The sequence below is a fragment of the Peteryoungia algae genome (assembly GCF_030369675.1).
Lineage (GTDB): Bacteria > Pseudomonadota > Alphaproteobacteria > Rhizobiales > Rhizobiaceae > Allorhizobium > Allorhizobium algae.
On sequence record NZ_CP128477.1, the window covers coordinates 4,149,369 to 4,371,563 of the forward strand.

The window sequence follows — 222,195 nt, forward strand, 5'->3', positions numbered from 1 at the left end:
GTTCCATGGTTCGGCCCAGTCGCTTTCTTCAAGAGCTTGCGCCACCGGGCGGCCTTCGACAAGTGCCACGAGTTGCTGGGCGATTCCGGTCCAGGTGAAGAGGCTGCGCGCCTTGTGGGCACCCATGCGCGACAGCCGTCCGTAGAGACGCGCATGCTTCAGCGGCTTCATCATCGTGATGCCGAGATCATACTTGTCGAACGTGTCGGCGAAGAGGGCATGGCGGCCATAGCTGATGGCGCGATACAGCCCGCCGTGGATCGTAACGATCGTGGGTGTGCCGCTTGCCATGGCCTCGATTGCTGTCATGCCGAAAGGCTCGTATCGGCTCGACAGCACGAAGAGGTCGGCCGCACGATACATGTCCGGAAGGTCGTCGTCGGCAATGAAGCCGGAAAACTCTACCTTGTCAGAAATTCCGAGGTCGGCGACCTGCTGCTTGAGCTGGGCGAGGATCGTCTCTTCATGAGGATCCATATTCTCGCCGCCCACGGCAAGCCTCAGGCGTGTCTCCGGCATGCGCTCGACCAGAACCGAGAAGCCATCGATCAGGAGATCATAGCCCTTGTTGGTCGCAAGCCGCCCGAGCGCGAGAATGGTCGTGCCTTCAAAGCCGAGACGCTGGCGCAACATTTTGCGCGAGGCCGACGATACCGGATAAAAGCGGTTGTCGTCGTAACCAGGCGGGATCATGTGCACACGGCTGCGTGACAGCCCGTAATCTTCCGTCAGCATGTCCAGCTGGATCGGCGTCGTCGCAATGACCAGCTGGCAGCTGCGATAGATGATCAGCTCGTGCTGGATGCGTTCCTTGAAATTGAACTCCTGCTCGAACTTGTCCGCCTGTTCCGGATAGTCCGTTTCCATCTGACGCTTCTTCCACATGCCCAGCGAATGCGGCGTGTGGATGTGCGGCACATGCAGCGCTTCCGAAAGCCTTTGTCCTGCGACGCCCGCATCCCAGTAATGGCTGTTGATGAAAAGATAGGTCAGATCTTCGCGCTTGATCCAGCGCAGGGCCTTCTCGTTCCACTCGGCCAGATGGCGGTGGAGATATTCCTTCGGAATGAAGTCTGGGCCGCCACAGGGAATGCGCACGACGCGAACGTTCTCGTCCACCTCGTCGATCTCAGGCTGGTCCTCGAACCGGCGGGTGAAGATGTCGACCTTATGCCCGAGCTGGGCGAGTTTCTTTGCAAGTTCAAGGACGTAAACGACCTGTCCGCCAGTATCGGCGGCACCGAGAGGCGGGTGTGCGGCGACGTAGCCATGCGTGGAAACGAGCGCAATGCGCGGCGTTTCATGCGGGTCCGTTAGTAGTGCCATAAATCCCCACTGTTAAAAATTTCGTTCTTAAGAAGAGGAGATGATAATGCACGAAACGGGCGAATGTTTCAAATTTTGAACGAAATTTTCAATAACAGGCGACTTTGCTAGATTCGATCGCCGCAGGATCTCCCTCAGGTCAGGCGCCCCTCGTTCTCTCCAACAATCACGATATGAAGAGCCCTCGGACCATGCGCGCCGAGCAGCAGCGTCTGCTCTATATCGGCGGAACGCGACGGTCCGGTGATCATGTTGACCGTTCGCGGCATGGTGTCACCCTGCGCTGCCCGCAAGTTCGCCCAGAGGCTCTCCATGTCGCCGACAATGTCTGTGGCCTGGACCACGACAATGTGGTGATCGGGCAGGAAATTCAGCGTCACGGGATTGTCCGGTCCGGACAGCACGCAGAGCGTTCCCGTCTCGGCGATGCCCCCGAAGGCATGGCTCACGGCCACGAGGTCATTGCCGTCAGAGGCCCCGTGCTTGATTTCCAGTGCACCTGTCGCATGCCAGGGAAGGTTTGCGAGCCGCGCGTCGGCGCCGATACGGATGGCGGCGGGCAGGTTCCGCTGCTTGAGATAGTCGGCGACGGCTGCCGGCAAAGTCGCACAGCTAGACATGCGCTCTGTCGTGGCATTGTATTTCTCGGCCATGGCGATGAAGAGCGCCAGCCGCTCCTCGGCTGGCAACTGCCCGCGTTTGGGAATGATGCCGAGCGGGCGCTCGACGAGCCTGCTCGCAACGGCCGCAGCGCGCTCGGCGTCGTCTCCGCTCACTTTCAGCGAGGTCCGGATCCGGGAAAGAATGGCTTGGCGGCTGTCCATGGCTCAGGCCCCCTGTTTCTGGCGCGCGGCCCATTGCTGCGTAAAGGTCTGGGCCTCGGGCGCCGGAAGGTCTCGGATGCTGGTCCAGCCGGAGGCGAAAGGCAGGGTGGTGATCCGGCCCTTCGATCCGCCGATCAGGTTCAGCAGTCGTGCGCCGATCGCGGTTGCCATCCGGTAGAGCCTCGGCCGCTTGGCTATGAAGGCAAAGACACCAAGACCGTAGCGTGCGGTGGCGGGATTGAGATGTTTTTCGAATTCGCGCTCGCGCCAGTGCCGCATCATCTTCGGCAGCGGAATATGCATGGGACACACGCTTTCACACCGTCCGCAAAAGGTCGAGGCGTTCGGCAGATGGCCCGAGATGTCGACACCGAACAGAGAAGGGGTCAGAACGGCGCCCATCGGGCCCGGATAGACCGAGCCGTATGCATGGCCGCCGACGGCATGGTAGACAGGGCAATGGTTCATGCAGGCCCCGCAGCGGATGCAGCGGAGCATGTCCTGGAACTCGCTGCCGAGCATGGCGGTGCGTCCATTGTCGAGCAGGATGACGTGATACTCCTCCGGGCCGTCCGGATCCTCGGTGCGGCGCGGGCCGGTGGAGAAGGTCGTATAGACGGAGATGTCCTGGCCGGTCGCCGAGCGGGCAAGCAATCTCAGGATCTGCGAACAATCCTCCAGCGTCGGCACCAGCTTCTCGATCGAGGCGACCACGATGTGCACCTTTGGCAGCGACTGCGTCAGGTCGCCATTGCCCTCATTGGTGACGATGACGGAGGTTCCGGTCTCGGCGATCAGGAAATTGGCGCCGGTAATCCCGACATCCGCCTGGAAATAGCGCTTGCGCAGCACCTGCCGCGCTTCCGACAACAGTGTTTCCGGTGCCGTGAGGTCGCGTTCTGGGTCGAGATGCGTATGCACCCGGCGGAAGTCCTCCTCAACCTGCTCCTTGTTGAGATGCACGGCCGGCGCGATGATGTGGCTCGGATGCTCGCCCCGGAGCTGGATTATGTATTCGCCGAGATCGGTTTCGACCGGCTCGATTGCATGCTCGAAGAGGAAATCATTGAGGTTGATCTCCTCGGTGATCATCGACTTGCCCTTGGTCACGGTCTTCGCCCCGACCCGCTGGCAGATATCGAGCACCAGCCGGCGTGCATCTTCGGCACTCTCGGCCCAATGCACATGTCCGCCCGACTCCGTCACCTTTCTCTCATAGGCCTGGAGATAGAGGTCGAGATGGGCGAGCGTGTGGTTCTTGATCTCGCGGCCCTTGTCGCGCAGCGCATCGAATTCAGGAAGGGCGGCAACGGCGGCAGCGCGCTTGCCGATGAAACCCTTTTCGACATTGGTGAGCGCCTTTTGCAACTGAGGGTCGGCCAGCGCCCTGGCGGCATTGTCCTTGAACTGCGGAGCGGTGAACTGCATCTCTTCCTCCTCCCGTGTTCTCTACTTGCCGCTGCCGGCAATCGGCCGGCCGTCGGTCATGCCGGCCAGTACCTCCGCGACATGCCGCACCTCGATGGTTGAGCCTTCGCGCTTCAGTTTGCCCGCCATGTTCATCAGGCAGCCCATGTCGCCGGCGAGCAGAATGTCTGCCCCGCTCTCGGCGATCGTCGCCGTTTTCTTCGAAACGATCTTGCCGGAGATATCGGGATATTTGACGCAGAATGTACCGCCGAAGCCGCAACACACATCGGATCCCGCCATCTCCTTCAGCTCCAGCCCCTCGACTGTCGCCAGCAGCTGACGCGGTTGTTTGGCGATGCCGAGTTCCCTGAGGCCCGAGCAGCTGTCGTGATAGGTCACCGATTTGTCGAGCCGGGCCTTCACCTGGCTCATGCCGCGCACGTCGGCGAGAAAGGAGACGAGCTCGAACACCTTGTCCGCGAAGCGCCGACAACGCTCTTCCCAAAGCGGATCGCCTTTGAAGAGATCGGGATAGTGCTTCTTCAGCATGGCGCTGCAGGAGCCGGAAGGAGCGACCACATAATCGAAGCCCTCGAACTGCTCGATCACCTGCCTGGCAAGATCGCGGGTGTCCTTCGTGTCGCCGGAATTATAGGCTGGCTGACCGCAACAGGTCTGGGCGATTGGCACATGCACGTCACAGCCGGCCTCTTCGATCAGCTTGGCAGAGGAAAACCCGACGCTCGGCCGGAAGAGATCGACCAGACAGGTGGCGAAAAGGCCGACCTTCGGCCGGTTCTGGGCTTGGCTCACGGTTTCGTCTCCGTTCTGGAAGGTGCTGTTGTGCGGGTTCCGCGGCTGCCGTCGCGCCGGATCAGCCGGAGTTTCGCGACCCGGCCCCATTCGCCGGCCCGCGCGCTTTCGTCTGCGGCCCGCATGACGAAGTCGATATGTGCTTGCGCTGCCGCCTTGGCGGCTTCCGGATCGCCGGCCAGGATCGCGTCATGGATCGCCACATGCTGTTCCAGCAGCCTTTCCCGCGCATTGTGCAGCGAGAATACGGCCTTGCGGTTGAAGAAGATGCCTTCCGACAGAAGCCGGTAGCAGGCGCGCATGGTGTGCAGCAGGATGATGTTGTGCGCGGCTTCGCCGACGGCATTGTGAAACTCCACATCCGCCACCAGCTCGTCCTCTGGCTGCGCCTCGGCATGGGCGCGCCGCATGTCCTCGATGATGCGTGACAGAAGCGCCTTGTCGGTCTCCGTTGCACGCTGGGCCGCAAGCTCCGCCGTCAGGCCTTCAAGCTCACGGCGATACTCGAGATAATCTCGCGTTGCCCGCGCATGCCGCGAGATGAGGTCGGTGATCGGCTTGGAAAAGACCTGGCCGATGATGTCGGCGACAAATGTGCCACCGCCATGATGGCTGACAAGCAGCCCTCGGCTTTCCAGCTCTTTCAGCGCATCCCGCAAGATCGGTCGCGACACCTCGAGCGACTGGGCAAGTTCCCTTTCCCCTGGCAGCCGGTCCCCGTCGCGCAACACGCCGTCAAGGATCAGAAGCTCGATCTGCTGGACCACCTCGTCTGCGGTCCGGCTGTGGCTCACGCCTGAAAACAGGCTGTCTTCATCGTCTGTCATCACGCTCTCCATGCCGTTTCATAACAAGCCTTGCAACAATTGGTCAATTTTATTGTCCACTTCATCTTTTGCAGATGAAGCCATGGGCAAAGGCTGTGACGTTTGTGCCTTTGCGCTGGCGTCGCGGCACTGTTAGCTTGATCCCGGGCCAAGGGAGACAGCTGCGTGGCAAAGGGTGATTTCGCATTTCCGATGGCGCCGGAGCGCGCATTGGCGCTCGGTGAAATCCACGCGAGGCCGTATGCGCTGGTGAAATCCAGCCGGGTGATCTTTCAGCTCGCCTTCATGATGGATGGCGGCTCGGCCGTACATTACGCGGCCATTTCCGAACTGTCCCGCGCCCGCGGCGTGGCTCCACCGGACAAGCAGGGGCGCTATCACGCGCTCGCCTGGGGGCAGGGAACCCTGCGCTGGGAGCGTCACACGGAATTCTCCACCTGGTTCTGGGATGGCCCCCTGCCGGAGACCTTCGGCGGTGATGTGCCGATCCATCCCTTCGGTGACGGCTTCATTGCGCCTGGTCCGCTGATCTCCGGCATCCGCTTGGAAATGCGCCCCGATGGTTCCGAGATTGCCGACGCACGCGCAGCCTTCGATCCCGCGAGCCTTTGCTACAGCGAACTCAAGAACGGTCAGGCGGCGGTGCTCACCGACTTCCGTCAGGACGGGCATGGTCTCACGCAGATCCTCGTCATTGATCGCGGCATGACGGAAGCCGGTCGCGGCGCCGTCGTCCAGCGCCTGCTCGACATCGAGACCTATCGCACCATGGCCATGCTCGGCCTCCCGCTCGCACAGACGCTGTCACCGGAAATGCGCCGCATCGAGGATGGCCTGACGGCCGTCACCCAGCGCATGAAGGCCCATGCCCGCAATGAATCTGATGAAATGCTGTCGGAACTCACCCGGCTTGCGGCGGAGCTGGAGGCCGATGCGGCGCTCAGTCTTTATCGCTTCGGCGCCAGCCGCGCCTATGACGGCATCGTGCGCGAGCGCATCAAGACACTGGACGAGACGCCGGTCCCGGGACACGAGACGCTCGGTGCTTTCCTGGAAAGACGGCTGGCACCGGCCATGCGCACCTGTCAGTCGATCGAGGAACGTCAGGCGAACCTCTCGCGAAAACTCTCACGCGCCACGGCCCTTGTCCGCTCCTGGATCGATGTGGAGTTGGAACGGCAGAATTCCGACCTCCTGGCGGCCATGAACAGTCGTGCCGAAATGCAATTGCGCCTGCAACAGACGGTCGAAGGGCTCTCCGTCGCTGCCATCTCCTACTATGTCGTCGGTCTCGTCGGTTATGCCGCCAAAGCCATCCCGCACGATCTCCTGCCCTTCGATACGGCCATCATTACCGGCATTTCGGTGCCGTTCGCGGTCCTCGGCGTCTGGTGGGTGGTGCGGCGAATCCGCCGCAGCCATGAACGGCCGGCCTGATCAGCGCTTGCTGCCTGCCGCTGCCGGTCGATATAAGGCGACAGACAGTTGCGGATGACAGGCGGAATGGCGAAGCAGACCAAGGCGAAACTCGACAAGAAGGGGCTATCAGGTCTTGGTCTTGAGAAACTGGTCGATATCCTCCTGGAGGAGTCTGCGGCCAACAAGGCCCTGAAGGCACGGCTCCAGACGGCGCTGGCCGGCGAAACCGGGCCGGACGAAATGGCCCGGCTCATCGACAAGCGCCTCGATGCGATCGACCAGGCGACGACGCGCATCAATCGCGCCCGCGCCCGTGATCTCGCCGGCGAATTTGCAGCCCTTGCCCGCAACATTCTCTCCGAACTTGGCGGAGCCGATCCTCAGGCTGCAGCGGAGCGTATCCTGCGCTTCCTTGGTCTGCGCTTCCCCGTCTCGGCCCGCTTGGCGACCGACAATGCCCGGCTCTGGAAGGTCTTTGAGGATACGGAACTCGCAGCGATTGATCTGATCAAGAGCGTCGGTGCTGAGGAGCAGGCCCTGCTAGTTGCCCATCTGGAACGACTGCGGCTGCGCGACCGCTACGGCGAACACACCGGTTTCCTCAGGGCATTGACCGGCGTTGTTTCGGCACCGGCGGCCAAGGCCTGGCGCACCGTGCTGGCTGAGCTTGTTCCAAGCGAGCCCTTGAAGCTCGGTGCCCTCGATCTCCTGCAATCACTCGCTTTGCACCAGGGCGATATCGATCACTTCCTTGCCCTCGAATGTCAGAAGCCCGACAACAGGCGCGACACGCTTGCGGTTGCCGACATGCTGCACAAGGCAGGCCGATTCGAGGTTGCCTTGGAATGGGTGCGCGAGCGCCCGCGCGGCGTGCGTCTCATCCCGGTCAACGGCGTGCTCGCCTCTGTCGGCCCCGACTATGGTGCCCATGAGCGCCGCCTGCTCGAAGCCGAGATCCTCGATAAATTGAAGCGCCGCGAAGATGCGCAGGAACTGCGCTGGCGGGAGTTTGCCGAAACTCTCGATCCTGGTGTCCTCAAGCTCTACCTCTCGAAGCTCGACGATTTTGCCGAATTCGATGAGCTGGACCGGGCACTCGCGCTCGCTAAGGAACACGAGGATATCTATCTCGGTCTCGACTTCTTCCTCGCCTGGCCGCGCCTCGATCTCGCCGCAGCCCATGTGCTGCGCCACCGCCACGATTGGGAGGGCCGCCACTACGACGACCTCGCCCCTGCCGCCGAAGCCCTGTCTGCCAAGGAGCCGCTGGCCGCCGTCGTGCTCTACCGTGTACTGGTCGAAGATATCCTGCGACGTGGCATCGGCATGGCCTATCCGCATGCCGGCCGCTATGTCGGCGAACTCGCACGCCTCATGCCGAACCTGCCCGAAGGTCACGGATTGTCGACCCACGCCGCCTTCCTCGCGGAGCTAAGGCGCAGTCATTCGAAGAAATACGGCTTCTGGAGCTCGGTGCCGGGCGGGTTGTCGGGTCAGCCCTAGCGCTCCCAATAGGGCACCGGCCCGTAGAGCTCAGCCAGATAGTCGATGAACAGCCGCACCTTGGCCGGCAGAAACTGGCGGCTCGGATAGACGGCCGACAGCGCCACGTTGCGCGAGCTTTCATACTGCGGCAGCACCTGTACGAGCTTGCCGCTCTTCAGTTCCGCGCCGACATCCCAGGTCGAGCGCAGCGCAATCCCCAGACCGGCGATAACGGCTTCGCGGATGACCTCGCTGGAATTGGTGATCAGCATACCCTCCGGACGCAGCGTGACTGGCCCGGTCGGACCTTCCAGCCGCCAGGAGTCGTGGTTGTGTGCTGGCAGGCAGCGATGCTTCTTCAGGTCGTCGAGGGTTTCAGGCGTCCCGTGTGCAGCAAGATAGCTTGGAGCCGCACACAGCACCCGACGCACGGGCGCGAGCCTGCGCGCAACGAGCGAGGAATCGTTCAGCTCGGCGATGCGAATGGCGATGTCGAAGCCGCCACCGACAATGTCGGTAAACTCGTCCGACAGCACCAGATGGATCGCGAGATCCGGATGCGCCTGCATGAAGGGCTTCAGATGCGGCGCCACATGCATGCGGCCGAAGGAGGTCGATGCGGAGATCTTCAAGGTCCCGTTGACCTCGGAGGAGCGACCGGACGCAAAGGCTTCCGCCTCTTCCAGTCCGCCCAGCACCGTCAGCACCCGCTCGTGAAATCCCTGGCCCGCCTCCGTCAGCGAGATCTGCCGTGTCGTTCGCTGCAAAAGCCGGGTGCCAAGCTTGTCCTCCAGCCGCTTGATGCGCTTGGAGACGACGGCCGGCGAGAGGCCGAGATCACGCGCTGCCGTCGACATGCTGCCGGCTGCAATCACCCGGACGAAGACTTCGAGATCGCCGAGATTGGTCATGAATGGATGCCACTGTTTCCGTTTTCGTCATAAGTGCATAGCATTTGCCCTGCGAAAGTCCTAGTGGTAAGAAAAATGAACCAGTTGAGATGCACGTGCTGCGCCGCTAGGATCAGGACAAAGAGGGGAGACTGTCATGACCGAGGCCATCGCCTTTTTGCCGCCGAGGCAAGCGGTGCTGTCGCGCCGCGCCGAAATCCTCGACGATCTCAAGGAACTGGTGCCCGCAGGCCGCCTCGTGGAGGAGCGAAACGCCCTCGTGCCCTTCGAAACGGACGGCTTCATCGCCTATCGTCGCCGCCCGCTCGCCGTCGTCCTGCCCGAGACGACAGCCCAGGTGGCTGCCGTGATGAAATACTGTCATCGCTACGGCATCCCCGTCGTGCCCCGCGGCGCCGGCACTTCGCTCTCGGGCGGTGCGATCCCGCAGGAAGATGCCGTCGTCCTTGGCCTCTCGGCCATGACGCGGATCATCGAGGTCGACTACGCCAACCGCTGCGCCACCGTCCAGGCGGGCGTCACCAACCTCGCGATATCCGATGCCGTCGGTGCAGACGGCTATTTCTACGCGCCCGATCCGAGCTCCCAGCTTGCCTGCACCATCGGCGGCAACATCGCCATGAATTCCGGCGGCGCCCACTGTCTGAAATACGGTGTCACCACCAACAACCTGCTCGGCGTGAAGATGGTCCTCGTCGACGGCACGGTGGTCGATCTCGGCGGCAAGCATCTGGACGCCGAGGGTTATGATCTGCTCGGCCTTGTCTGTGGCTCCGAGGGCCAGCTCGGCATTGTCACCGAAGCCACCGTTCGCCTGCTCGCCAAGCCAGAAGGCGCACGCCCCGTGCTCTTCGGTTTTGACAGTGCGGAGGACGCTGGCTCCTGTGTTGCCGATGTCATCGGCGCCGGCATCATTCCTGTTGCCATCGAATTCATGGACAAGCCGGCGATCGAGATCTGCGAGGCCTTCGCCAAGGCCGGATATCCACTCGATGTCGAGGCCCTGCTGATCGTCGAGGTCGAGGGGTCCGAGGCCGAGATGGACGCCATGCTCGCTGCCATCGTCGAGATCGCCAAGCGCCATGGCGTGAAGATCGTGCGCGAAAGCCAGTCCGCCAATGAGGCAGCCCTCATCTGGAAAGGCCGCAAATCTGCCTTCGGCGCCACCGGCCGCATCGCCGATTATATCTGTATGGACGGCACAGTACCGCTGAGCCAGCTCGCCTACGTGCTGCGCAAGACCTCCGAGATCATCGATCGATACGGACTGCGCGTCGCCAACGTCTTCCACGCCGGCGACGGCAACATGCACCCGCTGATCCTCTACAATATCAACGACCCGGAAGACGCGGCCAAGGCTGAAGCGGCCGGCATGGAAATCCTCAAACTCTGTGTCGACGCCGGCGGCTGTCTCACCGGCGAACACGGCGTCGGCATCGAAAAGCGCGACCTCATGTTGCACCAGTTCACCCAGGTCGATCTCGATCAGCAGATGGCCGTGCGCTCCGCCTTCGATGCGGACTGGATCCTCAACCCGTCCAAGGTCTTTCCGCTGGAGGGCAGGGGATGACGCCAAGTATGCTCACCCCCTCGACCGAAACCGAAGCCGCTGAACTCATCCGCGACCATGCCACCCGCAAGACCCCGCTCCAAATCCGTGGCGGGGGCACGCGCTCGGGCTTCGGCAATGCCGTCTCCGCAGATGCGGTACTGTCTTCGACAGCCATCACCGGCATCATCGAATACAACCCCGCCGAAATGGTCATGACCGCCCGCGCAGGAACCCCCGTTGCCGAGATCGAAGCGGCCCTTGCCGAAAACGGGCAGGGCATGGCCTTCGAACCCATGGATCACCGCGGCGCCATGGGGACGTCGGGCACGCCAACCATCGGTGGCCTCTTCGCGGTCAACAGCTCCGGCCCGCGCCGCTTCACCGCAGGCGCTGCCCGCGACCATCTCCTGGGGGTCCGTTTCGTCAACGGCGCCGGCGATGTGGTGAAGGCCGGCGGCAAGGTGATGAAGAACGTCACCGGCCTCGATCTCGTCAAGCTGCTCGCCGGGTCTTACGGTACAATGGGTTTTCTCACCCAGGTCACCTTCAAGGTTCTGCCGGTGCCCAAGACGGCTGCGACCATCGTGATCTCCGGGCTGGAGGATGAAAACGCGATGAAGGCGCTTGCCGCTGCCCTCTCGCTCTCCGTCGAGGTCTCCGGCGCTGCCCATCTGCCGGAAAGCGTGCGGGGTCGCTTTATCGGCGGCAAGCTCCCTGAAGGGGCGGCGACTGTCATGCGCCTCGAAGGACTGGAGGCCTCCGTCGCGGTCCGTGCCGAAAAGCTGATGTCTGCCATGGCTGGCTTAGGCCCGATCAACCGCCTCGACGCTGACGATACGAAAGCGCTCTGGACCGAAATCCGCGATGTCACGCCCTATGGCGATGGCACGGCCCGGCCGCTCTGGCGCGTGTCCATGCCTCCGTCTGAGGCGTGGAAACTGGTGGCGGGCCTCAGGCTCCGCGCCGGCATCGATGCCTATTACGACTGGCAGGGCGGCCTCGTCTGGATGCGCATGGAGGCCGACCACGAGGCAGACGTGTTGCGCCATGGCATCCGCAGTCTCGGCGGCGGTCATGCCACGCTCGTCCGGGCCGCCCCTGAAATCCGGGCCAAAGTCCCGACCTTCGAGCCATTGTCTCCTGCCGTCGCCTTGCTTTCGGGCCGGGTCAGGGCAAAACTCGACCCACACGGGATCTTCAATCCCGGTCTGATGGCATGAAGGAGTTTTGTCATGACTGATCCGAATTACCAGCCACCTCCGACCTCTGGCGGCGAAGGCTGGTTTTCCCCTGGCCGCCTGAATGTCCAGATGGTCTATGTTCTCTATCTCGTCAGCCTTGTTGTCGGCATCACCGGCATTGTCGGCCTGATCATGGCCTATGTGAACCGCGGCAAGAGCACGGCCTGGATCGATACGCACTACACCTATGCCATCAGGACCTTCTGGATCGGCCTGCTATATGCTCTGGTCTCCGCCCTGCTGATGGTGGCCATGGTCGGAATGCTCCTGATCTTTGCCACGGCAATCTGGTTCGTCGTCCGCTGCGTCATCGGTTTGCAGAAGGCCTCGGCCGGCGAACCCATCGCCCGTCCCACCAGCTGGTGGATCTGAATTCAAGTCACGGGAGCGGCCATGCCGGCCGCTCCGGGGGAGAAAAAGCGTGCAGACCAATTTCACCGCCGAGCAGCTCGCCGATCCCCATGTGGCGGAAGCCGAGAGCATCCTGCGCAAATGCGTGCATTGCGGCTTCTGCACCGCCACTTGTCCCACCTATGTGACGCTCGGCAACGAGCTCGACAGCCCGCGCGGCCGCATCTACCTGATCAAGGACATGCTGGAAAACGGCCGGCCCGCAGACGAGCAGATCGTAACCCATATCGACCGCTGTCTCTCGTGCCTCGCCTGCACGACGACCTGTCCCTCCGGCGTCGACTACATGCATCTGGTTGATCACGCCCGCACCCATATCGAAAAGACCTATCGCCGCCCGCTGATGAACCGGCTGACCCGGAACATGCTGGCCATGGTGCTGCCTTATCCCGGCCGCTTCCGGTTGGCCCTGAAGCTTGCGGCCCTCGGACGCCCGTTTGCCGGCCTCTTCGACAAGGTGGGACCGCTGAAGCCGATGGCCGCCATGCTCAGGCTTGCGCCGTCGACCGTCGCGCCACCCTCCGACTTCGCAAGGCCCGCGACCCACGCTCCCTTGGCAACCCGCCGTGGCCGTGTCGCGATCCTCACCGGCTGTGCCCAGCCCGTCCTGGATCCCGGCATCAACGAAGCGGCGATCTCGCTTCTCACCCGTCTTGGTGTCGAGGTCGTCGTGCCGCAGGGGGAGGGGTGCTGCGGTGCGCTTGTCCATCACATGGGTCGCGAAGAGCAGGCGCTGGACAGCGCGCGCCGCAATGTCGACGTCTGGACGCAAGCGATCGAAGACGGTGGCCTCGACGCGATCATCGTCACGACCTCGGGCTGCGGCACGACGATCAAGGACTACGGCCACATGCTGCGCCTCGACCCTGCCTATGCCGAAAAGGCCGCGCGCATCTCGTCTCTTGCGAAGGATGTGACGGAATATCTGTCCACCCTCGACCTGCCGATCGTAGAAGCGAAGGGCATGACCGTCGCCTATCATTCCGCCTGCTCCCTGCAGCACGGCCAGAAGGTGACCATGCCCCCGAAGCTGCTGCTGGAGACCGCGGGCTTTACCGTGAAGGACCCGCCGGAAGGCCATCTCTGCTGCGGCTCTGCCGGAACCTACAACATCATGCAGCCGGAGATCTCGGCAAGGCTGAAGGCTCGCAAGGTCAGGAACATCGAGAAGACCAGGCCGGATGTCATCGCTGCCGGAAACATCGGCTGCATGGCCCAGATCGGCTCTGCCACCGGCATTCCGGTCGTGCACACGGTCGAGCTGTTGAACTGGGCCTATGGTGGCCCGCGCCCGAAAAGTATCGAGCGACATGAGATCGGCTGAGCGAATTGTTAAGCGGTTTATTCTAGTGTGGGCCTCAGGATGGTACATCCTGGAAGGCCGATCATGTGCACTAAATCCTTGCTTACCGCGTTGTTGTTTCTCTGTCCCATGGCTCTGTCCGCCGAAGCGGCAGAGCGCATTTATTGCGCCGCTTCCGATCCGGTGGTCGATCTGTCGCTGGAAAGCGGTTTCAGCAGCAAGGACCAGGAAAAACTGGTGCATTTCCGCGGCATGGCCGGGGTGAAGGACCAGTCCGCCCCCACCGGTTTCCGCCGCTTCCAGATCAGCTCGGACATGCTGCGTCAGTACTGGATCGATGATCGCGACCTGCGTTTCAGCATTCATGCCTTCGCGCCGCAAAGGGAACCTCTCTACCGGGTGACCATGTCGATGATCACCGACCGAAGCTCCGCGACGCGTTTCAAGGGAAGCTACGACCTGAAGGTCGAGAAGCTGAAAATGGGCAGCACCGTCGGTGCCGAGACGATCATCGCCCATGAGGGCGTCATCTTCTGCGATATCAAGCGCTGAAGCTCAGAACCGGTAGCTGACGCCGACATTCACGGCATTGGTCAGGATATTCGTCTTCAGCGACGCGCCCGAATCGATGTCGACGTCGACCCAGGAATAATTCCCCTTGTACTCGACGAAGCCCGACCAGCTCTCGTTGAAGTCATAGGCGACACCGGCCTGCGCCTGCACTGTCGCCCCACCCAGCTGGTATTTAAAAGTCCTGCCCGAACCGCGCGTCACCTCGACATGCGGCACGTTGATGCCGGCGCCGGCACCGATATAGGGCACGAACTTCGTCCCCTCGATCGGCATGCGGTAGAGCGCGTTCAGCGTCAGCAGGTTGATCCCGTCGGAAAATTCGAAATGCGACCAGCCGGAGGTACTCAGCGTCTCGCTGTCGGCATAGACCTTGGCATGGGTGAAATCGACTGAAAGGCCGAGATTGGGTTTGCCCAGACCGGTCATCCACCAGGTTCCACGCAGGCCGTAATAGGGCGGCATTTCAAACGACTTGCCTTCCCAGCCGGCACGGAAGTCGGGGCCATCAGACACCTCGATATCGCTGTGCGGTGCCGTCTGGAAACCGCCGTAGACGGAGATACCCATTTCAGCGGCCGCCGGCACTGTGGCGAGCGTGGTGAGGCACGCACCGGCAAGGGCGAGCGCAAGCGAACTATGGATCATGAACGGGTCCCTGAGAAACGATGTATGGCAGCCCTGGGGCCACCGAGCCCCGACCTGCGCGGAGACTGCACCGTCGAGACAACAATATCATGACACCAGAACGGCCGCGCTTCGCAGCGCGGCCGTCGGTGCAATCCCTTGATGCGGCCGGTTTCAGCCGCCGAAGATGGTGCGCAGAATATCCACGCCCTTGTCGTCGAAGGAAACATCGCCCTGGCGATTGCCCGGGCCGATCACGATCACCTTGGAGCCGATGCCGGCGCGGTCGTAGAGATGCTCGACATCCTTGTTCATCATGCGGATGCAGCCCGACGACATGTTGAGACCGATGGTCCAGGGCTGGTTGGTGCCGTGGATGCGGAAAATCGTATCGCGGCCGCCCTTGTAGAGATACATGGCGCGCGCGCCGAGCGGATTGTCCGGCCCGCCTTCCTGCACCACTGGCAGGATATGACCCTTTGCGGCTTCGCGGCGACGCATTTCTGCCGGCGGGCGCCATGACGGCCATTCCGCCTTGCGACCGATCTTCACCACGCCCGACCAGCCGAAGCCTTCGCGACCGACGCCCACGCCGTAACGGGTCGCGCGGTTCTTGCCCTCGACATAGTAGAGAAACTTGTTGTTCGTATCGATGATGATCGTGCCCGGCTTTTCGTCCGTCGTCAGACGCACGACCTTGCGCTTGAACTTCTCCGGCACTTCCTTGCGCTGCTGCGCGACGAGCGTCACGTCACTGGCAGTCCGGATACGATCGAGGCTGATGGCGGATGCTGGTAGCGGCATGGCAAAGGTCACCGCCAGCATGGCGGCGGTGACGCTCTTCGAGATGGTTTTGAGCATATTCTATCCCCTGAATTTGCAGGGTTGAAGCCTAGCTTCTTCCATTTGCAACGCAAGGGTTAATCCAGACTTTGTGATCGGATCAGTGTCTCAGATCACAATGACCCGGGTGCCCACCTTCACGCGCCCATAGAGATCGGTGACATCCTCATTGCGCATGCGGATGCAGCCGGAGGACACGCCGCTGCCGATCGACCACGGCGCATTCGTCCCATGGATGCGATAAAGCGTCGATCCGAGGTAGAGCGCGCGGGCGCCAAGCGGGTTTTCAGGGCCGCCCGGCATGTGCGCGGGCAGGACGTGGCCCTTCGCGGCCTCGCGGGCGATCATTTCCTGCGGCGGACGCCAGTCCGGCCATTCGCGCTTGGCGGTCACCTTGTGCGTGCCGGCCCATTCGAAGCCCGGCTTGCCGACGCCGACACCATAACGCTTGGCCATGCCGTCGGCCATGACGAGATAGAGGAAGCGCTCGCGCGTATCGATGACGATCGTGCCGGGTTTGTGCTTGGTCTGGTATTCCACCATCTGTGGCAGGAACTGCGGATCGATCTGGGTTCGTACCGGCTTGTCCGGCCGCATCGCGACCTGCTGCGCTGACGGCTGCTGCGGGAAGAGCACGCGCCGCTGCTGGACGAGACGGCGTTGCTGTTGCACCGGTTGCGGCTGGTGAAGCACCCGCTGACGGCCAGCCGGAACGACCTGACGCTGGCGCTGCGGCGTTGTGTATGCGCGCGTCTGGGCAGGCACGCCGCCCAATTGCAACACCCACGACGCCTGCAGGTCGGGGCTCACCATCACCGGCGGTCGGGTTTGGTAGCGATCATTCGCATGAGCGGGCAGGGCAAGCGGCAGGCAGGCCAGAACGGCCAGGAACAGGGAAGTCTTCGACATCGGACAACTCGCAACTTGGGACCGGATGCAGCGGCACGGAATGCCGCCAACTCGCTTTGAGCCTGCCAGAGCCCATCCCGCCATTTGGTAAAGAGCCATTCATGAAAATGCGATCGAGGCCGCAAACCTTTCGGAAGGGTTAGCATCCGGTTTGGAAAAATCGTGAACAAATGGTAAACGCGTCTCCGCATGGGGGAGAATCGCATGGACATGATCGCCGAAGGCCTGATCCGAGAAGACGACGGTCTCGACCGCTGCTTCTGGTACGGCGGTCTGGAGGACTACCGCCGCTATCACGACGAGGAATGGGGCAAGCCGGTCACCGACGATGTCAGGCTCTTCGAGAAGATCTGCCTCGAAGGTTTCCAGTCCGGCCTCTCCTGGCTGACGATCCTGAGAAAGCGGGAGAATTTCCGCGCCGCCTTCGCCGGCTTCGATTTCCACGCGGTTGCCCGTTTCGGCGACGACGACATCGCCCGCTGCCTGGCCGATGCCGGCATCATCCGCCATCGCGGCAAGATTGTCTCGACCATCAACAATGCCCGCCGCGCGATCGACCTGCAGGCCGAGTTCGGCTCGCTGTTTCGCTACTTCTGGAGTTACGAACCCGACGCTTCCGAGCGCCCGAAGCGCATGGACTATGCGACGCTGAAGGCCAATCCAACTTCGCCCACCTCGATCCGCCTCTCCAAGGATCTGAAGAAGCGCGGCTGGACCTTTGTCGGCCCGACCACGGTCTATGCCTTCATGCAGGCCATGGGTCTGGTCAACGACCACATCGAGGGCTGCTGCTGCCGTGACCGCAACGAAGAGCTGAGAGCGCAGCTCGTCCGCCCCTGAACCTCAGTCGATGCTGACCGCAAGGATGCGGCTGATCTCCGTGAGGGACCGGCCGGACTGCGCCCGCCAGGTGTTGAACGCCGCCTGCACGGCAGCCTTGTCCTTCGCCGAAGTCGGCGCCTTGCTCACAATGCCTTCGGCAATCAGCCGGTTCACCACGCTCTGCGACAGGATGAAGCTGTCGATGCCGGCAAAGCGCAGGAAATATTGACCGGTATTGCCGCCGAGCCGCGAGCCCTTCTTCTGCAGAAGATCGAGCAGGCCCACATAATTTTCAGTCGGCCAGCCGACAAAGAAGGCGCCCGCCGAACCATGCTCCCGAGCAATTCCGGAAAGAAACACGGCATTCTCCTGCACCGCCCGGATCTTCGGACCGTGCCGCACAATGCGTGTATCCGAGACGAGGCGCGCAAACTCCTCGTCATGCAGCATGGCGCAGTGCCCGATGTCGAAGCCGTCGAAGGCCGCCTCGAAACCCGGCCACATCGCCTCGACGACCTTCCAGTTGAAGCCGGACTGGAAGATGCATCTGGTCATCAGGGAGAGAAAGCGATCATCCGGCATGGCCGCGATCTCGGCCTGAGGTTTCGGATGCTGCAGGCTTTCAAGCACCCCGGCCTCACCTTTGCGGGCGACGGCAAGCGCATGGATCTCATCGAAGGAATGCATCGCGGATCTTAATTCTGCAGGTTGGCGATCAGAGCGGAAACATGGCCGAGATCCGGGATTTCGCGGAAACGCGGCGCCTCCTCGGGCTTCTCGACATGTTCGAGCACCCAGGTCAGCTCATGCGGCACGAAGACGCCCCAGGCACCCGCCGCGATCGCCGGCACGACATCCGACTTCAGCGAATTGCCGATCATCATCGAACGCTCCGGTCCTTCGCCATGTTTGCCGAAGATCCGTCGATAAGTGGTGGCAGTCTTGTCGGAGACGATCTCGACCGCGTCAAAATAGTCGCCAAGTCCGGATTGGGCGAGCTTGCGCTCCTGGTCGAACAGGTCACCCTTGGTGATCAACACGAGAAAATACTTCCCCGACAGCGCCTCCAGGGCATCGCGGGCATGTGGCAGGCATTCGACGGGGTGGCTGAGCAAGTCGCGGCCGATGGCGAGGATCTCGCTGATGACGGACGAAGGGGCCCGGCCCTCGGTGATATCAAGCGCCGTCTCGATCATCGACAGCGTGAAGCCTTTGATGCCGAAACCGTAATGGGCGAGGTTCCGCTTTTCGGCTTCCAGCAGGCGTTCGGAGACATGCTCGCCTTCGGCAAACTCGGAGAGCAGGCTGCGGAAATGGCTTTCCGTCAGCTTGTAATACTGCTCGTTCTGCCAGAGCGTGTCGTCGGCATCGAAGCCGATCACGGAGACAGGGCGATTGGACATGACGCCTCCTTATCGATCAAGGAGGGTGAGACTAGCCCCTCTCTTCGGCAAAGCAATGGCGCCCGAAGACGCCATTGCCGTTTGCAGATCTGGCAGCTTTTACTGGCCGTTCCTGGCGAGCCAGGCCTTCATCATGGCAATCTCGCCTTCCTGGGCGGCGATCACGCCTTCCGCAAGCTTGCGGATCTCGGGATCCTTGCCGTGTTCGAGCACGATGTTCGCCATGTCGATCGCGCCCTGATGGTGCGGGATCATGCCGCGGACGAAATCGACATCGGCATTGCCGGTGAGCGGCGCGGCCATGTCCCGGTGCATTTTGGCACTGGCCTCTGCGAAAGCCTTGGAGGATGCATTGTCCTCCATCATGCCATGGTCCATCGAGGACATGTCATGGCCCTGATGCATGCTGTTGTCCTGAGCGAAGACGGCAGGGGTGAATAGCGCGGTCGCAATCGACGCCGCGATGAGAAGCTTGCTGAGCATTGAAATTTCCTGTGGTGATCGGTGATTGGGAAGTTCACGGCCCATCGGGCCGCCGTCATCCGGTCAGCTACGGGGAGGGGGTGTCAGAGGAGCGGCCGTCTGCGACACAAGCCGCGGGGAGAGCGTGGCTGCTTCGGCCGCCCGCGCGGGTTTGCCGCTGTCGGACAGCGATAGGGCGACGGGCAACATGGGGCATGCCGCGCAATGCCAGATCATCTTCGTCGATGTCGAGTGGGGCGCGCTGCCATGATCGACATCGGCGACTGTCGTCTCTGTCACGGAATGCGGACAATCGAGGTCCGCCACAGCCTTGGTGAGGGAAGCCGGCACCGCAGCTTCGCCCGCCGTATCCGTCGCATGCACCATAGGCATAGCCATGGCCGCCATGCCGGTGATCGGCATGGCACCGTAGGCGAGCGCTGCAAGGAAAAGCAGGATGCGGGCGAGCGATTTCATGGCGTGAAGATGATGCTCGATCTGGACGAAAGCAAGACCGGATTGTGGCCGGTCAGTTCGCGATGACGTGATGCAGAATCCGGTAGTCGCGACTTTCCTCCCCAAAGGGGATCACCGGCCAATCCCACTCGCCAAGCCCGGGCCCAAGATCGACCCCGTGCATCAGATCGACGGTCTCGTGGCGGGCTCCGCTGCGGTCCACCACGGTATAGCTGATGTCCGTAACAAGGCAGGTTGCAGCCGGAACCTGCGCCAGCCCCTCCATATGGGCTGAGATCACTTGAGGCACGATGGCATTGCTTGCCGGATGCCCCTCAAGTCGCCGCGTTGCGCCGATGCCGATTTGTGAGAGCAGGTTGGCCGAGACGACGAGATCCAGATAGGGCACCTGCCGCAGGAAGGAGAGCGGTTCGAGAGCCTGACCGGCAAGGGCTGCATCAAGCCCGGAGAGATCCCGCTCGATCAGCCGGACGTTCTTCAATCCCTTCATGACGATCCAACAGCGCACACTGGCCAGATGCACGAGATCGACCAGCACGACCGTATCGAACAGCCGCGCAAGCTCGACCACCGGCACGTCGCGCAGCAGCCCCGAACCGAGCACCACCACCGTCCGCTGCTGCCGGCAAGCTTGAGCCCTCGCCAGTATGGCCGCCTTTGTCCGTGTCTCATGCTCGACCCAATCCTTTGCGCAACGATTGGCGCGCGCCCAGAGATTGACGGAGGACCGAATGAAGGGACGATGGGCAGCCGATGTCAGCGGCCAGCTTGCGGCATAGTTCAAAGCTTCGAGGATCATGTTTTACCGATAGACGGAGCTGCGATGGCCGGTCTCGACCACGAGGACGACGAGTTTTTGGTCCTGGATATCGCAGATGATGCGGTAGTCGCCGACCCGGTAACGCCAGTAAGCGCCCAGCAGATTCCCTTGAAGTGGTTCTCCGAGGCTTCTGGGTTGTCGTGTCTGGCAAGACGCTCTTCCAAAAACGTCACAATGCGCTCGGCATCTTTTCGATGCAGCTTTTCAAGCTGTTTTTCCGCCTTGGCACGGAGCTCAATGGTCCAGGCCAAGTCTCTGTTTCACTTCTGCGAGGGGGTAGGTAGGTTCGCCCTTGCGGATGCTCTCCATCGCTTCGTCGGCGGCGGCGATGTCTTGGAGATCTTCGAGATGTCGCTGGATCATCTGGCGCAGATAGTCATCCGGCTCGGCACCCGCCTCCCAGGCGTATTCAACGATCAACTGGTGCATTTCTTCCGGCATATCGATCGTGACGCGCTTGTTCATCGGCCCAACCTCTGGTTTCGCGTTGGAATATACCACCCCAACGGCCCATTTTCCAGCATCCGGCCTCGCGCCCTTCTGCCTTCGCCCTTGCCGCCAAATCCTTGATCCTCTAAGACACCGGCACCTTTTTGAAACGAAATTCCGGTTGTCATCATGAGCGATAAGAACAAGAAGCCCCAGAAGCTGAAGGCCCGCCTGCCGCGTGGCTTCGTCGATCGCGAGGCTGCCGATATCCGCGCTGCCAACCAGATGATGGAGACCATCCGCGAGGTCTATGAGCGCTACGGCTTCGACCCGATCGAGACGCCGCTCTTCGAATATACCGACGCGCTGGGCAAGTTCCTGCCTGATAGCGATCGCCCGAACGAAGGCGTCTTCTCGCTGCAGGACGATGACGAGCAGTGGATGTCGCTGCGCTACGACCTGACCGCCCCGATGGCCCGTCATGTCGCGGAGAATTTCCAGGAAATCCAGCTGCCGTTCCGCACCTATCGCGCCGGCTACGTCTTCCGCAACGAAAAGCCCGGCCCGGGTCGCTTCCGCCAGTTCATGCAGTTTGACGCCGATACCGTCGGCGCACCAGGCGTCCAGGCCGATGCCGAAATGTGCATGATGATGGCCGATACGCTGGAAGCGCTGGGCATCAAGCGCGGCGACTATGTGATCCGGGTCAACAACCGCAAGGTTCTGGACGGCGTGATGGAGGCCATCGGCCTCGGCGGCGAGGGGAATGCGGGACGGCGTCTGACTGTGCTGCGCGCCATCGACAAGTTCGACAAGTTCGGCATTGAAGGCGTGTGTCTGCTGCTTGGGGAAGGTCGCAAGGATGAGTCAGGCGACTTTACTAAGGGTGCCGGGCTTAAACAAACGCACATAGACTTCATCGCAAATTTGTTTTTGAAGACGAATGACGATGCATCGACCCGACAGAAGCAATCAACCGAAGCCATCCGGCAGCACATGATGCTGCCATTCCAAGGTCTCCTCGGCGGAGAGAAGCAAAACGAGACATACTTGAACGGTGTCGACGAGCTACTTGCCCTCGGAACTCTGGTTGCGGCTGCCGGTTATGGACCTGATCGCATTCTCATCGATATGTCTGTCGTTCGCGGTCTCGAATATTACACTGGCATGGTCTACGAAGCCGAACTCACCTTCGACGTCACCAATGAAAAGGGCGAGAAGGTCGTCTTCGGCTCGGTCGGCGGTGGCGGGCGTTATGACGGACTCGTCTCGCGCTTCATGGGCCAGCCGGTCCCGGCCACGGGCTTCTCGATCGGCGTCTCGCGCCTGATGACGGCGCTGAAGAACCTCGGCAAGCTCGGCCAGGACGACGTGCTTGGCCCTGTCCTCGTCACCGTCATGGACGGCGATGTCGAAAGCATGGGCCGCTACCAGCGCTTCACGCAGGCTCTGCGGGCCGAAGGCATCCGCGCCGAAATGTACCAGGGCAACTGGAAGAAATTCGGCAACCAGCTGAAATATGCCGACCGCCGTGGCGCCCCGATCGCCATCATCCAGGGCGGTGACGAGCGCGCTGAGGGTATGGTGCAGATCAAGGACCTGATCGAGGGCAAGCGCCTGTCCGGCGAAATCACCGACAATGCCGAATGGCGCGAGGCCCGCGTCGCCCAGGAAGTCGTGGCCGAGGCGGACCTGGTGGCCAAGGTCAAGGAAATCCTGGCTGCCCAGGCGGAAGATCGCCGTCGGGCGAAGGGCGGCTGAAATGCCCCTGACCGATATGCCGGATTTCGCCGGCACCATCCTGCAGGAATTCTCATCACGGGGCACCACCCGTGTTGACACGCCGGTAATCCAGCCAGCGGCTCCGTTCCTCGACATGGCGGGCGAAGACTTGCGCCGGCGCATCTTCCTGACCGAAAACGAGCGCGGCGAAAGCCTCTGCCTGCGGCCGGAATTCACCATCCCCGTCTGTCTGCGCCATATCGAAACGGCGACCGGCACACCGAAGCGCTATGCCTATCTCGGCGAGGTCTTCCGTCAGCGCCGCGAAGGCCCGCAGGAATTCTACCAGGCCGGCATCGAGGATCTGGGCGACATCGCAACCGCGGCAGCCGACGCCCGCGCGATTGCCGATAGCGTATCCATCCTCACGCGCCTTCTGCCGACCAGACCGCTCGCCGTCACTCTCGGCGATCAGTCGGTCTTTGAAGCCGTGGTCAAGGCACTCGGCCTGCCTGCCGGCTGGCAGAAACGCCTGATCCAAGCCTTCGGCAATCCGGCACAGATCGAACAACTCCTGCGGACGCTCGCCACGCCGACGCCGGTTCCAGGGCTTGATCCCGCGGTTTCGGCGCTTCTGGTGAAGGGTGACCATAATGCGCTCATCGCCCATATCGATGCTACCATGCAGGAAACCGGCTATCTCACCAATGCCAGCCGCACGCCGGCCGAGATCGCCCGCCGCCTGAAGGAGAAGCTCGAGCTGTCCGAAACAAGGCTCGACGGCGCGGCCCTGCTATTGCTGCGCGAATTCCTCTCGCTGGAGCTGCCGCTTGCCGATGCTTCGGCCGCACTCGCCGGCTTTGCCGATGCCGCAGGCCTGAAGCTCGGGTCGGCACTTGGCCGCTTCGACGAACGCGTCGCAGCCCTTGCCAGCACCGGCGCCGACCTCGACCTGATCACCTACCGTGCCGCCTTCGGTCGGCCGCTGGATTATTACACCGGTCTCGTCTTCGAGGTGGTCATTGAAGGCAAGCCGGCCGTGCTTGCCGGCGGCGGCCGCTTCGACCGGCTGCTCACCCTGCTTGGCGCGGAAAGCCATATCCCGGCCGTCGGCTTCTCGCTGTGGCTGGATCGAATTGACGCCGAAAGGAGCGCGACATGACCATCACCATCGGTCTGCCCTCCAAGGGCCGCATGAAGGACGATGCCTCCGCCATCTTTGAAAAGGCCGGCATGAAGATCATCGCTGTCGGCAATGACCGCTCCTATCGCGGCCGCGTCGAAGGTTTCGACGATGTCGAGATTGCCTATCTCTCGGCCTCCGAGATCTCGCGCGAGATCGGCAATGGCACGGTCGATTTCGGCGTGACCGGCGAAGACCTGATCCGCGAAGGCCTGGCGGAAGCCGACGCCCGCGTCGAGATCGTAGCCCGCCTCGGCTTCGGCCATGCCGATGTCATCGTGGCCGTGCCCGAGATCTGGTACGACGTCGACACCATGGCCGATCTCGGCGATGTCGCCGCCGAATTCCGCACCCGTCATGGGCGCCGTCTGGCCATCGCCACCAAATACTGGCGCCTGACGCAACAGCATTTCTCGGGCAGTCACGGCATCCAGCTCTACCGCATCGTTGAAAGCCTAGGGGCGACCGAAGGCGCTCCCGCCGCTGGCCAGGCCGACATCATCGTCGACATCACCTCGACCGGTTCGACGCTGCGCGCCAATCACCTGAAGGTGTTGTCGGACGGCGTGATCCTGCGCTCCGAGGCCTGCCTTGTGCGCGCCCGAAAGCCGGAGCACGAGGGCAATCCCATGATCGGCCGCATCATCGAGGCGGTGCGCGGCGCACTCTGAGGGCCCCATGTCACACGCGAATGCGATTCCCGGATTGTATGCGCGGCACGCAGAAGCCTTTGATCGCATACGGGGCAAGAATGGCTTCGAGCGTCCCTGGCTGGATCGGCTTGTCGCGCCATTGCCTGAACATGCTCATGTGCTCGACATTGGATGCGGTTCCGGCGAGCCGATTGCGGCGGATCTGATTGGCCGGGGCTTTTTCGTCACCGGGCTCGACGTTTCCGAACCTCTCATACGTCTGTGTCGGGAGAGATTCCCGGGACACGACTGGCATGTCGGCGATATGCGGGATCTGTCTCTGGGGCGGACCTTCGAGGCGATCGTCGCCTGGCACAGCTTCTTCCACCTCACACCAGAGGCGCAGCGGACCATGTTTCCGCGATTTGCGTCGCATGCAGCGAGAGGCGGCGTGCTGATGTTCACATCAGGGCCGTCTGCCGGTGTGGCCATCGGCGAATTCGAAGGGGAGCCGCTCTACCATGCGAGCCTCGACCCTGCGGAGTATCGGTTCCTTCTGGCGGAAAGCGGCTTCGTCGTTTTGCAGCACGTGGTCGAAGACCCCGCATGCGGTGGTGCCACCGTCTGGCTGGCGCAAAAGACGTAATTCGGAAAGACACGACAGGGCTCTCGGAGCGATCCGGCGGCCTTTTGTTTCGTCCTGCCGTTGTGCATACTGTCTTGACGACAAGAGGGGACATACCTGTGACAATTCTAAGAACTGTTGTTGCATCTTTTTCGATATCACTGTTTTCAGCCTCGGTTTGGGCCGATGAGGCACCCAAACCAAAACTCGGTCCCGATGCCGTGCCGATCACATCGGATCACGCATATATCTCCAAGGCCGAAGCACCCGACTACTGGGCCATCTCGCCCTACTATATCCACCAGCAAACCTCTTCCGCCTGCTCGCTCGCGTCGGTTACGGTTGCAGTCAACACGCTGCGCGGACTGCCCGGGCGGTCAGAAGACACGCTCGTAACTCAGAACAACCTGCTGGAGGCCACCAAGGACGAGCGCTGGGCCGCTCAGGCCGCCGAAGATGGCGACGGCGTGACCTTTGTCGACTTGATCGAAGACACGACACAAAGCCTGAAGGCGTTCGACATCAAAGCAGACGTCAGATCGGCACAACCGGGCAAAGACCAGGCGGCAACGCTTGAGACCTTTCGGGCAATGCTTCTCGAGAATGAAGTCTCGGCCAAAGACATGGTCTTGATATATTTCAACCAGGGTGTCGTCACCGGCGACTGGGATGGACCGCATGTGTCGCCGATCGGCGCCTATGATGCCGCGACCGATCGGGTCCTGATCATGGATGTCGACCGCGAATGGTATGTTCCGTACTGGACAAAGACCGAAACCCTGTTCAATGCCCTGCAACGCCCCGCTCCGGCGGATCAAGGCGTGCTTGCCGGCGAGACAGGCGGGTGGGTGCATATCATCAGGCAATGAGCCGGAAGAGGCGCCGAAGGCAGGGACACCCAGTTTCTGAGGATGCGCCCCGCTCCAGCGCCTCACCGACACAGATACGGAAAAACCCGCCGGATCGCTCCGGCGGGTTTTTTTGCCTTGTAGGGCAGGGATATCAGGCGATAGCGGCAGTCGAACCGCGGCGGGCGTCGAGCGAGTAGGCTCCAGCGCCAACGATGGCGAGCGCGATGTAACCGCCGGCCAGCGTGATGTTCTTCATCATCATGATCTGGTTCAGCGTGTTGATCCAGCCGAGAGCGCCTTCCGGCCAGCCTTCGATGGCAACGGTGCCGGTGTGGAAGACGAGGCCGGTGAACACGCAGAACAGTGCGATGGTCCAGGCGGTGATCTTGGTCTGGAAGCCGACGAGGATGAAGAGGCCGGCGACGAGTTCAAAGAGGCCGGCGGCATAGGCGAGCAGGTCGGCGGCCGGGAGGCCGGCGCCCGAGATCATGCCGGCAGTGCCAGCGGGATCGGCAAGCTTGCCGAAGCCGGACATGATGAACATGAAGGAGAGAAGAATACGGACGAGAACGAGAAGTGCGTTATTGGTGGACGACATCGAAAGGCTCCATTTGGCGTTGATGCCTGAAACCCCTCTGATCGGGTGGTTTCAGTTCGTGGAGCCTAGATGCCTGCTTTTTTGTCGCAGGCATAGATGAACAGTTTTTGACTGATTGTTCACAAAAACGGAACGAACGGGACCTTGGGCATGTGTTCATGAACCCGCGTGAACCAGTCACGGGCCGCTGGAAGCTGGCTTGCCGGAATATCAGGCAGGCGTGACGGAGGCTGTCGTCGGCAACTGGAAGCGCGGGAAAATGAAGAGCCCGACCATGTTGCCACCGGCGTTGTCGAAACCGGAGGACTCGCCGATGCAGAAGACCGGCTGGCGGTGCTGCGACGCGGCGACGATGGTGGTCGAGTAGCAGAAGCGCGACGGCTGCGTGGCGGCCTGTTCGAACAGTCTGAGAATATGTCCGCGATCTGCCGGATCATAGCTGCGCATGACCGTCAGCAGTCCACATTCATGATTGTTGAGACCGTGTAGGGCACGCGCGTTCTCCCCCAGCTTCAGGAGGCCGTTCGTCAGGTCACCCGTCCAGTCTTCCAACAGGCCGAAGCGGCACGCATGCTGCCCCAGCACGCCGTCTCCTTCCTGCTCGCTCATCATGAAGGTGTTCGCAAGATCAGCATTCGCAATTTTGAACAAGGCGATCCCCAAGTCGATAGCCAGAACTGGCCCCAATTATCCAGCCCGGGAACTTGCTCCCGGAAGCCGACCCCTGTCCGGCCGAAACCGAAACCGCTGGCGAGCGGATGCCCGTTCACCAGGTTCTTCAAGCGGCCCGCCGGAACCGCAGACACCGCGCTCCCGTCATCCGGGAATCCACGATGTGAGTGCTTGAGACCTTTCAGTCGATCCGACCGGTCTTCAGACGTAGAACACCGCCGCGAGTTGCCCCATCGCCACGATGTATGCATGCCGGAGCGCAAGCTAAACCGGAATTTCAACCGTCTCCCACAAGAAAGCTGAAAAGGAAAAATCTTGCATGCACCGGAATTAACGGTTTCGATACCATGATTTATTTAGCATGAAAACGGCCCATGTCCCAAATTGGTGCAGGAACCGTCTCAATTCTGGGAACCTTGATATTGGAATAATATGATTTTCAGTGTGTTGGTAGATGTGTGTCTGTCGACGCGACGCACCACCAGTCCGGCGCCACGCAACTTTTGGTGTCATTCCGACCGCTGTCCATTGGTCCGTTGACGGGTGTGGTCTGGCCATCCTGGGGCATGCCGGAGCTTCATACGAAAAGGGAAACCCGAGCGCGGCCCTGTCGAAGACGGAACCGGATGGTCCAGATGAAACACCGACAAGGCAAACGCATTGCGCTGGTGGCGAACGCGAATAGAATCGGATCCCTGTTTCGGTTGTCGGGAGTGGTCTGGATGGATGCGACGCGGCGGGTCTTCATGCTGGCAGCTGGCATTTTCGCGACCGCGGTTGCCTGCGGCACCCTTGCCGCCCATGCCGAGCCGTCGAAGTCAGCAGACGAGCCGGCATGCCTCTATGCGGGCACCTATGGCTCGTCGTCTCTTTGTATCAGGCGTGACAGTTTCAACGCCGATCTCTGCCGTGTGATCGGCCATTTTTCTCAAGTGCATGACGTGCCACCTGCGTTTTTCGCTCGGCTGATCTGGCGGGAAAGCCTCTTCCGCCCTGAGGCGGTCAGTCGGAAGGGGGCGGAAGGAATCGCCCAGTTCATGCCCGGCACAGCGCGCATGCGCGGGATTGCCAACAGTTTCGACGTGCTTGAGGCACTCGATGCGTCTGCCGGCTATCTCGTGGAACTGAGGACTCGCTTCGGAAATTTCGGCTTCGCTGCCGCAGCCTACAACGCCGGCGAAAATGGGTTTTCACGATTCCTGTCCACCGAGCGCCTGCCCATCGAAACCCGGGATTACGTCTTTGCCATCACCGGCGCGACGGTCGAGATATGGCGCGATCAGCCGCCCGAAATCGCAGCGCCGACATTGGACGAAACCTTGAGCTTTCAGGACGCTTGCGTGGCTCTCGCGGACAAGCGCCGGATGAAGGAGCCAGTCTTTTCAGGCTCTGCAGATTGGGCGCCATGGGGCGTGCAATTGGCCGCGCATTTCCGCCCAGCCATCGTCAACCAGCTGTTCACGCGCGCCCTCAGCCGCCTGCCGGCGCCACTCAACGCCGAGCGCGCCCTCATCGTGCGCCAGCGCGGCGGCAATTTTGGCTACAGACCCCGCTATGCCGCAAGGATCGGCCGCGAAACCCGCCAGGAGGCGAACAAGCTCTGCGCCGAGATCAGGGCCGCGGGCGTGCCTTGCACGGTGCTCAGGAACTAGGATCATAGCGAAGATAAGCCCAGGTTCCCGGCCGAGACGATGCACAATAGAAAAAGGGCGACCCGAGGGCCGCCCTTCTGAAAGACTGAACCGGATGGTCCAGATGGTAAGACCCTGAGGTCTTACATCATGTCCATGCCGCCTGTTCAGCGCGCTTGACGCGCTGAACCACTTTGAGTGATGGGCGGCTTTTCTGAACCTGATGGTAAGACCCTGAGGTCTTACATCATGTCCATGCCGCCCATGCCGCCCATGCCGCCAGGCATGCCGCCGCCAGCAGATTCCTTCTTCGGAAGTTCGGCGATCATGGCTTCGGTGGTGATCAGCAGCGAAGCAACCGAAGCTGCGTTCTGCAGGGCGGTGCGAACGACCTTGACCGGGTCGACGATACCCATGGCGATCATGTCACCATATTCCGACGTCTGGGCGTTGTAGCCGAAGTTGTCGGTGTCGCCGTCGAGGATCTTGCCAACAACGATGGAAGCTTCGTCACCGGCATTGGTAGCAATCTGGCGAACCAGCGACTGCAGGGCCTTGCGCACGATGTTGATGCCGGCTTCCTGGTCGTCGTTTGCACCCTTGACGGTGATCTTCGTCGAGGAGCGCAGGAGTGCGGTACCGCCGCCGGGGACGATGCCTTCCTGAACGGCAGCGCGCGTTGCGTTCAGCGCGTCGTCGATGCGGTCCTTGCGTTCCTTGACTTCGATTTCCGTCGAGCCGCCAACGCGGATCACGGCAACGCCGCCAGCAAGCTTGGCAAGACGTTCCTGCAGCTTTTCGCGGTCGTAGTCAGAAGTGGTTTCTTCGATCTGAGCCTTGATCTGGGAAACGCGACCTTCGATGTCCGACTTCTGGCCGGCACCGTCGACGATCGTGGTGGTTTCCTTGGTGATCGAGATCTTCTTGGCGCGGCCGAGCATTTCGAGCGTAACCGACTCGAGCTTGATGCCGAGGTCTTCCGAGATGACAGTGCCGCCCGACAGGATGGCGATGTCTTCCAGCATGGCCTTGCGGCGATCGCCGAAGCCCGGAGCCTTGACGGCAGCGATCTTCAGGCCGCCACGCAGCTTGTTGACGACGAGCGTAGCAAGAGCTTCGCCTTCGACGTCTTCAGCGATGATCACGAGCGGCTTGCCGGTCTGAACGACGGCTTCGAGAACCGGCAGCATGGCCTGGAGGTTCGAGAGCTTCTTTTCGTGCAGAAGGATGTAGGCGTCGTCGAGATCGGCGACCATCTTTTCCGGGTTCGTCACGAAGTAGGGCGACAGGTAGCCGCGGTCGAACTGCATGCCTTCGACGACTTCGAGTTCGGTTTCAGCGGTCTTGGCTTCTTCGACGGTGATAACGCCTTCGTTGCCGACCTTCTGCATGGCTTCCGCGATGTCGCGGCCAACCTGCGTGTCGCCATTTGCCGAGATCGTGCCGACCTGTGCGACTTCTTCCGAAGTCGAGATCTTCTTGGCCTTGGCCTGGAGGTCCTTGACGACTTCTGCGACGGCCAGATCGATGCCGCGCTTCAGGTCCATCGGGTTCATGCCGGCTGCAACGGCCTTGTTGCCTTCGCGAACGATGGCCTGGGCAAGAACGGTTGCAGTCGTGGTGCCGTCACCGGCGATGTCGTTGGTCTTCGAAGCAACTTCGCGGACCATCTGGGCGCCCATGTTCTCGAACTTGTCTTCCAGTTCGATTTCCTTGGCGACCGATACGCCGTCCTTGGTGATGCGCGGCGCGCCGAAGGACTTGTCGATGATGACGTTGCGACCCTTCGGGCCGAGCGTTACCTTCACGGCGTCAGCGAGGATGTCGACGCCATGCAGCATCTTTTCGCGAGCGGTGCGGCCAAACTTGATTTCTTTAGCAGCCATTGTCAAAACTCCCGGGCATCTAGCCCATTGGTGAATTGTTAAAGAGGAAGACGGGTATCAGGCTAAGATCAGCCGATGACGCCCATGATGTCGGCTTCCTTCATGATCAGCAGGTCTTCGCCGTCGAGCTTGACCTCGGTGCCGGACCACTTGCCGAACAGGACGCGGTCGCCGACCTTGACGTCGAGAGCGATCTGCTTGCCGCTTTCGTCGCGGGCGCCAGGGCCAACAGCGACGATTTCGCCTTCAGCAGGCTTTTCCTTGGCAGTGTCAGGAATGATGATGCCGCCCTTGGTCTTTGCTTCGGACTCGACGCGCTTGACTACAACGCGGTCGTGCAGCGGACGGAAAGTTGTGCTTGCCATTGTCTAATCCCTCGATCAAATGACATTCGCGGACCGCAGAGAGGGTCCGCATCGATACTGTTAGCACTCGCTGTTGGTGAGTGCCAGCGAGGCTGAGATAAGAACAGCATGCGGATGAGTCAAGCCGGGTGTGCAAAAATCCGGTGCCTATCGTAAACGGCACCGGATGGCTTGTTTACCTTCAGAGAACCATGGTCTCGAAGGTGGCGAACTCGGCTTCTATCCCATATTGAACGAGAAATGCGGCAGGATCGAAGTCGTTCGCGGCATAAATTGCCGCCATCTCCTGTTTGGCCGCCAGAAGTGCATTGCGGCTTTCCCACTCGGCAATGGTGATTACGAAAACCTGGCCATCGCGTTCGGATGCGGCGACGCGGCTCATTTTGCAGTGCACATGTCTCTGCAGATGCCCGTCGATAAAGGCCAGACGTTCTGCGAAATCCGGCCAATGGGCAAGCGGGCAGGTGAAGCGGTCGATCCGAAGAACGGTCGACAGATCCGCATTGCGGAGTTCCAGTGGCGAAGGGGAAGGGGTGGTCATGATGCGCTCCGTATCTGTGTGAGAACTTGCGGTTTGATCGGGACGCAGGCATGGATAGGACCTCAACCTTCATTGAGGTCAAGGAATAAGTGTCGTGGCAGATCAAATGGCAGTTCAGAAGGCCGGAGCACCGGTTCTGCTCAGTGTTGGCGAGGTGGCACGCCGCGCCGGCGTCGCTGTCTCGGCGCTGCATTATTACGAGCGTGAAGGGCTGATCCATTCCCTGCGCAGTGGCGGAAACCAGCGGCGGTTTCCGCGCGGCGTGCTCCGCCGTGTCGCTGTCATCAAGGTTGCCCAGTCGCTCGGCCTGTCGCTCGCCGAAATCTCGACCGCCTTCTCGACCCTGCCGGATGATCGGCCGCCCTCGGTCCATGACTGGCGCCGGCTTTCGCAAATCTGGCGTGCCGACCTGGATCGCCGGATCATGCAGCTTCAAGGGCTGCGTGACAGGCTCGATGGCTGCATCGGCTGCGGATGCCTGTCCATGGAGGATTGTCCCTTGCGCAATGGCGGCGACCACATGGGCAAGTCCGGCGCGGGGGCGAGGCTTCTGGCCGATGACGCAACTGACAAAGGCGTTTGACAGGCCAATATGAATTTGACAGGTTTGAACCGTGGAGTGCGCGAAAGCTCCATGAGGCGCCATGCCGGAATTTCGCATCCGTCATTCTCAAAACAACGGACACCGAACATGGCACCCTTTGGCGCAATTTCCGCAGACAAACTCTTTCGCTTGTTGGGTTCATCCCAGTCCCCCTTCCTTGTCGATGTCAGTCTTGACGAAGATGTCGAGGCTGATCCCTTTCTCCTGCCGTCAGCTGTCCGCCGCGATCACCGGTTCGTCGACCGCTGGGCGGCCGAGATCAAATCGCCCTCCGTCGTGATCATCTGCCATAAAGGGCGAAAGCTCAGCGAAGGCGTGGCAGCCCATCTGCGCCTTCTGGGGCTCTCCGCTGAAGTCCTGGAAGGCGGAAACGTCGCCTGGGCGAAAGCGGGGCTTCCCCGCGTGCCGCTGGCCCGGCTCGCAAGTCATGGTGGCGGCACGCTTTGGGTCACCCGCAACCGGCCGAAGATCGACCGTATCGCCTGCCCATGGCTGATCCGCCGCTTCGTTGATCCCCTGGCGCGTTTCCTCTTTGTCTCGCCCTCGGAAGTGGAGGGCGTCGCCCAACGGTTCGACGCTGTCGCATTCGACATGGATGAAGGGTTCTGGAGCCACCGCGCCGAGCGCTGCACCTTTGATACGATGCTGACCGAATTCGGTCTTGAGACGCCCGCGCTGATGACCCTCGCACAGATAGTTCGCGGCGCCGATACGAACCGGCTGGACCTTGCGCCGGAGGCCGCCGGCCTGCTGGCGGTGTCGCTCGGGCTGTCGAGGCTCCATGCCAGCGACCTCGATCAACTGGAGCAGGGCCTGATTGTCTATGATGCCCTGTACCGTTGGGCGCGCGACGCCATGGACGAAAAGCACGACTGGGTCGCCCGCAGTTCGCGCAATGAGGTTGGGTGATGAGTATCGTGGTGGGAAATCCGGCCAGGATCACTGAAATCCGGCCGACATTCACCGAACTGGTCTCGGCCTTTGCCCGCATCGGCCTCATGTCCTTTGGCGGTCCAGCGGCCCAGATCGCGCTGATGCACCGGATCTGCGTCGAGGAAAAACGCTGGATCGATGAGGACAGGTACCTCCACGCCTTGAATTACTGCATGCTGCTTCCCGGTCCCGAAGCCCAACAGCTCGCGACCTATATCGGCTGGCTGTTGCACGGCGTGCGGGGCGGCATGGTCGCCGGCCTGCTCTTCGTCTTGCCGGGGCTCGCCGTCATCCTCGGTCTGTCCAGCCTCTATGCGCTCTATCAGGAGGCAAGCCTTGTCACGGGCCTGTTCTTCGGTCTGAAGGCGGCGGTCCTGGCGATCGTCGTTGAAGCCGTGGTCAGGATCGGCAGGCGGGCCTTGAAGAGCGGTTTCCACCGCGGCCTCGCGGCGGCCGCCTTCATCGCGCTTTTCTTTTTCTCCCTGCCGTTCCCGCTCGTCGTGCTCACGGCCGCCCTGATCGGCCTCATCCACGCTCGCGGCGCACCATCCGCAGCTGTCGAGATCTCCGAGGAAGTCCGCGCAAGGCCGCCACTGCTTGGTCAGTTGGCAACACTGCTGTTCTGGGTCGTCGTCTGGCTGGCGCCCCTGCCGCTGCTCTGGCTGCTTGTTCCGGAAACCGCACTTCCCGAGGTCCAGACGTTTTTCTCCAAGATGGCGCTTGTCACCTTCGGCGGCGCCTATGCCGTGCTTGCCTATGTTGCCCAGGTCGCGGTCGATCACTACGCCTGGCTCAAACCTGGCGAGATGCTGGACGGGCTGGCACTTGCCGAGACGACGCCTGGACCGCTGGTTCTGGTCCTCTCCTATGTCGGTTTCCTCGCCGGCTTCCGCCAGAGCGGCGCGCTCGATCCCTTGATCGGCGGGCTGCTCGGTGGCGTGATCGCCGCCTGGGCCACCTTCGTCCCGAGCTTCATCTGGATCTTTGCCGGCGCCCCCTATATCGAGCGCCTGCGCGGCAATCGCCTGCTGAGCGCCGCGCTTTCGGCCATCACCGCCGCCGTGGTCGGCGTCATTCTCAATCTTGCCGTCTGGTTCGCGCTGCATGTCGTCTTTACCAGGGTGGAGCCGGTCGATCTCGTCAGCCTGGCTCCGCTGACGCTCTCCGTCCCTCTGCCGGTCTGGTCGTCCCTGGATTGGCCGGCTCTGGTCATCGCCATGGCCGCCGCCGTCATGATCTTCCGCTTCCATCTCGGCATCGGCAAGACGCTGATCGCGGCCGGTCTACTCGGGCTTGCCGCACGTTTCCTGCTCTGATGGGGTACCCATCGATGGCTGCCAATTTCGGGTGTCGCGACGCTTGCCCCTTGCCTTGCCGCCCGTCCTTTGCCATGTCACCGGACACACATTCAGCAGTCAGGACAGACGATGACCCGCAGCATTACCACCCTCGGCGACGTGACCGACGCCTATGACGTCATTCTGTGCGACGTCTGGGGTGTCCTGCACAATGGCATCGATGCCTTTCCGCTGGCAGGTGAAGCGCTGACGGCCGCCCGTAAAAAGGGCCTGACAGTCGTGCTGATCACCAATTCGCCGAGGCCCGCCATCGGTGTCATCCCGCAGCTGCGCGCCATCGGCGTTCCCGACTCGGCCTATGACCGCATCGTCACATCAGGCGATGTCACCCGCACGTTGATCGCCGCCGGTCCGAAAAAGGTCTTCCTGCTCGGTCCCGAGCGCGACCTTCCGCTCTTCGACGGGCTCGATGTCGAGATCGTCTCGAAGGAAGAGGCCGATTGTGTGGTCTGCACCGGCTTCTTCGACGATGAGGTCGAGACGCCGGAAGATTACCGCGACATGCTCACCGACTTCGTTGCCCGCAAAGTGCCGCTGATCTGCGCCAACCCGGACCTGGTGGTCGAGCGCGGCCACCGCATCATCCCATGTGCGGGCGCGGTCGCCGCCTTCTACACAGAGCTTGGCGGCGAGACCCGCATCGCCGGCAAGCCGCATGCGCCGATCTACGCAGCGACACTGGCTGCGGCAAAGGAGGCCCGCGGAGACTTCGACAAGGCCCGCGTCCTCGCGATCGGCGACGGCATGCCGACCGATGTCAAGGGCGCCATCGATGCCGGGCTCGATCTCCTCTATATCTCCGGTGGCATTCATGCCGCCGACTACGCGACGAACAACGTGACCGACGAAACGAGGCTCCAGCTGTTCCTCGAACGGGAAAAGGTCGCGCCACAATTCTGGATGCACAGGCTGGCATGAGGCAGCGGCTCGGATGACCGTCTTTCACCGCAACGAGAAGAAGGAACCGCTGCCATCAGCCTTGCGCGGCGGTGTGGTGGCAATCGGTAATTTCGATGGCGTGCATCGCGGCCACCAGGCCGTGCTGAAGCGTGCGCTGGAGCGTGCAGAAGCACTCGGCGTGCCGGCCCTCGTGCTCACCTTCGAGCCGCATCCCCGCACCATCTTCAATCCCGACAAGCCGGTCTTTCGCCTGACGCCGCCGTCCCTGCGCGCCCGCATCCTGGAGGCCATGGGATTCCATTCGGTGATCGAATATCCCTTCGACAGGGAGTTTTCCCAGCGCTCTGCGGAAGACTTCGTCAAGTCGATCCTGGGCGACTGGCTGGGTGCGCGCGAAGTCGTGACCGGCTTCGACTTCCATTTCGGCAAGGGCAGGGAGGGCGGCCCGGCCTATCTCATGCAGGCTGGCAGCCGACACGGCTTCGGCGTCAGCCTTGTTGATGCCTTCCGCGACGAGGGGGCCGAAGTCATTTCCTCGAGCCGCATCCGGGGCCTGATCGCCACCGGTGATGTCGCCGAGGCCGCGGGGCTCCTGGGCTATCGCTTTACGGTCGAGGCCGAGGTGATGAAGGGGCAGCAACTCGGCCGCACCCTGGGCTTCCCCACCGCCAACATGCACCTGCCGCCGGAAGCGACGCTGCGCCCTGGAATTTATGCCGTCCGCTTCCGCCGTCCCGACGGGGTCATTCGCGATGGTGTCGCGAGCTTCGGCTATCGCCCCACCGTCACCAATAATGGTGACCCCTGGCTGGAAACCTTCGTTTTCGATTTCTCCGGCGATCTCTATGGCGAGGTCTGTTCCGTATCGCTCTTCGGCTTCCTGCGCGACGAGTGGAAGTTCGAAGGCCTCGATCCGCTCGTTGCCCAGATCCACAAGGATGTAGAGGAGGCGCAAGCGCTGCTTTCCGGCGTCACGCCCATCGGAACGCTCGACGCAGCCATCGCCTTTTGAGCAAGGCCGCTACATGTCGGCGATGTGAGTTGCCGATCCGCACAGCGTCACATATGCATGGAGATATGTAAGGGGCTCGCCACGGGCCTGACGTTGGAGACCGCCTTGACTGAATTCACGCCCCTGATGTCCTTTGCCGGCGGCCTGCTGATCGGGCTGTCTGCCCTTCTGCTGATGCTCACTTGGGGCCGGATCGCCGGCATGACTGCGATTGTGGGCGGCATCCTGCCCCCGCTCGGCGCCGACTGGTCCTGGAAGCTCGCCTTCCTCGCCGGCGCCATCCTCGCACCCTTCGCGCTGTCGCTCAGCGGATACGTTGTAGAATATGCAGTTCCCGTCTCCACCGCGGCCCTGGTGATCGGCGGGCTGATCGCCGGCATCGGCGTCACCTTCGGCTCCGGTTGCACCTCCGGACACGGCATTTGCGGCATGGCGCGCCTCTCGCGACGCTCGATTGCGGCGACGGTCACGTTTATGGCTTTTGCCGTTCTCACCGTCTTTCTCATTCGCCACGTCTTCGGGGTCACGATCTGATGCGCTTCCTCATTGTCTTTCTGATCGGTGCCCTTTTCGGAACCGGCATTGCCCTTTCCGGCATGGCAAACCCGGCCAAGGTCCTGAACTTTTTCGATCTCGCCGGCAGCTTCGACCCCAGCCTCGCCTTTGTCATGGCCGGTGCGCTGTCGGTCGCCGCTCCGGGCTACGCACTGCTCTTCCGTATCCGGCAGAAGCCGCTCTTCGACCAGAGCTTTCGCCTGCCAGGAGCGAGCGCCATCGATGCAAGGCTGATCGGCGGCTCAGCAATCTTCGGAATCGGTTGGGGCATTGCCGGCTTCTGTCCCGGCGCCTCGATCCCAGCGCTCGGCCTCGGTCACACCTCGGCGGCGATCTTCGTTGCGGCCCTGCTTCTCGGCATTCTGATCGCCCGAAGGCTCGCCAGGGCAGACTTCTTTGCCGACCTTGCCCGGTCAGGCTGAGCAATGGCGGTGTCCACGCCGCCGATGCCGGCTTGACGCCTTGTCCGCATTGCCGCCTAGTGCGGCCAGCAAATCATCAGAGACAGCCCGAAAGGCACCCCATGGCCATGACGCCGCGCAGACCCGTGAACCCGAAGGATGCCGCGGAAGCCCTGTTCCGCCCCGCGAAGAAGCCGGCAGCCCCGGTCGTCGAGCGCCGCGCAGCACCCGATGTCAAGGAACTGGTCTCGATCAAGCTCGACAGTGCGGTGATCGAGCATTTCCAGAAGGACGGCCCCGGCTGGCAGGATCGCATCAACGACGCCCTTCGCGCGGTCGTCGAGAGGGATGGTGGCGAATAAAGCCGGCAGATTGGGTCAGTCGCGATCAGTCGGTGGCCATTGCCGTGAGGCATGGACGATCGCGAGGATGGCGAGCTTGCCGTTAGTCACCTCATAGATGAGGCGATAGCTGGGATGCGGCAGAAGCTCGCGAGTGCCAGGGACCAGGCCGATTTTACCCGAATGGGGAAACTGACCAAGCTGAATGACCGCCTGTTCGAACGTATTGTCGATGGCCAGTGCGGCAACCGGATTTTTTTCCACGATGTATTCGAAGATGGAAGCGCGGTCATGAATGGCCTGGCGCGTCCATCGAACGATCATAAGCGGCTCGCTTTGAGAGCGCGCTCCCGTCGCTCAGCAAACATCCGTTCGGCATCGTCTGCCGCTATGAACTCTCCGGCAGCCACGTCGTCGCGACCACGCGCGACTTTGGCCTCCATAAACTGACGATAGCCGCTATCGACCTTCTGCCGCTCGACATAGTCCTGTACCATCTCCCGCAGGACTTCGCTTTCTGACGTCTGTGCGGACGTGACCGCTGCGGCAAAATCATCGGCGAGCTTGGCGTCGAGGTCGACCTTTAGCTGCGCTTTGCGTGTCATGCCGTCTCCGCCCTGATCTTGAATGGCCCGCAGACATGGGGTGATGAAGACAGTCTAAGCATGTCCCGCCTGCCTGTCCATCTCGCCCATCTTGCCCCTTCCTTTTGGCGCGAAAAACCCCTAAAGAACGCGGCCATGACGTATCTTTCGGCGGCCCGGATCATTCGAATTATTGGCCCGGCCCTCCCGGCGGCTTGATGAGCTGCGGGAAGGTCCGGGTTTTTGGCGTTGGGTTTCAAGCCCCGCGCCCGCTTGCCGCCAATCCATGACATAATTCCGCGACCGCTTGAGGTCGCCCCATCCGATGGCTGATCCATGACCGATACCCCTGAAAAGATCGACTACTCCAAGACCCTCTTTCTGCCCGAGACCGAATTTCCGATGCGCGCCGGCCTTCCCCAGAAGGAGCCGGAAATGGCGGCGAAGTGGAAAGAGATGGGTCTCTACAAGCGCCTGCGCGCATCTGCCGCCGGCCGCGAAAAATTCGTCCTGCATGACGGCCCGCCCTATGCCAACGGCAACATCCATATCGGCCATGCGCTGAACAAGGTGCTGAAGGACGTCATCACCCGCTCTTTCCAGATGCGTGGTTTTGACTCGAACTACGTGCCTGGCTGGGATTGCCATGGTCTTCCGATCGAATGGAAGATCGAGGAAAAATATCGCGAGAAGGGCAAGGACAAGAACGAGGTCCCGGTCAACGAATTCCGCAAGGAATGCCGTGAGTTCGCGCAAGGCTGGATCAACATCCAGTCGGACGAATTCCGCCGTCTCGGCATTGAGGGCGATTTCGACAATCCCTACACCACCATGGCCTTCCACGCGGAAGCCCGCATTGCCGGCGAACTCTTGAAGATCGCCATGTCCGGCCAGCTTTATCGCGGCTCCAAGCCGATCATGTGGTCGGTCGTCGAGCGCACCGCGCTCGCCGAAGCCGAAGTGGAATATGCCGAGGTCGAGAGCGACACGATCTGGGTGAAGTTCCCGATTGTTGAGGGCGCCTCGGATCTGAAGTCGGCCTCCGTCGTCATCTGGACCACCACGCCCTGGACCATCCCGGGCAACCGCGCGATCTCCTATTCCTCGAAGATCGAATACGGCCTTTACGAGATCACCGAAGCCACCAATGATTTCGGCCCGCAGCCGGGCGAAAAGCTCATCTTCGCCAAGCGCCTCGCCGAAGATGCAGCAGCCAAGGCCAAGGTGACCTTTAACCTCGTTCGTGACGTGACCGGTGCCGAGCTCGCAGCCATCACCTGCGCCCACCCGCTGGCCGACCTCGGCTACACCTTCGCCGTCCCGCTGCTCGACGGCGACCATGTCACCGATGACGCCGGTACCGGTTTCGTCCACACGGCCCCGTCGCACGGCCGCGAAGACTTTGAAGCCTGGATGGCAAATGTCCGCGCGCTCGAAGCCCGGGGCATCGATACGAAAATCCCGTTCCCGGTCGACGATGCCGGCTTCTACACCGAAGACGCCCCCGGTTTCGGCCCGTCCGCCGAAGGCGGTGCCGCTCGCGTGCTCGACGACAACGGCAAGAAGGGCGACGCCAACAAGCGCGTCATGGACGCTCTCATCAAGGCGAACAACCTCTTTGCCCGTGGCCGCATCAAGCATGAATATCCGCATTCCTGGCGCTCCAAGAAGCCGGTCATCTTCCGCAACACGCCGCAGTGGTTCGTCTACATGGACAAGGACCTCGCCGACGGCACGACGCTGCGCACCCGCGCACTCTCGGCCATCGACCAGACCCGCTTTGTCCCCGCTGGTGGCCAGAACCGCCTGCGCGCCATGATCGAGCAGCGCCCGGATTGGGTTCTCTCGCGCCAGCGCGCCTGGGGCGTGCCGATCTGCGTCTTCGCCGATGCCGAAGGCAATGTGTTGCAGGACGAAAAGGTCAATGCCCGCATCCTCGAAGCTTTCGAGAAGGAAGGCGCAGACGCCTGGTTCGCCGAAGGCGCCAAGGAACGCTTCCTGGCCGGCGAGCATGACGGCGACACCTGGCAGATGGTGTCAGACATTCTCGACGTCTGGTTCGATTCAGGTTCGACCCACACCTTCACCCTGGAAGACCGCCCCGACCTGAAATGGCCGGCAGACGTCTATCTCGAAGGCTCCGACCAGCATCGCGGATGGTTCCATTCCTCGCTGCTCGAAAGCTGCGCCACCCGTGGTCGCGCGCCCTACAATGCCGTGGTCACCCACGGATTTACGATGGCCGAAGACGGTCGCAAGATGTCGAAGTCGCTCGGCAATACCGTCACGCCGCAGGAAGTGATGAGCCAGTCGGGTGCCGACATCCTGCGTCTCTGGGTGATGAACACCGACTACTGGGAAGACCAGCGCCTCGGCAAGACGATCATCCAGACCAATATCGACAGCTACCGCAAGATCCGCAACACGGTTCGCTGGATGCTCGGCACGCTCGCCCATGACCATGGCGACGAGATCGCCTATGCGGACCTGCCGGAACTCGAAAAGCTGATGCTGCACCGTCTGGCCGAACTCGACCAGCTCGTGCGCAAGGGCTACGACGAATTCGACTTCAAACGCATCGTCCGCGCTCTCTCGGATTTTGCCAATGTCGAGCTCTCGGCCTTCTACTTCGATATCCGCAAGGATGCGCTCTATTGCGACGCCCCGTCGAGCCTGAAGCGCCGTTCGGCCCTCTTTGTCATCCGCAAGCTCTTCGATTGCCTCGTTCTGTGGTTCGCGCCGATGATGCCCTTCACCACGGAAGAGGCATGGCTCTCGCGGGATCCGAAGGCCGAGTCGGTTCATCTGGAACAGTTCCCGGTGATCCCGGCCGACTGGTCGAACGAGGCGGTGGCCGAGAAGTGGAAAAAGGTCCGCACGGTGCGCCGTGCCGTGACGGGCGCACTGGAGATCGAACGCAAGGAAAAGCGCATCGGCTCCTCGCTGGAAGCGGCCCCGGTCGTTCACGTCGGCGATGCGGATCTTCTGAAGGCCCTCGACGGCCTCGACTTTGCCGAAATCTGCATCACCTCGGACATCTCCGTTGTCTCGGGTGAAGGCCCCAATGAAGCCTTCCGTCTGGACGATGGCACCAGGGTCGCCGTCGAACCGAAGCTCGCCGAAGGCACGAAATGCGCCCGCTCATGGAAGATCACCAGGGATGTCGGCTCCGATGCCGACTATCCCGATGTTTCGGCCCGTGACGCCCAGGCTCTGCGCGAGCTTGCAGCGCGCGGATAAGGAAATATGACCGGATGATTTGCGCTTTTGCGGGTCATCCGGTAAAACTGCCTGAAATTGGCCGAATTCGACCGGCAGGGCTGGTGGAATGTATTCGGCACGACTGATGTAACTGCGGCGAGGCTGGTAGGCATTCATGAATTCGGCATATCTGTTCAGAGTTGGCCTCGGTCTGGTTGGCCTTGTTGGCCTGACGTCGGGTCTCTCCGGCTGCGTCGGCAGCCCGACCTATGGCACGGACAAGACGGCGATGGAGCAGCTGGTGGATGACGTCGGCTCGGCCGTGTCGATCGCGCCGCGCGAAGCCGCCAACAAGGGTACCAAATACAATCCGCGTCCTGACCTCGTCCTGCCGCCGGGCGGCGCCCAGACGGCCGGGCTCGTCGCGCCGCAACAGTCGGTTGCCAGCCGCGAAAACAATCCCGAATGGGTGGAATCGCCGGAAGAGGCGCGTGAGCGTCTCGTGGCCGAAGCCGACGCCAATGCCGGCAATCCGCGTTACCGCTCTCCACTGCTCGCTGGCTATGGCACGGCCGGCACGATGACCGAGACGCAGAAGTGGCAGGCCTTCCGTGACGCCCGTCAGCTTCAGAAGGGCGCCTATCTCGACCAGCGTCGCCTTCTTTCCGATCCGCCGGCCGAATATCGCCAGACGCAGGAAGCCGCACTGGTCGATCTCGGCGAGCCGGAACAGAAGAAGGAAAAGCGCCGCAAGAAGGAAGCCAAGGCTGCCCAGCAGAACAGCTCCTGGTGGATGCCTTTCCAATAAGCGCCTTTCGATCGTGAATTTTCCAGGGCAGGGCGGAAACGACCTGCCCTTTTGCTTGAGGTCTTGTCCATGCCCTTCTCCATCCGTCCTGCCACACCTGAGGACGCCGCCACCATTCTCGGCTTCATTACCGAACTCGCCATCTATGAAAAGGCGGGGCATGAGGTGGAGGCGGCCACGGAGACGATCCGCGCCTCGATCTTCGGCGAGGGGTCTGTGACCGAGGCGGTGATCCTGGAGGCCGATGGTCAGCCTGCGGGATTTGCGGTCTGGTTTCACAGCTATTCCACCTGGCAGGCGAGGAACGGCCTCTATCTGGAGGATCTCTATGTCTCGCCGGATTATCGCGGCTCGGGTGCCGGCAAGCTGCTTTTGAAACATCTCGCGCGCATTGCGGTGGAACGGGGTTGCGGTCGCTTCGAATGGAGCGTGCTCGACTGGAACGAGCCGGCGATCCGCGTCTATGACGCTGTTGGTGCCGAACCGCAGACGGAATGGATCCGCTACCGGCTGGCCGGCCGGAAGCTCGAGGATTTCGCCGCCGCCGAGTGAGGCCGTCGCGCCTGCCTCATTCCTCGTTTTCGACCGTGCGCGCAACCAGTGCCATGTGCATGGCCTGCAAGGCGGGAGCGATGAAGGAAATCCACAGCAGCGCCATGTCGCGCTCGGCATGGTCATCCCGTGAAAATACGAAGATCAGGCCGATCAGAGCGAGCATCAGCACGGGGGCCGCGGCGATAGCGATCAGCCGTGGTGCGCGCCAGTTGACGGTACCGGTCGTCGACCACTGCATCGGCAAGCGGTCTGCGCCGGGTGCAACATTGCGATAAGCCCAGAACGCAATGCCAGCCATGCCGGCAATCGACAAGGTGAGCGCAACAAAGATCATCAGTCTCTCCTGTCCTGGAAGAAGCCCCGGAGCATGTCGGCAGCCTCGCTCTCGCGAATGCCGGAATAGACTTCAGGAACGTGGTGGCAGGTCGGTTGTCGGTAGAAGCGCACGCCGTTTTCCACCGCCCCGCCTTTGGCGTCTGCGGCAGCATAATAGAGTCGCCGCATCCGGGCAAAGGAGATTGCCGCAGCGCACATCGTGCAAGGCTCAAGCGTGACGTAGAGATCGGCCTCGACGAGCCTTTCGTCGCCTAGGATTGCAGCCGCACGGCGGATGGCGAGAATTTCGGCATGGGCGGTCACATCGTTCAGCGCCCGCGTCTCGTTGCCGGCCCGTCCGATGATCCGGCCGTCGCGCACGACCACGGCGCCGATCGGAACCTCACCGCGCTCGCCGGCGGCGCGAGCCTCCTCGAAGGCTGCCTCCATGAAGCCGTTTGTCTTCCCCATGCACGAACTTTCCACTTAACCCGAGCCGCGCGACCTGATACGACAGCCCAAACCACAGGCAAACAGCAAATGACATTCAAAGACAAGTCCAAGCGTCCGGCGGGCAAGCCCTCCGACCGCAGCGGCAAGCCGCAAACCAGAAAACCGTCCGCAGCCTCCGCAGACAAGCCCGCGTCGAAGCCCGTTCGTGCGCCACGCACCGAGGCAGCGGCCGGCGACGACACCATGAAGCCCGAGCGCATTTCCAAGCTGCTCGCCCGCGCCGGTGTTGCATCCCGTCGTGACATAGAGCGCATGATCATGGAAGGCCGCGTGGCCGTGAACGGCAAGGTGCTCGAAACCCCCGTGCTCAACGCGACGCTGGCCGACAAGATCGAGGTCGATGGCCAGCCGATCCGCGGCATCGAACGCACGCGCCTCTGGCTCTATCACAAGCCGGCCGGCCTGGTGACGACCAATGCCGATCCGGAAGGCCGCTCGACGGTTTTCGAGAACCTGCCGGAAGAACTGCCACGTGTGATGTCCATCGGCCGTCTCGACATCAACACCGAGGGCCTGCTGCTGCTCACCAATGACGGCGGCCTCGCCCGCGTCCTGGAATTGCCGACCACCGGCTGGCTGCGCCGTTACCGCGTGCGTGCCTATGGCGAAGTCGACCAGCCGGCGCTTGATGCGCTGAAGGAAGGCATTGCCGTCGACGGCGTGCTCTACGGCGCGATCGATGCAACGCTCGACCGCAAGCAGGGCCACAATGTCTGGATCACCATGGGTCTGCGCGAAGGCAAGAACCGCGAGATCAAGAACGTGCTCGGCGCGCTTGGCCTCGAGGTCAATCGCCTGATCCGTGTCTCCTACGGTCCCTTCCAGCTCGGCGACCTGCCGGAAGGCAAGGTCCAGGAAGTGCGTGGCCGCATGCTGCGCGATCAGCTCGGACCCCGCCTGATCGAGGAATCCAAGGCCAATTTCGACGCCCCGATCTATGCCCATGGCGTCGAGACCGACGAAGAGGATGCACCCGCTGCGCCGGCCAAGAAGCCTGGCCGCGAGGCAAAGCCGGAATGGAGCCGTGAAGAGCGCCCGGCAGACAAGAAGCGTGCTGCGCCGAAGGACTGGTCCGACAAGGGCGACCGCCGCGAGCGTGCGCTTGGGCGCCTCGACACCCGTCGTGACGATGGCAAGCCCGGCGACAAGTTTGCCGACAAGCCTAAGCGCCCGGCGGGTAACACGAAGAGCCGCACCGCCAATGTCTGGATGGCGCCCGGCGCCCGTCCGCTCGGCGAAAAGGCTGCCGCAGCGGCCGCCCGTCGCAAGCCCGATCCGCGCGGTCCCAAGCCCACAGAGCGCTTTGACGACCGGCCAACCTCGACCGTCCAGATCACCCGTGCCCGGGACGAGGAAGGCGACTGGATCCGCGCTGACGGTCCGGACCAGAAGCCCGGTGGTCGGGATGGCGGTCGCGATGGCGGCCGTGGTGGAAAGCCCGGTGGCTTCGGTGCCCGTCCGCCCCGTCGTGACGGTGACGATCGTGCGCCACGTCGCGAGGGTTCCGATCGTGGCCCCAAGCGTGATTTCGGTGATCGTGCCGAGCGCGCCCCGCGCCGGGAAGGCGACGACCGTGGTCCGCGCAAGGACTTCGGCGACCGCGGCCCCCGCAAGGATTTCGGCGATCGCGGTCCTCGCAAGCCCTTCGGCGACAAGCCGGATCGTCCGCGCACGGAACGGTTCACACCGGATCGCGCCCGTGATGACAGGCCCCGTGACGCCAGACCCCGTGATGAACACCCCCGGGGCGAGCGTCCGGCCGGCGACAGGCCTTTCGGTGACAAGCCGCGCGGCGCGAGACCCGCGGGCGACCGCTCCTTCGGCGACAAGCCTGCAGGCAAGTCGTTCGGCAAGCCGGCGGGCAAGCCCTCAGGCAAACCGGCCGGCAAGAGCTTTGGCGGCAAGCCCGGTGGTGGAAAAAGCTTCGGCGGCAAGCCGGGTGGACGCCCGGCCGGTGGCCCACGCTCCGGCGGCCCGGGTGGCAAACCCACCGGCGGCAGCCGCGGTGCCCCGAAGGGCAAGAGGTAAGCCGGCATGCGTATCGTCGGCGGTGAATTTCGTGGCCGCACGCTGGCTACGCCGAAGTCCAACGACATCCGGCCGACGGTAGACCGGACGCGCGAAAGCCTGTTCAATATCCTCGCGCACGCCCATCCGGGCGTGCTCGACGGCACCCGGATCCTCGATCTCTTTGCCGGAACCGGTGCCGTCGGCATCGAAGCCCTGTCGCGGGGCTGCAAGTCCGCACTCTTCGTCGAAAACAGCGTCGAGGGCCGCGGCCTGCTCTGGGAAAACATCGATGCCTTCGGCCTGCATGGCCGCGCCCGCATGCTGCGACGCGATGCCACCGATCTCGGCCCTGCCAACAACATCGAGCCCTTCGAACTGGTCTTCGCCGATCCGCCCTATGGCAAGGGTCTCGGTGAAAAAGCGCTGCTTTCGGCTCATCAGGGCGGCTGGCTGGCAAAGAACGCGCTCGTCATTCTCGAAGAGCGGGGCGACGTGCAGGTCTCCGCCGATCCGGTCTTCGCCTTCATCGAGGAGCGCGTGTTCGGTGACACGAAAATGTACTTCTTTTCCTATAGGCCGTCCTGATCCCCGTCCTGAAAGAAAAGGCTTGGCTCATGGATCTCGTCGCTGAAACGCCCATCCCGTCGAATGCCGTGAAGGCCGATCCGACCATCGGCCTGGCACTCGGGGCAGGGGGCGCACGCGGCTTTGCCCATATTCCGGTTCTTGAGGTCTTCGACGAACTCGGCATCAAGCCGGCCCTGATTGCGGGCTCGTCCATGGGGGCGATCATCGGCGCCGGTTATGCCGCCGGCATGAGTGGCCGCGATATCAGGGACTACACGCTGGAACTGGCCGACAACAGAGGCCTCGTCCTCAACCGCTTCTGGAGCCTGCGCCCGGCCAGCGTCCGCGCGCTTGGCGGTTTTCGCCTCGGCCAGTTCAATTTGCCGCGCCTGCTGCGCGCCTTCCTGCCGCCCGAGATCCCCGAAAATTTCGCAGACCTTAAGCTCCCCGTCACGATCATCGCCACGGACTATTACGGGCAATGCGAGATGGTACGCAGCGAGGGTGATCTTTACGAGGCGCTCTCTGCCTCCGCTGCAATTCCGGCGCTTTTTGCGCCCGTTACCATTGACGGCCGGCTGATGATCGACGGCGGCATCTTCAATCCGGTGCCCTACGATCACCTCGTCGGCAAGGTGGACATCATGCTGGCCGTCGACGTGATCGGTGCGCCGGAGGGCGATGGTTCGCGGATGCCCAACCGCATCGACAGCCTTTTCGGCGCCTCGCAGCTGATGATGCAGTCGCACATTGCCCTGAAGATGAAGATTTGCCAGCCGGACATCTACATCCGCCCGGAGATCAACAGCTACAAGGTCCTCGACTTCTTCAAGGCGCGCCAGATCCTCGAAATCTGCGATCGGCTGAAGGAACCCCTGAAGCGGGATCTCGCCGCCCGTATCGAGGACTTCGTCCGCCGGTGATCGATCAGGCGGCGGGCGCTTCCGTCGAGGTTTCGACGGCGTGGACCGGCTTCTTCGGCTTGATGAGCGGTTCGGGCTTGACCGGTCGCTTGTGTATCAGTTCCCGGCCCGCGAGAATGCCCTCCTGGGCCTGCAGCCGCAGCCGTTCGTCGTCGCGGCGCCTGATGTCCTCGCCGACCTCGTAGGCTTCGTCCTCCGTCGCGCCGAGCCCTTCCAGCGTGCGGCGTCCGAAGAGAAGACCGGACTCGAAGGTTTCCCGCAGTTCATATTCCACGTCTCGGGCCCTGAGTTCCAGGCTGTGGATGCGATCATAGGAGCGCACGAAGAGACGTACATCCGGATATTCGGAGCGGATGAGATCGACGATTTTGTCGGTGATATCCTTCCTGTGCGTGCACACAGCGACGATCTTGGCTTTCTCGATGCCGGCGGCCCGCAACATGTCGAGGCGCGTGCCATCGCCGAAATAGATCCGGAAACCGAAGGTTGCCGCCTGGCGCACGCGATCCGGGCTGTCGTCGAGAATGGTAACGTCACGTCCACTGGCGAGCAGGATTTGCGCCGCGACCTGCCCAAAGCGGGAAAACCCGACCATCAGTACGTCGGAGCCTGCCCCTTCAAAGTCCTCATCCATCTCTTCCTTTTCGCCAGCCTCCCGCGCCAGGAGCCGTTGGCCGATCAGCGCGGTGAGCGGCGTAAGCGCCATGGACAGGGTGACGATGGAAATGAGCAGGGACGACTGTGCGCCCGAGAACAGGCCCGCAGCCGCAGCCGTGGTGAACAAGACAAAGCCGAACTCGCCACCTTGCGGCAGGAGCACGGCGATCCGGATTGCATCGCTGCGCGAAGAGCCGGAGACCCGACAGATGCTGAAGATGATCAGAGCCTTGACGGCCATCAGCACCGGCACGGCAATGGCGATCAGGGCCACATTGTCGATGATGACCTCGAGTTCCATCGACAAGCCGACGGCGATGAAGAAGAGCGCAAGCAGGAGCCCGCGGAAAGGCTCGATATCCGCCTCAAGCTCGTGGCGATAGGAAGACTCCGCCAGCATGACGCCGGCAAGGAAAGCGCCCATGGCCATGGACAGGCCGGCCGCCTGCAGCAGATAGGCCGATCCCAGCACGACAAAGAGGGCAGCGGCGATCATTGCCTCCCGAGCCCCGGTGCGGCCGATGATCTGAAACATCGGCGTCAGCAGATATCGCCCGGCAAAGATCATCCCGATCACCGCAGCCAAGGCAATCCCGACTTCGATGAGGGGAGAATGCTGCGCTTCGCCACCCTGCAGGCCAAGCACCGAAACCATGGCGAGGAGGGGTACGATGGCGAGATCCTGGAAGAGCAGGATCGAGAAGGAGCGCTGTCCGTAGCGGCTGTTCATGTCGCCGTAGTCATCCAGCAACTGCAGCGCAAAGGCGGTGGAAGACAGTGCCAGACCGAAGCCGGCGACCAGTGCCCCGCGCCAGTCGAGCAGGCCCGCCCCATAGACCAGCAGCGTCAAGACGAGACCGGAAAGCACAACCTGACTGCTGCCAAGCCCGAATATGTCGCGCCGCATGTGCCACAACCGGCTGGGCTTGAGTTCCAGTCCGATGATGAAGAGCAGAAGCACGACGCCAAGTTCGGCGACCGCCAGGATTTCCCCCGAACCACCGATCAGGTGCAGGATGGGGCCGATGACCACGCCGGCCGCGAGATAGCCGAGCACCGTTCCGAGCCCTAGCTTGCGGAAGATCGGGGCTGCGATGACCGCCCCTCCGAGAAGAAGCAGGGGTTGGGCGAACAGTGCTTCGGTTGCGCTGGCCAAGGGTAATCTCCTCGTTTTCCGGGATCGAACGGACTGGAATGGAACCTATGCCGGGCAAGTGAACGGAAAAGCCCGAACCGCCCTTGATGCCCCTTCTAAGGCACAATAAATGGAGCGGGAAGGAAAGGCCAACCCATGCCCAATCAAATCGATTCCGCCAATCTCCTAGAACGCGCCGAACAGCTTGTCGACCTCGCCATGAAGGCGGGTGCAGACAAGGCGGATGCTGTGGTCGTGCGTTCCCGCTCCAAGGGAGTCAGCGTTCGCCTTGGCAAGGTCGAGTCGACCGAGGCCTCCGAGAGCGACGACTTTTCGCTCCGCGTCTTCATCGGCCGTCAGGTGGCGTCCGTGTCGGCCAATCCCGGCTTTGATCTCACGGCGCTCGCCGAGCGCGCCGTCGCCATGGCCAAGGTCTCGCCCGAGGATCCCTTCGCCGGCCTCGCCGACGAGAGTGACATCGCCCGAGACATCCCCGACCTGCAACTCTTCGACGATATGGACGTATCGAGCGACCAGCTGCGCGAGAGCGCGCTCGCCATGGAAGACGTGGCCCGCTCGGTCGACGGTGTCAGCAACTCGCTTGGCGCTGGCGCCTCCGCTGGCATGGGTGGCCTGGTTCTCGTCACATCCCACGGTTTCTCCGGCAGCTATGCAGGTTCGCGTTTCTCACGCTCCGTCGGCGTCATTGCAGGCGAAGGCACCAGGATGGAGCGCGACCACGATTTCGACAGCCGCCTCTATTTCGCCGAACTCGACAGCCCGGAAGAAATCGGTCGCCGTGCCGCCGAGCGGGCCATCCGTCGCTTGAATCCGCGTCAGGTCCCGACGGCCTCCAATCTGACCGTCGTCTTCGACCCGCGCGTCGCCCGCGGTTTCGTCGGCACGATTGCCGGTGCGATCAATGGCGCCTCGGTCGCCCGCAAGACCTCCTTCCTGCGCGACAAGATGGGCCAGCAGGTTTTGAAGGCTGGTCTCAACATCACCGATAATCCGCTGAAGGTTCGTGGTTCTTCGTCGCGCCCCTTCGACGGCGAGGGCGTCTCCGGCAAGCCACTCACGATGATCGAGGACGGCGTGCTCAAGCACTGGTTCTTATCCTCGTCTGCCGCACGCGAACTCGGCCTCAAGACCAATGGTCGCGGCGTGCGCGGTGGGACATCGGTGTCTCCGTCCTCCACCAATCTGGCGCTGGAGCCCGGTGACATCTCACCGGAAGAATTGATCCGCAACGTGGGCACGGGCCTCTACATCACCGACATGATCGGCCAGGGCGTCGACATGATAACGGGCGAATACAGCCGCGGCGCGAGCGGTTTCTGGATCGAGAATGGCGAGTTGGCCTATCCGGTGTCGGAGATCACCATTGCGTCCAACCTCAAGGACATGTTCATGCGGATTACGGTGGCCAACGACATCGACCGCAAGTTTGGCGTGGCTGCTCCCACGCTCGCCATCGAGGGCATGACCCTTGCCGGACTCTGAAGAAAAACGATCGGACCCGGCCCAGCCGCGTTTCGACTGGCTGGCGGATCTTGCCCTGATTACAGACGCCGCCCGGGAGGCCGGCAAGGTGGCGCTTGCCTATTTCGGCCAGTCACCCGAGGTCTGGTGGAAGAATGAGGGCCGTTCGCCGGTCAGTGCGGCCGACTACGCCGCCAATCGTGTTCTGGAAGAGATTCTCCGCCACGCACGGCCGCACTACGGCTGGCTCTCCGAGGAAACGGATGACGACCCGGCGCGTCTCTCATGCGACACGCTCTTCGTCATCGACCCGATCGACGGCACCCGCGCCTTCCTCGCCGGCAAGGATACCTGGTGCGTGTCGGTGGCCGTCGTCCACAAGGGAAAGCCCGTCGCCGGAATTCTGGTCGCGCCGTCGCTCGGGGAAGAATTCACAGCCGCGATCGATGAACCCGCTCGCCGCAACGGCCAGGATATCGCCGTCTCGACGGTCGGCATCGAGGATAGCATCAAGATCGCCTCCGCCCAGGACATGGTCGCGACTTTCAGCCCGATCTTGCGACCCCGCATCGAACGGGTGGATCACATCCCCTCGCTCGCCTATCGGCTGGCTCTCGTGGCCGATGGACGCATCGACGCGACGCTGGTCAAGAAGAGCTCGCATGACTGGGATCTCGCGGCAGCCGATCTCATTCTGGCCCGCGCTGGAGGATCGATCACCGATCTCGAAGGACAATCACTCGTATACAACAGGCAAGACGTGACGCATCCGGTGCTCTGTGCAGCATCGGCGGACATTCTTCCGGCATTGCTGAAGAACATCTCCCGAATTCCCCGGAGTTGACCTTTGGGGCGAAATCGCGCAGATGGGTGGCAACTACTTATGAATGGGACAAGGCCAAAAACATGACTGAAACCAACGAAAACAAGCAGCTTCTCCATCTGGTTTTTGGCGGTGAACTGTCGAACCTTGAGGAAGTGCAGTTCCGCGATCTGAACGCGCTCGACATCGTCGGCATCTTCCCCGATTACGCCAGCGCCCTTGTGGCCTGGAAGGCGCGGGCGCAGGCAACGGTCGACAATGCCCATATGCGTTATTTCATCGTCCACATGCATCGGCTGCTGAACCCCTCGGACAAGTGAGCTGAAGGACGGCGGTTCGCTGAGGGCCGCGGGGGATGGCCCACAAGGGTCACGTTTTGAACTCAGTCTTCTTGCATCTCTCACTTGTGGCGCAGTGACGCCTCCTGAACGGGCAGAATGGCATTGTCGATGAAGATCAGCAGGTTCGACCGATGGCACTAAGCGATGGCCTGGCCTCCTTTGCCTTGACGTCCTACGGCTGGCTGGGTCTTGCAGCTTACCCTCTGTCGCGCCCCCTGCTGGCCTATCGTGCGGCCAAGGGCAAGGAAGATCGCGCCCGCCGCGCCGAGCGCTTCGGCAATGCGAGCCTGCCCCGGCCTGCAGGTCCTCTCGTCTGGATCCATGCGGCAAGCGTCGGCGAAACGACGGCTGTCCTGGCCCTGATGCGGGAACTGCGGCGTCGCGACATCCACGTGCTTCTGACCACGGGCACCGTGACCTCCGCCGAAGTCGCCAAGAACCGTCTCGGCGACATGGTTCTGCATCAATATGTACCGCTTGATCTCCTGCCGCCCGTTCGCCGTTTCCTGGATTACTGGCAACCGGACGTCGCCATTGGCGTCGAATCCGAGATCTGGCCGACAACACTCGCCGAGCTCCATCGCCGCCACATTCCCCAGATCCTCGTCAATGCCCGCATGTCGGATCGCTCCTTCGACCGCTGGAAGCGCCATCCGGCGATTGCGGAAACCCTGTTCGGCAAGCTCGCTCTGGTGATCGCCCAGTCCGATCTTGATGCGGAGCGCTTCCGCGATCTCGGCGCCTGGCCGGTCAGCGTATCCGGCAATATCAAGGTCGACAGCGATGCGCCGCCCTGCGACGAGCAGGTGCTCGAGGGCTACCGACAGCAGATCGGCACGCGCAAGACCTGGGCGGCGATCTCCACCTTTGAAGGTGAGGAGAAGATCGCCTCCATGGTGCACCGGGCGCTGAAGGCCCATACCGGGCTTCTGACGGTCCTCGTCCCTCGCCATCCCGACCGTTGCGACGAGATCGAGGCCATGCTGGTCGAGAAGGGGCTTGTGGTCGCCCGCCGCACGCGCGGCGATGTCATCACGGCGGAAACCGACGTATTCCTCGGCGACACGATCGGCGAGATGGGCCTCTATCTGCGCCTGACCGAAATAGCCTTTGTCGGTCGCTCGCTCTCGGCAGAGGGCGGCCAGAACCCATTGGAGCCGGCCATGCTCGGCTGTGCCGTGCTGTCGGGTCCGCAGGTCAGCAATTTCCGGGAGAGCTACCAACGGCTGGTGCGCAAGGGCTCGGCCCGGATCATCCGCGATGCCGAAATGCTGGCCAAGGCCGTACACTTCCTGATGAGCAATGACGTGGCCCGGTCCAAGATGATCGATGCCGGCCTCGAAAGCATGCAGGAAATGCGCGGGGCGCTGACGGCAACGCTCAAGGGACTCGAACCCTACGTCAGTCCGCTCTCGGTCAAGGCGAAACTCGAACCGCGCAGTGCCAGCCAAGGCTGATAGTTGAACCAGGATCGTTCCCATGCTTGAGAAGCCCCGGATTGCCGGCATCCTGTTCGACAAGGACGGAACGCTGCTCGATTTCGACGCGAGTTGGGGGCCCGTGAACCGCAAGGTGGCGAAGATGGCCGCGGATGGCGACGCGGCCCTGGCCGACCGCCTGCTTGAGGCCTGTGGCATGGATCCCGTCACGGGCGACATCGTGCCGGATAGCCTGTTTGCGTCTGGCAACACCATCGAGATTGCCGAAGGCATGATCGAAGCCGGTTCGCCCTTGACGCTCGATGTTCTGGTGCCACAGATCGACGACTGCTTCGCCGACGCCGCTCAGCTCTCCGTACCGGTTACCGAACTCGCACCGCTTTTCTCGAGGTTGCATGGCAAGGGTCTGCGCCTCGGCATCGCCTCCAGCGACAACGAGCGCTCGATCCGGGTCGCCGCCGAACGCTTCGGCATCCTGCCATATGTCGATTTCGTCGCCGGCTATGACAGTGGGCATGGCAAGAAGCCGGAGGCCGGCATGGTGCTCGGCTTCTGTGCCGCGACTGGCCTTGCCCCGTCCGAGGTCGCCGTCGTCGGTGACAACAATCACGACCTGCACATGGGGCACAATGCCGGTGCCGGCCTCAAGATCGGCGTTCTCTCCGGAACCGGCTCGCGCGAGACGCTGGCCCTTCATTCCGATCTGGTCCTGGCCGACATCACCGAGCTCGAAGCGGCGATCAACTGAGGGTTGGCGTGTCATTTCGGCACGGCTCCGCTTGACCATCGCGCAAGCCAGTGGTTCTTGTTGCGCCCAAGGGAAGGCGCCAGAGGGGCGCCGAGGTCACGGCAGGGACGAAAATGGTATCCGAGGCACCGCCTTTCTGGTGGACCAAGACCGGTTGGCAGGCGATCTGCCTCTACCCGTTATCGTTCGTCTATGGCCGGATTTCCGGCGCCGTCATGCGTCATCGCCGCGGTCATGTCCTGCCGCTCCCCGTCATCTGTATCGGAAACTTCACCATCGGCGGTGCCGGCAAGACGCCGACCGCGATCGCGATTGCCCGTGCCGCTAAAGCCAAGGGTTTGAAACCCGGATTCCTGAGCCGCGGTTATGGCGGCTCGCTGGATGTGACCACCGTGGTCGATCCGCATCACCATCGTTCAACCGCCGTCGGTGACGAGCCACTCCTGCTCGCCCGAGAGGCGCTGACAGTGATCTCCCGTCGCAGAATTGCCGGGGCAGAGAGGCTGGTGGCCGAAGGTGTCGACCTCGTCATCATGGATGACGGTTTCCAGAGTGCACGGCTTCTGGTCGACTACGCGCTGATCGTCGTCGACAGCATGCGTGGCATCGGCAATGGCTGGGTCGTGCCCTCGGGTCCTGTGCGCGCGCCGATCGGCATCCAGATGCGTCAACTCGATGCGATCCTGAAGGTCGGCAAGGGTGATGCAGCCGACCAGTTCGTCCGACAGGCGTCGCGCAGCGGCAAGCCGGTCCTGGTCGCCAATGTCGTACCGAAGGCGGGTGGCGATCTCGCCGGTAGGTCAGTACTGGCTTACGCAGGCATTGCCGATCCCAACAAGTTCTATCGCACGCTGGAGGAACTTGGCGCGGTCATCGTCGATCGGCAGGACTTTCCCGATCACCATCATCTGGGTGAGGACGAGGTTTCAGATCTGCTCGCCCGCGCCGAAAGGCAGGGGCTGCAGCTCGTGACCACGGCAAAGGACAGCGTCCGCCTGTCGGGCGGCCATGGTCGCTCGGGGGAGCTTCAGGAGAAATCGAGGGTCGTGGATGTCGACATGGTCTTCGATGATTCCAGGGCACCGGACCTGATCATCGACCATGCGATCCAGGCCTGCCGTCGCCGGCGTCTCGGCAAGAAGGCCTGAAATTCAGCGCCGCTGGTTGGGCAGTGCGCCCGCACGTTTCTCGGCTTCCAGCGATGCGGCCGCATCGACATAGGCTTCCTGCCGCGCCACGCTCCAGTACCGGAGTTCGTCGACCATGACGGGCCGTCCGGTGATCGCGCAGGTGACGAAGGTTCCCGGCGTCAGGATCTGGAAGTCGGCATCCAGATAGCGGATTTTGGCTTCGCGGTTTCCGCCGCCTTCGAAACGGTTCATCACTTTTCTCCTGCGCCGCGTGTCACGGAACTGCAATACAGCGCCCTCCGCGCGATTAAAAGATGGCTCGTCGCAAAACCCACCATCTGGCCGCTCAGCTGCGCCCGAACAGCCGTTCGATATCAGAGAGCTTGAGCTCCACATAGGTCGGGCGTCCGTGATTGCACTGACCCGAGCCTGGGGTCTGCTCCATCTGGCGCAAAAGCGCGTTCATTTCCTCGACCCGAAGACGGCGCCCGGATCGCACCGAACCGTGGCAGGCCATGGTCGCTGCGACATGTTCCAGCTTGGCCGACAGCCGGTCGGCCGTGTCCCATTCTGCAATCTCGTCGGCGAGGTCGCGCACCAGTTGCGAGGCGTCCATTTCACCGAGCATGGCCGGTGTCTCGCGCACGGCAATCGCGCCCGGGCCGAAGCGTTCGATCGCAAGACCCAGCTGCTCGAGGCTTGCTGCATGGACCATCAACCGGTCGCAATCCTCTTCCGGAAGATCGACGATGTCTGGAATGAGCAGACCTTGCGAGGGGAGGCGGCGACCGGAAAGCGCCTTGCGCATCTGTTCGAACACGAGCCGCTCATGGGCGGCATGCTGGTCGACGATCACGAGACCATCCTCTGTCTGCGCCACGATGTAATTGGCGTGCACCTGCGCCCGCGCGGCACCCAGCGGATAAGTCGCGATCGCCTCCACGGATGCGCCCTGAGGGACAGGCGAGGGGATCGGTTCGCTCCGGGCCGTTGGCATGGACAGGCTGTCGAATGCAACCTGCGCCGCTTCGGCAAAACCATGTGCGGCAGGTGCCGCCGCACCAGCAAAGCCGCCACCGAAGCTCGGCGCTGCACCATGGAATGGCCGCGACGGCGAGTTGGCCGGCGACCAAGCTTGCGCCGGCTGCGGCGAATATCCGGGACGGAAGGCCCGCAGCATGCCGCCGGCGCCTGTCGTCGCTGCCCGGTCGCCCTCTCTTTGCAGGGACTGCCGGATGGCGCCGACGATCAGACCGCGCACCAGCGCCGGATCGCGAAAGCGCACGTCGGATTTCGCCGGATGCACGTTGACGTCGACCAGCGCCGGATCGAGCGTCAGCGACAGCACCGCGACCGGATAGCGCCCCTGCGGAATGGTCTCGGCATAGGCGCCGCGGATCGCCGACAGGATCTGCTTGTCCTGCACAGGCCGACCATTGACGAAGGCATATTGATGGGCGGAATTGCCCCGATTGAAGGTCGGCACGCCGGCAAAGCCCGATAGCCGCACATCTTCGCGCTCGGCGTCGAGCTCGATCGCATTGTCCTTGAAGTCGGCGCCCAGGATCTGCGCGATACGCGCCAGGTGATCGTCGCCGGTGCCGGGGAATTCGAGCGTCGAGCGGTCCGTGCCCGAGAGTACGAAGCGGATCGCCGGGAAGGCGATCGCCATGCGCTTGACGATCTCGGTGATCGCACCCGCTTCCGCCTTTTCCGTCTTCATGAATTTCAGCCGCGCCGGCGTCGCGAAGAACAGGTCGCGCACCTCGACCGTCGTGCCGGGATTGGCCGCCGCCGGGCGGACGTCCCCGACCTTGCCGCCAAACACGGCGATCTCCGCCCCACTGTCGGCACCGGCGGGTCGACTGGTGATCGTCAGCTTCGCAACGGAGCCGATCGAGGGGAGGGCTTCGCCCCGGAAGCCGAGCGAGCGGATGTCGAACAGGGAGTCGTTGAGCTTCGACGTGCAGTGACGGCGTATGGCGAGCGCCAGGTCCTCCGGACCCATGCCGCAGCCATTGTCGATCACGCGCAGCAGCGTCTTGCCGCCGCCGGCCGTCGCCACCTCGATCCGGGTGGCGCCGGCGTCGATCGCATTCTCGATCAACTCCTTCGCCGCACTGGCCGGCCGTTCGATGACCTCGCCCGCAGCGATCTGGTTGATAAGCGTTTCGGAGAGCTGCTTGATGTTCATCGATCCATTTTCGCGGATTCGGGGCGCTGACGAAAGGTGAAATCGCAAGATGTGGCCGCTCATGCCCATCATTAAGCGGGCCTTAACGGAATGTCTCTAGTTTGATCCATGACTTGCGATGTCTCTGCAGCAGGTCTGCTGGCGGCGGAATGAGGACACGGGCCGGAGTGCTCCTCGATTTCACCACTGCCCGAAGCGCTCCCCGGCATGCGTCCGTCATAGCATCGGCCCGATGCATCTCTCGTTGCCATCAGCGGCGAGGTCCCCAGAGGCAACAGTGTGAGCGAGTTTCCACCGGTCCCCGGTCTGGACATGAGAGTTGAGGGGCACGACAGTCCGTCGACCGATGCCTCCCTCGACGCTGCTCTGCTGGATGCGGTTTCGGAGGCCTTTTCTGCGGCCCTGATTGTCTATGATCGTCACGACCATCTGATATTCGCAAGCCGCAGCGCCCGCCAGTTCATGCCGCTGCCTTCAACCTTTTTCACGCCTGGAACGCGCCTGAGAGACATACTCGGTGCAGCCTATGACGCAGGGCTCAGCCATGCCGTGAGCGGCCAGTCCGGGAGCGCGCCGCTCAGCCGGGAAGAATGGCTGACCTGCCAGATCGCCGCGCATTGGAAGGAACGTTCGGAGCTGCAGTCGAGCGATGACGGCAAGCGCTGGACCCGCTTCTCCAAGCGCAGGCTTTCCTCGGGTTTTGGATTCTGCGTGATGAGTGACATCACCGAGCAGAAGCGCCGCGAAGAGCAGTGGCGTGCCGACATCGAGCGTGTCCAGCTCACCGAGGAAATCCTCGACAATCTCGCCCATCCGGTCTTCGTCCAGGATCGCAATCTCCAGCTCGTCGCCGTCAACAAGGTTTTCTGCTCGGCTGTCTCCGTCGGCGCCGAAAATGCCCTTGGCGGGTCGATTGCCAATTTCTTCGAGCCTGAGGTCGCCACCCGGCTATCAGCCGCCTCGCGCCATGTTCTGGAGACGGGCGTCACATCGTCGCTCACCGTGCCATTGCAGCTCGATGGCGGTCCGCCAAACCCGATCCTCGTACATTTCCAGCGTGTCGGCACACCCGGTCGCTATCTCGTGGTCGCGAGCCTCGGCGAGATGGCGGGCACGGCAGGCAGTGTTCCCTATCCGGGCGAGCCTGCCAACTCGCCGGCCGATGGTGACCGGGATCACGGTGTGATTGACGGTCGTCTGACCGGCCGGAAGGCCTTGCTCGTCACCGGCGACCGGGAGTTCGAAGCGCGTGCGCTCGAAATCCTGCAATTGCTCGGTCTCGACAGTTGCTGTGTCCGCGACGATCAGGAACTCGATGCATTCCTGTCCGTCGCCCGGTCGGTTGCCGTGGTCGTCGATCTCGCGATCGTCGATGTCGACCTCGACATGCGCTGCCTGGAACTTCTTCAGGCGGTGGATGTCGACTACCTCACCTTGCAGTATTCCGACATCTCCGGTGACCTTGCCTTCAGTGTGCTCGATCGCATGACTGCCCTGCGGGCGGCACCTGTGCCGGCGGATGACTGGGAAATCACCACGGAAGATACGCCGTCCTTGCCTGTCCGCGAGCCCCCACCCGAGGCAAGGCTCCCGGAAATCCGCAGCCGCAAGGTTGCGGCTCCACCGGCCGTCCCTGCGTCGCGATCCCCTCTCTCGCCCTCCATGGTTCTCGTCGCCGAAGACAACGAGATCAACCAGATCGTATTCTCCCAGATCCTCGAGGGGCTGGGCTATGCCTACCGCATCTGTGCAGACGGCGAGAGTGCGGTCCGTCTCTGGTCCGAACTCAATCCGGCGATCATCCTGATGGATGTCACGCTCCCCGGCATCAACGGCTTCGAGGCGGCCCGCCGCATCCGCCAGATGCCGACCGAGGGCGCGGGCCAGACACCCATCATCGGTGTCCTCACCCAGGCGTTCGATCGCGACCGCGAAGCCTGCTTTGCCTGCGGCATGGACGAGGTGATCCTGAAGCCTCTCAGCCCCGATCTCATCGACCAGGCGATCCGCCGCCTCGTACCGGACATCGCCCGGCACGCATCGACCGCCTGATCACCCGAATATTGGGGTATTCCTGGTGTCTGATCCGGATGGATCGATATTATAATTTTAAAGGTTTGGCCCCATTCTGGCACGCATGGAAAGAACCGTACCAGGAAGCATGAATGGGTCCCGCCCGAAGCGCCCCTGACCAGCAAGATCAGGGCGACCAAAAGACGATAGGCTACACCGATCGATTGACCGGCCTTGGCAACCGCCACCGGCTGGGCGACAAGGTGCGCCAGCTCGCCGCCGATCGCGCGGCCGACCCCGCTCCCTTCACCGTCGGTATCGTCAATCTCGATGGCTTCAAGCCGATCAACGACCTTTTCGGTCAGGCCGCCGGCGATGAAATCCTCTGCCAGGTCGCCCACCGCCTGAAAGCTTGCGCCCCTGACGGTGCCACCGTCACCCGCCACGACGGCGACGAATTTGCCATTGTCCTGCCGCTCGTCTTCGAGCGTCTCGGGGCTGAACGCGCCGGTCAACTGATCAAGGATGTGCTGTCGGCCCCATATGATCTCGGCGATCGAAATGTGCGCCTCTCCGCTTCCCTCGGCTTTGCCGTCTATCCCTTTGCCGGCGAGGATTTCGAGGAACTGATGAAGAGCGCCGAGACGGCGCTTTACCGCTCCAAACGCCGCGGCCGTGGCCAGATCACTGTCTATTCCCGTGAGATTGCCCAGGAAATGAAGCAGGCGACGCAGCTCGAACAGGCGCTGCGCAATGCCATCATCAACGATACGGTCGACGTGCATTTCCAGCCGATCGTCCGGCTTCGCGACAACAGGGTCGTTGGCTTCGAGGCGCTCGCCCGCTGGATCGATCCCGACCTGGGTTTCGTTTCTCCGGCCGTCTTCGTGCCGCTTGCGGAAGAGCGCGGCTTCATCGACACGCTCTCCGAGACGCTCCTGCGCAAGGCCGCAGAAGCGACGCTCGCCTGGCCGCGCGATCTCTTCCTGTCCTTCAATCTTTCCTCGGTCCAGCTTATGGACCTCCGCACATCCCTGAACACGCTGTCGATCCTGAACAGCGTCGGATTCGACCCGCGCCGCCTGGAGCTCGAGATAACTGAGACGGCCGTGATGTCGTCTGCCGATACCGCCCGCCTGATCATCAAGCAGCTGAAGGATGCCGGCATCCGTATCTCGCTCGACGATTTCGGCACCGGCCAGTCGAGCCTCGGCCGATTGAGGGAATTCACCTTCGACAAGGTGAAGATAGACCGGGCTTTTGTTTCGGCAATCACCACCGACCGCACCTCCGAACACATCATCAAGGCGATTGTCAGCATGTGCGAAGGTCTGGAGCTCGAGGTTGTCGCCGAGGGCATCGAGACGGAATTCGAAGCGCAGAAGCTGAGAGAACTCGGCTGCGGTATGGGGCAGGGCTACTATTTCGGCAAACCCGTCGATGCGGCCGCCACCCTGCGTTACCTCGCGGAGCATCACCACGACTTCGCGCTCGTCAACCGCGCGACCGCCTGAACGCCTTTGCCTCAGGTCTGCGTCAGCAGCCAGTCACGCACCCGTGTCGCAGCCGCACTGAGCTCCCGTGAGCGTGGCCAGACCACGTGGAAGGCCTGACCGGTCCTTAGAGCATGGCCGCCCACCTCGACGAGTTGTCCCTGATCGACCAGCCGCTCGACGAGATGCCGCCAGCCGAGCGAAATGCCCTGGCCCGCCAGCACCGCCTGGATGACGAGCACATAGTCGTTGATCGCCAATCGCCGTCCGGTCGGCCGATAATCGGTGCCGGCGGAGGCAAACCATTCCGGCCAGCTGCAGGCTCGGCGCACTGGTTCTTCCAGCCAGATCAACCGATATCGGGCAAGGGCTGCCGGACTGTCCGGCAGCCCGTTCGCCTCGACAAATGCGGGGCTCGCAACGGCCGAGACGATTTCCGCGGCGAGTTCCGCCGAATGATAATGCGGCCAGTCCTTGGGATCGCCACCGCGAATCCCGAGCGGAATGTCCTCTTCGTCAAGATCGAGATCGCGCACGCTCGTCTGGATCCTGAGATCGATATCGGGCAGGTCATCCCGAAGCGCCGAGAGCCGCGGCAACATCCACATCGAGGCAAAAGACGTGGAAGCAGCCAGCGTGACATTCACTTCACGGCCCTTGCTGCGGATCTCCTCCGCAGCCCGCCCGATGCGCGAGAGCCCTGCCGAGACGTCGGCATGAAACCGCTCGCCCACTTCGGTCAGCCTCGCCGCCCGATGCTGGCGTTCGAAAAGCGGCGTCCCGAGCTGCTGCTCCAGACCGCGGATCGCATAGGATACCGCGACCTGAGACATGCCGAGTTCCTGCGCCGCGCGGGTGAAATTCTCGTGCCGGCCCGCTGCCTCGAAGATCACGAGGGCATTGGCCGAGGGAATGAGGCTGCGAAAGCTTGTCATAAGTTCAGCTTATCGCATCTCCAGCAATTTTCCAGCGTCACAGGGCGATAGCCCTGACATAGCCTGCGGTAAAATGGAGGGGTGCGAATGGATCAGGTGATTGCGGAACCAATGCCGACGCGGCGGCAGCGCCCGGCTCGACGCGGCACGGCGACAGTCTCGCCGCTCGTGGTGCCCTTCATCCGGCGCAACATCCCGACCTACGACATCCTGTCGGAGGAGAGCCTGCTGCGGATCGAGGCCGTGGCCGACCGCATCCTGGCCGAAATCGGCATCGAGTTCCGTGACGACCCGGCAGCCCTCGACCTCTGGCGCAAGGCCGGAGCAGATATGGATGGCCTTCGCGTGCGTTTCCCAAAGGGCATGCTGCGCGAGATCCTCGCCTCCGCGCCGGCGATGTTCACCCAGCACGCCCGCAACCCCGCCAACAATGTCGAGATTGGCGGCAATGCCGTGGTCTTTTCGCCGGCCTACGGCTCGCCCTTCGTCATGGATCTCGACAAGGGGCGCCGCTACGGCACGATCGAGGACTTCCGCAATCTGATCAAGCTTGCCCAGTCCTCGCCCTGGCTGCACCATTCTGGCGGCACGATCTGCGAGCCGGTCGATGTGCCCGTCAACAAGCGCCATCTCGACATGGTCTACAGCCATATGAAATATTCCGACCGCGCCTTCATGGGTTCGGTGACGGCAGAGGATCGCGCCGAGGAATCGATCGACATGGCGCGCATCCTTTTCGGTGCCGACTTCGTCGATCAGAACTGCGTGATACTGGGCAATGTCAACGTCAACTCGCCGCTGGTCTGGGACGGCACCATGACCAGGGCGCTTCGAGCCTATGCCCGCGCCAACCAGGCCGCCGTCATCGTACCCTTCATCCTTGGCGGAGCCATGGGCCCGGTCACCAATGCGGGCGCCATCGCCCAGGCCCTGGCGGAAACCATTGCGGGCTGCGCGCTCACCCAGCTCGAGCGCCGAGGCGCGCCGGTCATCTTCGGCAATTTTCTCTCTTCCATGTCGCTGCGCTCGGGCTCGCCCACTTTCGGAACACCGGAACCGGCGATCGGCTCGATGGTCATCGGCCAGCTTGCCCGTCGCCTGAAGCTGCCGCTCCGTTGCGCCGGCAACTTCTCCAATTCCAAGTTGCCGGATGCCCAGGCCATGCAGGAGGGGGTCATGTCCATGCTCTCGGCCGTGCATTGCGGGGCAAACTTCGTTCTGCATTCGGCCGGCTTCGTCGACGGCCTGCTTGCCATGTCCTACGAAAAGTTCGTCATGGACACGGATTTCTGCGGTGCCCTGCATTCCTACCTCGCCGGCGTCGTGGTCGACGACAACACGTTGGCCATGGATGCCTTCGAGGAGGTCGGTCCGGGCAGTCACTTTCTCGGCTCGGCCCATACCATGCGCAATTATCAGACGGCCTTCTGGGATTCGGGCCTGTCCAACAACGAGCCCTTCGAAAAATGGTCCGAGGCCGGCTCCACCGACATGGCCACCCGGGCGAATGCCCGCTGGAAAAAGACGCTCGCCGAATACGAAGCGCCGCCTTTGGACATCGCCATCGACGAGGCTCTTCTAGACTACGTGGATCGGACGAAGCGCGCCAAGCCGGACGCCTGGTATTGAACAGGAATGCAGCACGTATGACCGGGAACAGCGATCCCCTTCTCCAGCCCTTCCAGCTGAAACACCTCACCCTCAAGAACCGCATCATGTCGACGGCACATGAACCGGCCTATTCGGAAGCCGGCATGCCAACCGAACGGTACCGTCTCTATCATGTCGAAAAGGCCAGGGGCGGCATCGCGCTCACCATGACGGCCGGCTCCGCCAGCGTCAGCCGCGACAGCCCGCCGGCCTTCGGCAACCTGCTCGCCTGGAAGGACGAGATCGTACCGCATCTGAAGCGTCTGACCGACGACTGTCATGAACACGGCTGCGCCGTGATGATCCAGCTCACCCATCTCGGCCGCCGCACGAACTGGAACAAGGGAGACTGGCTGCCGGTGCTCAGCCCATCCCCGATCCGCGAGCCCGCGCACCGGCACTTCCCCAAGGAGATCGAGGATTGGGACATCGAGCGCATCGTCGCCGACTATGCGACTGCCGCCGCCCGCATGCAGGAGGCCGGCCTCGATGGCATCGAGTTCGAGGCCTATGGCCATTTGATGGACAGTTTCTGGTCGCCGGCCACCAATCGTCGCGAGGATGAATTCGGCGGCTCGCTCGACAACCGCTTGCGCTTCTCCAGCATGGTGATCGCAGCCGTCCGACAGGCCGTAGGCCCGGATTTCATCGTCGGCATTCGCATGGTCGCCGACGAGGACTGGGACAGGGGCCTGAGCCGCAAAGAGGGTGTTGAGATCGCCAGCCGCTTTGCCGGTGGTGGCCAGATCGACTTTCTGAACATCATCAGAGGGCACATCGAGCACGATGCCGCGCTGAACAACGTCATCCCCATCCAGGGCATGGCGGCCTCGCCGCATCTCGATTTTGCAGGCGATGTGCGCGCGGCGACCCAATTCCCGGTCTTCCATGCCGCCCGCATCGCCGATGTCGCAACTGCCCGCCATGCGATCGCCGAGGGCAAGCTCGACATGGTCGGCATGACCCGGGCACATATCGCCGATCCGCATATCGTCAGGAAGATCATCGAGGGCCGGGAAGCGGAGATCCGCCCCTGCGTCGGCGCCACATATTGCCTCGACCGGATTTATGAAGGGGGCGAGGCGCTTTGCATTCACAATGCAGCGACCAGCCGCGAAGCGCTCATCCCGCACGACCTGTCGAGGGCCGAGAAAGCGCGCAAGGCCGTGGTCGTCGGGGCAGGGCCCGCCGGGCTGGAAGCGGCCCGCGTGCTCGCCGAGCGAGGACATGACGTCAAAGTCCTGGAAGCCTCGGGCAAGGCGGGCGGTCAGGTCAACCTGATAACCCGCAACCCCCGCCGCCGCGAAATGGTCGGGATTGTCGACTGGCGGCTGGCGGAGCTGGATCGGCTCGGCGTCGCAATCCACTATGACACTTACGCCGGCGCCGACGAGGTTCTCGCCTTCGAGCCGGACCTCGTGGTGATCGCCACGGGTGGCATCGCGCAATCGCCGGAGCTCGAACATGGCGAGGATCTCGTCGTTTCGAGCTGGGATATTCTGGCCGGCACCGTGAAGCCGGAGGGTCCGGTCCTGCTGTTCGATGACAATGGCGGCCATCAGGGCATGAGTGCTGCGGAGGTCATCGCCAATGCAGGTGTCGAGCTCGAACTGATCTCGCCCGAGCGCTTCTTTGCGCCCGAAATGGGCGGCATGAACCATGTGCCCTATGCGAAGACTTTTGCTGAGAAGAATGTCACGGTGACGATCAATACGAGGTTGGCCGGTGTGCGCCGCGACGGCAACGGACTGGTCGCCACGCTTGGCTCGGATTTTTCGGATGCGACGGTGGAACGCCGGGTCGCCCAAGTGGTGGTCGAACATGGCACCATGGCCAATGCGGATCTCTATTTCGAGCTTAAGCCCCTGTCGCGAAACCGCGGCGCTGTGGACTATTCCGCTCTCATTGCAAGGCGTGATCCGCTGCCGGTCAAGGATGAAGCGGCGCAGTTCGATCTCCTGCGCATCGGCGATGCGATCGAAAGCCGCAACATTCACGCCGCCATCTATGACGCGCTGCGCTATTGCAGTCTGCTCTAGCACAAACGGAAAAGGCGGCGCCGAAGCGCCGCCCGTCAGGAGCGTGATACGTCCCTCGTTCCGGGATCAGTTGTCCGTGGAAGAGGTTGTGGTGCCGTCGGTCGGAACCATGCCCGTGCCCGTGGAGCTGGCGTCGGCGGCCTGGTCATCCAGCGTACGGAATTCCGGAGCGTTGGTCAGGCTTTCGGCGGTTTCCGTGGTCGTCAGGCGAACTTCGGCGTCAGCAACGGCTTCCGTCGTGGTGGCAGCGTCACCGGTGCCGGTGGCGGCTGCATCATCCATCTCGCGGGAAATGGTGATCTTGTCGAACGGAATGGCGACATTCTTTTCGCCGATGCCGAGGAAGCCACCCACGCCGACGACAGCTGCGACGACGCCGCCGTCATCCTGCACGAGCAGGTCGTTGATGTCGCCGATCGACTGGTTGTCGGCGGTGTAGATCGGCTGACCCAGGAAGTCGTTGACCGAAATGTGGTTTTCAGCCTGTTCCGTCAGATATGTGGCGGAGCCGGCAGCGTCGGGAGCGGTCTGGGCAGTCGTGCCCATCGAGCCGTCCGTGGAGGCGTCAGGGGTAACCGGAGCCGGGGTGGCTGCACCATCGGTTGCGGCCGGAGGGGTCGTGGTGGTGGTGCCGGTGGCGTCCTGTGCGACGGCGAACGGAGCCATGGCGGTGGAGCTGAGCAGCATGACTGCGGCGAGTGCCTTGAGAGACTTGTTCATGGTGGACCTACCTTTCCTCTGAGATGGTCTGCGACTGACGCTGCCTGTTGTCATGACGACTGCGGCGGCGTCGGTTCGAGAGGAAAATGTCCGGGAAGCAGCTTCGTTCCGCCGGGAGATGCAGGTTTATTTTACCCGCCTGACGGGAACAAAATGATCGCTCGGCGGTTTGCCGGCCCCCGCAACGAGGGCCGGGCAATTCATGAATTGAAGAATGAAATCAGAGCTTGAAGCGCGGCTCGGCCTTGCCCTTCACGGCCACGCCGAGATCGAAGGTTGCACCTGCCAGCGGATCAGCTGCCCGCTCCGCATCCGACAATCCCTCCCAGCAGGAGGTCACGGCGAGCAGGTTGAAGCCCTCTCCGAAAAACGCCGGGCAGGTAGGCCGACGCATCGGGGTCGCATAACGCGCGATATGACGGCCGTCCGGGCTGTAGCGGTCGACGCCACCCCCACCCCAGTTCGCATTCCAGATCGTGCCCTCGAGGTCGACCACTGAACCGTCGATGACCCCATCCCGCTTGGACTGGTCGATGAACACGGTCGGCTGTCCCGTGGGGCGTCCGGTCGCCGGGTCGAGTTCGACCCGCATCATATGATTGACTTTCGAGTCGTTGAAATAGCCGACTGACCCATCGGGGGAGAAGCAGATCCCGTTCGGAATGCTGACGGCATCGAAGAGCTTCGTCACTTCGGTCCCCGCCACGTGATAGATCGCACCGGCGCCGGTTTCAGCCGTCCGGCTCATCGTGCCGATCCACAGCGCGCCGCTTGGATGCACCCGCCCGTCGTTTGAGCGGTTCTGCGGCTTGTCTTCAATCACGGCATAGGAGGAAAGCGTGCCACTCACGCTGTCGCGCAGGAAGAGCCCCTGGTCGGAGGCGATCAATTGCCGGATCGGGTCGATCACGGCCAGAACGCTACCGAGAAACGGGAGCGCATGCGTCTTCAGGCCGCCGGCTTTGACGTCGAGTTCGCACAGCGTTTTGCCGAGAATGTCGAACCAGAAGAGCGAGCCTGAGAGCGGGTCGCAGGTCGGACCCTCGCCCAGTTCCATGCGTTCCTCGGTCAGCACCGTGCCGTTGAAGCTTTCTGTCGCAATCACGCCTGTCCTCCTTGTCGATGGTCATCGCTACCTAGCCGCGCATCTGATCTTGCAGACAGCCGTTTACGGTAAAATTGATGGGGTATCTGGACCCTGTTCGCTTTACAAGTCTATGCTCCGGCACCCGAAGGAAGAGATTCGCGTTCGTGTTGCCTTTGGTGACTTTCACACCGTCGTTGCAGGTCCGACGAGCGGGTGTGTCCTGGCTTGACGTGATGTCTCGGGCTCATCGCGCTTTTTTCAATGTTCGGCCAATGGCAGGTGCAAAAACAATTGACGTATGCGTCTTTGACAAGCTTTCCGAAAATCATGACCGGTGTCCCGGTTAGGATCTGTGCGTGATGACGAACCAGGACATGGCAGCTGCGGCGCGCGTTGAAGGTTTGGTCGCCGATGTGAAGGGCTTCAAGACCCAGTTCGACGTCTTTCGCTTCATGAAGCGAGTGACCGAACTCTATGGCGCGCGCGCCTTCATGGTGCTCAACATGCCGGGTTCCACCGCCCAGAGCCTGGGCAGCAGCTCGATCATCACCAACTGGCCGGCGGATCTGCTGACGGAATTCGATCAGGTGGCGCTCTTGGCGGGAAGCCCGGTACTGGCCCATCTGCGGCGTTCTTCGATCCCGCTGCGCGTTGATATCGACGAAGTTTCGCTTCAGCGCGATCCCAAGTCCAGCGAAACCTCCAAGGCTCTCTTCACCCGTTTCCGCATGACGCGCGGCGCCTATTTCCCGGTTCACGATGCAACCGGGGCCCGCGGTGCCATCTCCTTCGTCGGTGATCGAGAGCCTTTCGACACGCTTGAGATGATGGAACTCGCCTATCTCGCGGCCCATGTTTTCAACCGTCTCGCCGAGATCCGCGAGATGGACAGCCGAAGCAGCGACATGCTGACCGAACGCGAGCTCGATTGTTTGAACTGGACGGCAGCCGGCAAGACAAGCGTCGAAATCGCCGAGATCCTGACGCTCTCCGAGCACACGATCAACCACTATCTCAACCGTGCCACCAAGAAGCTGGATGCCGTCAACCGCACCCAGGCGGTCGCCAAGGCGCTGCGGCTCGGCTTGATCAAGTAAGTGTAAACGATGGCGCATTTTTGTGCGCCAGGTATGGTTCCGCCTACTTTCCTGGCATGTTTTCCCGTCCTCGGCGCCTTCTGTCGCCTGCGGTCCGCATTTTCCGGCTGTTTGCCGTCTGGCACGCTTCCTGCATTCACAGTGTCAGTCCAGAGGGGACGTTGCACGACACCCGACAACGGGTGCAGCCTGACAAGCCGCCGCGGGGGGTGCTCTCCGCAGGCGGCTTGTCTGTTTCTGCGGCAATGGTCGCACCCTCTTCGCCGCATTTGCGGTTGGCGAACGCCTCCCGGTCTATTATCTGGTGTCGCAGACATGAATGTCCGAGCGGAAAGAATATCGAAATGACCGAGTTGTCGCGTGACTTTGTGGTTGAGGCGTTGAAGGGGATCCGTGGCCCGGATCTGGACGGAAACATCGTCGACCTGGGAATGGTCTCCGACGTTTTCATCTCGGACGGAAAGGTCTATTTTTCCATCAATGTTCCCGCCGAGCGTGCTCAGGAACTGGAGCCATTGCGGCAGGCGGCCGAGCGCACGGTCAAGGCAATTCCGGGGGTCAAGGGAGCCGTGGTCAGCCTGACTGCCGAGCGCAAGCAGGGATCTGCTCCGCCACCGCCGCGCCCTCAGGCCGCTGCGCCCGCCCATGGCCATGGGCATGGGCACAATCACGGTCCCGCCCCCAGTGGCCAGCAGAAAACGAAGGCAGGCGTTCCCGGCATCGACGCCATCATTGCGGTTGCCTCCGGCAAGGGTGGCGTCGGCAAGTCGACCACATCAGTCAACCTCGCTCTGGCGCTCAAGGCCAATGGCCTGCGTGTCGGCATTCTCGATGCGGACGTCTACGGCCCGTCGATGCCGCGCCTTCTCGGAATTACCGGTCGGCCGCAGCAGATCGAGAACCGCATCATCGTGCCGATGGAGAATTACGGCATCAAGGTCATGTCCATGGGCTTCCTCGTCGATGAAGGCACGGCGATGATCTGGCGCGGGCCGATGGTCCAGTCGGCTCTCATGCAGATGCTGCGCGAAGTCGCCTGGGGTGATCTCGACGTGCTCGTGGTCGACATGCCGCCGGGCACCGGTGACGCGCAATTGACCATGGCGCAGCAGGTGCCACTGTCTGGCGCCGTCATCGTCTCGACGCCGCAGGACCTGGCCCTGATCGATGCCCGCAAGGGACTGAACATGTTCAACAAGGTCGAGGTGCCCGTGCTCGGCATCGTCGAGAACATGAGCTACTTCATCGCGCCCGACACAGGCAATCGCTACGATATCTTCGGCCATGGCGGTGCGAAGACCGAAGCCGAGACGATCGGCGTGCCCTTCCTCGGCGAAGTGCCTTTGACGATTTCCATCCGCGAGACATCCGATGCCGGTACGCCTGTCGTGGTCAGCGAGCCCGACGGTCCGCAGGCGAAGATCTATCGCGACATCGCGACGAAGGTCTGGGAGCAGGTGAAGGCCCGGTCCGGCCGCGCCGCGCCCTCGATCGTCTTTGAGTGATCTGAGCTGAATTCAGGCGGCTGTTCCGGTTTCGGCTGAGCCAGCCGTGCACGGGCAGCATTGCTGTGCTGCAGCAATTGCTTTGGCTTTCGCTTCGGGTCTATGATTGTGTCCAAGACTTCCAACGCCGGCGTGCCACGAAGGTGACCAGTCCTTGATCAGGGCCTATCGAAGAGACGGAAGTGTCGAAGTCATCGGCAAAGAGCCGATATCTGGCGATTTTCCCGAAGACATCATCTGGATTGATCTGATTACGCCGACGCTCGAGGAGGAACACCTCGTGGAGGCCCGGATCGGCATTCCCCTTCCGACACCGGAAGAGTTGAAGGATATCGAGCCGTCCAGCCGTCTGTATGTCGAGCACGACGCCATCTACATGACGGCGTCGCTGCTCTACCGGACGGAATCCACCTATCCCTTGTTGAGCGATGTCGCCTTCATCCTCTCTCGCGGCCGCCTGATCACCATCCGCTACGCCGAGCCGAAGTCGTTTGCCCTTTTCAGTGCCAGCCTGTTGCGGATGAATGGCCAGTGCGACACCGGCGCAAAGCTGCTCGGCCACCTTCTCGAGACCATCATCGACCGCACCGCCGAGATCCTGGAAACGCTTGCTGCCCGCCTCGATGCGCTGTCGATCACCATCTTTGTCAACCGAAAGGCTGCCAAGCGCCGCCCACCGCGTTTCCTGGAAGACAAGCTTCTCGATATCGCCAGCCATCACCAACTGGTCAGCAAGCTGCGCGACAGCCTCGTTTCGCTGTCTCGCCTCGTCGTGTTCCTCCAGTCGCAACCGATCGTGCGGCGCGAGGAAGAGGCGGCCGAACTCTGCAGCATCGTTGCGCGCGACATTCAGTCGCTCGGTGAGCATGCGGCCTTTGTCGGCACCAACATCACCTTCATGCTCGATGCCTCGCTCGGACTGATCAATGTCGAGCAGAATGCCATCATCAAGATCTTTTCGATCGCCTCGGTGGTCTTCCTGCCGCCCACTCTGGTCGCATCGATCTACGGCATGAACTTTGACTTCATGCCGGAACTCGCATGGAATCTTGGATATCCGCTGGCGCTTTTCGCCATGCTTTTGTCCGCCATCATCCCCTTCCTGTTTTTCCGTTGGAAAGGCTGGCTCTAACGAGCCTGTAGTCCCATGCAAAAGATCGATGACCAGTCCGGGGCTGGACCGAAGGATGCGCGCAGTCTTCTTCTTCTCGCGCTCGGTTCAGTCGGCGTCGTCTATGGCGACATCGGCACAAGCCCCCTCTATGCCTTTCGTGAGGCGCTGAAGCCCATCGGCGTCGACGGCATCACTCGCGTCGAGGTCATCGGCGTGATCTCGCTGATGATCTGGTCCCTGACCATCATCGTCACCCTCAAATACGTGCTGTTCCTGCTGCGCGCCGACAACGACGGTGAGGGTGGTACGCTGTCCCTTCTGGCGCTCCTGTCGAAGGCCGCCAATGGACATGGCCCGATCCTGATGGCTTTGGGGCTCATCGGTGCCGCACTCTTCCTCGGCGATTCCATGATCACGCCGGCGCTATCCGTGCTTTCCGCGGTCGAGGGCCTGAAGCTGGTGGCCCCCGAACTCTCGGATTTTGTCGTCCCGATCTCCCTGGCGATCCTGATCGGCCTCTTTGCTGTCCAGTCACGAGGGACGGGCGCTATGGCGCGCTTCTTCGGCCCGATCACCGCGCTCTGGTTCATCGTCATGGCGGCCGGCGGCATCATGCACATCTTCGATGATCTCGGCATCTTCGCGGCCTTCAATCCCTGGTATGCGGCAACCTTCATGGTGCGGGAAGGTTTTCTCGGGATCGTCGTCCTCGGCGCCGTCTTCCTGACGGTCACAGGTGCCGAAGCGCTCTATGCCGACCTTGGCCATTTCGGCCGCAGGCCAATCCAGCTTGCCTGGTTCGCGCTGATCTTTCCGGCGCTTGTCCTGAACTATCTGGGGCAGGGCGCCCTGGTTCTCAGCAATCCCGCTGCCATGTCCGATCCCTTCTTCCTGATGTTCCCGTCCTGGGCCTTGCTGCCGATCGTCATTCTGGCGACTTTTGCCACGATCATTGCCAGCCAGGCGGTCATCACCGGCGCCTTCTCGCTGGTTCGCCAGGCGATCCATCTCGGCTTCCTGCCGCGCATGCAGATCCTCTTCACCTCGGAAACCCAGACAGGCCAGATCTATCTGCCCTCGGTCAATACGCTTCTCCTGGTCGGCGTGCTGGCGCTTGTCCTGCTGTTCGAGAGCTCGGAAGCGCTCGCCACCGCCTATGGCATCTCCGTCACCGGGGCTATGGTGGTGACCACGATCATGGCCTTCGAATTCGTCCGCAAGAAGTGGAACTGGAGCCTGCCGCTCGCCACCGTCATGCTCCTTCCGCTGCTCGTCCTCGAACTCGTCTTCCTGGGGGCCAATCTGCTGAAGATCCAGGATGGCGGCTATGTGCCGGTTCTCTTTGCAGCCGCCTTCACCGTCGTCATGTGGACCTGGCGGCGGGGCACGGCGATCATCTTCCGGAAGACCCGGCGCGACGACATTCCGCTCGAAGACTTCGTCCGCATGATCGAAAAGAAGGGCGAGCATGGGCCGGCGCGTGTGTCCGGCACGGCGATCTTCCTGACCAGCGACCCGACCCGCGCGCCAGCGGCCCTGATGCACAATCTCAAGCACAACCACGTCATCCATGAACGCAACATCATTCTCACCATCCGGACGCTCGGCCGGCCACGCGTCGCGGAGCACGAGCGGTTTGAGGTGGATGAGATCTCGGAACGTTTCTCGCGCGTCGAGATACGATTCGGCTTCATGGAAACACAGAACGTCTCGAAGACGCTGGCCAGCCTGCGCCGCGGGGGGCTGAAGTTCGACATCATGTCGACTTCCTTCTATCTGGGGCGGCGCAAGCTGGTGGTGGGTGCCGGCATGGGCATGCCCCATTGGCAGGATCGCCTTTACATAGCGCTCGCCGAGGCCGCCGCCGACCCGTCGGATTACTTCCGGCTGCCGGCGAACCGCGTCATTGAACTGGGCTCGCACGTCGTCATCTGACGGCGAGGGAGCGCCGCGAAATACAGCAAGGCCGTCGGCGCATCCGGCGGCCTTATCCGTTTCTCCCGTGCACTCTCGAACCTGTGATCCGGTGTTAACCAAGCATCAAGGTTAACAGGAGATATTTCTCTAATGTAATCCTGTTGGGGACCGGTACGCCGGACCCGCGTCGGTATGAGTTGGAGTGTGGCCTTGCGTCCCAAGTTTCGTCCTTCGAAGAAGGTCCTCTCCCGATTGGAGAACTGGACCTCTCCCCTGGTCTTCGGCCTCGCCTCCTGGCTGATCTTCCCCACTGTGGCCGCCCAGGCCGATATGGCCGGTCTTCTCACCGGGCTTGATCGTGGCACCAGCAATTGGCGCATGGTCATGACATCGTCGCCGGCCGGCTCCATCCACCAGGCCAGTCTCGCCTTTTCCGAGGACGAGGCGTCCTTGGCCCTCTCCGGGGGCGCGGGCCTCATTCTGCCCGATGGCCGCCGGATCGCCTTCGATGGCGGCAAGGCGGATCCCGGTTCCCTGCCGGACGAAATGCGCGTCACCCGCGACCAGAAGAAGGGCAGGGTGGTCGCTGTCGAACACATGCTGCCGCCGCGCGCTTTCTCTGCCGGATCGATCCTGCAGCGCTCCAGCTCCCTCATGGAGCCGAAACTGAAGACGCCGTCCGTATTCGCCCGCGAAGGCGACAAGGCGACGCCGGTCGAACTCGCAAGTTTCTATTTCAAGCGCGACAAGCCGCCTGTCGACCCGTCACTCACGCCGATGGTCGCGGACCTCGTCACAAACGCGGTTCCCGACGTGTTGGCGACCGCCTACGCGCCACCGCCACCGGATTATGCCTCTGTCTCCCCGTTCGACAGCATCCTCACGGATCAGCAGGAGGACCAGGGCCGCTTCATTCCGGAGATCGGGCCGCAGGACCATGCCTGGGCCGCCACCCCGCTGCCGGCCGGTGTCTTCTCCGACAAGGAGCAGAAATGTCTGGCAGAGGGCATCTATTTCGAAGCACGCGGAGAATCGGTGAAAGGCCAGGCGGCCGTTGCTCAGGTCATCCTCAACCGCGTCCGCAACCCACACTATCCGGGCAGCATTTGCGGCGTCGTCTATCAGAACGAGGACTGGCGCAACCGTTGCCAGTTCTCCTTCGCCTGCGACCGTATCCCCGACATCATCACCTCACCGCGCCACTGGAAGGTCGCCAAGGAGATTGCCATGGCGGTCACCGCCGGCAAGATCTGGTTCAAGGATGTCGGCTCGGCCACCCATTACCACGCGACCTATGTCCGCCCCGCCTGGGGCCCGACGATGAAACGGGTCGAGAAGATCGGCAAGCACATCTTCTACCGCACCTATGGCGGCGGCTGGAGCTGATCGCACCAGTCGACATGCCGCATGTCTGACCGCCAACCCGACACGAACCGAGCGCTGACTCGTTCTGCAAGGCCCCGGCGCGAGTCTCCGGCGTCCGGCAAGCGCGGGATTCTCGTGCTTGTTTGCAGCCAAGTGGACCGAATTGTCCCATGTCATGCGGCATAAAACGCCGCATTGAGCTTAAGCCTATGAAATATATGGGTTAATTTGTCTTGTAACTTGCCCTCTCTATGCCTTGACTATGCGGGGCCTCAAAATTATGGTGCGGCCGACTTCAAAGCGGGCCAGAAGGGTTTGTATCCGGCCGTTTCTGCATTCCTTTCGGGCGTAAACGGCCCATAGAAGACGGAGCGGGCGAACTGACCATGACGGACAAGCAAGAAGAGGGTCTGGACGAACGTCGTCGACGACTGGCCGCGGAGCTCGCACAGCGAGGTGTCGCGGACAAGACCGAGGAACGCGACGAGAAGCGCGCCGAAGAAACCCGGAAGGGTTACGGAATGGCGATGAAGATCTCGAGCGAATTCATCTCGGCGGTCATCGTGGGTGCGATCCTGGGCTATCTTTTTGACCACTTTGTGGGCACGGGGCCATGGGGCATGATTGTCATGTTGCTGTTGGGCTTCTGTGCCGGCGTATTGAACGTCATGCGGACTGTGGGAATGGTGGCCTCGGCTCATCCGGCGGATCGCAAGATGGATTTGACCAACAAGGGCGAAGACCGCTAGTCGGTCGTCGCAGTATGAAAGTGCCCGCCTCTGGCGGCAAAAGCGAAAGAGCAGAACGTGGCGAACGATCCGACTCATCAGTTCCTGGTTCAAAAGATTGTGCCGATCGAAATCGGTGGAATCGATTTCTCCTTCACCAACGCTTCGCTGTTCATGGTCGCAACGGTCGCAGTCGCTGCCGGTTTCCTCTATTTTTCCACGGCCAATCGCGGCTTGATCCCGACGCGCATGCAGTCGGTCGCCGAGATGTCCTATGAATTCATTGCCTCGATGCTGCGCGAAGGTGCCGGCAGTCACGGGATGAAGTTCTTCCCCATGGTTTTCTCGCTGTTCATGTTCATTCTGACGGCGAACCTTCTCGGGATGATGCCTTACTTCTTCACCGTCACCAGCCAGATCATCGTGACCTTCGCCCTCGCGCTCTTCGTCATCGGCACAGTGGTCGTCTACGGCTTCTACAAGCACGGTTTCCACTTCTTGCAGATCTTCGTCCCGAGCGGTGTTCCCGGCGCGCTTCTGCCGCTGGTCGTGATGATTGAAATCATCTCGTTCCTGTCGCGTCCGATCTCTCTCTCCGTGCGTCTCTTCGCCAATATGCTGGCCGGACACATCACGCTCAAGGTTTTCGCAGGCTTCGTCACCTCGCTCAGCGCGCTCGGTGCGCTCGGCATCGGTGGTGCGATCCTGCCCCTTCTCATGACCGTCGCCCTGACGGGTCTCGAGTTCCTCGTCGCCTTCCTCCAGGCCTACGTTTTTGCGGTGCTGACTTGCATGTACCTCAACGACGCAATACACCCCGGCGGGCACTAAGGATCACCGACATCGGCGCTTTCGCGCCAGTCAAAAGCCGCAACAACCCATCTCGAAGGAGTTTATTCATGGAAGCGGAAGCAGCAAAGTACATCGGCGCAGGTCTGGCTTGCTTTGGCATGGCCGGCACGGCTCTTGGCCTCGGCAACATCTTCGGCAATTACCTGGCGGGCGCTCTGCGCAATCCGTCTGCCGCTGACAGCCAGTTCGGCCGTCTGGTATTCGGCTTCGCCGTTACGGAAGCTCTGGGCATCTTCTCGCTGCTCATCGCTCTCCTTCTCCTGTTCGCCGTCTGATAACGGCTGGAGTTTGAGATCACGGCGCGCCGACAAGGACGCCGTGATCTCGTGCATCTGAGCATACACCTGGAGGTGAGCATGTTTGTGACCCCCGCCTTTGCAGAGGAAACTCCGGCAGAAGGCCAGCTTCACACCGAGACCGGCGTGGCCCAAGACGCGGGACATGGCGGCGGCGTGTTCCCGCCGTTCGATTTCTCGACCTATCCGTCGCAGCTTCTGTGGCTGGTGATTACCTTCGGCGTGTTCTACAGGCTCATGCAGAAGGTCATCGTTCCGCGCGTCGGCGGCATTCTCGAAAATCGTCACGACCGCATCGCTCAGGATCTCGACGAGGCTGCTCGTCTGAAGTCCGAAGCGGATGCTGCCATTGAAACATACGAGCGCGAGCTGACCGCGGCCAAGGCGAAAGCCGGCCAGATCGCGTCTGCCGCCCGTGATGCGTCCAAGGCCAAGGCCGACGCCGAGCGCGCTGCCATCGAAGCGGAACTCTCCGCAAAGATCGCTGCCGCCGAAAGCCGCATCGCTGACATTAAGGCCCGCGCATTCGCTGAAGTCGACACGATCGCCATCGACACTGTCGGCACGATCGTCGAAGAACTCATCGGTGCCAAGTCGACCGCAGCCGACATCAAGGCTGCCGTGTCCGGCATCGCCAAGCAGGGAGCCTGAGCACCATGGACGCAACATTTTGGGCATTCGTTGGTCTCATCCTGTTTCTCGTTCTCGTGGCCTACCTGAAGGTTCCGGGCATGATGGCCAAGGCCCTCGACGAGCGCGCGGACAAGATCCGCGACGAACTCGCCGAAGCCAAGCGCCTGCGCGAAGAGGCCCAGCACGTGCTGGCCGAATATCAGCGCAAGCGCAAGGAAGCCGAAGCCGAGGCAGCCTCGATCGTTGCTGCAGCCGAGCGCGAGGCCGCAGCCCTCACGGCTGAAGCCAAGCAGAAGACCGAGGAATTCGTGACCCGCCGCAACGCGCTTTCCGAGCAGAAGATCAAGCAGGCCGAAACCGAAGCCGTGAACGCCGTTCGCGCTGCGGCCGTCGATCTCGCGATTGCCGCTGCCGAGAAGGTGCTTGCCAAGAAGGCCGACGAGGGTGTTCAGCAGACGCTGTTCAAGGCCTCTGTTGCAGAGGTTAAGTCGCGTCTGAACTGAGTTCGGCCGACAAGCCTGCGAAGGCAGTCTGATTATTGACGCCCCGATCGGTTCGCCCGGTCGGGGCGTTTTCGTTTGCGAGGACAAGGGATGAAAACCTTCCGGCTTTCGTCTCTTGCACTGGACGTGCTTGGCGCAGGCGGCTGCCGCCCACCTGTACGGATGCCGACGGTCTGCTCGACCGAAGATCGTCCATGAGGGTTCAGGCTATCCTCTTGCAGCTGCAGGCCGGATGCTGAGTCAGTCGCGCTGGGGACCCGCTTCATCGATCACTGTCGCCTTGAGGGGGCGAAAGCTCATGCGGTGCAGCGGACAGGGGCCGTGTGTGACGAGGGCGGTACGATGACGGTCGGTGCCGTAGCCGGCATGAACTTCGAAGCCATAATCAGGATAGACGATGCCGGCCCGTACCATCATGCGATCGCGCATGACCTTGGCGATGATCGAGGCGGCTGCGATCGAGACCGAACGCGCATCGCCCTTCACCACCGCTTCGCCGGTACAGGTAAGCCCCATGGGAACATCGCGCCCGTCGGCCAGGACATGGCGTGCCTCGAGGCCCAGACCGGCGACGGCCCGTCGCATGGCATCGAGGCTGGCTTTGCGGATGTCAATGATGTCGATCCGTTTCGGCGATGAGGAGGCGATGGAGACGGTGGCCAGGGAAAGGATCCGCTCATACAGCACTTCGCGCTGGGCGGCGGACAGCTTCTTCGAATCGTTCAGGCCCTCGGGAATGCGCTTCGGATCGAGAATGACGGCGGCCGCCACCACAGGGCCGGCCAGTGGCCCTCGGCCGGCCTCGTCCGTGCCGGCCACCGGCCACAGCAAACGCTTCCTGGCCCGGTTCTCCAGCGAGAAGTCCGGCACAAGCGGCAGGTCGGGAAAGAGGCCAGGAGAATCGGGTGGCGTGCGCTTTTTCATGCGGCTGAAATCGCACGCGCACCCGACCTCCTGCAAGTCCCCGGTCCCGATCGCCGATCATGGCGACAGGGGCGGCTTACCAGGGACAACATCCGGTGCGAGGCGGCGGACAACAGCACCGGAACTGAAAAAATCAAACAGTGTCAGAGCAGCGAGAGCTGCACTCCGTCGCTGTTGGGCGAAACGAACATGTCTTCCCGAAGCTGCAGGCTGCGGCGCATCAGGCCGAGCCGTTTGGTCGCCATTTCGAACCGGCGGCTGATCTGCCAGGCATAGGGACCGGCCCCCTTCATCCGCTTGCCGAACTCGGCGTCGTAATCCTTGCCGTCGCGCATGGAGCGCACCAGCGACATCACATGCCGATAGCGGTCAGGATAGTTCTGCAGCAGCCAGTCACGAAACAGCGGGCTCACCTCCAGCGGCAGGCGCAAAAGAACATAACTCGCCTCGGAAGCGCCGGCGGCCTTGCCGCTGTCGAGAATACGCTCGATCTCGTGGTCGTTGAGAGCCGGAATAACCGGCGCCATCATCACCGCAACGGGAATGCCGGCCTCAGACAGAGCCTTGATCGCCTCAAGCCGCTTGGCTGGCGTCGAGGCTCTCGGCTCCATGGTCCGCGCCAGCTTCCGGTCAAGCGTCGTCACGGAAATGCCGACCTTGGCCAGACCACGCTTTGCCATCGACGCCAGAATGTCGAGATCCCGCAGGATGAGAGAGGACTTCGTGACGATCACGACGGGATGGTTCGCCTTGTCCAGCACTTCGAGGATCTGCCGCATGATGCGCCATTCCCGCTCGATCGGCTGATAGGGATCGGTATTGGTGCCGATCGCGATCGGCTTAACCTTGTAACCCGGCTTCGACAGCTCGCGTTCCAGCAGCCGCGGCGCATCCGGCTTGGCAAACAGCTTGGCCTCGAAGTCGAGACCGGCAGACAAGCCCATATAGCTGTGCGTCGGCCGGGCGAAGCAGTAGATGCAGCCATGCTCGCAGCCCCGGTAGGGATTGATCGAGCGGTCGAAGGGGATATCGGGCGAGTCGTTGCGGGTGATCACCGTGCGGGGCTTTTCGACCTGCACCTCTGTCTTGAAGGGCGGCATGTCTTCGAGCGTCTGCCAGCCATCGTCGAAGGCAACACGCTCCTGGGTCTCGAACCGACCGGCCGGGTTGATCCCGGCCGCACGGCCGCGCCGACGGTCGATCTCGATCCGCATTCCGGAGGCGCTCATCAGCGCATCGGCAATATCTGCCGTATTGCCAGGCTGGAAGGCAGCCTGGCTCGCAAGAGACAGCTCGTTCATGTTTGCTCCTCACGGGTTTGGCGACCCCGCTCAATGACTATATTCCTACCGCGGAAAAGAGAACAATGCAAGAACAAACTTGAGAAAACTGACTGTGGCAAAACTTTGTGCAATGCGGTAGATATAGGCAATGCTGACAGTCATCATGGAATGCCACGATCAGGAGCCCGAACTCGCACAGACCTTGTCGGTGCTGGTGGCGGGTGCGGTGGAAGGTCTTGTCAGCGACGTCATCGTGCTGGATCACGGCTCGCGCGATGGTTCATCCATCGTTGCGGATGCGGCCGGTTGCCGCTTTTACCAGCAATGGGACATGAAGGAATTGCTGGCGACGGCGCGTGGCGAATGGCTGCTGCTGATCGAGCCCGGTGCCCGTCTGGGCCTCGGCTGGGTGGATGAAGTCGCGGAATATGTCGCCCTCAACAAGGCGCCGGCCAGGTTTTCCGAAGCGCGCCGGTACCGGCTGCCTTTCTATCGCCGTCTGACGCGCAGCCGTCAGCTTCTGGAAAACGGCCTGCTGATCCCGAAGCGTCAGGCCCTTGGTCTGGCGGGTGAGGGCAGGGAACTGCTGCAACTGGCCAGAGGCCACAAGCCCCGCCGTCTCGCTTCCGAGATCATTCCTTCCTGGGTCGCCCGTGAAGCACGCCGCTGATCAGTTCTGGCCGCGTCTCAGATGTTCGTCCAGCCGCGGCATGATCTCCACGAAATTGCAGGGCATGTGCCGATAGTCGAGTTGCAGCTTGATGATGCCGTCCCAGGCATCCTTGCAGGCGCCGGGAGAGCCCGGCAGGACGAAGATGAATGTAGCGTTGGCCACGCCGCCGGTCGCTCGCGACTGGATCGTCGACGTCCCGATCTTGTCGTAGGAAATCCGGTGAAAGACTTCCGAGAAGCCGTCCATGCGCTTCTCGAACAGGGGCTCCAGCGCTTCAGGCGTCACGTCACGGCCCGTAAAGCCGGTCCCACCCGTGGTGATCACCACGTCGATTTCGCTCTGCTTGGTCCAGGCCTCGACCTGATCGCGGATCGCCAGCCTGTCGTCCTTCACGATGGCGCGTGCAATCAGACGATGGCCGGCCTCCTCGATCCGCCCCACCAGCGTATCGCCCGACTTGTCGTCGGCGTGGCCACGCGTGTCGGATACCGTCAGCACGGCGATGCCGACGGGAATGAAGGGGCGGTTTTCGTCGATTCGGCTCATTCAGGCCTCTCCCGGAACGGTGCGCGTCAAGAGCACATACCAGTTCGGCCGATAGGCGGAAAGCGCGAGCGCCGCCTTCATGGCGCCAGCCTCGGTCTCGTAGAGCCCGAAACAGGTGGCTCCGGAGCCTGACATGCGCGCGATACCGGCAAGGCTTTGGCCCAGAAGATCGCAGGCCTCTGCAATCTCGGGCACCAGCGCTTCCGCCACCGGCTGCAGATCATTGCGCAGGGGCGCGAGCGAACGCAGCCAGTCCGTAACATCGATGACGCCCGGGACCTCGCCAATGGGGGGATTGTCGCGCCGCGTCAGGTTCCGGAAGATATCCGGCGTGGACACCGGCTTCAGCGGGTTGACCAGCACCAGCGGCACGGAAGGCATTGCCACCTTCTCGATGGTTTCGCCGATCCCCCGCGCACGCAGTGGCACCGAGGCGAGACACATCGGCACGTCGGCCCCGAGCTGCAATGCGATCTGTTGCAGCGTCGCCTGCGGCAGCTCCGCCTTCCAGAGCCTGAGCAATCCCCGAAAGGTCGCAGCCGCATCCGCCGACCCGCCGCCGATGCCCGAAGCGATCGGCAGGCTCTTGTCGAGGGTAATCGAGACGGGCCCGTGCGGCTGACCGGCGTCGGCAAGCGCTGCCCGCAGCAGGTCGCGTGCCTTCAAGACCATGTTGTCGTCACCGGAGAGTTCGCCGCCGAAGCGACCGAGAAGACGGAATTCGTCCTTCTGCGAAGCCTCGAACGCCAATTCGTCCCCGTCCTCGGCAAAAGTGACGAGACTGTCCAGCAGATGATAGCCGTCGGCCCGTCGGCCCGTCACATGCAGAGCGAGGTTGATCTTGGCCGGGGCAGTCTCGATGACGCGCTCCGGCCGGTGCTCTGCAACAGGCTTCATGCGGATCAGGTCTTCTTGTCGTCTTTCTTGGGCTCTTCGGCCGGATTGGCCTCGACCTTGGCCGCATCCGATTCGATCGGCGGCAGGCCCTTGTTGATCTTGGCCTGGATCTTCGGCACCTCTGCCTCTTCAGGCTCGGATGCCAGCGCACGCTTCCACTGATACGTGGCTTCCAGTTTGCGGCCCACGCGCCAATAGGCGTCGCCCAGATGGTCGTTGATCGTCGCGTCGCCTGCGCGCAGCTCGATCGCCCGTTCCAGTTCCACCACCGCCTCATCGAAACGGCCGAGGCGATAATAGGCCCAGCCGAGCGAATCGACGATGTAGCCGTCATCGGGGCGCAGTTCGACGGCCTTCTTGATCATCTCCAGGCCTTCCTGAAGATTGCGGTTCATGTCGACCCAGGAATAGCCGAGATAATTGAGAACCTGCGGCTGGTCGGGATTGAGTTCCAGCGCCTTGCTGAAGTTCGGCTCCGCCTTGTCCCACTTCTTCAGCCGTTCATAGGCGATGCCGCGCTGGAAGTAGACCGACCAGTGGTTCCGCGCCGGCGTCTGGCCGATGATCTCGATGGCCTTGTCGTAATTGTCGGCCATCGCGCCGTAGTCCTTGGAATCGGACAACACGCTGCCATAGGCCAGATAACTGCGGACATCATTCGGGTCGGAAGCAATCAGTCCCTGAAGGTGTTCGCGCGCTTCCTTCACCTTGCCGGTCTCCGCCAGCGTCAGGCCGAGCTGCAGCTCGGAAATGCGCCGCATCGGCGAGGTCTCGGGCACCTGCCGGTAGAAGGCGATCGCCTTTTCCGGCTGCTTGGCATTTTCGGCAATGCCGCCGAGCAGAACCAGTGTGTCGGCCGCATCCTTGTCCAGCGCATGCGAGAGCTGGAGATAGAGCATGACAGTGTCTTCGGCGCCTTCGCGATTGAGGGCCCCGCCGATCGAGAAGAGCACGCCGGCCGCACCCTGTACGGCATTGGCGACGATGGGATCCGGTTGGCGTCCGGCCTCGATCTCGTCACGCAGCGCCTTGAACGGTGCAAAATTGGTGATCAGTTCATCGCCGGCCGCCAGCGCATCAAGCGCCTTCTGCTTGTTGCCGGCACCAGCTTCGAGTGTGGAGAGCGCCATGACTGCCCGGGCGAATGTGTCAGGAGCTGTCGCCCCGCCGTTGCGGTCCGTCACCGTGTCCGTGAGCGCCTTGCGGGCGGCATCGATGTCGCCGGTCTGCGCGGCGATGACGCCGGCATTGTAGTTGCGGAAGATGCCGTACCAGCTGGGGCCGTCGAGCTCTTGCACGAGCTTCAGCGCTTCCTTGCCCTTGCCGTCGCCGACCATGGCCCAGGCAATGAGAAGCTGGTTCATCAGCCGGTCGAGATCGTTCGGGCCTTCATACTTGAAGTGCTTCAGGGCATCCGAATAGTCGCCATCCCGGATGGCCCGGAAGCCGAGCGCGACCGAGGTCACCCGCTCGACGGCCGGATCGCTTTCCAGCGTCTTGGCGAGGTCGGCCCCTTCGTCGAACTCCCCGTTCATGAACAGCGCGATCATCAGTCGCTGTTGCAGTTCGAGTTCATTCGGGGTGAATTCCAGCGCCTTCTTGTAGAACTTCACCGCATTCGGATAGTCGCGGTCAGTCTCTGCCGTGCGCGCGGCCAGGAATGCGCCGGCGTAGGAATCGACGCCCTGGATGTCGAAGCTCTCCGAGCCGGCCTGATCTGGGGCAGAGGAGGCTGACGCGAACTGTCCGTGCGAGACGCTCAGGAGCAGCGCCAGCGCTGTGCTGGCGAGAGTGCGAAGGGCGGGGCTTTGCCGCATGACGAGCCTTTCAAGAACCGGGGTTCGATCGCTGATGCCCGGGACCGGGCAATCAGCAATGATTCATGGACAGAATGGCTTTTTTGAAGCAGCCCCGCAAGGCGATCACGGGATCTGCGTCAATTCACACGGGAAATGCAGAAATCGATCACGTCGTTCAGGGCGCTCTTCCATGGCGTTTCCGGCAACGGGGCAAGAGCGTCCCGCGCGATCGTGCCATAATGTTGCGCCCGCTGGATCGTATCCGAAAGGGCGCCATACTTGCTGATCAGGCCGAGTGCCTTTTCCAGCCTGACATCGTCGTTCTGGCCGCCTTCGATCGACTCTTTCCAGAATTGGCGATCGGCAGCCGTGCCCCGGCGGTAGGAGAGGATGACCGGCAGCGTGATCTTGCCTTCGCGGAAATCGTCGCCGACATTCTTGCCGGTTTCGGCAGCCTTGCCGCCGTAGTCCAGCACATCGTCGACCAGCTGGAAGGCAAGGCCGAGATTCATGCCATAGGATTTCAGTGCGCTGCGGGTCGCCCGGTCGGTGCCGGCGACGATCGGGCCGACTTCGGCTGCTGCCGCAAAGAGCGCTGCCGTCTTGGCGCGAATGACGGCGAGATAGTCATCTTCCGTCGTTTCCATGTTCTTGGCGACGGAAAGCTGCAGCACCTCGCCTTCGGCAATCACACAGGCCGCCGTCGAGAGAACGTCGAGCGCGTCGATCGATCCGACCTCGACCATCATGCGAAACGCCTGGCCGAGCAGGAAGTCGCCGACCAGCACGCTTGCCTGATTGCCCCAGATGGTGCGGGCCGTGGACTTGCCGCGGCGAAGATCGCTTTCGTCCACCACGTCATCATGCAGAAGCGTTGCCGTATGCATGAATTCGACCGAGGTCGCGAGCTTGATGTGGTGATCCCCTTCATAGCCGAACATCGCAGCGGTCGCGAGCGTCAGCATGGGGCGCAGGCGTTTGCCGCCGGACGAGATCAGGTGGTTGGCCACCTCCGGAATCATCTGCACATCAGAGCCGGCCTTCGACAGGATCAGCTGGTTGACGCGCTCCATGCCGCTTTTCGTCAGGTCCACCAGAGGCTTGACGGATGCCTGTTTGTTTTTGCTTTCCTCAAGCGGTATGACTACGCCCAACGCACCGGACTCCTGTTCAGTTTGGTCGCCGACAATAAAAAGCCGGGAAGGCCACGGCAAGGGGCGAATTGCCTCGGCTGGCGGCTGGAACACGGTTTTACCCGTTAACAGTGAGTTCTGAATTCGATGCATGAGATCATTCGCAGCAACGACGTCGTCCTGCTGTCTTTCGCCGAAAGCCTGATGCGCGACGCCGGCATCGCCTCGATGATCGCCGATCAGTCGATGAGCATCCTGGAAGGGTCGCTCGGAATGCTCCAGCGGCGCCTGTTGGTCGATGCCGATTGCATCGATCAGGCCCGCCGCATCCTCACCGATGCCGGCCTCGGTGCGGAACTGCGCGACCACGATATGTGAGCGCCATGGTCGAAGCGTCTGACAGCAACGCCGACATGACCGTCCAGGAAAGCGTTGACGCCTTTCACCGGGGGCGGTTCCATCTCGTGCAGCCGGCCGGCCATGGCCATCGTGCCGGCATGGACGCCATGTTGCTCGCCTCGCTCGTCGCCGACAACCGTGTGGTCCGTGTCGCCGATCTCGGCGCCGGAGCCGGTGCAGCCGGTCTCGCTGTTGCCTCGCGCCTGCCAAAGGCCAGCGTGGTTCTCGTCGAGCGCTCTCCGGATATGGCGGGTTTCGCGCGCAAGAGCCTCGCTTTGCAAGACAATGCCGAATTGGCGACGCGCGCCGAAGTGCTGGAGACGGATGTCACCTTGACGGGCCATGCACGGGTGGCAGCCGGCCTCGTCGATAACACCTTCCACCATGTCATCATGAACCCGCCCTTCAACGATCCCGGTGATCGAAGGACGCCGGATGTCCTGAAGGCCGAGGCCCATGCGATGACGGAGAACCTGTTCGAAAGCTGGATACGCACGGCGGCCGCAATTGCGATGTCCGGCGGCCAGCTTTCCCTGATCGCGCGGCCCCAGTCGATTGCCGAAATCATCGCCGCCTGCGGTCGTCGCTTCGGCGGCCTCGAGATCACGGCGATCCATCCACGCGAAGGGGAAAATGCCACCCGGATCCTCGTGACGGGTGTCAAGGGATCGCGCGCCCGTCTGCAGATGCGCGCGCCTCTCCTGATGCATGACCGACCTGACAGTCATGCCTTCGCGCCCCTTGTGGACAGCCTGAACAACGGTCGCGCCGGTTATTCGCGTTTGCGTTGAGAGCTTTGATTTTTCGCCGGAACCATTGTGTTCGGCCCTTGGCTCCTTACATCTCGTCTCAGATTGAAGATCGTAAGGAGTTGAAACGCGACAATGGCAGACTTTCTGAAACGGCTGGTTCCCAAGCGCTTCCAGAGGAAGGGCGTCGTCATTCCGGTCGTCAGGCTGCACGGGCCGATCATGAGCGGCGGTTCGCGCTTTCGCCCCGCATTGAATCTCTCCTCGATCGCCGGTCAGCTGGAAAAGGCCTTCTCCATGAAGGACAGCCCGGCCGTGGCACTCTCGATCAATTCGCCCGGCGGCTCTCCCGTCCAGTCGCGCATGATCTACGACCGTATCCGGGCGCTTGCCGAAGAGAAGAACAAGCACGTGCTCGTCTTCATCGAGGACGTCGCGGCCTCCGGCGGCTACATGATCGCCATCGCCGGCGACGAGATCATTGCTGACGCAACCTCCATCGTCGGCTCGATCGGCGTCGTTTCCGGTGGCTTCGGTTTTCCCGAACTCCTCAAGAAAATCGGTGTTGAACGCCGCGTCTATACCGCAGGCGAAAACAAGGTGATTCTCGATCCCTTCCAGCCGGAGAAGGAAAGCGACATTGAATATCTGAAGACCCTCCAGCTGGAGATCCACGAGATCTTCATCGACATGGTCAAGGCGCGCCGTGGCGCGTTGCTCGCCGACGACCCGACCTTGTTCTCGGGCCTGTTCTGGACCGGTCGCAAGGGGCTGGATCTCGGGCTTGTCGATCGCCTCGGCGGCATGCGCGAGGAGATCAAGACACGCTATGGCAAGGATGCCCGGCTCGAACTCATCGGCGCGCAAAAAGGTCTCTTCGGCCGCCGCGCCCCCGGTATTGGTGCCTTCGGGTCGGTTGACCAGATCGCGGTTCAGGCCGTCGCCGGTCTTGCAGAGACGCTTGAGGAAAAGGCACTATGGGGCCGCTACGGTCTCTGACCGAAGCGCGATTCGAAGGCGGATGGGCGAGGGGACATGGCGCAGCTGATATTTCTGACGATTCTGGTCGGTGGCGCCTGGTTGCTCTACCGCCGGTTTGTCGCTGATGCGGAAAAGCTGGCGGCGAAATCGCGCGCCGAAGAAAAGGAGCGTCAGAACGAGGCCATTGGCACGCTCATTCAGGACCCGGAAACGGGCGAGTATCGACCCCGCCGCGCGGACGATGAGATTTGACCGCGACCTGCTTGTCGCACGGGATCCACTTGCCCGGGGTGTTCTGACGAAAAATTCGATCTCTCGATGTGTTGGAGGGAACAATTTTCGAGATGGTGCTTTTAAGTCGCTGTCATACAGTGTGACGCGGGAGTTTGATGAGGTACGGCGAGGAATTCCTGGGCGTCGAATGCGGCGTCGCACGCCACTTGAACGAGGTGGACTGGGCGGCAACTTCCCTTGGTCCGGTCGATGGCTGGTCACTCTCCCTGAAGGCCGTCATACGCACGGCCCTGTCTTCCCGCCAGCCCATGTCCTTCTGGTGGGGCGAAGACCTGCTGCAATTTCACAACGATTCCTATGCGCCCATGTTGGGCAATCGAGTCAATCACTCGATCGGCAGGCCTTTTCGCGAGGTCTGGCCCGATGTCTGGGATGCCGTCTATCCTTTTATCCAGATGGCACTTTCCGGTAAGGGAACCTGGCAGGAAAACATGCCGCTGGTCATGAGGCGCAACGGTTATGACGAACAGACCTACTGGACCTTTTCCTACAGCCCTCTCTACGACGATGATGGTCGCATCGCCGGACTTCTGAATACGGTGACCGAGACCACTCAGGCGGTGGCGGACCGCAAGGCGCTGGAAGAGGCCTATCGCGATGCCCAGAAGCATCTGGTCGAGCGTGCTGGATATGAAGACGAACTCAGGCTTCTCAACCGCGAGCTTGCCCACCGGATGAAGAACACGCTGTCCATGGTGCAGGCCATTGTCAGCCAGAGCCTCCGCAACGCAACGTCACTGACAGATGCCAGTGCCATCATCGCCGCCCGCATCCAGACCCTGGCGAAGGCGCAGGACGTGCTCACCGGCATGAGCGTCACAGCTGCCGAGATCTCCGCCATCACCAATGCGGCACTCGCCCCCCATCAGGATGGCGCTGACCGCATCCACCTTGACGGCCCGCGCGTATACCTGTCCGCCCAGCAGGCCCTCGGCCTGTCGCTGGCCGTCCACGAACTGGCCACCAACGCGACGAAATACGGCGCCCTTTCGGTGCCGCAGGGACGTGTGGACATAACCTGGTCTCATCATCTCGGCGACGACTTCACTTTCGACTGGCGTGAAAGCCGAGGGCCGCATGTCTTACAACCGACCCGCCGTGGCTTCGGCTCACGCCTGACGGAGCGCATCGTCTCCGATCTCTTCAAGGGCCAGGCGAAAATCGATTTCGCGCCTGATGGCGTCGTCTTCTCGCTGGTCGGCAAGCTGCACCAGGTGGCGGACCTCGACCATTGAGGCGGCCGATACAGGTGCTGGCATTTCGGCCTGTTGAAGCGTCCCGGCAGCGGAGGTGCTTGACCCTTACCTCCGCTCATGGCACCAGACGGGCCGCAACATGAGCCAAGCCGATGGATAGCCCGATGACCACGCCCCTTGCCCCGCACATGGACCCCAAGCGTTCCTTTCAGGCGCTGATCCTGACGCTGCACGCCTATTGGGCCGACAAGGGCTGCGCCGTGCTTCAGCCCTACGACATGGAAGTCGGCGCCGGCACGTTCCATCCGGCGACCACGCTGCGTGCTTTGGGGCCCAGGCCCTGGCGTGCGGCTTATGTCCAGCCCTCGCGCCGTCCGTCCGATGGCCGCTACGGCGAAAACCCGAACCGCTTGCAGCACTACTATCAGTATCAGGTCATCCTGAAGCCGAACCCGTCGAACCTGCAGGAACTCTATCTCGGTTCGCTGAAGGCAATCGGGCTGGACCCGCTGCTGCATGACATCCGTTTCGTGGAAGACGACTGGGAAAGCCCGACGCTCGGCGCCTGGGGCCTCGGCTGGGAATGCTGGTGTGACGGCATGGAAGTCTCGCAGTTCACCTACTTCCAGGCCGTCTGCGGCATCGACTGCTCGCCGGTCGCGGGCGAACTGACCTACGGCCTTGAGCGTCTTGCCATGTATGTCCAGGGCGTCGACAATGTCTACGACCTCAACTTCAACGGCCGCGAAGGCGAAGAAAAGATCTCCTATGGCGACGTCTTCCTGCAAGCCGAGCAGGAATATTCCCGCCACAACTTCGAATTCGCCAACACCGAGATGCTGCATCGCCATTTCATCGATGCCGAAAAGGAATGCCAGGCCCTGCTCGCCGCCGGCGCCCCCGCCGACCCGGAAAACCAGCGCCTGCACAAATGCGTCTTCCCGGCCTATGACCAGTGCATCAAGGCGTCCCACATCTTCAACCTGCTCGACGCCCGTGGCGTAATCTCGGTGACAGAACGCCAGGCCTATATCGGCCGCGTCCGCGCGCTGGCGAAAAGCTGCGGCGAGGCATTCCTGCTGACCGATGCCGGTGGCGTGAATTTCGGCAAGGCGGCTTGACGGTTTTTCCCGTCGAAATGGTCTGAACCCGGTGCGAGATGGCCATGACTTTCTCGCGATGAACCGCTAACGTGCGGCCATATCAGCTGGGAGCCCGCCATTCATGTTCACGACACTGGCCATTATCGCCGCCATCGGTGCCTATCTCGTCTTCGTCTACAACGGCCTCGTCAAGGCCCGGCAGATGGCGGAAGAGGCCTGGTCCGGCATCGACGTGCAGCTCAAGCGCCGCGCCGATCTGATCCCCAACCTGATCGAGACGGTCAAGGGTTACGCCGGCCACGAAAAGGGCACGCTCGAAAGTGTCATCGAACTGCGCAACAAGGCTCAGGCCGTACCGTCAGGTGATGTGGCCGGCCGCGCTGCCGCCGAAGGTCTGCTGGGTGCTGCCCTCGGCAAGATTGTCGCCCTTGCCGAAGCCTATCCGGACCTGAAGGCCAATGAGAATTTCGTCGAGCTGCAGAAGTCGCTGGAAACCATTGAAGGCGAGATCCAGATGTCCCGCCGATATTACAATGGTGCCGCCCGTGATCTGAACGTCAAGGTCGAGAGCTTCCCTTCCAATCTCGTTGCCGGCCAGTTCGGCTTCTCGAAGAAACCCTATTTCGAGATTGCCAACGAGGCCGACCGTGCGGTACCGACGGTCAAGTTCTGACGTCCTTTTGGCGGACGCCACAGTAGAGACCGGGATCATGACGACTGACAGTGTAACCATCCTTCCGCCCACCCATGCCTTGACCGGCAGGGTGAGCCCTCCAGGTTCGAAATCCATCACCAATCGCGCCCTGCTGCTTGCCGGCCTTGCGAAAGGCACGAGCCGCCTGACCGGCGCCCTCAAAAGCGACGACACGCGCTATATGGCCGAAGCCCTTCGCCAGATGGGCGTGACCGTCGAGGAGCCGGATGCCACCACCTTCGTCGTCAGCAGCACCGGCGAGCTGAAGGCGCCTGCCGCCCCGCTTTTCCTCGGCAATGCCGGAACCGCCACCCGCTTCCTGACGGCAGCGCTGGCGCTGGGACACGGCCGCTACATCGTCGATGGTGACGAACACATGCGCAAGCGGCCGATCAAGCCGCTGGTCGAGGCGTTGCAGTCGCTCGGTGTCGCCATCGCCGCCCCCTCGGGATGCCCACCGGTCGCCATCGATGCCAAGGGTGCCTTCGGGAAGAACCACGTCGTCATCGATGCCGGCCTCTCCAGTCAATATGTCTCGGCGCTGCTGATGGCCGCCGCCTGCGCCGCCGAGCCCTTCGAGATCGAACTTGCCGGTGCCGATATCGGCGCCCGCGGATACATTGACCTGACACTCTCCGCCATGCGCGCCTTTGGCGCACGGGTCGAGCAGCCGACGCCGGCCTCCTGGCGCATCGAGCCGACGGGTTATACCGCGACCGATTTCCACATCGAACCGGATGCCTCCGCCGCCACCTATCTCTGGGGCGCGGAAGTGCTGACCAGGGGCCAGATCGACATCGGCACGCCCTCTGCCGATTTCACCCAGCCCGATGCCAAGGCCTATGACGTGATCGCGCAGTTCCCGAACATGCCCGCCGTCATCGACGGCAGCCAGATGCAGGACGCGATCCCGACGATCGCCGTGCTCGCCGCCTTCAACGAGACGCCGGTGCGTTTCGTCGGTATCGAGAACCTGCGCGTCAAGGAATGCGACCGCATCCGCGCCGTCTCGACGGGCCTCAACGCCATCCGCCAGGGCCTGGCGAAGGAAGAGGGCGACGATCTTCTCGTTTTCGCCGATCCGTCGCTGGCCGGCCAGTCTTTGCCGGCTGATATCGACACCTTCGCCGATCATCGCATCGCCATGAGCTTTGCGCTGGCCGGCCTGAAGATCCGCGACATCACCATCCTCGACTCCGGCTGCGTGGCCAAGACCTATCCCGGCTACTGGGATGCGCTGGCCTCGCTCGGCGTCGATCTCGTCAGGAACGCCCCCAAATGACAATGCTCCTTCGCCTGTGCCCCGCTTTGCTTCTCGTTCTCTGGATGGCATGCGGCGCGCAGGCCGAGGAAGTCATCCGCGACTACCACGCCGACATCACCGTCCTTCCCGATGCTACGATCGAGGTGACGGAAACGATCACCGTCAATGCCGAGGGCAATGACATCAAGCGCGGCATTTTTCGCGATTTCCCGCTCTATGCCGTCGATCAGAATGGCTTTCGCCGGCAGGTCGATTTCGACCTGATCTCGGTCGAACGGGACGGCCAGCCGGAAGACCATCACACCGAAAGTGTAACCGGCGGTATCCGCATCTATACCGGCTCGGCCGAGGTCTTCCTCGAGCCCGGCGAATTCACCTACGCGATCACCTATCGCACCGGTCGCCAGATCCGCTATTTCGACGACCACGACGAACTCTACTGGAACGTCACCGGCAATGGCTGGATGTTCCCGATCGAGCAGGCAAGCGCCAGTGTAACGCTGCCGGACGGTGCGGTGCCGACGCGAACAGCCGTCTACACCGGCCCGATGGGATCCACGGCCCAGAATGCCCGCGAGATGCCCGGCTCGGACGGTCTGGAATTCCAGACAACACGGCCGCTTGGCCCCGGGGAGGGGCTGACCATCGTGCTCGGCTTCGACAAGGGCCTGGTCGCAGCGCCATCGGCTGAGGACGGCTTCTGGTGGTTCCTGCGCGACAATCTCAACTTGATCATCGCTCTGGGTGGCCTGATCGTCGTTTCGCTCTACTATCTGCGCTCCTGGTTCGCCGTTGGCCGCGATCCCGCGAGGGGTGTCGTCGTGCCGCGCTGGGATGCCCCTGACGGTATCTCCCCGGCGCTGGTCAACTACATCGAGAACAAGGGCTTTTCTGGCGGTGGCTGGACGGCGCTCTCGGCCTCGGCGCTTGATCTCGCCGTCAAGGGCTATGTCGAACTCGATGATCTCGACGCCGGCATCACCATCCGCCGCACCAAGAAGCCTGTCGACGGCAGGCTCGAATCCGGCCAGGCCCTGTTGATCAGGGAAATCCCGTCTGCGGGTGACGAACTCGTCATCGACAAGGAGAACGGCAAGCGTGTCCAGAGCGTGGGGTCCGCCTTCCGTCAGGCGATCGAGAAGGAGCACCGCGACAAGTACTACAAGGGCAATGCCGGCTATATCGGTTTCGGTATCGGCCTGTCCGTCGTCATCATTCTCGCACTCTTCATCTTCGGTTCGCTGGACGAAGACGTCTATGCCATGATGCTGGTCCCCACCTTCTTCGCCATTTTCTTCGGAAGCTTCACCGTCGGGCTCGTCAAGATGTTCCAGCGCGGCCGCTCGCTCTTCACCAAGATCATCTCCATTCTGGCGCTTGCATTCATCGGTTTCGTCGCCCTGTCGACCATGGGGCTGATGCTGATCTCCATGTGGATGGATCTCGAACAGACCCACCAGATCCCGGTATTGCTGGCGTTCGGCGGCATCCTGCTGGTCAATTTCCTGTTCCTCTTCCTGATGGGCGCGCCCACGCCACTCGGTCGCAAGCTGATGGACGGCATCGAGGGCCTGCGCATCTATCTGACGCTGGCCGAAAAGGACCGGATGAACATGGCCGGAGCCCCGACCATGTCGCCCAGCCATTTCGAAAAACTTCTGCCCTACGCCGTGGCGCTCGGCGTTGAAAAGCCCTGGTCGCGAACCTTCGAAACCTGGCTTGCAACCGCTGCCGCCGGAGCCGCATCCGCGGCCTATGCTCCGGCTTGGTATCACGGCAACAATCCGGGCGGATTTGGCGGTCGCATCGGCGGGTTCTCGTCGTCAATGGCCTCCACCATTGCCTCCACCATTCCCGCTCCGCCGCCTTCCAGTTCGTCCTCCTCTTCAGGCTTCTCCGGCGGATCCTCGGGCGGCGGCGGTGGAGGTGGCGGCGGGGGAGGGTGGTAGCACTGGATTATGTCTGACCCGAGCAGCAAGACAGATCGGATACTGGCGTTTGTAGGCCTCGGCCTGACAGTCGCGCTGATCCTGCTCTTCTTTCGCAGCGATGCATTCTTTGACTGGGCCTTTGAACGCCACCAGAACACCGCGTCCTGGCTCGTGCGCCCGTTGCTTATTCTGCCGCTTTGCTATTCAGCCTGGCGCCGCACGGCCGCAGGTGTTTCCTTCAGCCTTCTGGCCATCCTGAGCTCAATGTTCTGGTTCCCGGCACCACCAGAGGCGCGCCCCGATGTCGTTGCCTTTCTGGAGATGGAGCGGGCGGTTTTGCGCGGTGGCTGGACAACTTCCAACATTCTCGGACTGATTGCGGTTCTGTCCTACGGGGTCGCCATCGTCACCGCTTTCTGGCTGCGCTCGTGGCGGGTCGGTTTCGCTGTCGCGCTGGCAGGCGCGGCCATAAAGATTGCCTGGAGCCTGGCTGCAAGCCCCGACGCCGGGCAGGCGGTGGTGCCCTATGGCGTTGGCGGGGCAATTGTGCTTGCGCTTGCCATTTTCCTGTTGCGCCGCCGGATGCGGTAACGACCGCCGGGGGGCGGTCGCAAACCTCGCCCTTTGCGGTTTTTCCTGCAAATGGGATGACAACCGCTCTGGGCCTTGCTAAGCCGCGCCACGCGCTTTTTCCACTCAGCCAAGCAGAAGACCCATGCCCGATTTACTGCTCGAACTCCGCTCCGAAGAAATCCCTGCCCGCATGCAGCGCAAGGCGGCCGGCGATCTGAAGAAGATGGTCACTGATGCGCTGGTCGACGCGGGTCTCACCTATGAAGGTGCGCGCGAATACTGGACGCCGCGCCGCCTGACGCTCGACATCCGCGGCCTCACCGCCCGGTCGGCCGACGTCAAGGAAGAGAAGAAGGGTCCGAGTGTTTCTGCGCCGCAAGGCGCGATCGACGGCTTCCTGCGTGGTGCCGGCCTCACCTCCATTGACCAGGCCATCGTCAAGACCGATCCGAAGAAGGGCGATTTCTATGTCGCCTACATGGAAAAGCCCGGTCGGGCTGCCGAAGAGATCATCGCCGGTGTGATGCCGGGCATCATCAAGACCTTCCCCTGGCCCAAATCGATGCGCTCGGGCTTTGCCTCCATGCCCAAGGGCTCCGGCTATGGCGGCATCGAAGGCAAGGGTATGGAAAGCCTGCGCTGGGTCCGCCCGCTGCAGTCGATCGTCTGCACCTTCGGTCCCGAGCATGACGAAGTCCAGATCATCCCCTTCGAGATCGATGGTATCGTGGCGGGGAACGTTACCTATGGCCACCGCTTCCATGCGCCGGAGGCCATCACCGTCAAGCGCTTCGACGACTACGTGACCAATCTGGAGCGTGCCAAGGTCATCCTCGATGCCGAGCGTCGCAAGGACATGATCCTGCACGATGCCCGCGACATCGCTTTTGCCAATGGGCTGGAACTGGTCGAGGACGAGGGCCTGCTGGAGGAAGTCTCCGGCCTCGTCGAATGGCCGCAGGTTCTGCTTGGCACCTTCGAAGAGGACTACCTCTCGATCCCGGCCGAGATCATCCGGCTGACCATCAAGACCAACCAGAAGTGTTTCGTCGTGCGCCCGCAAGGCGAGACTGACACGCTCTCCAACCATTTCATCCTGATCTCCAACATCCAGGCCACCGATGGCGGCCGCGAGATCATGCATGGCAATGGCAAGGTCGTGCGCGCCCGCCTGTCGGATGCCCTCCACTTCTGGAAGCGCGACCAGAGCGACCTGCCGGACCTCAACACGCTGAAGGTCTCTGCCGCCAAGTTCGACCTCGACCTGAAGAAGCCGCTCGACCAGCGCATGGCCAAGCTTGATGCGTTGAACGTCACCTTCCATGCCAAGCTCGGCACACAGGGTGAGCGCGTCGCCCGCATCCGCGAACTCGCCAAGGTACTGGCTCCGATCGTTGGCGCAGACGTCGCCCTCATCGACCGCGCCGTGGTGCTGGCAAAAGCCGATCTGCGCACCGAAGCCGTCGGCGAATTCCCCGAACTCCAGGGCGCCATGGGCCGCAAATATGCAGCTCTGCAGGGTGAAGATGCCTCCGTTGCTGCCGCGATCGAAGACCACTGGAAGCCGAACGGCCCCTCGGATCGCCTGCCCGAAGACAAGGTCGGCCTGACCGTGGCGCTCGCCGACAAGCTGGATACGCTTACCGGTTTCTGGGCCATCGACGAAAAGCCGACCGGTTCCAAGGATCCTTACGCCCTGCGCCGTGCGGCACTCGGCGTTGTGCGCATGATTTTGGAGAAAGGTATTCGTCTACCGCTGGCGTCCGTCGCCAAGGATGCCGACCTCCTCTCCTTCTTCCACGACCGCCTGAAGGTCTATCTGCGCGACCAGGGCGCACGCCACGACATCATCGATGCCGTGCTGACGCCAGATGCCGACGACCTGCTGATGGTCGCCCGCAAGGCCGAAGCCCTGACCGCCTTCATCACCTCGGAAGACGGGCTGAACCTTCTGGCCGGCACCAAGCGCGCCACCCAGCTGCTGGCTGCCGAAGAGAAGAAGGGCACTGTCGTCGCCGATGGCGTCTCGGAAGCGCTCTTGAGACTCGACGCCGAAAAGGCGCTCTTCGCCGCCATCCAGTCGGCGTCGAAATCGGCGGCTGACGCAGTCGCCGCAGAAGACTTCCGCTCCGCCATGCAGGCCCTCTCGACCCTGCGCAGCCCGGTCGACAAATTCTTCGAGGATGTCCTGGTCAACGATGAGGACGCCGCCATCCGCGCCAACCGTCTGGCGCTTTTGAAGGCGATCCGTGAGGCGACCGCGACGGTCGCAGACTTCTCCAAGATCACAGGCTGATGTTCTGAGACCCCGCTTTCGCGGGGTCTTTCGTTTCCAGCGACCCGTTTTCCGAGCTTGGTGTCTTGTGTTATCCTGGGCACGAAGACAGCCGGAGCCACCCGAATGAACAAGCCCGTTCAGGTCACCATCGCCGAGCCCTATGACAGCTTTATCGACTCTCAGTTCGAAAGCGGAGCGTTCAAGTCGGCGCAAGAAGTGGTCGAGGGGGGCTTGCGGCTTCTCAAGGGAGAGCAGGCCAGGGCCGAATGGCTGCGCAAGGCGTTGATCGAGGGCGAGAACAGCGGGCCGTCCGTGCCGTTCGATCCAGAAGACCTCATGGCTTCCGTTGGTGAAAGATGGAAAAGCCGTGGCTGAGGTCAGGCTCAGTCCCGCCGCACGACGAGACTTTCTGGACATCGGTGACTACACGCGGGACCTATGGTTAGAAGCTCAGGCGGAGCGTTACCTCCGGCAAATCCTGGGCATCATTGCCGACATCGGAACGCATCCGTTTTCGGGTGGTGAGGTGGGAGCACTTCGACAAGGCTATCGCCGCCGCCGGTCTGGTTCACATCTGAGTTTCTACATCATTCTTGAGGATGGCATGGTCGAAGTCATCCGCATCATCCACGAGCGGGCAGACGTCTCGCGCCGGCTGGACGAGTGAGCCTCATGCCCCCGAAAATCCTCATTAGCGCCTGCCTGCTCGGTCGCCCCGTCCGTTACGACGGCAAGGGCAAGCCCCTGCATGATCCCATCCTTGAACGCTGGAAATCCGAAGACTGCCTCGTCGGCTATTGTCCGGAACAGGCCGGTGGTCTTCCGACGCCGCGTCCACCGGCGGAGATCGAGGGTGGCATGAATGGCGACGATGTGCTTGCCGGTCGGGCCCGCGTGCTGGAAGTGACGGGTGGCGACGTGACCGCAGAGTTCATCTCAGGCGGGAAGAGGGCGGTCGCATTTGCTGAGGAGCAGGGCTGTCGCTTCGCGCTCCTGATCGACGGCAGCCCCTCCTGCGGTTCGGGCTTCATCTATGACGGCTCCTTTTCCGGTACCCGCCATCCAGGCTTTGGCGTCACAGCGGCGCTGATGCGCCGGGCAGGCATCGAAGTCTTTTCCCCCCGGCAGATTGAAGACCTGGTGACCAGCCTGGCAGAGAACGCCGGCAAGAGTGGGTCATGAGGAGGGTTTATTTTATAGACTGATTAGTCTATAAAATAGTCATGAGCCAGCCAATTGACGCGCAGCATGACAACGGACGCAATGTGACGGCCAGGCCGAGGGGCCGGCCGAAACGGGCGCCAGCCGATGCCGAGGCGCGCCAGCGTTTGCTCCGCACCGGCCTGAAGTTCCTGACCGAAAAAGGCTATTCCGCCGTTGGTCTCGACGAGATCCTGCGTGAAGCATCCGTTCCGAAAGGCGGTTTCTACCATTACTTTCAGAGCAAGGCCGATTTCGGCAGCGCCCTCATCGACGTCTATCACGCCTATTTCGCCGACAAGCTCGACCGCTGGCTTCTTGAGGAAAGCCAGTCGCCGCTGTCGCGGCTGCAGGCCTTTGTCGCGGATGCCCGAAACGGCATGGAGCGCCATGATTTCCGGCGCGGCTGTCTGGTGGGTAATCTCGGGCAGGAGATGGGGGCCCTGCCACCGGAATACCGGGCAAAACTGATCCATGCGCTGGAGGATTGGCAGGGCCGGACAGCCCTCTGCCTGGCCGCCGCTCAGGCGGCCGGCGAGATCGCCGCTCATCATGATCCGGCAAAACTGGCGGCGATCTTCTGGATCGGCTGGGAAGGGGCGGTCTTGCGCGCCAAGCTCGAACAGGGCCCCGATCCGCTCATCCTATTCGCCGACGGCTTCTTCGCCATGCTGAACTGAGAAAGGGAGATAACCATGTTTGATGCCATCGTGATTGAAAAGCCGGACGGTGAGCAGACCGTCAGGCTGACCCAGCTGGGCACGCAGGATCTGCCGCAGGGTGACGTGCTGGTCGATGTCGCCTTTTCGACCCTGAACTACAAGGATGCGCTTGCCATCACCGGTGCCTCGCCGGTGGTCCGCAGCTTTCCGATGATCCCCGGCGTAGACTTTTCCGGCGTGGTCAGAGAGAGCGGCCATCCTGAGTTCAAACCTGGCGACCGCGTCATTTTGAATGGCTGGGGTGTCGGTGAAAAGCACTGGGGCGGACTTGCCGGTCAGGCAAGAGTGAAGGGCGATTGGCTTGTGCCCGTGCCGGAGGCGTTCAGCCTGCGCCAGGCCATGGCCATCGGCACGGCGGGCTATACGGCCATGCTGTGCGTCATGGCATTGGAGCGTCATGGCGTCCGGCCGGAAGGTGGCGAGGTTGTCGTCACCGGCGCCGCAGGCGGCGTCGGCAGCGTGGCTGTCGCTCTCCTGGCCGCCAGGGGATACACGGTTGCCGCAGTCACCGGCAGGCCATCGGAATCCGAGTACCTCACCGGCCTTGGCGCCGCATCCATCATCGACCGGGCGGAACTGTCCGTGCCGGGCCGTCCATTGGCGAAAGAGCGCTGGGCAGGGGCCGTGGATGTGGCCGGCGGTGTGGTTCTTGCCAATGTCATCGCCGCCATGCGCTATCGTGGTGTCGTTGCTGCTTGCGGTTTGGCCGCCAGCATGGATCTGCCGACAACTGTCGCTCCCTTCATCCTGCGCGGCGTCACGCTTGCCGGTATCGACAGCGTCATGTGCCCCAGGCCCGATCGAGTGGCGGCTTGGTCCAGACTGGCCGAGGAACTCGACATGACCAGCCTTGAAGCCATGACCACCGAAATCCCCCTGGCGGATGTCATCGAAAGGGCGCCGGCATTTCTCGATGGCAAGGTGCGCGGTCGCGTTATTGTTCCCATCAATCCCATGCTCGGCTGAGCAGATCGAATGGAGGGGGCATGCCGCCGATATTCGGTTGGCACGGCCTCGGTCCGCCACCAAAAGCGATGCGCCGAACCGGCCCTGACCGCTGCAGGATATCGAGACGTTCTACGGCTTGGGGTCCGGTCGAAACTCGCGAGGTCATCCGCCGACATCAGCATCGGGGCGCTTCGCCTTTGCTGGAACCATGGCGGTAAATGGGCGCGTCAGACGACCCCAGAATAAAACAACGCCCGGGAATCCCGGGCGTTGTGTCGATGTCTCCGGCTTGCGGCCTGACCATGTCTGAATTCGCAGAACGGCCCGACCGGATCTGATCCAGTCCCGGCTCAGCTCGCCTTGCGATATTGCGGCTGACCGGCGCCTGCCTGGCTGGTCTTGAAGCCGCGGATCAGGTTCAGCAGGTCTTCCGTGTCGTTGGCGAGAACCTCGGCCGATGCCGTGGTTTCCTCCGCCATCGCTGCGTTCTGCTGCGTTGCCGTGTCAAGCTGGTTCATCGAGGATGCGATGGAGCGCAGCGTCGTGTCCTGCTCGGTTGCCGAATGCGCGATCTTGGTGACGATATCGCTCGCCGCCTTGATCTGGTCGGAGATCCGCTTCAGCGCCTCGCCGGCCTGACCGACCAGCTGAACGCCGTTCCCGACCTGACCCGAGGACCGCGAGATCTGGTCCTTGATCTCCTTGGCAGCTGCCGCGGAGCGCTGGGCGAGTTCGCGGACTTCCTGGGCCACGACGGCAAAGCCCTTGCCGCTCTCACCGGCACGTGCCGCCTCGACGCCGGCATTGAGCGCCAGAAGATTGGTCTGGAAGGCGATGTCCTCGATCACGCCGATGATCTTGCCGATCTCTTCGGACGACTGCTCGATGCCGCTCATCGCATCGATTGCCTGGCCGACGATCGTGTCCGACTTGGCGGCCTCGTTGGCGACGGTTCCGACGCGCTTGGCGGCTTCCTGGGCGCCATCTGCGGTCTGGCGGACGGCAACGGTCAGTTCATCAAGCGCTGCCGAAGTCTCTTCGAGGCTTGCGGCCTGACGTTCGGTACGCTGGGACAGTTCGTTGGAGGCGCGACGGATCTCTTCCTTCGAGCCGCCGATGTCGATGCCCTTGGCATTGACCTTGGCCATCGCCGCTTCGAGATGCTCGAGCGCTTCGTTGAAGTTGCTGCGCAGCGTTGCATACTTGGTGCCGAGATCGGCGCAGCGGACGGTCAGGTCGCCCTCGGCGAGTTGTTCGAGTGCCGAACCGATCGTGGTGACGACGCGGCTTTGCTGTTCGGCTTCTGAACGCTGCATGTCGGCATTGGTCTGGCGTTCGGAGTCGAGCTGGCGCTGCTGTTCTTCCTCACGGGCGGCCATTGCATGGCGCTCGCGGACCTTCTGCTGCAGTGTCTTGGTCGCCTTGGCCATCATGCCGACTTCATTGCCCATGTCGGTATGCGGGATTTCCAGGGCAACATTCTCGTCTGCCACGGCTTCCAGCGCGCTGTGGATCGAGGCCAGCGGCCGCGTGATCCCGCGGATCACCAGCCAGGCAGAGGCGAGGCCGAAGGCAAAGACCAGGGCGCTAAGGATGATGGTGCTGCGGGCGCCCTCCATGATCGTTGCGTCGAGGTCGTCCAGATAGGCACCCGTACCAAGCGTCATCTGCCATGGCTCGAACGCCAGGGAATAAGCCGCCTTCGGATAGAGATCTTCCTTGGGCTGGCCGGGCTTCGACCAGTCGTATTCCGTCCAGCCGCCGCCCTGTCGAGCCTTGGCAATGATGTTCATCAGGAAGCGGTTGCCGTCCTTGTCGACCAGATCGGCAAAATTCTTTCCGAGCGCTGCTTTGCCAGGATAGACCACGCGCGTGCCGGCATAGTCGTAACCGAAGAAGTAGCCGTCCGGTTCGAACCGGATCGCCTCGACGGCGTCATAGCCGGCCGCCTGGGCTTCCTCGCGGGTCATCTTCCCGTCGACTTCGAGCTGGTGGTAGTGCTTGAGGATGGAGATCGCACCTTCGGTATTCATGCGCAGCATGTCGTAACGCTCGGCATAGACCGCCTGTGCCGCAGAACGGATCTGAAGATACGTGACGACGGAGAAGGCGATCATCAATCCGGCGATCAGCGTGATCAGTTGGGAGGAAATTTTGGCATTCTTCATCTGCGGAAACATCCAGTTTACGGCCCGTGTCGCCGGCCTCTTGGCCGGGCGACGACATGGAGATTGTGAGGGGGTGCGCCTCATGCGCCAGCGGCAACCGAAATTCCGGGCCTGTGGGTCGACCATAGGTTCCAATGATAAAGAATTCCTAAAATGCTATACATCCGTAAACCATAATTGTCTGACCGAGCAGCCAAAAGGCCGCCGGGATTTCTCCCGGCGGCCTTTTGATGTCTGGCGGTGAAGCGACCGGCTGCCTCAGCCGGCGCGTCGCATCTGCTGGGCCATGTTGCCAAGGCCGGCGCCGGAAGAGCCCGAGACCTTGAAGCTGCGGATCAGGTCCAGCAGGTCGCCGGTATCGTTGGCAAGGACCTCGGCGGATGCCGTGGTTTCCTCGGCCATGGCCGCGTTCTGCTGGGTCGCCGTGTCGAGCTGGTTGACCGCAGACGAGATCGACCGCAGGGTCGTGTCCTGCTCCTGTGCGCTGTGCGAGATCTTCGAGACGATGTCATTGGCACTTGCGATCTGGTCGGAAATGCGCTTCAGCGCTTCGCCGGTCTGGCCGACCAGTTGCACGCCCTGCTGGACCTGCGCAGACGAGCGGGCGATCTGGTCCTTGATCTCCTTGGCGGCAGCCGCCGAACGCTGGGCCAGTTCACGCACTTCCTGGGCGACGACGGCAAAGCCCTTGCCACTTTCGCCGGCACGCGCGGCCTCGACGCCGGCATTGAGTGCCAGAAGGTTGGTCTGGAAGGCAATCTCGTCGATCACGCCGATGATCTTGGTGATCTCGGCAGATGACTGTTCAATGCCGCTCATTGCGTTGATCGCCTTGCTGACGACCTCGTCGCTCTGGCGCGCTTCGGCGCTGACGGTGCCGACGCGATTGGCCGCTTCACGCGCACCGTCTGCCGTATGGCGAACAGCGACGGTGAGTTCATCGAGGGCTGCCGATGTCTCTTCGAGATTGGCGGCCTGGCGCTCGGTTCGGGCGGCGAGTTCGCCAGACGCGCGACGGATCTCTTCCTTGGAGACGGCGATGTCGTTGCCCTTGAGGTTGACGCGGGCCATGGCTTCTTCGAGGCGGGCGAGCGCTTCGTTGAAGTTGTCGCGCAGACCGGCATATTTCGGGCCGAGATCGGCGCAACGCACGGTCAGGTCGCCGTCGGCGAGGTTTTCCAGCGATTGGCCGATGGTGGAGACCACATGCGCCTGCTGGCGGGCTTCGGAAAGCTGCGCCTCGGCATTCTGGTTGCGCTCGCTATCGAGCTCGCGCTGCTGCTCCACCTCGCGCGCGGCCAGTGCATGGCGCTCGCGCACCTTGTCCTGCAGGCTCTTGGTCGCCTTCGCCATCATGCCGATCTCGTTGCCCAGGTCCGTATGCGGAATGGCGATCGAAACATTCTCGTCGGCGACCGCTTCGAGCGCATCATGAATGGCCTTGAGCGGCGTGGTGATGTTACGGATGACGATGAATGCGGCGATCAGGGCCAGCACGAAGATGCCGACCGACAGGCTGACGGTCTTGATGATGCTGGAGCGGATTTCGGCCTTCAGGTCGTCGGTGTAGAGACCTGTCACGATGACCACGTTCCAGGGCTCGAAAGCCTTGCCGTAGGCGGCCTTGGGGAAGCTGTAGTCGTTCGGATCCTGACCCGGCTTCGGGCCGATGAACTCCACGAAACCACCGCCAGCCCGGCCGTGCTTGACCAGCTCGTCGCGGTAGAGGAAGCCGTTCGTGTCACCCTTGCCCTTGCTGGAATTGCCGACCAGCTTGGTGTTCGGATGGAAGACCATCACCACGTCGTAGTCATAGGCAAAGAAATAGCCATCCGGCTCGAAGCGCATCTTGCCGACCTGGGCATAGGCGAGCTTCTGGGCCTCCTCGACCGAAATCTCGCCGGCTGCTACGCGCTCGTCATAGCCCTTCAAGATCGAGAGCGCCGACTCGACCTGCGTTCTCAGGAGTTCGTAGCGTTGTTCGTAAATGGTTTCAGTGGAGGAACGGACCTGGAGAAATGTGGCAGCTGCAAAGGCGGCCATCAGTCCACCGATCAGCATGATGAGCTGAAGTGAAATCCTGAGATTCTTCATGGCGAAGTGAGCTTTCGTCTGTCGAGCGGTTCGGGCGCCGGGGAGGGATCAAGCGAACGGGATCGGCACCTCATGTGTCGAATAGGTACGACAGACTCTGATGGTCAAAGGTTGAAATGACTTTAAGCCGCCGAACAGACGGCGCGGTAAGAATGTACCGGTGAAATTTAGGGGGGGCTTACGGCATAACGCCCGGGACTGGTCCGGGCGTTATGTCCGTGTCGACCACGAGAGACCGCCGCGCCCGGATCGTTTGGCGGGCGGATGAGAAATGGATCAGTTCAGGCGAAGGTCGAAACCGGCCAGCGCCGGAGCTGGCTTTTCGTCCTGGGGCACCTCGACCGCAGCGGTGGTTGCCGCATGGTCGATCTCGTTGATTGCAGGCGAAGCGCCCGCGACGATGGTCGCACCGTCGGTCGCCCAGCCGGCAGCGGAGGTGTAGACCACCACGGGTGAACCACCGAGCCAGCTTTCGACCCGCTTCAGCCTCTTCTCGCCATTGATATCGACCACTTCGGCCGTCTGGCTGCCGGAGGGAACGGTCGGCACCTGATAGTGCGACTTGGATGCCTTCGTGGCCGGTGCCGGGCAATGGGCACAGTCGATCGTGAGAACACTCGGCTGGGTCGTCGCGATCCCGGTGACCGTCGAGATCGATCCTGCCATGGCCGGCATGGCGAACATGGAAGTGGCAATGATCATGGCTGTCGAAACGATACGGCGCATTACGTTTTCCCCGATTGTTGGGATGAACGTTAGCAAGCGTTTCTTTCGATCCGGTCAGGAGCTTTGGTAAAATTTGAACGAATGGACCGATTTCCAGTCAAAAAGCGAGCCGCCGGTCGAGAATTCAGGCCTTTTCGCGGGCAATTGCCTGCCAGCCGATGTCGCGGCGGCAAAAACCGTTGTCCCACTGGACCGCATCGACGAGGCGGTAGGCGACAGCCTGAGCCTCCGCCACCGTCGCGCCACGCGCCGTCGCATTGAGGACACGGCCACCGGTCGCCACAAGCTGGCCGTCCTTCAGCGCCGTTCCCGCATGAAAAACCTTGGCGCCCTGGCCGGCTTCCGGCAGGGTTGCGATCGGCGTCGCCTTCTCATACGAAGCCGGATAGCCCTTGGAGGCCAGCACCACGGTCAGCGCCGGATCCTCGCTCCACTCGGCTGACACCTGCTCGAGCGTGCCGGTGGCAGAGGCGTAGAGGATCGGCAAAAGATCGCTCTTCAGCCGCATCATCAGCACCTGGCACTCCGGATCGCCGAAGCGGACATTGTATTCGATCAGTTCCGGGCCCTTGGCCGTGATCATCAGCCCGGCAAAGAAGACGCCCTGGAAGGGATGTCCCATCTCCGCCATGCCACGCATCGTCGGCTCGATGATCTCCTTCATCGTCCGCTCGACCATGTCAGGCGTCATGACCGGTGCTGGCGAATAGGCGCCCATGCCGCCGGTGTTTGGCCCGGTATCGCCGTCGCCCACACGCTTGTGGTCCTGCGCGGTCGCAAGAGCCAGAAGCGATTTGCCGTCGGACAGGCAAAAGAAGCTCGCCTCCTCGCCGTCGAGATAAGCCTCGACCACGACTTCCGCACCGGCAGCCCCAAAGGCGCCCTCGAAGCAGTCGTCGATGGCGGCAAGCGCCTCCTCCAGCGTCATGGCGACGGTCACACCCTTGCCGGCAGCAAGACCATCGGCCTTGATGACGATCGGGGCGCCCTGTTCGCGCACATAGGCCTTGGCCTTGGGCGCATTGTTGAAGCGCTGATAGGCGCCGGTCGGAATGTTGAAGCGGGCACAGACATCCTTGGTGAAGCCCTTGGAGCCCTCGAGCTGGGCTGCGGCCGCAGACGGTCCGAAGACGGCGATGCCCGCGTCCAGCAGACGGTCGGCAATGCCAGCCACAAGCGGTGCTTCAGGCCCGACGACAACGAAGTCGATGTCCTTGTCCTTGCAGAAGGCAACGACGGCTGCATTGTCATCCGTATCGAGAGCGACCAGCTCCGCCTCTTCGGCGATCCCCGGATTGCCGGGGGCAGCATAAAGCTTGGTGAGCGCCGGAGATTGCGCGATCTTCCAGGCCAGCGCATGTTCGCGTCCACCCGACCCGATCAACAAAACCTTCATCACCAGCCTCCAGTGCCACAAGGGAATGCCCGGCGGTTAAGGGGGAAGGGGGAAAAGGTCAAGCCGAATTGACCTCGGATGGCCCTGCTTTCCTGTGAAGTGGGCCGCAGGCCCGTTGCCTTGCCGCATTCCCCCGCTATGGTCCGCCTCCATCAGGCAGGTTCCGCAAAAGTCTCCCACGGTTTTGCGATGAGAACCCGCGACAGAACAGAGATGCTAAGCGTATGAATCGTTGGCTTGCCAGCGAATGTCTGCTCAGCACAAGACGGATGACCCATGGCCGACGACATCAGATCCATTGCCGCCCTCATCGCCAACGAAATCAAAGCGAGGCCTGACCAGGTGATTTCAGCCGTCGGCCTGCTCGATGAAGGCGCAACTGTGCCCTTCATCGCCCGCTACCGCAAGGAAGTGACCGGCGGCCTCGATGATACCCAGCTGCGCAATCTGGCTGAACGGCTGATCTACCTGCGCGAGCTTGCCGCCCGCCGCAAGTCGATCTTCGAAAGCATCGACGGCCAGGGCAAGATGACCGACGATCTCGCCCGCAAGATCGCGGCCGTCACCACCAAGGCCGAACTCGAAGACCTCTATCTGCCCTACAAGCCCAAGCGCCGCACCCGCGCCGAAATCGCCCGCGAAAAGGGGCTTCAACCGCTCGCCGATGCGATCCTCGCCGACCGCACATGCGATCCGCACAAGCTGGCCGAGGCCTATATCACTGCCGAAGTCGCCGATGTGAAGGCAGCCCTTGAGGGCGCACGCGACATCGTCGCCGAACAGATCTCCGAAAACGCCGATCTCATCGGCCGGCTGCGCAACGACATGAAGGATCGCGCGATCCTCTATTCCAAGCTCGTCGACGGCAAGGCCGAGGCCGGCGCCAAGTTCTCGGACTATTTCGACCATTTCGAACGCTGGGCAACCGTACCTGGCCACCGGGCGCTCGCCATGCTGCGCGGCTGGAACGAGGAGTTTCTCTCGCTCTCGATCGAGGTCGATCGTGACGATACATCCCCGATCAAGACCAGCCAGCGCATGATCGCTGCCGCCTACCAGGTCGCGGGCAAGGGCCCCGCCGACCAATGGCTGCTGGACGTCGCCGGCTGGACCTGGCGGGTGAAGCTTTCCGTGTCGCTCTCGCTCGACCTGATGCGCGATTTGCGCGAGCGCGCCGAGGAAGAGGCGATCCACGTCTTTGCCCGCAATCTCAAGGACCTGTTGCTGGCGGCTCCCGCCGGCTCCCGTGCCACCATGGGCCTGGATCCGGGCATCCGCACGGGCGTCAAGGTCGCCATCGTCGATGGCACGGGCAAGGTGCTGGAAACGACGACAGTGTACCCTTTCCCGCCGAAGAACGACATCAGGGGCACCCAGGCCGAACTCGCCTCGCTGATCCGCAAGCACAACATCGAACTGATCTCGATCGGCAACGGCACCGGCAGCCGCGAGACGGAAAAGCTGGTGGCTGACATGCTGGCGCAATTTCCGTCGACCGCGCCGAAACCCACCAAGGTCATCGTCTCTGAAGCCGGCGCCTCGGTCTATTCGGCGTCGGAAACGGCCGCCAAGGAGTTCCCCAATCTCGACGTCTCGCTGCGCGGCGCGGTCTCCATTGCCCGCCGCCTGCAGGATCCGCTCGCCGAACTCGTCAAGATCGAGCCGAAGTCGATTGGCGTCGGCCAGTATCAGCATGATGTCGATCAGGGCCGCCTCGGCCGCTCGCTCGATGCCGTCGTCGAAGATGCGGTGAATGCCGTTGGCGTTGACGTGAATACGGCCTCTGCCCCGCTTCTTGCTCGCGTCTCCGGTCTTGGCAAGACGACGGCCGAGGCCATCGTCGCCCATCGCGATGAGACGGGGCCTTTCGGCAGCCGCAAGGACCTCTTGAAAGTGCCGCGCCTCGGCGCCCGAACCTTCGAGCAATGCGCCGGCTTCCTGCGCATCCCCAATGGCAAGGAGCCGCTCGACGCCTCCTCGGTCCACCCGGAAGCCTACGGCGTGGCGAAGAAGATCGTCGCCGCCTGCGGCCGCGACCTGCGCTCGCTGATGGGCGACAGCGCGACGCTGAAAAGCCTCGACCCGAAGCGCTTCATCGACGAGCAGTTCGGTCTCCCGACGGTGAAGGACATTCTCGCGGAACTGGAAAAGCCCGGCCGCGACCCGCGCCCGAGCTTCAAGACCGCGACCTTTGCCGAAGGTGTGGACGAGATCACCGACCTCAAGATCGGCATGACGCTCGAAGGCACCGTCACCAATGTCGCCGCCTTCGGCGCCTTCGTCGATATCGGCGTGCATCAGGATGGTCTTGTCCACGTCTCCCAGCTCGCCGATCGTTTCGTCAAGGATCCGCATGACGTGGTGAAGGCTGGCGATGTCGTGAAGGTCCGCGTCGTGGAAGTCGACGTGAAGCGCAAGCGCATCGCGCTCACCATGCGAAAAGATGGTGGCGAGGCTCAAGCGCCATCGATGCGCGGTGACGCGCGTGGAAACGCAAACGCCATGAAGCACGCGAACGCCCGCCCGACGAAGCCGGAGCAGCCCGCAATCGGCGGTCTGGGTGCTGCACTCGCGGAAGCGATGCGCAAGAAATAACGCCCAAATAGAAACAGGCCGGAGCTCATCACTCCGGCCTGCCCATCGCCCCCGAAAAGCGCCTCTCAATGGGAGGCTGCGCAGTCCTTGCAAAATGGCGTATGCGGGACCGCATTCAGTCTTTCGATCGAAATCGGCTCATCGCATGTGACGCACTGACCATAACGCCCCTTGGCGATCCGGTCCAGAGCGGCATCGATCGCCCGCAATTCCTCCTCGCCCACCTGGCCGAATTCTTCCAGCACTTCGTCGTTCTCAGCCTCGGTCGCGCGCTCGGCGCTATCGGCACTTTTCAGCGTGCCAAGGTCCGTGTCGATCTTCTCCAGACGCCGCTCGATCTCGGCCTTGCGCGCGAGCAGGACGCGTTCGAAATGGGCGGTGTCCATGGGTTGTGTGGGGTTCTGCATGATCTCACCTGTCGACCAGGACGGAAATCTTCGAATGGCGCACCACGCGGTCGGCCGTGGCGCCGATGAAGTAGTTGGAAAAATCGGGCACATGCGAGCCAACGATGATCAGGTCCGCCTTGTGCTCCTCGGCTGTGGCCAGGATCTCGCGGGCCGGCGCACCGGAGCGGATCTCGATTTGTGCCGTCACTTCGGTCTTCTTCTTGAGTTCGACCAGCTTTGCTTTGGCATCATTGATCGCGCCTTCGATCAGATCGACGGGAACGTCGATGGCGAGATAGCCCGGAATGTCCTCGATGATGGTCAGCAGCACAATCTCACCGCCTGTATCCAGCAGGGACTTGGCCTTGGCCAGGATCCGCTCCCCGATGTCGATGGCAGCCGGATCGACCGGAACGATGATCTTTTTGTACATCTTGCTCTCCTTTGTCACCCAAGGGTGCTTCCTCTTGTGAGCAGAGAATGCGTCTCGGCGGCGGAATGCGCATTGATCAAGATCAACTTTGAGATGCGATCCATCGTCAAGCTTTATCGAACGATCCATCGCCTGAATGCTGTCTTTTGTGAACGACAAAGGTGCGCCATATCATGTGCATGCGCCACACAGGCAGAAGGAGAATATCCGTTGTCCGCAGGAACCAGTAAATCCGAATCTTTTGCCTTGAGCCGTCCCGTCCATGTCGGGCGCGCCCATCTCGTCGTTCGCGATCTTGAAACCATGGCGCGTTTCTACAGTGAGGCGCTGGGCCTCAAGCCTCTTGAGCAGAGCGCCAGTGGTATCGAGCTCGGAGCAGGCGAGCGCCATCTGTTGACGCTCACGACACGCAGTGATGCAGCTCGCGCACCGCGGAATGCGGCGGGCCTCTTTCACAATGCCTTCCTCATGCCGGATCGAGCCGAACTCGCTCATTGGGTCGCCCATGCGGCGCATCTCGGCCTCCAATTCGATGGAGCGAGCGACCACCTGGTCAGTGAGGCGATCTACCTGTCCGACCCTGAGGGCAACGGCATCGAGGTCTATCGCGACCGCAGCCCTGACGAATGGACCTACCACGCCGATGGTACCGTCGAGATGGACACGCGCCGCCTCGACCTGCAGGCACTGTACGACAGCGCCACGAAGACGCCTTGGGCCGGCATGTCACCCGAGGCTGCCCTCGGCCATATCCACCTGCAGGTCGGTAATATGCCCGAGGCGGACCGTTTTTACGAGGGTGTGCTCGGCCTGAAAAAGATGGCGAGCTATCCGGGTGCCAGTTTCTTTTCCTCCGGAAGCTATCACCACCATGTCGCCGCCAACGTCTGGAACAGCCGCAATGCGCCGGCCCGCACTGGCGCTATGACGGGTCTGCAGGCCTATTCGCTCGCCTTCAACGATCGTGAGACCCTCGACAAGGTCCTGACAACGCTCGAAGGTCTTGAGATCGTGGTCGAACGGAGCGCCGAAGGCTATCGCCTGACCGATCCCTGGGGCATCGGCATTACCCTGGTGGCCAGCGAGGTCTGATCCTGAGGGGGGGCGGCTGCACCCCCTTGTACGCTGTTTCCCCGGTGGAACGGAAACTGTTCCCGAGCGTTGAGAGGCATCTCGAAGGGGGAACAACGCCATGATGAAGTCACACCGGCCCTGCAGGCCAGCATCGGAGAGATGCCGGTGAACATCGAGATCGCTGATCGTCATAAGTCGCTTGGCAAGGTCCGTTTCCAGAAGACGGGCCTCGACTATGCCGTGTCCTGGAGCGTCATTGGCCTGTTTGGGATCTTCACGCTGGTCGCGCTGCATCTCGCCTCATTCGTGCTCATTCCGCTGACAATGGCAATCGTTGTCGGTCTCATTCTCGGGCTCGCCGCCGACCGCCTCGGCAGACTTGGTTCGCCACCGATGCTGACCGCCATCATCCTCTCCAGTCTTTTCATGGTCATCCTCGGGTTTCTCGTCAGCATAATCTGGTCGCCGATCAGCATGCTCATCGAAACCGGCCCTGACATGGTCAATCGGGCCATCGAATACCTGCAGCAGGTCTCTTGGCTTAAGGAGCCCATGCGGGTGCTTTCGCGCGGCCCCGATTCGACGGAAGCCGTGCTGGAAAACTCCGGCGCCATTCTGTCCACCGTGGCGACGGGCGTGACGCCGGCGCTGATCCAGATCTTCATCTTCATCGCCAGCCTTCTCCTGTTTCTGTCCTCGCGCGTGGGGCTGCGCCGTGCGCTCATCCGCACGTTTTCCCACCGCGATCGCCGCCTGAAGGCCATCCGTATGCTGAACGAAGTCGAAGAAGCGCTGGGCTACTACTTCGCAACTGCCGTCATCGTCTATGGCTTGTTCGGCGTGGTTGCCGGCCTCGTCGCCTGGGTCGGTGGTCTGGGTAATCCGGCGCTCTGGGGCGTGGCCGCCTTCCTCCTGAGCTTCATCCCCTTCCTCGGCATTGCCATGGTGACCGCCGCCATGGCCGTCAGTGGTCTCTTGGTGCACGATACGCTGCTGATGGGCCTGTTGCCCGCACTGGTTTTCTTCACGCTCAACGGGCTTATGGAAAACCTCCTCATACCGGCCGTGATGGGCAAGCGTCTGGAAATGAACGCTTTCATGCTCTTCATCGCGATTGTTTTCTGGACCTGGCTCTGGGGCGCCGTCGGCGCGATGCTCGCCGTTCCGCTCACCCTCATCTGTATGACGGTCTATGCCGGATTGATGCCCCCGGCGAAGAGGCAGCCGAACCTGCCGGGCTGAGTGTCATCCGGTCGTCATGGGCCATCCGTATGGCTCCGCTCCAAACAATGAGCGGTGCAACCCATGACGACTGACACTCCCCGCCTGAGGCTTGGCATCATTGCCGATCCCCAATATGCCGACCTCGATCCGAACAGCCGGTTGAACCGCCATTTTCGCCACTCGCTGGCCAAGCTGCGCGAGGCGGTCACCCGTTTCAATGCACAGGACTTGGATGCCGTGGTGGTGCTGGGCGATCTCATCGATCGTGATTGGGAAAGCCTGGCGCCGGTCCTCGAAATCCTCGACACGCTCGACGCACCGCGCATCCTCTTGCCGGGCAATCACGATTTTCTGGTCGAGCCTGACCGCCTGGCCGAGGTCCATGCCGCGCTTGGCATGCCGGCGCCCTATCACGAGGTCAGGCTCAAAGGTCTGCGCCTGCTCGTCACCGACGGCAACGAGATCTCCTTGTTTGCGCCGCCCGTGGGGGACAGGAAACGTTTGGAGGCCGAGCAGCGTCTGGCGGCGATGAAGGCCAGGGACATGGCGAACGCCAACACCTGGAACGCCGGAATTTCCGACCTGCAGGCAGGCTGGATCGCCGAGCGGCTTGCAGCGGCGGAGCAAGCCGGAGAAAGAGTGATCCTGCTCGGGCACTATCCGATCTACCCGCCGACAGATCATGTCCTGTGGGGAGCCGAGGACCTGACGGATATGGTCACGGCGTCTCCTGCGGCGATCGCTTATCTGTGCGGTCACGATCACCGCGGCAATTGTGCCGAACGTGACGATGTCCACTTCATCAACTTCTGCGGCATGGTAGACACGGAACACGACAATGCCTTTGCGATCCTGTCACTTTTCGACGATCGCATCGAGATTGAAGGCCATGGTCGGGAACCCAGCCGGCGCCTTCCTCTGGCACCAGCGAAGGCCTTGAAAAACCATCATTCCTGACAGGCTGACAGTGCCCTGTCCGAAATTCGTCATGAATATCCGAAAGTTGCTCCGAGCGCCCGACATCACTCCTTTGTGACTTCATTCATATGTTGCAAGACGGCAAACATGCCTTGCCCGCTAACGATTGCCGGCTCGCCGGCTGAACTCTTGGAGAAAATCGGATGAAGTTGAAAGTCGTTCTGTCCGCCGTGACGGCAATCTGTCTTGGCGTGTCCGCAGCGATTGCTGCGGGCGAACCGCAGGTCGTCCGTCAGGACGAGATGAAAAAGGTCGGCGGCGCCATGGGTGTCCTCGGCGCCATCACCAAGGGAGAGAAGCCCTATGATGCGGCAGCCGTGACGGCTGCGCTCACGACGCTGGTCGAGGTCAGCAAGACCTTCCCGGATCATTTCCCCGCCGGCAGCGAAACCGGGATGGATTCCGAGGCCGCACCGGCGATCTGGCAGAACATGGACGACTTCAAGGCCAAGTCCGCCAAGCTCACCGCCGCTGCAGAGGCGCAGCTCGCGAGCCTCCCGGCCGACCAGGCAGCCGTTGGCGCTGCCATGAAGGCCATCAGCGGAACCTGTGGCGATTGCCACCAGACCTATCGTCTGAAGAAGTAGGATCTTGACGGCAGGCGATCTCCGGCCGAGCCGGAGCGCTTGCCGCTTTGCGCCTTGCCGTGCGCGGCAGTGAGACGATGGAGACTGAGATGGTATCGACATGGATCAAGGGATTGGGCACGATCGCTGCGCTCGGCGCAGCCGGTCTTGGCGCCTTTCTGGTCGTCACGGCGCCCGATCGCCAGGCCCCGTCGGTGTGGACCAATCTCGGGGAACCGGATCTCGCCCACGGCCGCGAGGTCTTCTTCGCCGGCGGCTGCACGAGCTGTCATGCCCCGGCAGGCGCCACAGGCGATGCACGACTGGTGCTGTCAGGCGGAGCGCCCCTGAAGAGCGATTTTGGCACCTTCCACGCCCCCAACATCTCCAGCCATCCGCAAGCCGGCATCGGCGCCTGGACGCTTGCCGAATTCGGCGATGCGATGACCCGCGGGGTCGGACGCGGGGGCGAACACCTCTATCCGTCCTTCCCCTATGGCTCCTACGCACGCATGACGCCCAAGGACATCAATGACCTCTACGGCTTCATGAAGACGCTGCCGGCGAGTGACGCCGTTGCACCGGCTCATGAGCTGGGTTTCCCCTTCAACCAGCGTCTGGTTCTCGGCGGCTGGAAGTTCCTTTATCTCACCGATGCGCCCAGGCTCGAGCTGGCCGATGCCTCCGACATGGTGAAACGGGGCCAGTATCTCGTCGAAGGACCCGGCCATTGCGGCGAATGCCACACGCCGCGCAACGCGCTGGGTGGCTTCGAGAGCGGCCGCTGGCTGGCAGGTGGCCCGAATCCGGAAGGCGAGGGCAGCATTCCCAACATCACGCCGGGCTCGAAGAGCATGGGTTCCTGGAGTGAAGGCGACATCGTTGCCTATCTCGAGTCCGGCTTCACCCCGGACTATGACAGTGTCGGCGGCTCCATGGTCGAGGTGCAGAAGAACATGGCCGAACTGGCAGCGGCCGATCGCGAGGCAATTGCCGCCTATCTGAAGGCCGTGCCCGCCGTTGAGTGAGAGTGCAGGTCCAGTTCAGCATCGCGCAAGCCTTGGCTGTCATCTTCCTGTCGTCCAGAGGACTTCGGAGGGGACATGAGCATAGAACGCCGGCGGATGGAGTATGCGCTCCAGTCCCTGCTCGACAATTATCCCGATCCGGCTTTGCACCACTGGGTGCACGAGACTGTCGGCGCCTTCGAGAAACGGCTTTCCGCCATCGTCGATCCGCGTGAGCGCGATCATGCGCAGCAGGCGGCCCTCATTTTGATCAAGACGACCCTGCAGAAATGGTCGGAAAATCCGCCCGTCAGGCACTGAGGCGAAAACGTCAGGCCGGCCGACGATGCTCGGCGGCAAATGCTGCCAGTTCTTCTTCGGCCTCCGGGCCATAGAGGCCGAGCGCTTTCAGCACTTCGATCGTGAACGTATCCGGTGCCGAACCCGCAGCCGTGACAATCTTGCCGTCGCCCACCGCTTGCGGCTGGTCCAGATAGCGAGCCTCGCCCCGATAGCCTGCATATTTCTTGTGGGAGGCGAGCGAATTTCCGGTATGGGCGACATCGTCCAGCACGCCCGTAGCCGCCAGCGCGCTCGCGGCCGCACAGATGCCGCCCAGCACCTTGCCGTGGTCGCGAAAATCCGTCGCCAGCGCGGTAAAGTCGAATGCCGTACCCTGTTCCCAAGCATAGCCACCGGGAATGATCAGCGCGTCGAAACTCTCGGCATTGATCGCCTCGAAACCGATATCCGTCGCCACCTTCAGGCCGCCCATGGAAATCACCGGTTGTCCGTCCGGACTCGCGGTCACGACCTCGCAGTTAAGCCAGTAGCGCGTGGCCGCCATCAACAATGCGGGTTCCCAGTCGGCGTAGTCGTTCTGTAGGGCAATCACGATGCGGGACATGTCGCTCTCCTCGGGGTGCCAGATCCGTGTGCTCAGCTCAGCGCCTGATGGTAGCGCATGCCAGTGACCGGTCGCGGAATGAAATCCATGTTTTCGTAGAAACGATGTGCGGCGAAATTGCCGGTAGCGGCGGACACCGAGAGGAAGTTGCAGCCCGAGGCGCGGGCGATCTGCTTGGCGCGATCGACGAGATGCTGCCCGATGCCGTTGCCACGTTGGCCGTCGCGCACGAAGAGATGGTGCAGTTCCATGCCGCGCTTGCCTTCCTGCGCCTTGTAGAGCGGCACCAGGATCGCGTAGCCGATCAGGCCTTCTTCGCCGCTGTCGGCAACCAGCGCCTGGATCCAGGGCATCGGGCCGAACAGGTCGCGTTCCAGCGCCTCCGGCGTCATCGCCGAAGCATCGCCGAGATGCGCGGAGAGGGCCGCGATCATCGTGTTGAGTTCGGGCAGGTCGCGCGGCTTGGCATGGCGGATGGCCACGATCGGCGGGCGGGGGAGCGTAAGGTCTGTATCTTCGGTCATGTCACTTTCCCTTGGTCTCATTTCGTGCCGTCAGGGGGAAAGTCGTCCGGAAAACAACAAGGCCGCCTGACGGCGGCCTGTTGACAATGTGATCTTGTCAGGCCGCCGGTTACCGGTAGGCCCAAAAATACGTGCAGCAGATAGTTGCGCGGATGTCGATCATGGCGCGTTTGATGCGCCAGTTTGGATCTGTTGTCAACGGGGTCCGTGAAGCAACGAACTGCATTCGGGAATTCGCGGGCAGGATCCTTTTAAGGCCTTGTCCCGAAGCATCAGCCGATACATCGAACCTGCCTGCAATGTCATGATCCATCAATGTTCATGGTCGCACAGCCCGTGATCGGACAGGGCCCGGATTACATAGCAATCGCCGATCGTGTGGCAGCCGTCATGCGAGACGATGCGGGCGAGCTCCGCCTCCAGCTTCTTCAGCCGTGCGATCTTCTCACGCACCTCGTCGAGCTGTTCCTGAGCGATGCGGTCCGCGCGGTCGCAAGGCTCTTCCGGATGTCGGCTGAGTGTCAGAAGCTCCTTGATCGCTTCGATGGGAAAACCGAGGTCGCGGGCATGGCGAATGAAGGTCAGCCGGTCGAGGTCGCCCTTCTCGTAGCGCCGCTGGTTCCCTTGTGTGCGGTCCGGAGCCGAGATCAGCCCCATCTGTTCGTAATAGCGAATGGTTGGTACCTTGACCCTGGCCCGCCGCGACAGGTCTCCGATCGAAAACATGAAAAAACCTCTTGAACCTCTAGTCACTAGAGATCCTAAGGTCGATCCGTGACCACATCAAGACCTGAAGGATGATAGATATGAGTGCTGCCTGCGGCCATGACCACGCCCCTTTCGACGGCATGTCCGAGACCTACAAACGCCGGCTCTGGATGGTGATCGCCATCAATGCCGCCATGTTCGCCGTCGAGATGACGGCGGGCCAGCTTGCCCGTTCCCAGGCGCTGCAAGCCGATGCGCTGGATTTCTTCGCCGACGCCGTGACCTACGGTATATCGCTGGCCGTCATCGGGGCGTCGTTGAAGACCCGCAGCCTGGCCGCCGCGGGCAAGGGCCTCAGCCTGTTCCTCATGGGTCTCTGGGTCTTCGGCTCCACCGTCTGGCAGGTGTTTCAGGGGGGCGTTCCCGAGGCTCCGGTCATGGGCCTCATCGGCTTCCTGGCGCTCGCCGCCAATGTTGCGAGCGTCCTGCTTCTCATGTCCTACAAGGACGGTGACGCAAATGTCCGCTCCGTCTGGCTCTGCTCGCGCAATGATGCGATCGGCAATGTCATTGTCATGATCGCGGCCGTCGGCGTCTGGGGCACAGCCACTGCCTGGCCGGACCTGATCGTCGCCGGCATCATGGCTGGCCTCTTCCTCAACTCCGCGATCCAGATTCTTTCGCAGAGTTTTCGCGAGTGGCGGGCGGGCGAGCCGGTCACCCTGACCTCGTCTTGCTGCAGTTCGGGCGGAGCCGAACATCGGCACGACCATGATGGGCATGCCGACGCTCATGACCACCGGCACACGTGAGAATAGCCCGACAAACGCAAGAAGGCCGGCCTGGCATCATGCCGGCCGGCCTTCTTGACCACATCGTCAGATCAGAATTCCTGATAGGCCGAAGGGGGTATCTCGTATTCCCGATACGCAGCCTCAACCGCCTGGACGCGGGAGGCCTCTTCGAAGCGGTTGCGGTTCTGGTTGGCGCCGACCTCGACGGCGGCCCTGCGTGCGCCTTCCACTGTCCAGAGCGCTGACGCAAGCTGGTTCGACAGGAGCGTGCTCGAAAATGTGCTCGCGCCACTGGCGCGTGGGGCAATCGTGCTTGCCGTTTCCGGTGCAGCATCCTGCGCGCCGGCTGTGCTTGGCACGTGGCGACTTTGATAGGAATAGCCACTCAGGCCGCTTTCGATCCTCATGGCGGACACCTCGGTTGAAGAATTAACCTTTTGTTAACTTTTCAACCTTGCGCGAAGCTTGCGTCCCGCATCGCAGCATTGAGATTGGCCCTTGCGAAAGCCCGCAAGTGAAAGTACGCGCACCGAATCATGGCCTTCGGTTGTATCTGTTTCAGGCATTGCCGAAACAATGCCCAAAACACACCCGTTATTGCTTGCAGAATGTGATGGACGTCACCGCCTCACATCTTTCCCGCCACCTTGATCGCATAGGCATATTCGAATGCGATCTCTTCGAGCCGCTGGAAGCGTCCCGATTTCCCGCCATGGCCGGCGGCCATGTTGGTCTTCAAAAGGAACGGGCCGGCGTCGGGGGCGCTATCGCGCAGTTTGGCGATCCACTTGGTCGGCTCCCAATAGGTCACGCGCGGGTCGGTGAGACCAGAAAGCGCGATGATCGGCGGATAGGCCTTCTTCTCCACATTGTCGTAGGGGCTATAGGCCGCGATCCAGCGATACTCCTCTTCCGACTCGATCGGATTGCCCCATTCCGGCCATTCCGGCGGGGTGAGCGGCAGGGTATCGTCGAGCATGGTGTTGAGCACGTCGACAAAGGGAACGGCGGCGATGATGCCGGCGAATTTCTCCGGCGCCATATTGGCAACGGCCCCCATCAGCATGCCGCCCGCTGACCCGCCCTCGGCAATGATCCGGTCGAACGAGGTGAAGTTCTCCTTCACCAGATGGTCGGCGGCCGCGATGAAGTCCCTGAAGGTATTGACCTTCTTTTCCATCTTGCCGTCTTCGTACCAGGAAAAGCCCTTGTCCTTACCGCCGCGGATATGCGCGATCGCATAGACGAAGCCGCGATCGGCGAGCGACAGGCAGTTGGTGTTGAAGCCAGCGGGAATGGCAATGCCATAGGCGCCATAGCCATAGAGCAGGCAGGGGGCGGAGCCGTCGAGCTTGGTGTCCTTCCGATAGAGCAGGGTAACCGGCACCATCTCGCCGTCATGCGCTTCGGCAAAGACCCGGCGCGTGACGTAATCTTCCGGCTTGTGGCCGGACGGCACTTCCTGCGTCTTCAGAAGCGTGCGTTCACGCGTCGCCATATTGTAGTCGAAGAGCTGGGACGGCGTCGTCATCGACGAATAGGAAAAGCGGATGACATCGGTCTCGTATTCCGCAGCTCCCTGCAGCCCGAGCGAATAGGCTTCTTCGGCAAAGGCGATCGAGTGCTCTTCGCCGGAGGTGCGGTCGCGGATCATGATGACGGGCAGGCCCTCGCGGCGTTCCAGCCAGACGAGATGGCGGGCAAAGGCCATGTGATTGAGGATCAGACGGCCCGGCTCATGCGGCACCACTTCCTTCCAGTTCGCCTTGCCCGGTGCCGACACCGGTGCCTCGACGATCTTGAAGTCCTTGGCATCGTCGGCATTGGTCAGGATGTAGAAGACGTCGCCGCCTTCAGTCATCGAATACTCGACACCTTCCTCGCGTTCGGCGACCAGCACGGGCTCGGCCGTCAGGTTCTTGGTCGAGAGCAGGCGGTATTCCGAAGTCTCGTGATCATGGATGTCGATGAAGATGAAGTCGTCGAGCAGCGAGCCGCCGACCCCCATGAAGAAGCCGGGATCCTTCTCCTCGTAGACCAGGCGATCCTCCGACTGAGGCCGTCCTACAATATGGTGGAAGACCTTGGACGGCCGATGGTTCTCGTCCTGCAGCGTGTAGAAGAAGCTCTGACCGTCCGGCGCCCAGACACCGCCGCCGGCGGTGTTCTCAAGCACGTCGTCGAGATCCTGCTTGGTCTTGAGATCACGGATGCGCAGCGTGTAATATTCCGAGCCCTTGTCGTCATAACCCCAGATGCCGAAGGCGTGGTCCGTCGTATGGTCGATGCCTGACAGGCGGAAATAATCCTTGCCGGCAGCTTCCTTGTCTCCATCGAGCAGCAGGTCGCGCAGGCTCTCATTTTTCGGGTCGCCGTCGCGGGGAATGCGGAAGTAGCGCGGCTGCTCGCCGCCGGTGACAAAGGCCGAACCATAGGCAAAAGGGCCGTCCTTCATCGGAATGGAAGAATCGTCTTCCTTGATGCGTCCCTTCATCTCGGCAAAGAGCACCTTTTGCAGCTCTTTCGTGTCCGACATCGCCGCTTCCATATAGGTGTTCTCGGCGTCCAGGTATGCGCGGATCTCCGGGTCGAGGATCGAGGTATCCTTGAACATCTGCTGCCAGTTGTCGGCACGCAGCCAGGCATAATCGTCCGTTCTGGCGATCCCGTGGCGGGTATCGGAGACGGGCTTCTTGGCGACGGCGGGCGGGGAGGGCAGATTGTTGAAGACGGACAAGGGAGATCCTTCCGGGAATGGGAACATTCAGCTCAGCGAGAGATAGAGAGGCGAGGGGCCGCGATCAAGCGGCCCGGGACGGGAGGAAGATCGGCGTTGCCCTCAGCCGTCTGTGCCGGCCGTCGACTTTGCCCAGTCCATGTAAAGCTCCAGTGCCTTGCGCGTCACCGGCCCTTCCTGCAGCTGCACGTCGTCGAGGCGCGTCACCGGCACGACCTTGGAATAGTTGCCGGTCTGGAAGATCTCGTCGGCATTCATGAAGTCCTCGACCGACAGCGTCGCCTCGCGCACATCGAAGCCTGCCTGACGGAGCAGGCCCATGATGCGGGCGCGGGTGATGCCCGCGAGGAAGGTGCGGTTGGCAGCCGGCGTGTAGACCACGCCGTCCCTCACCATGAAGACGTTGGAAGACGCTGTCTCCACCACGTTGCCGTTCATGTCACGAACGAGCGCATTGTCGAAGCCGCGTTTGCGGGCGTCGATGATCATGCGGCCGGAATTCGGATAGAGGCTGCCGGTCTTCGCATCCGTCATCGCGCATTCGGGCGTCGGACGGCGGAAGGGTGAGAGCGTCAGAGACGAGGGTTTTGCCGTGTGCATCGGCGCCTCGAACAGGCAGAGCGCAAACCGGGTCGACTCCGGATCGGCCGCCACGACCGAGCCCATCTGCCCGTGTTCGGCCCAATACATCGGCTTGATGTAGATCGCCGTCCGCCCGTCGAACTTGGCGATTCCCTCCCAGGCGAGCCTTTCGATCTCTTCCGCAGCGACTGTCGCCTTCATGCCCATGTTCTCGGCCGAGCGGTTGACGCGCTGGCAGTGCAGGTCGAGATCCGGCGCAATGCCGTCGAACCAGCGCGCGCCATCGAACACCGTCGATCCCAGCCACATCGCATGCGAGACCGGTCCGATCAGTGGCGGATTGCCGGTAAACCAGTCTCCGTCAACATAGGTGAAGGTGGGAGTGCGCGCGGATGTGTCGACGGCCATGATGGTCTCCTGTTCTCGTTGCCTTGCAGCAAAGTCGCAGCCGGCAGCAAGGTCAAGGCGAAACACGTCACGGAGACGGGAATCCTCAGGCAACATGCCGTCAATGCGAAGAAAAGGCAGATTTCGTCGCGGATTCAGAAACTTGAATGATGGACCGATCAACGAAGCTGATGCGCGTGGGAGGTTCAGACCTGGGCGGTCGCACGTGGTTAAAGATCCCGTAACGGATTCCTGAAATATTGAAGGAAGTTGAGATCGCGGCCTGCGGGTCAAGTGTTCTGCGTTTTCTTGGGGGTCATTATGAACAAGGTGCGTCTCGTCGCTCTTCTCGCCGCGTCCGTTGCGGTCACGTCTTCGCCGGCATGCGCTGAAGGCTTCTTCTCCGGCAACTGGTATGTGACGCTCGGCGGCGCCGGCATATCGGCCCCGACTTTCGAAGGCGCCAAGGACAACGAGTACTTCTTTTCGCCGATCATTTCGGTTGGCCGTGGCGGGGCTCCGCGCTTTTCCTCGCGCAACGACAATCCGAGCTTTGCGATCTATGACACCGACGTGCTGCGCGCCGGCATCGTCGGCAAGTTCGTGAGGGGCCGCGATGCCGGTGACGACGCCGCCCTGCGCGGACTGTCCGACGTTGATTGGGGCGGCGAACTCGGTGGTTTCGCCGATGTCTATGTCACGGATTGGATGCGCGCTCGCGCCGAGGTTCGCCAGGGTATCCGCGCTCATGACGGACTTGTTGCCGATATCGCGGTTGATGCCTTCACCGATATCGCTCCGGGCCTGCGTGTTTCGGCCGGCCCGCGCATGACCCTGGCCACGAGCGGCTACACGCAGACCTATTATGGCGTGAACGCAGCCGAGTCCGCAGCGTCTGGCCTTGCCCAGTATGATCCGGATGGCGGCCTCACCTCCTATGGTGCCGGCGGCGCGATCACCTGGGAGGCCACAGACAAGATCTCGATGAGCGCTTTCACCGAATACAAGCGCCTTGCGGGCCCCGTCGCCGATTCGAGCCTCGTCGAAGAACGAGGTTCGAAGAACCAGCTGATGTTCGGCGTATCTGCCAGCTACAAGTTCGGCGTCAGCTTCGACTGACGAAAGGCCGCAGCCGATTTTCATGGCCCCGTTAGGGCTGGGCGGTTTTCTTGAGGCCGGCCATGCTCTATCAAACAGGGCATGAACACAGCCGATCCGAACATCGATCGCGTCGTCGACGCGCCCTCCGACAACTTCGTCTATCGCGTCCTGCCGCGATGGCTCTGGCCGCATGCACAGCTCGCCCGCTGGGACCGCCCGATCGGCTGGCAGCTCCTGATGTGGCCCTGCTTCTGGTCCTCGGCGCTCGCCGCAAACGCGCTCGCCGCCGAAGGCCGGCTGAATGTCCCGCTCTTCATTTTCCACCTCGTGCTTTTCTTTGTCGGCTCTGTCGCCATGCGCGGCGCCGGCTGCACCTATAACGACCTCGTCGACCACGACATCGACAACTTGGTCGCCCGCACCCGATCGCGGCCGCTGCCGTCAGGCCGCATCTCGCGCCGCAACGCCAAGATTTTCATGGTGGTGCAGTCGCTGGTCGGGCTTGGCGTGCTGCTCTGCTTCAACGGCTTCTCGATCCTGCTCGGCATCCTGTCGCTTGCCGTCGTTGCCATCTATCCCTTCGCCAAGCGCTTCACCGACTGGCCGCAACTTTTCCTCGGGCTCGCCTTTTCCTGGGGCGGCTTGATGGGGTGGGCCGGCCTGCAGGGCAGTCTCTCCCTGGCGGCGATCCTTGTCTATGTCGGCGCGGTCGCCTGGACCATCGGTTACGACACGATCTACGCCCATCAGGACCGGGAGGATGATGCGCTTGTCGGCGTTCGCTCGACGGCACGGCTGTTCGACCGCGACACCAAGATCTGGCTGATGGGCCTTTATGGCCTGACCCTTGTTCTGCTTCTCTCCGCATTCCTGTCCGCCGGCGCAGCCTTCCCGGCGATCATTGGCCTCTTCGTCGCAGCGGGCCTCTTCGCCTGGCAGATCAAGGTGCTCGACATCGACGACGGCGCCCAGTGCCTGGCGCTGTTCAAGTCGAACAGCCGCGTCGGCCTCATCATTTTTCTGGGATTGGTTGCGGCCATTCCCTTCGCCTGAACCATTTCGGACCGGCTCCGGTGCGGGTGAAAGCTTGCACCGTTTCGGAACGATCGCGATGGATGAAGCTGCAACGCAAGAGGCCCGGAAGTTGCCTTCCGGGCCTCTTGTCTGTCCAGTCCTGGGACGAAATCAGCTTCTTGCGATGATTTCCTTTCCGGAAATCTTCATGCTTACACCCAGCTTGCCGGTGGTGCGGCGCACGAGGAATCGCGGGCGACGCTCGGCGAAATAGGAATGGCGGCGACGCGGCTGCGTTTCCCTGGTGCGCACATCGCCGAGATGGTCCTCGAGCGGACGGGCAATGCCGTCGGCTTCCACCATCAGCATGGGAATGCGGAAGGCCTCTGCCCAGCCGCGCCAGTCGGCGGCGATATCGCAGAGATCATGGGCGACGAGCAGCGGGATGCAGAGTTCCGGATCGTCGTGATGCAGTTCCAGCGTCACGGTGACTTCGCCATCGCCGTGGTCGATGGCACGCGCTGCGACGCCCTTGAAGGCGCGGGCAGGAAGGGCGAAGGAGAGCGGAAGTCCGCTGCCGGGGAGGATCTTGCGCAGGACGGCGCCGCGTTCGTCGATGGTGATCGTGACGTCGCCGAGGGCGCCGCGCAGAGCATAGGTCACTTGCTGGGGGAACCGCGAAGGATCCAGTCGCAGAGTGGCGCCGGCCCATGCTGGCTTCAAAACCGTGTTCGTCATCTTCATGCTACCCTTGTTTTACCCGAGAGCGCGTCATGTGCTCGTCTGTTGGGACTTTTCGTCCTCTGTGGGGTGAACATAGCCAGCCGCTGTTGGAGACAGCTTAAAAATCGCGGTAAAAAAAACCTTGCGGTGTCAGATGGTTAGTTTTGTCGTACCGGCTAAGGTTTCAGAATGGTGAAACTCGCCTCGGTGTGTTGCAGGGCGAAACGCTTCGGCAATGGTCCTGTCGCCAGCGCCGGCATGCCCGTTTGCCAAATCATCGCTTCTTCATGGTTTCGTAAAGCTTGAGGCAAGGATTTTGCGTCATGCTGTGATTCGCGCGCCTTCCGTTCTGTATGGGAATCCCGATGGTTTCGACCTATCTGAGCTACAATCTCGTCAATCGCGACATCAAGGCGAGCCTTGAACGCACGGTGTCCGACCCGCTCGTGGCGCGCCAGACGGAGTATTTCAAGGAGAACATCGGCAAGGTCTCTTCGGTCGAGGAGTTCCTCGACGACTACCAGCTCTATTCCTATGCAATGAAGGCCCATGGTCTGGAAGAAATGACCTATGCGAAGGCCTTCATGAAGAAGGTGCTGGACAGTGACCTTTCGGACGAGGATAGCTTCGCCAACCAGCTGACGGATGAGCGCTACCGCAATTTCGCCGCGTCCTTCCAGTTCTCGACGGAAGCGACAGATCTGCAGACGGACTCCCAGCAGGCGATTCTTCTCGAGAGATACGAGGCCTCGCTGACGGCTCAGAGCGACACGCTGGAAGCGGACGCCTACTATTATGAGACGATGATCGACAAGATCACCAATGTCAGCGGGCTGGTCAACAACAGCCGCCTGATGACTTTCGCGCTCGATGCCTACGGCATCGATGGCACCTATTACACCAAGGATCATCTCACCCAGATCCTCACCAGCGACACGTCCGACCCGGGCAGCTACGTCAACCAGATGGTCGCCAATGGTACGGCCAATGCGGCGAGCTTCCTCAAGCTGGCCCAAGCCTTCGACTTCAATACCGATGGCACACTCTCGGGCGCGACGGCCCAGACGGCAGCCCAGAAGGAGGCCACCGTCTCGCTCTATGTCGACGAAGAGCAGATCTATGTCACCGACTACTATCGCCAGCGCGAGCGTGCCTATTACGAGCAGAAGATCTCGACCATCACCACGGTCGATGAGCTGACCGCCGACACCCGCCTGTTCACCTATGTCAGGACCGCTTTCGAGCTGGGCTCCATGAGCGCCTCGACCTTCAAGCAGATCGTGACGAGCGACACCTCCGATCCGGGCAGCTACGCTGCCACCAATGGCGGCGATGCCTGGGTTGCCATTGCCGGCAAGTTCAACTTCGCCAGCGATGGCACGGTGGACGCGGGCATGAGCGCCCAGGGATCGACGCAGCTCGCATCGACCCATTCGGGCTTTTCGACCTTCTACGACGATGCCGATGCGGAGCGTAAGGAGGCGCTGACCGAACTGTTCAAGACCAACATGGCCAAGGTCGAAAACGTCGATGACCTGCTTTCTGACACGGCCGCACGCCTCATCCTGCAGCGCACATTCGGCTTCGAGAGCAATGAATTCTCGGTGCGCGAGCTGAGACAGGCTCTGACAAGCGATTTCACCGATCCGAACAGCTATGCCAACAAGTCGAAGGATAGCCGCCTGATCGAAATGTCGAAGCTCTTCAACTTCGACAGCGAAGGCAACGCCGCCGTGCCCCTGCAGGCACATAATTCGCTGACAGCGACGATGATAGCCAAGCAGTATGTGATCAACGAGGTGCGTTTCCTGGAGGAGCCGGAAAAGACCGAGGTCCGCAAGACGGCGACCGAGAAGGCGGAAAACTACCAGGAGAAGATCCAGTCGATCGACACCGTGAGCGAATTGCTGGCGGATCGCGACGTTATCGACGTGGTCATTGGCGCCTTCGGGCTCGACCCGGCAGAGGTGACCGACGACTTCCTCAAGCAGATCTTCGCATCCGACCTGTCCAGTTCGAAGAGCTTCGTCAACCTGCAGTCCGACAGCCGCTGGGCTGAGCTCGTTGCCTCCTTCAATTTCGATGCGAGTGGCAATCTCACCCGCGAAACGATCGGCACTGTCCAGCAGCGCGGCGAGACCCTGGAAACGGTCAACAAGTACCTGCGCCAGACACTGGAAGAAACGGAAGGCGAGAGCAACGAAGCCGTGCGCCTCGCTCTTTATTTCCAGCGCACCGCACCGACCATCACCGATGCCTATGGCCTTATCGCCGACGACGCGCTCATGGCGGTCTTCCGCACCACCTTTGGCTATACGGACGACTTCTCCAATATGGATGTCGACCAGCAGGCGCGCATCATCGAGGAGGACATGGAACTGGCGGATCTGCAGGATCCGGCCAAGCTGGAACGTTTCCTCCAGCGCTATGCGGCCATGTATGACACCGAATACGCCACCTATGACAGCCCGGCCCTGTCCATCCTGAGCGGAGGCACCGCCGGGATCTCGGCGGATCTCCTCTTGAGCCTGGCGCAGCTCAAGGCCTGATCCCATGTCTTTCGGAAGCCCGCTGCTTGGCGGCGGGTTTCTTTTTCGCTATCGATATATCTCAATGGATACATCGCTCGGAGCATGGCATGACCCGCCCCCTCAAGACTTCGATACTCGCGCTGATGATGTTGACGCTTTGCCTGTCGGGGGCAATCGTGAGCGGCGCACGGGCGGAGGAGCCAGTGACCGTCTTCGCCGCCGCGAGTCTGAAGGAAAGCCTCGAAGAGATCTCGGAAGCCTGGAGGTCCGACACTGGTGAAGACATACGGTTTTCGTTTGCCGCCAGTTCGGCGCTGGCCCGCCAGATCGAGCAAGGGGCACCGGCGGACATCTTCCTCTCCGCAGACCTGAGGTGGATGGATTATCTGGACGAGGCGGGCATGATCCGGACGGATACGAGAATGGATCTGCTTGGCAATCAGATTGTGCTTGTTGCGCCACGGGATGCCACCATCACCACGAAGATCGCCCCGGATTTCCCGCTCGCTGCGCTGCTCGGAGGTGGGCGCCTCGCCATGGCCAATGTCGCTGCCGTCCCCGCCGGAACCTATGGCAAGGCGGCCCTCGAAAGCCTCGGCCTATGGGATAGCCTCAAGGACAGGATTGCCCAGGCCGAAAACGTCCGCGCCGCCTTGCTGCTCGTCTCGCGCGGCGAGGCGCCTCTCGGTATCGTTTACGAGACCGATGCGAAGGTCGATCCGGGCGTCAGGATACTCGACCGCTTCCCGGAGGAGAGCCATCCCGCAATCGTCTATCCGGCCGCCCTGACGACCGATGGGCAAAACCCGCGAGCGGCCGACTTCCTGGCTTACTTGCAGGGCTCGGACGCCCGTGCCATTTTCACCGCAGCCGGTTTCACCGTGCTCGCCAAGACCAATTGAGCGCGCCTCTATCCAAGTATCCGGGATGCCCCTGTTGACCCTGACGTCCGAAGAATGGACCGCGATGCTCCTCAGTCTGAAGGTCGCGGCCGTCGCCGTGGTCTTCTCCCTGCCTCTGGGCCTGCTGGTCGCCTGGCTGCTGTCGCGCCGGGAGTTCTGGGGCAAGGCCTTGCTGAACGGCCTCGTCCACCTGCCGCTGATCCTGCCGCCCGTCGTCACCGGTTACCTGCTGCTGATCACCTTCGGCCGTCGCGGCACGGTTGGCGCCTTCCTCGACCAGGCTTTCGGCCTCGTCTTCTCCTTCCGCTGGACGGGTGCCGCGCTGGCTGCGGCCGTCATGGGGTTTCCGCTCCTCGTCCGCTCGATCCGTCTCTCGCTCGATGCTGTCGATCAACGCCTTGAAGCCGCCGCCGCCACGCTCGGCGCGCCCCCGGCCTACGTGTTCTTCACCGTCACCCTGCCGCTCATCCTGCCCGGCATCGCCGCCGGCGCCATCCTGGCCTTCGCCAAGTCCATGGGCGAATTCGGCGCGACCATCACCTTCGTCTCCAACATTCCCGGCGAAACGCAGACGCTTGCCTCGGCGATCTACGCCTATACACAAGTCCCCGGCGGCGACCTCGCCGCCATGCGTCTGACGGTGATCTCGATTGTCCTCTCCCTTGGCGCCCTGATGGCCTCCGAATTCCTCTCCAGGCGCATCGCCGCGCGCGTCGGGGCTGTCTGATGCTGGACCTCGCGATCCATCATCGTCAGGGCGATTTCAGCCTTCAAGCCGACCTGACCGTTGGGGAAGGCCTGACCGCACTCTTCGGCCCCTCCGGTTCGGGCAAAACGACGTTGATCAACATCGTCGCCGGCCTCGTTCGTCCCACGCAAGGTCGCCTCCACTTCAACGGCACGACCTGGGGCGACGGCACCACGTTCGTGCCGCCGCATCGCCGCCGCATCGGCTATGTCTTCCAGGAGGGACGCCTCTTTCCGCATCAGACCGTGCTGCAGAACCTGCGCTACGGAGAGCGCCTCCTGCCGCGCGCCGAGCGGCGCGAAGATCTCGACCGCATCGCGTCCCTGCTCGGCATCACCGACCTGCTCGCCCGTCGTCCGGTCCATCTCTCGGGCGGCGAAAAACAGCGTGTGGCTCTCGGCCGCGCCCTGATGACGAGCCCGAAACTGCTTCTGATGGACGAGCCGCTGTCAGCCCTGGATGGCGCCCTGAAGGCACAGATCCTGCCCTATATCGAGCGCATCCGCGACGATTTCGGCGTGCCCATCCTCTATGTCAGCCACTCGGTCGAAGAAGTCGCAAGGCTTGCGACGGCGGTCGTCACTTTCGACCGGGGGAGGGCGAGCGCTGTTGGTCGCCCCGACGAAGCGCTGGCCACCGTCCTGCACGCGTCCGGCGGCCTTCCGGCCGGCAACTTCATCGAGGCGGCAATCGTCGCCCATCATCCGGAGGACGGCCTGACCGAGGCGAGATCCGCCGTCGGGCCGCTTCTCCTGCGCCGGACAAGCCTCGCTCTCGGCACGCGGGTCCGCGTCTTCGTGCCGGTATCGGATATTGTCGTCGCGACGGAGCAGGTCGAGGGTCTTTCGGCGCTCAACCGACTGTCCGGGGACCTGGTCGCGATCGAAGAAAGAGCGGGCGCTGCTGTCACGCTCACCGTCGATTGTCACGGCCAGATGATTGTCGCCGAAGTCACGCGCCGGTCCCTGCGCCAGCTGGCACTGGCGCCCGGCAAGCCGGTCCATCTTCTGTTCAAGACCGTGTCCATCGCCTCGGACGCCCTCTACCGGGAAGCCCGGGATTGAGCCTTCCGCACCGTCCTCAGCCTTCGTCGTCGCCCTTGCGACCCGCAGGGACGAAATCCGCGGCCTCGACGCTGGCCAGCCAATCCAGATCGCCTGCCAGCGCCTTTCGGCTTTCCGCATCCATCCGCCGGCAGGCGGCAAGCAGCGTTTCGCCGAACGAGGTCAGCCCCGCCCCGCCGCCGCTCTTGCCCCCGTGACGGGTGAAGATCGACGGCTCCCGGAACATCCGGTTGATCTCGTCGGCGAGCAGCCAGGCGCGCCGATAGGACATGCCGAGCGCGGCGCCCGCTGCCCGGATCGATCCATGGTGCTCGATCATCCCCAGAAGCTGAGCCTTGCCCGGCCCGAGCCGGGCGCCGTTGGCAAGGTCGATGCGCAGTGAAAGGCGAGGGGAGCCGGTCATGGTCTCAGCTGATCACTTTGCCGGGGTTCATGATGCCCGCCGGATCGAAGGCCTGCTTGATCCGCCGCATCAGCTCCGTTTCGATCGCCGGCCGGCTCGCGGCAAGCTCGTCGCGCTTCAGCTGGCCGACGCCGTGTTCGGCCGAAATCGAGCCGGTATGCCGATGCACGACCGCATGCACCACGCCATTCACCTCGCGCCAGCGGCCAATGAATTCGGCCTTGTCGGCGCCGACAGGCTGGCTGATGTTGTAGTGAATATTGCCGTCGCCGAGATGCCCGAAGGCGCAGATCCGTGCATCCGGCATCAGCGCATGCACGGCGGCATCCGCCTCGGCCAGGAAGTCCGGGATGCGCGAGACGGGTACGGAGACGTCATGCTTGATCGATCCGCCCTCGGGGCGCTGCGCCTCAGACATGCTCTCGCGCAGGTGCCAGAAGGCGTCCTGCTGCGCGATCGAACTCGCGATCGCCGCATCCGAGACCAGGCCGGCCTCATGCGCCTCTGCGAGCAGCTCTTGCATCATCGCCTCGGCTGTTTCCGAGGAGTCTGAGGTCGATATGTCGATAAGCGCATACCAGGGATGGATGGAGGTAAGCGGATCGCGTACGCCTGCAATATGCTTGGTGGTGAATTCCACGCCGATGCGTGGCATCAGCTCGAAGCCTGTCAGCGCCGAGCCGCAGCGCTGCGAGGCCTTCTCAAAAAGGGCAAGGGCTGCCTCCGGTGAAGCGAGGCCCGCATAGGCTACCTGCCGCCCGCGCGGACGCGGCACCATCTTCAAAACGGCGCCGGTGATCACGCCAAGCGTGCCCTCCGCACCGATGAAGAGATCGCGCAGGTCGTATCCGCTATTGTCTTTCTTCAGCCGCCTGAGGCCGTCCCAGATTTCGCCGGTCGGCAGCACCACTTCGAGGCCGAGGCAAAGCTGGCGCATATTGCCATAGGCGAGCACGGCCGTGCCTCCGGCATTGGTCGCGAGATTGCCGCCGATCCGGCAGGAGCCCTCCGAACCCAGCGACAGCGGAAACAGCCGCCCATGCGCCTCCGCCGCCTTCTGCACGTCGGCAAGGATAGCGCCACCGTCGGCGACGATCACGTCGGCGATCGGATCAACTTCACGAATGCGGTTCATCCGCTCGAGCGAGAGGAGCACATCTGCGCCGTCGTCGCGCGGAACCTGCCCGCCGACGAGCCCGGTGCGGCCACTGACGGGCACAATCGCCGTGTCCGTCTCGGAGGCGAGTTTGAGGATTGCCGAAACCTCGGCAGTCGTGCCCGGCTTCAGCACAAGCGGCGAGGCGCCGTGATAGAGGCCGCGGTTCTCGGTGAGATAGGGTCTGATGTCCTCGGCCGAGGTCAGCGCATTGGCCTCGCCGACGATGTCGACGAAGGCACGCAAACGTTCGGCAAGGCTCATTTTCACGGTCATGTCAGTCATCCTTCCGTACCGCGAGGGGCCGCCGCCCGCATCAGCCGGTCATTGATCGCCTCGCCCAGACCCTCGTACGGGATCGTCGCAACGGCGATGCCCGTCGCGCCGCTGGCATCCGCACGCTTCAGAAAATCGAAGAGATTGCTCGCAGCCTCGGCCAGATCGCCGCCGGGGCTGAGGTTGAGCACGGCCCTTGCTGCCGAAGAACCGGATATCTCCCCTGGCCCGAAAGCGATCAGGGCCTCGCCCGGCGTCACCTCGGTCGCATTCAGCCTCACGGAAGCATTGGGCGCGTAATGCGAGGCGAGCATGCCCGGCGCTTCGATCGCCGCCGTGCCGGAGGCCTTCAGGCGGATGACCGTCTTGCCGGTGACGGCCTCGATCGCCTCGGCCTCGATCCCGCCGGGGCGCAGCAAATGGATCTCGCCGTTTTCCACCTTGACGATGGTCGATTCCACGCCGACGGGGCAGGGGCCGCCATCGATGATGACCTCGATCTTTTGCCCGAGATCGGCTTCGACATGCTGAGCCGTCGTCGGGCTGATGCGCCCGGAGGAATTGGCGCTCGGCGCCGCGAGCGGCCGGCCCAGGCTCCGGATCAGCTCTGCGGTGAAGCCGACCGGCACCCGAATGCCCACCGTATCAAGCCCCGCCGTCGCAAGCGGATGAATGCCGGCATCCGCCTTGAGTGGCAGCACGAGCGTCAGCGGACCGGGCCAGAAGGCACTGGCCAGTGTCCGTGAGACAGGGTCGAAGACGGCATAGCGCTCCGCCATGTCGAGATCAGACATATGGCAGATCAGCGGGTTGAAGCGCGGCCGTCCCTTGGTCTCGTAGATGGAGGTGATTGCCGCCGCAGACGTGGCGTCGGCAGCGAGCCCATAGACGGTCTCCGTCGGGATGGCGACGGGCCTGTGGCGCAGAAGCACGTCCGTTGCGGCCGCAATGGCCTGCGCCTTCTCCTCGTCCGTTCCGCTTTCTATCGGGATGATCCGCGCCATTTGTCCGAGCCTTCCAGTCTGCTTTTGCCCGTGCATATCCCGTGTGAAGCGAGGCGGCAAACCTCTTTTCGACGCAGCTGGCCCACCGGTTTCACCCTGATTTTTTATGGGATGGCGAAACCGTTCAATTTTTAACCACCGATGTAACCGAAAGAAAGAGAACTTCGCCTATGGTTCGCTCAAGAGACGAAAAAGCCTCACTCGGGGAAGTGGACAGATGCAGCAAGTCAAGAATCCGGCCGCCAGCATTGCGCTCCGCGTTGCAACCGCCATGCATCAGATGGGCATCGACGGTCTGCCGCGCAATTACGAGCTGGTCTACGAGGCCTATTCTGGCAGCAATCCGGAACTGGTGCGCGAATTCATCGCGCTCGGCAAGGTCAAGACCCAGGAATCCCTCGACGAACTCGGCCGCAAATATCTGCCGCACCAGCATGAAGATGGGCTGCTGAGCCGTCAGAACGGCCAGGTTCGCGCCGAGATGAGCAACTTCATCAGCCTGCTCAACGAGGAGAAGATCTCCCTGACCGATTACGGCCGCGTGATCGGCCATGCGTCGAAGAGCATCCTCACCGAGGCCGACCTCGAAGGCACGCCGCTCGGCCAGTCGATCAAGATGCTGAAGGCGGCGACCGAGAAGCGCGCCCACCAGAACAGCAATGTCGTCCGCGCCGTCGTCGACAAGACCGCATCGCTCGCTGACCTCCAGCGCGAAGCCGAAGAGGCGGAAGCCGCGAAATTTGTCGATCCGGTTACCCGCCTCGCGTCCCGTCGCGCCTTCAACAAGGCCGTCGCCAAGATCTATGCCAACCCCGAAATGCCCGTTCTCTGCGGCGTCGCGATCGGCGAGATCGACGACTATGCGCGTATCCAGGAACAGATGGGTCCGGCGGTCGCCGAGCGCTTCCTGATGCAGGTCGCCAAGGTGCTTGAGGCCGTGTCTGGCGGTGGCGATCTCGCCTGCCGCTTCGATGCCGGCCGCTTCGGCCTGCTGCTCTATACGTCGGATCAGGAGGAGATCAGCCGCGTGGTCGATCTCGTCCGGGCCAAGCTGAAGGCCACGAATTTCGTCGGTTCTTCGAGTGGCGCCCGCGTCGGCCAGCTCAGCATGTCCTTTGGAATCTGCTATTCCGAGCAGGCTCCGAATGCCTTCGACTTCACCAATTTCGCCGAAAAGGCGCTGGCCACCTCCAAGACGGCCGGCGGCGACACAGTGACGATCTACGGGGCGAGCGACTATGTCTCGAAGGATTGGCTGCTCTACAAGAAAAAGCCGGTCGGCGGTTTCGGCACCTGAGGTCCAGGCCTCGTCTTTCAGAGCGTCGTGATGATCTTTCGAAGCTCGGCGTTTCTTGCGCCGAGCATCAGCACATTGCGCAGCGCCTCTTTCGGATCGATGGTCTGGAAGAGCAGGCCATTGTCGCGGAATGAGCGGTCGATGGTCATCGACTTGTTTTCTGCTTCCGGCTTGATCGCCACAGCGAAATACATCCGTCCGTAGTTCTGCTTGATCTGCTCGAAGAAGACGTCTTCGCCGCCGAGTTCTGCAAAGAAGTTGGCGATATAGAAGGCCCATTTCACATCGGCATATTGCGCAAAGTTGGTGCGCGCCGCCGTCACGTGACAATAGCCCAGATGCGGGCTGTCGTTCAGCGTGCGATGAAAGATGATCTTGGGAAACTTCACCGAGTGGTGAAAGGCATTGATCCGCTCATGGGTGGTCTCGGCGGCCCGTTCCAGCCGGCGTCCGGTGCGGGCTGCGACTTCCTCATAGGAAAGATAGCGCCGCTCGTCCGGCAGCCAATCCTCGCGGCTGCGCGAGATCCGACCGGTCCTCAGGAACTCGGTATGGACTGCCCTGGTGGGCGGCGCCGCTTTTGTTTCTGCTTTGGGAGCCGCGTAGTATCTGAGTTTCTGCATCTTGACGCTCTGACTGTACCCGGACTGATTGCTTGAGCTTAACGCAGCATGGTTAATCATGATTTGACGGTATTCTATCGGGTCGAGATTTCGCGAGGCTTGCCGCAGCGCAAATATTGTAAATCGATCTCAGTCGCCCGTTTGCGCCATGCTTTCAGAGGCGAAATATAGTGCGTTGCTGCAGGCCTTGGAAAACAATGGAAAATTCCCCGGATCTTCGTTTCCACACCGACTTCGCTCCATGTCGCAAACGATTTGGGCCGTGTCGTTTCGCAGTGCAGCGCGCGTCTGCGCCGTGTGATTAGATGCAAGTCAAGCTCGAGGTGCTGCCCTGCTAGGGAGGGTGGGAAATCGGGAAGCCGGTCGAAATCCGGCGCTGCCCCCGCAACGGTGGTGGAGAATGCGTTATGGCAAAAGGCCACTGGGGGCGACCCTGGGAAGGCGCCGACGCGGTCCGCGAATGGACCACTCCTGAGCCCGGAAACCAGCCTTGGCAGATGGACATTTGAGGTTGCGGAGGGCGACCGGAGATAGCCATGCAGCGTCTTTTCAAGGCGGTGACGGGCTGTGCTCTCTTCTCCCCCGGGTTTTGCAAACGAGGACGACATGGACCTGCAGGCCAACATGCTGCGCCAGCTCAAGAATCGCCGCGAAGGCTTCTCGCTCGAGCAGCCCTTTTACATCGACCAGGACTACTTCAAGCTCGACATGGAGCAGATCTGGTATCGCGACTGGCTGTTCATTGGCCACGACTGCGAGATTCCCCGCGCCGGCAATTATTTCACCGCCCAGATCGGCGATTATCCTGTGGTCCTGGTCCGTGGCAAGGATCAGGTCATCCGCGCCTTCCACAACACCTGCCGCCATCGCGGCCACCGCGTCTGCACCTCCGATCGCGGTGCCTCTGCCAAGCTCGTCTGTCCCTATCACAACTGGACCTATGACCTCGACGGCTCGCTCGTCTTTGCCCGTCAGATGGGCGAAACCTTCGACAAGAGCGAATTTGGCCTCAAGCCGGTGCATTGCGAAAGTGTCGGGGGCTATATCTTCATTTGCCTCGCCAATGAGCCTGCCGATTTCGCGCCAGTCCGGGCCTCGATCGAGCCCTACATGAAGCCGCACCGGCTTTCCGAGGCCAAGGTCGCCCATCGCAGCACGATCATCGAAAAGGGCAACTGGAAGCTCGTCTGGGAAAACAACCGCGAATGCTACCATTGCGCCGGCAATCATCCGGAACTCTGCCGCACCTATCCGGAAGCCCCGACGGCGACCGGCGTGCAGGGCGCCGGTGACGATCCCGTGATCGCCGAGCACTGGCAGCGCTGCGAGGCTGCCGGGCTTCCGAGCGCCTTCAATATGGATCCGTCGGGCCAGTTCCGAACGGCCCGCATGCCCTTGATCCAGGATGCCGAGAGCTACACTCTGTCCGGCAAGCGCGCTGTCCGTCGGCCGCTGTCTGACGACGTTTCCACCTCGCATATCGGCACACTGCTGCTGTTCCACTATCCCTCGACCTGGAACCACATCCTCGTCGACCATGCGATCTCTTTCCGGGTGACGCCCCTGTCTGCCGAAGAAACTGCCGTCACCACCACATGGCTCGTGCACAAGGATGCGGTCGAAGGTGTGGACTACGACCTCAAGGAACTTACTCATGTCTGGGAAATGACGAACGATCAGGACCGGTCGATCGTCGAGGAAAATGCCTTTGGCATTCGCTCGCCCGCCTATGAACCTGGTCCCTATTCCGTCGAGCACGAGGGTGGCGTCATGCAATTCGTCGAGTGGTACACGACCTTCATGATCAACCGGCTCCAGGGCGACAAGGCCCGCCTGTCTGTGGTGGCATGAGATGAACATCGCCATCACCCAGTACCGCCACGTCGATGAGATGCGCCCCTGGTCCGACCGGGAGCATCTGCTGGAATGCGTCGCCGTCACACCTGAGGCCGCCGACGTGATGACCTTCACCTTCAGGCCCAGCAAGCCGGGCCTGTGGTTTCGCTATTTGCCCGGCCAGTTCGTCACACTCGAAATTCCGGTCGGCCCCGAGCCGGTCATGCGCACCTATACCCTCTCGTCCAGCCCGTCGCGACCCTATACGGTTGCCGTGACGGTCAAGGCGCAGAAGGAGAGTATCGGCACGCGCTGGATGTTCGACAATCTGCGGCCTGGCATGGCGCTGAAGGCATTCGGCCCGCTTGGCGACTTCTCCTACGCCAAGCACCCTGGCAAGAAATACCTCTTCGTTTCCGCCGGCTCCGGCGTGACGCCGATGATGTCGATGACGCGCGATCTGAGCGACCGGGCCCCCGACAGCGACATCACGTTCCTGAACTGCGCGCGTTCGCCCGACGACATCATCTTCCGCTGGGAGCTGGAAGCCAAGGCGCGCGACATGCCGAACTTCCAGCTCGGCTTCATCATCGAGCAGCTCGGCCGGGGTCAGCTCTGGTCGGGTCTGAAGGGTCGCATCGACAAGGCGAAGATCGCACTTCTCGCACCTGATTTCCTTGAGCGGACAGTCTTTTGCTGCGGCCCGGCACCCTTCATGGCGACCGTGCGCGAAGCGCTCGAAGGTGCTGGCTTCGACATGGAGCAATATCACGAGGAGGCTTTCCAGCCGGTCAAGGCGGAGCCTCTGGTTGTTGTCGCCGATTACACCGATGGAGAACAGGCGACGAAGGTCACCTTCGCCATGTCGGGCAGGGACGGTCTCTGCGCGCCCGGCCACACGGTTCTTCAGGCAGCCCGTGCCGCTGGCGTGCGCATCGGGGCGGCCTGCGAGTCCGGGCTGTGCGGCACCTGCAAGGTGATGAAGCTCTCGGGCGAGGTCGAAATGGACCATAATGGCGGCATCCTCGACGACGAGATTGACGAAGGCTACATTCTCGCCTGCTGTTCGCGACCGAAGAGCGACATCGAGATCGAGGCCTGAGCCGAAGGCGTGACTGCCTTGCAGCCATCGAGAAAGGGCGGTCGCCATTGGCACCGCCCTTTCGGCGTTTTGCCATTGGATGGAACAATATCCCGCTTGTGCCGTTGACGGAAACTTGCGCGCGAGAGTGGTCACGAAACCGTTACGCGCAGAGCGCGAGCATGAACGGCATGTTAATTTTGAGTTCAGGCTGGCTTTACTAACTTACGCTTCAAGGTCGAGGCTCGGGTGTCGCCCGCTCCTGACGACTGTGAGAAACATGCAGGGAGAACCACCATGATGACTGCATTGAAGACAACCGCCGTCGCCGCGCTCGCGTCAATCCTGGCCGTTACAAGCATGGTCCCGGCTCAGGCCCAGATCATCCGCCCGGTCGCGCCGATCGCAGCCGCAACCGATGCCACCAACGTGCAGTACCGCGAGCGCCGCTATGACCGCTATGATCGCTACGAGCGCGCCCGCTACTGGAACGGCCATCGCGGTTATCGCGAGCGCCGTGCAGGCTACCGCTACCGCAATGGCTATTGGTATCCACTCGCAGCATTTGCGGCCGGCGCCATCATCGGCGGTGCGATCGCCCAGCCGCGGGCGGTTCCGGTAGCGCCGCGCGCAGCCGGCTTGAATCCGCGCCACTACAGCTGGTGCCAGGCCCGCTATCGTTCCTACGACAGCCGTTCGAACACCTTCCAGCCGTATAACGGCCCCCGCCGCCAGTGCCTGTCGCCCTATTATTAAGCGGCAGAACTGACAGCGCCCGCTCTAGGCAGGACGCTGGAATGTGTTGATATCGAGCCGCCCCGGCCTTGGCTGCGGGCGGCTTTTTCATGTCTCCGATCCGCCTGTTTCCTAACGGCAAAATCCGCGCGTTAACCATTTGTTAACCAAATCGGCGGTACTTCTGTCATCAACGATTTGTTTACATAGATGACCAAAGTGCTAACCGAACCCCGCTCCATCCGCATCAAGGGAAGATCTTTCCTGGCCGTCGTCCTGACGCCGGATCCGCCGTTCGACGACTGGCTTGTCCGGCTCGACGATCTCGCGGCCCGGTCGGCCGGTTTCTTCCTCGGCCGTCCCGTGGTCCTCGATGTTTCCGACATCGAGATCGACCGCCCGCAGCTAAAGGCGCTGATCGCCGAACTTGGCGCCCGCAACGTCTCGATCATGGGCATCGAGGGTGGTCGCCCCTCGCTGGTCGAACCGGGTATGCCGCCGCAGTTGAAAGGCGGCAAACCAGCCGCGGATTACGAAGTGCCACGCGAGGAGGCGCCGCAAATTTCGGATGCGAAGCCTTCTCGTAAGGCGGAGAAGAAAACCGCCGAGCAGGCGCCGCCACAGGTGACGGTACAGCAGAGCCCGGTTTCGGCGCCGTCCATGATCGTGCGCGAAACCATCCGCTCCGGTCAGTCGGTGATCTACACCCAGGGCGATGTCACGGTGATCGGATCGGTCCAGTCGGGCGCCGAGGTGATTGCGGGCGGTTCCGTCCATATTTACGGCGCGTTGCGCGGCAGAGCGCTCGCCGGATGCGTTGGCAATGCCGACGCAAGGATCTTCTGTCGTAAGTTCGAATCCGAGCTGGTGGCGATCGATGGCGTCTACGCGATGACCGACGATATGAATCCAGAACTGAAGGGGCATCCAGTTCAGCTTTGGCTGGAAGGGGATGCCATCATGACAGAGAGAATGACGTGAACTTGAGCGGGGATAGACAGGAGAACCAAATGGGCAAGGTTATAGTCGTGACATCCGGCAAGGGCGGGGTTGGCAAGACCACCTCGACGGCCGCTCTCGGTGCAGCGCTCGCGCAGCGCAATGAAAAGGTTGTCGTCGTCGATTTTGACGTCGGTCTCCGCAATCTTGATCTGGTGATGGGCGCCGAACGTCGCGTCGTCTATGATCTGGTCAATGTCATCCAGGGCGACGCCAAGCTGCCCCAGGCGCTGATCCGCGACAAGCGGCTGGAAACGCTCTTCCTGTTGCCCGCCTCGCAGACCCGCGACAAGGATAACCTGACCGCCGAAGGCGTCGAGCAGGTCATCAACGAGCTCAAGAAATACTTCGACTGGATCATCTGCGACAGCCCAGCCGGCATCGAACGGGGTGCAACGCTTGCCATGCGCCACGCCGACATGGCCGTCGTCGTCACCAACCCCGAAGTCTCTTCGGTGCGTGATAGCGATCGCATCATCGGTCTGCTCGATTCCAAGACGCTGAAGGCCGAACGTGGCGAGCGCATGGAAAAGTTCCTCTTGCTCACACGCTACGATGCCGCCCGCGCCCAGCGCGGCGACATGCTGAAGGTCGACGACGTTCTGGAGATCCTGTCGATCCCGCTGCTCGGTATCATCCCGGAAAGCATGGACGTGCTTCGCGCCTCCAACATCGGCGCCCCGGTCACCCTGGCCGATGTCCGCAGCGCCCCGGCACTTGCCTATTTCGACGCCGCCCGCCGTCTGGCTGGCGAGACCGTTCCGATCACCATTCCTGGCGAGAAGCGTGGCCTCTTCGACAAGATCTTCGCGCGGAGGGCCGCATGAGCATTTTCTCCCTGTTCCGCAAGCAGCGTTCCGCCCCGATGGCGCGCGAGCGACTGCAGGTCCTCTTGGCCCATGAACGGGCCTCGCTCGAAAGCGATCTGGTCGCCATCCTGCGTGAGGAAATCCTGGCTGTGATCGCCAAGCATGTCGAATTCGACCGCGACAAGGTCCAGATCAAGATGGACCGCGACGAGGACGTCTCGATCCTCGAGATCGACGTCGAGATCCCGCGCAACGCCCAGCGCCTCGCCGCCTGATCCAAAACCACAACTGTCATGAGAAGGCCGCCGTCGGAGTTCCGATCGGCGGCCTTCTCATGTGGGCAAGACGGCAGGGCGGTCGTCCCGCCCTGCCTGGTCGTCCGACATCAGCCGATCAGCGCATTGCCGTCATGTTTGACCGCGACGATCGTCGAACGCGGCAGCTTGCCTTCGCCATCCGGGAACGGCGCGGAGGGGTGCTGGATGCCGACGAACATGGTGCGCTTGTCGGCAGACCAGGTCATGCCGGTCACTTCGCCGCCCTTCGGACCGGTGAGGAAGCGCTCGATGCGGCCCGTTGCCGGGTCGCCTGCCAGCATCTGGTTGTTGCCCTGGCCGACGAAGTCACCCTCGTTCGAATCTTCACCGTCCGTCTGGATCCAGAGCAGGCCGGTGCTGTCGAACATCATGCCGTCGGGCGAGTTGAACATGTTGCCGGAATTGATGTTGGACGAGCCGGCATAGGGGCCTTCCTTGTGCACGTCGGGATTGCCAGCCATGACGAACAGGTCCCACTTGAACTTGCCATCGGCGTGATCGTCGTTCTCGGGATACCAGCGCACGATCTGGCCGAACTCATTGCCTTCCCGCGGGTTGACGGCATTCAGCTCCATCACGTCGCCACCCGCATTCGTCCGCATCTTGCCGTCGTTGAGAACGGCGCGGTTCGAATTGTTGGTCAGCGCGCAATAGGCTTCGATGGCGACCGGGTTGACCGCGACCCATTCCGGACGGTCCATGGTCGTGGCACCGACCTTGGATGCGGCCTGGCGTGTGAAGACGCAGATCTCGTCCATCTTCATGCCGGTCGTCTCTTCCGTCAGCGCCAGCCATTCGCCGGTGCCTTCGTCGGAGAATTTGGCGACATGGAGCGTGCCCTCGTCGAGCAGCTTGGATGTGTCTCCGCCGGGCACGTAGATGCCATTGGAGACATATTTGTAGAGGAACTCACCCCGCTCGTCGTCGCCCATATAGACGACCACGCGACCGTCACGGGCAACAACCACGGCGGCGTTCTCATGCTTGATGCGGCCAAGTGCTGTGCGCTTGATTGGCGTCGAGGACGCATCCGACGGATCGATTTCGACGACGTAACCGGCGCGGCGTGGCTCGGCCGGGTTCTTCGAAACGTCGAAGCGCTCATCGAACTTCTCGTAACCGTAGCGGGTTTCCGCGACAATGCCGTACCGCTTGTAGTCATCCGGCATTGCGAAATCGGCATTGGTCGAGCCGAAGTAGCCGTTGAAGTTTTCTTCGCAGGTGAGATAGGTGCCCCAGGGCGTGCGGCCGGCGCCGCAATTGTTGAAGGTCCCGAGACAGTCGACACCGGCAGGATCGGCAGCCGTCTTGACCAGTTCCGAGCCGGCGGCCGGACCGGAGAGCTTCATCGGCGTGTTGTGGTGGATGCGGCGGTTGAACGGGCTGTCGACAACGATCTGCCAGCCGTCTGCAGCTTCGGTCACTTCCATGACGGTCACGCCCTGCAGGTTCTGCAGGATCTTCACGTCGTCCATCGACTGCGGCATGCCTTCCGGGGCGTGCGGCAGGTTGGTTTCGTTGTTGACATATTCATGGTTGACCGCGATCACCTGATGATTGCCGATCGCGAAGGCTTCCATGCCATCGGTGTTTTCACCGAAGACCTTGTCCGAATTTTCGAGCGAAACACCCTTCAACGGATCGATGTCGGAGGCGGTGGAAAACAGCGGCTGGCCCCACTTGGCCAGCGGCTTCCAGCTATAGCCCTCCGGAACATGCACGGTTGCGTCGGTCTGGGCGGCGATCGGCTTGAACGGGAAGCGGGAAGCGGCGTCCTGCGCGACGGCCGAGGTTGACGACATCAGATTGCCCACAGAGCCCATGGCGGCAGCGGCGGAGCCCATGGCGAGAATGCCGAGGAAGCCTCGGCGCGATACGGCACGCTCGACCACACGGTCGAAATCCGTCACGGCCGGCGGCGGGTTGTGAAGTTCGTCCCATTCGTCCCAGGATAGATGATTGGTGTTGGTCTCGGTCATCGCGAAGCCTCCTTTGGGTTGAAGTCGACCTTCGGACTAGCCAGCAGGGGTAACAGTGATGTGACGATGTCGGGGACAGGCAGCGGTTCGGGGAACCTGCATCTTCGCTGTCGCTGGAAAATGTCGGGTCTCGGGTGATGTAAGTCCTTGTTCCCGCTCAGCTTGCTCCGCCCGCGATGGACGTGTCAGCCGGCGCCGCTTTGTCGCGCTCGAACACGTTTGTTCAGACCGTCGCCGGTGCCTTCGCTTCCCTGCTTCGAACCGTGGACGAGACCTCCTGCCGCATGCAAAAGATTTGACGTTTACGTAAAAATCAATTAGCCAGAATGGAGAATGTGCCGCGCTTCCTGGGTGGAGACTGGGCGTGGCCGAGAGCATACGCCAGTTGGAGGAGAACGTCATGTACCAGGCGCCCGTAGAAGAAATCGCCTTCACCCTGAAGCACGTCGCCGGTCTGACCAAGGCCATCGAAGATGGCAAGCTGGGGGAATTGAGCGACGACCTCGTTGATGCCATCCTCTCCGAAGCCGGCCGTTTTGCCAGTGATGAAGTCGCGCCGCTCGCTGAGATCGGTGACAGGCAGGGCGCGCGCATGGTCGACGGCAAGGTCATCGTGCCCGATGGTTGGGACAACCTCTACCGCGCCTGGGCCGAAGGCGGCTGGAACTCTCTGACGGCCTCGGAAGATTTCGGCGGGCAGGGGCTTCCGCATATGCTGAACGTCGCCGCGCTCGAAATGTGGAATTCCGGCTCCATGGGCTTTGCGCTCGGACCGACGCTGACCATGGGTGCCGTCGATGCTGTCACAGCCCACGGCTCCGAGGACTTGAAGGCGAAGTACCTGCCGAAGATGGTTTCCGGCGAATGGACGGGCACGATGAATCTTACCGAGCCCCATGCAGGCTCGGACCTCGGCGTCATGAAGTCGCGCGCCGAGCGCCGCGATGATGGCACCTACCGCATCTTCGGCCAGAAGATCTTCATCACCTGGGGCGAGCACGAGATCACCGAGAACATCATCCATTTGGTTCTCGCCCGCCTTCCCGACGCGCCATCAGGCACCCGCGGTATCTCGCTCTTCCTCGTGCCAAAATATCTCGTCAACGACGACGGCTCGATCGGTGCCCGCAACGACCTGCATTGTCATTCGCTGGAGCACAAGCTTGGCATCCACGGCTCGCCGACCTGCACCATGATCTATGGTGACGGGAAGTTCGGTGACGAGCCGGGCGCCATCGGTTACCTCATCGGTGAGGAGAACAAGGGCCTCGCCTGCATGTTCACCATGATGAACAATGCCCGCCTCGCCGTCGGCATGCAGGGCGTCGCCATCTGCGAAGCCGCCACCCAGAAGGCCGTGCAATACGCGAGGGACCGCACGCAGGGGAAAGCCCCGGGTTGGACCGGATCAGGCATGTCGCCGATCATTGATCACCCGGATGTCGCCCGCATGCTGGTGACCATGAAGGCGCTGACGCAGGGCTCGCGCGCCATCTGCTACGTTTGCGCCCATGCCACCGACATGAGCCACCACGCGGAAGGCGATGAGGCCCGCCATTGGGCCGAGCGCGCTGCCTTGCTGACCCCGATCGCCAAGAGCTTTGCCACCGACGCCGGCGTCGATGTCGCCTCGCTCGGCATCCAGACTCATGGCGGCATGGGCTTCATCGAAGAAACGGGCGCTGCCCGCTTCTGGCGCGACAGCCGCATCGCCCCGATCTACGAAGGCACCAACGGCATCCAGGCCGCCGACCTCGTCACGCGCAAGCTGCCGCTTTCGAACGGCAACCATGTTCGCGGTTTCGTCACCGAACTGAAGCAGGTGGTGAATGCAGTGCGTGCCTCCAATCTCGAAGGCTTCGGCGAAACCGCCACCCGCCTTGACGCGAGCCTCGCCGATCTCGAGGACACCACCGAGTGGCTGCTCTCGCAGCTGGCCAGCGGCAACACTTCGGCGGTGCTCGCCGGTGCCACACCCTACCAGCGCCTCTTCGGCCTGGCGCTTACCGGCATCTATCTCGCCAAGGGCGCTCTCGCAGACGAAGACCATGGCCGCGACAACCGCCTGGCCCTCTGCCGCTTCGCCGCCGAGAACCTGATCGCCGAGACGGCTGCACTCAAGGACCGTGTCGTCAATGGTGCGGCAAGCCTGGAAGCGGCTCGACTGATGTTTGCATAAGATGCGGGCCGCGCGTCCTCTTCTCCCCAGCGGGGAATAGGTGGCCGAAGACCGGATGAGGGGATGGCAAATCCTTGCGAGAACCCCTCATCGCCTCGCAATCGCTCGGCATGTCTCTCCGCTGGGGAGAAAAGAAGGAGAACCCCTTGACCGATCACATCCAGATTTCCCGCCCGGAAGCCCATCCCGGCGTCCTCGTCCTGCGCTTCAACCGTCCGGACAAGAAGAATGCCATCACGCAAGCCATGTATCAGAAGCTGACGGCAGGCCTGCTGGAAGGCGAAGAGGATGACACCATCCGCGCCATGGTTTTCCTCGGCACCGAAGGCTGCTTCTCCGCCGGCAACGACATGGCCGATTTCCTGGGCTTCGCCATGGCCGGTGCCGTCGGCGAACCGGCCGCTTTCGGCCTTCTCAAGGCTCTGACCGAGGTCACCAAACCGCTGGTCTCGGGTGTGGATGGCCTGGCGATCGGCATCGGCACGACGCTCAACATGCATTGCGATCTGACTGTGGCCTCTGACCGCAGCCTGTTCAAGACGCCCTTTGTCGACCTTGCCTTGGTCCCCGAAGCCGCCTCCAGTCTCATCGCACCGCGCGTCATGGGCCACCAGCGTGCCTTCGCAATGCTCGCCGCCAGCGAAGGCTTCTCCGCCGAACAGGCTCGTGAGGCCGGTCTCATCTGGAAGGTGGTTGCTCCCGATCAGGTCGAGACCGAAACATTGAAGCTCGCATCCTCGCTTGCCTCCAAGCCGCCGGCCGCGATGAAGATCGCCCGCGCCCTGGTCAAGGGGAGCCCGGACGAGGTGCGAACCCGCATGCAGGAAGAGCTCGTCCACTTCGTCGCCCAGCTGAAAAGCACGGAAGCCCGCGCCGCCTTCGAAGCGTTCATGAAGGGGCGATGAGGCAACGCCGACGCCGGAGGGGATATCTGCTTTTCGGCGTTCGCTTAAGTACCCATTAAATCCTGCTTGTTACATTCGAGGAAGCGGCACATCCACCGCTTCCTCACCATGACGGTGCCGTGATCCCCAAATGCCGTTGACGTTGCCGCGCTGAACCGACGCGCGGTGCTTTGCAGGACCTTATCGTGAAGACCAGCTCCAACCTGATGACCACGATCCTGGTGGTTGCCTCCCTCGTGGTGGTTGCCGCCCTTTCCGGTTTCTCATTCTACATCGACAGTCTCCAGCGCGACGCAACGAGTGCTGCCGTCAAGAGCGAGATCGACAGCTCCGGTCTCCAGGCCTCGCAGAGCATCGCCAATTGGCTCGGCGCACGCGTGATGCTGACCGAGCTTGCCGGCAATGCCGCCGCCAAGGCGCCCGATGCGTCGGGCATCATTGCAGCCTTTGACAATCCCGTTCTGATCCGCGAATTCATGACGACCTATGTCGGCGACGAGCAGGGCGTCTTCACCAGCGTGCCGAACCAGTCGCTGCCGGACGGTTACGATCCGCGCAAGCGCCCCTGGTACCAGGACGCCGTCAAGGCCGACAAGATGGTCCTGACCGACCCCTATGCCGATGCCTCGACCGGCAATCTGATCATCAGTGCGGCCATTCCGGTCAAGAAGGACGGCAAGCTCTTCGGTGTCGCCGCATCCGATTTCTCGCTGACCTCGCTCGTCTCCATGGTCAATTCCATCGACATGGGTGGCATGGGCTCGGCCTTCCTCGTCAAGCAGGATGGCACGATCCTCGTTCACCGCGACGGCAACCTCGTCACCAAGACGCTGAAGGATGCCTTCCCGACAAACACGCCGGCTATAGGTTCCGGCATCACTGAGACGGCTGTCGCTGACGCGAATGTTCTCGTCTCCTTCCTGCCGATCAAGGGCCTGCCGCGCGACGATTGGTATCTTGGCGTCCAGATCGACCGCGATCTGGCCTTCGCCGCGGTCGGCGAGTTCCGCACGGCCGCTGCAGTGGCCACGTTCATCGGCGTCGTCGCCATGATCGGCGTGCTGGCCATGCTGCTGTCGCGCCTCGTCGTCCGTCCGGTGGTCGACATGACCGGCGTCATGGGCAAGCTCGCCGGTGGTGACGTCTCGGCCGAGATCCCCGGCACGGCGCGCCGGGACGAGATCGGACAGATGGCCGCCGCCGTCGCCGTCTTCCGTGACAACATCATCGAGCGTGGCCGTCTGGCGCGTGAGGCGGATGAAAACCGCACCATGACCGAACAGGAGCGCCGCGAGCGCGAAGCCGCCAAGATGCGTGAGGCCGAGCAGGTTTCCTTTGCCGTGCATTCGCTGGCCGAGGGACTGGGCGGTCTTGCCAATGGTGACCTCGTTTCGCGTATCGAAACGCCCTTCGCCGGAGACCTCGATCGTCTGCGCGTCGACTTCAATGCCTCCGTCGAAAAGCTGCATGATGCACTCGCGACCGTCGGCCGCAACGCACGCGCCATCGACAGCGGCGCCACCGAGATCCGCTCTTCCGCCGACAATCTCGCCCGCCGCACTGAACAGCAGGCAGCCTCGGTCGAAGAAACGGCGGCGGCCCTCGAGGAAATCACCACCACCGTCAAGGACAGCGCACGCCGCGCCGAAGAAGTCGGCCAACTGGTGAGCCGCGCCCGTGCGGGTGCGGAAAAGTCCGGCGAGATCGTCGACAAGGCCGTCGATGCCATGCAGGGCATCGAGAAGTCCTCGGGCGAGATCTCCAACATCATCGGTGTGATCGACGAAATCGCCTTCCAGACCAACCTGCTCGCCCTCAACGCCGGTGTCGAAGCCGCGCGTGCCGGTGACGCCGGCAAGGGTTTTGCGGTCGTCGCCCAGGAAGTCCGCGAACTTGCCCAGCGTTCGGCGACTGCCGCCAAGGAGATCAAGGCCCTGATCAGCGCCTCGGGCGATCAGGTCAAGCACGGCGTCGACCTCGTCAACGAAACCGGCAAGGCGCTCGACGTCATCGTCCGCGAAGTCCAGGAGATCAACGGCCACGTGAATGCCATCGTGACGGCCTCGCGTGAACAGTCGACCGGTCTTCAGGAGATCAACACCGCGGTCAACACAATGGACCAGGGCACGCAGCAGAACGCCGCCATGGTCGAGGAGCAGACGGCGGCAAGCCACGGCCTGGCCCAGGAAGCAGCAGCCCTCACGGCACTGCTCAACCAGTTCCGCATCGACGACCGCGCTTCGGGCATAGCCTCCGGCCATCGCCGCGCGGCCTGATCGAAGCACCTGTCGTGACAGCATCGAAACGGCGCCCCTGTGGCGCCGTTTCCCTTTTCCGGGTTCAGGATTGGTTCAGCCTGCATTCAGTCTTTGCCGCTAAAGTCTGCAACCATGCGCCGACTGCGGCGTTCCGGTTATATCCACGCGACCGTGGCGAGCGCGGTCGGAATTTTCGAAAACTCATCAGAGGTCGTCATGTTGCGCTTGTTTTGTGTCGCACTCAGCCTTTTCCTCAGCATCTCCGTCTCGGCCGCCGATACCATGTCAATCGGCGGCACATCCGATGTCCAGATCAACGAACCCAATGATGTGATCAGTGAGACCCAGAATACGCCGAAGCAGTCGACGCGCCCGCGCCCGCAGCGCTACGTGTGTGTTGTCGATCAGTCCGGCAGTGTCGGCGGTGGCGGTCAGGTGTCTTGCCCGGCCAAGGCCGGCCGTGTCGGTGGCCGTTGCCGCTGTGCCAATGTCACGGGATCCGGCACGCTGCTCACCTATTGAGCCCGCCCGTTCAGCCGGTCGGCTGATCTTTCCGGCGAAGCGCACGAGGCCGGCCCTTGCGGGATTGCGCTTCAACCAGATGCAAGCGGGCCGGCAAACCCCGATCAACCATCCTCCACGACATCAGCGCGGAGGATGGATCGTCCCTGTTATCCCTTGCTCAGCGTCGCAACTGCCTCGACATGCGGCGACCAGAGGAACTGGTCGATCGGTGTGACATGGTCGACCCGATAGCCGCCGGCGATCAGAATGGAGAGGTCGCGGGCAAGCGTCAGGGGATTGCAACTGATCGCAACGATTTTCTTCACTTGCGATTTGGCCAGTTCCGCACATTGCACCTCCGCACCTGCGCGTGGCGGGTCGAAGAGCACGGCGTCGTACCCCTTGAACTCGGAGGTCATCAGCGGACGGCGGAAGAGATCGCGCCGCTCTACGGTCACCGGCTTCAGACCTTGCGTGTTGCGCGCGGCGAAATCGAGCGACTTCACTGCCCTCTCGTCGGATTCGACGGCAAGCACGGAGGATGCGCGGGCGAGCCTGAGCGCGAAGGTACCGACACCCGCAAAGAGGTCCACGACCTTCTTCGCCTTGCCGATATGGGCCCGCGCGAGTGCCGCCATGTGTTCTTCGGCCTCATGGGTCGCCTGGGTGAAACCACCGGGCGGCAGCATGACCCGGGCGCCGGCAAAATCGAGCAGCGGCTTGTGGGGCTCGATGACGATTTCGCCATTGGCCGAAACGCGGGCGATGTCCTTGAGCCTGATGACCGCATTGGTGACAGCGCGCCGCTCCTGGTCACCGAGCCCGCCGCGCAAACCGTCGAGCGAGATGTCGAGACCGGTGGTCGTCTCGGTCACCGTGATGCGGAAGTGCTCGGCACCGCAGGCATTGGCGATGATCTTGATCGCGTCCAGCCGGGAGATCAGCCCGTCCGACGCGATCGGACATTCCTCCACCGGCACGACATGGTGGGTTTCCGCCTGCATGAAGCCCATGACGAGGCCCTGTTCCCGCCGACGGGCGGTGAAGACGAGGCGGCGCCGCTGATGCGGATGAGCTTCGAAGATTTCGCCGACCGGCGCCGCGATTCCCTTCGACTTCAGGGCATCGATCAGCACCTGCCGCTTGAAACCATTATAGGCGGGTTTGGCCATATGCTGCAGCGAACAGCCACCGCATACGCCACCCACTCCATCAGGGCCGAAATGCTTGCACAGGGGCTGGACGCGATCGGGCGAGGTCGTGCCAAACGACATGATCGTGCCCTCGTTCTTCACCCGCGCAATGGAAACGGTCTCGCCGGGCAAGGCGAAGGGCACGAAGACCGGACCATCGGCACCATGCGCGACCCCGTCTCCTTTGGCGCCGAGGCTCGCAATCGTAACAGTCTGAGCGCTCATTCGGCGTCTCCTTCGGCGTCGAGATCGTCTTCAAGATCACCATCGTCATCCTCGCCCTTCTCGGCGTCGAGAGGCTTCACGCCGGCGAGCAGGAATTCCTCGTTGCCGTCACCGCCTGCGATCGGGGAGGGGATAAGGCCGAGGCTCGTCCAGCCCATGTCTTCCGTCAGCCAGCGTTCGAGTTCGGCGGCAACCAGCGGTGCCGTTTCCGGTTCCTTGAGCAGGCCTGCCTTGCTGATCGCGTCACGGCCCGCCTCGAACTGCGGCTTGACGAGCAGCAGGCAATGCGCCCCTGGCTCGGCCTGCTCGAGTGCTGGCGCCAGCGCCAGCTTCAGCGAGATGAAGGAAACGTCGGAAACGAGAAAGTCGAAGGGCTGGTCGTCGTAATCGTCAGGTTCCAGATAACGCGCATTCAAACCTTCGAGATTGGTGACGCGCGGATCGCTGAGCAGTCGCGGATGCATCTGGTCGTGGCCGACATCGATTGCTGTCACATGGGCAGCCCCGCGCTTCAACAGCACCTCGGTGAAGCCGCCGGTGGAGGCGCCGACATCCAGGCAGTGACAGCCCTCGGGCGAGAGGTTGAAATGGTCGAGGGCGGCGTCGAGTTTCAATGCCGCGCGCGAGACATAGTCCTGTGCCGGATCGTCGATATCGAACTGGTGCGTGGCAGCAAAGACGAGGCTGGGTTTGGCCACCACCTTGCCGTCCACTTTCACCGTGCCGCGCTGGATGGCGTCACGAGAGCGGGACCGGCTGGCGAAAAGGCCGAGGGCGACCAGGAGCTGGTCGAGGCGCTGGGGTTCTGGGAGCTTCTTCATGCCCCGTCAATGATGCTTGTGGCCGCAGCGCGCAAGTGTTTTTCGCGTCTGGCAGGCCCGGAGCAGGGGAAGGGCTGCCGGCTCGGCCTGGAAGCTCCGTCTCGAGACTTGTCCGCACAAGTCAATGTTTCATCCATTCAGAGTTTTATTAGTGATACATTAAGCAATCTATTCTAATGTTCACTGGCCGGCGCGATGCGGTCCTCCCTCCCAAGCAGCGCGCTCCGACACGAGACTGCAGGCCGTCCTCCTCCTCGAGGCCTGTAGGGAATGGAAGCCCCCCGGTTTCGGGCCCGGGGGGCTTCATTCGTTTGGCGTATCGCCTGCTCTCGGCCGACCGAAGCGCTACCTCACATACCTGTAGAGCCAGTCCCGGATGTCCTCCGGCAGGGCAACCGGGTCGCCACCCTCGCCATTCCGTGCGGTCCAGGTGAGATCGACCTCGGCCATCGTCTGTCCGTCCTTTTCCATCGCGACCTCGAAGCCGACCGATTTGCCGCCGATCTTGTCGACCTGGACGATCATGCGCACCTCGTCCTCGAACCGAAGCGGCTGGTGCAGGCGGATCTCGAGCTTGGTCGGGCTGTAGACTGGCTCGTCTTCGAGCGGCGGGCGATAGCGCCAGAAGTGTCGCACGGCCTCCTCGGCATGGATCACATAGGCAGAAGCGCGCATTTCGCCTGTCGGACCGATGTCGCGATAGGCAACCGTCAGCGTGCTCACCTCCACACGTTCCATCTCGTCCATGCTCTTCCCCGGTTTATCTAGGTGTTAGCGGCATCTAACGGCATAGCAGCCGGCTTCACAAGGTCTCGGTCCGTGCCGCCTTCGGCTTGCTGCACCAGTGGGCTGGGTAAAACCGGGAAAGTAAGGTGGAAGATGACGGCCGGGCGCATTATGTTCGGCTCGACCCAGGAAGGATGCCCATGGCCACCCGTCTTTACGAGAACCCGATCTTCCTCGAACACCATACCCCCGAAGGCCACCCCGAGAGGGCCGACAGGCTGCGCTCGCTCAACATCGCGCTGGAGCATCCGAACTTCGCCCGCCTCGAGCGTATCGAGGCCCAGCAGGCGAACGAGGATATGGTGACACTCGCACATCCCGAGGAGCATCTCCTTGCGGTGATGCGGCAGATCCCCGAGGAGGAGGGGGAGATCAACCAGCTGGAATCCGACACCTACGCCTCGCAGAAAAGCCTGCAGGTGGCGCTGACGGCGATCGGCGGGGCGATTGCGGCAGTCGACGACGTGATGACAGGCAAGGCCGACAACGCCTTCGTCGCCGGCCGTCCGCCGGGCCACCATGCCGAAAAGACGAGGGCCATGGGCTTCTGTCTGTTCAACACGGTCGCAATCGCGGCCCGGCATGTACAGAAGACCTACGGCGTCGAGCGCGTCGCAATTGTCGATTGGGACGTGCACCACGGCAACGGCACCCAGGACATCTTCTGGGACGATCCGTCGGTTCTCTTCTGTTCCACCCATCAGATGCCGCTTTACCCCGGCACCGGTGCCAAGGACGAGACGGGCAAACATCGCAATATCGTCAACGCACCGCTTTCGCCGAATGTTGGCTCCGATCATTTCCGCGAAGCCTTCAAGAGCCGCGTTCTGCCCGCGCTCAATGATTTCTCGCCTGACTTCATTCTGATCTCGGCCGGCTTCGATGCGCATCACCGCGATCCCCTGGCGCAGATCAATCTGGTCGGCGAGGATTTCGACTGGGCGACGGGCAGGTTGCTCGAAGTCGCCGACCGTTTCGCCCATAACCGGGTCGTCAGCCTCCTCGAAGGCGGCTATGATCTCGAAGGCCTCGCCGAATCGGCGGGCCTGCACATTCTGAGACTGATGAAGGGTTGAGTATGTCCGACGCCACTGTTCCCGCCGATCTCACCGGCTATTCCTTCGAAAAGGCCGTGGCCGAGCTTGAGAGCATCGTGGCCCGCCTGGAACGCGGTGATGTGGCACTCGACGAATCCATCGCCATCTACGAGCGCGGTGAGCTGCTGAAGAAGCATTGCGAGCAGTTGCTGTCCGCTGCCGAGAACCGCATCGAAAAGATCCGCCTCGACCGCGCCGGCAAGCCGACCGGTGCCGAGCCGCTCGACGGCGCGTGATCTGCAGGCGCATTTGTCGCGCCGTCACCGCACCACAGCATGAAATGCAAATGGCCCCTCGCGGGGCCATTCGTCGTTGTCGGTGTCGAGAAAGCGGAGTTATTCCGCCGGGTTCCTGACGTCGACTGCCTTGGGCTCTGGCGGCCGCCCACCGCTGCCGGTCTTCCACAGTGAGTAGGCAACGCCCACGCCGAGGATCAGGAAGGTGACGCCCAGCGACCATTCCGGCGGGAATTTCTCCCAGCCCATACCCCAGGCGATGAAGATCTTCGAACCGATGAAGATCAGGAGCACCGACAGCGCATACTTCAGGTAGGCGAAGCGATGCAGGATGGCATCCAGCGCAAAATAGAGCGCGCGCAGTCCGAGGATGGCGAAGATGTTCGAGGTGTAGACGATGTAGGGATCGGTGGTGATCGTAAACACCGCCGGCACCGAGTCGACCGCGAAGACGAGGTCGGCGATCTCGATCATCACCAGTGCAAGCAGGAGCGGGGTTGCAAAACGCCTGATCTTGCCCGTCACCGGATCTTGCTTCTTGACGACAAAGTTGTGGCCGTGGATCGCATCGGTCACGTTCATCCGGCGCTTGAGGAAGCGGATTAGTCCATTTTCCTCGATCTTGTGCTCCTTATCCGCCACGAAGAGCATCTTGATGCCCGTCAGGATCAGGAAGCCGGCAAAGAAGTAGAGGACCCAGTGATACTGGTCGACGATCGTGGCACCAAGCCCGATCATGATGCCGCGCAGGATGATGACCCCGAGAATGCCCCAGAACAGCACGCGGTGCTGGTATTCACGCGGGATGGCGAAGAAGCCGAAGATCAGGGCAATGACGAAGATATTGTCCATCGCCAGCGTCTTCTCGACCACGAAGGCTGTCAGATACTGGGCGGTCGCAGTCGTATCCATCTGCCAGTAGATGAAGCCGGAAAAGAGCAGGCCCAGCGTGATATACATTGCCGAAAGCTTCAAACTTTCGGCAATGCCGATTTCATGGTCGTTCTTGTTGAGAACGCCCAGGTCGAAGACCAGGAGCGCAACGACCAGCGCAAGAAAGAGAAGCCACATCCAGAGTGGCTTGCCGAGAAAGAGAATGAGCAGGAGTTCCAAGTGTCTGACCTCTGTTGCATTGACCGGCTCGATGCAACGCGCGTGCGGTCTCGCAGAGGAGGGGTCCGGTCCGGGCATGGCATCGAGCTTGCTCGATGCGGTCCGACATCACGAGGGTAATCCGTCGTCAGAGGGGCCCGGTCCGCAGAGGCGGAAATGGGGGATCCCGCCGGGAGTTCAAGCCCTGTGACGAGAAAAAACACAGGACTGCCCCGATCGAGGGCGCGCGCTGATACGCCCGCTCGATACGAGGCCATCATCACTGCCCGTAACGTCGCGCCTTGTGACGGCACCCGTGCCACTTGCGGCCGAGAACCCGCAGATAAGCCGCATGCAAACCAATGTGGTGCTTCGCCACATCAGGTTTGGCCTGCAATCCCGGTTAGGGAGTGACATTGACGGACCCACTCGTCCACAGATGCGGGCCGACAATCAAATCCGAGGTTGACGCCCCTCACTCGCCTCCCCATGATGTCGCAACTGCAAATGTTGTTTGGGAGGACACTCATGCATTTTTCGAGACTTAGCACTTTGCTCGCCGGCGCCGTTGCCGCATCTGTCGCATTCGGCGCCGCGTCCGTCAGGGCCGAGCAGTTCGTCAACGTGCTGACCGGAGGAACCTCCGGTGTCTATTATCCCCTGGGTGTCGCGCTGTCGAAGATCTACGGCGACAAGATCCCGGATGTCCGCACCCAGGTGCAGGCGACAAAGGCCTCTGTCGAGAACCTCAATCTCTTGCAGCAGGGGAAGGGCGAAATCGGCTTCTCGCTTGGCGACAGCGTCAAGCTGGCGGCGGAAGGCAATGCAGATGCCGGCTTCAAGGCGCCGCTCGACAAGCTGCGCGGCATCGCCGCCATCTATCCGAATTTCATCCAGATCGTCGCCACCAAGGATTCGGGTGTGACCTCTCTGGCCGATCTCAAGGGCAAGAGCCTTTCGGTCGGCGCGCCGAAATCCGGCACCGAACTCAACGCCCGTGCCATCCTCAACGCCGCGAGCATGAGTTATGATGATCTGGGCAAGACCGAATATCTGCCCTTTGCCGAATCGGTCGAGCTGATCAAGAACCGCCAGCTCGATGCGACCCTGCAGTCCGCGGGCCTCGGCGTTGCGTCCCTCAAGGATCTGTCCACCTCGCTGGCGGTTTCACTGGTTTCCGTTCCTGCCGAAGTCGCGACAGCGCTTGGCGCCCCCTATATTGCGGCGACCATCCCTGCCGGCACTTATGAAGGCCAGACGGAGGACGTGCCAACGGTTGCCGTCGTGAACTTCCTGGTGACCCATTCGGACGTCTCGGACGATCTTGCCTATGAGATGACCAAGCAGCTCTTCGAGAACCTCTCCGACATGCAGGCGGCCCACAATGCGGCCAAGGACATCACTCTGGAGAATGCCACCAAGGGTATGCCGATCCCGCTCCATCCGGGCGCCGAACGCTACTACAAGGAAAAGGGCCTGCTGTGAGGCGGAAAGCCTCTTAAGCTTCTAAGTTTCCTGAAGGGACCGGGCGGCCACCATGCCGCCCGGTCCTTTGCCCCTCGGCTTATCCTTCGGACGGACACCCATGAGCGCCACCACTGCGGACCAGACACTGTCGCATGAACCGAACACCCATGAGCAGCATTTCCCGGCAACGGTCGAGGGCAAGCTGCTCTATGGCATCGCCGTTCTCTTCTCGCTGTTCCAGATTGCGACTGCGGCGCATCTCATCGACCTGCCGAGCCAGCTCGTCCGCTCCACCCATGTCGCCTTCCTGCTTCTCCTCGGTTTTCCGCTGGTTGCCGCAAACATCCGGAAGGGGGCCGTGTACACGGCCGGCGCCTGGGCTCTCGCGACAGCAGGCGTCGCCGTCGCCGTCTACCAGTTCGTCGAATATGAGCCGCTGATCCTGCGCGCCGGCGATCTCGTTCCGTTCGACATCTATGTCGGCGTCGTCGCCATTGCGACGGTCTTCATCGGTGCCTGGGTCATCATGGGACCGGCACTGCCGATCATATCGGGCCTGTTCCTTGCCTATTGCCTGTTCGGCGAATACCTGCCGTCGCCGCTCAATCACCGCGGCTACGACTTTGCTCAGGTCATCGACCACATGGCCTATGGCACGGAAGGCATCTACGGCGTGCCGACCTATGTGTCGTCGTCCTACATCTTCCTCTTCATCCTGTTCGGTTCTTTCCTCGAACGGGCGGGCATGATCAAGCTTTTCACCGATGTTTCCCTCGGCCTCGTCGGCCACAAGCGTGGCGGCCCGGCCAAGGTCTCGGTCATCTCCTCAGGCCTGATGGGCACAATATCGGGCTCCGGCGTTGCCAATGTGGTGACGACAGGCCAGTTCACCATCCCTCTGATGAAGCGTTTCGGCTACCGCCCCGCTTTTGCCGGTGGGGTCGAGGCAACCGCCTCTATGGGTGGCCAGATCATGCCGCCCGTCATGGGCGCCGTCGCCTTCATCATGGCCGAGACGCTCGGCGTCGAATATGCCGAGATCGTCAAGGCGGCGCTGATCCCCGCCATTCTCTATTTCGCCTCGGTCTTCTGGATGGTGCATCTGGAGGCGGGCAAGCGTGGCCTGAGCGGGCTGGATCCAAAGGACCTCCCGTCGCCGCTCGCCGCCATTCGCCGGCAATGGTATCTGCTGCTGCCGCTTGCTGCTCTCGTCTGGCTCCTCTTCTCCGGCTATACGCCCCTTTTCGCCGGCACCGCAGGTCTGGCGCTCACCCTGCTGCTCATCCTCGGCAGCTCGATCGCCATCGGCATGTCCAATACGGCGGTGCGCACCATCTTCTGGATCGGCATCGGGCTCGCCGGTGCCTCCTTCTTCCAATATGGCTTCCGCGCCGTGCTGGTCGCGATCCTGGTCCTGATTGCCTGGAACTTCCTGGTCAAGGGCGGTCGCGCAGCCCTCAAGCTCAGCGTCGACAGCCTCGCCGATGGTGCAAAGACGGCGCTGCCGGTCGGTGTCGCCTGTGCCGTGGTCGGCATCATCGTCGGCACCATGACGCTGACCGGTGCTGCCAACACATTCGGACAGTTCGTCGTCGCCGTTGGTCAGCACAGCCTCTTCCTGTCGCTGATCCTGACCATGCTCACCTGCATCCTGCTCGGCATGGGCATTCCGACCATCCCCAACTACATCATCACCTCCTCGATCGCGGGCCCCGCATTGCTCGAACTCGGCGTGCCCCTGATCGTCAGCCACATGTTCGTCTTCTATTTCGGCATTCTCGCCGACCTGACGCCACCGGTGGCTCTGGCCTGTTTCGCGGCCGCCCCGATCGCGAGAGAATCCGGCCTGCGCATTTCCTTCGAGGCGGTGAAGGTGGCAGCCGCCGGCTTCGTCATTCCTTTCATGGCGGTCTACACGCCGGCCCTAATGCTGCAGGATGGAGGCCCGCTCGCGGCGGCCATCGGCTATCCGCTCGCCGTCGTCTATATCGTCGTCAAGGCCAGCCTCTCGATCGGCCTCTGGGGTGTCGCCGTGATTGGCTACCTCAACCGGCCCCTGCCGCTGCTGCATCGGCTCGTGGCGGCCGCCGCCGCCTTTTTCCTCGTCGCAGCCTTGCCGATCACGGACGAGGTCGGCGCAGCACTCGTCCTGCTCTTTGCCCTCATGGTCTGGAAATTCCCCGGCAAGGTCGCCGGGGACGCCGCAACGACGCCGCCCAAGACAGAGACACCATGAGCCTCTGCATCGCCATCGCCGCCACGGTGCTGACGATCCCGGCGACAAGTTTCTCCCTGTCCTGGGTTCATTCGGTCGAGAAGATCGAGTGGCGGGAGGAATGGGCGGTGACGCGTGCCGGGCTTGAGCTCCGGCAGGCGAGCGTCAAGGGATCCGGCGCCGGCATGGAGCCGGGCGAGGGGGCGGTGCTCGATGACGGCTGGTGGCGCTGGGAGCCCTCGCTCGCGCCCATTCCAGACTTGCGGCTCGCCGCCTCCGGCGCGACCTCCGGCGGCTGGACGCTCTGCCATGCCGGCGGCTGCATGACCCTCGGTGCTGCACCGGGCGAGGAGAGCATTCTCTCGGCTTGTACCGCAGACACAAAGCCCGTCGATCCATCGCCTTGAAGACACAGCGTCAACGGCCGCCAGGGCCCATCGCCCCTGTCACGGGGGCACGAACCTGCTAGTCTGCCCGGATTGAACGAAGAGGTTTCGCCATGTCCTTCTTTCCCGGAAATGACCCTGTCCCCGGTGACGCCTTTGCCTGCGACGCGATCGAACACCTGATCATCCCGCGCTCCAGCGATATCGGCGGTTTTTCGGTGCGCCGCGCGCTTCCCTCTGTCAAGCGCCGGCTGGTCGGCCCCTTCATCTTCTTCGACCGGATGGGGCCGGCGATCCTGAAGGCGGACGAGGCCATGGACGTGCGCCCGCATCCGCATATCGGCCTTTCGACCGTCACCTATCTCTTCGACGGCGAAATCAAGCATCGTGACAGTCTCGGCACCGAACTCGTGATTGCGCCCGGCGACATCAATCTCATGACGGCGGGCCGCGGCATCGTGCATTCGGAACGCACGCCGGAAAATCTGCGCGGCCATCCGCTCTCCATGTCCGGTCTGCAGACCTGGATCGCGCTGCCGGACGAGATGGAGGAGATGGACCCGGCCTTTGCCCATACCGCCAGGGGCGAGCTGCCGACATTCAACGACCGGGGCGCTCGCGGCCGTGTGGTGATCGGGGCCATGAGTGGCCTGCATTCGCCGGTGAAGACTTTTTCCGAAACGCTCTACGTCGATTTGAGCCTCGAAGCCGGTGCCCGCTTCCCCTTCGATGCCGGTCAGGAGGAGCGTGCGCTCTACATTCTCTCGGGCGAAGTAGAGATCGCCGGCGACCGGTTTGCGCAGGACCAATTGCTGGTCTTTCGCCCCGGCGACGAAATCACGCTGATCGGCGGCGCGGCAGGCTGCCACGTCATGCTCTTCGGCGGGGCGGCCATGGAAACCAAGAAACATATCTGGTGGAACTTTGTTTCGTCGTCCAAGGAGCGCATCGAACAGGCCAAGGAAGAGTGGAGAACTGGCCGTTTTGACATCGTTCCTGGCGATGAAGAAGAGTTCGTGCCTTTGCCGGAGGGCCGTTGACGTCTATATAACAGCGTGGTGTCGGATATTTGCCCAGCTCGTCTTGGGATGCTATCGCGCACCCGAACGAGTTGAAGAGGCAAGAGCCCGTGACATCCATGCCCGATACGCCGCTGCTGGACCAGGTCGAGTTCCCGAGAGACCTGAAGGCCATCGACGACCGCGATCTGCCGCAGTTGGCGCGCGAACTGCGCGACGAGATGATCGATGCCGTGTCGAAGACGGGTGGTCATCTGGGGGCTGGCCTCGGCGTGGTCGAGTTGACCATTGCGATCCACAAGGTCTTTGAGACGCCGGACGATCGGCTGATTTTCGATGTCGGCCACCAGTGCTATCCGCACAAGATCCTGACCGGCCGCCGCGAACGGATCCGCACGCTGCGCCAGGAAGACGGCCTGTCCGGTTTCACCAAGCGCACGGAAAGCGAATACGATCCCTTCGGTGCCGCCCACTCGTCCACCTCGATTTCCGCCGGCCTCGGCATGGCGGTTGCTGCCGAACTGTCGAAGACCGACCGCAAGGTGATCGCCGTCATCGGTGACGGCGCCATGTCGGCCGGCATGGCCTATGAGGCGCTGAACAATGCAGGCGCGCTCGACGCCCGCCTGATCGTCATCCTCAACGACAACGACATGTCGATCGCCCCGCCGACGGGTGCCATGAGCGCCTATCTCGCGCGCCTCGCATCCGGCCGCAGCTATATGGGCATCCGTGAATTCGGCAAGAAACTGACCGCCTATCTCGGCAAGACGGTCGATCGCGCCATCACCCGGGCCGTCGAGCATGCCCGCGGTTATGTCACCGGCGGCACCATGTTCGAGGAACTGGGCTTCTACCATATCGGCCCGATCGATGGTCACTCCTTCGACCATCTTCTGCCCGTGCTGCGCAATGTCCGCGACAATGCCAAGGGCCCCGTGCTGATCCATGTCGTGACGCAGAAGGGCAAGGGCTATGCGCCGGCAGAAGCCGCGGCCGACAAGTATCATGGCGTCAACAAGTTCGATGTCATCACCGGCACCCAAGCCAAGGCCAAGCCCAATGCGCCGGCCTATACAGCCGTCTTCGCCGATGCACTCGTCGAGGAAGCCCGCCACGACGAGAAGATTGTCGGCATCACCGCGGCCATGCCCTCGGGCACCGGCCTCGACAAGCTGCAGTCGCTCTTCCCCGAGCGCACCTTTGACGTCGGCATCGCCGAACAGCACGCCGTGACCTTCGCAGCCGGTCTCGCAGCGGAAGGCTTCAAGCCCTTCTGCGCGCTCTATTCCACCTTCCTGCAGCGCGGCTACGATCAGGTCGTGCACGATGTCGGCATCCAGGGTCTGCCCGTCCGCTTTCCGATCGACCGCGCCGGTTTCGTCGGTGCAGACGGCCCGACCCATGCTGGCTCCTTCGACACCGGTTTCCTTGCAGCACTGCCGGGCTTCGTGGTCATGGCCGCTGCCGACGAGGCAGAGCTCAAGCACATGGTCCGCACGGCCGCAGCTTACGACGAAGGCCCGATCTCCTTCCGCTATCCGCGCGGCGAGGGGGTCGGCGTTCCGATGCCCGAGCGGGGCGAGATCCTCGAAATCGGCAAGGGCCGCATCGTCAAGCAGGGTTCGAAGGTGGCGCTCCTCTCCTTCGGCACGCGTCTGGCCGACTGTCTGCTCGCCGCCGAAGACCTCGACGCATCAGGCCTTTCGACCACCGTCGCGGACGCCCGCTTCGCCAAGCCCCTCGACCACGATCTGATCCGCCAGCTCGCCCGCCACCATCAGGTGGTGGTCACCGTCGAAGAAGGCGCCGTCGGCGGCTTCGGCAGCCATGTCATGCATTTCCTCGTCAATGAGGGCTTGCTCGACAACGGCCTCAAGGTCCGCTCGCTGGTCCTGCCTGACGTCTGGATGGACCAGGCCAAGCCCGAAACCATGTATGCCAAGGCCGGATTGGATGCGGTGGGCATTCTGAAGACGGTGTTTGCAGCGCTGGGCCAGGACGTGCCGGGCGTGATCGCGGCGGGCTGAAGCTCCTCCTCAGGTGCCCTCTCTGGACTTCCCCCTATCCCCCGGTTAGACCGGGGCCTCATTGGCAGACCCTTCCATGGGTTGCGGAGGCCCCATGCAGACGGCAGAGACCACGGAACTCGTCCCCGACTTCGCGCCCGACTGGGCAGCGATCGCGGTCGTCATTCTCGGCGTCACCGCCTTTGCGGTGGGCCAGGGGCTCACCTATCCGCTGATTGCGCTGATCCTCGAAAGCCGGGGAGTCTCGTCCAGCATGGCCGGGCTGAATGCCTCGGTCTTTGCACTCGGGCTTGCCTCCTCAACGCTGATCATCGGCAAGTTGACGCAGGCAATGCGCGGCGACCGGCTGATCGTCGCGTCGCTGCTCGGGGTGTCGGTAGCGCTCGCCACCTTCTCGACCTTCGACCAGCTCTGGATCTGGTTCGTCGCCCGCTTCCTGCTCGGTTTCTGCACCAGCATCATCTACACGGTAAGCGAAGCCTGGCTGAACACCGCTTGCCCGGATCGCTTGCGCGGTCGTGTTTCCGGCGCCTATAGCGCCGGCATGTGTGCAGGCTTTGCCGCCGGCCCGCTCGCCATTCCGCTTGTCGGTATCGAGGACGGCTTCGCTTTCGCCATGACTGCGGCCTATGTCGCGCTCGTCGCCTTTGCCTCGGTCATGCTTGGCCGCTATGCCCGCACCCGGCCTGAAGCCTCGGAGGCCGGCGGCTTGCTCACCTTCGTCAAACTCGCGCCGGTGCTGACGCTGATGGTTGTCGCCTTCGGCTTTTCGGACATCGCGGCGATCTCGATGATCCCGCTCTATTTCGTCGAGCGTGGCTACAGCCAGAATTTCGCGGCCTTCGTTGTCACCATGGTGGCGCTGCCGACGGCGCTTGCCCAGCCTTTCGTCGGCTGGCTGCTTGACCGGCTGTCGCGCCCGGTGATTGCCGTCGCCGGATCGCTGATCACGGCTGCCGCCTTCCTCGTTCTGCCCTTCATGACATCACAGGCGGCCCTGCTGATCACGATCTCGATCCTCGGCGCGGCAAGCTTTTCGCTCTATACGGCAGCGCTTACCCTGCTCGGCGAACGCTTCCGAGGCGGTCTTCTGGTCTCGGGTGCCGCCGTCTTCGCGCTGGCTTACGCGATCGGCAGTGCCACGGGCTCCGGCGCGACGGGGCTCACAATGGATCTGGTCTCGGTGGATGCCGGCCCAGTCTTTGTCGGCTTGCTGATGCTTGGTTTCACTGGTTTCTTCGCCCTCAACCTCATGCGAATCCGCGCATCGGGGCGTGACGCCGATGCTTGAAACCTCGCCCCCCGAAATCTTCGACTGCCAGGCCTGCGGCGCCTGTTGCGCCTATTCGGCCGATTGGCCGCGTTTCTCCCTGGAAAGCGACGAGGAAATCGCCGCCATCCCGGAAACGATGATCGCAAAAGACGAAAGTGGCATGAAGTTCGAGGGTGGACGCTGCGCGGCATTGACCGGCGAAGTCGGCAAACATGTCGGTTGCGCCGTCTACCACGTGCGCCCGCATGTCTGCCGCACCTGCATGCCCGGCGACGAGGAATGCAAGATTGCCCGCGCCGAATTCGGTTTCAGTATCGAAGGCCTGCCCGAGCCCGAGATTTACGAGGCCTGACGTCTTCAGGGGACGCAGGTCGAGCAGAGCGCTGCATCAGCCCCCACAGCCGTGCCCGTCACGATCGCCACACCATAGCTCGGTATCAGCGGAGTTTGACGGCCACGCTCTGCTCTTGCGAAATCGCCGAAGACGTCGTCGCACAAGGCGGAGGCCTTGGACGACAGCGGGTGGGAGAGCAGGGCAGCGGCGGCGAGAAGATGAGACGGAATGCCGGGTTGCCCAGGTCTGAAAGCAGAAGACATTTCTTTCCCTTCAAGGCCTGATTCTGGAAGCGCAAAGGTTGCCTCGCCCATGTTCCGCACCTATGTTCCCGTCACCTGCCAAAACGCAATCTATTTGCCAAAAGGAGATCTCACCATGGCCTTCGAATTGCCCGCCCTCCCGTATGCTTACGACTCGCTGGCGCCGTTCATGTCGGCTGAAACGCTCGAGTTTCACCACGACAAGCACCACCAGGCCTATGTGACCAACGGCAACAACCTCCTCAAGGATTCCGGTCTGGAAGGCCTGTCGCTGGAAGAGATCGTCAAGCAGTCCCACGGCAAGAATGCCGGCCTCTTCAACAATGCCGGCCAGCATTACAACCACATCCACTTCTGGAACTGGATGAAGAAGGATGGCGGCGGCAACAAGCTTCCGGGCAAGCTGCAGGCAGCCGTCGACAGCGATCTTGGCGGCTACGACAAGTTCAAGGCCGATTTCGTTGCAGCCGGCACGACCCAGTTCGGTTCCGGCTGGGCCTGGCTCTCCGTCAAGGACGGCAAGCTCGAGATCTCGAAGACCCCGAACGGCGAAAGCCCGCTGATCCACGGCGCATCCCCGATCCTCGGCGTCGATGTCTGGGAACACTCCTACTACATCGACTACCGCAACGCCCGTCCGAAGTATCTCGAAGCCTTCGTCGACAGCCTGATCAACTGGGACTACGTGGCTGAAATGTACGAAGCCGCGACGAAGTAATTGTTGCGCATGATATGATCGCAGACGCCCGGTGCCCAGCACCGGGCGTTTTTCGTTCGAACGTCCCTGCGCCATGGTGCAGATGGAACCATCCGCCATGCACCACGTTTCTTCGGCAAGAACCCGAACAATCGAAAGGTAATCACCATGGCCTCTTCCAATCTCCAGTCCGAACTTCGTGAACTGCGCGAACAGATGAACGATCTCAAGGACATGATCAGCCGTGAGGCGGGCCGCAGCAGCCGCAACGTTCGCAACCGCGCCTCCGAAGCGCTGGACGAGGCAGGCCGCAAGGCTTCCTCCGTTACCGGCTATGACAGCGACGACGTCCGCAATCGTGCGTCAGACGTCGTCAATGGTGCCACCCGCACGGCCCATGTCGTGGCCGACTACGCCCGCGAAGGCGCGGATACGGTCGCTGGCGTCGTGCGCCGTCATCCGGCTGCCGCCACTTCCGCAGGCCTTGTCACGCTCGGCATTGTCGGCGGCGTGGTTGGCTACCTGCTCGCCAATTCGACCCCGCCGGCCCGCGACAGCCGCTGGCGCTGGAACTGAGGTCACCATGGCAAAGGTGACCTACCACGTCGTGGAGCATGATGAGGGCTACGCCTACCGTCTGGGCGACGTCTATTCCGAGCCCTATGCGACCCATGACGAGGCACTCGCAGCCGCCCGGCACGCAGCCGGCGCCCAGCAGCTCGCCGATGGCGACGCCGAAATCAGCTGGCAGGATGCCGAAGGCGAATGGCATCACGAACATGCGGACGGTGCGGACCGCCCCATGACGGACGTCGTCGATGATGTCGAGGACGACCGGTAAAGCCTGATCGTTTTGAGTTCAGGCGAAGGAAAAGCCCGTGGCGCAAGCTGCGGGCTTTTTTGTCATGATGCCCAGGCGGGACCGGTCAAAGGTTCCCTCCGCTCCTGCCTTGCCGGATGGGTGATCGCTGCAGCCGCCGATCGGAGCCGGCTGACCGGCGACCTACGGCATGCGCGCGGGCGCGGAACATGGGCGGAAGGAGCCGCCACCGTCCCCTGCTGCATGCACAATGAAAAATGCGACCTCGATGGTGGCATTTGGTGTCACTGAACAGTGGGTCTCCCGCTCACGCCCGGGCTGGCAACAGAGGATACCCGACAGTCACGGCGCGGGCCGCAAGGGTCGCAATCGCGGCCTTGACGAGGTCGCCTGGAATGAAGGCGAGCGAGCCGGTCAGCACGGCGGGGAAAGGCGTTCCGGCGACCGCCGAGAGCCAAGGCATGCCGCAGAGATAGACGACGCCGATGCCGCCGACGACGCTGGCGACGAAGAACCCGGCCATCTGTTTCGTGGCCGACTGTCCTTCGCGCACGAGCTTTTCAGCGAGGAACCCGGTGACGAAGGCGCCGATGATCCAGCCGAAGATATAGCCGCCGGTCGGGCCCATCAGCACGTTGAGACCGCCGCGACCGCCCGAAAGCACCGGCAGGCCGACGGCGACGAGCACGACGAGCAGCGCATAGGCGAGCGCCCCGCGTTTGGCGCCGATGATGCAGCCGGCCAGCATGACGCCCATCGACTGCGCCGTGATGGGAACCGGCAGAAGCGGGATCGGCACGGGCGGCAGGAAGCCGAGGACGATGATGATGGCGGTAAAAAGAGCGGCGAGCACGAGGTCTCTGGTGGTCATGAACGGATCCCCAAAAGCTGAATGGCTTTTACTGGCCCCGAATTCCCCGCGCGTCAATTGCCTCGGCGATCCGATCCGCATCCTTCAGCGTCGAAATGATGAGGGGCCCGAGCATGCGCGAGAGCTTGAACGGGATGCCGCGCGCCGCATGCGCCTCCTTCAGCGCCTCGTGGCGCTGGGCGATCTCGGGCACGAAACGCAGCACGAGCCCGAGTGCGAGCCCGAGATCGGCCGCCTTCATCAGCCCCAGCCGCTCAAGCGGCCGGGCAAGGTCGGTGACGGCCGCCATGAAGTCGGCAATGGTCGTGGAAGCCGTCACGGCCGCCGCGAGGAAGAGCATGGCGACCAGCCTGAGCATTGTGACGAGCGTTTCCTCCGGCGAAAGGAGGAGCAAATTGATGGCCGCCAGAAAGGCGATGGTGAAGAGCACGGGTCTGAGCCGTCGCAGTCCTTCCGACAGGCCGACGCCTGTGGAGAGATAGAGCAGTCCGGTCGCAACGAGCATGGCCGTGAGCACGAGCGGCTGGTCGACGAAGTAAAGCGCCAGTCCGAACACCATCAGCGCGAAAAGCTTCGGCTTGACCGGGATGCGATGCAGGAGGCTTTTGCCCTCAACATGCAGGCTTGTCAGCATCCGGCGATCTCCCGGTAGCGCGCGATCGCGTCCTCGCCCGCGCCGTCGAAAACCAGCGTGCCTTCATGGAATACCAGCACGCGAGGGAAGTCTTCGACGAGGTCGAGGTCGTGGCTGATAACCATCGCCTGTTCGACAAGTCCTTCGATGGCGGCCTTAACCTTGGCGCGGTTCTTCAGGTCCAGCTGGTTCGTCGGCTCGTCGAAGATGACCATCTGGGGACGGTTGACGCAGACGGCGGCAAGGGCGGCCAGCTGCAATTCTCCGCCAGACAGCTCATGTGGCCGCCGCACGGCGAGATCGCTGATGCCGAAGCGGGCAAGGGTCTCGTCCACCAGCCGGTCGACATCGGCAGCGCCGAGCCCCCGCGACTTCGGCCCGAGTGCCACATCCTCCCGGATAACAGGCAGAATGATCTGGTGTCCGGGGTTCTGGAAGATAAAGCCGGTCTTCGCCCGCGCCGCCTTCTCGTCGGCTACGGTATCGAGACCGTCGAGCGTAACCTTGCCGAAAGAGGGCTTCGCAAGTCCGGCAATCAGCCTGGCAAAACTCGTCTTGCCGGAGCCATTCAGCCCGATGACGCCGATGCGTGGTTCCGACAGTGACAACGTCAGTGGCTTCAGCGCCACGCGGTCGCCGTAACGCAATTCTGCCTGGTCGAAACGGATGTGCAAGGATGGGGTCTCCCGAGGGTGAGTGACAGGCCTCTATAACGTTGGGCGCTTCATAGGGGAATGTCCAAGACCACGGCTTTAGGCACCTTCTGCAAGATACTGATCACACCCGGCAGAGGGATCCGTCTGCTATGGGTCCGAGAAAAGACTGTCACACCGCTCACCGAAGCTTATCACCAAACTCGCATCTCCTCTCGCGGCGAGCGTTGCCAAGTCGTCTACGTGCTGTTGCATATACGCCTGCGCATCTTCTTTTTTGCGCCCGACTTTAAGGAACGCTTCTTCCGCATGACCGGCGAGAGTCGTGAATTTCATCCGATAGCGTTCTGATTCCTGCAGCTTATCCGCAAGGCGGAATGTTTCCGCCAAGATTGCATAAGCTGCACCACATTGGAACGGGTAGTCGCTCTGTGGTCCCTCAGCGCCCGTTTGTGCGACCGTCATGGCAGGCGTTAAGATGATTGACGAAAGAAGTGCTGCGATCCGAAATAGCATGGAGCAATTTCCAAGAGTTGGGGCGGCAGCCTGCCACCTTGTCGTGTGAAGCCTATGCAGGGCAGAGCGGAAGTTCAAGAAGTGGGATGTCCAGCCTTCAATGCATTCAACGATTGAACAAACCGCGAACATGACCTAGCCTGCCCATATGTCGATTCTGGTCCCCAATACGCTGGCGCGAAAAATCTTCCTGGAACGTCAGGGGCTGTCCCGCTCGCCGACCAAGGCGCTCGGACGTCAGGGGCTCTATGACCTCATCCACGACCTTGGCTTCGTCCAGATCGACAGCATCCAGTGGGTCGAGCGGGCGCATCACCAGATCCTCTTTTCCCGCAATCAGACATACAGACCGAAGGATCTAGCCCATCTGGCCGAGAAGGACCGCTCGCTCTTCGAGCACTGGACCCACGACGCCTCCATCATTCCCTCTGCCTTCTTTCCCTATTGGAAACACCGCTTCGTCCGCCGCGAAGAGCGGATCCGGCAGAACTGGGCCAGATGGCAGGGCGAGGGTTTCGATCAGGCATTCGAGGACACCTATGCCCGCATCCGCGACCACGGCCCGGTCATGGCGCGCGACGTGAAGTCCGAGGACCACAAGTCCGGCGGCTGGTGGAACTGGCATCCCTCCAAGACCGCGCTTGAGTTCCTCTGGCACACGGGCAAGCTGGCGATCGCCCGCCGCGAGGGGTTCCAGAAGGTCTATGACCTCGCCGAGCGGGTCATTCCCACCGAGCATCATGCCCCGGAGGTCGACCACGAGACCTTCGTCGACTGGGCCTGCCGCGCGGCGCTCACCCGCCTCGGCTTTGCCACCTCGGGCGAAATCGCCGCCTTCTTCGATATTGTGACACCCGAGGAGGCGAAGGCTTGGGTCACAGCCCATCGCGACGAGTTGCACGATGTGTTGGTTGAGACCGTGGACGGCAAACAGCGCGCCTCCTTCGCCTTTGCCGACAGGATCGCCACGCTTGTGGATGCCCCGGAACCGCCCGGCCGCATCCGCGTGCTCTCACCCTTTGATCCGCTGATCCGTGACCGCAACCGCACCGAACGCCTTTTCGGCTTTTTCTACCGCATTGAGGTCTTCGTACCCGAGCCGAAGCGGCAATATGGCTATTACGTCTTCCCGCTGCTGGAGGGCAACCGCCTCATAGGCCGCATCGACATGAAGGCCGAGCGCAAGGAGGGTGTGCTCGACATCCGCCGCCTCTGGCTGGAACCGGGTGTGAAGCCGAGCACCGGACGCCTGGAGAAACTCGACGCCGAACTGCAACGCGTCGCCCGCTTCGCCGGCATGGAAGCCGTGCGCCGCCAGCCCGGCTGGCACGGGTGACGGACTGTATATTCCAAAGAGAAAGACCCGGGACGTGACCGACAACAGCGCCTACCGCATCGAACCCCGCGTGCCTGCGATCGACGATTACATGCGCCTGCGGCGCGAATCCGGCCTCACGCCCTTTTCCCGGGAAGCCGCCGAAAAAGGCCTGCCGAATTCCATCTTCGGCGTCAGCCTGATGCTGGGCGACGAGACGGTCGGCATGGGCCGGATCATCGGCGATGGCGGCTGTTTCTTCCAGGTGACCGACATCGCCATTTTGCCGGATCATCAGGGCAGGGGACTTGCCAAGCTGATCATGACGGCACTCTCCGACTTCATCGCGACGCTGCCGAAGACCGCCTATGTCAGTCTGATCGCCGACGTGCCGGCCAACCGCCTCTATGCCCAGTTCGGTTTCGACGAGACCGCACCCCGCTCGGTCGGTATGGCGCGAAAGGTAGTCTGAACGCGGTCGACATACGTCCCGAGGCCCCTGGCATGGAATGCTGCCGCCACTGCGGGCCACAGTGCCGCGCTGGCCTTGCGAAAAACGTCAAATGACGTATAATTCTAACGTCATTTGAAGGAGTTCAAACGTGCACAGCGCTGCGGAACGAACCTCGACCCGCACTCAACCGTCCCCCGGCTTCTCCGAGGAGGGCGATCGCAAACGGCTGTCGGCGACAGCGCTGAAGGCTTATCGCCGTATCGTGACTCATTGGAACCTGACCGGCCAGCAGGCGGCAGCCCTGCTCGGGGTCTCCGTTAGTACCTGGGAGCGGCTGAAGCCGGAAAGTGTGACGAAGACGCTGAGCCAGGACCAGATGACCCGCATTTCGGCGCTGACAGGCATCTACAAGGCGCTGCATCTGCTCTTCGTCGATGCCATGGCCGACCGCTGGCCGATGCTCGAAAACACAGGCCCGCTTTTCGATCGCCGCACGCCGGTCGCCGCCATGATCGAGGGCGGCATTCCGCATATGCTGGAGGTCCGTCGCTATCTCGACGCCGTGCGCGGGGGGCTCTGACTTGGAAGTCGCCGGCGTTCCGGTGAGCACGCTCGCCTATCCCAAGACGGTGCGCCTCGTCTCGACCGCGCGGCTGCGGCAAGCCGTGCTCGCGCCGCTTGCCGACAACGCGGATGAGCTCGCGGAACTGGCCGAAATCGAGGCGGCAACGTCGACCCGCATTCAGGCTCAGTCCACCGGCATCTCCGGCCTCGCGGCCAATGAGCTCGTCTATGACGTGCCGCATGCCCATTTCATCAATGCCAGCTTCGCCTATGCCAAACCGCGCGAACCCAATCGCTTCAACGGTGAGACGCGTGGCGCCTGGTATGCCGCGCTCCGCGTCGAGACGTGTCTTGCCGAAATCGCCTTTCACATGACGGAATTCCTGTCACGCACAGGCGTTTTTGAAGCGGTGGCCGATTATGCGGAAATGCTCTGCAGTTTGTCGGGCGAGTTCCTCGACCTGAGGATCCAGCCACATCATCCGGCCCTCGCGCCCGACAAGGCGGCCGGGTACCCAGATGGCAATCGCCTGGGGCTCGAAGCACGACGTGCCGGGTTGAACGGCATTATCTATCCGTCGGTCCGCCACACTGGCGGCACCTGTATTGCCATCCTGCGCCCCGCCGCCGTCCAGTCGGTGCGCCAGGGCGACGTCTGGCGGCTCACATGGAAGGGAAGACCGGAGCCGATGGTTGAGGGGCCGCTTGCAGGCTGAGTTCATCCGGAATTGCTGCGGACTGCATCGTCCAGGAAAGCCCCGTCACTGGAACAGGCGCAGCAGGATGTCAGGCTCCGAATTGGCGATGGAAAGTGACTGTGTCGCCAGCTGCTGCTGGACTTCAAGTGCCTTCGACCGCGTGGCGGCCTCCTGCAAATCCGCATCGACCAGGCGCCCAATGCCGCGATCGACGGCATCTTGCAGCACCTGAACAAACTCTGTCTGCATCTCGATCCGCTGGGAAATCGCACCCAGTTTGGCGCCTGCATCGGCCATCGCGCCGAGCATCATTTCCAGGACGCTGACCATCTCGTCGATATCCTGCGCGGAGGTATCGGCTGTAAGGATCATGTCTTCATGTATGTCATGGTTCTTGCCGCTCAGCAGCACCCACTCGGTTGCCGTGCCGAGGTCGCGTGCGAATTCGACATTGGTCAGGATGCCGTTGTGGTAGTTCTCATCAATCAGATGGTTGGTACCCCACTGATTGCTCATCCCGTAAGAGAGTTTTTGCAGGGAGACTGAACTGCCGCTCCGGGTAAACGAGCCCACGATCTGCTTGTCCGCGTCATCTGCTGCGTCGATTCTGTGGAGCCAGTTCTGCCCGGAGAAGCTCGCCGATTCGACAATGGAATAGATCTGCTCCTTGAGCTGATCGAGCTCCTCGTTGATCTTCAGTTTGTCGACGCTTTCTTCCCGCGCTGTAACCAGCTTTGCCTTGATCTCCTGTACGACTTCGATGGCCGAACTCATGCCGGCATAGGCTGTGTCGATAGCTGCGGCACCCAGTCCCAGGGCGTCTTCAACCGCTGCAAGTGCTTGATTGTCCGACCGCATCGTCGTGCCGATGGACCAATAGGCGGCATCGTCAGAAGCTTGCTGCACCCGCAGGCCGGAGGAGACCTGGCGTTGATTGATCCCGAGTTCATGCGAAATTTGGCGCAGGTTGGCCAGTGCCGAAATGGCGGCCGTATTGGTAAGTAGACTTGGCATGAACACCGCACATGAACGGATGATGATTACATCCGCGACTATCGCCGGTCTTGATTAATCGAAAGTAAATTTTCGCAACTCATCCGGGAAAATATTCTACACAATCTCGGTCGCCGCAATTCGGATGCCAAACCCTTCCAGCCCGACATAGTGGCGTTCACGCGAGGAATAGAGACGGATCGAGGTGACGCCGAGATCCTTGAGGATCTGCGCGCCCAGTCCGATTTCCAGCCATTCGCTGTCGCGTACCTGGGCCTCCTGATGCGCCTCGCGATCGTGTTTGCCAGTGCGCGCGGTGGTGGAAACGCCGACGCCGACCGATCCCTCGCGCAGATAGACGATGACGCCGCGACCCATTTCCGAGATCCGCTTCATGAAGCCGTCGATCTGGCGATCGGTGCCGAAGACGTCGCGACCGACATCTTCGAGATGCAGCCGCACCGGAATGTCCTCGCCGTCCCTGATGTCGCCGAAGACAAGTGCCACATGCTGCATCGGATCCCAGGGCAGGGAATAGGCATGGGCCTTGGCAGGGCCATAGGGTGTCTGCACATCGAATTTGGAGACCAGCTGGATCAGCGTCTCCTTGCGCTGGCGATAGGCGATGAGATCGGCAACGGAAACCTGTTTCAGGCCGTGGCTCTCGGCGAAGGCAGAAACCTGCGGACCGCGCATCACGGTGCCGTCGTCATTGACGAGTTCGGAGATCACCCCGATCGGGGGCAGGTTCGCCATGTTGCACAGATCGACGGCCGCTTCCGTATGGCCAGACCGCATCAGGACGCCGCCTTCGCGCGACACGAGCGGAAAGATATGGCCGGGACGGACGAAGTCGCTCGCGCCGACATTCGGGTTGGCGAGATTGCGGACCGTCAGCGTCCGGTCATCCGCCGAAATGCCGGTCGTCGTGCCATGCTTGAAATCGACTGAAACAGTGAAGGCCGTGGTATGCGCGCTGTCGTTTTCGGCGACCATAGCCGACAGGTTGAGACGCCTGGCCTCCTCTTTCGGCATCGGCGCGCAGACGATGCCCGATGTGTGACGCACGATGAAGGCCATTTTCTCGGCTGTACAGTGGACGGCAGCGACGATCAGGTCGCCTTCGTTTTCGCGGTCGTCGTCATCCATGACCACGACGATTTCGCCGGCTTCGAAGGCCCGGATTGCCTCCACGACACGCTTCTGGTCATAGCTCATGGGATCGTCCTCACCTTGTGCGGCCGTTCTGGCCACGGTCTCTCAGAATATGATCGAGAATGATGCAGGCAAGCATCGCCTCGCCGACGGGCACTGCGCGAATCCCGACGCATGGGTCGTGCCGGCCCTTGGTGCGCACGTCCACCTCCTTGCCATCGGAATCGATCGAGCGCTTCTCCGTCAGGATCGACGAGGTCGGCTTGATGGCAAAGCGCGCGACGATCGGCTCGCCGGTCGAGATTCCGCCCAGCACGCCGCCGGCATGGTTCGACAGGAAGACCGGCTTGCCATCGGCCCCGATCCGCATCTCGTCGGCATTCTCCTCGCCGGTGATCTCGGCTGCCTCAAAGCCGTTGCCGACCTCGACACCCTTGACCGCATTGATCGACATCAGGCCCGAGGCGATGTCCTGATCGAGCTTGCCATAGACGGGTGCACCGATCCCGGCCGGCACGCCTTCAGCCACGATCTCGATCACGGCGCCAACGGAGGATCCGGCTTTGCGGATGCCATCCAGATAGTCCTCGAATACGGGCACCATTGCGGCGTCGGGGCAGAAGAACGGGTTCTGATCGACCTGGGTCCAGTCCCAGTTGTCGCGATTGATCTTGTGCGTGCCGATCTGCACCAGTGCACCACGAATGGTGACACCAGGCATGGCAAGGCGTGCGAGTGCACCGGCCGCGACACGGGCAGCCGTCTCGCGCGCCGAGGAGCGGCCGCCGCCGCGATAGTCGCGGATCCCGTATTTCAGGTCATAGGTATAATCGGCATGGCCGGGACGATAGCGCTTGGCAATGTCGCCGTAATCCTTCGAGCGCTGGTCGGTATTCTCGATGAACAGCGACACCGGCGTGCCCGTGGTGATCATCGAGCCGTCTTCCTGTGGCATGATGCCGGAGAGCACTTTCACGATGTCGTCCTCGCGCCGCTGGGTCACGAAGCGTGACTGACCGGGCTTGCGCTTGTCCATGAAGACCTGCAGGTCTTCGGGCCGAAAGCGAACACCCGCAGGGCAGCCGTCGACGACCGCGCCGAGCGCCGGTCCGTGGCTTTCGCCCCAGGTGGTGACGCGGAAGAGATGACCGAAGGTGTTGTGCGACATGCCTGACTTACCGTCCCATTCTCGCCATCGGGAACGTCTCCCGTCTGGACCTGCCTTGGATGGCGTCACTCATAGAGCAAATCGGCACTTTCTGTGAAGCGCTTTTGCGCTTGGCGCCGCTGTTTTGCGACAACACAGTGTCACCGAAGGTGCGATGATCTCCGTCCTCCTGCCGCTCACGAGGCCTTGCGTTGCGGCAGGCGATCGACGAAGCGGGTGAAATCCTCGAAGGAGAGCGGCTTGGCAAAGGCATAACCCTGCAGATAGTCGCAGCCGAGCTGGCGCAGAATGCCGGCATGTTCCTGCGTTTCCACGCCTTCTGCCACGGTCTCGATGCCGAGCGAGCGGGCGATCTCGACGATGTTGCGCACCAGGCTGCGTTCCTGAGGCTGCACCGTGACCGGCATTACCAACTGGCGGTCGATCTTCAGCCGCTTCGGCTTCAACTTCAACAGACTGACGATCGAGGTGTGACCGGTGCCGAAATCGTCGATTTCGATGTCGATGCCGAGTGCCTTGATCTTCTCGATATTGTCCGAGGCCAGCGTGTCGCTATCGTCGAGGAAGATCGATTCCACCAGTTCGAAACAGATCGAGCCGGGCGATATCGCAAGACCCTTCAGCTGTTCGATCAGATTGTCGTCGTGCAGTCGCTTGGACGAGACATTGACGGAGATGCGTGGCACCTGCATGCCCAGCGCCGTCCAGCGCATCTGGTCCTTGAGCGCCGTCTGCAGCACCAGTTCGTCGATCCGGGCCATGACGTTCAGATCTTCGGCAACCTTGAGGAAGCTTCCGGAAGCGAGAATGCCGCGATCGGGATGGCGCCAGCGGATCAGCGCTTCTGCGCCGCAGAGCTGCATGTTTGAAGCTTCGAATTGCGGCTGGTAGTAGACGACGAATTCGTCCCGGTCGAAGCCGGCCAGAATGTCGTCGGCCATGCGTTTCTTGGCGACGATATTGGCCTGCAGGTCGGGCGTGAAGAATTCGTGGCAGTTCCGGCCCTTCTCCTTGGCCTGGTAAAGCGCGATGTCGGCGTTGATCAGCACCTTGCGCGCATCGGGCGCAGGTCCTTGCGCCTGTGCGATCCCGATCGACACGCCGCAGCGGCAATCGAAGCCTTCGAAGTCGAGCGGCAGGCGCATCTCCTCGATGATCTTGCCGGCAAGTGTCGCCAGTTCCTCGACGGTGGTCTGGCGGCGGGCCAGAACGACGAATTCGTCACCGCCGATGCGCGCGACGAGATCGCCGCGCGGCACGTGTTTCATCAGGATGCGCGAGGCATGCACCAGCATCGCGTCACCGGCTGCGTGGCCAAGCGTGTCGTTGATTTCCTTGAACCGGTCGAGATCGAGGTGGAGGATGGCGAACTTGGTCGTCGGCCGCTCGCCGCTGCGCCCCAGCTTGTCAAGCTCGAGATCGAGCTTGCGCCTGTTGGCGAGCGACGTGAGAGGATCGTGCAGAGCGTTGAATTCGATACGGTTCTTGGCGAGCTCCAACTCGATATTGCGCATATCGGTTTCCGCCTTGGCGCTGCGCAGCTGCTCGGCGAGCAGCGCATCTGCCGTCACGTCGAAGGCGATGCCGATAAGCTTCTTTTTGCCGTCGCGGCCGACATGCGGCTGGCCGACGGAGCGGATGTAGCGCATCTCGCCATTCTGCAGCACCACCCGTTGGGTCGTGTTGATGATCTGGTCGAGTGTCACGGCCCGTTTCGTGGCGAGCTGGATGTCGCGGCGCTCGTCGGGGTGAAGGCGGGAAAGCCAGACATGTTCGTTCACCGCCTTGTCGGTGAAGGGTACGCCATACAGCTGATGCATGCGCTCGTCCCAGATCGCGGTCTGGGTCACGGGATCGCCCTCCCAGGTGCCGCAATTATAGGAACCGAGGGCAAGATCCAGCCTCTGCGAGGCCTCGGCCAGCTGGTGCTCGCGGCTCGAGAGTTCCTCGAGTGCGAGCTCGAGTTCTGCATTCTTGATGTCGCTGTTTTCCTTCGCCCGGCTGAGCGACTGGGTCATCAACGTATCGGTGGTTACATCGCAGACGATCCCCGTGATGCTGCCATCAAGCGTGCGTGCGCCGACGGAACGGAGATAGCGGAAGCTCTTGTCGGACAGAGGGACCCGGTAGCTGATGTCCCACCGGTCGGCTGTGGCCGCGACGACGCAGTCGAAATAGAGCTGTTCGCCCTTGCCGATGTCATCGGCATGCAGCGACGCGAACCAATCGGCAAGCCTGTCTTCGTCATCGGCGAGGCTTTCAGACAGGCCATGCAGGCCGGCGCTGCGGCTGTCCCAGATCAGCGCGTGGGTGACGGGGTCGATTTCCCATATGCCGGTATTGGAGGTCTCGAGCGCCAGATGGAAGCGTTCCGACAATTCGAGCAGACGTTGTTCGCGGGCCCGCAGCCGTGCGATGTTCAGGTTGCGCTCGCTGAGCAGGTAGATGGCGAGCAGCACCGAGATCATCATCGCGACGACACCCGCCAGCACCAGCAGGCGGCTCGGCAACATCCGGTTCATCGTTGCATCCCAGCCATTGGCCGGAACGCCGAAGATCTGGAAGTCCAGACCACCTTCGGTGACCGCGAGCGTCACTGGCATGTCGTCGAAGGTCGACGGATCCCCGAAGACGAGGTTTCCGCCGCTGGCCGAAGGCAGTGTCACCGCGAGCTTCGTATGGTCGTGTTCTGCATGCTCGTATTCTGCATGCTCCCGATATTCGTCGTCCAACAGGAGTTTATGATCGTCGAAGAAGCGGTTGCCGTCGATTGTGACGATGAGGGAGAGCCAGTCCTTTTGTGCCTGCCAGGGCAGGGGAGGGACAGGAGTGTCGATGACGAATGTCCGTTCGTTCTGGTCGAGCGCCGGCGCGAAGGCCATGCGGCCGGGATCTTTCAGGGGCTCGAAGCGGATGGAGCGGATGTGCGAATTGTCCTTCAGCGCGCGCGCGATCATCCGGTTGACTTCGGGTGGCGAGATCATGCTGTCGTCGGCGATATCGTCGGCAATGGAGAGTGCCAGATCCATGTCACGCAGGATCTGCGTCTCGATCTGTGACTTGACGTGCCGCAGGCGGTCGAGCACCGCATGTTCAATGCGACCGCGCTCGGCAATTGCCGTCTGCCTGTCGATCATCAGCCCCGTGGAAACGATCACGACACTGAGCAAGGCGCCTCCGATAAGCCAGAGCGTGCCCCTGCCCCATTTGCTCTCGGCACGCAGGATCCTAGTCAAGTCGCGCAAATGTAATTATCCCCTGATCATCAACTCGGCTAAGTCTATGGGCTGCCGGTTAATTTAGAATTTCGGGAGGGGAAGGCATTTCGCCTCACCTTTGCTTTGCTCGACGTGTGTCTTGACCAGGAGATACAACCGAATTGGGTCAAGGATAACCTCTCTTTGCGGCTTGATCCTCGCTGGCATTCGGGTCCACATTCTCATCGAATTGTCATCATGGCGGGCGAATTCCGCCACATTCGGGAGGCTAGTTTGGAGAGGTTTTCAGCAGTGATTTGGTCGAAGGTGGTTCAGATGCGTGTCGTGATATCCTTGCTTCTTGCAACGGCAAGCTTCCTGTCGCCCGTCGCGGTCCTCGCCGGCAGTGCCGATGTCGAGGCGACCATCCAGAATGTGAACATCGATGGCATGAGCCTGGTGCTCGACGACGGCAAGACCTATGCCGTGCCGGCGGAATTCAACTTCGAAGGCCTGGAACCGGGCCAGAAGGTCATCGTCTTCTACACGGAAGTGGACGGAAAGCGCGTCGTCGACGATCTGGAAGTCTTGCCGTAGCGCGATGTCGCGTTCGCAGTTAAGCGGGCGCGCCTGCGTTCAGAGCCAGCTGATCTGCTTCTGATCCCGGTCGATTTTCAGGATCTGGTCCTGCGGAATGTTCATCTCGCAGGCCTCGTCTTCACTGACCTCGCCAATGAGGCGAAAGCAGCTTCTGATGACCCCGCCATGGCTCACGCACACGGTTGGGCGCTCGACCGATTTCAGCCACGCACCGATCCGCCAGGACAGGATTTCATAGCTTTCGGCGTCTTCACCAGGGGGAATGAAGCCCCACTTCTGCCGCGCCCGTTCGGCGACGCGCTCGGGTGATACCTCGGCCAGTTCCGGTAGCGTTGATCCTTCCCAGTCACCGAAGGAAAGTTCCTTGAGCCGCTCGTCGAGCCGGTATTCGCCAGGGGGCAGGCCCATGGCGGTCCGCGCGCGTTGCATCGTGTCGCGCGTGCGCCCGAGCGGCGAGCTGACAAAGTCGAAATCCCCGGCATGGGCGCCGAGGATCTTGGCGAGCTTGCGCCCGTTGTTTGATGCCTGCTGACGGCCGATCTCGTTGAGGCCGATATCCTTCTGGCCCTGCATGCGGCCTTCGGCATTCCAGTCGGTTTGGCCGTGACGGATCATGTAGATAAGCACGGCGCAGTCTCCGGTGTCAGTCCTTGCCGAGGACGATGTCGGGCGCATCCACCGACTTCATGCCGACGGTGTGATAGCCGCAATCGACGTGATGCACTTCGCCCGAGACGCCGGTAGACAGGTCCGACAGCAGATACATGCCCGAGGTGCCGACCTCGTCGGTCGTCACATTGCGCTTCAGCGGCGAGTGATACTCGTTCCACTTGAGGATATAGCGGAAGTCGCCGATGCCGGAAGCCGCGAGCGTCTTGATCGGGCCGGCCGAAATCGCATTGACGCGGATCCCGCGCCCGCCCATGTCGACGGCGAGATACCGCACGGATGCCTCGAGCGCGGCCTTGGCGACACCCATGACGTTGTAATGCGGCATGACCTTCTCGGCACCATAATATGTCAGCGTCAAAAGCGAGCCGCCATCGTTCATGATCTTCTCGGCGCGGGCGGCAACGGCCGTGAACGAATAGACGGAGATGTCCATGGTACGGGCGAAGTTGTCGCGGCTCGTCTCGATATAGCGGCCGGTCAACTCGTCCTTGTCGGAAAAGGCGATGGCATGCACGACGAAGTCGATTTTGCCCCAGTGAGCCTCGATATTGGTAAAGACGGCGTCGATGCTCTCGAGGTTGGTCACGTCGCAATCGCCGGCGAGGAAGGCATCGAGCTCTTTTGCCAACGGCTCTACACGCTTCTTCAGAGCGTCACCCTGCCAGGTCAGCGCAATCTCGGCGCCCTGGTCGCGACAGGCCTTCGCAATACCCCACGCGATCGAGCGGTTATTGGCGACACCCATGATGACGCCGCGCTTGCCTGCCATGAGGCCGGAACCTTGAACCATATCGGGATCCTTTGAGACTTTCGTTGGACGAGCCTATGGCATAGGCTGTTCCATGGTTCAAGATTGCAGCCCGACATCCGTCGGTCGGTCCCTCGACAATCGCCATGTCGTTGGAAATGCCTCGCATGTCAGGCGCAAAAGCCCTGGTCGAGGCAATCGAGAACCCGGCTAGATGTACAGCCCCTCGCGCATCAGGCGCATGAGGTCCGTTACCTTTTCGTCCGGCTTTTCCCACAGCATGACGCGAAGCTCGACGACGAGTGCGCCGCGTCCGCCTTCGCTGTTCGGCAGGCCGAGCTCATCGATGCGGATCACCTGATCGGAGTTCGACCAGGCCGGCACAGTGAGCTGCACCATAGTGCCGTCAGGTCCTTCGATCTGCGTCTCGCAGCCGAGGACGGCGTTTTCAAGCGTGATTGGCAGGACGGTGCGAAGGTCGAATTGGTCGACGATAAACCGTTCGGCCTTGAGCACGCGGACGGTCACGAGCACGTCGCCACGCTGCAATCCCTGGAACTTCAGGCCCTGGGCCTTCAGGCGCACGACATGGCCTTCCGTCACGCCTTCGAGCGGCACGCGAACTTCGCGTCCATCGTTCAGCATCAGCGACACGGATTTCTGCTCGAGGAGGTCGGCAATCGTGGCCACGGCCTCTGCAAAGATGTCGGGGGCTTTTTCCGGCAGGGCGGGGGGGGCGCCGCGCAGGCGCCGGACCAGCGAGCTGAAAAGTTCGATCGGGGCGAGCAGTGGCGAGGCGGCCGGCTTGAGTGGGATGCCCTCTGCCAGATCGGCGGCTTCCTTCTCGCGCCGGAGGTTTTCCGCGGCGGCCGCAGCCTCCGGGCTGTCGCCGAAGATGCGCGAGACGGTCTCTTCGGGCCCCTCGGGCTTTGCCGATGCGGTGCCACCGGCAGAGGCAGCCGATCCCGCAGCGCTTCCGGCGGAGGCGGGCTTGTCGCCAGCATCAGCCGTTGCGGTCTCCGCCTTCGCGCCCGCCTGTTGCTGGGGCTTGGCTTCAGCGGTCTGCTGCTGGGCTGCCTTCATCTTGGCCGCCTGGGCGGCATCTGCCTTGGCCTTCTCGGCTTCGGCCCGCGCCAGTTCCTCAAGCACGCGTTCGGCATTCGCCCTGGCCTGCTTTGCCTTTTCCGCGGCCTCGCGCGCCGCATTGCGCTGCTGCATGATCGTCTGTTCGCGTTCCAAGGCTTCGACCTTCATGCGTTGTTGGTCATACCGGCTTCGCTTGGCCGGGTCCTTCAGCACTTCATAGGCGCGGCCGATTTCCGCAAAACGGTTATGCGCGTGCGGGTCGTCCCGGTTCTGGTCCGGATGCACGGATTTTGCCTTCGTGCGCCAGGCCGATTTGATTTCGTCAGCGCCGGCATCGCGCTTAACGCCGAGAATCGAATAGAAATCACGCATCGAGGACACCAACACACCTCATGCGGCAAGGCCTGCTCATGGCGCCCCGTCCGCGAAAATTTTTGTCATCCGGCCGCATTCATGCGAGGCCGGGAGCTGCAATCTCGGGAAGGGTCGCACAGGAACTGCTAATCGAACGTTACGTATTGGGGTGGCGCGAAGGCCTATTTCTTCGAGTTTGCTTAAGCAAATCTTTCGAATGCGACCGAAATCGGCCCCGCATTTACGATTGGCGGTCGAAATTCATCAGCTGCCAGTTGCCGGTTCCCGCCGTGCAGGTCTTGCCCGAGAAATAGGCGATGCCTTCGTATGAATGGCGTGTGGTCGAGAAGTTGCGGCAGATCACGCCATTGCCCTTCTCCTCCTGGATCGCCGTCACGACGCCGGCGCTGCCGGTCGTCGCATTGGCCCAGGGAAGGGGCTTGCCATCGGTCTTGGAAAGGTCGGCCGAAGAAACGGCGCTCTGCACGGTCAACTCGTCGGAGTGACTGGTCGGATTGCCGGCCTTGCTGACGGTTGCGGTGGAGATCGAATTGTCGACGGTGTCGGAACCGAACAGGTCCATGCTTGAGCCGAAGCATCCACTGAGCGGAAGTGTCGCAGCGATGACCAGCAAGATCGAGCTTCTACGCATGCACCAACCCTTTGTACGCTCGACCGACTTTGCTATGTCTTCCAAGGGGCCTACGATCCAGTGCTTCGTCATCGGCGGCCAATATGCATATCGGGAGCATTTTACACAATATGTCAGATATCGGGTTAACAACTGGTGACTTCACCGAAGAGAGCGAACCCTTTGCCCTTTTCGCCACATGGCTGAAGGATGCCGAAGCCTCGGAGATCAATGATCCCAATGCGGTGGCGCTGGCCACCGTGGATGCGGATGGCCTGCCGAATGTGCGTATGGTGCTGCTCAAGGGGTTCGATGTCAGAGGCTTTGTGTTCTATACGAATTTCGAGAGCCAGAAGGGACAGGAAATTCTCGGCCAGAAAAAGGCGGCCATGTGTTTTCACTGGAAATCGCTGCGCCGGCAGATCCGTCTGAGGGGGGATGTCGAGGTCGTTTCCGATGCCGAGGCCGACGAATATTACCAGTCCCGCCCGCTCGGCAGCCGGATCGGCGCCTGGGCGTCGAAACAGTCCCGCCCGCTCGAAGGGCGCTTTGCGCTGGAAAAGGCGGTCGCCGAATATACCGCGAAATATGCGCTCGGAAACGTGCCCCGTCCGCCGCATTGGTCGGGCTTCCGCATCATGCCGCGCTCGATCGAGTTCTGGCACGACCGCAAGTTCCGGCTGCACGACCGCATCGAGTTTCGGCGTGACGGGGAGGGCTGGTCGAAGCTTCGGATGTATCCCTGATCGGGCAGGGGGCTCAGCCGCCGGCAAGCCTTGACGGCAGGCCGGAGGCAAGTGCCTCCACATAGCGACGCTTCTGGTAGAGGCCGTTGAGGGAGATCCGGGGCAGGAGCTGCGGCGTCTGCAGCGAGGCCGGTGTCAGCGTGCCCGGCCGCGTCGTCACCGAGAGCTTGAAGCCCGCCCAGTCGGCATAACCTGCCGTGCGGATCGTGGCGCTGCGGGCGTCGCCATAGGGATAGGCGAAGACCACCGGACGGTTGCCGGTGATCTGGGCCACATAATCGGCGCTCTCGCTATATTCCTGCAGCAATTCGTCGTTGTTCAGGTCGGCAAGGCCACGGTGGCTGACCGTGTGGGCGCCGTAGGAGACAAGCGGATGGCGGGCGAGCGCCGTCAGTTCGTCGCGATCCATGACGGCTTCGGAGACCAGCGCATGCGGATTGATGCCTGCGGCATTGGCCGCCATGTCGAGTTGCGCGATGCTTTTGGCCTCGTCTCCGGCCATCAGACAACGCGCCACGGCCTCGAAAGCTTCGGTCTTGGCGCGTGTGGTGCCGCAATCCATGTCGATCCTGTCAGCCGGCAGGCAAAGCGCCACGCGGCTCCGGGCCGCAATGAGAGCCGCCAGTGTCTCCCACCACATGCTGTGGCTGCGCTCCGAAAGTCCCTTGCAGACGAATATGGTGAAGGGAACGCCATGACGCTCGAAGACGGGCAAGGCATGGTCGCGATTGTTGCGGAAGCCGTCATCCAGCGTGAAGACTGCGAACGGCGCCGAACCCTCCGGTTCGGCAAGGGCTGCCGGTACGTCTTCCAGTCGCAGGAAGCGATAGCCACGCTTGGCAAGCGTCCGGATCGCCGCATCGAGAAATTCGGGGGTGATGGCCAGATGCCGGTTTGGATCGAAATCGGCTGCGTTTTCCGGTCGAACATGATGCAGCGTGAAGATTACGCCACGCCCTTTCAGGCCGCCGGCCAGCCCGAGCCGCGACAGGAGGAAGGATGCCTCCAGCCCGGCGCTGATCACCGTCCGTTTCAGCCTCTGTTTGATCCGCACCGCCATAGCCTGCCTGAAATTCCATTCGTCACAATGGCCGGAAGGCTAGCCCCGAACCCTTAAGCGAGGTTCAACACTTCACCTCAATTTATGCGGAAAGCCGCGAAACCTCCCTGGCAAGCCGGGTGGAGCGCCTGGCAAGCAGCACAGCCGGGACTGTCCACAGCACCGGGATCAGGAAGGTCGCGGCAAATGCGGAGTTGGTCGCCTCGTTGCTTGATGTCTCCGCCAGGCCGATGCTGTTGCCGGCCAGTCCGGCAAAGGCTGCCCCGATCGCAAAACCTGCCGATTGCAGCGTCGGGATCAACCCCGAAGTCTTGTCGCGCTCCTCCGCCACGCTCGCCTCCATCAGCATCTGGCTGAGGAACGCCCAGCTTGCGCCGAAAGCCGCACCCACCACGACCTGCCCGGCAATCAGGAGCGCCAGCGATCCCTGATGAAATCCGAGTGCCACGAGGATCATCCCGCCGCATTGCAGCGCGGGACCCGCCTCGATCGCCCGCCGCCGCGCCGACCCCGCCCCGATATGGGCGATCAGGACGGCGACGAGGCTCCAGCTCATCGCCATGACAGCCCCCAGGCCGCCGGCCGCCATCGGGCCGAAGCCGAAACCGTGTTGCAGGCCGAAGACGAAGTAGACGCTGCTTGTCGCCTGGGCGACCGGCATCAGCAGCACCAGCCAGAGGCCGGTGCCGACGGTGGAATGGAAGCCAAAGGCGCTGTGCGGCATCAGGCTGGACGCGGACGCCCGGTCCTTGACCACACTGAAGCCGAGCAGGGCAAGGCCGAGCAACACAAGCGCCGCTGATATCGGGGCCTGTCCAACGACGCCCGAGGACAGCACCATCAGCATGCCGAGCGACAATAGGACGAGCGGCGAAACCGGTATGCTCGAACCCTCGAAAACCCTTTCGCGCCGCGTTGCCGTAAAGAGGGCAAGCAGGATGAACAGCAGACCGAAGGGCACATTGATCAGGAAGGCCATACGCCAGGAGAAGCTCTCGGCCATCCAGCCGGCCGCAAATGGTCCGCCGAAGGAGGCGCAGGTCCAGACCAGCGCCTCCACGCCGAAAACCTTGGGCACCAGCCTGGCAGGAAAGAGTGCCGGGATCAGCGCATAGCAGATCGCCGCAACGACGCCTTCACCAAGCCCCTGTCCGACGCGCCCCAGGAGCACCTGCTCCATCGATGTCGCCATGGCGGCAACGACCGTGCCGGCGATGAAGAGGAGCGTCGCCACGACCAGCACAAGGCGCGCGCCGAAGCGCTGCTTCAGCTGGGCAGCCGTCACCCCGGCGATGATCGAGCCGATCAGATAGAGCGAAACCGACCAGGCGATAAGGTGGCCGCCGCCGATCTCCGCGATCGCGCTCGGCAGGACCGTCGAGACGAAGAAGCCGTTGAACGCGAAGAGCGCCACCCCCATGCTGAGCATCAGGGTCGTGGCGAGATGGGCGGGCTGCAAAAGATCGAGCCAGCCTCCGGCGTCCACGGCCGCCGAATCTACGCCCCCCGTGCCGTCTGCGGCAATTGCGGGCGTGACGGCGAGGCTCTCGGTCGCGATATCGGTCATGAAGGAACTCTTTCTGCGGGATGCGGATAAAATGCGATTTCCGTTCACGCTACAACCTCAACCGAAGTTGAGGTAAAGCCATGGCGCCGCAAAAATTTGATCTGACGATCGCAGTCGCCGCCCGCGCATTAGACTGGCGGTTCTGGCCAGGCATTCCGGCGGGCGGGGAAGGGGACACTGCGAGCTTTTGCCCCGTGAATTAACCTCGCCTTCACCATAATCGGGCGACCTTCTGTGGACTGATGGTTGCATTTGATTCCGATCGGCTGATTGTCGCCCCATTCATGCCATAGGGGCTCGGGCTCAGGACGGCGGATCGATCGAATTGCGCCAGCCCCTGTCAGCATTGAAATCCGGGCCGCATTGGAGTTTTCATGAGCAAGTTGCTGATCGCGTTATCGTTTTGCGTTGCGATCCTCTCCCTGTCGACAACAGCCCATGCCGGCAGTGCCCAGCTTCTCCTCGATGCCCGAACCGGCGAGGTTCTGGCATCCGAAAACCCCGACGAACTCAATCATCCGGCATCGCTGACCAAGATGATGTCGGTCTATATGGTCCTGGACGCGATCAAGGCCGGCAAGCTCAGCTGGGACAGCCCGGTTCCCTTTTCGAAACATGCCGCCTCTCGCCCGCCGACCAAGCTGTTCGTCAAGGCGGGCGATTCGATCACGGTGCGTGAAGCCGTGCTCGCCATGATCGTCAAGTCGGCCAATGATGCGGCAGCCGCAGTGGGCGAGAAGATCGGTGGCAGCGAAGACGGTTTTGCAGCCCTGATGACGCGCAAGGCCCGCGCGCTCGGCATGATGAACACCACCTTCTTCAACGCGTCTGGCCTCCCGCATGACCAGCAGTTCACCACGGCCCGCGACATGTCGACCCTCGGTGTCGCCCTCATGCGGGACTTTCCGGAGGACTACGCGCTTTTCGCGACGAAGAGCTTCAAGTTCCGCGGCAAGACGATCACCGGCCACAACAACCTCATGTATCGCTACAAGGGCATGGACGGCATCAAGACGGGCTATACCAATGCCTCGGGCTTCAACCTCGTCAGCGCTGTCGAACATGATGGCCGTCGGGTGATCGGCGTAGTCCTGGGTGGCCGCACGGCAGCAAGCCGCGACAAGATCATGGAGCGTCTGATCGACGCCAATATCAAGAAGGCCTCGTCCGGCCATCAATTGCTGGTCTCGCGCTCCACCGGCGTGCAGATGGATCTGGCCCGCCTCGGCGACGAGGTCCCGGTTCCGGCCTCGCGCCAGTCCGCACTTGCGGCCGTACAGGGCATGGCCGGCGCCACCGGCGTGTCGACGCCCGGCACCGCATCGGCCTATGCGGCATCGACGGTTTCCTCCGCAGAACTGGTCGCCAACCCCGCAACCCGCTTCGCCCCGGTCGATCCCCAGCATACGGCGAGCGCGCCTCAGATTTCTGCCAAACGCCACTGGCAGATCCAGATCGCCGCCGCCACGTCGGCCCAGGCCGCCATGGATCTTCTCTCGCAGGCCCGACAGAAGGTCGGCAGCCCGTTGCAGGATCTCGACACCTATACCGAAATGGTCACCCGCAATGGCACCACCTTCTACCGCGCCCGCTTCACCGGTTTCGAGACCAAGGAAGAAGCCCGCGCCGCCTGCGACAAGCTCGTGCGCCAGCGCTATGACTGCGTGCTGATGCCGGCGCGCGGGTAATCAATTGCGTCGCAGGACAGGCGCAATATCCCGCCGACCGAGTTCCTCGAACAGCCTCCGCAGTTACCCATCCGGATCCGCTACCACGAATTGCCGGTTGCCGACCTCTTGATCGCAGCGGCGATACCATTTCTCTTCCAGCAGCAGATTGAGCACCACACCCGCCGCCGCGAGGCGGCTCGGGACGTCATCGACCCTCGGCACAGGTTTAGTCCGCGCCCGAAGGGCCGCTCGTAGGCGATATCGAAACCGATCAAAAGCCACGGCTCGTCCGCCAGTCGCCGACGGCGTCTCCCGGGACGAGCGCGTTCGCCCTCAGGCCTTGGTGCCGCCCACCGTGATCTGGTCCATCCGCAGATGCGGCTGGCCGACGCCGACCGGCACCCACTGGCCGGCCTTGCCGCAATTGCCGATGCCGGTGTCGAGCTTCGAGTCATTGCCGACCATCGAAATCCGGCGCATCGCGTCCGGCCCGTTGCCGATCAGCATGGCGCCCTTGACCGGAGCGCCGATACGGCCGTTCTCGATGAGATAGGCCTCGGTGCAGCCGAAGACGAATTTGCCCGATGTAATGTCCACTTGGCCGCCCCCGAAGGAGACGGCGTAGATGCCCTTTTTCACCGAGGAGATGATCTCTTCCGGGCTCTTGTCGCCCGAGAGCATGTAGGTGTTGGTCATGCGCGGCATCGGCTGGTGGGCATATCCCTGGCGGCGGCCATTGCCGGTCGCCTTCATGCCCATCAAGCGCGCGTTCTGCCGGTCCTGCATGTAACCGACCAGCTTTCCGTTTTCGATCAGCACGTTATAGGCCGATGGCGTGCCTTCGTCGTCGATGGTGATCGAACCGCGCCGGTCGTTGATCGTACCGTCGTCGACGACGGTAACGCCGGGGGCTGCCACCATCTCGCCCAACAACCCGGCAAAGGCGGAGGTCCTCTTGCGGTTGAAGTCGCCTTCCAGTCCGTGCCCGACGGCCTCGTGCAGCATGACGCCCGGCCAGCCATTGCCGAGCACGATGTCCATCGTGCCGGCAGGCGCTTCCTGGGCTTCGAGATTGACCAGTGCCTGGCGCAGCGCCTCGTCGGCCCCGCGCTGCCAGCTCTCTTGCGTCAGGAAATCATTGAAGCCCATGCGGCCGCCGACCCCGAAGGAACCGCTTTCCTGCCGGTCGCCCTCACCGGTGATGACGGAGATGTTGATGCGGGTCATCGGCCTGATGTCGCGCACCCGGTGTCCGTCGGCGCGCAGAATCTCTACTACCTGCCAGCTTGCACCAACCGTTGCCGTCACCTGGCGTACCTTGGGATCCTTGTCGCGCAGATAGGCATCGATCTCCGAAAGCAGCTTCACCTTCTCCTCGAAACTGGGCGAGCCGATCGGATTGCCATCGCCATAGAGCTTGGAATTCGTCCGCTGCGGTGCTGCGGCATAGGAGCCGGAATGGCCATGGGTCACGGCACCGACGGCATCCGCTGCACGGGAGAGGGCGGACAGCGACAATTCGCCGGCATGGGCATAGCCGACTGCCTCACCGGCCACGGCACGAAGCCCGAAGCCCTGGTCCGTGTTGAAGGAGCCTCCCTTAAGGCGACCATTGTCGAAGGTCAGCGATTCCGCCTGGGCGTGCTCGACGAAGAGCTCCCCGTCATCCGCACCATCAAGCGCATCCGCGACGCGCCGCGTCAGCGTAGCTTCGTCGCAGTCGAAGAGGGAGAGAAGGTCCTGGGTCATGCATGTCTCCTTGGGCACTGGCTCTTGCATGTAGGCGCGCAACGAAAAAGGGGCAAGCCCGCCGGACTCACCCCCTATCTATAACATCATCACGATCCGGCGACCGGCCGATCACGGCAGCGTGTCGTAACCTTCGCCGAAACCTGCGAGTTCGATCGGAATGCCGACGCGGTCCTGATCGGCGGATTCGCGCAGCGCAAACACCGCGGCCTTGCCCGCCCGCAGGATCTTCATCAGCTCTTCGTCGATTTCGACTTCGACATAGCAGCCTTCGGAGAAACAGCGGGTGAAATAGGCGCGGCCGATATTGTTGCCGTCGACGAACAGCTCCATTCCATCCTTCAGGAGCACACCGAGCGGGGCCAGGATCCGCAGAATGCGTGCCTGCCGGTCGGCGGTCTTCAGGACGACGACGGAAAGTCCGACTTCCGGCCTGTCGTCGGCGATGACGTTCTGCATCAGCGCGCACTGCTCTTCGGACGCGCCGGCCGGCTTGTCGCAGATGACCGACCACGCACCATGATTGGAGCGGACCGAGCCCGGCTGTTGTTGGGATTGCTGGCCCAGTGCCGGTGTCGCGAGAGCGGCGATCAGAACGGCGCTCGCGGTCAGGCTGGACCAGGCAAGTCTAGGCAGATCCATGAAAACCTCTGGAAAACGAATCATTGCCGACATTCTTGTCGCCGGGGTGCGCAAATGGGAAGCCCCGACGCCTGTTTTAAGGCCGACTGCGGCATAATTGGGACCGCAATTCTCGAGTGGCGGTGCAATCATGCGCCCGTTTCGGCCTCATCGGGGAAAAGCCTGTGCATCTCGGTGCATGTATTTGATGAAGCGCAAAAATGCCGCACCGGCTTTCGCGCGGGCGTATTGCGATTACGGCCAATCTGTGATTTGAAACGGCGACACTAGCATGATTTTTGCGCTATGGTTTGATGTGGATCAAGCGCTTGTGGGAGACCAAACCGTGATGAAGAGAACCTATGCAGCATTGGCCGCTATGGCCTGTCTGCTTTTCGCTTCTGTAGGCTTCGCCGATCAGCCGAAGCCCTGGCAGATGGGTATGCAGGAACCAGCCACCTCCATCATGGAGTTCAACAGCTGGTTCGAGCAGTACACACTTTGGTTCATCGTTCCGATCACCATTTTTGTTCTGATTCTTCTGATCCTCGTGGTCGTGAAGTTCCGCGCGGCCGCCAATCCAGTGCCGTCGAAGACGAGCCACAACACGGCGATCGAGATCGTCTGGACGGTTGCTCCGGTCCTCATCCTCTTCGCCATCGCGATCCCGTCCTTCAACCTGCTGACCTATCAGCTGAAGATGCCGGAAAATCCTGATATCACCATCAAGGCGACGGCCACCCAGTGGCTCTGGTCTTATGAGTATGAAGGCGAGCAGGCTGTCTCCTTCGACAGCTACCTGCTGAAGGACGCCGACCGCGCCTCTGCCGGCAAGGAAGACGTCGCGCGCTATCCGCGTCTGCTGACTGTGGACAACGAAGTCGTCGTGCCCGTCGGCAAGACCGTGCGCATGCTGGTCACGGCTGCACCGACCGACGTGATCCATGCCTTCGCCATGCCCGCCTTCGGTATCAAGATCGACGCGATCCCGGGCCGGCTGAACGAAACCTGGTTCCAGGCGGACCGCGAAGGTCTCTACTACGGTCAGTGTTCCGAGCTGTGTGGCAAGGACCACGCCTATATGCCGATCGCGATCCGTGTGGTCTCCGACGAGCAGTATGCGACCTGGCTGCAGGCTGCGACCTCCGATCTGTCCGGCGCCAATCGCGCTCTCATGGCTTCTGTCGACGGCGCTCCCGCCGCCGTCCAGACAGCTGAAAACATCACGAACTGAGAGGAGTGAGGTCAATGGCTGGCTCTGTTGCCCACGACGAACATGCGCATGGCGCACATCACGACCATAAGCCGGGCTTCTTTTCCCGCTGGTTCCTGTCGACCAACCACAAGGACATCGGCACGCTCTACCTGATCTTCGCGATCATGGCTGGCATCGTGGGCGGCGCCCTTTCGGTTGCCATGCGCATGGAGCTGCAGGAACCGGGCATCCAGATCTTCCATGGTCTGGCTTCGATGGTCTACGGCTTTGAAGGTGATGCTGCCATCGACGGCGGCAAGCACATGTACAACGTCTTCACCACGGCGCACGCCCTGATCATGATCTTCTTCATGGTCATGCCCGCGCTGATCGGCGGTTTTGCCAACTGGATGATCCCGATCATGATCGGCGCTCCTGACATGGCCTTCCCGCGCCTCAACAACATCTCCTTCTGGCTGATCGTTCCGGCCTTCCTCCTGCTCGTGCTGTCGATGTTCGTCGAAGGCCCGGCCGGTGGTTACGGTGTCGGTGGTGGCTGGACGCTCTATCCGCCGCTCGCGACCTCAGGCCAGCCCGGCCCGGCAGTCGACCTTGCGATCTTCGCGCTCCACGTCTCCGGTGCGTCCTCGATCCTCGGTGCGATCAACTTCATCACGACGATCCTGAACATGCGTGCCCCCGGCATGACGCTGCACAAGATGCCGCTTTTCGCCTGGGCCGTTCTGGTTACCGCCTTCCTGCTGCTGCTGTCGCTTCCGGTTCTCGCCGGTGGTATCACCATGCTGCTGACCGACCGCAATTTCGGCACGACCTTCTTCTCGCCTGAAGGCGGCGGTGACCCGATCCTCTACCAGCACCTGTTCTGGTTCTTCGGTCACCCGGAAGTCTACATCCTGATCCTGCCCGGTTTCGGCATCGTCAGCCACATCATCTCGACCTTCTCGAAGAAGCCGGTCTTCGGCTATCTCGGCATGGCCTATGCCATGGTCGGCATCGGTGCCGTCGGCTTCGTCGTCTGGGCACACCACATGTACACGGTCGGCCTGTCGCTTTCCGCCCAGCGCTACTTCCTCTTCGCAACCATGGTCATCGCGGTGCCGACCGGCATCAAGATCTTCTCCTGGATCGCGACGATGTGGGGTGGTTCGCTGACCTTCAAGACCCCGATGGTCTGGGCGATCGGCTTCATCTTCCTGTTCACCGTCGGTGGCGTGACGGGCGTTCAGCTCGCCAATGCCGGTCTCGACCGCTCGCTGCATGACACCTATTACGTCGTGGCCCACTTCCACTACGTTCTGTCGCTCGGCGCCGTCTTCGCGATCTTTGCCGGCTGGTACTACTGGTTCCCGAAGATGTCGGGCTACATGTACAACGAGTTCGTCGGACAGCTGCACTTCTGGATCATGTTCATCGGCGTCAACCTGGTGTTCTTCCCGCAGCACTTCCTCGGCCTTGCCGGCATGCCGCGCCGCTACATCGACTATCCGGATGCCTATGCCGGATGGAACCTTGTCTCGTCGGTCGGCTCCTACATCTCGGCCTTCGCAGTCTTCGTCTTCCTCTACGGTGTCTTCGAAGCCTTCGCCAAGAAGCGCGTCGCCGGCGACAACCCCTGGGGCGAAGGTGCGACCACGCTGGAATGGCAGCTGTCTTCACCGCCTCCGTACCACCAGTGGGAACAACTGCCGAAGGTCAAGTAAGCCGGAAGGCTCACTGAGAGAAAAGTTCGGGCGCCGCGGTCGACGGGATCGCGGCGCCTGACAAAACAGCAAGCAAGACGGAATTCGAGAATATGACGGTTATCGACAGTCGCGACGTTTTCGGCATGGAAGGTGAGGTGCGCCTCTCCGAAGCCGGTCCGCGCGATTTCTTCGCGCTTCTCAAGCCGCGTGTCATGTCGCTCGTCGTCTTCACGGCGCTGGCCGGCCTGCTGCTCGCGCCGGGCGAGATCAATCCGGTCCTTGGTTTCATTGCCATCCTCTGCATCGCAGTCGGCGCCGGCGCCTCGGGCGCGTTGAACATGTGGTACGACGCCGACATCGACGCCATCATGACCCGTACCGCGAACCGCCCGGTCCCGGCCGGCCGCATTACAGCACATGAGGCGCTCGCCTTCGGCCTGGTGCTCTCGGTCTTTTCGGTCGGCATTCTCGGCCTGGCGGTCAACTGGTTCGCCGCCGGCCTGCTCGCCTTCACAATTTTCTTCTACGCCGTCGTCTATACGATGTGGCTGAAGCGCTCGACCCCGCAGAACATCGTCATCGGCGGTGCGGCCGGCGCCTTCCCGCCCATGGTCGGCTGGGCCTGCGTCACCGGTGGCGTATCCCTCGACAGCGTCATCCTGTTCATGATCATCTTCCTCTGGACGCCGGCGCATTTCTGGGCGCTCGCGCTGTTCAAGATGAAAGACTACGGTTCGGTTGGCGTGCCGATGATGCCCAATGTTGCCGGCATCCCTTCGACCAAGCGCCAGATCGCCGTCTATGCCGTTCTCACCGCCATCACTGGCGTCCTGCCGACCTTCACGGGTCTGGCCTCGATCGGCTACGGCATCTTCGCCGGCCTGCTCGGCGCCTATTTCGTGCACTGTTCCATCGCCGTCTGGCGTATGGCCGACGGCGACGAAAAGATGGTGCCGGCCAAGAAGCTCTTCGCCTATTCGATCTTCTATCTTTTCGCGATATTCGCGGCCCTGATGGTCGATTTCTACCTCGCGCCGGTTGTCGGCTCGCTCGGAGGTGCCCTGTAATGGAAACCGTTCAACTCAACGACAAGCAGCGCAAGTCGCGCCGTGGCCGCAACATTGCCCTCGGCGTCGTGCTCGCAGCTCTGGTCGTGATTTTCTATGTCGTGACCATCATCAAGATCGGCAACGTGGGCTGACGAGGCAGAGATCGTGACCGCACCGAACGACCATATCAAGCAATCCAGCCGCCGCAATGTCGGCGTGGCTTCGGCCTGCGTCGTCTTCGTCGGCGCCATGGTCGGCATGGCCTATGCGGCGGTGCCGCTCTACCAGCTCTTCTGCCAGGTCACCGGCTACGGCGGCACGACCCAGCGCGTCGAGCAGATGTCTGACCTCGTGCTCGATCGCACCATCAACGTCACTTTCGACGCCAATGCCTCTGCCGGCCTGAACTGGGATTTCAAGGCGGTCGACAAGAAGGTGACGCCGAAGATCGGCGAGACCGTCCAGATCACCTATACCGCGACGAACAATTCGCCGCATCCGGTCACGGGCGAGGCTGTGTTCAACGTCACGCCCGGCGAAGCCGGCGCCTACTTCAACAAGGTCCAGTGCTTCTGCTTCACCGAGACCACGTTGCAGCCGGGTGAGACACTCGAAATGCCGGTCGTCTTCTTCGTCGACCCCGCCATCGTTGAGGCGGAGGAGACAAAGGGCATCGGAACGATTACCCTGTCCTACACTTTCTATCCGCGCGATGATCAGGAGCCGGTGGCCGCATTGTCGGTCGGGGAAGACAAGGGACAGCCGAAACTGTGAGAGGGATCCGGTTCGCCGGAACTCGTAATGAAATTGACATTCGGGGATTGCTGAAATGGCCGAAGCGCACCAGAAGAACCACGACTACCACATCATCGATCCGAGCCCCTGGCCGCTGCTGGCCTCGATCGGCGCCTTCCTGCTGACCTTCGGCGGCGTCGGCTACATGCGCTACCTGAACGGCGGCTCGCTGAACATGTTCGGCCTCAACTTCGCCAGCCCCTGGGTGTTCTACATCGGCCTCGCCATCGTGCTTTTCACCATGTTCGCTTGGTGGGCAGACACGATCAAGGAAGCGCATGATGGTCACCACACGCGTGTCGTCTCGCTGCATCTGCGCTACGGCATGATCATGTTCATCGCGTCTGAAGTGATGTTCTTCGTTGCCTGGTTCTGGGCCTTCTTTGACGCCAGCCTCTTCGCCAACGAAGCGATCCAGGCGAGCCGCGTCGAGTTTACCGGTGGCACCTGGCCGCCGCAGGGCATCGAGGTCGTCGATCCCTGGCACCTGCCGCTCTACAACACCGTCATCCTTCTCCTGTCCGGCACCTGCGTGACCTGGGCCCACCATGCGATGCTCCACAATGATCGCAAGGGCCTTGTCTCCGGCCTCGTCCTGACGGTTCTGCTCGGCATCCTGTTCTCGTTCGTCCAAGCCTACGAGTACATGCACTCGCCGTTCGACTTCAAGAATTCGATCTACGGCGCGACCTTCTTCATGGCGACCGGCTTCCATGGCTTCCACGTTCTGGTCGGCACGATCTTCCTGATCGTCTGCCTGTTCCGTGCGCTCGCCGGCCACTTCACCCCGCAGCAGCATTTCGGCTTCGAAGCTGCCGCCTGGTACTGGCACTTCGTTGACGTCGTCTGGCTGTTCCTCTTCTTCGCCATCTATATCTGGGGCGATTGGGGTGCACCGCTCGCCCATTGATCCGGGCAGGTTTCGATCAAAGGGCGGCGCAAGCCGCCCTTTGTGCTTTCCGGCATGCGACGATCCGGCGCTGTGAGGGAACCCTCGCATGCGCTAAGGGTTGGCGGGGATAGGGAATACCTTCGAGGAGAGGTCCGATGGCCGAAGACAATGCAAAATTTCCGCCGGTAGATCCGGTCAAGGCAGCACTCACCGCGTCCTGCCCGCGCTGCGGCAATGGCAAGCTCTTTGACGGCTTCACCAAGCCCAAGGCACGCTGCAATTCCTGCGGCCTTGATCTCTCCTGGGTGGACGCGGGCGATGGCCCGGCGATCTTCGTCATCCTTCTCGCCGACCTCTTGGTCGTCGGCTTTGCCGTCTGGGTGGAACTCACCTACCAGCCCTCGATGTGGCTCCACATCCTGGTCTTCGCCCCGCTCGGCGTGGCGCTCACCCTCTGGCTCATGCGCTTCCTGAAGGCGCTGCTGATCGCCCTGCAATACAAGCACAATGCCTCTCCCGGAGTGATCGACCGTGGCTGACACGCGGATGGGCAAGGAGACTGAGGGGGGCCGCCGCACCTGGCGCTTCTGGGCTGCCCTGGTGCTTGTCCCAATAGCGCTCGTCATCCTTCTGTCACTGGGAACCTGGCAGGTCAGCCGGCTTCACTGGAAGGAAGCTCTTCTTTCCGACATCCAGCAACGCAGCACCGCTGCGCCCGTCGATATCGCTGAACTGGAACGCCTGCTGGCATCAGGCGATGCGGTCGACTATCGCCATGCGATGGCAAGTGGCCGCTATCTGAACGACAAGGAACGCCATTTCCTCGCGACGTTCCAGGGTCAGTCGGGCTTTTACCTCTACACGCCGCTCGAACTTGGCGACGGGCGCTACCTCTTCGTCAACCGGGGCTTTGTCCCCTATGACCGCAAGGATCCTGCAACCCGTCCGGAGAGCCTGGTTGAGGGTGAGCAGAAGGTAACAGGTCTCGCCAGGGCGGAACTCACGGAGAAGCCGTCTTCGCTGGTGCCCGACAATGACGAGAGAGCCAATATCTTCTACTGGAAGGATCGCGCCCGCATGGCCGCATCCGTTGGCCTGCCGGCCGAGCGCGTGCTGCCCTTCTTCCTCGATGCCGATTCGACGCCGGTCCCAGGCGGTCTGCCAAAGGGTGGCGTGACCCAGATCGACCTGCCCAACAACCATCTGCAATATGTGATTACCTGGTATGGCCTTGCCTTTGCGCTGGTCGCGGTGGCGCTTGCGGGCCTCGTCCGTCGGAAATCCCGATAGAGCCGCCGAATATTTTCCGCTAGAAGTTCCGGATGAAGACGGTGAAGAGACCGCCGTCGCGAAGGAAACTGCATGTCCTATCTCGCCTCCACGCTGGTCGCGCTCATCGCGCTCGAACACATCTATATTCTGATCCTGGAGATGTTCCTCTGGACCACCCCGACCGGGCGCCGCGCCTTCGGCATGAAGCCTGAGCAGGCAGAAGCGACCAAGGTCATGGCGGCAAACCAGGGCCTCTACAATGGCTTCCTCGCAGCCGGCCTGATCTGGGGCCTGATGCACCCCGATCTTGGCCTTGGCTATCAGATCCAGTTGTTTTTTCTTGGCTGTGTGCTGGTCGCGGGCCTATATGGGGGTGCAACGGCTTCGCGGAAGATCTTCGTCATCCAGGCGCTCCCCGCAGCTCTCGCCCTATCTGCTGTCCTGATTGCCGGTTGATCCGATGAACATGCACCTGAACCGCCCCCCTTTGACGATCAGGCTTTGCGGCCCGCGCGGATTCTGCGCTGGTGTCGACCGCGCCATCCAGATCGTCGTTCTGGCTCTCAAGCGCTACGGCGCGCCGGTTTATGTGCGCCACGAGATCGTCCACAATCGCTACGTCGTCGAAGGTCTGGAAGCCAAAGGTGCCATCTTCGTCGAGGAACTCGACGAGATCCCCGCAGAACACCGCCAGCAGCCGGTCGTCTTCTCCGCCCATGGCGTGCCGAAATCCGTGCCGGAAGATGCGGCAAGCCGCAATCTCTTCTATCTCGACGCCACGTGTCCGCTGGTGTCCAAGGTGCACAAGCAGGCCATGCGCCACCAGCGCCTCGGCCGCCATGTCATCCTGATTGGCCATGACGGCCATCCGGAAGTCATCGGCACCATGGGACAGCTTCCGGAGGGCTCCGTGTCGCTGGTCGAGACTGTCGAGGAAGCGGATCTTTATCAGCCCGCCGATCCTGACAATCTCGGCTACGTCACCCAGACCACGCTCTCGGTCGATGACACCGCCGGGGTCATTGCCAGGCTCAAGGCGCGATTCCCGAACCTGACCGCGCCCTCTGCCGACAGCATCTGCTACGCCACCACCAACCGACAGGAAGCGGTCAAACACGCAGCCCCGGGTTGCGATCTCTTCATTGTCGTCGGCGCACCGAATTCGTCGAATTCCAAGCGTCTCGTCGAAGTGGCCCTGCGGGCAGGGGCTACCCGCTCTCTGCTGGTGCAGCGCGCCTCCGAAATCGACTGGGCCGATATCGGCGAGATCCGCACGCTCGGCATTTCCGCCGGCGCCTCCGCCCCGGAGGTGATCGTCGACGAGATCATCGAGGCCTTCCGCGAGCGCTTCGACGCCAATGTGGAACTGGCGATCACGGCGGAAGAAAACGAGCACTTCCTCGTCAACCGGGAACTGCGCGATGTGGAACTGACCCGCGAGGACATGGCCTGGGTGAATGGCTGAGGCGCTGCAACTGAGCTAGTATCTTGCCTTCCACCCCGGCCATCCTGTAGATTTGTCATTACGGTTTAAAAGAAAGGAGGGATCCCGTGCACAGTCATTATTTCCGGTTCAACCGGCAACGTGGTCCCGTCCCGGCCCTGCAAATGCGTTTGCAGGGCTGATCAGAGACCGTTTCTCAGCGACACCTTCTCCTGGTCTGCCCCTCATGGCCCGCAGCGCCAAGCCGTTCCGGCTCGCGCCCTGCATGTTTTTTAGACCGCAGCGACATCCATTGGACAAGGCGAAAGGCCTGTCCGGACCGTCGCGCGGCAAGACCAGAGAACCATCATGTCCCTGATCAATATCCGTAATCTCGGCGTCACCCTGTCGAGCCCGCTGTTTTCCAACCTCAACCTTGTCGTCAATGCCGGCGATCGCATCGGCCTTGCCGCCGCCAATGGCCGTGGCAAGTCGACCCTGTTCCGGTGCATCGCCGGTACGCTTGATCCGAGCGAAGGCGAGATCACCAAGGCGCGCGGTGTGACCATCGGCTATGTCGAGCAGAACGTGCCGCAGCATCTGCTGGATCTCACCTTCTACGACGCTGTGCTGGATGCGCTTTCGCCCGAACAGGCCGAAAGCGAGAGCTGGCGCGTCGATGTGGTGCTCGGTGAACTCGACGTACCGGTTGAATTCCACCAGCGACCGCTGAAGGCACTGAGTGGCGGCTGGCAGCGCATGGCGCTGATCGCGCGCGTCTGGGTCACCGAGCCGGACGTGCTTCTGATGGACGAGCCCACCAACCATCTCGACCTCGGCAAGATCGCTGCCCTCGAGGCGTGGCTGAATGCACTGCCGCGCGACGTGCCGGTGATCCTCGCCAGTCATGATCGCGCCTTTCTCGATGCCGTCACCAACCGCACCGTCTTCCTGCGCGCCGAGCAGTCGCCAGTCTTCGCGCTTGCCTATTCGCGGGCGCGTTCGGCGCTGGAGGACGCGGACGCGGCCGATGCGCGTCGCTACGAGCGTGACATGAAGACGGCAGATCAGTTGCGCAAGCAGGCCGCCAAGCTCAACAATATCGGCATCAATTCCGGCAGCGACCTTTTGGTGGTGAAGACCAAGCAACTGCGCGAGCGGGCCGAAAGGCTCGAGGATGCAGCCAAACCGGCTCATCTCGAACGCTCGGCCGGTGCCATCAGGCTTGCCAATCGCGGTACCCATGCCAAGGTTCTGGTGACGCTGGACGATGCGGAAGTGCTTGCTCCCGATGGCGCCGCGTTGTTTCGCACCGGCAAGCAGTTCATTTGCCAGGGCGACAGGATTGTCCTGCTCGGCGCCAATGGCGTCGGCAAGACCCGCCTCATCGCCATGCTGCGCAAGGCGATCGACATGCCCGAGATCGCCCAGGACGGCATCAAGGCGACGCCATCGCTGGTGCTGGGCTACGGCGACCAGGCGCTTGCCGATCTCCGCGACAGCGACACGCCGATGCAGGCGATCATCCACCGCTTCGATATCGGCGACCAGCGGGCACGGGCGCTCTTGGCCGGTGCGGGCATGAGCATCGATATGCAGGCGCGCCCGATCGGTCGCCTGTCCGGCGGCCAGAAGGCGCGGCTCGGCATGCTGGTGCTGAGGCTTGCGGAGCCGAATTTTTTCCTGCTCGACGAACCGACCAACCACCTCGATATCGAGGGGCAGGAGGTGCTGGAGAGCGAGCTGATGCAGCATCAGGCGAGCTGTCTGCTGGTCTCGCACGACCGCAGTTTCGTCCGCGCCATCGGCAACCGCTTCTGGCAGATCGAACGAAAGCGCCTGATCGAAGTCGAGGGGCCGGAAGATTTCTTTGCCGCAGCCGCACTGGCAAGGTAGTCGTCGGTATCACCAGGGGCTGCGCCCCGGCAGGCCCGTGGTGTATGGCGCAAGCGAAAACCGGCACCCGGCATATGTGTGCGAGGTGAGGTCGCGATCCTCACTTCGCCCATTTCCTGTGCCGGATGTCGCTTGAGGACTGGCACTTGCCGATCCCGCGCGCTATGCGTTCAGCTTCATTCCAAGCAGCACGGGAAAATCGCTGTGGCAGTCTATACCGACATTTCCGAAGGCGATCTGAAGGCCTTTCTCGAGCAATATGATGCGGGCGAGTTGACCTCCTACAAGGGTATTGCCGAAGGGGTCGAGAATTCCAACTTCCTGCTCCACACGTCCAAGTCCCCGTTGATCCTGACGCTCTACGAGAAGCGGGTCGACAAAAACGATCTGCCCTTCTTTCTCGGGCTCATGCACCATCTCTCCGAGCGCGGGCTCAACTGTCCGCTCCCCCTGCCGCGCAAGGATGGGGCGTTGTTGGGCGAACTTTCCGGCCGTCCGGCCGCGCTGATTTCCTTCCTCGAGGGCATGTGGCTGAGAAAGCCCGAAGCGCAGCATTGCGGCGAAGTGGGCGCAGCCCTCGCCAGGATGCACATCGCCGGCGAGGGCTTCGAGCTGACGCGGCCGAACGCGCTTTCGCTCGAAGGCTGGCACGTGCTCTGGGCAAAATCCGAAGCCCGCGCCGACGAGGTGGAGGAGGGGCTGGAAACCGAGATCGGCGCCGAGCTCGATTTCCTCGCCACCCACTGGCCGAAGGATTTGGCCTCGGGCGTCATCCATGCCGACCTTTTCCCGGACAACGTCTTCTTCCTCGGCGATACGCTGTCGGGGCTGATCGACTTCTATTTCGCCTGCAACGACCTGCTGGTCTACGACCTCTCGATCTGCCTGAATTCCTGGTGCTTCGAGAAGGATGGCGCCTACAACATCACCAAGGGCAAGGCGATGATCGAGGGTTACCAGTCGGTGCGGCCGCTCTCTGCTGCCGAGATCGAGGCCTTGCCGATCCTGTGTCGCGGCTCTGCGCTGCGCTTCTTCCTCACCCGCCTCTATGACTGGCTGACAACGCCGGCAGGTGCCCTGGTGGTGAAAAAGGACCCGCTCGAATATCTGAAGAAGCTGCGCTTCCACCGCGCCGTCACCAATGCCTCGGAATACGGACTGATCGCATGAAACATGTCGAAATCTACACAGACGGCGCTTGCTCGGGCAATCCAGGCCCCGGAGGCTGGGGGGCCGTGATGCGTTACGGCGAAACCGAAAAGGAACTCTTCGGTGGCGAGGCCGATACCACCAACAACCGCATGGAACTGCTCGCCACCATCACGGCGCTCAATTCCCTGAAGGATGCCTGCGAAGTCGATCTCTACACCGACAGCAAATATGTCATGGACGGCATCTCCAAGTGGATCTTCGGCTGGAAAAAGAACGGCTGGAAGACCGCCGATAGGAAGCCGGTCAAGAATGGCGAGCTCTGGCAGGCGCTCGACCTTGCCAATCAGCGCCACAAGGTTAAGTGGCACTGGGTCAAGGGCCATGCCGGCCACCCTGAAAATGAACGCGCCGACGAACTCGCCCGCCGCGGCATGGAGCCCTTCAAGACGTCGGGTGTCACGCGGTCGCTTCTGGTGAAGTGAGCGGATGAGGGAGAAGGGGCGGCGCGACCGCCCTTGCCCTTTCGCCCGTTCTCCCTATGCTCGCCACAAAATCACCGACGGGAGACATCCATGATCCAGCACTGCGTATTCCTGCGCTTCAAGGCCGCTGTCCAGGAAGGCGAAAAGCAGGCGATCTATGCGGCGATCGCCGATTTGAAGGACGTGGTGCCGGGCATGCTTGAGGTGAAGTCCGGCTCGAACGTGTCGCCGGAAGGCCTGAGCAGTGGCTATAATGACGGCTTCATCGTCACCTTCGAGGACGAGATGGTCCGCGACTATTATCTGAAGCATCCGAAACATGTGGAAGTGGGCGAGCGCATTGTCAGCGCGACGGATGGAGGTCTGGCCGGCATCCTCGTCTTCGACCTGGAAACCTGAAGCCTTACGTTGCAGGCAGGGCAGGGACGTAAAGCCTCAGTTCTGCGCAGGCGCAGCCGACAACAGCGCAATGAAGAGGTCCAGCGCCCGATGCATGGCAGCATCAGGCGGTCCCTCGACCTGCCACTCCTTGAAATGGCCGTCGATCCACATGCGCACCACGCCATAGATGAAGGCGCGCGATGACAGGATCAGATCGTCAGGTGCCACGCCGGCCCGCAGGTCGCCCCGCGCCTGCGCTTCGGCGATCAGGGCTACCATCAACTGGCGAATCTCATTATTTTGCCGCACCAGCCGTTCGGAACCATGAAAGTCTATCAGCGAGCGTGAGCTGACGATCTGGAAATGGGTGGGATTGGCAATCGCCCATTCCAGATAGCCAAGTCCAATGGCTCGCAATCTTCCCAGGGGCAGGTCGTTGTCGACCTTTTCAAGGGCCGATTGCACGGCGTCCGTCAGTCTGGAAATTGCCTGCTCGGCGACGGCGGTCAGCAGCGCAGTCTTGTTGCTGAAGTGGCGGAACGGTGCGCCCGGCGAAACGCCCGCCTTCTTGGCAACCTCCCGCACCGATAATTGCTCGACGCCCTTCTCCTCGATCAGCTCGATGGCAGCAGCAATGAGCGAATCCACCAGGTTGCCATGGTGGTAGCGCTTTCGCATCGGAGCATTGTGAGGAGCGGGCTTGGGGGAATCGTTCGACATGAAACAAGCATAGCAGGTGATCACGATTATGTAATCGTCGATTACATTCATTGCGTCTGAATGCGTTTGATGTAATCAGTGATTACATAGAAGGTGATGAGGAGCTTGGTGATGAAAAATGCACTTGAAGGATGGAAACTGACCCTGTTGCTGGTGGGGGGATTGCTGATCATGACTGCGGTTGCGCTGGCTCTGGCGGCCAACCCGGTGGAGGCTTCGCGTCTTGTAATCCGCTGGACGGCGCGCTGTTCGGTGGCCCTGTTTCTCGCGGCCTTCACGGCCTCGTCGCTGGTTCGTTTGGTGCCCATTCGCATCACGCACTGGCTGTCGCGCAACCGCCGTTATCTCGGCCTTGCCTTCGCCGCCTCTCACTCGATTCACCTGATGGCTATCATTTCACTGGCCACACAGGATCAAGTACTGTTCTGGCAGTTGACCAACTACGGCACGCTGGTGAGCGGTGGTCTGGCCTATGTCTTCATCTTTGCCATGGCGACGACATCCTTTGACCGCACGGCGGCAATGCTCGGTTCGCGCCTATGGCGCCTGCTGCACCGCGCCGGTGCCTGGTATATCTGGACGTCCTTTGTCGTGACCTTCGGCAAGCGTTTTGTGATGGATACCGCCTACCTCCCGGCCATGGTGCTGATCTTCCTCGCACTGGCGATCAAGTTGCTTGCCCGGTTGCGCGGTTCGCGGACTAAATCCACGCCAGCCTGAGCGTGGTGGCAAACAAAGAAATGCCGCGGCGGATCGCTCCGTCGCGGCTCAATATGCGGACACACAGATATCAGAGCTGCTCGATCATCTTGGCCGCCGATGACACGGTCGCCTGGCCTGGATTTTCTTCGATGTTCAGGCTCTTCACCACGCCGTCCTCGACGAGCATGGAATAGCGCTTGGAACGCAGACCCAGAGCCCCGGCGGAAAGGTCGGCATCGAGGCCGAGTGCCTTGGTAAAGGCGGCATTCCAGTCGGCGAGGAAGTGGATCTTGCCAAGGCCGCCCGAATGCTGCGCCCAGGCACCCATCACATGCCAGTCATTGACAGACACGACGGCAATATCGTCGACGCCACGCGCCATCAGCGCGTCACGGTTCTCCAGGTAGCCGGGCAGATGGTTCAAGGTGCAGGTCGGGGTGAAGGCGCCGGGCACGGCGAAGACGACAACCTTCTTGCCGGCAAAAAGATCTTCGGTGGTGATCTCCACCGGGCCGTCCACTGTCTTTTCCTTGAAGGTCGCCTGAGGCAGCTTGTCGCCGATGGCAATGGTCATGAATGTCGTCCTCGCTTGCTTTGCACCACCCGGAACCCCTCCGTGCGGCAGTGACGCGAATATAGGTTGAGGTCAGTCGAAGGCAAGCGTGGTTTCCATGGCACGCGGGCCGCTGACGATCAGGATGCCCCAATGCTTGCCGGCCAGCTCGTATTTCTTCGGCAGCTTGCCGATCGGTACGGTCAGGACTGTTTCGCCCGCGTCCCCGGTCGACGCATGCGCCTTGACGAAGACATGGCCGCTCGGCCCGCTGATGAAGACCTCCGGTGTCGGTTGGCCCTCGGGTAGGATCGCCCGAACCACAAGCTCCTTGCGATCAGCGCTCATGGTGTGTCCGAGCACACGAAAATCCTTTGAAGGGCCGGGCGGAACCTGCGCACGCGCCGCTTCGACGAGCGCCGTCTCCGCCGCATGGCTTTCGCCATCCGCATTCGGCGGCACAGTGAGATCGGCCTGGAAGGGGATGCAGATATTCTGACACACCCCGATGAAGGTATTGAGCGTCACCCCGGACGTATCGGGTGCATTCTTGAGGGTGATCGGCAGGGTGACCGGCTTGTCGTAGCCCACGTCGGTCATGGTGCCGTTCATCAGGACCTTTGGTACAGGAAAGTCCAGCCTCTCCAGGCTGTAGGAAGCCCCCTGAGCCGGCTTGACGGCAGGCGGAATGCCGACATCGCCCGGCTCCTTCCAATAGGTGATCCAGCCCGGTTTGGGCTCGATCACCAACGCCCCCTGGCGCAGACCGTCGGCGCTCTCTGGCAGAAGGATCAGCCGCATCCGCCCGCCCTCGTTCACCGCCCATTCGCTGCTCGCAGCCATCAGCGGCGAGGCCGGCAGAAGGGAAAAGAAACCGATAGCCGCCGCGACCGCGAACGGGCGGCCACGTGGGATAATTTTCAGCAGGCGGGAGAGAGACATGGGCGTTTCTGTTCTGGCGATCATGAAAACGGCTCTAGATGATCACTGTGGCCTTGGCCAGTCACGCTTGCTTCATGGTCATCATTTTGGGTTGATCGGAACCCGCTTCTGCCCCATCTTGAATGGGAGACCACATCTGAACCACGCGTGAAGCCGATTGCCCAAGGGGCAAACCAGGGAGGCGGGCATGGCATTGTCGTCGAAAACCAGTCTGAGAGAACGCGGTTTGCTGGATGGGCATCTGCTGATTGCCATGCCGGGCATGGCGGACGGCAATTTCGCCCGCGCCGTGGTCTATGTCTGCGCCCATTCGGATGCCGGGGCCATGGGCTTCATCATCAACCGCGCGCAATCGGTGACCTTTGCCGACCTGCTGTTGCATCTTGAGCTGATCGACCGCAACGACGCCATCATGCTGCCCGATCACGCCCGCCATTTCCCCATCCAGTGCGGTGGTCCGGTGGAGCAGAATCGCGGCTTCGTGCTCCATTCCGATGACTACCTCTCCGACAGTTCGATCCCCGTCAGTGATGACATCTCGCTGACCGCGACGCTCGACATCGTCCGCGCCATCTCGGATGGTCGCGGTCCCCGCCACGCCACCATGCTGCTCGGTTATGCCGGCTGGGGCCCGGGTCAGCTGGAAGAGGAAATCACCCAGAATGGCTGGCTGAACTGCGCCGCCACCGAAGACCTGATCTTCGACCGCTGCCTCGAAAACAAATATGATCGCGCGCTGGCCCTGATGGGGATCAATCCGGCCATGCTGTCGACGGATGCAGGACACGCTTGAGGGATAGATCCACTGGTTGCGCACTTTCCGCTTGCAAGCTGAGAGAGGGCAGTCATGCTCCTCGTGTCGGGCCACCCGGTCCGGCCCGATCGAGACCCAGGCCATGCCCTCCACCGACATCCTCATTGCCTTCATTATCACCACGGCCGTCTTCGCCTTCATCCCGGGCCCCGCGATGCTCTATGTCGCGGCCCGGACGCTTGCAGCGGACCGCCGCGCAGGGTTGATGGCGACGTCAGGTATTCATGTCGGCTGCTACGTGCATGTGGTCGCCGCAGCCGCTGGTCTGTCTGTCCTCTTCCATGTCGTCCCAACGCTCTATCTGGCGGTGAAGCTGGCAGGGGCTGCTTATCTGATCTATCTCGGCATTCGCATGTTCCGCGTGGCCCGGGCGGTTGGCGCAACGCCCGTTGACCTGGTGGCGCAGAAGTCCGCTGGCCGTGCGTTCGTGGAAAGCATGTTTGTCGAGGTGCTCAATCCGAAGACGGCGATTTTCTTTCTCGCCTTCCTGCCGCAGTTCATTGATCCTGCCGCGAGCTTCCCGGTCTGGCTGCAGTTCGTCATTCTCGGCACGGGGGTCAATGCGATGTTCACGGTCGCCGACATCACCTGCGTGATGGCGGCAAGCACCGTCACCAGACGTTTGGCGCGGATCTCATCCCTGCAGCGCAATCTGCAAAGGGCAGGAGGCGCGATCCTCGTCGGACTTGGCCTTCACGTCGCCTTCCAGCGCACGTGAAGCCCTTCCGCCTCAAGCCCGCTTCATCAGCGGAAAGCGCTCCTTGAGAAGTCTCAGCACCGATTCCGAGCCGAGCGGCGGGCCGAACAGATAGCTTTGGCCAAAGTCGCAGCCCATCATCGCGAGGTCGGCCGCGTCCTGGTCGGTCTGGATGCCCTCGGCCACCACCTGCATGTCGAGCCCGCGCGCCATCGAGACGACCGAGCGCAGGAGAACGGATCTCTTGTCCGACTGGTCGCAGACGAGCGCCTTGTCGAGCTTGATCGTGTCGAAGGGGAAGCGGGTGAGATAGGCAAGCGACGAATAACCGGTGCCGAAGTCGTCGAGTGCCAGGCTGATTCCGGTGTCCTTCAGCTTCTCCAGCATTAGACGCGCCTGTTCCGGATTTTCCATGACGACGCTCTCGGTCAGCTCCAGCTTGATCCGTTTCGGATCGCACTGGGTCTTCACCAGAAGTGCGCGCACGTCGTTGTAGATCTCGCTGGAGATCAACTGGGCCGAGGAGAGGTTGACCGAAACGAAGATCGGCAGTTCGCCCGTCAGGCGCTCCCAGTCCATCAGATCGGTCGCCGCCCGCTCCAGGGCGAACATGCCGAGTGGCTCGATCAGATCGGACATTTCCGCGATCGGGATGAATTCGGTCGGCGAAATGGTGCCGCGCTTCGGGTGATCCCAGCGCATCAGCGCCTCGAAGCCGGCGATTTCGCCATTGGTGAGCTTGACGATCGGCTGGTAGGCCATCGACAGCTCCTTGCGCTCGATGGCGCGCCGCAGATCCGTTTCGAGCTGCAACCGGTCGGTGCTGAAGGTGCGGAAGGCCGGGCGGAAGGGCTCGACCCGATTGCCGCCGGCGCGTTTCGCACGGAACATGGCAAGCTCCGCATCGGCGAGCAGGCTTGCCGAGCTTTCCTGCTGGTCCACCCACGAGACGAGACCGATCGAGGCCGTCAGGTTGATTTCGCGGTTGGCGAAATTGAGCGGCACCATGATGGCCTTGGACACGGCATCCGCGAAGTCGGCAATCTTGCCGGGGTCGCGTTCCGACACCAGGATCAGGCCGAACTCGTCCCCCGAAAGCCGCGCCAGCGTATCCTGCGGCTTCAAGAGACGGCGCAGGCGGCGGGTAATGGCAATCAGGATGTTGTCGCCGGCAGCGATGCCGAGCGCATCGTTGACCTGCTTGTAGCGGTCGATGTCGATGGCAAGCACGGTCGGCCGAACGCTTTCCGACGTCGGCGCGAGCGACAGGATCGCCTGCAGGCGGTCGAGGAAGACCTCGCGGTTCGGCAATCCCGTCAGGTTGTCATGCATGGCATCGACAAGCAGCCGGTCGATGGAGTTCTTCTGCTCGGTCACGTCGATGATCGTGCCGACGCAGCGGATGACCTCCCCGTTCGAACCCAGCACTGGCCGGGCGCGGATCTTCAGCCAGTGGAAGTGACCGTCTTCGGCGCGGATGCGGAATTCGTGGCTGAGGCGTCCCTTTCGATGTTCCAGCAGCACGTCGAGCGTGGCGCGGAAACGGTCGCGATCGTCGGGATGCAGGCGCGGCAGCCAGTTGCGGGCGGGCCCGTGCATGGTGCCCGGCGCCAGGCCGAGCCTGAGCGAGACATCCGGGCTCGTCACGACGCGGTCGCGCGCCACGTCCCAGTCCCAGACGGTGTCGCCGGAACCGGTCAGCGCCAGCGACTGGCGTTCCAGATCGGAGAACAGGCCCTGCTGATAGGCGCCGCCGGCGAACGCATGCTGCATGACCGTGAAACCGATCAGAAGCACGATCAGCACCAGCCCGCCGCCCAGTGCCGGCTGGATGATGTCGTTGTCGAGCTGGCCGGTGACAGTCATCCAGCCGGCGAACAGCCAGACCAGAATCAGCACCCAGGTCGGCACCAGGAGCACAGCGCGGTCGTAGCGGTTGAAGCCGAGATAGACGATCAGGCCGATGCCGACGACGCCGGTGAGCGCAAAGGAAACGCGGGCAATGCCGGCGGCGATCGAGGGGTCGAAGATCGCAACCCCGAAGAGCACGGTGAGGCCCAGCATCCAGGCGAGCGTCGCATAACCGAGATGCACGTGCCAGCGATTGAGGTTGAGATAGGTGAAGAGGAAGATGACGAGCGAGGAGGCGAGTGCCACCTCGGCGCCGGCTCGCCATATTCGAATGTCGGAAGAGGTAAGGGTAATCAGCTTTTCGAGAAAGCCGAAGTCGACGCAGATATAGGCGAGCACTGCCCAGGCAAGCGCCGCGGCGGCCGGCAGCATCGACGTGCCCTTGACGACGAAGAGAATGGTCAGGAAGACCGCGAGCAGCCCGGCAATGCCGAGCACGATACCGCGATAAAGAGTGAATGCGTTGACCGTATCCTTATAGGCGTCGGGTTCCCACAGATAGATCTGCGGCAGTTCCGGCGTCGCAAGTTCGCCAACGAAGGTGATCACGGTGCCCGGATTGAGCGTAATGCGGAAGACATCGGCATCCGCGCTCGGCACACGGTCGAGCGCAAAGCCTTCCGAGGGTGTGATGGCCATGATCCGCTGCGAGCCGAGGTCCGGCCAGAACATTCTCGAACCGGAGAGGCGGAAATGCGGCGCGACGATTACGCGCTCCAGCTGTTCTTCCGAGACGTTTGCCAGAGCGAAGACCGCCCAGTCGCCCTGGTGTCCCTCGGTAGACGAGCGGACCTCGATACGCCGGCGGATGCCGTCCGCACCGGCGGCGGTCGAGACCTGGAAGGCCTCGCCCTGATTCGTGTAGATTTCCGTGGTCGCCGTGAGGTCGAGGGCATTGTCGTCGCGCGCGATCTTGACCGGTTCGACCGCCAGCGCCGCCGAGGCTGAAAAGCCGACATACATTGCGACAAGCGCAGCCAAAAACAGGGCGGCCAGGCGAGGCGCGGCGCGCGAAAGGGGTTCAAATATGCTCATGAGGACGTCTTGCCGTTCCGCGCCTTGGGGGCGGCGATCCGGGAGAACAGCACATGGTCGCGCCATTCTCCATTGATTTTCAGATAGTCGCGCAAAAGACCTTCTCGCTCAAATCCCGTTTTTTCGAGCAGCCTCAGGCTGTTGACGTTGTCCGGAATACAGGCTGCTTCGATACGGTGCAACTCGAGCGGCCCGAAGATGTAGGGAATAGCCAGCTGAAGTGCGGCAAACATGTGGCCCTGTCGCGAATGGCGTTCGCCCATCCAGTACCCGATCATGCAGCTCTGAGCGGCTCCACGGCGGATAAGGCCGACGGTAAGCCCGCCCAGCAAGGCGTTTTCCTCCCGGTCGAACAGGAAGAAGGGCACTGCCATGCCGGAGTGAAATTCCTGTTCATTGCGCAGGACGCGCTGCCGGAAGGCTCGCTCTGTCAGCTCGTCGCTGCGCCAGGTGGGTTCCCAGGGCTGCAGGAAGGCGCGGCTTTCCCGGCGCAACTGGTGCCATGGCTCGAAATCGCGAAACCGCGGCAGGCGAAGCAGATGCCGTTCGCCGTAAAGCTCCGGCATGTCCGACTGCCGGGACAGAAACCGAAAGACCGAGCGCGTCATCGTCAATCCCCGAGCGAAATCCGGCGGAGGGCTCCGCCGGTCGAGTTCTGTGTCCGCGACAGTCAGCCGACGGCCTTACGGATGCCCGCTGGCTGCGAGTTGAGCGCGCCCCTGATATCGTCGAGCGGAACGAGGTGATCCACAGGCCCGATCGCCGAAAGTGTAGGCGTGGTGTCGAAGAACAGGCGTCCGGCGAGATCGGTCAGGCGCTCGGTCGTAATGCCGGCAAGCCGTTCCATCATTTCCTGGTTCGGTATGGTGCGGCCGTAGAGCATCATCTGACGGGCGATCTGGCCGGCGCGTGCGGCCGGGCTTTCCTGGCCCATCAGCAACTGCGCGCGGATCTGCGCCCGCGAGCGCTCGATCTCCTGCTGGTCGATATGGTCGGAGACCTTGCGCAATTCGTCGATTATGACGGGCACCAGTTTCGGCAGGTCTTCGCCGCCGGTCGCGGCATGAATGCCGAAGATACCGGTGTCGGAAAAGCCCCAGTGGAAGGCATAGACCGAGTAGCAGAGACCACGGATCTCGCGCACTTCCTGGAAGAGCCGCGACGACATGCCGCCGCCCAGGATGTTGGCGAGGATCTGCGAACAGTAGAAGTCCCGCATGTGATATGCCTTGCCCTCGAAGCCGAGCAGGACCTGCGTGTCCATGAGATCGCGCTCCTCGCGCGTCTCGCCACCCGTATAGTGGGCGGCATCCATCACCGGGGTCGAGGACGGCTTCGTCGGCAAGGAGGCGAAGCGTTGCTCCACCTGCTTGACGAAGGCGTCGTGATCGACCTTGCCGGCGGCCACGACGAACATGCGGTCCGTCGTGTAATTGCGCGACAGATAGGCGCGAATCTGGTCGCTCGAGAAGGACTTGACCGTCTCCGGCGTGCCGAGAATGCTGCGCCCGATTGTCTGGCCGCGATAGGCTTGCTCGGAAAAGCGGTCGAAGACCACGTCGTCAGGCGTGTCGTCGGCAGCCCCGATTTCCTGCAGGATGACGTGTTTTTCCCGCTCCAGTTCCTCTTCGTCGAAGACGCTGTCGGTCAGGATGTCGGCGAGGATGTCGACCGCAAGCGGGACATTGTCCTTCAGGACGCGGGCGTAATAGGAGGTGGTCTCGGTCGACGTCGCGGCGTTGACTTCGCCACCGACATTCTCGATTTCTTCCGCGATCTGGCGGGCGCTACGCTGGTTCGTGCCCTTGAACGCCATGTGCTCGAGCAGATGCGCAATTCCATGCTCGGCTTCCGTCTCGTTGCGCGATCCGGACTTGATCCAGGTTCCGAGCGCCACGCTTTCCAGATGCGGCATGTTCTCGGTTACGACAGTCAAACCCGATGGAAGCCGGGTGCACTCAACATTCATGGTTCGTCTTTCCGCGCTTCCTACCTGACAGCTCTCGCATGGTCACTGACAAAGCTTTCAATGGCTTTGAGTTCCGCGGGCAGGACTTCGAAGCGCTCCTCCCTGTCCATCAGATCAGCAAGCCACGCCGGAAGCGCGGGGTCAATACCGCAGGCCGATTTTACTGCCGCCGGGAACTTGGCAGGATGGGCGGTGGCAAGCACCACCATGGGGCTCTGCGGCTTCTCGAATTTCTTCGCCACATGCACGCCGACGGCGGTATGCGGGTCGAGCAGATAGCCGGTTTCGTCGAGCACGGCGCGAATGGTCTTCGCCACCTCCTTCTGCGTCGCACGCCCGGCGCGGAAATCCTTGCGAATGAATTTCAACGCCTCCGGCTGGATCTCGAAGGCGCCGGACTGCTTGAGACCGTCCATCGACGACCGGATGGCAGAGGCGTCCCGGCCATAGGATTCGAACAGCAGGCGCTCGAAGTTGGAGGAAATCTGGATGTCCATCGAGGGGGACGTCGTGGCCGAGACACCCTTCATCTCGTAGCGCCCGGTCTTCATCGTGCGCGCCAGAATGTCGTTGTCGTTTGTGGCGATCACCAGCCTGTCGATCGGCAGGCCCATCTTCTTTGCGACATAACCGGCGAATATGTCGCCGAAATTGCCTGTCGGCACGGTGAACGAGACTTTGCGATCGGGAGCGCCGAGAGCCACGGCCGAGGTGAAGTAGTAGACCACCTGCGCCATGATGCGCGCCCAGTTGATCGAGTTGACGCCAGAGAGCCTCACGCGGTCGCGAAAGGCTCCATCGTTGAACATCGCCTTCACGAGGTTCTGGCAGTCGTCAAAATTGCCCTCGACGGCGATGGCATGCACGTTTTTGTCCGTCGACGAGGTCATCTGGCGCTGCTGCACCGGCGACACCTTGCCATGCGGGAAGAGGATGAAGATGTCGGTCCGCGCGCGGCCGGCAAAGGCGTCGATCGCCGCGCCGCCTGTGTCGCCCGAGGTGGCGCCGACAATGGTCGCCCGTTCGCCACGCTTCTCGAGCACATGGTCCATCAGCCGGGCAATCAGCTGCATCGCCACGTCCTTGAAGGCGAGGGTTGTGCCGTGGAAGAGTTCGAGCACGAAGGAGTTCGGCCCGGTCTGGACGAGCGGTGCGACTGCCGGATGCTTGAAGGTCGCATAGGCCTCGTCGATCATCGTCCGGAAGGTCTGTGGCTCGATTTCGCCATTGGTGAAGGGCAGCAGCACTTCGAAGGCGACATCTTCGTAAGACTTGCCACGCAGGCCCCGGATCGCCTTCTTCGACATTTGCGGCCATTCGCGCGGGACGTAAAGTCCGCCGTCACGGGCAAGGCCTGCCAGAAGCGCGTCACAAAAGCCGAGGCTCGGGGCCTCGCCGCGGGTCGAGATATATTCCACGTCGCTTATCCCTATAGTTCAGATGGTCGGAGCCGAAGCGCCGCCAAATCTATGGCGTTTCCGATAAAGAGGTTTGCCCATTTGCGCCAGTGCGGAGGGCAGGATTTCGCAAGCCCGGCAATCCTTCCTGGCCCTGCCGATGGCAGCCCGTGGTCTGGCTGTTGCGAAGCAATCGAATTTTGACTCAAATTGCCGGCTACCCAATCGATTTTTCTCTTGGTCGCTGCTATAGACCATCCGCGAGGGCGCTGAAAAGCCTCAAGTTTGACTGTTTTTCGGCTGATCTGCCGAGCATGCGGAAGGTGAAGTCTCGTGTCTGTAAACGTGTCGCGCGGCGTTGTCGCCGTTTCGCTGATGATGGTTCTCTCCGGCTGCAATGCCGGCGGTCTCGGCAGCAGCCTCGGCCTTTCTTCTTCCGATCCGGCAGGGGCAACATCCGCAGCCACGCCCGCAGTCGCCACCGACCAGCAGGCTTTCGTGCAGGGCTTCTGCCCGCAGATTTCGCTGCGTGAAGGCACCGCCTCCTACCGCTCTTATGCCCGTGGCAAGGACGGCGATGCCGAACAGGTCGTCTTCCAGGCGTCGCTCGCCGACACGACGCGTTCGTGCTCCCGCACCGAGACCACTCTCACTGTCAATGCACTGATCCAGGGTCGCCTCGTCTCCGGTCCCCAGGGCAAGGCCGGCACGATCAATCTGCCCGTCCGCATCACCGTGATCGATGGCGGCCAGGAAGTGTCCAACGAACTTGAACAATATCCCGTGACGATCGCCGACGTGAACACGCCGGCCCAGTTCGTCTACAGCCGGGCCGTCACCATACCCGGAAATGTTTCCGGCATGACGCGCGTCTATGTCGGCTTCGAACAGCCAAAGAAGAAGTAAGTTCCGGAGCCAGGATCCTCCGGCTTTAGCCTCGTCCCGTCAGTGCCACCAGATAACGCGTCGCCTTGTCGGTGCGGTTGACGAAGACGCAGTCTTCGGGCGCGCCGAGCTGCAGGCAGTCGCCGGCCGAAAGCCGGTGGCTTCGCAGTCCCTCGATGAAGTCGAGTTCCCCCTCCAGTATATGGATCTGCTGGTGCTGGAAGCCGAAGGCGGACGCCGGATAGGGGACACGCACGCCCGCCGGCAAGACCACCTCGATCAGTTCGAGCCGCCCGCCATTTGGCGGTGAAAGCGTGCGGCGCGTATAGCCTGTCTCCGGATCAACCCAGAGCGGCTGTTCGCTCCGCCTGGTCAGACGGTCGCCCTCGCGTTCCGCCATGGCAAGCAGAACCGAAAGCGGCAGTCCGAAGGCTCCGGACAACCGGCCGAGCACGGAGGCCGTCGGGCTTGCCTCGCAGCGCTCCACCTTGCTGATCATCGCCTTGGAAACACCCGACCGTGCCGAAAGCTCGGCCAGCGACCAGGACCTGGTGTCACGCTCCGCCCGGACGCGCTCCGCAATCGCCCGCGCCTGTCGTCCCTCGTCATAGGTTTCAGCCAGTCTTGTGGTCTCGGTCATTTGTGCCCTTGCCAAAACGCGCGCCTGCGTCTTCTATAGTGGACGAAAGAATACGATAGAGGACGAGGCAATGGCAAGCCGTGAGCTTGTCTTGCCGTGGCTGGGGGAACCGTAGTGACACGCGAGATCCGTTTCAACGCATTTGACATGAACTGCATCGGCCACATCCAGCAGGGCCTCTGGACCCATCCGCGCGACCGCTCGATGGACTATAACAGCCTCGCCTACTGGACCGACTATGCCAGGCGCTTGGAAGCCGGCCTTTTCGACGGTATCTTCCTCGCCGATGTCGTCGGCATTTATGACGTGTTGAGCGGCAGCCCCGCGCCGGCCCTGCGCGGTGCCGTGCAGGTGCCGGTCAACGACCCGATGATGCTGGTCCCCGCCATGGCCTCGGTCACCCGCCATCTCGGCTTTGGCGTCACCGCCAATCTTACCTATGAACAGCCCTTCCTGTTTGCCCGCCGCATGGCGACGCTCGACCACCTGACCGGCGGCCGCATGGGCTGGAACATCGTCACCGGCTATCTCGACAGCGCGGCGCGTGCCATCGGGCTGGACGGCCAGATGGCCCATGACGACCGCTACGATCTCGCCGACGAATATATGGAGGTCGTCTACAAGCTCTGGGAGGCGAGCTGGGAGGATCAGGCCGTCGTCGCCGACAGGCAGGCACAGGTCTATGCCGATGCGAGCAAGGTCCATCCCGTCCACCATCATGGACGACAATACAAGGTCGACGCCTACCACCTCTGCGAGCCCTCGCCACAGCGCACGCCGGTACTGTACCAGGCCGGCTCCTCGCCGCGCGGCCGCCAGTTTGCCGCCACCCATGCCGAATGCGTCTTCGTCAATGGCCAGAAAAAGGACGGCGTGCGCGAGATCGTCACGGATATTCGTGCCCGGGCGGAAACCCTCGGCCGGCATGGCGACGACATCAAGGTCTTCCTCGGCGCCACCATCGTCACGGGCCGCACCGAGAAGGAAGCACGCGACAAGTTCGAGGATTACAGGCGGTACGTCAGCTCCGAGGCAGCGCTGACCCATGCGGCCGCTTCCATGGGCATCGACTTCGACAAGTTCGACATGGACGAACCGGTGGAAACGGGCAAGAGCCAGGCGATCACCTCCAACATCAAGGCCATGGACCGGGCCGCAGGTCCTGCGTGGACCAAACGCAAGCTGATCGAACAGATGGTGCTCGGCAGCCGCCAGCAGCCCTTGGTCGCCTCCGCCGATCAGGTGGTCGAGTGGCTGGTGGACTGGGTCGAACAAACCGGTGTCGATGGCTTCAACCTCTCTCGCACGGTCGTGCCGGAATGTTTTGACGACATGATCGAGCTTGTCGTGCCACGCCTGCAGGAGCGTGGCCTCTACAAGACGGAATATCGCGAGGGACCGCTTCGCGAAAAGCTCTTCGGTCAGCCCCGCCTGACGGAACGCCATACCGCATCGACACATCGTCGACGGCAGCCCTGATCAGCCGTCTCGGGCTGTGCGACGCATCGGGCCGCCCGCCGCCTTGCCTTGCTCTCATCAATCCAGGAGTGCTAGCTATCGGCTGGTAACGGGACGTGGCTTGCGTGCGCAGGTTCTGCAGACTGTTCGGGCAGGGGAGTGGGAGGCATCCGCAAGGAATGGCTCCCAAGGGGAGGTCTGATTGAGAATTGCAGTCGTGAGAAACCCCATTGCGGGAGGCCGGTCTGGCCGCAAGCAATGGGCGCCGTTGCTTGCCGCCTTTCGCGCCCGGTTCCCGGACCTCGAGATCCATGAGAGCCGCTCCGGCGGCGATGCCCGCAAGCTTTCCCGCGAATTGGCCCTTGGCCCCTATGATCTCGTTCTGGTCGCCGGCGGAGATGGCACGATCAGCGACGTCGTCGATGGCGTGCTGGGATCGACCCGCCCGGACATGCCGCTTGCCTTCCTGCCGATCGGCACGGGCTGCGATTTCATCCGCAACTTCAACCTGCCGACCGATCCCATGGCCCTCGCCGAGCATATCGCAAGCGCACCTCTGCGCCGGATCGATGCCGGATTGCTCATCTCTCGCGATACAGCCGGCACGGAGCAGCGCCGCCATTTCGTCAATATCACCAGCGTCGGCATCTCCGGCGAGGTCATCGATGCCGTCAACGCGCCCGGCCGGGCGCGCATCCTGAACGGCCCGCTGCGCTTCCTCGTCCATTCGGCCCTGGCGATCCTGCGTTACCGCCCCTATGATTTCGAGGTTCTGGTCGACGGCATGCTGGTGCATCAGGGACGGCTGGCGCTGGTTGCGATCGCCAATGGCGGCTGGTTCGGCGGCGGCATGCACATCACGCCCGGGGCCGATGTCGCCGATGGCATGTTCGAGGTGGCGGTGATGCGCGAGGAGAAGGTGATCGGCCTTCTGAAATTGCTCGCCCGCCTGCACAAGGCGGGCCATGTCGGCCATCCGCTCCTCAGCTTCCACAAGGCAAGGCGGGTCGAGGTGAGGCCGCGGGATCCGTCAAGGTTCCCGGTTGATGTCGACGGAGAGGCCCCGATCCGGGGTGGCTTCGTCGCGGAAATCCTGCCCGGGGTGCTGACGGTCAGGACCTGATCGAAAACCCGGCTCGGCTCAGAACACGCCGTCCCATTCCGCCATCGCGGCAATCACGCCCGGCAGATCCTGCATGCGGGCAATCACGGTTTCCGCACCCGCATCGGTCAGCTTGTCGGCATGCGAGGGATAGGTGTGCGATGCGCCGGTAAAGCCGACGACACGCATGCCCGCCTCACGGGCGGCATGCACGCCGTGAACGGAATCCTCGACCACGAGGCACTTGCCCGGGCTCACGCCGAACTGTGCTGCGCCATGCAGGAAGATATCCGGCTTCGGCTTGACGCGATCGGCGCCAAGATCCTTGGCCGAATAGATATGCGGCGCGAAGAATTCCTTGAGCCCGACCTTGGTCAGCATCATGTCGAGGCGTTGCGAGGACGAATTGGAGCAGATGCAGCGGGGACCGGTTATGCGGGCCAGTGCATACTGTACGCCCTCGATCGCCTTCACCTCGCGGGCGAGCCGCTGGTCGAGCAACTGTTCCGACTTGTCGATCAGGCTCGCCGACAGGGGAATGTCGACTTCCTTTTCGATCGACAGCAGGATGTTCTTCCAGGTCATGCCGGCGAAGCGCTCGCCCATTTCCTCGACCGAGATCGGATAGCCCGCCTCTGTCAGAAGTTTCGATTCGACCTTGGCCGCGATGATCTCGGAATCGACGAGCACGCCGTCGCAATCGAAAAGGGTGAGGTCGAAGCCGCTCATGAAAACATCCGTCATGTGGTCCAGGGGAGGCCCGCTCCCTACACGATCACGAGGGCAAGGACAATCGCATCTCACGCATCGCGGGCCTGTTGGCGGATCGGCGAACCGAACCGGGCGCTCAAGCTTTCGCCATTGCCAGCAGAACCGCTTCGAAATCCTGAGGATAGCGCTGTAGACCGCCCGTCTTCTCCATCATGTCGGCGAGCCAGACGCCATCGGCGGCGAGCCTGACGGCGATCAGATGCGGATCGTCGTCCGTTTCGGCATGTCGCGCCATGCGGTCATCCAGCCAGGCAGACCAGAGCGAGCGCAGCGCCGGCTCCGAGACGATCGCAACAGACAGGGCGCCCCACAGGCTGCGGTCGCCCAGCAATCGGTCGGAAAAACAGGCCCGCACATAGGCCCGCGTGAAGCGCCCGCGCGCCACCGGATCATCCGCCAGCGTCCGGTCGATCTCCTGGTCCATCTTGTCGAGCAGATCCGAAAAGACGGCAGCGAGCAACGCCTGCTTGCTGTCGAAATGGTGCAGGAGCCCGCCCTTGGTGACGCCGGCCCTCGTCGCCACCGCCTGGATGGTAATCGAAGCTGCCCCGTCTTCCGCAGCGATCTGGGCCGCACAATCGAGAAGCGCCCGGCGCACCTGCTCCGGCTGCTTCTTGCGATGATAGGCGGAGGACGCGACGTCGGTCGGGGAGGGAGCGCCCGCCATCAATGCGACACCGTGCTCGACAGCGTGTTCATCACGACCACGCCCGTCACGATCAGCGCGATACCGGCAAGGGCCGCCAGATCCAGGCTCTGCTTGAGATAAAAGACGCTGATGAGTGCGGTCAAAACAATGCCGAGCCCGCCCCACATGGCATAGGCGATGCCGAGCGGCATGCCTTTCAGCGCCTGGGACAGGAGATAGAAGGAGGCGACATAGAACATCACCATGCCGGCCGTCGGCAGGAGCTTGGTGAATTGCGCGGACTTCTGCAAAAGCGTCGTGCCGATGACTTCGAGCACGATGGCTGCGGCCAGCGCGCCATAGGCGGTGAGTGTGGGGTTCATGACGCGGCTCCAGCTGTGGGTGTCCATTAAAAGATACCGTATGGTCGGTTTCTTTGCAAGGCCTGCCGGTCCGCCTCTATCGGTCAGTCGGGCAGGGGAAAGAGCATCAGAAACTGCCGCTCGCCGTCGCGTGAAAAACGAATGATCCGGCTTTCCTCCACCCGCCGTGCAAGGCCGGCGTCGAGGAAATGCGAGAGCAATGCCGCTCCCAGAGCGCCTGCGAGATGGGTGCGTCTTTCGCTCCAGTCGAGGCAGGCCCGGCACAAGGGCCTCCGTTTCGCTCGAAGGCTGCCGATATCGAGCCCTCTGTCTCGCAGCAGCCTGTCGCCTTCGGCCGTCAGCGTCAGCGCCTCGTCCTCCGCCCGGATCGCTCCACGCGCCACCAGGCTGTCCAGCATGCGCACGCCAAAATCGCCGGCCAGATGATCGTAGCAGATCCGCGCCTTGCGCAGTTCCGGCTCCTTCGGTCCCGTGCGATGCCGCAGATGGCCGCGCGTTGCCGAAAAGCTCATCAGGCTCTCGATCATTGCCCCGACATGGCTGTCGGCCAGCGCGAAATAGCGATGCCGTCCCTGCTTGCGTTGGGACAAAAGCCCACCCTCTTCGAGCTTGGAGAGATGCGAGCTCGCGGTTTGAAGCGTCACGCCTGCCGCCCCGGCGAGTTCCGTCGCCGTCAGCGCCTTGCCGCCGATCAGTGCCAGCAGCATGTTCGAGCGCGCGGGATCGCCGATCAGCGCGGCAATGCGTGAAATGTCCGGTCCTTCCGCCATGATCTTCTCCTTGCTCGCCAACATTGTGCATGTCCAGTGTAGACAATGCTTCGGTCCCGGTCGAACTGTAGAGGGTGAGAAAGCGCGTGAGAGACTTCGACCCCGATCGAAGCATCACCCGCCGGCGGTATGGCAAGACTCTCCTCGCAAGAAACGAGGATCCATCCATGATCACCTGCATCATCCGCTACCGCATCGACCCCTTCGGCCGCGACGACTTCGCCACCTATGCCCGCAACTGGGGCGAGGCGATCCCGCGCTGCGGCGCCGATCTCGTCGGCTATTTCGCCCCGCATGAGGGCTCGGCGACGACGGCCTACGGCATCTACAACATCGAAAATCTCGCGGCGTATGAGGCGTATCGCGCGCGGCTTGCCGCCGATCCGCTCGGCAAGGCCAATTACGAATTTGCGAAAAACGCCCGATTCATCCTGGCGGAGGATCGGCTCTTCCTCAAGAACGTCTCGCATCCGGCATCGTCGAAGGTGCAGCCATGATCGCCGTGATCTTCGAGGTGGTGCCCTTCATCGGCGAGCGCCACCGCTATCTCGATCTCGCGGGGGAACTGCGCGAGCATTTGCAGGCGACCGACGGTTTCCTCTCCGTCGAGCGCTTCGAGAGCCTGACGACGCGCGGCAAGCTCCTGTCGCTTTCCTTCTGGCGCGACGAGGAGGCGGTGCGTCGCTGGCGCGAAACCGAAGAACACCGCGCCGCCCAGGCCGCTGGCCGTGGCGGGGTGTTTGCCGCTTATCGCCTGCGCGTTGCCGAAGTTCTGCGCGATTACGGCCTCGACGATCGCGCCGAGGCACCGAAGGATAGCCGGGACAGGCATGGGTAAGGCTGGGCAGGGCGCGTCTCATATCGCTGGCTGCAAGCCATCGACCGACCGGCCGCAAAGCTGTCCTCCCTCGACAAGCCTCCGCCTGCTGACTATGCAGGATCCCATGCCGAAGAAGCCGGAAGATTCTCCCGAGGACACGATTGCGAGCCGCATCAGCCGAGCGCTGGCGGAGCGCATCATCCATGGCGAACTCGTGCCCGGTTCGCGCCTTGCCCAGGACCATATCGCCGAGGAATTCGGCGCAAGCCACGTGCCGGTGCGCGAGGCCTTCCGCCGGCTGGAGGCGCAGGGCCTCGTCGTCAGCATCCCCCGTCGCGGCGTGCGCGTTGCAAGCTTCGACCTGAAGCAGGTACGGGAAGTGGCGGAGATGCGCGCCGCACTCGAAGTCCTGGCGCTGCGCCACGCAGCCCCGAACCTCACGCCGGACGTGCTCATCGCTGCCGAAGAGGCCGCCACGGATGCCGACAACGCCAAGGATGTGCGCACCTGGGAAGAGGCGAACCGCCGTTTCCACCGCCTGATCATCTCGACCTGCGGCATGCCGCGACTACTGTCCGTCATCGACGACCTGCACGCTGTCTCCGCCCGCTTCCTCTTCGTCGCCTGGCGTGCCACCTGGGAAGCCCGCACGGACCACGACCACCGCGCGATCCTCGAAGCGCTGAAAGCCGGCGATGCGACCGAAGCCGCCCGCATCCTCGAGCGCCATGTGCAGTGGATCGGCCGCGCGCCCTTGCCTGTGCCAGGTCGTGCCGAGACCGAAGGCTTCGCAATCGTCGGGTAATGTCCGCTTCCCCTTGCAGGGGGAGGGCGCCCAAGGCGTGCCGTCCGTAAATTATAGATTAAAATGGAGATAGCGTGCGAGTCCGCCTGCTGCTTTGCGCGCGCGGCTTCAATTCGGCTGCTCTGTCCCGAGATTCCGCTGACGTCTTCTTGGCAATTCAATATTCCATAGATAAAATGATTCTCGCCGCTTGAAATTATCTATAAAAATGGAGATTGCCCCATGACGACCATTCTCGCACCCGCCGCCCATGGTTTTGATCCGCTCGGCATATCCGGCCGTTCGCTTCCCGTGCAGGCCGTCCTCCTCCTTTTCGGGACGGGCGTGCTCGCTCTCGCCTCGCAGATATCGGTGCCCATGGTGCCGGTGCCGATCACCCTCCAGACTTTCGCCATCACCATGATCGGCGTGCTCTACGGCTGGCGGCTGGGTGCCCTGACCGTGCTCGCCTGGCTGGGCGAAGCCATGATGGGTCTGCCGGTGCTGGCGGGTGGCGGCGGCGGTCTTGCTCCCTTCGTCGGTCCGACGGCCGGTTATCTCGCCGCTTTCCCGATCATTGCGGCTCTTGCCGGCTTGCTCGCTGAAAAGGGCTGGACGGGCGAGCGCGTGCTGACAAGTTTTGTCGCGCATCTCTCCGCCAACCTGCTTTGCCTCGTCATCGGCGGCGCCTGGCTGGCCTGGCTCATCGGTTTCGAAAAGGGAATGGCGCTCGGTGTCACCCCCTTCATCCTTGGTGCCGTGCTCAAATCCGCGCTCGCCGCCGCTCTGCTGATGGCGCTCGCCCGCCACAGCGCAAAGCCCATCGACATCTGAGATCCTGAAATCCGACTGACGCGAATATGACCGTCCGGCTCCGCGCCCACCACCTGCTCTGCATGCTGACCTATGTCGGCAAGGGCTATTCTCTGGCTTTCGTCGAGAACTACGAGGCGATCGCCGCCCGCTTGTCCGCCGGCGAGGAGATCGAGCTGGTGGCGGGGCCGGACGACATTTGCGGCCCGCTTGCGGCCGATTCCGAAGCGCATTGCCATGGGGAAGGCGTCATCGAGCGCGATCTGGCCGCGACGGAGGCGGTCGCACGCCTCATCGGCAGGTCGCTTGCCCTGGGTGCCCGGATCACTCCGACCGCAGCACTGCTCGCGCATTTGAGAAAAACCTTCGCCACCGGCGAGATCCGCACAGCCTGTTCCGGCTGCGAATGGTCTGGCCTTTGCGATTCCGTGGCCGATGGCGGCTATCTGGGTGTCCGCGTCGCGCCTTGAGGCCGGCCGCATTCCCATCGCCCCGCTCGCAGGAACAAGGCCCCGCGGAGCGGCTGACACCGGGCGTCTCCGCACAGATGACAGGTCCCGCTACCTCTGGCAGACTACGCGCCGGAGGCCCCGCCATGATCACTCTCGATACACTTCGTCAGGTCATCCTCGCTCTGCCGACAACGGAAGAGACAACCTCCTGGAACGCCGTGTCCTTCAAGGTCAACGGCAAGGCCATGCTGTTCTGGAACCCGACGCATGACTGTCCGGTCTTCAAGGTCCCCTTCGAGGAGCGCGACCACCTGATCGAGATGGACCCGGACACGTTCTTCACCACGGATCACCACCGACCCTATCCGATGGTGCTGGCCCGCCCGGATCGGGTCGATATCGAATGGGCCCGCGAAAACCTCATCCGAGTCTGGCGGGCGCAGGCCAAGAAGGCGGTGGTGAGGGCCTGGGATGAGGAGCGATGAGTGCTCGTGCTCTCGGGCGGGAGGGGGCGCATGACGGCGCCGGATTAGGGGGCGATGGAAGCATTATTTCTTACGGCAATAGATTAAGTTGCTCGATGGTGCTGTATGCAGGTTTTTTCCAATTGGGTGAAGCTGTGACGATCTTGCGTGTTATCGTCGAGGAAGGAATTTCCCAAAAAGACTTTAGATCCTTAGTCATAATAATCGCCATTCGGTCGTTCTGGATCATAAGATATCCGTTTATTTCTCCTTGTCCGTTCATGTTTGTACTATCGATTTGCAGGGTTACTTCTATTCCGCCTCCGTATCTAATTATCCGCAAGAAGGATCCATAAGTGCTGTCCGCAAACAAGGATGCCGCCATTATAATCACAAGCGGAAAGGACAGCGCTGTTTGCATTCCAATCAGAGAATATTCCCTGGCGTTGAAGTAAAATCCTGTTAGTGCAACAGATAGGGATGTGGCAATTAAATAAACAAAAATATGCGCATCAATTTAATCTATAAAAATATTAATTTCCATAGAATTAAGTCCGAAGTGTTCGACTAAAATGTATGCTGTGGGTATTGCCGATATCGCTGCACCGACTAAGATTTTCGATCCATAGAAGTTTTTACGAAATTGGGTTGTCTCCTGACTTTCAATCTTCAGTTTTTGTGAGATGCGATCAAGAAGTGAAATTTGTTGAAGTGCAGTCATGGTTGCAGCTAGCAGTGCCATCGCAATAAAGAAGCTGGAGAATGAAGCGATTGCTATCGCGAACTGGATGTAAGGAACGCCTTCCACGGGAACCCGAAAGCCGTTTCTGATCGCGTAGTATGCGGTCGCGTATGGTGCTAACGCACCCAGAATAAATGAAACGACTACTGATTTAGCGGCTACGACAATTGCCCACTTAGTCGAGGTCTTTAAGCTTCTGATCGCCAGTTTTAAATCGATGTAGAGCGCAGTGGCGAGGCTGCGCGTTCTAGCTGGTCTCGCAGCGTTGTTGCGATAAAAGCTACGTTTTAAACTCATGAGTTGGCCTCTGATTCTTGTATTAGTTGTATACCTCAATCTTGCATATGCGCATCAATCTACTCCGTTACAGACTTGGCAAGTAGGCTAACACTCCTCCCCATCCCACCCCCCGCACAAATTCTCACGCCCTCTTCACCCTTCGGTAACCAAGTTCGGTAACCATAAGCCTCACATCCCGTGCTGCGTCAGCGTAAGAGTGAGTAACCGATGGCTTCTGTATTTCCGATTGCCGAACTCCGCCGTTCGTCCGACCCACTGGCCTGGGTCAACAGCATCATCAAGGGCGATTGCGTTTCTGCCCTCGAAGCCCTTCCCGACAAATCCGTCGACGTCATTTTCGCCGATCCGCCGTATAACCTGCAGCTCGGCGGCGCCCTGCATCGTCCTGACCAGTCGGTCGTCGATGCCTGCGACGACGAATGGGACCAGTTCGCCTCGTTCGAAGCCTATGACGCTTTCACCCGCGCCTGGTTGCTTGCCTGCCGTCGCGTGTTGAAGCCGACGGGCACGATCTGGGTCATCGGCAGCTACCACAACATCTTCCGCGTCGGCGCCACGCTCCAGGATCTCAATTTCTGGATCCTCAACGACATCGTCTGGCGCAAGACCAACCCCATGCCGAATTTCAAGGGTCGTCGCTTCCAGAACGCCCATGAAACCATGATCTGGGCCTCGCCCGATCCGAAGGCCAAGGGCTACACCTTCAACTACGATGCGATGAAGGCGTCGAACGACGACGTCCAGATGCGCTCCGACTGGCTCTTCCCGATCTGCTCCGGTGGCGAGCGGCTGAAGGGTGACGACGGCAAGAAGGTTCATCCGACCCAGAAGCCGGAGGCGCTTCTCGCCCGCATCCTGATGGCCTCGTCGAAACCCGGCGACATCGTGCTTGATCCCTTCTTCGGCTCCGGCACGACGGGGGCCGTTGCCAAGCGTCTGGGTCGTCATTTCGTCGGCATCGAGCGCGAGCAGGATTACATCGATGCAGCTTCGGCCCGCATCGCTGCCGTCGAGCCTTTGGGCAAGGTCGAACTGACGGTCATGACCGGCAAGAAGGCCGAACCGCGCGTCGCCTTCAACGTGCTGCTGGAAGCAGGCCTCGTGAAGCCCGGCCAGGTTTTGACCGACATCAAGCGCCGCCACTCCGCCATCATCCGCGCCGACGGCACGCTGACGGCAAACGGCGACGCCGGCTCCATCCACCGCGTCGGCGCCAAGGTGCAGGGGCTCGATGCCTGCAACGGCTGGACCTTCTGGCATGTCGAGGAAAAGGGCGCCCTGAAGCCGATCGACGACCTGCGCTCGGTCATCCGCAGCCGCATGGGCGGTCTCGAGTAAAGGAAGGCCGGGGCGTTTGCCTGCGCCGGCCTGCTCTCAATCATTAATGTTAGAACAACATCATGCAGTTGTGATCAGCTTCGAGCAAGTCGAAGCGCCTAATTCAGCTGCATTCGATCTCTAGGGATCGATCTGGCGCGGGCAGGGGTCCGCCAACTCCACCCGCGCCAGTGCCTTTTCAGGCCATCACACCCAGGGTCCCCAGATCCGCCTTCAGCTTTTCCGCCCCGGTGAAATGCACCGCCTGCCATCCGGCAGCACGCGCCCCTTCGACATTGGGCAGGCTGTCGTCGATGAAGAGGGAATGCGCCGGTGACAGGCCGAAATCCCCCGCATGCCGCTCGTAGATCGCCACATCAGGCTTGATCAGACCAACCTCGCCCGAGACCGTGACACCGCGCGGCAGGTTCAGGAAGGGATACATTTTGCGCGCTTCGGAAAAGGTGTCGGCGGCGAAATTGGTCAGCATGGTGACGTCGCGGCCGGCATCGATCAGCGAGGTCATGATGGCGACGCTGTCCTCATAGGCATGCGGCACCATCTCGGCCCAGTGTTTGCGGAAGGCGCGGATATGCGCTTCCTTCTCCGGAAACTCTGCGATCAGCAAAGCCTCCGCGTCCTGCCAGCTGCGGCCGCGATCCTGTTCGATATTCCAGTCATGGGTGCAGACCCGTGCAAAGAAATCCGCCCGCTCTTGCCGGTCGGGGATGATCCGCGAAAACGGCAGATCGGGATCATAGTGGATCAGCACTTTGCCGATGTCGAAGACGATATGGCGGATTTCGGTCATGGTTTAACCCTTG

At 62.2% G+C, this 222,195-nt stretch carries 226 protein-coding genes, 1 pseudogene and 1 riboswitch (2 of these 228 running past the window's edge); of the genes and pseudogenes, 136 read left to right on the forward strand and 91 right to left on the reverse strand.

Translation table 11 applies throughout. From position 1 onward, the window contains the following. The 5 genes from QTL56_RS19645 to QTL56_RS19665 form a co-directional block, all read right to left on the reverse strand. A protein-coding gene (locus QTL56_RS19645) for a glycosyltransferase family 4 protein (protein ID WP_229572923.1) crosses the window boundary here: on the reverse strand, positions 1-1,326 show its 5' portion. 12 nt of this gene lie to the left of the window's left edge; the window shows 1,326 of its 1,338 coding nt (coding positions 1-1,326); its start codon is at positions 1,324-1,326; its stop codon lies beyond the left edge, outside the window. A 134-nt stretch (positions 1,327-1,460) separates the two neighbouring features. After that, on the reverse strand, positions 1,461-2,150 hold the full coding sequence (locus QTL56_RS19650) for a LutC/YkgG family protein (RefSeq protein ID WP_245135004.1): 690 nt from the start codon (positions 2,148-2,150) through the stop codon (positions 1,461-1,463). Positions 2,151-2,153: 3 nt separating this feature from the next. Next, on the reverse strand, positions 2,154-3,578 hold the full coding sequence (locus QTL56_RS19655; RefSeq protein ID WP_245135006.1) for a LutB/LldF family L-lactate oxidation iron-sulfur protein: 1,425 nt from the start codon (positions 3,576-3,578) through the stop codon (positions 2,154-2,156). A 21-nt stretch (positions 3,579-3,599) separates the two neighbouring features. Continuing rightward, on the reverse strand, positions 3,600-4,373 hold the full coding sequence (locus QTL56_RS19660; RefSeq protein WP_245135008.1) for a (Fe-S)-binding protein: 774 nt from the start codon (positions 4,371-4,373) through the stop codon (positions 3,600-3,602). Then, the gene (locus tag QTL56_RS19665; RefSeq protein ID WP_245135010.1) at positions 4,370-5,200 is read right to left on the reverse strand and encodes a FadR/GntR family transcriptional regulator; all 831 of its coding nucleotides are present in this window, start codon (positions 5,198-5,200) and stop codon (positions 4,370-4,372) included. The genes QTL56_RS19660 and QTL56_RS19665 overlap by 4 nt, the downstream gene beginning before the upstream one ends. A 165-nt stretch (positions 5,201-5,365) precedes the next feature. Here QTL56_RS19665 and QTL56_RS19670 point away from each other — a divergent pair, with 165 nt between their 5' ends. Beyond that, a complete protein-coding gene (locus tag QTL56_RS19670) occupies positions 5,366-6,637 on the forward strand; it encodes a DUF3422 family protein (protein WP_245135013.1) in 1,272 nt (423 codons plus the stop codon). A 66-nt stretch (positions 6,638-6,703) separates the two neighbouring features. Further along, entirely contained in the window at positions 6,704-8,122 is a 1,419-nt protein-coding gene (locus QTL56_RS19675) for a DUF6880 family protein (protein WP_245135015.1), read from the forward strand. Here the strand turns inward: QTL56_RS19675 and QTL56_RS19680 are convergent. Beyond that, positions 8,119-9,015 carry a LysR family transcriptional regulator gene (locus QTL56_RS19680; RefSeq protein WP_245135017.1) on the reverse strand — a complete coding sequence of 299 codons (897 nt, stop codon included), beginning with the start codon at positions 9,013-9,015 and terminating at the stop codon, positions 8,119-8,121. The genes QTL56_RS19675 and QTL56_RS19680 overlap by 4 nt on opposite strands. 136 nt (positions 9,016-9,151) lie before the next feature. On the opposite strand from QTL56_RS19680, the gene QTL56_RS19685 reads away from it, so the two are divergent. From QTL56_RS19685 to QTL56_RS19705, 5 genes are all read left to right on the forward strand, one after another. Further along, complete coding sequence (locus QTL56_RS19685) at positions 9,152-10,585, forward strand: FAD-linked oxidase C-terminal domain-containing protein (protein ID WP_245135019.1); 1,434 nt, start codon at positions 9,152-9,154, stop codon at positions 10,583-10,585. 8 nt (positions 10,586-10,593) lie between these two features. Next, a complete protein-coding gene (gene glcE / locus QTL56_RS19690; protein ID WP_245135501.1) occupies positions 10,594-11,787 on the forward strand; it encodes a glycolate oxidase subunit GlcE in 1,194 nt (397 codons plus the stop codon). Between the two features lie 12 nt (positions 11,788-11,799). After that, on the forward strand, positions 11,800-12,180 hold the full coding sequence (locus QTL56_RS19695) for a DUF4870 family protein (protein ID WP_245135020.1): 381 nt from the start codon (positions 11,800-11,802) through the stop codon (positions 12,178-12,180). Positions 12,181-12,229: 49 nt separating this feature from the next. Beyond that, positions 12,230-13,543 carry a glycolate oxidase subunit GlcF gene (glcF, locus tag QTL56_RS19700; RefSeq protein ID WP_245135022.1) on the forward strand — a complete coding sequence of 438 codons (1,314 nt, stop codon included), beginning with the start codon at positions 12,230-12,232 and terminating at the stop codon, positions 13,541-13,543. A gap of 63 nt (positions 13,544-13,606) precedes the next feature. After that, positions 13,607-14,074, forward strand: coding sequence for a hypothetical protein (locus QTL56_RS19705; protein WP_245135024.1), 468 nt, complete (start codon positions 13,607-13,609; stop codon positions 14,072-14,074). Positions 14,075-14,077: 3 nt separating this feature from the next. Here QTL56_RS19705 and QTL56_RS19710 read toward each other — a convergent pair whose 3' ends face one another. The 3 genes from QTL56_RS19710 to QTL56_RS19720 form a co-directional block, all read right to left on the reverse strand. Then, positions 14,078-14,740 carry an outer membrane protein gene (locus QTL56_RS19710; protein WP_245135027.1) on the reverse strand — a complete coding sequence of 221 codons (663 nt, stop codon included), beginning with the start codon at positions 14,738-14,740 and terminating at the stop codon, positions 14,078-14,080. Between the two features lie 153 nt (positions 14,741-14,893). After that, positions 14,894-15,580: a L,D-transpeptidase gene (locus tag QTL56_RS19715; protein WP_370660311.1), complete on the reverse strand. Its 687-nt coding sequence runs from the start codon at positions 15,578-15,580 to the stop codon at positions 14,894-14,896. A 90-nt stretch (positions 15,581-15,670) separates the two neighbouring features. Next, complete coding sequence (locus QTL56_RS19720) at positions 15,671-16,471, reverse strand: L,D-transpeptidase (RefSeq protein WP_245135029.1); 801 nt, start codon at positions 16,469-16,471, stop codon at positions 15,671-15,673. Positions 16,472-16,681: 210 nt separating this feature from the next. Between QTL56_RS19720 and QTL56_RS19725 the strand changes: the two genes are divergently transcribed. Next, entirely contained in the window at positions 16,682-17,311 is a 630-nt protein-coding gene (locus QTL56_RS19725; RefSeq protein ID WP_245135503.1) for a DNA-3-methyladenine glycosylase I, read from the forward strand. 3 nt (positions 17,312-17,314) lie between these two features. On the opposite strand, the gene QTL56_RS19730 is transcribed toward QTL56_RS19725, so the two are convergent. From QTL56_RS19730 to relB, 7 genes and pseudogenes are all read right to left on the reverse strand, one after another. Beyond that, positions 17,315-17,980, reverse strand: coding sequence for a DNA-3-methyladenine glycosylase I (locus tag QTL56_RS19730; protein WP_245135031.1), 666 nt, complete (start codon positions 17,978-17,980; stop codon positions 17,315-17,317). Between the two features lie 8 nt (positions 17,981-17,988). After that, a complete protein-coding gene (locus tag QTL56_RS19735) occupies positions 17,989-18,696 on the reverse strand; it encodes an HAD family hydrolase (RefSeq protein ID WP_245135034.1) in 708 nt (235 codons plus the stop codon). 99 nt (positions 18,697-18,795) lie between these two features. Continuing rightward, the gene (gene copM, locus QTL56_RS19740; RefSeq protein ID WP_245135036.1) at positions 18,796-19,179 is read right to left on the reverse strand and encodes a CopM family metallochaperone; all 384 of its coding nucleotides are present in this window, start codon (positions 19,177-19,179) and stop codon (positions 18,796-18,798) included. Between the two features lie 63 nt (positions 19,180-19,242). Then, a complete protein-coding gene (locus tag QTL56_RS19745) occupies positions 19,243-19,635 on the reverse strand; it encodes a hypothetical protein (RefSeq protein ID WP_245135038.1) in 393 nt (130 codons plus the stop codon). A 52-nt stretch (positions 19,636-19,687) separates the two neighbouring features. Beyond that, entirely contained in the window at positions 19,688-20,434 is a 747-nt protein-coding gene (locus QTL56_RS19750) for a hypothetical protein (protein ID WP_245135040.1), read from the reverse strand. A 3-nt stretch (positions 20,435-20,437) separates the two neighbouring features. Further along, a pseudogene (locus QTL56_RS19755) lies at positions 20,438-20,706 on the reverse strand (type II toxin-antitoxin system RelE family toxin). Next, on the reverse strand, positions 20,690-20,920 hold the full coding sequence (relB, locus tag QTL56_RS19760; RefSeq protein ID WP_245135042.1) for a type II toxin-antitoxin system RelB family antitoxin: 231 nt from the start codon (positions 20,918-20,920) through the stop codon (positions 20,690-20,692). Before relB ends, QTL56_RS19755 begins: the two are co-directional and overlap by 17 nt. Before the next feature lie 153 nt (positions 20,921-21,073). Between relB and hisS the strand changes: the two genes are divergently transcribed. The 5 genes from hisS (at position 21,074) to QTL56_RS19785 (ending at position 25,915) form a co-directional block, all read left to right on the forward strand. After that, on the forward strand, positions 21,074-22,645 hold the full coding sequence (gene hisS / locus QTL56_RS19765) for a histidine--tRNA ligase (RefSeq protein WP_245135043.1): 1,572 nt from the start codon (positions 21,074-21,076) through the stop codon (positions 22,643-22,645). A 1-nt stretch (position 22,646) separates the two neighbouring features. Then, positions 22,647-23,768: an ATP phosphoribosyltransferase regulatory subunit gene (locus QTL56_RS19770; RefSeq protein WP_245135044.1), complete on the forward strand. Its 1,122-nt coding sequence runs from the start codon at positions 22,647-22,649 to the stop codon at positions 23,766-23,768. Then, positions 23,765-24,460, forward strand: coding sequence for an ATP phosphoribosyltransferase (gene hisG / locus QTL56_RS19775; protein ID WP_245135048.1), 696 nt, complete (start codon positions 23,765-23,767; stop codon positions 24,458-24,460). The genes QTL56_RS19770 and hisG overlap by 4 nt, the downstream gene beginning before the upstream one ends. Before the next feature lie 7 nt (positions 24,461-24,467). After that, a complete protein-coding gene (locus QTL56_RS19780; RefSeq protein WP_245135051.1) occupies positions 24,468-25,067 on the forward strand; it encodes a class I SAM-dependent DNA methyltransferase in 600 nt (199 codons plus the stop codon). 200 nt (positions 25,068-25,267) lie between these two features. Next, positions 25,268-25,915: a phytochelatin synthase family protein gene (locus QTL56_RS19785; protein ID WP_245135054.1), complete on the forward strand. Its 648-nt coding sequence runs from the start codon at positions 25,268-25,270 to the stop codon at positions 25,913-25,915. A gap of 133 nt (positions 25,916-26,048) precedes the next feature. On the opposite strand, the gene QTL56_RS19790 is transcribed toward QTL56_RS19785, so the two are convergent. Together QTL56_RS19790 and QTL56_RS19795 are read right to left on the reverse strand one after the other, a co-directional pair. After that, positions 26,049-26,495 (reverse strand): DoxX family protein, encoded by a 447-nt coding sequence (locus tag QTL56_RS19790; protein ID WP_245135056.1) that lies wholly within the window; start codon positions 26,493-26,495, stop codon positions 26,049-26,051. 210 nt (positions 26,496-26,705) lie between these two features. Beyond that, on the reverse strand, positions 26,706-27,146 hold the full coding sequence (locus QTL56_RS19795) for a hypothetical protein (protein ID WP_245135058.1): 441 nt from the start codon (positions 27,144-27,146) through the stop codon (positions 26,706-26,708). A gap of 767 nt (positions 27,147-27,913) precedes the next feature. Between QTL56_RS19795 and QTL56_RS19800 the strand changes: the two genes are divergently transcribed. Beyond that, entirely contained in the window at positions 27,914-28,819 is a 906-nt protein-coding gene (locus tag QTL56_RS19800; RefSeq protein WP_370660375.1) for a lytic transglycosylase domain-containing protein, read from the forward strand. Positions 28,820-29,040: 221 nt separating this feature from the next. Here the strand turns inward: QTL56_RS19800 and groL are convergent, their stop codons facing one another. The 3 genes from groL to QTL56_RS19815 form a co-directional block, all read right to left on the reverse strand. Then, positions 29,041-30,684, reverse strand: a complete 1,644-nt coding sequence (gene groL, locus QTL56_RS19805) for a chaperonin GroEL (RefSeq protein ID WP_245135062.1) — start codon at positions 30,682-30,684, stop codon at positions 29,041-29,043. A 68-nt stretch (positions 30,685-30,752) separates the two neighbouring features. After that, positions 30,753-31,049, reverse strand: a complete 297-nt coding sequence (gene groES, locus QTL56_RS19810; protein WP_076392581.1) for a co-chaperone GroES — start codon at positions 31,047-31,049, stop codon at positions 30,753-30,755. Between the two features lie 181 nt (positions 31,050-31,230). Then, entirely contained in the window at positions 31,231-31,590 is a 360-nt protein-coding gene (locus QTL56_RS19815; RefSeq protein WP_245135064.1) for a hypothetical protein, read from the reverse strand. A 106-nt stretch (positions 31,591-31,696) separates the two neighbouring features. Here QTL56_RS19815 and soxR point away from each other — a divergent pair, with 106 nt between their 5' ends. The 8 genes from soxR to QTL56_RS19855 all read left to right on the forward strand — a co-directional run bounded on the left by soxR (position 31,697) and on the right by QTL56_RS19855 (position 37,715). After that, the gene (gene soxR / locus QTL56_RS19820) at positions 31,697-32,173 is read left to right on the forward strand and encodes a redox-sensitive transcriptional activator SoxR (protein WP_245135067.1); all 477 of its coding nucleotides are present in this window, start codon (positions 31,697-31,699) and stop codon (positions 32,171-32,173) included. A gap of 108 nt (positions 32,174-32,281) precedes the next feature. Continuing rightward, positions 32,282-33,103 (forward strand): chromate resistance protein ChrB domain-containing protein, encoded by an 822-nt coding sequence (locus QTL56_RS19825; RefSeq protein ID WP_245135069.1) that lies wholly within the window; start codon positions 32,282-32,284, stop codon positions 33,101-33,103. Next, positions 33,103-34,443 carry a chromate efflux transporter gene (chrA, locus tag QTL56_RS19830; protein WP_245135071.1) on the forward strand — a complete coding sequence of 447 codons (1,341 nt, stop codon included), beginning with the start codon at positions 33,103-33,105 and terminating at the stop codon, positions 34,441-34,443. The genes QTL56_RS19825 and chrA overlap by 1 nt, the downstream gene beginning before the upstream one ends. Before the next feature lie 111 nt (positions 34,444-34,554). Then, the gene (locus QTL56_RS19835; protein ID WP_245135073.1) at positions 34,555-35,403 is read left to right on the forward strand and encodes a TIGR01459 family HAD-type hydrolase; all 849 of its coding nucleotides are present in this window, start codon (positions 34,555-34,557) and stop codon (positions 35,401-35,403) included. Between the two features lie 13 nt (positions 35,404-35,416). Continuing rightward, positions 35,417-36,397: a bifunctional riboflavin kinase/FAD synthetase gene (locus tag QTL56_RS19840; protein ID WP_245135075.1), complete on the forward strand. Its 981-nt coding sequence runs from the start codon at positions 35,417-35,419 to the stop codon at positions 36,395-36,397. 105 nt (positions 36,398-36,502) lie between these two features. Beyond that, positions 36,503-36,931, forward strand: a complete 429-nt coding sequence (locus tag QTL56_RS19845; RefSeq protein WP_245135077.1) for a YeeE/YedE family protein — start codon at positions 36,503-36,505, stop codon at positions 36,929-36,931. Then, a complete protein-coding gene (locus QTL56_RS19850; protein ID WP_245135079.1) occupies positions 36,931-37,374 on the forward strand; it encodes a DUF6691 family protein in 444 nt (147 codons plus the stop codon). The genes QTL56_RS19845 and QTL56_RS19850 overlap by 1 nt, the downstream gene beginning before the upstream one ends. Positions 37,375-37,475: 101 nt before the next feature. Then, positions 37,476-37,715: a BrnA antitoxin family protein gene (locus QTL56_RS19855; protein WP_245135081.1), complete on the forward strand. Its 240-nt coding sequence runs from the start codon at positions 37,476-37,478 to the stop codon at positions 37,713-37,715. Between the two features lie 15 nt (positions 37,716-37,730). Here QTL56_RS19855 and QTL56_RS19860 read toward each other — a convergent pair whose 3' ends face one another. Continuing rightward, a complete protein-coding gene (locus tag QTL56_RS19860; RefSeq protein ID WP_245135083.1) occupies positions 37,731-38,018 on the reverse strand; it encodes a type II toxin-antitoxin system RelE/ParE family toxin in 288 nt (95 codons plus the stop codon). After that, the gene (locus tag QTL56_RS19865; RefSeq protein ID WP_245135085.1) at positions 38,015-38,299 is read right to left on the reverse strand and encodes a hypothetical protein; all 285 of its coding nucleotides are present in this window, start codon (positions 38,297-38,299) and stop codon (positions 38,015-38,017) included. The genes QTL56_RS19860 and QTL56_RS19865 overlap by 4 nt, the downstream gene beginning before the upstream one ends. A 315-nt stretch (positions 38,300-38,614) precedes the next feature. Here QTL56_RS19865 and ileS point away from each other — a divergent pair, with 315 nt between their 5' ends. From ileS to QTL56_RS19880, 3 genes are all read left to right on the forward strand, one after another. After that, positions 38,615-41,518 (forward strand): isoleucine--tRNA ligase, encoded by a 2,904-nt coding sequence (gene ileS / locus QTL56_RS19870; protein WP_245135088.1) that lies wholly within the window; start codon positions 38,615-38,617, stop codon positions 41,516-41,518. A 136-nt stretch (positions 41,519-41,654) separates the two neighbouring features. Continuing rightward, positions 41,655-42,287, forward strand: coding sequence for a hypothetical protein (locus tag QTL56_RS19875; RefSeq protein WP_245135090.1), 633 nt, complete (start codon positions 41,655-41,657; stop codon positions 42,285-42,287). Positions 42,288-42,356: 69 nt separating this feature from the next. Beyond that, positions 42,357-42,839 (forward strand): GNAT family N-acetyltransferase, encoded by a 483-nt coding sequence (locus tag QTL56_RS19880; RefSeq protein ID WP_245135092.1) that lies wholly within the window; start codon positions 42,357-42,359, stop codon positions 42,837-42,839. Between the two features lie 16 nt (positions 42,840-42,855). Here QTL56_RS19880 and QTL56_RS19885 read toward each other — a convergent pair whose 3' ends face one another. After that, positions 42,856-43,176, reverse strand: a complete 321-nt coding sequence (locus tag QTL56_RS19885; RefSeq protein ID WP_229572882.1) for a hypothetical protein — start codon at positions 43,174-43,176, stop codon at positions 42,856-42,858. Then, positions 43,176-43,628, reverse strand: a complete 453-nt coding sequence (locus QTL56_RS19890; protein ID WP_229572881.1) for a nucleoside deaminase — start codon at positions 43,626-43,628, stop codon at positions 43,176-43,178. Before QTL56_RS19890 ends, QTL56_RS19885 begins: the two co-directional genes overlap by 1 nt. Before the next feature lie 69 nt (positions 43,629-43,697). On the opposite strand from QTL56_RS19890, the gene QTL56_RS19895 reads away from it, so the two are divergent. Genes QTL56_RS19895 through QTL56_RS19905 form a run of 3 tightly spaced genes read left to right on the forward strand, consistent with a single transcriptional unit; the run spans position 43,698 to position 47,170 of the window. Continuing rightward, a complete protein-coding gene (locus QTL56_RS19895; protein ID WP_245135093.1) occupies positions 43,698-45,698 on the forward strand; it encodes a pseudouridine synthase in 2,001 nt (666 codons plus the stop codon). A gap of 6 nt (positions 45,699-45,704) precedes the next feature. Continuing rightward, positions 45,705-46,265: a 16S rRNA (guanine(966)-N(2))-methyltransferase RsmD gene (rsmD, locus tag QTL56_RS19900; protein WP_229572879.1), complete on the forward strand. Its 561-nt coding sequence runs from the start codon at positions 45,705-45,707 to the stop codon at positions 46,263-46,265. A gap of 29 nt (positions 46,266-46,294) precedes the next feature. After that, positions 46,295-47,170 carry a patatin-like phospholipase family protein gene (locus tag QTL56_RS19905; RefSeq protein WP_245135096.1) on the forward strand — a complete coding sequence of 292 codons (876 nt, stop codon included), beginning with the start codon at positions 46,295-46,297 and terminating at the stop codon, positions 47,168-47,170. Between the two features lie 4 nt (positions 47,171-47,174). Here the strand turns inward: QTL56_RS19905 and QTL56_RS19910 are convergent, their stop codons facing one another. Next, positions 47,175-48,983, reverse strand: a complete 1,809-nt coding sequence (locus QTL56_RS19910) for a monovalent cation:proton antiporter-2 (CPA2) family protein (protein ID WP_245135097.1) — start codon at positions 48,981-48,983, stop codon at positions 47,175-47,177. Between the two features lie 135 nt (positions 48,984-49,118). Between QTL56_RS19910 and QTL56_RS19915 the strand changes: the two genes are divergently transcribed. From QTL56_RS19915 to lpxK, 6 genes are all read left to right on the forward strand, one after another. After that, the gene (locus QTL56_RS19915; protein ID WP_245135100.1) at positions 49,119-50,465 is read left to right on the forward strand and encodes a TldD/PmbA family protein; all 1,347 of its coding nucleotides are present in this window, start codon (positions 49,119-49,121) and stop codon (positions 50,463-50,465) included. Beyond that, positions 50,452-51,288, forward strand: coding sequence for a 3'(2'),5'-bisphosphate nucleotidase CysQ (locus QTL56_RS19920; RefSeq protein WP_245135103.1), 837 nt, complete (start codon positions 50,452-50,454; stop codon positions 51,286-51,288). Before QTL56_RS19915 ends, QTL56_RS19920 begins: the two co-directional genes overlap by 14 nt. 62 nt (positions 51,289-51,350) lie before the next feature. Next, entirely contained in the window at positions 51,351-51,587 is a 237-nt protein-coding gene (locus tag QTL56_RS19925) for a DUF4170 domain-containing protein (RefSeq protein WP_229572874.1), read from the forward strand. Between the two features lie 152 nt (positions 51,588-51,739). Beyond that, entirely contained in the window at positions 51,740-53,065 is a 1,326-nt protein-coding gene (waaA, locus tag QTL56_RS19930; protein WP_229572873.1) for a lipid IV(A) 3-deoxy-D-manno-octulosonic acid transferase, read from the forward strand. 22 nt (positions 53,066-53,087) lie between these two features. Further along, positions 53,088-53,795 carry an HAD family hydrolase gene (locus QTL56_RS19935; protein ID WP_245135104.1) on the forward strand — a complete coding sequence of 236 codons (708 nt, stop codon included), beginning with the start codon at positions 53,088-53,090 and terminating at the stop codon, positions 53,793-53,795. A 113-nt stretch (positions 53,796-53,908) separates the two neighbouring features. Further along, on the forward strand, positions 53,909-54,943 hold the full coding sequence (gene lpxK / locus QTL56_RS19940; protein WP_245135106.1) for a tetraacyldisaccharide 4'-kinase: 1,035 nt from the start codon (positions 53,909-53,911) through the stop codon (positions 54,941-54,943). Positions 54,944-54,946: 3 nt separating this feature from the next. On the opposite strand, the gene QTL56_RS19945 is transcribed toward lpxK, so the two are convergent. Continuing rightward, positions 54,947-55,177: a DUF2093 domain-containing protein gene (locus tag QTL56_RS19945; protein WP_229572870.1), complete on the reverse strand. Its 231-nt coding sequence runs from the start codon at positions 55,175-55,177 to the stop codon at positions 54,947-54,949. Positions 55,178-55,271: 94 nt separating this feature from the next. Further along, entirely contained in the window at positions 55,272-57,119 is a 1,848-nt protein-coding gene (gene mutL / locus QTL56_RS19950; protein WP_245135107.1) for a DNA mismatch repair endonuclease MutL, read from the reverse strand. Between the two features lie 279 nt (positions 57,120-57,398). Between mutL and QTL56_RS19955 the strand changes: the two genes are divergently transcribed. After that, positions 57,399-59,171, forward strand: coding sequence for a response regulator (locus QTL56_RS19955; RefSeq protein ID WP_245135108.1), 1,773 nt, complete (start codon positions 57,399-57,401; stop codon positions 59,169-59,171). 113 nt (positions 59,172-59,284) lie between these two features. Next, positions 59,285-60,646, forward strand: coding sequence for a putative bifunctional diguanylate cyclase/phosphodiesterase (locus tag QTL56_RS19960; protein WP_229572867.1), 1,362 nt, complete (start codon positions 59,285-59,287; stop codon positions 60,644-60,646). Between the two features lie 11 nt (positions 60,647-60,657). Here the strand turns inward: QTL56_RS19960 and QTL56_RS19965 are convergent, their stop codons facing one another. Next, entirely contained in the window at positions 60,658-61,560 is a 903-nt protein-coding gene (locus QTL56_RS19965) for a LysR substrate-binding domain-containing protein (RefSeq protein ID WP_245135109.1), read from the reverse strand. Positions 61,561-61,647: 87 nt separating this feature from the next. Between QTL56_RS19965 and QTL56_RS19970 the strand changes: the two genes are divergently transcribed. Further along, a complete protein-coding gene (locus QTL56_RS19970) occupies positions 61,648-63,189 on the forward strand; it encodes a trimethylamine methyltransferase family protein (RefSeq protein WP_370660312.1) in 1,542 nt (513 codons plus the stop codon). Between the two features lie 17 nt (positions 63,190-63,206). Then, a complete protein-coding gene (locus tag QTL56_RS19975; RefSeq protein ID WP_245135111.1) occupies positions 63,207-65,249 on the forward strand; it encodes an NADH:flavin oxidoreductase in 2,043 nt (680 codons plus the stop codon). 66 nt (positions 65,250-65,315) lie between these two features. On the opposite strand, the gene QTL56_RS19980 is transcribed toward QTL56_RS19975, so the two are convergent. Together QTL56_RS19980 and QTL56_RS19985 are read right to left on the reverse strand one after the other, a co-directional pair. Beyond that, positions 65,316-65,969 carry a PRC-barrel domain-containing protein gene (locus QTL56_RS19980; RefSeq protein WP_245135113.1) on the reverse strand — a complete coding sequence of 218 codons (654 nt, stop codon included), beginning with the start codon at positions 65,967-65,969 and terminating at the stop codon, positions 65,316-65,318. A gap of 220 nt (positions 65,970-66,189) precedes the next feature. Next, positions 66,190-67,026 (reverse strand): SMP-30/gluconolactonase/LRE family protein, encoded by an 837-nt coding sequence (locus QTL56_RS19985; RefSeq protein ID WP_245135506.1) that lies wholly within the window; start codon positions 67,024-67,026, stop codon positions 66,190-66,192. A gap of 389 nt (positions 67,027-67,415) precedes the next feature. On the opposite strand from QTL56_RS19985, the gene QTL56_RS19990 reads away from it, so the two are divergent. The 10 genes from QTL56_RS19990 to QTL56_RS20035 all read left to right on the forward strand — a co-directional run bounded on the left by QTL56_RS19990 (position 67,416) and on the right by QTL56_RS20035 (position 77,066). Continuing rightward, positions 67,416-68,153: a helix-turn-helix transcriptional regulator gene (locus tag QTL56_RS19990; RefSeq protein ID WP_245135115.1), complete on the forward strand. Its 738-nt coding sequence runs from the start codon at positions 67,416-67,418 to the stop codon at positions 68,151-68,153. Between the two features lie 344 nt (positions 68,154-68,497). Continuing rightward, complete coding sequence (gene apbC / locus QTL56_RS19995) at positions 68,498-69,658, forward strand: iron-sulfur cluster carrier protein ApbC (RefSeq protein ID WP_245135117.1); 1,161 nt, start codon at positions 68,498-68,500, stop codon at positions 69,656-69,658. Between the two features lie 154 nt (positions 69,659-69,812). Continuing rightward, entirely contained in the window at positions 69,813-70,790 is a 978-nt protein-coding gene (locus tag QTL56_RS20000) for a magnesium transporter CorA family protein (protein WP_267498918.1), read from the forward strand. Between the two features lie 15 nt (positions 70,791-70,805). Beyond that, positions 70,806-72,707 (forward strand): potassium transporter Kup, encoded by a 1,902-nt coding sequence (locus QTL56_RS20005; RefSeq protein ID WP_245135119.1) that lies wholly within the window; start codon positions 70,806-70,808, stop codon positions 72,705-72,707. Between the two features lie 174 nt (positions 72,708-72,881). Next, the gene (locus QTL56_RS20010) at positions 72,882-74,075 is read left to right on the forward strand and encodes a cell wall hydrolase (protein WP_245135121.1); all 1,194 of its coding nucleotides are present in this window, start codon (positions 72,882-72,884) and stop codon (positions 74,073-74,075) included. A gap of 365 nt (positions 74,076-74,440) precedes the next feature. After that, positions 74,441-74,803 carry an AtpZ/AtpI family protein gene (locus tag QTL56_RS20015; protein WP_229572860.1) on the forward strand — a complete coding sequence of 121 codons (363 nt, stop codon included), beginning with the start codon at positions 74,441-74,443 and terminating at the stop codon, positions 74,801-74,803. Positions 74,804-74,860: 57 nt separating this feature from the next. Next, complete coding sequence (locus tag QTL56_RS20020) at positions 74,861-75,613, forward strand: F0F1 ATP synthase subunit A (protein ID WP_112240870.1); 753 nt, start codon at positions 74,861-74,863, stop codon at positions 75,611-75,613. A 68-nt stretch (positions 75,614-75,681) separates the two neighbouring features. Then, positions 75,682-75,909, forward strand: a complete 228-nt coding sequence (locus QTL56_RS20025) for a F0F1 ATP synthase subunit C (protein ID WP_112240872.1) — start codon at positions 75,682-75,684, stop codon at positions 75,907-75,909. Between the two features lie 81 nt (positions 75,910-75,990). Then, positions 75,991-76,581 (forward strand): F0F1 ATP synthase subunit B, encoded by a 591-nt coding sequence (locus QTL56_RS20030; RefSeq protein WP_229572859.1) that lies wholly within the window; start codon positions 75,991-75,993, stop codon positions 76,579-76,581. A 5-nt stretch (positions 76,582-76,586) separates the two neighbouring features. Then, positions 76,587-77,066, forward strand: coding sequence for a F0F1 ATP synthase subunit B (locus QTL56_RS20035; RefSeq protein ID WP_229572858.1), 480 nt, complete (start codon positions 76,587-76,589; stop codon positions 77,064-77,066). 240 nt (positions 77,067-77,306) lie between these two features. On the opposite strand, the gene rnhB is transcribed toward QTL56_RS20035, so the two are convergent. Next, on the reverse strand, positions 77,307-77,990 hold the full coding sequence (gene rnhB, locus QTL56_RS20040; RefSeq protein ID WP_245135122.1) for a ribonuclease HII: 684 nt from the start codon (positions 77,988-77,990) through the stop codon (positions 77,307-77,309). 143 nt (positions 77,991-78,133) lie between these two features. After that, entirely contained in the window at positions 78,134-79,291 is a 1,158-nt protein-coding gene (locus QTL56_RS20045; RefSeq protein WP_229572856.1) for a PA0069 family radical SAM protein, read from the reverse strand. A gap of 130 nt (positions 79,292-79,421) precedes the next feature. Between QTL56_RS20045 and QTL56_RS20050 the strand changes: the two genes are divergently transcribed. Then, positions 79,422-79,943 carry a glycosyltransferase family protein gene (locus QTL56_RS20050; RefSeq protein ID WP_229572855.1) on the forward strand — a complete coding sequence of 174 codons (522 nt, stop codon included), beginning with the start codon at positions 79,422-79,424 and terminating at the stop codon, positions 79,941-79,943. Here the strand turns inward: QTL56_RS20050 and moaB are convergent, their stop codons facing one another. The 4 genes from moaB to QTL56_RS20070 all read right to left on the reverse strand — a co-directional run bounded on the left by moaB (position 79,944) and on the right by QTL56_RS20070 (position 84,342). Next, positions 79,944-80,492 carry a molybdenum cofactor biosynthesis protein B gene (gene moaB, locus QTL56_RS20055; RefSeq protein WP_245135124.1) on the reverse strand — a complete coding sequence of 183 codons (549 nt, stop codon included), beginning with the start codon at positions 80,490-80,492 and terminating at the stop codon, positions 79,944-79,946. It lies immediately after the preceding gene. Continuing rightward, entirely contained in the window at positions 80,493-81,389 is an 897-nt protein-coding gene (locus QTL56_RS20060) for a 4-(cytidine 5'-diphospho)-2-C-methyl-D-erythritol kinase (protein ID WP_245135126.1), read from the reverse strand. A gap of 5 nt (positions 81,390-81,394) precedes the next feature. Next, positions 81,395-83,206, reverse strand: a complete 1,812-nt coding sequence (locus tag QTL56_RS20065; protein ID WP_245135128.1) for a tetratricopeptide repeat protein — start codon at positions 83,204-83,206, stop codon at positions 81,395-81,397. 119 nt (positions 83,207-83,325) lie between these two features. Next, positions 83,326-84,342, reverse strand: coding sequence for a polyprenyl synthetase family protein (locus QTL56_RS20070; protein ID WP_229572851.1), 1,017 nt, complete (start codon positions 84,340-84,342; stop codon positions 83,326-83,328). A gap of 126 nt (positions 84,343-84,468) precedes the next feature. Between QTL56_RS20070 and QTL56_RS20075 the strand changes: the two genes are divergently transcribed. The 16 genes from QTL56_RS20075 to acuI all read left to right on the forward strand — a co-directional run bounded on the left by QTL56_RS20075 (position 84,469) and on the right by acuI (position 98,671). Then, positions 84,469-84,699 carry a putative signal transducing protein gene (locus tag QTL56_RS20075; RefSeq protein ID WP_112240894.1) on the forward strand — a complete coding sequence of 77 codons (231 nt, stop codon included), beginning with the start codon at positions 84,469-84,471 and terminating at the stop codon, positions 84,697-84,699. A 35-nt stretch (positions 84,700-84,734) separates the two neighbouring features. Beyond that, complete coding sequence (locus tag QTL56_RS20080) at positions 84,735-85,511, forward strand: tRNA1(Val) (adenine(37)-N6)-methyltransferase (RefSeq protein ID WP_245135508.1); 777 nt, start codon at positions 84,735-84,737, stop codon at positions 85,509-85,511. Positions 85,512-85,604: 93 nt separating this feature from the next. Continuing rightward, entirely contained in the window at positions 85,605-86,468 is an 864-nt protein-coding gene (locus QTL56_RS20085; RefSeq protein WP_245135130.1) for a S49 family peptidase, read from the forward strand. Positions 86,469-86,504: 36 nt separating this feature from the next. Next, positions 86,505-86,702 carry a hypothetical protein gene (locus tag QTL56_RS20090; RefSeq protein WP_229572848.1) on the forward strand — a complete coding sequence of 66 codons (198 nt, stop codon included), beginning with the start codon at positions 86,505-86,507 and terminating at the stop codon, positions 86,700-86,702. A 137-nt stretch (positions 86,703-86,839) separates the two neighbouring features. Further along, positions 86,840-87,979, forward strand: a complete 1,140-nt coding sequence (locus QTL56_RS20095; RefSeq protein ID WP_245135132.1) for a sensor histidine kinase — start codon at positions 86,840-86,842, stop codon at positions 87,977-87,979. A gap of 149 nt (positions 87,980-88,128) precedes the next feature. Next, positions 88,129-89,061, forward strand: coding sequence for a glycine--tRNA ligase subunit alpha (locus QTL56_RS20100; RefSeq protein WP_245135511.1), 933 nt, complete (start codon positions 88,129-88,131; stop codon positions 89,059-89,061). 103 nt (positions 89,062-89,164) lie between these two features. Beyond that, a complete protein-coding gene (locus tag QTL56_RS20105; RefSeq protein WP_229572846.1) occupies positions 89,165-89,716 on the forward strand; it encodes a LemA family protein in 552 nt (183 codons plus the stop codon). 37 nt (positions 89,717-89,753) lie between these two features. Then, entirely contained in the window at positions 89,754-91,019 is a 1,266-nt protein-coding gene (gene aroA / locus QTL56_RS20110) for a 3-phosphoshikimate 1-carboxyvinyltransferase (protein ID WP_245135134.1), read from the forward strand. Then, positions 91,016-92,950, forward strand: a complete 1,935-nt coding sequence (locus QTL56_RS20115; protein ID WP_245135136.1) for a DUF2207 domain-containing protein — start codon at positions 91,016-91,018, stop codon at positions 92,948-92,950. Before aroA ends, QTL56_RS20115 begins: the two co-directional genes overlap by 4 nt. Positions 92,951-92,959: 9 nt before the next feature. Further along, entirely contained in the window at positions 92,960-93,523 is a 564-nt protein-coding gene (locus QTL56_RS20120; RefSeq protein WP_245135138.1) for a hypothetical protein, read from the forward strand. A gap of 124 nt (positions 93,524-93,647) precedes the next feature. Further along, entirely contained in the window at positions 93,648-95,801 is a 2,154-nt protein-coding gene (glyS, locus tag QTL56_RS20125; RefSeq protein WP_245135139.1) for a glycine--tRNA ligase subunit beta, read from the forward strand. 105 nt (positions 95,802-95,906) lie between these two features. Further along, on the forward strand, positions 95,907-96,158 hold the full coding sequence (locus QTL56_RS20130; protein ID WP_245135141.1) for a type II toxin-antitoxin system ParD family antitoxin: 252 nt from the start codon (positions 95,907-95,909) through the stop codon (positions 96,156-96,158). Continuing rightward, positions 96,151-96,450 carry a type II toxin-antitoxin system RelE/ParE family toxin gene (locus QTL56_RS20135; protein ID WP_245135144.1) on the forward strand — a complete coding sequence of 100 codons (300 nt, stop codon included), beginning with the start codon at positions 96,151-96,153 and terminating at the stop codon, positions 96,448-96,450. Before QTL56_RS20130 ends, QTL56_RS20135 begins: the two co-directional genes overlap by 8 nt. After that, positions 96,447-96,965, forward strand: coding sequence for a 2-thiouracil desulfurase family protein (locus QTL56_RS20140; protein ID WP_245135145.1), 519 nt, complete (start codon positions 96,447-96,449; stop codon positions 96,963-96,965). The genes QTL56_RS20135 and QTL56_RS20140 overlap by 4 nt, the downstream gene beginning before the upstream one ends. Before the next feature lie 41 nt (positions 96,966-97,006). Then, positions 97,007-97,663, forward strand: a complete 657-nt coding sequence (acuR, locus tag QTL56_RS20145; RefSeq protein ID WP_245135148.1) for an acrylate utilization transcriptional regulator AcuR — start codon at positions 97,007-97,009, stop codon at positions 97,661-97,663. A gap of 15 nt (positions 97,664-97,678) precedes the next feature. Then, on the forward strand, positions 97,679-98,671 hold the full coding sequence (gene acuI, locus QTL56_RS20150; protein WP_245135149.1) for an acrylyl-CoA reductase (NADPH): 993 nt from the start codon (positions 97,679-97,681) through the stop codon (positions 98,669-98,671). 332 nt (positions 98,672-99,003) lie between these two features. On the opposite strand, the gene QTL56_RS20155 is transcribed toward acuI, so the two are convergent. The 4 genes from QTL56_RS20155 to purD all read right to left on the reverse strand — a co-directional run bounded on the left by QTL56_RS20155 (position 99,004) and on the right by purD (position 105,037). Beyond that, entirely contained in the window at positions 99,004-100,821 is a 1,818-nt protein-coding gene (locus QTL56_RS20155) for a methyl-accepting chemotaxis protein (RefSeq protein WP_245135151.1), read from the reverse strand. A gap of 258 nt (positions 100,822-101,079) precedes the next feature. Continuing rightward, positions 101,080-102,915: a methyl-accepting chemotaxis protein gene (locus tag QTL56_RS20160; protein WP_245135153.1), complete on the reverse strand. Its 1,836-nt coding sequence runs from the start codon at positions 102,913-102,915 to the stop codon at positions 101,080-101,082. Between the two features lie 276 nt (positions 102,916-103,191). Next, complete coding sequence (locus QTL56_RS20165; RefSeq protein WP_245135155.1) at positions 103,192-103,641, reverse strand: plant virulence effector HPE1-like domain-containing protein; 450 nt, start codon at positions 103,639-103,641, stop codon at positions 103,192-103,194. A gap of 124 nt (positions 103,642-103,765) precedes the next feature. Continuing rightward, a complete protein-coding gene (gene purD, locus QTL56_RS20170) occupies positions 103,766-105,037 on the reverse strand; it encodes a phosphoribosylamine--glycine ligase (RefSeq protein ID WP_245135157.1) in 1,272 nt (423 codons plus the stop codon). 276 nt (positions 105,038-105,313) lie between these two features. Here purD and QTL56_RS20175 point away from each other — a divergent pair, with 276 nt between their 5' ends. Beyond that, positions 105,314-107,632, forward strand: a complete 2,319-nt coding sequence (locus QTL56_RS20175) for a Tex family protein (RefSeq protein ID WP_245135159.1) — start codon at positions 105,314-105,316, stop codon at positions 107,630-107,632. A gap of 65 nt (positions 107,633-107,697) precedes the next feature. Here the strand turns inward: QTL56_RS20175 and QTL56_RS20180 are convergent, their stop codons facing one another. Both QTL56_RS20180 and QTL56_RS20185 read right to left on the reverse strand, forming a co-directional pair. Continuing rightward, on the reverse strand, positions 107,698-108,018 hold the full coding sequence (locus QTL56_RS20180; protein WP_229573860.1) for a TraR/DksA family transcriptional regulator: 321 nt from the start codon (positions 108,016-108,018) through the stop codon (positions 107,698-107,700). A 25-nt stretch (positions 108,019-108,043) separates the two neighbouring features. Further along, positions 108,044-108,454: a universal stress protein gene (locus QTL56_RS20185; protein ID WP_245135162.1), complete on the reverse strand. Its 411-nt coding sequence runs from the start codon at positions 108,452-108,454 to the stop codon at positions 108,044-108,046. 210 nt (positions 108,455-108,664) lie between these two features. On the opposite strand from QTL56_RS20185, the gene QTL56_RS20190 reads away from it, so the two are divergent. The 6 genes from QTL56_RS20190 to QTL56_RS20215 all read left to right on the forward strand — a co-directional run bounded on the left by QTL56_RS20190 (position 108,665) and on the right by QTL56_RS20215 (position 113,624). Continuing rightward, a complete protein-coding gene (locus tag QTL56_RS20190) occupies positions 108,665-109,546 on the forward strand; it encodes a VOC family protein (RefSeq protein WP_306424862.1) in 882 nt (293 codons plus the stop codon). Between the two features lie 147 nt (positions 109,547-109,693). Continuing rightward, positions 109,694-110,770 (forward strand): AI-2E family transporter, encoded by a 1,077-nt coding sequence (locus QTL56_RS20195; RefSeq protein ID WP_229572829.1) that lies wholly within the window; start codon positions 109,694-109,696, stop codon positions 110,768-110,770. A gap of 63 nt (positions 110,771-110,833) precedes the next feature. Next, complete coding sequence (locus QTL56_RS20200; RefSeq protein WP_245135166.1) at positions 110,834-111,709, forward strand: metallophosphoesterase; 876 nt, start codon at positions 110,834-110,836, stop codon at positions 111,707-111,709. A 164-nt stretch (positions 111,710-111,873) separates the two neighbouring features. Further along, positions 111,874-112,317, forward strand: coding sequence for a c-type cytochrome (locus QTL56_RS20205; RefSeq protein ID WP_245135168.1), 444 nt, complete (start codon positions 111,874-111,876; stop codon positions 112,315-112,317). Positions 112,318-112,406: 89 nt separating this feature from the next. Beyond that, positions 112,407-113,324 carry a c-type cytochrome gene (locus QTL56_RS20210; protein WP_245135170.1) on the forward strand — a complete coding sequence of 306 codons (918 nt, stop codon included), beginning with the start codon at positions 112,407-112,409 and terminating at the stop codon, positions 113,322-113,324. Positions 113,325-113,399: 75 nt separating this feature from the next. Next, entirely contained in the window at positions 113,400-113,624 is a 225-nt protein-coding gene (locus QTL56_RS20215; RefSeq protein WP_245135171.1) for a hypothetical protein, read from the forward strand. Between the two features lie 10 nt (positions 113,625-113,634). Here the strand turns inward: QTL56_RS20215 and QTL56_RS20220 are convergent, their stop codons facing one another. From QTL56_RS20220 to QTL56_RS20230, 3 genes are all read right to left on the reverse strand, one after another. Beyond that, positions 113,635-114,210 carry a DJ-1/PfpI family protein gene (locus QTL56_RS20220; protein ID WP_245135174.1) on the reverse strand — a complete coding sequence of 192 codons (576 nt, stop codon included), beginning with the start codon at positions 114,208-114,210 and terminating at the stop codon, positions 113,635-113,637. Between the two features lie 32 nt (positions 114,211-114,242). Beyond that, on the reverse strand, positions 114,243-114,734 hold the full coding sequence (locus QTL56_RS20225; protein WP_229572823.1) for a GNAT family N-acetyltransferase: 492 nt from the start codon (positions 114,732-114,734) through the stop codon (positions 114,243-114,245). 312 nt (positions 114,735-115,046) lie between these two features. Next, on the reverse strand, positions 115,047-115,460 hold the full coding sequence (locus QTL56_RS20230; protein ID WP_245135176.1) for a MerR family transcriptional regulator: 414 nt from the start codon (positions 115,458-115,460) through the stop codon (positions 115,047-115,049). An 80-nt stretch (positions 115,461-115,540) separates the two neighbouring features. On the opposite strand from QTL56_RS20230, the gene QTL56_RS20235 reads away from it, so the two are divergent. Beyond that, positions 115,541-116,254: a cation efflux transmembrane domain-containing protein gene (locus QTL56_RS20235; protein WP_229572821.1), complete on the forward strand. Its 714-nt coding sequence runs from the start codon at positions 115,541-115,543 to the stop codon at positions 116,252-116,254. Between the two features lie 71 nt (positions 116,255-116,325). On the opposite strand, the gene QTL56_RS20240 is transcribed toward QTL56_RS20235, so the two are convergent. The 3 genes from QTL56_RS20240 to QTL56_RS20250 all read right to left on the reverse strand — a co-directional run bounded on the left by QTL56_RS20240 (position 116,326) and on the right by QTL56_RS20250 (position 119,963). Continuing rightward, a complete protein-coding gene (locus QTL56_RS20240) occupies positions 116,326-116,643 on the reverse strand; it encodes a hypothetical protein (protein ID WP_229572820.1) in 318 nt (105 codons plus the stop codon). Positions 116,644-116,864: 221 nt separating this feature from the next. Then, positions 116,865-118,973, reverse strand: a complete 2,109-nt coding sequence (locus tag QTL56_RS20245) for a S9 family peptidase (protein WP_245135177.1) — start codon at positions 118,971-118,973, stop codon at positions 116,865-116,867. A gap of 102 nt (positions 118,974-119,075) precedes the next feature. Further along, a complete protein-coding gene (locus QTL56_RS20250; RefSeq protein WP_229572818.1) occupies positions 119,076-119,963 on the reverse strand; it encodes a branched-chain amino acid aminotransferase in 888 nt (295 codons plus the stop codon). Between the two features lie 300 nt (positions 119,964-120,263). Here QTL56_RS20250 and QTL56_RS20255 point away from each other — a divergent pair, with 300 nt between their 5' ends. Next, on the forward strand, positions 120,264-121,061 hold the full coding sequence (locus QTL56_RS20255) for a MipA/OmpV family protein (protein WP_229572817.1): 798 nt from the start codon (positions 120,264-120,266) through the stop codon (positions 121,059-121,061). A gap of 81 nt (positions 121,062-121,142) precedes the next feature. Further along, the gene (gene ubiA, locus QTL56_RS20260) at positions 121,143-122,096 is read left to right on the forward strand and encodes a 4-hydroxybenzoate octaprenyltransferase (RefSeq protein WP_245135179.1); all 954 of its coding nucleotides are present in this window, start codon (positions 121,143-121,145) and stop codon (positions 122,094-122,096) included. A gap of 132 nt (positions 122,097-122,228) precedes the next feature. On the opposite strand, the gene QTL56_RS20265 is transcribed toward ubiA, so the two are convergent. Beyond that, the gene (locus QTL56_RS20265; RefSeq protein WP_229573859.1) at positions 122,229-122,795 is read right to left on the reverse strand and encodes a DUF6101 family protein; all 567 of its coding nucleotides are present in this window, start codon (positions 122,793-122,795) and stop codon (positions 122,229-122,231) included. A gap of 350 nt (positions 122,796-123,145) precedes the next feature. Between QTL56_RS20265 and QTL56_RS20270 the strand changes: the two genes are divergently transcribed. The 4 genes from QTL56_RS20270 (at position 123,146) to modC (ending at position 128,025) form a co-directional block, all read left to right on the forward strand. Then, positions 123,146-125,329 (forward strand): DUF1217 domain-containing protein, encoded by a 2,184-nt coding sequence (locus tag QTL56_RS20270; RefSeq protein WP_245135181.1) that lies wholly within the window; start codon positions 123,146-123,148, stop codon positions 125,327-125,329. Positions 125,330-125,418: 89 nt separating this feature from the next. Beyond that, positions 125,419-126,213, forward strand: a complete 795-nt coding sequence (gene modA, locus QTL56_RS20275) for a molybdate ABC transporter substrate-binding protein (RefSeq protein WP_245135182.1) — start codon at positions 125,419-125,421, stop codon at positions 126,211-126,213. A gap of 25 nt (positions 126,214-126,238) precedes the next feature. Further along, a complete protein-coding gene (gene modB / locus QTL56_RS20280; RefSeq protein ID WP_245135184.1) occupies positions 126,239-126,940 on the forward strand; it encodes a molybdate ABC transporter permease subunit in 702 nt (233 codons plus the stop codon). Further along, complete coding sequence (gene modC / locus QTL56_RS20285; protein ID WP_245135185.1) at positions 126,940-128,025, forward strand: molybdenum ABC transporter ATP-binding protein; 1,086 nt, start codon at positions 126,940-126,942, stop codon at positions 128,023-128,025. Before modB ends, modC begins: the two co-directional genes overlap by 1 nt. A 16-nt stretch (positions 128,026-128,041) precedes the next feature. Here modC and QTL56_RS20290 read toward each other — a convergent pair whose 3' ends face one another. The 3 genes from QTL56_RS20290 to QTL56_RS20300 are packed head-to-tail and all read right to left on the reverse strand — an operon-like array spanning position 128,042 to position 130,864. Beyond that, entirely contained in the window at positions 128,042-128,428 is a 387-nt protein-coding gene (locus tag QTL56_RS20290) for a winged helix-turn-helix domain-containing protein (RefSeq protein ID WP_229572812.1), read from the reverse strand. Between the two features lie 4 nt (positions 128,429-128,432). Further along, positions 128,433-129,860: an FAD-binding oxidoreductase gene (locus QTL56_RS20295; protein ID WP_245135187.1), complete on the reverse strand. Its 1,428-nt coding sequence runs from the start codon at positions 129,858-129,860 to the stop codon at positions 128,433-128,435. Between the two features lie 5 nt (positions 129,861-129,865). Continuing rightward, positions 129,866-130,864 carry an L-threonylcarbamoyladenylate synthase gene (locus QTL56_RS20300; protein ID WP_245135189.1) on the reverse strand — a complete coding sequence of 333 codons (999 nt, stop codon included), beginning with the start codon at positions 130,862-130,864 and terminating at the stop codon, positions 129,866-129,868. Between the two features lie 217 nt (positions 130,865-131,081). Here QTL56_RS20300 and QTL56_RS20305 point away from each other — a divergent pair, with 217 nt between their 5' ends. Further along, complete coding sequence (locus QTL56_RS20305) at positions 131,082-132,161, forward strand: GGDEF domain-containing protein (RefSeq protein WP_245135191.1); 1,080 nt, start codon at positions 131,082-131,084, stop codon at positions 132,159-132,161. 17 nt (positions 132,162-132,178) lie between these two features. On the opposite strand, the gene QTL56_RS20310 is transcribed toward QTL56_RS20305, so the two are convergent. Then, positions 132,179-132,784: a DUF6656 family protein gene (locus QTL56_RS20310; RefSeq protein WP_229572808.1), complete on the reverse strand. Its 606-nt coding sequence runs from the start codon at positions 132,782-132,784 to the stop codon at positions 132,179-132,181. A gap of 304 nt (positions 132,785-133,088) precedes the next feature. Beyond that, positions 133,089-133,291: riboswitch (cobalamin riboswitch) on the forward strand. Positions 133,292-133,390: 99 nt separating this feature from the next. Between QTL56_RS20310 and QTL56_RS20315 the strand changes: the two genes are divergently transcribed. The 6 genes from QTL56_RS20315 to minE all read left to right on the forward strand — a co-directional run bounded on the left by QTL56_RS20315 (position 133,391) and on the right by minE (position 138,519). After that, the gene (locus QTL56_RS20315; protein ID WP_245135194.1) at positions 133,391-134,635 is read left to right on the forward strand and encodes an aromatic ring-hydroxylating oxygenase subunit alpha; all 1,245 of its coding nucleotides are present in this window, start codon (positions 133,391-133,393) and stop codon (positions 134,633-134,635) included. A gap of 1 nt (position 134,636) precedes the next feature. Beyond that, a complete protein-coding gene (locus QTL56_RS20320; protein WP_245135195.1) occupies positions 134,637-135,722 on the forward strand; it encodes an FAD-binding oxidoreductase in 1,086 nt (361 codons plus the stop codon). A 276-nt stretch (positions 135,723-135,998) separates the two neighbouring features. Then, positions 135,999-136,457, forward strand: coding sequence for a BA14K family protein (locus QTL56_RS20325; RefSeq protein ID WP_229572805.1), 459 nt, complete (start codon positions 135,999-136,001; stop codon positions 136,455-136,457). Positions 136,458-136,646: 189 nt separating this feature from the next. After that, the gene (gene minC, locus QTL56_RS20330) at positions 136,647-137,417 is read left to right on the forward strand and encodes a septum site-determining protein MinC (protein ID WP_229572804.1); all 771 of its coding nucleotides are present in this window, start codon (positions 136,647-136,649) and stop codon (positions 137,415-137,417) included. Positions 137,418-137,446: 29 nt separating this feature from the next. Beyond that, positions 137,447-138,262 (forward strand): septum site-determining protein MinD, encoded by an 816-nt coding sequence (gene minD, locus QTL56_RS20335; RefSeq protein WP_229572803.1) that lies wholly within the window; start codon positions 137,447-137,449, stop codon positions 138,260-138,262. Beyond that, the gene (gene minE, locus QTL56_RS20340) at positions 138,259-138,519 is read left to right on the forward strand and encodes a cell division topological specificity factor MinE (protein ID WP_006726700.1); all 261 of its coding nucleotides are present in this window, start codon (positions 138,259-138,261) and stop codon (positions 138,517-138,519) included. The genes minD and minE overlap by 4 nt, the downstream gene beginning before the upstream one ends. Before the next feature lie 110 nt (positions 138,520-138,629). On the opposite strand, the gene QTL56_RS20345 is transcribed toward minE, so the two are convergent. Further along, positions 138,630-140,540, reverse strand: a complete 1,911-nt coding sequence (locus tag QTL56_RS20345) for a PhoX family protein (RefSeq protein ID WP_245135198.1) — start codon at positions 140,538-140,540, stop codon at positions 138,630-138,632. Positions 140,541-140,940: 400 nt separating this feature from the next. Here QTL56_RS20345 and QTL56_RS20350 point away from each other — a divergent pair, with 400 nt between their 5' ends. The 4 genes from QTL56_RS20350 to QTL56_RS20365 all read left to right on the forward strand — a co-directional run bounded on the left by QTL56_RS20350 (position 140,941) and on the right by QTL56_RS20365 (position 146,404). Continuing rightward, positions 140,941-142,719 carry an acyl-CoA dehydrogenase family protein gene (locus tag QTL56_RS20350; protein ID WP_245135513.1) on the forward strand — a complete coding sequence of 593 codons (1,779 nt, stop codon included), beginning with the start codon at positions 140,941-140,943 and terminating at the stop codon, positions 142,717-142,719. 146 nt (positions 142,720-142,865) lie between these two features. After that, complete coding sequence (locus QTL56_RS20355) at positions 142,866-143,624, forward strand: crotonase/enoyl-CoA hydratase family protein (protein ID WP_245135200.1); 759 nt, start codon at positions 142,866-142,868, stop codon at positions 143,622-143,624. Between the two features lie 185 nt (positions 143,625-143,809). Continuing rightward, entirely contained in the window at positions 143,810-145,900 is a 2,091-nt protein-coding gene (gene mcpU, locus QTL56_RS20360; protein WP_280640710.1) for a methyl-accepting chemotaxis protein McpU, read from the forward strand. Between the two features lie 198 nt (positions 145,901-146,098). Continuing rightward, a complete protein-coding gene (locus QTL56_RS20365) occupies positions 146,099-146,404 on the forward strand; it encodes a hypothetical protein (RefSeq protein ID WP_245135201.1) in 306 nt (101 codons plus the stop codon). A 149-nt stretch (positions 146,405-146,553) separates the two neighbouring features. Here QTL56_RS20365 and QTL56_RS20370 read toward each other — a convergent pair whose 3' ends face one another. The 3 genes from QTL56_RS20370 to QTL56_RS20380 all read right to left on the reverse strand — a co-directional run bounded on the left by QTL56_RS20370 (position 146,554) and on the right by QTL56_RS20380 (position 149,372). Then, complete coding sequence (locus QTL56_RS20370) at positions 146,554-147,804, reverse strand: class I SAM-dependent RNA methyltransferase (protein WP_245135203.1); 1,251 nt, start codon at positions 147,802-147,804, stop codon at positions 146,554-146,556. Beyond that, positions 147,801-148,625 (reverse strand): TlyA family RNA methyltransferase, encoded by an 825-nt coding sequence (locus tag QTL56_RS20375; protein ID WP_245135204.1) that lies wholly within the window; start codon positions 148,623-148,625, stop codon positions 147,801-147,803. Before QTL56_RS20375 ends, QTL56_RS20370 begins: the two co-directional genes overlap by 4 nt. A 345-nt stretch (positions 148,626-148,970) precedes the next feature. Beyond that, positions 148,971-149,372 (reverse strand): acyl-CoA thioesterase, encoded by a 402-nt coding sequence (locus QTL56_RS20380; RefSeq protein ID WP_229572797.1) that lies wholly within the window; start codon positions 149,370-149,372, stop codon positions 148,971-148,973. A 179-nt stretch (positions 149,373-149,551) separates the two neighbouring features. Between QTL56_RS20380 and QTL56_RS20385 the strand changes: the two genes are divergently transcribed. Both QTL56_RS20385 and QTL56_RS20390 read left to right on the forward strand, forming a co-directional pair. Beyond that, the gene (locus QTL56_RS20385; RefSeq protein ID WP_245135205.1) at positions 149,552-150,487 is read left to right on the forward strand and encodes a histone deacetylase family protein; all 936 of its coding nucleotides are present in this window, start codon (positions 149,552-149,554) and stop codon (positions 150,485-150,487) included. A gap of 2 nt (positions 150,488-150,489) precedes the next feature. Next, entirely contained in the window at positions 150,490-150,744 is a 255-nt protein-coding gene (locus QTL56_RS20390; protein ID WP_229572795.1) for an exodeoxyribonuclease VII small subunit, read from the forward strand. Between the two features lie 99 nt (positions 150,745-150,843). Here the strand turns inward: QTL56_RS20390 and QTL56_RS20395 are convergent, their stop codons facing one another. Beyond that, positions 150,844-151,857: a TerC family protein gene (locus QTL56_RS20395; protein WP_245135206.1), complete on the reverse strand. Its 1,014-nt coding sequence runs from the start codon at positions 151,855-151,857 to the stop codon at positions 150,844-150,846. 507 nt (positions 151,858-152,364) lie between these two features. Between QTL56_RS20395 and QTL56_RS20400 the strand changes: the two genes are divergently transcribed. From QTL56_RS20400 to QTL56_RS20430, 7 genes are all read left to right on the forward strand, one after another. Further along, entirely contained in the window at positions 152,365-153,321 is a 957-nt protein-coding gene (locus tag QTL56_RS20400) for a TAXI family TRAP transporter solute-binding subunit (RefSeq protein WP_229572793.1), read from the forward strand. Positions 153,322-153,421: 100 nt separating this feature from the next. Next, positions 153,422-155,539, forward strand: coding sequence for a TRAP transporter permease (locus QTL56_RS20405; protein WP_245135207.1), 2,118 nt, complete (start codon positions 153,422-153,424; stop codon positions 155,537-155,539). Further along, on the forward strand, positions 155,536-155,925 hold the full coding sequence (locus QTL56_RS20410; protein ID WP_245135208.1) for a DUF1850 domain-containing protein: 390 nt from the start codon (positions 155,536-155,538) through the stop codon (positions 155,923-155,925). Before QTL56_RS20405 ends, QTL56_RS20410 begins: the two co-directional genes overlap by 4 nt. Positions 155,926-156,017: 92 nt before the next feature. Next, entirely contained in the window at positions 156,018-156,944 is a 927-nt protein-coding gene (locus tag QTL56_RS20415; protein WP_245135209.1) for a pirin family protein, read from the forward strand. 89 nt (positions 156,945-157,033) lie between these two features. Beyond that, on the forward strand, positions 157,034-158,953 hold the full coding sequence (gene dxs, locus QTL56_RS20420; RefSeq protein ID WP_245135212.1) for a 1-deoxy-D-xylulose-5-phosphate synthase: 1,920 nt from the start codon (positions 157,034-157,036) through the stop codon (positions 158,951-158,953). Between the two features lie 94 nt (positions 158,954-159,047). Beyond that, a complete protein-coding gene (locus QTL56_RS20425; protein ID WP_245135214.1) occupies positions 159,048-160,244 on the forward strand; it encodes an MFS transporter in 1,197 nt (398 codons plus the stop codon). Then, the gene (locus QTL56_RS20430) at positions 160,237-160,578 is read left to right on the forward strand and encodes a YkgJ family cysteine cluster protein (RefSeq protein ID WP_229572786.1); all 342 of its coding nucleotides are present in this window, start codon (positions 160,237-160,239) and stop codon (positions 160,576-160,578) included. The genes QTL56_RS20425 and QTL56_RS20430 overlap by 8 nt, the downstream gene beginning before the upstream one ends. 5 nt (positions 160,579-160,583) lie before the next feature. On the opposite strand, the gene QTL56_RS20435 is transcribed toward QTL56_RS20430, so the two are convergent. Further along, positions 160,584-160,823, reverse strand: coding sequence for a hypothetical protein (locus QTL56_RS20435; protein ID WP_245135216.1), 240 nt, complete (start codon positions 160,821-160,823; stop codon positions 160,584-160,586). A 115-nt stretch (positions 160,824-160,938) separates the two neighbouring features. Here QTL56_RS20435 and QTL56_RS20440 point away from each other — a divergent pair, with 115 nt between their 5' ends. The 3 genes from QTL56_RS20440 to QTL56_RS20450 all read left to right on the forward strand — a co-directional run bounded on the left by QTL56_RS20440 (position 160,939) and on the right by QTL56_RS20450 (position 162,361). Next, positions 160,939-161,541, forward strand: coding sequence for a superoxide dismutase (locus QTL56_RS20440; protein ID WP_245135217.1), 603 nt, complete (start codon positions 160,939-160,941; stop codon positions 161,539-161,541). Between the two features lie 147 nt (positions 161,542-161,688). Continuing rightward, a complete protein-coding gene (locus QTL56_RS20445) occupies positions 161,689-162,096 on the forward strand; it encodes a hypothetical protein (protein ID WP_245135220.1) in 408 nt (135 codons plus the stop codon). Between the two features lie 7 nt (positions 162,097-162,103). Next, on the forward strand, positions 162,104-162,361 hold the full coding sequence (locus QTL56_RS20450; RefSeq protein WP_245135221.1) for a DUF2188 domain-containing protein: 258 nt from the start codon (positions 162,104-162,106) through the stop codon (positions 162,359-162,361). Positions 162,362-162,647: 286 nt separating this feature from the next. Here the strand turns inward: QTL56_RS20450 and QTL56_RS20455 are convergent, their stop codons facing one another. The 4 genes from QTL56_RS20455 to QTL56_RS20470 all read right to left on the reverse strand — a co-directional run bounded on the left by QTL56_RS20455 (position 162,648) and on the right by QTL56_RS20470 (position 165,014). Beyond that, complete coding sequence (locus QTL56_RS20455; protein WP_245135224.1) at positions 162,648-163,211, reverse strand: biotin transporter BioY; 564 nt, start codon at positions 163,209-163,211, stop codon at positions 162,648-162,650. 28 nt (positions 163,212-163,239) lie between these two features. Continuing rightward, on the reverse strand, positions 163,240-163,845 hold the full coding sequence (locus QTL56_RS20460; RefSeq protein ID WP_245135226.1) for an energy-coupling factor transporter transmembrane component T family protein: 606 nt from the start codon (positions 163,843-163,845) through the stop codon (positions 163,240-163,242). Next, positions 163,839-164,519: an energy-coupling factor ABC transporter ATP-binding protein gene (locus tag QTL56_RS20465; protein ID WP_245135229.1), complete on the reverse strand. Its 681-nt coding sequence runs from the start codon at positions 164,517-164,519 to the stop codon at positions 163,839-163,841. Before QTL56_RS20465 ends, QTL56_RS20460 begins: the two co-directional genes overlap by 7 nt. Positions 164,520-164,648: 129 nt before the next feature. After that, the gene (locus tag QTL56_RS20470) at positions 164,649-165,014 is read right to left on the reverse strand and encodes a hypothetical protein (protein WP_245135231.1); all 366 of its coding nucleotides are present in this window, start codon (positions 165,012-165,014) and stop codon (positions 164,649-164,651) included. 148 nt (positions 165,015-165,162) lie between these two features. On the opposite strand from QTL56_RS20470, the gene QTL56_RS20475 reads away from it, so the two are divergent. The 4 genes from QTL56_RS20475 (at position 165,163) to QTL56_RS20490 (ending at position 168,063) form a co-directional block, all read left to right on the forward strand. Further along, positions 165,163-166,350 carry a winged helix-turn-helix domain-containing protein gene (locus tag QTL56_RS20475; protein ID WP_245135233.1) on the forward strand — a complete coding sequence of 396 codons (1,188 nt, stop codon included), beginning with the start codon at positions 165,163-165,165 and terminating at the stop codon, positions 166,348-166,350. Positions 166,351-166,441: 91 nt separating this feature from the next. Continuing rightward, positions 166,442-166,801 (forward strand): GNAT family N-acetyltransferase, encoded by a 360-nt coding sequence (locus tag QTL56_RS20480; protein ID WP_370660376.1) that lies wholly within the window; start codon positions 166,442-166,444, stop codon positions 166,799-166,801. Positions 166,802-166,931: 130 nt separating this feature from the next. Further along, on the forward strand, positions 166,932-167,363 hold the full coding sequence (locus QTL56_RS20485) for an antitoxin Xre-like helix-turn-helix domain-containing protein (RefSeq protein ID WP_245135237.1): 432 nt from the start codon (positions 166,932-166,934) through the stop codon (positions 167,361-167,363). A gap of 1 nt (position 167,364) precedes the next feature. Next, positions 167,365-168,063: an RES family NAD+ phosphorylase gene (locus tag QTL56_RS20490; protein WP_245135240.1), complete on the forward strand. Its 699-nt coding sequence runs from the start codon at positions 167,365-167,367 to the stop codon at positions 168,061-168,063. 45 nt (positions 168,064-168,108) lie between these two features. On the opposite strand, the gene QTL56_RS20495 is transcribed toward QTL56_RS20490, so the two are convergent. From QTL56_RS20495 to QTL56_RS20510, 4 genes are all read right to left on the reverse strand, one after another. Continuing rightward, a complete protein-coding gene (locus QTL56_RS20495; protein ID WP_245135242.1) occupies positions 168,109-169,059 on the reverse strand; it encodes a flagellin N-terminal helical domain-containing protein in 951 nt (316 codons plus the stop codon). 96 nt (positions 169,060-169,155) lie between these two features. Further along, the gene (ribB, locus tag QTL56_RS20500) at positions 169,156-170,256 is read right to left on the reverse strand and encodes a 3,4-dihydroxy-2-butanone-4-phosphate synthase (protein WP_229572773.1); all 1,101 of its coding nucleotides are present in this window, start codon (positions 170,254-170,256) and stop codon (positions 169,156-169,158) included. Between the two features lie 10 nt (positions 170,257-170,266). Then, positions 170,267-171,361: a chorismate synthase gene (aroC, locus tag QTL56_RS20505; protein WP_245135244.1), complete on the reverse strand. Its 1,095-nt coding sequence runs from the start codon at positions 171,359-171,361 to the stop codon at positions 170,267-170,269. Positions 171,362-171,537: 176 nt separating this feature from the next. Further along, positions 171,538-174,606 (reverse strand): bifunctional diguanylate cyclase/phosphodiesterase, encoded by a 3,069-nt coding sequence (locus QTL56_RS20510; RefSeq protein ID WP_245135246.1) that lies wholly within the window; start codon positions 174,604-174,606, stop codon positions 171,538-171,540. A gap of 288 nt (positions 174,607-174,894) precedes the next feature. Here QTL56_RS20510 and QTL56_RS20515 point away from each other — a divergent pair, with 288 nt between their 5' ends. Continuing rightward, positions 174,895-175,155 carry a DUF1344 domain-containing protein gene (locus QTL56_RS20515; RefSeq protein WP_245135250.1) on the forward strand — a complete coding sequence of 87 codons (261 nt, stop codon included), beginning with the start codon at positions 174,895-174,897 and terminating at the stop codon, positions 175,153-175,155. A 39-nt stretch (positions 175,156-175,194) separates the two neighbouring features. On the opposite strand, the gene QTL56_RS20520 is transcribed toward QTL56_RS20515, so the two are convergent. The 4 genes from QTL56_RS20520 to QTL56_RS20535 all read right to left on the reverse strand — a co-directional run bounded on the left by QTL56_RS20520 (position 175,195) and on the right by QTL56_RS20535 (position 178,715). Then, positions 175,195-175,785: a histidine phosphatase family protein gene (locus QTL56_RS20520; RefSeq protein WP_229572769.1), complete on the reverse strand. Its 591-nt coding sequence runs from the start codon at positions 175,783-175,785 to the stop codon at positions 175,195-175,197. 16 nt (positions 175,786-175,801) lie between these two features. Beyond that, positions 175,802-176,620, reverse strand: a complete 819-nt coding sequence (gene fabI / locus QTL56_RS20525) for an enoyl-ACP reductase FabI (protein WP_229572768.1) — start codon at positions 176,618-176,620, stop codon at positions 175,802-175,804. Between the two features lie 168 nt (positions 176,621-176,788). After that, positions 176,789-178,036, reverse strand: a complete 1,248-nt coding sequence (locus tag QTL56_RS20530; RefSeq protein ID WP_229572767.1) for a DnaJ domain-containing protein — start codon at positions 178,034-178,036, stop codon at positions 176,789-176,791. A gap of 223 nt (positions 178,037-178,259) precedes the next feature. Beyond that, positions 178,260-178,715 (reverse strand): RT0821/Lpp0805 family surface protein, encoded by a 456-nt coding sequence (locus QTL56_RS20535; protein WP_370660313.1) that lies wholly within the window; start codon positions 178,713-178,715, stop codon positions 178,260-178,262. 65 nt (positions 178,716-178,780) lie between these two features. Between QTL56_RS20535 and pdxH the strand changes: the two genes are divergently transcribed. Further along, entirely contained in the window at positions 178,781-179,395 is a 615-nt protein-coding gene (pdxH, locus tag QTL56_RS20540; RefSeq protein ID WP_245135252.1) for a pyridoxamine 5'-phosphate oxidase, read from the forward strand. A gap of 13 nt (positions 179,396-179,408) precedes the next feature. On the opposite strand, the gene QTL56_RS20545 is transcribed toward pdxH, so the two are convergent. Both QTL56_RS20545 and QTL56_RS20550 read right to left on the reverse strand, forming a co-directional pair. Beyond that, a complete protein-coding gene (locus tag QTL56_RS20545) occupies positions 179,409-180,455 on the reverse strand; it encodes a polysaccharide deacetylase family protein (protein ID WP_245135254.1) in 1,047 nt (348 codons plus the stop codon). Between the two features lie 82 nt (positions 180,456-180,537). Beyond that, positions 180,538-182,022 carry an MFS transporter gene (locus QTL56_RS20550; RefSeq protein WP_245135256.1) on the reverse strand — a complete coding sequence of 495 codons (1,485 nt, stop codon included), beginning with the start codon at positions 182,020-182,022 and terminating at the stop codon, positions 180,538-180,540. A 374-nt stretch (positions 182,023-182,396) separates the two neighbouring features. Between QTL56_RS20550 and QTL56_RS20555 the strand changes: the two genes are divergently transcribed. After that, complete coding sequence (locus QTL56_RS20555) at positions 182,397-183,710, forward strand: SPOR domain-containing protein (protein ID WP_245135258.1); 1,314 nt, start codon at positions 182,397-182,399, stop codon at positions 183,708-183,710. A 315-nt stretch (positions 183,711-184,025) separates the two neighbouring features. On the opposite strand, the gene tldD is transcribed toward QTL56_RS20555, so the two are convergent. Continuing rightward, the gene (gene tldD / locus QTL56_RS20560; protein ID WP_245135260.1) at positions 184,026-185,441 is read right to left on the reverse strand and encodes a metalloprotease TldD; all 1,416 of its coding nucleotides are present in this window, start codon (positions 185,439-185,441) and stop codon (positions 184,026-184,028) included. A 111-nt stretch (positions 185,442-185,552) separates the two neighbouring features. Then, positions 185,553-186,083 (reverse strand): invasion associated locus B family protein, encoded by a 531-nt coding sequence (locus QTL56_RS20565; protein ID WP_229572760.1) that lies wholly within the window; start codon positions 186,081-186,083, stop codon positions 185,553-185,555. 328 nt (positions 186,084-186,411) lie between these two features. Here QTL56_RS20565 and coxB point away from each other — a divergent pair, with 328 nt between their 5' ends. The 14 genes from coxB (at position 186,412) to QTL56_RS20635 (ending at position 198,320) form a co-directional block, all read left to right on the forward strand. Then, the gene (gene coxB / locus QTL56_RS20570; RefSeq protein ID WP_245135515.1) at positions 186,412-187,296 is read left to right on the forward strand and encodes a cytochrome c oxidase subunit II; all 885 of its coding nucleotides are present in this window, start codon (positions 186,412-186,414) and stop codon (positions 187,294-187,296) included. Positions 187,297-187,310: 14 nt separating this feature from the next. After that, positions 187,311-188,978, forward strand: coding sequence for a cytochrome c oxidase subunit I (ctaD, locus tag QTL56_RS20575; RefSeq protein WP_229572759.1), 1,668 nt, complete (start codon positions 187,311-187,313; stop codon positions 188,976-188,978). Between the two features lie 92 nt (positions 188,979-189,070). Further along, complete coding sequence (locus QTL56_RS20580) at positions 189,071-190,027, forward strand: heme o synthase (RefSeq protein WP_245135261.1); 957 nt, start codon at positions 189,071-189,073, stop codon at positions 190,025-190,027. Next, on the forward strand, positions 190,027-190,161 hold the full coding sequence (locus QTL56_RS20585) for a cytochrome c oxidase system small membrane protein (protein ID WP_102019657.1): 135 nt from the start codon (positions 190,027-190,029) through the stop codon (positions 190,159-190,161). The genes QTL56_RS20580 and QTL56_RS20585 overlap by 1 nt, the downstream gene beginning before the upstream one ends. A 13-nt stretch (positions 190,162-190,174) precedes the next feature. Then, complete coding sequence (locus QTL56_RS20590; protein WP_370660314.1) at positions 190,175-190,783, forward strand: cytochrome c oxidase assembly protein; 609 nt, start codon at positions 190,175-190,177, stop codon at positions 190,781-190,783. A gap of 55 nt (positions 190,784-190,838) precedes the next feature. Then, complete coding sequence (locus tag QTL56_RS20595) at positions 190,839-191,714, forward strand: cytochrome c oxidase subunit 3 (RefSeq protein WP_229572757.1); 876 nt, start codon at positions 190,839-190,841, stop codon at positions 191,712-191,714. Positions 191,715-191,851: 137 nt separating this feature from the next. Further along, positions 191,852-192,235: a DUF983 domain-containing protein gene (locus tag QTL56_RS20600; RefSeq protein ID WP_229572756.1), complete on the forward strand. Its 384-nt coding sequence runs from the start codon at positions 191,852-191,854 to the stop codon at positions 192,233-192,235. Between the two features lie 7 nt (positions 192,236-192,242). Next, positions 192,243-192,986, forward strand: coding sequence for an SURF1 family protein (locus tag QTL56_RS20605; protein ID WP_245135517.1), 744 nt, complete (start codon positions 192,243-192,245; stop codon positions 192,984-192,986). Between the two features lie 72 nt (positions 192,987-193,058). After that, positions 193,059-193,424, forward strand: coding sequence for a DUF1304 domain-containing protein (locus QTL56_RS20610; RefSeq protein WP_245135263.1), 366 nt, complete (start codon positions 193,059-193,061; stop codon positions 193,422-193,424). Positions 193,425-193,428: 4 nt separating this feature from the next. Then, positions 193,429-194,433, forward strand: a complete 1,005-nt coding sequence (ispH, locus tag QTL56_RS20615) for a 4-hydroxy-3-methylbut-2-enyl diphosphate reductase (protein ID WP_245135265.1) — start codon at positions 193,429-193,431, stop codon at positions 194,431-194,433. Positions 194,434-194,760: 327 nt separating this feature from the next. Further along, on the forward strand, positions 194,761-196,287 hold the full coding sequence (locus QTL56_RS20620; RefSeq protein WP_245135268.1) for an ABC-F family ATP-binding cassette domain-containing protein: 1,527 nt from the start codon (positions 194,761-194,763) through the stop codon (positions 196,285-196,287). A gap of 204 nt (positions 196,288-196,491) precedes the next feature. Next, the gene (locus tag QTL56_RS20625) at positions 196,492-197,457 is read left to right on the forward strand and encodes a homoserine kinase (protein ID WP_229572752.1); all 966 of its coding nucleotides are present in this window, start codon (positions 196,492-196,494) and stop codon (positions 197,455-197,457) included. After that, complete coding sequence (gene rnhA, locus QTL56_RS20630) at positions 197,454-197,921, forward strand: ribonuclease HI (protein WP_229572751.1); 468 nt, start codon at positions 197,454-197,456, stop codon at positions 197,919-197,921. The genes QTL56_RS20625 and rnhA overlap by 4 nt, the downstream gene beginning before the upstream one ends. A gap of 90 nt (positions 197,922-198,011) precedes the next feature. Next, the gene (locus QTL56_RS20635; protein ID WP_245135269.1) at positions 198,012-198,320 is read left to right on the forward strand and encodes a Dabb family protein; all 309 of its coding nucleotides are present in this window, start codon (positions 198,012-198,014) and stop codon (positions 198,318-198,320) included. Positions 198,321-198,356: 36 nt separating this feature from the next. On the opposite strand, the gene QTL56_RS20640 is transcribed toward QTL56_RS20635, so the two are convergent. Next, the gene (locus tag QTL56_RS20640; RefSeq protein ID WP_245135271.1) at positions 198,357-198,980 is read right to left on the reverse strand and encodes a TetR/AcrR family transcriptional regulator; all 624 of its coding nucleotides are present in this window, start codon (positions 198,978-198,980) and stop codon (positions 198,357-198,359) included. Positions 198,981-199,133: 153 nt separating this feature from the next. Between QTL56_RS20640 and QTL56_RS20645 the strand changes: the two genes are divergently transcribed. Continuing rightward, positions 199,134-199,742: a hypothetical protein gene (locus QTL56_RS20645; protein WP_289393333.1), complete on the forward strand. Its 609-nt coding sequence runs from the start codon at positions 199,134-199,136 to the stop codon at positions 199,740-199,742. A gap of 70 nt (positions 199,743-199,812) precedes the next feature. Here the strand turns inward: QTL56_RS20645 and QTL56_RS20650 are convergent, their stop codons facing one another. Then, positions 199,813-200,298, reverse strand: coding sequence for a peroxiredoxin (locus QTL56_RS20650; RefSeq protein WP_245135275.1), 486 nt, complete (start codon positions 200,296-200,298; stop codon positions 199,813-199,815). A gap of 72 nt (positions 200,299-200,370) precedes the next feature. Then, positions 200,371-201,243: a protein-disulfide reductase DsbD domain-containing protein gene (locus QTL56_RS20655; protein ID WP_245135276.1), complete on the reverse strand. Its 873-nt coding sequence runs from the start codon at positions 201,241-201,243 to the stop codon at positions 200,371-200,373. Positions 201,244-201,406: 163 nt separating this feature from the next. Here QTL56_RS20655 and QTL56_RS20660 point away from each other — a divergent pair, with 163 nt between their 5' ends. Together QTL56_RS20660 and QTL56_RS20665 are read left to right on the forward strand one after the other, a co-directional pair. After that, positions 201,407-202,012 (forward strand): YqgE/AlgH family protein, encoded by a 606-nt coding sequence (locus tag QTL56_RS20660; protein WP_229572747.1) that lies wholly within the window; start codon positions 201,407-201,409, stop codon positions 202,010-202,012. 103 nt (positions 202,013-202,115) lie between these two features. Beyond that, entirely contained in the window at positions 202,116-202,751 is a 636-nt protein-coding gene (locus tag QTL56_RS20665) for a LysE family translocator (RefSeq protein ID WP_245135277.1), read from the forward strand. Between the two features lie 12 nt (positions 202,752-202,763). Here the strand turns inward: QTL56_RS20665 and QTL56_RS20670 are convergent, their stop codons facing one another. The 4 genes from QTL56_RS20670 to thrC form a co-directional block, all read right to left on the reverse strand. After that, positions 202,764-205,676 (reverse strand): EAL domain-containing protein, encoded by a 2,913-nt coding sequence (locus tag QTL56_RS20670; protein ID WP_370660315.1) that lies wholly within the window; start codon positions 205,674-205,676, stop codon positions 202,764-202,766. Next, entirely contained in the window at positions 205,673-206,284 is a 612-nt protein-coding gene (locus QTL56_RS20675; protein ID WP_245135278.1) for a GNAT family N-acetyltransferase, read from the reverse strand. The genes QTL56_RS20670 and QTL56_RS20675 overlap by 4 nt, the downstream gene beginning before the upstream one ends. Positions 206,285-206,346: 62 nt before the next feature. Next, a complete protein-coding gene (locus QTL56_RS20680; RefSeq protein ID WP_229572743.1) occupies positions 206,347-207,645 on the reverse strand; it encodes a M16 family metallopeptidase in 1,299 nt (432 codons plus the stop codon). 20 nt (positions 207,646-207,665) lie between these two features. Then, complete coding sequence (gene thrC / locus QTL56_RS20685) at positions 207,666-209,072, reverse strand: threonine synthase (protein WP_245135522.1); 1,407 nt, start codon at positions 209,070-209,072, stop codon at positions 207,666-207,668. Between the two features lie 303 nt (positions 209,073-209,375). On the opposite strand from thrC, the gene QTL56_RS20690 reads away from it, so the two are divergent. Then, a complete protein-coding gene (locus tag QTL56_RS20690) occupies positions 209,376-209,948 on the forward strand; it encodes a hypothetical protein (protein ID WP_229572742.1) in 573 nt (190 codons plus the stop codon). Positions 209,949-209,973: 25 nt separating this feature from the next. Here the strand turns inward: QTL56_RS20690 and QTL56_RS20695 are convergent, their stop codons facing one another. Beyond that, positions 209,974-210,567, reverse strand: a complete 594-nt coding sequence (locus QTL56_RS20695) for a helix-turn-helix domain-containing protein (protein ID WP_245135279.1) — start codon at positions 210,565-210,567, stop codon at positions 209,974-209,976. 114 nt (positions 210,568-210,681) lie between these two features. On the opposite strand from QTL56_RS20695, the gene QTL56_RS20700 reads away from it, so the two are divergent. Together QTL56_RS20700 and QTL56_RS20705 are read left to right on the forward strand one after the other, a co-directional pair. After that, positions 210,682-212,046, forward strand: coding sequence for an LLM class flavin-dependent oxidoreductase (locus QTL56_RS20700; protein WP_229572740.1), 1,365 nt, complete (start codon positions 210,682-210,684; stop codon positions 212,044-212,046). A 196-nt stretch (positions 212,047-212,242) separates the two neighbouring features. Then, positions 212,243-213,148 (forward strand): diacylglycerol/lipid kinase family protein, encoded by a 906-nt coding sequence (locus tag QTL56_RS20705; protein WP_245135280.1) that lies wholly within the window; start codon positions 212,243-212,245, stop codon positions 213,146-213,148. 18 nt (positions 213,149-213,166) lie between these two features. On the opposite strand, the gene QTL56_RS20710 is transcribed toward QTL56_RS20705, so the two are convergent. The 4 genes from QTL56_RS20710 to QTL56_RS20725 all read right to left on the reverse strand — a co-directional run bounded on the left by QTL56_RS20710 (position 213,167) and on the right by QTL56_RS20725 (position 215,679). Beyond that, complete coding sequence (locus QTL56_RS20710) at positions 213,167-213,856, reverse strand: HAD family hydrolase (protein WP_229572738.1); 690 nt, start codon at positions 213,854-213,856, stop codon at positions 213,167-213,169. A gap of 118 nt (positions 213,857-213,974) precedes the next feature. Continuing rightward, positions 213,975-214,565, reverse strand: coding sequence for a TetR/AcrR family transcriptional regulator (locus QTL56_RS20715; protein ID WP_229572737.1), 591 nt, complete (start codon positions 214,563-214,565; stop codon positions 213,975-213,977). Further along, the gene (locus QTL56_RS20720; RefSeq protein ID WP_245135281.1) at positions 214,565-214,909 is read right to left on the reverse strand and encodes a DMT family transporter; all 345 of its coding nucleotides are present in this window, start codon (positions 214,907-214,909) and stop codon (positions 214,565-214,567) included. The genes QTL56_RS20715 and QTL56_RS20720 overlap by 1 nt, the downstream gene beginning before the upstream one ends. Positions 214,910-214,992: 83 nt before the next feature. Further along, positions 214,993-215,679 (reverse strand): ArsR/SmtB family transcription factor, encoded by a 687-nt coding sequence (locus QTL56_RS20725; RefSeq protein WP_229572735.1) that lies wholly within the window; start codon positions 215,677-215,679, stop codon positions 214,993-214,995. Positions 215,680-215,846: 167 nt separating this feature from the next. On the opposite strand from QTL56_RS20725, the gene QTL56_RS20730 reads away from it, so the two are divergent. The 6 genes from QTL56_RS20730 (at position 215,847) to QTL56_RS20755 (ending at position 219,033) form a co-directional block, all read left to right on the forward strand. Further along, complete coding sequence (locus QTL56_RS20730; RefSeq protein ID WP_245135282.1) at positions 215,847-216,176, forward strand: NIPSNAP family protein; 330 nt, start codon at positions 215,847-215,849, stop codon at positions 216,174-216,176. Next, on the forward strand, positions 216,173-216,517 hold the full coding sequence (locus tag QTL56_RS20735; RefSeq protein ID WP_245135283.1) for an antibiotic biosynthesis monooxygenase family protein: 345 nt from the start codon (positions 216,173-216,175) through the stop codon (positions 216,515-216,517). The genes QTL56_RS20730 and QTL56_RS20735 overlap by 4 nt, the downstream gene beginning before the upstream one ends. A 106-nt stretch (positions 216,518-216,623) precedes the next feature. Beyond that, positions 216,624-217,304, forward strand: a complete 681-nt coding sequence (locus QTL56_RS20740) for a GntR family transcriptional regulator (protein ID WP_245135284.1) — start codon at positions 216,624-216,626, stop codon at positions 217,302-217,304. A gap of 222 nt (positions 217,305-217,526) precedes the next feature. After that, complete coding sequence (locus QTL56_RS20745; protein WP_245135286.1) at positions 217,527-218,117, forward strand: biotin transporter BioY; 591 nt, start codon at positions 217,527-217,529, stop codon at positions 218,115-218,117. Positions 218,118-218,143: 26 nt separating this feature from the next. Beyond that, a complete protein-coding gene (locus QTL56_RS20750) occupies positions 218,144-218,566 on the forward strand; it encodes a DUF1284 domain-containing protein (protein WP_245135288.1) in 423 nt (140 codons plus the stop codon). 125 nt (positions 218,567-218,691) lie between these two features. Then, positions 218,692-219,033, forward strand: a complete 342-nt coding sequence (locus QTL56_RS20755) for an MmcQ/YjbR family DNA-binding protein (protein ID WP_245135289.1) — start codon at positions 218,692-218,694, stop codon at positions 219,031-219,033. Positions 219,034-219,529: 496 nt separating this feature from the next. Here QTL56_RS20755 and QTL56_RS20760 read toward each other — a convergent pair whose 3' ends face one another. After that, positions 219,530-220,051, reverse strand: a complete 522-nt coding sequence (locus QTL56_RS20760) for a hypothetical protein (RefSeq protein WP_245135292.1) — start codon at positions 220,049-220,051, stop codon at positions 219,530-219,532. Between the two features lie 210 nt (positions 220,052-220,261). Here QTL56_RS20760 and QTL56_RS20765 point away from each other — a divergent pair, with 210 nt between their 5' ends. Continuing rightward, positions 220,262-221,392, forward strand: a complete 1,131-nt coding sequence (locus QTL56_RS20765) for a site-specific DNA-methyltransferase (RefSeq protein ID WP_229572728.1) — start codon at positions 220,262-220,264, stop codon at positions 221,390-221,392. Positions 221,393-221,570: 178 nt separating this feature from the next. Here the strand turns inward: QTL56_RS20765 and QTL56_RS20770 are convergent, their stop codons facing one another. Continuing rightward, positions 221,571-222,182 (reverse strand): HAD family hydrolase, encoded by a 612-nt coding sequence (locus tag QTL56_RS20770; protein WP_245135294.1) that lies wholly within the window; start codon positions 222,180-222,182, stop codon positions 221,571-221,573. A 3-nt stretch (positions 222,183-222,185) separates the two neighbouring features. Beyond that, positions 222,186-222,195 carry the 3' portion of an A/G-specific adenine glycosylase gene (gene mutY / locus QTL56_RS20775; protein ID WP_245135297.1) on the reverse strand. The gene runs 1,067 nt beyond the window's last position, so only the last 10 of its 1,077 coding nucleotides appear in the window; its start codon lies beyond the right edge, outside the window — the gene reads right to left on this strand; it ends in the stop codon at positions 222,186-222,188.

What these genes read in the sequence shown, in the direction of transcription:
- QTL56_RS19650 (WP_245135004.1), bottom strand. Translation starts at nt 2,150, where the DNA reads ATGGACAGCCGCCAAGCCATTCTTTCCCGGATCCGGACCTCGCTGAAA.
- QTL56_RS19655 (WP_245135006.1), bottom strand. Translation starts at nt 3,578, where the DNA reads ATGCAGTTCACCGCTCCGCAGTTCAAGGACAATGCCGCCAGGGCGCTG.
- QTL56_RS19665 (WP_245135010.1), bottom strand. Translation starts at nt 5,200, where the DNA reads ATGACAGACGATGAAGACAGCCTGTTTTCAGGCGTGAGCCACAGCCGG.
- QTL56_RS19675 (WP_245135015.1), top strand. Translation starts at nt 6,704, where the DNA reads ATGGCGAAGCAGACCAAGGCGAAACTCGACAAGAAGGGGCTATCAGGT.
- QTL56_RS19680 (WP_245135017.1), bottom strand. Translation starts at nt 9,015, where the DNA reads ATGACCAATCTCGGCGATCTCGAAGTCTTCGTCCGGGTGATTGCAGCC.
- QTL56_RS19685 (WP_245135019.1), top strand. Translation starts at nt 9,152, where the DNA reads ATGACCGAGGCCATCGCCTTTTTGCCGCCGAGGCAAGCGGTGCTGTCG.
- glcE (WP_245135501.1), top strand. Translation starts at nt 10,594, where the DNA reads ATGCTCACCCCCTCGACCGAAACCGAAGCCGCTGAACTCATCCGCGAC.
- QTL56_RS19695 (WP_245135020.1), top strand. Translation starts at nt 11,800, where the DNA reads ATGACTGATCCGAATTACCAGCCACCTCCGACCTCTGGCGGCGAAGGC.
- QTL56_RS19705 (WP_245135024.1), top strand. Translation starts at nt 13,607, where the DNA reads ATGTGCACTAAATCCTTGCTTACCGCGTTGTTGTTTCTCTGTCCCATG.
- QTL56_RS19710 (WP_245135027.1), bottom strand. Translation starts at nt 14,740, where the DNA reads ATGATCCATAGTTCGCTTGCGCTCGCCCTTGCCGGTGCGTGCCTCACC.
- QTL56_RS19715 (WP_370660311.1), bottom strand. Translation starts at nt 15,580, where the DNA reads ATGCTCAAAACCATCTCGAAGAGCGTCACCGCCGCCATGCTGGCGGTG.
- QTL56_RS19720 (WP_245135029.1), bottom strand. Translation starts at nt 16,471, where the DNA reads ATGTCGAAGACTTCCCTGTTCCTGGCCGTTCTGGCCTGCCTGCCGCTT.
- QTL56_RS19725 (WP_245135503.1), top strand. Translation starts at nt 16,682, where the DNA reads ATGATCGCCGAAGGCCTGATCCGAGAAGACGACGGTCTCGACCGCTGC.
- QTL56_RS19730 (WP_245135031.1), bottom strand. Translation starts at nt 17,980, where the DNA reads ATGCATTCCTTCGATGAGATCCATGCGCTTGCCGTCGCCCGCAAAGGT.
- QTL56_RS19735 (WP_245135034.1), bottom strand. Translation starts at nt 18,696, where the DNA reads ATGTCCAATCGCCCTGTCTCCGTGATCGGCTTCGATGCCGACGACACG.
- copM (WP_245135036.1), bottom strand. Translation starts at nt 19,179, where the DNA reads ATGCTCAGCAAGCTTCTCATCGCGGCGTCGATTGCGACCGCGCTATTC.
- QTL56_RS19745 (WP_245135038.1), bottom strand. Translation starts at nt 19,635, where the DNA reads ATGAAATCGCTCGCCCGCATCCTGCTTTTCCTTGCAGCGCTCGCCTAC.
- QTL56_RS19750 (WP_245135040.1), bottom strand. Translation starts at nt 20,434, where the DNA reads ATGATCCTCGAAGCTTTGAACTATGCCGCAAGCTGGCCGCTGACATCG.
- relB (WP_245135042.1), bottom strand. Translation starts at nt 20,920, where the DNA reads ATGAACAAGCGCGTCACGATCGATATGCCGGAAGAAATGCACCAGTTG.
- hisS (WP_245135043.1), top strand. Translation starts at nt 21,074, where the DNA reads ATGAGCGATAAGAACAAGAAGCCCCAGAAGCTGAAGGCCCGCCTGCCG.
- QTL56_RS19770 (WP_245135044.1), top strand. Translation starts at nt 22,647, where the DNA reads ATGCCCCTGACCGATATGCCGGATTTCGCCGGCACCATCCTGCAGGAA.
- hisG (WP_245135048.1), top strand. Translation starts at nt 23,765, where the DNA reads ATGACCATCACCATCGGTCTGCCCTCCAAGGGCCGCATGAAGGACGAT.
- QTL56_RS19780 (WP_245135051.1), top strand. Translation starts at nt 24,468, where the DNA reads ATGTCACACGCGAATGCGATTCCCGGATTGTATGCGCGGCACGCAGAA.
- QTL56_RS19790 (WP_245135056.1), bottom strand. Translation starts at nt 26,495, where the DNA reads ATGTCGTCCACCAATAACGCACTTCTCGTTCTCGTCCGTATTCTTCTC.
- QTL56_RS19800 (WP_370660375.1), top strand. Translation starts at nt 27,914, where the DNA reads ATGCTGGCAGCTGGCATTTTCGCGACCGCGGTTGCCTGCGGCACCCTT.
- groL (WP_245135062.1), bottom strand. Translation starts at nt 30,684, where the DNA reads ATGGCTGCTAAAGAAATCAAGTTTGGCCGCACCGCTCGCGAAAAGATG.
- groES (WP_076392581.1), bottom strand. Translation starts at nt 31,049, where the DNA reads ATGGCAAGCACAACTTTCCGTCCGCTGCACGACCGCGTTGTAGTCAAG.
- QTL56_RS19815 (WP_245135064.1), bottom strand. Translation starts at nt 31,590, where the DNA reads ATGACCACCCCTTCCCCTTCGCCACTGGAACTCCGCAATGCGGATCTG.
- soxR (WP_245135067.1), top strand. Translation starts at nt 31,697, where the DNA reads ATGGCAGTTCAGAAGGCCGGAGCACCGGTTCTGCTCAGTGTTGGCGAG.
- QTL56_RS19825 (WP_245135069.1), top strand. Translation starts at nt 32,282, where the DNA reads ATGGCACCCTTTGGCGCAATTTCCGCAGACAAACTCTTTCGCTTGTTG.
- chrA (WP_245135071.1), top strand. Translation starts at nt 33,103, where the DNA reads ATGAGTATCGTGGTGGGAAATCCGGCCAGGATCACTGAAATCCGGCCG.
- QTL56_RS19835 (WP_245135073.1), top strand. Translation starts at nt 34,555, where the DNA reads ATGACCCGCAGCATTACCACCCTCGGCGACGTGACCGACGCCTATGAC.
- QTL56_RS19840 (WP_245135075.1), top strand. Translation starts at nt 35,417, where the DNA reads ATGACCGTCTTTCACCGCAACGAGAAGAAGGAACCGCTGCCATCAGCC.
- QTL56_RS19850 (WP_245135079.1), top strand. Translation starts at nt 36,931, where the DNA reads ATGCGCTTCCTCATTGTCTTTCTGATCGGTGCCCTTTTCGGAACCGGC.
- QTL56_RS19855 (WP_245135081.1), top strand. Translation starts at nt 37,476, where the DNA reads ATGGCCATGACGCCGCGCAGACCCGTGAACCCGAAGGATGCCGCGGAA.
- QTL56_RS19860 (WP_245135083.1), bottom strand. Translation starts at nt 38,018, where the DNA reads ATGATCGTTCGATGGACGCGCCAGGCCATTCATGACCGCGCTTCCATC.
- QTL56_RS19865 (WP_245135085.1), bottom strand. Translation starts at nt 38,299, where the DNA reads ATGACACGCAAAGCGCAGCTAAAGGTCGACCTCGACGCCAAGCTCGCC.
- ileS (WP_245135088.1), top strand. Translation starts at nt 38,615, where the DNA reads ATGACCGATACCCCTGAAAAGATCGACTACTCCAAGACCCTCTTTCTG.
- QTL56_RS19875 (WP_245135090.1), top strand. Translation starts at nt 41,655, where the DNA reads ATGAATTCGGCATATCTGTTCAGAGTTGGCCTCGGTCTGGTTGGCCTT.
- QTL56_RS19880 (WP_245135092.1), top strand. Translation starts at nt 42,357, where the DNA reads ATGCCCTTCTCCATCCGTCCTGCCACACCTGAGGACGCCGCCACCATT.
- QTL56_RS19885 (WP_229572882.1), bottom strand. Translation starts at nt 43,176, where the DNA reads ATGATCTTTGTTGCGCTCACCTTGTCGATTGCCGGCATGGCTGGCATT.
- QTL56_RS19890 (WP_229572881.1), bottom strand. Translation starts at nt 43,628, where the DNA reads ATGGGGAAGACAAACGGCTTCATGGAGGCAGCCTTCGAGGAGGCTCGC.
- QTL56_RS19895 (WP_245135093.1), top strand. Translation starts at nt 43,698, where the DNA reads ATGACATTCAAAGACAAGTCCAAGCGTCCGGCGGGCAAGCCCTCCGAC.
- rsmD (WP_229572879.1), top strand. Translation starts at nt 45,705, where the DNA reads ATGCGTATCGTCGGCGGTGAATTTCGTGGCCGCACGCTGGCTACGCCG.
- QTL56_RS19905 (WP_245135096.1), top strand. Translation starts at nt 46,295, where the DNA reads ATGGATCTCGTCGCTGAAACGCCCATCCCGTCGAATGCCGTGAAGGCC.
- QTL56_RS19915 (WP_245135100.1), top strand. Translation starts at nt 49,119, where the DNA reads ATGCCCAATCAAATCGATTCCGCCAATCTCCTAGAACGCGCCGAACAG.
- QTL56_RS19925 (WP_229572874.1), top strand. Translation starts at nt 51,351, where the DNA reads ATGACTGAAACCAACGAAAACAAGCAGCTTCTCCATCTGGTTTTTGGC.
- waaA (WP_229572873.1), top strand. Translation starts at nt 51,740, where the DNA reads ATGGCACTAAGCGATGGCCTGGCCTCCTTTGCCTTGACGTCCTACGGC.
- QTL56_RS19935 (WP_245135104.1), top strand. Translation starts at nt 53,088, where the DNA reads ATGCTTGAGAAGCCCCGGATTGCCGGCATCCTGTTCGACAAGGACGGA.
- lpxK (WP_245135106.1), top strand. Translation starts at nt 53,909, where the DNA reads ATGGTATCCGAGGCACCGCCTTTCTGGTGGACCAAGACCGGTTGGCAG.
- QTL56_RS19945 (WP_229572870.1), bottom strand. Translation starts at nt 55,177, where the DNA reads ATGAACCGTTTCGAAGGCGGCGGAAACCGCGAAGCCAAAATCCGCTAT.
- mutL (WP_245135107.1), bottom strand. Translation starts at nt 57,119, where the DNA reads ATGAACATCAAGCAGCTCTCCGAAACGCTTATCAACCAGATCGCTGCG.
- QTL56_RS19960 (WP_229572867.1), top strand. Translation starts at nt 59,285, where the DNA reads ATGGGTCCCGCCCGAAGCGCCCCTGACCAGCAAGATCAGGGCGACCAA.
- QTL56_RS19965 (WP_245135109.1), bottom strand. Translation starts at nt 61,560, where the DNA reads ATGACAAGCTTTCGCAGCCTCATTCCCTCGGCCAATGCCCTCGTGATC.
- QTL56_RS19970 (WP_370660312.1), top strand. Translation starts at nt 61,648, where the DNA reads ATGGATCAGGTGATTGCGGAACCAATGCCGACGCGGCGGCAGCGCCCG.
- QTL56_RS19975 (WP_245135111.1), top strand. Translation starts at nt 63,207, where the DNA reads ATGACCGGGAACAGCGATCCCCTTCTCCAGCCCTTCCAGCTGAAACAC.
- QTL56_RS19980 (WP_245135113.1), bottom strand. Translation starts at nt 65,969, where the DNA reads ATGAACAAGTCTCTCAAGGCACTCGCCGCAGTCATGCTGCTCAGCTCC.
- QTL56_RS19985 (WP_245135506.1), bottom strand. Translation starts at nt 67,026, where the DNA reads ATGGAACTGGGCGAGGGTCCGACCTGCGACCCGCTCTCAGGCTCGCTC.
- QTL56_RS19990 (WP_245135115.1), top strand. Translation starts at nt 67,416, where the DNA reads ATGACGAACCAGGACATGGCAGCTGCGGCGCGCGTTGAAGGTTTGGTC.
- apbC (WP_245135117.1), top strand. Translation starts at nt 68,498, where the DNA reads ATGACCGAGTTGTCGCGTGACTTTGTGGTTGAGGCGTTGAAGGGGATC.
- QTL56_RS20005 (WP_245135119.1), top strand. Translation starts at nt 70,806, where the DNA reads ATGCAAAAGATCGATGACCAGTCCGGGGCTGGACCGAAGGATGCGCGC.
- QTL56_RS20010 (WP_245135121.1), top strand. Translation starts at nt 72,882, where the DNA reads ATGAGTTGGAGTGTGGCCTTGCGTCCCAAGTTTCGTCCTTCGAAGAAG.
- QTL56_RS20015 (WP_229572860.1), top strand. Translation starts at nt 74,441, where the DNA reads ATGACGGACAAGCAAGAAGAGGGTCTGGACGAACGTCGTCGACGACTG.
- QTL56_RS20025 (WP_112240872.1), top strand. Translation starts at nt 75,682, where the DNA reads ATGGAAGCGGAAGCAGCAAAGTACATCGGCGCAGGTCTGGCTTGCTTT.
- QTL56_RS20030 (WP_229572859.1), top strand. Translation starts at nt 75,991, where the DNA reads ATGTTTGTGACCCCCGCCTTTGCAGAGGAAACTCCGGCAGAAGGCCAG.
- QTL56_RS20035 (WP_229572858.1), top strand. Translation starts at nt 76,587, where the DNA reads ATGGACGCAACATTTTGGGCATTCGTTGGTCTCATCCTGTTTCTCGTT.
- rnhB (WP_245135122.1), bottom strand. Translation starts at nt 77,990, where the DNA reads ATGAAAAAGCGCACGCCACCCGATTCTCCTGGCCTCTTTCCCGACCTG.
- QTL56_RS20045 (WP_229572856.1), bottom strand. Translation starts at nt 79,291, where the DNA reads ATGAACGAGCTGTCTCTTGCGAGCCAGGCTGCCTTCCAGCCTGGCAAT.
- QTL56_RS20050 (WP_229572855.1), top strand. Translation starts at nt 79,422, where the DNA reads ATGCTGACAGTCATCATGGAATGCCACGATCAGGAGCCCGAACTCGCA.
- moaB (WP_245135124.1), bottom strand. Translation starts at nt 80,492, where the DNA reads ATGAGCCGAATCGACGAAAACCGCCCCTTCATTCCCGTCGGCATCGCC.
- QTL56_RS20060 (WP_245135126.1), bottom strand. Translation starts at nt 81,389, where the DNA reads ATGAAGCCTGTTGCAGAGCACCGGCCGGAGCGCGTCATCGAGACTGCC.
- QTL56_RS20065 (WP_245135128.1), bottom strand. Translation starts at nt 83,206, where the DNA reads ATGCGGCAAAGCCCCGCCCTTCGCACTCTCGCCAGCACAGCGCTGGCG.
- QTL56_RS20075 (WP_112240894.1), top strand. Translation starts at nt 84,469, where the DNA reads ATGCATGAGATCATTCGCAGCAACGACGTCGTCCTGCTGTCTTTCGCC.
- QTL56_RS20080 (WP_245135508.1), top strand. Translation starts at nt 84,735, where the DNA reads ATGACCGTCCAGGAAAGCGTTGACGCCTTTCACCGGGGGCGGTTCCAT.
- QTL56_RS20085 (WP_245135130.1), top strand. Translation starts at nt 85,605, where the DNA reads ATGGCAGACTTTCTGAAACGGCTGGTTCCCAAGCGCTTCCAGAGGAAG.
- QTL56_RS20090 (WP_229572848.1), top strand. Translation starts at nt 86,505, where the DNA reads ATGGCGCAGCTGATATTTCTGACGATTCTGGTCGGTGGCGCCTGGTTG.
- QTL56_RS20095 (WP_245135132.1), top strand. Translation starts at nt 86,840, where the DNA reads ATGAGGTACGGCGAGGAATTCCTGGGCGTCGAATGCGGCGTCGCACGC.
- QTL56_RS20100 (WP_245135511.1), top strand. Translation starts at nt 88,129, where the DNA reads ATGGACCCCAAGCGTTCCTTTCAGGCGCTGATCCTGACGCTGCACGCC.
- QTL56_RS20105 (WP_229572846.1), top strand. Translation starts at nt 89,165, where the DNA reads ATGTTCACGACACTGGCCATTATCGCCGCCATCGGTGCCTATCTCGTC.
- aroA (WP_245135134.1), top strand. Translation starts at nt 89,754, where the DNA reads ATGACGACTGACAGTGTAACCATCCTTCCGCCCACCCATGCCTTGACC.
- QTL56_RS20115 (WP_245135136.1), top strand. Translation starts at nt 91,016, where the DNA reads ATGACAATGCTCCTTCGCCTGTGCCCCGCTTTGCTTCTCGTTCTCTGG.
- QTL56_RS20120 (WP_245135138.1), top strand. Translation starts at nt 92,960, where the DNA reads ATGTCTGACCCGAGCAGCAAGACAGATCGGATACTGGCGTTTGTAGGC.
- glyS (WP_245135139.1), top strand. Translation starts at nt 93,648, where the DNA reads ATGCCCGATTTACTGCTCGAACTCCGCTCCGAAGAAATCCCTGCCCGC.
- QTL56_RS20130 (WP_245135141.1), top strand. Translation starts at nt 95,907, where the DNA reads ATGAACAAGCCCGTTCAGGTCACCATCGCCGAGCCCTATGACAGCTTT.
- acuR (WP_245135148.1), top strand. Translation starts at nt 97,007, where the DNA reads ATGAGCCAGCCAATTGACGCGCAGCATGACAACGGACGCAATGTGACG.
- acuI (WP_245135149.1), top strand. Translation starts at nt 97,679, where the DNA reads ATGTTTGATGCCATCGTGATTGAAAAGCCGGACGGTGAGCAGACCGTC.
- QTL56_RS20155 (WP_245135151.1), bottom strand. Translation starts at nt 100,821, where the DNA reads ATGAAGAATGCCAAAATTTCCTCCCAACTGATCACGCTGATCGCCGGA.
- QTL56_RS20160 (WP_245135153.1), bottom strand. Translation starts at nt 102,915, where the DNA reads ATGAAGAATCTCAGGATTTCACTTCAGCTCATCATGCTGATCGGTGGA.
- QTL56_RS20165 (WP_245135155.1), bottom strand. Translation starts at nt 103,641, where the DNA reads ATGCGCCGTATCGTTTCGACAGCCATGATCATTGCCACTTCCATGTTC.
- purD (WP_245135157.1), bottom strand. Translation starts at nt 105,037, where the DNA reads ATGAAGGTTTTGTTGATCGGGTCGGGTGGACGCGAACATGCGCTGGCC.
- QTL56_RS20175 (WP_245135159.1), top strand. Translation starts at nt 105,314, where the DNA reads ATGGCCGACGACATCAGATCCATTGCCGCCCTCATCGCCAACGAAATC.
- QTL56_RS20180 (WP_229573860.1), bottom strand. Translation starts at nt 108,018, where the DNA reads ATGGACACCGCCCATTTCGAACGCGTCCTGCTCGCGCGCAAGGCCGAG.
- QTL56_RS20185 (WP_245135162.1), bottom strand. Translation starts at nt 108,454, where the DNA reads ATGTACAAAAAGATCATCGTTCCGGTCGATCCGGCTGCCATCGACATC.
- QTL56_RS20200 (WP_245135166.1), top strand. Translation starts at nt 110,834, where the DNA reads ATGACGACTGACACTCCCCGCCTGAGGCTTGGCATCATTGCCGATCCC.
- QTL56_RS20205 (WP_245135168.1), top strand. Translation starts at nt 111,874, where the DNA reads ATGAAGTTGAAAGTCGTTCTGTCCGCCGTGACGGCAATCTGTCTTGGC.
- QTL56_RS20210 (WP_245135170.1), top strand. Translation starts at nt 112,407, where the DNA reads ATGGTATCGACATGGATCAAGGGATTGGGCACGATCGCTGCGCTCGGC.
- QTL56_RS20215 (WP_245135171.1), top strand. Translation starts at nt 113,400, where the DNA reads ATGAGCATAGAACGCCGGCGGATGGAGTATGCGCTCCAGTCCCTGCTC.
- QTL56_RS20220 (WP_245135174.1), bottom strand. Translation starts at nt 114,210, where the DNA reads ATGTCCCGCATCGTGATTGCCCTACAGAACGACTACGCCGACTGGGAA.
- QTL56_RS20225 (WP_229572823.1), bottom strand. Translation starts at nt 114,734, where the DNA reads ATGACCGAAGATACAGACCTTACGCTCCCCCGCCCGCCGATCGTGGCC.
- QTL56_RS20230 (WP_245135176.1), bottom strand. Translation starts at nt 115,460, where the DNA reads ATGTTTTCGATCGGAGACCTGTCGCGGCGGGCCAGGGTCAAGGTACCA.
- QTL56_RS20235 (WP_229572821.1), top strand. Translation starts at nt 115,541, where the DNA reads ATGAGTGCTGCCTGCGGCCATGACCACGCCCCTTTCGACGGCATGTCC.
- QTL56_RS20240 (WP_229572820.1), bottom strand. Translation starts at nt 116,643, where the DNA reads ATGAGGATCGAAAGCGGCCTGAGTGGCTATTCCTATCAAAGTCGCCAC.
- QTL56_RS20250 (WP_229572818.1), bottom strand. Translation starts at nt 119,963, where the DNA reads ATGGCCGTCGACACATCCGCGCGCACTCCCACCTTCACCTATGTTGAC.
- QTL56_RS20255 (WP_229572817.1), top strand. Translation starts at nt 120,264, where the DNA reads ATGAACAAGGTGCGTCTCGTCGCTCTTCTCGCCGCGTCCGTTGCGGTC.
- ubiA (WP_245135179.1), top strand. Translation starts at nt 121,143, where the DNA reads ATGAACACAGCCGATCCGAACATCGATCGCGTCGTCGACGCGCCCTCC.
- QTL56_RS20265 (WP_229573859.1), bottom strand. Translation starts at nt 122,795, where the DNA reads ATGACGAACACGGTTTTGAAGCCAGCATGGGCCGGCGCCACTCTGCGA.
- QTL56_RS20270 (WP_245135181.1), top strand. Translation starts at nt 123,146, where the DNA reads ATGGTTTCGACCTATCTGAGCTACAATCTCGTCAATCGCGACATCAAG.
- modA (WP_245135182.1), top strand. Translation starts at nt 125,419, where the DNA reads ATGACCCGCCCCCTCAAGACTTCGATACTCGCGCTGATGATGTTGACG.
- modB (WP_245135184.1), top strand. Translation starts at nt 126,239, where the DNA reads ATGCCCCTGTTGACCCTGACGTCCGAAGAATGGACCGCGATGCTCCTC.
- modC (WP_245135185.1), top strand. Translation starts at nt 126,940, where the DNA reads ATGCTGGACCTCGCGATCCATCATCGTCAGGGCGATTTCAGCCTTCAA.
- QTL56_RS20290 (WP_229572812.1), bottom strand. Translation starts at nt 128,428, where the DNA reads ATGACCGGCTCCCCTCGCCTTTCACTGCGCATCGACCTTGCCAACGGC.
- QTL56_RS20295 (WP_245135187.1), bottom strand. Translation starts at nt 129,860, where the DNA reads ATGACCGTGAAAATGAGCCTTGCCGAACGTTTGCGTGCCTTCGTCGAC.
- QTL56_RS20300 (WP_245135189.1), bottom strand. Translation starts at nt 130,864, where the DNA reads ATGGCGCGGATCATCCCGATAGAAAGCGGAACGGACGAGGAGAAGGCG.
- QTL56_RS20305 (WP_245135191.1), top strand. Translation starts at nt 131,082, where the DNA reads ATGCAGCAAGTCAAGAATCCGGCCGCCAGCATTGCGCTCCGCGTTGCA.
- QTL56_RS20310 (WP_229572808.1), bottom strand. Translation starts at nt 132,784, where the DNA reads ATGCAGAAACTCAGATACTACGCGGCTCCCAAAGCAGAAACAAAAGCG.
- QTL56_RS20315 (WP_245135194.1), top strand. Translation starts at nt 133,391, where the DNA reads ATGGACCTGCAGGCCAACATGCTGCGCCAGCTCAAGAATCGCCGCGAA.
- QTL56_RS20320 (WP_245135195.1), top strand. Translation starts at nt 134,637, where the DNA reads ATGAACATCGCCATCACCCAGTACCGCCACGTCGATGAGATGCGCCCC.
- QTL56_RS20325 (WP_229572805.1), top strand. Translation starts at nt 135,999, where the DNA reads ATGATGACTGCATTGAAGACAACCGCCGTCGCCGCGCTCGCGTCAATC.
- minC (WP_229572804.1), top strand. Translation starts at nt 136,647, where the DNA reads ATGACCAAAGTGCTAACCGAACCCCGCTCCATCCGCATCAAGGGAAGA.
- minD (WP_229572803.1), top strand. Translation starts at nt 137,447, where the DNA reads ATGGGCAAGGTTATAGTCGTGACATCCGGCAAGGGCGGGGTTGGCAAG.
- minE (WP_006726700.1), top strand. Translation starts at nt 138,259, where the DNA reads ATGAGCATTTTCTCCCTGTTCCGCAAGCAGCGTTCCGCCCCGATGGCG.
- QTL56_RS20345 (WP_245135198.1), bottom strand. Translation starts at nt 140,540, where the DNA reads ATGACCGAGACCAACACCAATCATCTATCCTGGGACGAATGGGACGAA.
- QTL56_RS20350 (WP_245135513.1), top strand. Translation starts at nt 140,941, where the DNA reads ATGTACCAGGCGCCCGTAGAAGAAATCGCCTTCACCCTGAAGCACGTC.
- QTL56_RS20365 (WP_245135201.1), top strand. Translation starts at nt 146,099, where the DNA reads ATGTTGCGCTTGTTTTGTGTCGCACTCAGCCTTTTCCTCAGCATCTCC.
- QTL56_RS20370 (WP_245135203.1), bottom strand. Translation starts at nt 147,804, where the DNA reads ATGAGCGCTCAGACTGTTACGATTGCGAGCCTCGGCGCCAAAGGAGAC.
- QTL56_RS20375 (WP_245135204.1), bottom strand. Translation starts at nt 148,625, where the DNA reads ATGAAGAAGCTCCCAGAACCCCAGCGCCTCGACCAGCTCCTGGTCGCC.
- QTL56_RS20380 (WP_229572797.1), bottom strand. Translation starts at nt 149,372, where the DNA reads ATGGACGAGATGGAACGTGTGGAGGTGAGCACGCTGACGGTTGCCTAT.
- QTL56_RS20385 (WP_245135205.1), top strand. Translation starts at nt 149,552, where the DNA reads ATGGCCACCCGTCTTTACGAGAACCCGATCTTCCTCGAACACCATACC.
- QTL56_RS20390 (WP_229572795.1), top strand. Translation starts at nt 150,490, where the DNA reads ATGTCCGACGCCACTGTTCCCGCCGATCTCACCGGCTATTCCTTCGAA.
- QTL56_RS20400 (WP_229572793.1), top strand. Translation starts at nt 152,365, where the DNA reads ATGCATTTTTCGAGACTTAGCACTTTGCTCGCCGGCGCCGTTGCCGCA.
- QTL56_RS20405 (WP_245135207.1), top strand. Translation starts at nt 153,422, where the DNA reads ATGAGCGCCACCACTGCGGACCAGACACTGTCGCATGAACCGAACACC.
- QTL56_RS20410 (WP_245135208.1), top strand. Translation starts at nt 155,536, where the DNA reads ATGAGCCTCTGCATCGCCATCGCCGCCACGGTGCTGACGATCCCGGCG.
- QTL56_RS20415 (WP_245135209.1), top strand. Translation starts at nt 156,018, where the DNA reads ATGTCCTTCTTTCCCGGAAATGACCCTGTCCCCGGTGACGCCTTTGCC.
- QTL56_RS20425 (WP_245135214.1), top strand. Translation starts at nt 159,048, where the DNA reads ATGCAGACGGCAGAGACCACGGAACTCGTCCCCGACTTCGCGCCCGAC.
- QTL56_RS20430 (WP_229572786.1), top strand. Translation starts at nt 160,237, where the DNA reads ATGCTTGAAACCTCGCCCCCCGAAATCTTCGACTGCCAGGCCTGCGGC.
- QTL56_RS20435 (WP_245135216.1), bottom strand. Translation starts at nt 160,823, where the DNA reads ATGTCTTCTGCTTTCAGACCTGGGCAACCCGGCATTCCGTCTCATCTT.
- QTL56_RS20440 (WP_245135217.1), top strand. Translation starts at nt 160,939, where the DNA reads ATGGCCTTCGAATTGCCCGCCCTCCCGTATGCTTACGACTCGCTGGCG.
- QTL56_RS20445 (WP_245135220.1), top strand. Translation starts at nt 161,689, where the DNA reads ATGGCCTCTTCCAATCTCCAGTCCGAACTTCGTGAACTGCGCGAACAG.
- QTL56_RS20450 (WP_245135221.1), top strand. Translation starts at nt 162,104, where the DNA reads ATGGCAAAGGTGACCTACCACGTCGTGGAGCATGATGAGGGCTACGCC.
- QTL56_RS20455 (WP_245135224.1), bottom strand. Translation starts at nt 163,211, where the DNA reads ATGACCACCAGAGACCTCGTGCTCGCCGCTCTTTTTACCGCCATCATC.
- QTL56_RS20460 (WP_245135226.1), bottom strand. Translation starts at nt 163,845, where the DNA reads ATGCTGACAAGCCTGCATGTTGAGGGCAAAAGCCTCCTGCATCGCATC.
- QTL56_RS20470 (WP_245135231.1), bottom strand. Translation starts at nt 165,014, where the DNA reads ATGCTATTTCGGATCGCAGCACTTCTTTCGTCAATCATCTTAACGCCT.
- QTL56_RS20475 (WP_245135233.1), top strand. Translation starts at nt 165,163, where the DNA reads ATGTCGATTCTGGTCCCCAATACGCTGGCGCGAAAAATCTTCCTGGAA.
- QTL56_RS20480 (WP_370660376.1), top strand. Translation starts at nt 166,442, where the DNA reads ATGCGCCTGCGGCGCGAATCCGGCCTCACGCCCTTTTCCCGGGAAGCC.
- QTL56_RS20495 (WP_245135242.1), bottom strand. Translation starts at nt 169,059, where the DNA reads ATGCCAAGTCTACTTACCAATACGGCCGCCATTTCGGCACTGGCCAAC.
- ribB (WP_229572773.1), bottom strand. Translation starts at nt 170,256, where the DNA reads ATGAGCTATGACCAGAAGCGTGTCGTGGAGGCAATCCGGGCCTTCGAA.
- aroC (WP_245135244.1), bottom strand. Translation starts at nt 171,361, where the DNA reads ATGTCGCACAACACCTTCGGTCATCTCTTCCGCGTCACCACCTGGGGC.
- QTL56_RS20515 (WP_245135250.1), top strand. Translation starts at nt 174,895, where the DNA reads ATGCGTGTCGTGATATCCTTGCTTCTTGCAACGGCAAGCTTCCTGTCG.
- fabI (WP_229572768.1), bottom strand. Translation starts at nt 176,620, where the DNA reads ATGGTTCAAGGTTCCGGCCTCATGGCAGGCAAGCGCGGCGTCATCATG.
- QTL56_RS20530 (WP_229572767.1), bottom strand. Translation starts at nt 178,036, where the DNA reads ATGCGTGATTTCTATTCGATTCTCGGCGTTAAGCGCGATGCCGGCGCT.
- pdxH (WP_245135252.1), top strand. Translation starts at nt 178,781, where the DNA reads ATGTCAGATATCGGGTTAACAACTGGTGACTTCACCGAAGAGAGCGAA.
- QTL56_RS20545 (WP_245135254.1), bottom strand. Translation starts at nt 180,455, where the DNA reads ATGGCGGTGCGGATCAAACAGAGGCTGAAACGGACGGTGATCAGCGCC.
- QTL56_RS20550 (WP_245135256.1), bottom strand. Translation starts at nt 182,022, where the DNA reads ATGACCGATATCGCGACCGAGAGCCTCGCCGTCACGCCCGCAATTGCC.
- QTL56_RS20555 (WP_245135258.1), top strand. Translation starts at nt 182,397, where the DNA reads ATGAGCAAGTTGCTGATCGCGTTATCGTTTTGCGTTGCGATCCTCTCC.
- tldD (WP_245135260.1), bottom strand. Translation starts at nt 185,441, where the DNA reads ATGACCCAGGACCTTCTCTCCCTCTTCGACTGCGACGAAGCTACGCTG.
- QTL56_RS20565 (WP_229572760.1), bottom strand. Translation starts at nt 186,083, where the DNA reads ATGGATCTGCCTAGACTTGCCTGGTCCAGCCTGACCGCGAGCGCCGTT.
- coxB (WP_245135515.1), top strand. Translation starts at nt 186,412, where the DNA reads ATGAAGAGAACCTATGCAGCATTGGCCGCTATGGCCTGTCTGCTTTTC.
- ctaD (WP_229572759.1), top strand. Translation starts at nt 187,311, where the DNA reads ATGGCTGGCTCTGTTGCCCACGACGAACATGCGCATGGCGCACATCAC.
- QTL56_RS20580 (WP_245135261.1), top strand. Translation starts at nt 189,071, where the DNA reads ATGACGGTTATCGACAGTCGCGACGTTTTCGGCATGGAAGGTGAGGTG.
- QTL56_RS20585 (WP_102019657.1), top strand. Translation starts at nt 190,027, where the DNA reads ATGGAAACCGTTCAACTCAACGACAAGCAGCGCAAGTCGCGCCGTGGC.
- QTL56_RS20595 (WP_229572757.1), top strand. Translation starts at nt 190,839, where the DNA reads ATGGCCGAAGCGCACCAGAAGAACCACGACTACCACATCATCGATCCG.
- QTL56_RS20600 (WP_229572756.1), top strand. Translation starts at nt 191,852, where the DNA reads ATGGCCGAAGACAATGCAAAATTTCCGCCGGTAGATCCGGTCAAGGCA.
- QTL56_RS20605 (WP_245135517.1), top strand. Translation starts at nt 192,243, where the DNA reads ATGGGCAAGGAGACTGAGGGGGGCCGCCGCACCTGGCGCTTCTGGGCT.
- QTL56_RS20610 (WP_245135263.1), top strand. Translation starts at nt 193,059, where the DNA reads ATGTCCTATCTCGCCTCCACGCTGGTCGCGCTCATCGCGCTCGAACAC.
- ispH (WP_245135265.1), top strand. Translation starts at nt 193,429, where the DNA reads ATGAACATGCACCTGAACCGCCCCCCTTTGACGATCAGGCTTTGCGGC.
- QTL56_RS20620 (WP_245135268.1), top strand. Translation starts at nt 194,761, where the DNA reads ATGTCCCTGATCAATATCCGTAATCTCGGCGTCACCCTGTCGAGCCCG.
- rnhA (WP_229572751.1), top strand. Translation starts at nt 197,454, where the DNA reads ATGAAACATGTCGAAATCTACACAGACGGCGCTTGCTCGGGCAATCCA.
- QTL56_RS20635 (WP_245135269.1), top strand. Translation starts at nt 198,012, where the DNA reads ATGATCCAGCACTGCGTATTCCTGCGCTTCAAGGCCGCTGTCCAGGAA.
- QTL56_RS20640 (WP_245135271.1), bottom strand. Translation starts at nt 198,980, where the DNA reads ATGCGAAAGCGCTACCACCATGGCAACCTGGTGGATTCGCTCATTGCT.
- QTL56_RS20645 (WP_289393333.1), top strand. Translation starts at nt 199,134, where the DNA reads ATGAAAAATGCACTTGAAGGATGGAAACTGACCCTGTTGCTGGTGGGG.
- QTL56_RS20650 (WP_245135275.1), bottom strand. Translation starts at nt 200,298, where the DNA reads ATGACCATTGCCATCGGCGACAAGCTGCCTCAGGCGACCTTCAAGGAA.
- QTL56_RS20655 (WP_245135276.1), bottom strand. Translation starts at nt 201,243, where the DNA reads ATGATCGCCAGAACAGAAACGCCCATGTCTCTCTCCCGCCTGCTGAAA.
- QTL56_RS20660 (WP_229572747.1), top strand. Translation starts at nt 201,407, where the DNA reads ATGGCATTGTCGTCGAAAACCAGTCTGAGAGAACGCGGTTTGCTGGAT.
- QTL56_RS20665 (WP_245135277.1), top strand. Translation starts at nt 202,116, where the DNA reads ATGCCCTCCACCGACATCCTCATTGCCTTCATTATCACCACGGCCGTC.
- QTL56_RS20670 (WP_370660315.1), bottom strand. Translation starts at nt 205,676, where the DNA reads ATGAGCATATTTGAACCCCTTTCGCGCGCCGCGCCTCGCCTGGCCGCC.
- QTL56_RS20675 (WP_245135278.1), bottom strand. Translation starts at nt 206,284, where the DNA reads ATGACGCGCTCGGTCTTTCGGTTTCTGTCCCGGCAGTCGGACATGCCG.
- QTL56_RS20680 (WP_229572743.1), bottom strand. Translation starts at nt 207,645, where the DNA reads ATGAATGTTGAGTGCACCCGGCTTCCATCGGGTTTGACTGTCGTAACC.
- QTL56_RS20695 (WP_245135279.1), bottom strand. Translation starts at nt 210,567, where the DNA reads ATGACCGAGACCACAAGACTGGCTGAAACCTATGACGAGGGACGACAG.
- QTL56_RS20710 (WP_229572738.1), bottom strand. Translation starts at nt 213,856, where the DNA reads ATGAGCGGCTTCGACCTCACCCTTTTCGATTGCGACGGCGTGCTCGTC.
- QTL56_RS20715 (WP_229572737.1), bottom strand. Translation starts at nt 214,565, where the DNA reads ATGGCGGGCGCTCCCTCCCCGACCGACGTCGCGTCCTCCGCCTATCAT.
- QTL56_RS20720 (WP_245135281.1), bottom strand. Translation starts at nt 214,909, where the DNA reads ATGAACCCCACACTCACCGCCTATGGCGCGCTGGCCGCAGCCATCGTG.
- QTL56_RS20725 (WP_229572735.1), bottom strand. Translation starts at nt 215,679, where the DNA reads ATGGCGGAAGGACCGGACATTTCACGCATTGCCGCGCTGATCGGCGAT.
- QTL56_RS20730 (WP_245135282.1), top strand. Translation starts at nt 215,847, where the DNA reads ATGATCACCTGCATCATCCGCTACCGCATCGACCCCTTCGGCCGCGAC.
- QTL56_RS20735 (WP_245135283.1), top strand. Translation starts at nt 216,173, where the DNA reads ATGATCGCCGTGATCTTCGAGGTGGTGCCCTTCATCGGCGAGCGCCAC.
- QTL56_RS20740 (WP_245135284.1), top strand. Translation starts at nt 216,624, where the DNA reads ATGCCGAAGAAGCCGGAAGATTCTCCCGAGGACACGATTGCGAGCCGC.
- QTL56_RS20745 (WP_245135286.1), top strand. Translation starts at nt 217,527, where the DNA reads ATGACGACCATTCTCGCACCCGCCGCCCATGGTTTTGATCCGCTCGGC.
- QTL56_RS20750 (WP_245135288.1), top strand. Translation starts at nt 218,144, where the DNA reads ATGACCGTCCGGCTCCGCGCCCACCACCTGCTCTGCATGCTGACCTAT.
- QTL56_RS20755 (WP_245135289.1), top strand. Translation starts at nt 218,692, where the DNA reads ATGATCACTCTCGATACACTTCGTCAGGTCATCCTCGCTCTGCCGACA.
- QTL56_RS20760 (WP_245135292.1), bottom strand. Translation starts at nt 220,051, where the DNA reads ATGAGTTTAAAACGTAGCTTTTATCGCAACAACGCTGCGAGACCAGCT.
- QTL56_RS20765 (WP_229572728.1), top strand. Translation starts at nt 220,262, where the DNA reads ATGGCTTCTGTATTTCCGATTGCCGAACTCCGCCGTTCGTCCGACCCA.
- QTL56_RS20770 (WP_245135294.1), bottom strand. Translation starts at nt 222,182, where the DNA reads ATGACCGAAATCCGCCATATCGTCTTCGACATCGGCAAAGTGCTGATC.